The organism is Kribbella monticola, assembly GCF_003261635.1.
GTDB classification, from domain to species: Bacteria; Actinomycetota; Actinomycetes; order Propionibacteriales; family Kribbellaceae; genus Kribbella; species Kribbella monticola.
The window spans coordinates 56,102-286,787 of the sequence record NZ_QFXK01000009.1 but is presented as its reverse complement, the minus strand read 5'-3'; the positions used below and the strand labels follow the sequence as shown (position 1 = coordinate 286,787).

Here is a 230,686-nt window from a genome sequence, read left to right as displayed (position 1 = left end):
TGTCCCCAACGCACCTGCGCTGATCATCAACCACCGGCTGGACGTGCTCGCAGGAAACCGGCTGGCCCGACTCCTCTACGGCCGGGCGCTCCCGGGCTTGAACACGGCCCGGCACATCTTCCTCGAGGAGACCGAGCGAGGTCTGTACGCCGACTGGGAAGCCTGCACTCTCGATGTCGTCGGACACCTGCGGCTGGCGGCCGGCAAATACCCCGACGACCCCCGGCTGGCCTCCCTCATCGGCGAGCTGGCGATGGGCAGCACCCGCTTCCGTAAACTCTGGGCCCGCGCGGACGTCAGCGCCCGCACCCATGGCCGCAAGGCCTACCGGCATCCGCTGGTCGGACTCCTCGAACTGCATCAGGAGAACTTCGTCCTCCCGGCCGAAGCGGGCATGGAACTCATCGTCCTGTCCGCGGCACCCGAAAGCCCGGCCGAGGACGGCCTCCGCCTGCTCAACACGCTCAGTGAACCTGCCGAGGTCCGGCTCAGCGACGACGGCCAGCCCGCCGTCGACGGGGCGCCGCTCAGACATTGATCGGCGCTTCGACGCGGTGGATGTGGTCGGCAGTCGCAACGTAGAAGGCAAGGAGCCGGACGCCGGCTTCGTTGCAAATGGCGGCCACCAGCTCGGCCCACTGGTTGTCTATAGCCGGCCATAACTCAGGGCCGGGTCGGCCGAGAGCCAGCAGGAGGCCGATGTCGGGATGGTCGCTCAGGGCCGCCACGACGGGCTCGATGACCGTGCGGCAGTCGGTCAGGTGGAGCTGGCCGTGCCGGTCGCGGAGCGAGATGTCGACACCGCCGCGGAAGCGATCCTCTTCGTCGCAGAAGATCACTTTGAACAGGCCGAGGCGGCGGTCGCCTGCGCTCACGCAGAGATCGACCACGTCACGGGCGAGGGTGGGGTCCGACAGCGGGCTCTCGGACCAGTCCGGGGGGAGATTCAGGAAGCTCATACCTACAAGGTGCCGCGATTCGCGGCCCGTTCCGCGGTTGTCCACAGGGCAATCCGGCGGCATCGAAGCCCAGAATAATTGGCCCACCAAGCTCCACCGGAAGTGGATCTGATGTCTGGGCCGCTGTGCTCCTAGGCTCAGAGCATCAAGCGCGAGCAAGGAGACCGAAGATGACCAGCACCGCCACCGATCGCACCGAAACCTCCACCGGAGGCCGGTTGACCAGGCTCCTCCCGCCCGCCGGCGCAGCCCGCAACCTCGCCATGGCCCAGCTGGCCAACTCCGTCGGCGACGGCGCATTCATCGTCACCTCGGCGCTGTTCTTCATCCGAGTGGTCGGCCTCTCCACCGCCCAGGTGGGCCTCGGACTCACGATCGCCTGGCTGATCGGCTTCCTCACCGGCGTCCCGCTCGGCAACCTGGCCGACCGCAAGGGCCCGCGCGGCGTCGCGATCCTGCTGGCGTTGTCCACCGCGCTCTCGGTCGGATCGTTCCTGTTCGTCCGAAGCTTCCCGCTGTTCCTGATCGCAGCGATCGCCTACGCCAGCAGCCAAACCGGCCTCACTGCCGCACGGCAAGCTCTACTGGCCGGGTTGGTCGCCCCTGCCGAACGCACTCGCATCCGGGCGTTCCTGCAATCCACGGTGAACGCAGGCCTGGCCGTAGGCGCTGCACTCGGTGGCGTAGCGCTGCGGTCCGACACGGCACCGGCGTACCTGACTGTGTTTGCTGTCGACGCCGCCAGCTTCCTCATCGCCGCCGCTCTGATCCACCGGGTCCCGACAGTCACCGCGGTACTCAAGGTCGCCGGCGAACCTCGCCTGGCCGTCCTGCACGACCGCCCGTACGCCGTACTCGCGCTGCTCAACGCCGTGATGCTCATGTTCATGCCGCTGCTCAGCCTCATCGCACCGCTGTGGATCGTGGAGCGCACGAGTGCTCCCAGCTGGATGGTCGCCTCGCTGCTGATCGTCAACACTATCGGCGTCACGCTGTTCCAGGTACGCGTCGCCCGCGGCGTGAAGGACCTCCGTACTGCGACCCGCTCGATCCGCTTCGCCGGACTCGCCTTCTTGGCCGCGTGCGGGGTCTTCGCGGTCACCGCATTCGGAATGGCTCCAGCCGGCGCCGCCGCAGTACTGGCTGTCGCTGCAGTTCTCCTGACGCTCGGCGAGATGAAGCTGGCCTCTGGCGCTTGGGAAATCAGCTTCGGCCTCGCCCCCGCCGACAAGCAGGGCCAGTACCAGGGCTTCTTCGGCACTGGACCCGCGATCGCCCGCATGCTCGGCCCGGCGCTGCTGACGACACTGGTCCTCGGCTGGGGTCCGATCGGCTGGGTAGTGCTCGGTGCAGTGTTCCTGGGGACCAGTATGGCGATTGGTCCCACCGTACGATGGGCGGCACGGACCCGGCCCGCCAGCCAGGTGGTCGAGCCGTCGCTCAATGGGGAGTGCGCAGCCTGATGAACCACCTTCTGGACCTGACAGAACTGGCCGAGATCACCTCGTACGAAGAGCTGCGCGAGGTGGTCCCGGCACCGTTGCAGCACGCAACGGACAAGACCCGCAAGGAACTGCACGAGCTGGACCGGCAGTGGCTGGCCGAGTCACCGTTCTGCCTGATCGCGACCTCCGCGGCGGACGGCAGTTGCGACGTCTCCCCCAAGGGCGACCCGACCGGGTTCACCAAGGTGCTCGACGACACCACCATCGTGATTCCGGAGCGGGCGGGCAACCGCCGCATCGACGGCTTCACCAACATCCTCAGCAATCCGCACGTCGGCCTGATCTACCTGCTGCCGGGTCGCGGCGAGACGCTGCGCATCAACGGCCGGGCCCGGATCATCCGCGAGGCGCCGTTCTTTGACGACATGATCGTCAAGGGCAACCGGCCGCAACTGGCACTGCTGGTCGAGATCGAGGAGATCTTCCACCACTGCTCCAAGGCGTTCCTGCGCTCGCAGATCTGGAAGCCCGAGACGTGGAACCCGGACGCGATGCCGAGCCGCGCGAAGATCGCGAAGGCCCTGGACCGCAAGGACGCGGATCTGGCCGAGCTGGAGGAGTACTACGGTCCGCAGTACGAGGCCGGCATCTACAAGACGAAGTACTGACCCAAGGCGTACCGCAGGTGTAGCAGTACGAAGTACCACGTGGCGGCGATGACAGTGGGACGTGCAGCCGTCTACGGTTCGAGGGTGGCCAGTACCGAGCTCTCACACGACGACCGCGTCCGGCGGGTGATGCTGCCGGTCGTGGTCTCGGTGGTCGCGGTGGTGGGATCGTTCGGGGCCTCGCGTGGCGAAACCGATCGCCGGGCAGCCGACTGGTTCATGGTCGTGCTACTCCTGATCGGCTCGGTATCGCTCTACTGGCTTCGCAGCCGGCCGATCCCGGTGCTGTGGGCAACAGTCGTCTCCACTCTCGTCTACATGCTGATGCAGTACGCGTACGGCCCGGTCATCTTCAGTTTCATCATCGCCGTCTTCACAGCAATCCGCCGGGGCTATCGAGTGTCGGGCTGGTCGGCACTCGTAGCCCTGTACGCCGGGCACGTGCTGGGACGCGTAGTACTCGGGATCAACGGGCAGAGCATCTACCAGGTCCTCCTAGTGGGCACCTGCTTCGTCGTACTCGGCTTCCTGGCCGAACTCTTCCGCGGTCATCGCGAACGTGTGCTGGCAGCAGACAGGACCCGGCGTGAGGAGGAGCTTCGGAAGGCGGGCGAGGAGCGTTTGCGGATCGCACAGGAGCTGCACGACGTCGTGGCGCATCACATCTCACTGATCAACGTGCAGGCGTCCACCGCGCTGCACCTAGCTGATCGTCAACCAGAGCAGGCCGCACCGGCTCTTGCCGCGATCAAGGAAGCCAGTAAGGAAGCACTGGTCGAGCTGCGGTCGATCGTCGGCATCCTGCGCCAGTCGGACGAAGCAGCACCACGCCAACCCGTGGCCGGCCTCGACCACCTCGACAGCCTGATCAGCCGTACGTCGATGGCCGGCCTCGAGGTGCACAGCATGATCCACGGAGTACCACGACCACTGCCGACCGGCCTGGATCGCGCGGCGTTCCGGATCATCCAGGAGTCGCTGACCAACGTCGTACGGCATGCCAAGGCGACGTCGGCGACAGTGCGCATCCAGTACGGCGACAGCGCGCTCGTACTCCAGGTGGACGACGACGGGCACTCGTTGACCGGGCCGCCCAAGGAGGGCAACGGGATCATCGGCATGCGCGAGCGAGCCACCGCACTCGGTGGCACGCTCACAGCAACTCGTACTCCGGCCGGTGGGCTGAGGATCGTTGCCCAGTTGCCGTTGGAACCCGCAGGACTCTAGGGCAGGCGGACGTGGGACGGGTTGAGGTCGGCAACGCTGGGGACGCCTAGCAGAGCCATCGTCCTGCGCACCTCGGTCGTGAGGATCTCGGCGGCCCGTGCGACGCCGCGCTCTCCCCCGGCCATCAGGCCGTACAGGTACGCCCGGCCGACGAGGCAGGCGTCCGCACCCAGGGCGATAGCCGCGACGATGTCGGCACCACTCAGGATGCCCGTGTCGAGGTAGATCTCGGCGTCGCCGCCGACGGCCTTCCGGACCTCCGGGAGAATTCGCAGCGGTGTGGGAGCGCGATCCAGTTGCCGCCCGCCGTGGTTAGACAGCACGATCGCGTCCGCGCCGGCGTCGACAACTCGCTTGGCGTCCTCGACCGTCTGGATGCCCTTCACGATCAGCGGGCCATCCCAGATCGAGCGGAGCCAGTTCAGGTCGTCGATGGTCATCGTCGGGTCGAACAACTGGTTCAGCAGGTCCGCGACAGTGCCGTCCCAGCTCGACAGCGATGCGAACGTCAGTGGTCGGGTGGTGAGCAGGTTCGCCCACCAGGCCGGGTGCATGGAGGCGTCCAGGACCGTCTTGACGGTGAGCGACGGCGGGATCGTGAATCCGTTGCGTACGTCGCGCAGTCGCGCGCCGGCGACCGGAACGTCGACGGTCAGCATCAGCGCTTCGTACCCGGCGGCGGCCGAGCGCTTGACTAGGTCCTCCCCCGCGTCGCGGTCCTTCCAGACGTAGAGCTGGAACCACTTGCGCGCGTCCGGGCCGGCTGCGGCGACGTCCTCGATCGAGGTCGTTCCCATCGTGGAGAGCGCGTACGGGATGCCGATCCGCTCGGCGACCCGGACCACCGCGCTCTCGCCCTCGTGGTTCATCATCCGGGTGAACCCGGTCGGCGCGAACGCGAACGGGAGCTCCGAGCGCTTGCCGAGAATCGTCGTACCGAGGTCGATGTCGGCGACGTTGCGCAGGATCGACGGCTGCAACTCCAGCTCGGCGAAGAGCCGGCGGGCGCGGCGCAGGCTGATCTCCGCCTCCGCGGCACCGTCGGTGTAGTCGAACACCGAGCGCGGCGTACGGCGCTTCGCGATCGCGCGCAGGTCCGCGATGGTGAGCGCTTTCGCGAGTCTCCGCTCGGTCGGGTTGACGGTGACCGGCTTGGCCCGCAGCAGCGGCTTGAGCTCGGACCAGCGCGGCAGCTGTCGATCAGTCATCGGGGAGCGCTCTCTCAGCCGGGAACGGTGTGGTCGGACCACAGCATAACCTGTGGTCCGACCACACAGCTACACTCACCGGCATGAGGTCCAGCAGCAGGAACGGCGCGTACTACGAACACTTGCCGACCGGCACTGTCGAGCGGGTGCAGCTGTGAAGAAGTTGCCGACCGGCGCTGTCGGGCGGGTGCAGCTGTGAAGAACTACGAGTTGGTGTTGAGCCGGGTCGAGGCTGATCTCGCCGCTGGGCGGTTGCGGATCGGCGAGCGGCTGCCGGGAGAGCGGTCTCTGGCGGAGCAACTTGGGATCAGCCGACCGTCGGTGCGGGAAGCTGTGCGGGTGCTCGAGGCGATGGGGGTGGTGCGGACCGCCACCGGGTCGGGGCCGGAAGCCGGCGCCGTGATCGTCGCCGAGCCGGCCTCGCCGTTGACCGCGCTCCTACGGTTGCACCTGGCAACCAATCATCTGCCGATGGGCGACATCGTCCAGACCCGCGTCCTCCTCGAATCCTGGGCCGCCCGCCAGGCCGCCGAACGCCAAGCCGCCAGAAACCAAGACACCGCTAGGGCTGACGGTGGAGGCGAAGGCGGCGGGGTTGCTGGTGGTGGCGATGGCGGGATGAAGGTTGGCCGCCGCGAAAGCCGCGGGTCGGCGGGCGGCGAGCCCGGCGGCGGGCGCGAAAGCCGGGGTCTGGGCGTCGACGGGCGTGACAGCGGCGGGCGCGAAAGCCGGGGTCTGGGCGTCGGCGGGCGTGACGGCGGCGGGCGCGAAAGCCGGGGGCTGGGAGTCGGCGGGCGCGACGGCGGCGGGCGCGAAAGCCGGGGGCTGGGAGTCGGCGGGCGCGACGGCGGCGGGCGCGAAAGCCGGGGGCTGGCGGTCGGCGGGCGTGACGGCGGCGGGCGCGAAAGCGGCGGTGCGACGGCCGCTGTTGTTGGGGGTGGGGTGGTTGTGGTGGGCAACGATGGGGATGTGGCGGGGTTGGGGGTGGCTGAGGGGTTGTTGGATCGGATGGACGTGGCGGGGTTGTCGCCGGAGGAGTTTCATCTGCTGGATGCGGAATTTCATGTGGCGATGGCCGCATTGGCCGGGAACGTGTTGATCGCGGCGGTGATGTCGTCCTTGCGGACGGCCATCCACGGGTACGTGCTGGCGGCTGTGCCCAATCTGCCGGACTGGGATGCGACCGCAGTTGGACTCCGGGCCGAGCATCGCGCGATCATCGCGGCGATTCGAGCCGGCCGGCCCGACGAGGCCTCGAAACTTGTCGTCGACCATATCGAAGGGTTCTACCGCGCCGCCCGCCTCTGATCAGCAGCGTTGTGGGCGACGCCCGCGATGAAAGGCACCTGCAGAGGACCCGGACGGATGTAGCGGTCAAGGTCGACCGTGGCGAAGCCGGCGGAGCGGATCGCAGTACCGATGTCTCGGGTCGGGTCGCAGCCCTTGTCGAAGGTGCGACTGAAAGGTGCCGCCAAGCGTTGCAGGCGATACGTCCAGGTGCCTGGCGGCGCCGCGACATGCTCGAAGAAGACGAACCGGCCGCCCGGCCGGAGTACTCGCCGCACTTCGGCCAGGGCAGCACCGAGGTCGGACACCGAGCACAGCACCACTGTCGAGAGCACACCGTCAACGCTTGCCTCGGGCAACGGAATCCGCTCGGCGGGCGCGGCCAGGACCTGCCGTCTCCGGAGGTCATGAGCGGTTCGAAGCAGAGCGGCCCGGGTCCGGTCGTGCGGCTCCAGGCCGATCCACGAAACATTCGGTGACAGGTGGGCGAAGTTGGCACCGCGTCCGGCGCCGAGTTCGAGGACGGTCCCGCGCAAGCCGCCGATGAGTCGCGACTTCGCGGCGGCGTACTCGCTCCAGGCTGTCATCTCCATCCGACGTACTCCTCAGGCGCAGAGTTCCCGGGCGGTGAGGGCAGTCCGGCGAAGGCCGAGGATCACGATGGTGCCCACCACCAGGTGCAGGGAGGCGAGGGCGAGCTTCGCATCCACCCCGATGCCGTTGAGAAGCGGACTTCCCAGCGAGGTGATGCAGAAGATCGTCGCCACCAGGGTCCAGACGTTGCGGGCGTTCGGCGTACGGCGCTCGAGCACGGCCAGCAATCCCCAGCCGGCCAGGCTCGTCGCGAGCGTTGCGACAAAGACCGACACACCGTTGATGTGCATGACGGATCCTTGCCTGGCCTGCAGATCGATCCCGGCGGCCTGAGACAGAATGGCCCACCAGATCAGGGCGACGCCGACCGCGACGCCGACCACCGCAACCCTCCGACGGCCCTGCGCCCGGCGGGGTAGGCGGGTCTGGACAGCTGGCGCGGTTCGGCTGCTCTCGTTGATGCTCATCTCTGTGCCTTTCGCGACGATTAGGTTGCTGACTTCACCAACGATCAGGGAGAGCGCGAAACCTGGGCATCGGCCGTGTGGCTGGAGGCACATCCCCGAAGGTCGTAATGCCATCGACTTTGGTCGGTGGCGACGCTTGCCGATCGCCGCCTACTGTCGGCGGCATGGAGGACAGCTACGAGCCGACGCCGCCGAGGCCCAGCACCGGCAAAGCGGCGGACCAGTGCGAGGACCGGAGCTTCTGGAAGGGCGACCTTCTCTCCGTAAGTGCGATCGCTGTCCTGACAGGGACGACGATCCTCGGCCGGCACCAGGCGGGTTTCCGGACGCCGGGCTGGTTGAGCTTCGACATCGCCGTCGGCGTTGTTTCGTGTGGTCTGATCCTGTTGCTGCGCCGCCGCCCGATCCAAGCGGCTCTCGCCCTGGCCGCACTGGCCGCGCTCTCTCCCGCCGCCACCCCGCCCTCGACCGTCGGCACCTTGACGGTTGCCCAACGGCGCCCGCTTCGAGTGGCGGCCCTGGTGGCACTCGCGGGAACACTCGGTCACCTGGTCCAAGGCCTCTGGCGACCGATCCACGGGTTGAACCTGGCCTGGTACGTCGTCCTCGACGTGGCCGTCCACGCCGCTCTGCTCGGTTGGGGGCAGTGGACGCAGGCACGACGGGCGTTGCTGCATTCGCTGCGAGAACGCGCTCTCCGAGCCGAGAACGAACAGGGCCGCCGGGTGGCCGAGGCGCGGACTCTCGAGCGCACGAGGATGGCTCGGGAGATGCACGACGTACTGGCGCATCGGTTGTCGTTGCTCGCGACGTACGCCGGTGCGTTGGAGTACCGGCCGGACTCGTCGCCGGAGAAGCTGGCTCAGGCGGCCGGGGTGATCCGTTCTGGGGTCCATCAGGCACTGGACGAACTGCGCGAGGTGATCAGCGTCTTGCGTGACAGCGAGATCGAGGAGTTGCCGGGTGGGCGGCCGCAACCGACCTTCGGTGACCTGGCGGCGCTGGTGGACGAGTCGCGCGACGCGGGCACCGAGATCCGGTACGACGAGGCCGTCACCGCGCCAGAATCGTTGCCACCGGCAACCGGGCGTACGGCGTACCGGGTCGTGCAGGAAGGGCTCACGAATGCGCGGAAGCATGCGGCGGGGCGGCCGGTGACGGTGGTGGTGAAGGGTCGGCCGGGTGGGACGCTGCAGATCGAGTTGACCAACCCTCGCGGGAACGGCGTACCGCTGACGCCCGGCAGCGGTACGGGCCTGGTCGGGCTGACCGAGCGGGTGCAGTTGGCCGGCGGCACGCTGGATCACGGCGAGACCGGTGGCGGGTTCCGGCTGCACGCCTCGCTACCGTGGCCCGCATGAACGAGCTGATCAGGGTGCTGGTCGTGGACGACGACGCGTTGGTGCGGGCGAGTCTGGAGATGATGCTCGACGGCGCGAACGGGATCTCCGTGGTCGGTCAGGCGGCCGACGGCGACGAGGTACCGGCCGCGATCGACAAGCACTTTCCCGATCTGGTGCTGATGGATCTGCGGATGCCGCGGGTGGACGGGATCGTGGCGACGCGGCGGCTGCGGGCGCGGAAGAACCCGCCCGAGGTGGTCGTGCTGACGACCTTCGACACCGATGAGAACGTGCTGCACGCGTTGCGGGCCGGTGCCAGCGGGTTCTTGCTGAAGGACACTCCCCCGGCGCAGATCGTGGAGGCCGTACGCCGGGTTGCCGCGGGCGACCCGATTCTCTCGCCGGCGATCACCCGACGGCTGATGGACCGGGCCGCGACGGAAGCCGATGCGCACACGCGGGCGAGGGTGGCGCTGGAGAGGCTCAGTCCGCGCGAGTACGACGTGATGCTGGCTGTTGCCCAGGGCAAGGCGAATGCGGAGATCGCGACGGAGTTGTTCATGAGTGTGGCGACGGTGAAGGCGCACATCTCCCACATCCTCACGAAATTGGACCTGGGAAACCGCACTCAGGTAGCGCTGCTGGCGCATGACGCCGGTCTGGCCTGACCGGGGGATGGCTTAGCGTGGGCGCATGATTCGGGTGTTGCTGGCGGATGATCAGGCGTTGGTGCGGGCGGGGTTCCGGTCATTGCTGAATGCCGAGGACGACATCACGGTGATCGGCGAGGTCGCCGACGGTGCGGCGGCGGTGGAACTGGCACGTGCCGAGAAGCCCGACGTGGTGTTGATGGACATCCGGATGCCCGGCATGGACGGGCTGGAGGCGACGCGCGAGATCGGAGCGGATGGAGCGCTCTCTGACGTTCACGTGGTGATCCTGACGACGTTCGATCTGGACGAGTACGTGTTCGAGGCGTTGCGGGTCGGCGCGAGCGGGTTCCTGGTCAAGGACACCGAGCCGGTCGAGCTTCTGCAGGCCGTCCGGGTGGTTGCCCGCGGGGATGCGTTGCTCTCTCCTGGCGTGACCAAGCGACTGGTCGCCGAGTTCGCGACGCGGAGCCGTCAGCCGCACGCGAGCAAGGAACTCGACGTGCTGACCGAACGCGAGCGCGAGATCGTCGCGCTGGTCGGCGAAGGCTTGTCGAACGACGAGATCGCCGCTCGGCTGGTGCTGAGTCCGGCAACGGCCAAGACCCACGTCAGCCGCGCGATGGTGAAGCTCGGCGTACGCGATCGCGCCCAACTCGTCGTACTCGCCTATCAAACCGGCCTCGTCCGCCCCGGCTGGCTCGGCTGAGCTACTCGGCGAGCGTCGGGGAAGCGTGGCACCACTGACGCTTCTCGATCTCCTGGACGATGAATCGGGCGACGTCCGTCCGGGTCACCTGCCAGCCACCCATGGGAGTCTCGTTGTCCTGGACCCGGTACGTCCCGGTGGCCGGCCCGTCCTCCAGGCGGGTGGGCCGGACGAAGGACCAATCGACAGAACTCGATCGCACGATCGACTCCATCAACCGCATGTCGTCGTACGCCTCCTTCATCACGGTCCGGGCGAGCACGCGGTAGACGGGCTTGAAGTTCGGGTCGTCGTGCCGGACGCCGGCCGAGGTGATCGCGATCAACCGCGCGCCACCGGTCGCCTCGAGCGCCGGAACGAGTGCCCGCGCGGCGGCGGAGTACAGGCCCATGGCCTTGCGGCCGGACGGTCCGATCGCCGAGATCACGACGTCTTGCCCTTTCACCGCGGCTTCGACGGAGGCTGGATCCCGTAGGTCGGCGACGATCGACTCGACTCCTGGCAGCGGCACCGAGATCCGCATCGCCGCGCTCACCTGATGGCCGGCCGCCAGCGCCTCGTCGACCAGGCACCGCCCGGTCCGGCCGCCGGCCCCGAAAATGACCACTCTGCTCATGGTCCGCCTCCTGAAAACTCGAACACCGTTCGTCGGACGAACACTGTACGTCATCGCACTGGCGGCGGCATCGGACGGGAGGGCGGCTACTCCCCTGGCGGTATCCGCGGTGACTTCGCCGAGCCGACGCGGGAGCAGAGCTTCGGGCGGCAAGGTCGGGGTATGAGTGAAACTGACCCGGCGGTCGAGATCGCCGGCCTGACCAAACGCTCCGGCGACACCCTCACGGTCGACGGTGTCGATCTGCTCGCCCGGATCGGCTCGATGATCGAGTCGCCGGCGTTCTACCCGTACCTGTCCGGCTTCGACAACCTGCGCCTGCTGGCCGAGTACGCCGAAGTGCCGCGGACCCGGATCGACCAGGTGCTCGAGCTGGTCGACCTCACCGACGGCGCCCGCGACCGCTTCTCGACGTACTCGCCCGGGATGAAGCAGCGGCTCGGGGTGGCGGCCGCATTGCTCAAGGATCCCGAACTGGTGATCCTCGGGGCGCTCAAGACGATACTGACCCAGCATCCCGGCGGCGGCTCGCTGGGGGCCGGCCAGTCACCGGGATGGCCTCGGCCGACGAGACGTCACCTAGTCGGGTAGCCCGCGGCCGGCGTGGGCGAGGGCCAGTTCGCAGAACATGGCGTTCGCCCACGAGAACCATTCCCGCGTGTACTTCGACGGATCGTCGGTGTGGAACCCCTCGTGCATCTGGCCCGTGCCACCGGTGGTGTCGCGTAGGACCTCCAGCAGGTGCTGCCGCTCGTCGGCCGACGTACTGGTCAGACCCTGGACGGCGAGCGCGATCGGCCAGACGTAGTCCGGCGGGGTGTGCGGGCTTCCGATCCCGGCCGCGGCGGAACCCTTGTAGTAGTAGGGATTCTCGGGACTCAGCAACAGCTTCCGCGTCGCCAGGTACGCCGGGTCGTCGGCCGCCACGAAGCCGGACAACGGCGCGGACAGCAGGCTCGGCATGTTCGCGTCGTCCATCAGCAAGTGCGCACCGGCGCCGTCGACCTCGTACGCATAGACCCGGCCGAAAGTCGGGTGATCGACCATGCCGTGGCGTGCGATCCCGTCGTCGATAGCGGCCTTCAGCTCCGCTGCCTGGCCCGCCAGCGAATCGTCGTCCAGCACCTCGCGGGCGATCACCTGCAGATAGCCGAGCACGGCCGAGGCGAACATGTTCCCCGGCACGTTGAAGCCAAGCTCGGTAGCGTCGTCGCTGGGCCGGAAAGCGCTCCACGACATTCCCGTCGGCTGCGTCAAACGGCCGCGCCCGTCCCGGACCAACGTGTCCGAGGGCCGGTCGTCGTGGCGCTGGAACCGGTACTTCGAGTTCTGCTCGTGATCCTGCTCGACCCGCCACAACTCGAGCACCGCGGTCGCCGCCGCCGTGAACCGATGGTCGATGACCTCCTTGCGACCGGTGATCCGCCACAACCGGTAGGCCAGCTCGATCGGATAGCAGAGCGAGTCGATCTCGTACTTGCGTTCCCACACCCAAGGCGACATCTCGGTCTCGTCGGTGGTGTGCCCCGACCCGTCGGCGGCCCGGTTGAACGCGTTCGCGTACGGGTCGATGGCGATGTACTCCAGTTGCCGGTGCAGTACGCCGATCAGGACGTCCTGCAGATCCGGATCGTCGCCGCACAGCACCAGGTACGGGCGGAGCTGGGCCGCCGAGTCGCGCAACCACATCGCCGGGATGTCGCCGGTCAGCACGAAGGTGGTCCCGTCCGGCAGCCGCTCCGCGACGGCCGGCAGGTTCTGGGCCATCGAGCGCTCGAACATCTCCGCGATCACCGGGTCGCCGGTCGCCCGGCGGACCTCCTCGACGGCGCGGGCCAGAACGTCGCGATCGATACCGGTCATCAACACATCACCTTTCAGCAGATCCGAGCTCGACCGCCGGCGGATTCTCCGCCGGAGCCGGTCCGAGCAGCAACACCGAGGGGTTCGGCGAGAACGTGTGGTCGAGCACCAGGCTGGCCGCGCCGACGGCACCGACATCGGCGCCGAGCGCGGTGCCGGCGACGACGAACGGATGCACGGAGCGCACGAGAAAGCGCTCCACCAGCGCCGCCCGGACGAACTCGTCGAAGAACGGCGCGAGCTGGTCCCAGTGCGGGCCGCCGAAGACGACGCGCTCCAGGTCGAGCAGGTTCGCGATGTCCTCGACCACCTTGGCGATCCGGCCGGCCAGCGCCGTGACGATGTCACGCGCCGACCCGAACCCGGCGGCCGCCTGCGAGCACAGCTCGGCGAAGGCGGCGTCGACGGCGTGCCGATCGTCCAGATCGATGCCTTGGGCAAGTACTCCGGCCTGCATCGCCTGCTGGACCAGGTACCGGGGCTGGCTGGTCTCGCCGACGCACCCGCGGCGGCCGCAGTAGCAGAGCGGGCCGTCCGGGTCGACGATGACATGGCCGATCTCGCCGACGTTGCTGGACGAGCCACGGACCACCTCGTCCCCGATCACCAGGCCGGCGCCGACGCCGGTGCCGAGATAGAAGAACACGAAGCTGCCGCGGCCGTTCGGCCCACCGGCCCACTTCTCGGCGGATGCGGCGGCCGTGACGTCCTTGTCCAGCAGGACCGGCAGCCCGGTCTGCTCGCGCAGGGCGTCGCGGAGCGGAACCAGGTGCCAGGCGGACAGGTTCGGCGGATCGACCACCACGCCCCGATCGACGTCGATCGGACCGGGCGCTGCGATCCCGACCCCGACGACGCGGTCCCGCGGTGCGCCGGCGGCCGTGATGACCTCTTCGACACTGGCGGCGATACCGGCGATGAGGACGTCCGGGTCGTCGGTGGTCGCCGGTGTCTCGGACCGGCGGCGTGCGACCACCTGGCCGGTCAGGTCGAGCACGACCACGGTGACGACGGCCGGATCCAGGTGCACGCCGACGGCGTACTGGCCGGTGGGTTCGAGTTCGAGCAGGGTGCGCGGCTTGCCGAGGCCGGCGCTTTTCTGCCGGCCGGCTTCGCGGACCAGGCCGGCGTCCAGCAGCCGGCGGGTGATGTTGGAGATGGCTTGACCGGACAGACCGGTGGCCGCGGCGATCTCGACCCGGCTGAGGCGTTGGTCGGCGCGGCGGATCGCGTCGAGCACCACGGTGTCGTTGAAGCCGCCGACCCGATCCAGGTTCGTACCCCGGCGAACTACGGCCGGAGGCTGTTCGGCGTTCACCACTCCCCCTGTCTCTTCCATCGGGTCGAGCCTCGCACTACGGCACCTCAGCCCGAGGTCGGGTCCGCGCCCCACGGCTGGGACCAGTCGTAGCGGACCTCGTCACCGCCGGCGCGCCAGAGGTTCGGCGTCGTGTTGACCAGCCAGTCCAGCGGCTCGATCCCGCCCCGCGCCGCGTCTCCACCGCTGAGCGCCAACCGTATACCGTCGCTCAGCTCGCGATCCGTCCGCTCCGTCCTCGCGGCCGGGTCGACGGAAACGAAGAGAGCGCTTCCTGAGCGCGCTATCAGATCCAGGAACTGGCGGTTCTGTTCCCAAGGCGTCTGCGGCGTACAGGGCACGCAGTCGGCGTCGAGGGTGAAGAACCGGTTGTGCTGCGGCAGCCGGAAAGCGAGTGAGTTGACCCCCATCTTGCGGGTCCGCTCCCAGTCGCGCCCGGACGTGTCGTCCCCAGTTCGCTGGATGTCGACGAGGCCCGCCGCCAGGTGACCGACGGTGTTGCAGCCGATCAGTACTACGTCTCCCGCAGCCGCGCGGAGCTCGCGATAGAACGCGAGCACGATCTCGGCCGTAGTACGGGTGGTGTCGTGCAGTTGCCAGCCGTCGTCGGTCAGGCGCGCGCCCATCGCCGGTCCGAACCGGCCGAAGACGTCGTACGTGCTGAAGTCGTGTTTGACCAGTTCGTAGCCCCAGTCCCGAAAGCGCTGCAGGTCCGCGCGCACGAGGTCGAGGACTTCCGGGTACGACGGGTCGAGCGCGCGCCCGAAGCCGTCGTTCTGGCCCTGGCGACCCCACAGACCGCTCTCACGGGACAGCAACGGGCGGAACCAGAGCCCCGGCCGGGCGCCGAGTTGTTTGATCGCGGCGGCAGTGCCGGCCATGTCGTCGAAGATCCCCGCGATACCGCTCTCCCACGGTCCGCCCGAACCGTTGCCGCCCGGGTTCCAGCCGTCGTCGACCACGGAGAACGGCTTGACCGGATGCCCGTCGGCCAGTTCGACAACGGTCGCCGCGTCCTGCAGCACAGCCTCCTCGTCGAAACCCTCGCCGTAGGCGTAGTACCAGTTGTTCGCCCCGACTACCGGCACGGGCTCAGGTCGCGCCGGTAGCCGGGAACTCATGGTCTCCACCGCGGCCTGCAACGTCAGCCACGGCGTACCGGCGTCCTCGAATGACCGGACTTCGGCGGCAACGAGGGAACGGCCGCCGAGCCGGGTCGGCCCGCCGCCATTGCGAAGGTCGAGCCAGAGCGTGATGCCGGCGGGGTCCGCGGTCCACGAGCAGAAGGCGCCGGGATGGACGTCGACGCCCATGCCGGTGGTGGCGCCGGTACGACGGTCGTGAGCCAGCCAGTACCACGGGAGCAGGCGCTCGGGCTGGAGGTGGCGCCACTGGAGATCGCCGTACGAGCGCTCCCAGGCGTCTCCGAGTACGAGCACGTCAGGCGAGAGCCGCTGCTCCCAGCGCAGCGCGACCCGCGAGATCTCGCGGATCGCGCTCACAACGATCTCCGGGGCGTTCCAGTTGACCTCGATACCGGCCGCGGTCCAGGTCTGGTCGGTACTGCGGGAAGCCTCCGCGAGGGAGTCGCCGGGCGTTGCCTGGACGAACACCTTGGCCGGTTCGTTCACTCCGCGGGCTCCTCCAGATCGGGTTCCGGAAGCCAGCCGAGCAGCGCGGACCGACTTACCCCATTGACTTTAGTTATTAACTTCCGAGGCAGTCAAGAGACCAGCCGGGTGACGCCTTCGACCAACCGGTCGAGGTCGGATTCGTTCGTGTAAGGAGCGAGACCGGCCCGTACTGCGCCGGTGTCGCCGAGACCTAGGTGCCGGGACGCCTCCACCGCGTAGAAGGATCCGGCCGGCGCGTTGACGCCCTCTTCGGCGAGCCGGGCGGCGACCGATCGTGAGTCATGGCCGGCGACGGAGAAGAGCAACGTCGGCGTACGGCGTTGCGCGTGGCCGTAGAGAGTGACGCCTTCGATCGCCGCCAGCCGGGATTCGAGGTCGTCGCGCAGCTTGTCCTCGTACAGTTCGAGCAACGCCAGAGAACTCAGCAAACGCTCTCTGCGGTTCTCCCCCGTTCCGCCGAGACCGGCCAGGAAGTCAACGGCCGCAGTGGTTCCGGCGAGCAGCTCGTAGGGCAAGGTGCCGAACTCGAACCGCTCCGGTACCACATCCGTTGCCGGAAGCAACTTGTCCGGCCGGAGCCCGTCGAGCAGCGCCGGTGCGGCCGAGAGCACCCCGCAGTGCGGCCCGAAGAACTTGTACGGCGAGCACGCGTAGAAGTCGGCGAAGGATGCGTCCACCGGGGCGTGCGGCGTCAGGTGGACGCCGTCGACGTACACGAGCGCGCCGGACGCGTGCACAAGGTCAGCGATGGCGGGGAGATCCGGGCGGGTGCCGATCAGGTTGGAGGCACCGGTGACGGCGACAAGCCGGGTGCCGTCCGAAAGCAGCGGTTCGAGGTCATCGAGTTCCGAGGTCGCCGGGTCGAAGGCCAGCCAGCGAGCGGTCGCGCCGACAGCCTCCGCTGCCTGCACCCAGGGCCGGATGTTCGCATCGTGGTCCAGCCGGGTCACGACGACCTCGTCCCCCGGTCCCCAGTTCTTGGCCAGGGTGCGGGCGAAGTCGTAGGTCAACTGCGTCATGCTCCGGCCGAAGACGATGCCTCCGGGGTCGGTACCGAGGAGGTCCGCCATCGCCTGGCGGGCGCCGAGAACGATGCCGTCGGCACGCCGCTCGGCCGCCGTCAATTGGCCCCGGTTGGCGAGCGCGGACACCATCGTCGTCGCCACCGCATCCGCGACCACCTGCGGTGTCTGCGACCCACCCGGCCCGTCGAAATGAGCCGCCCCTTCACTCAGCGCAGGAAACTGCTTACGTACCGACTCCACCTCGAAGACACCCATACCGCCCATCCTCACCACCCAACCCAAACCCCCGCCACCCCACCCGCGCGCGCCTCCCCTCGATGGGCTCCACTCCTTCTCGTGGGGTTACCCCATCGCTATAGCAGTGGGGCAACCCCACAACGAGGAGTGAACCCCACGAACAAGCGCCGGGTAGGGCGGGGGGCGGAGGTTGGGTCGGCGGTGGGGTGTTGCCCGATTGTGGGCAGGATGGGGAAATTGTCGGCGGGATGCTGCAGGATGTCAGGAGTGAGCACTGAGACGACTCCTGACATGCCGCCGCTTCGTTCCTGGCTTCCGACCATGCTCTTGCTGGCCGCGATCTGGGGCTGCAGCTTCCTGTTCATCTCCGTCGGAGTCCGCGAACTCCATCCGCTGTATCTCGCGCTCGGCCGGGTGCTGGCCGGCGCTGCGGTCCTGCTCGTCATCCTGGCGATCAAGCGCGAGTCGTTGCCGCGCGAACCGAAGATCTGGGCGCACACCTTCGTGATGGGCGCGATCGGCTCCGCACTGCCCTGGACCCTGTTCGGGTACGGCGAGCAGCGGGTCCCGTCGCTCCTGGCCGGCATCTGGAACGGCATCACCCCGCTGGTGGTGCTGCCCGTCGCGGTCCTGGTCTTCCGGACCGAGAAGTTCAACGCCCAGCGAGCGATCGGCCTGGTGCTCGGATTCATCGGCATGCTGGTCGTGCTCGGCGCCTGGCAGCTGCACGGCGGCGCCGATCTCACCGGCCAGCTCCTGTGCATGGCCGCCGCCTGCTCGTACGGCGTGGCCATTCCGTACCAGAAGCGGTTCATTGCCGGCAGCAAGTTGTCCGGTACCGCGTTGTCGGCGAGCTTGTTGCTCTGCGCAACTGTCCAGCTCGCGATCGTGGCGCCGATCGTGACCGGGCACGCCCCGCCGATGCCCTGGACGCTCTCACTCAAGACCGTCGCCAGCGTGATCGCCCTGGGCGCTCTCGGAAGCGGGATCGCCTTCGTGCTGAACCTGCGGGTGATCCGGCTGGTCGGCGCGAGCGTGACCTCGATGGTCACCTACGTGATGCCGATCTTCGCCATCATCGTCGGCGTCCTGGTGCTGGACGAACACCTCACCTGGTACCAGCCGGTCGGTGCCCTGGTCGTTCTGTTCGGCGTCGCGGTCTCCCAAGGCGTCCTGAGCCCGGGCCGCTGGGCCCGCAAGCCGAAGGTCCCGGCCGAGTCGACGGCCGCTCCGGTGCCGTGAGGCTCAGTTCTTCCTGAGGTTGGGAATCGCGGCGACGACCACGGCGACGAGAGCCAGCAGCGTTCCGGCGACGACCGGGAAGGTGACGGCCTGGTCCGACGCCGGTACGAAGAGGTCGATCAGCAGGCTGGCGATCAGCTGGCCTGCGATCGTGCCGAGACCGAGCACGAAGACGCCGACCACCCGGACGACGGCGGCCGCGGAGCTGATGAAGATCACGCCGCACGCGCCACCGAAGTACAGCCAAGGCTCGGTGGGCAGGCTGCGGGGTGCGCCGCGGAAGACCAGGTCGATCAGCAGGACGATCACCAGCGCTGCAGTGCCGGCCAAGAAGTTGATGAAGCCGGCAGCGAGCGCGCCGTACGCGTCCTTTGATGCAGTGCGCGCCACCCGGCCGTTGATCGCTTGCTGTACTGCAGTGCCGATACCGCCGAGTGCAGGCAGTACTGCGATCAGTAGGCCGGACGGGTGGTTCAACCGGTCCGAGACGGCGAGCACCACTGCGACTAGTGCAAGCACAGCGCCCACTACTCGCAGCGTCGTGTACGGCTGAGGTCCTGCCGGCCCGAAGCCGAGTCGGTCGACCACCAAGCTACTGACGGCTTGTCCGGCGACTACGGCCACAGTGAACACCGCTACGCCGATCACCGACACAGTGATGGACTGGGTGGCCACCAGGAACGCGCCCGCCACTCCCCCGATGCACTGCCACCAGCGGAGCTGGCCCTGCTCACCGGAGCTCGTCCTGATGGTCCGCCAGACGTTGCCGAGAGACGTACGGATCCGCCGGATCAGCAGGCAGGCGACCAACAGGATCAGCAGGCCGGAGACGAACGAGATGAGTGCAGCCGGTATGCCGTCGCCGAGCCTGCTGCCGAGCTCACCGTTGATGCGCGACTGCACTGCGACGAGCATGCCGATCCCGAAGGCCGCCGCGAGCCCGACGACCTGACTCTGTCGAGTGCTGAGGGCAGGGCGGGATTCGGTGATCGTCACGACACCATCATGACCGTTACTGCCCACGCACCTGACAGGTGGTCCGCAGACTGATCCTCACGTACGGCGGATCAGCGCGAGGTACATCGCGTCGGTGCCGTGCAGATGCGGCCACAGCTGCACATCCGGCCCACCGCCGAGCGACGGCACACCCGGGAACAGCTCCCGCGCATCCTCGACGACCGCGTCACTCCGGCTGTCCAGTACGGCGTCCACGACTGCCCGGGTCTCGGCGTGGTGCGGCGAGCACGTCACGTACGCCACCAGACCGCCCGGTCGCACCGAGGTGATCGCTGACGACAGCAGAGCCTCCTGCAGCGGCTGCAGCTCGGCGATGTCGTCCGGCGTACGGCGCCAGCGCGCTTCCGGGCGGCGGCGCAGTGCCCCAAGCCCACTGCACGGTACGTCGGCCAGCACCCGGTCGTACCACCCAGCAGGCCACGTCGGCTTCGTCCCGTCTCCCACCAGCACCTGGTGATCGCCGGGGATCGCGCGAAGGTTGGATCGCACCAGCTCGGCACGGTGCTTCTGCGGCTCGACAGCAGTGAGCAGTGCGTCCTTCTGGTTGGCGAGCGCGGCCAGTAGCGCCGACTTGCCTCCAGGACCGGCACAGAGGTCGAGCCAGCGAGCATCGTCGCCCTCCAGTGGCGCAGTGGCCAGCGCAGTAGCGACCAGCTGCGACCCCTCGTCCTGCACACCCGCACGACCGGTCGCCACGGCGCCGATCCGTCCTGGATCACCACCACCTTGCAGCACAGCGCCGTACTGCGACCAGCGGGTGCGGGTCGCGCCAGCCTCGATCAGCTCGTCCAGCTCCGCCAGGCCGGGACGAGCGACCAGTGTGACGCGCGGCGGGTCGTTGTCGGCGTCGAGGAGGTCAACCAGGTCACGCTCGAGGCCTCGCACCCCCAGCGCGTCATCGAAGGCCTCGATCACCCAGCGCGGGTGCGCCTTGGCGATCGCGAGATAGCCGTACTCGTCGGCCTCGGGCGCGGGCGCGATCGTGGTGATCCACTGGTCGAGCGTGCGCTGGCTGACCTTCCGCAGTACGGCGTTGACGAGGCCGCTGCGGCTCTGACCGGCTTCGGCGCGGGTGAGCGTGACCATCTCGTTGACGGCCGCGTACGAGTCGACGCGCATCCGGAGCAACTGGTGAGTGCCGAGGCGGAGGAGGTCGAGCAGGTTCGCGTCCAGTTCGGGGAGCGGGCGCGACACGCAGCGCGCGAGCACCGCGTCGTACGTGCCCTGCCAGCGCAGCGTGCCGTGCACGAGCTCGGTGCAGAACGCGGCGTCGCGGCCGCTCATCCGCTGGTCGCGCAGCGCCTTGTTGAGGACGAGGTTGGCGTACCCGTCCTCGGCTGTGACCTGGCGGATCACCCGGTAGGCGAGCTGGCGGACCTGGTCCGGACGGCGTTGCGGGGCGCGGTTGCGGGGACTGCGGTCGCTCACTCGGAGCCCAGACGGTCTTCGTCGACGATCCGTACGCCGCGGGCCCAATCGGCCGCGGCCATCGGTTTCTTGCCCTGCGGCTGGACCGTGACGAGTTCGAGCGCCTTACTGCCGGTGCCGACCAGCACCGAGGACTTGGTGGCGCGGATCTCGCCGGGCTTCAGTTCCTCGTCGGTGGCGTTGACCTCGAGCACCTTGAGACGCTCGCCGCGGAAGGTGGTCCACGCTCCAGGCGACGGGTTGCAGCCGCGCACGAGGCGGTCCACTCGCTGCGCGGGCGCGGCCAGGTCCAGCTCGGCGTCCTCGACGGTGATCTTCGGCGCGAGGGTGATCCCGTCGGTCGGCTGCTCGCGCGCTTCGAGGATGCCGGCCTCGATTCCGTCGAGGGTGTCGACGAGCAACTTGGCGCCGGAAACGGACAGCCTGGTGAGCAGATCGCCGGCGGTGTCCTTCGGGCCGATGCGTTCGGTCAGTACGCCGTACACGGGTCCGGCGTCGAGCGCCTTCACGATCCGGAAGGTACTCGCCCCGGTCACATCGTCGCCGGAGATGATCGACTGCTGGACCGGTGCGGCACCACGCCAGGCGGGCAGCACGGAGAAGTGGAGGTTGATCCAGCCGTGCGGCGGGATGTCGAGCGCGGCCTGCGGAAGCAAACCGCCGTACGCGACGACCGGGCAGCAGTCTGGAGCGATCTCGGTGAGCCGGGCGAGGAACTCGGGGTCGCTTGGCTTGACCGGCTTGAGGATCTCGATGCCGCCGAGCTCCTCGGCGTACTGCGCGACCGGGGACGCGACCAGCTTGCGGCCGCGACCCGCCGGCGCGTCGGGACGGGTCACGACGGCGACCAGTTCGTGGCTGCTGGCAACAATGGCCTTCAGCGCGGTGACCGACACCTCGGGGGTGCCGGCGAAGACGACTCTCACAGACCGAATCCGTTCGTCGGGTGCGGCGAGACCTTGAGCGGCGGCGGAGCACCGAACCACTCGGCCTCGCGGATCGCCCGCATCGCGGCCTTGCGGGTCTCGGTGTCCAGCCGGTCGACGAACAGTACGCCGTCGAGGTGGTCGGTCTCGTGCTGGATACAACGGGCGAGCAGGTCGGAGCCTTCGATCACCACCGGTTCGCCGTACATGTTGAAGCCCTTGGCGATCACGTTCAGCGCACGACGGCAGTCGAACGTGAGGCCGGGGATCGACAGGCAGCCCTCCGGACCGAACTGGTCCTCGGTCGACAGGCTCAGCTCGGGGTTGACCAGGTGGCCGAGCTCACCCTCGACGAAGTACGTGAACACGCGCAGGCCGACACCGATCTGCGGGGCAGCGAGGCCGGAGCCGGGCGCGGCCTGCATGGTGTCGGTGAGGTCGGCGACCAGCCGGCGCAACTCGGCGTCGAAGTCGACGACAGGGTCGGCCTTGGTGATCAGCACGGGATCGCCGAACAAACGGATGGGTTGGACCGACACACAAACTCCACAACAGTCACAGAAAGGTGGGACCGAAACAGTCTAGTGCGGTGATGAGGGGCTGACGGCAGCTGGATGCGGTGGTTCGGAGTGGCTGGTGCTCCTGTGTTCGCTGGGTTGGGTGAGGCTGGTGGGGGTGTTGATTGTTGCTGTGAGCACGTACTGTGGTCTCAGGCGTACCTACAGTCACTACAGTCACACACGCCCAACGGGAGACCACCATGCCCACAGCGACACGGGGGGCAGCAGCACTGATCCTCCTCGGCGCCCTGCTCGCGCAGGCGCCGCTGGCCGGAACCGCCGCCGCATATCAACCGCGCGATCCTGCCTACCGCTCCGCCGACACACCGTCCGTGCAGCCGTCGCTGGCTCCGGCCAGTGCACCCACCAGTACGCCGAGCGCCGTAGCGACAGACACGCCGACGATGCCGCCGGGACCGGACCCGACCGCCGTCGACGACCAGCCCGTGGTCGCGCACTCTTGGAGCGAACTGGCGCAGGAGGTGCAGCAGACCTCGCCCAACGACCAGATGCTCCGAGTCAGCACCACCGAGCAGGCCGCTCAGGTGATGCGCTGCTTCAAGCTGGACGAGGAGAACTACTGCCTCGGGCTCGGGTTCGTCGACAAGGTGCCGAGCGGCGCGCAGCTCAGCGCGGCCGTGGCGGAGTCGGCGGCTGATGACGCACTGAGCAGCAGGACGAGCAACTCGGCCGCCGGCGAGGGCGAGGTGGCAGGCGTGGGCGGCGTGCAGCAGGACATCGCGACGGGTGATCAGTCGCCTGCGGGGTTCGTCACCGAGCGGGCCGCGATGCCGAAGGCTCTCCGGATCGCCGCCGAACTCGAGGAGATGCAGACCGCCTGGGAAGGCCGCGACAAGGCCCGCTCCCTGCGCCTGATGAACACCTCCTCGACCGCGAACGGGACACCTGGAACGACGTCGACTCCACCCAGCGTGCCCAGCACACCTGGTACGCCTGGCACGCCTGGCACACCTGGTACGCCGGGTGCACCCGGGGCGACGCCGAGCACGCCTGAGCCGACGCGGTCGACGCCTTCGGCACCGAGTACGCCGGTCGTGAGCAAGCCGCTGCCGAGTTCGGCGTACATCATGAAGGGCTTCGAGGTCTCGCAGGAGAAGGGTTACTGGTGCGGGCCGGCGACGTTCCAGTCGATCGACTGGGCGGACGACAAGCAGAAGGACACCCAGGCGTCGTGGGCGAAGGATCTCGGCTCGACCAGCTCGGGCACCGGGATCTCGTCGATGGTCCAGCAGACCAACCTGAAGACGAAGTGGGACATTGCCGCAGGCACCTACATCGTGCAGAACGTCAGTGGCTGGAACTCGCAGAAGTTCCTCGCCGTCCACCAGAAGCACCTGGGCGACGCCGCGCCCGCGCCGGTGATCGAGCACGTGCAACTGCTCAAGCGGTACTTCCCGTATCTCGCTTTCAACCACAGCGGCCACTACCAGGTCGGCCGCGGCTACGACATGAAGAACGGCACCATCGGCATCTTCGAGGTCTTCAACGAACGTCGCTTCAACAGCCGCGGCAACACCACCAACGGACCGAAGAACATCCCCGCCTCCGCGATGTTCAACGCCACCCTCGCCAACTCCTTCAAGAACATCGGTCTCTGATCCAGTGCACCTGAACACACCCCGCCAAGACCCGTTCACCACAAACCCCTTGGACAGCACGCCACTTGCCAGGAATCGGTTGGTGTCGTCCGCGGCAGTCGGCGTGGTCGCGCTCGCGTTGGCACTCAGCGCATGCTCGTCCTCACCGGAGAGCGCTCCCTCGCAAAGCCCGACCGGTACTACGACCAGCACGCCGGGCGCCACTCAATCGCCGACTGAGCCTCCGACGCCCGGCTCCACCCCAAGCACGCCCGGCAGCTCGGGCAAACCTGGTGGGCCGCCGACCTGGACCAAGCTGCTCAAGCAACCGGTGGACGGGCAGCATGTGGTGACCGCGCTCCCGAAGTACCTCGTCACGCGTGGCAGCGACGAAGCCGGAACCACGACCATCACCGATCGCGCGAACCGGCGGGTCGTCGTCCGCCACGTACCGCCGGCCGGATTCGTCGCCCAGTCACCGGTGGTGATCGATGAACGGTGGGCACTGATCGAAGAGATCCGCTCGGACGGCCCTTCCCCGGAGATTCGCGCTTACCGCTACGACCTCACCTCCGGCGCGAGAACGGATCTGGCCAAGCAGAGAGCGCTCCCCCGGATCTCCGAACCAGAGATCGGCGCGTACGACGGTGTATTCGCCTACAGCTCGACCGACAGCAGCAACCGCTCGTGCCTGATCGTCGCCGAACTGGCGTCACTGAAATCCCGATCCGTGACGTGCGTTGCCGACCCGGGTTATGTGGCGGATCCCGTCGTGTCGGCCGACTCCGTCACGTTCAGCCAGATCACCGCGCCGTCGACTCCGCAACGCTGCAAGCGGCTCTTCACCGCCGCGCTCTCAGGCGGCCCTGCCCGGCCGATCGCGGCAGCCAAGAACTGCATCCAGTGGAGCGGGGCCTCGTTGCGTGGAGCAACCATCTGGTCGGAGGTGGGCGCCGCAGACCCGGACCAGTACCAGAGCAAGGCTTATCTCCGCACCGGCGCGGACAGTCCGACCCAGTCGCTCGGCCAGATCGTCACCGGCACGATTGTTGCTTGCGGCAACTGGATCCACTGGGAAGTCCGGACCGTCACGAACGGCGCCGAGTCCTTCCAACTCCAGCGCTGGCAGCCTGGCATCATCCGTCCGCAACGGATCTACGCCACCCCACCCGACACGGCCCTGACCGCACCCACTTGCCAGCACAACACCCTCATCCTCGAAGCCGCCCACCTGGGGGCCGGCGCGAAGTACACAGAAGCACTCCAGGTGACCACCGCCTGACCTAGCCAACCAGCCGGAGATCGCGCTCTCTGGAGTATCTGCGCAGATCAGCCGCGCCGGCACGAAGTACAGGCGAATGGCCGGTGGGTCAGGGCTTGAGCGGGAGGCCGCGGTTTCTGAGGTGCTGGCGGAGGGTGGCAGCGTCGGTGAAGAGTTCGGCATCGATTCCTACCGCGCGGGCGCCGTCGACGTTGGTCTGGACGTCGTCGGTGTAGAACGTACGCGCCGGATCGAGGTCGAACCGGTCCAGCAGGATCCGGTAGATCTTCTCCTCCGGCTTCGTCGTCAGCTCCACACCCGACACGACCTCGCCGTCGAACCCCGCAAGAATCGGGAACGCCTCCTTCGCGATCTCCCACTTCTCGTCGGAGAAGTTCGTCAGCGCGTAGTTCGGAATCCCCAGCCCGCGGATCTCGGTGACCAACTCGGCGGTATCCTCGAAAACACCGTTGACCATCTTCAGCCAGCCCTTGTCGTACGCCTCGATCCACTCGGCGTGCTCCGGGTGCAGCGACGAGAGCTCGGCAACTGCCTCGGACCAACTGCGTCCGGCATCCTGCTGCCTGTTCCACTCGCTGGTGGCGACGTTGGCCAGGAAGTGTTGCCGCTGGGCGGCATCGGGGATCAGTTCGCCGTACAGGTAGTCCGGACTCCAGTCCAGCAACACCCCACCGATGTCGAACACGACAACGTCCACCCTCTGCTCGCTCATGCCGCAACCCTACGAAACCGTTGTCCGCTCCCGCACAGACCGGGTCACGAACGGAGCAGCAGACTTCACCGTGCGCAGGATCGGAGCGGTCTCCAGCGCACGGATCGACTCGTACGCCGGTAGCCGGCGAACCAGATACTCATGGAGCGCGGCCGGGTCCGGGACCAGCGCGAGCCCCACCAAGTTGGTCTGTCCGGTCGTCGCGGCGACGAAGGCGAGTTCGTCGTGCTGGGCGAGCGCTGTCGCGACAGCGTCCAGGTGAGCGGGTGCGACGGACATCCAGAGCATCGCGCTGGTGGTGGCGCCGAGGACGGCCGGGTTCACATCGACGTCGAAGAAGATCGCACCGCTGGCCTGCAGTTCTGCGAGCCGCCGCCCGACCGTCACCGCGGACCAGCCCGTCGCCTCCGCAAGCTCCGCCAGACTCATCCGGCCGTCACGACCCAGCGCCGCCAAGAGAGCGCTGTCTGAGTCCAGAACGGCGGCACCCTCTCGGCTGCTGACGACCGGCCCTCGTATCTCGGACCGGGTCGGGGTGAGGGCTTCTTGCTGGGTTGGGGTCAGGGTGCTGGACTGGGCGCGCCAGGAGGTCGGGCCACCGAGGTACGTGTGCAGCAGATAATGAGCCGAGAGTGCCGTGATTCCCGACGTGCGCGGGATGTCGTGCAGCAGAAGCGAGTTGGCATCGCCCGGCGCCGGGTGGATGACCGCGACGATCTCCGTACCTCCGGACGCCAGCTTCACCCAGGACGTGTCAGACCGCCGAGCCAACGCCTGCGCCAGATCCTGAGCCGCCCGCGGAGCCGCCGTCAATCGCGCTAACCACTGGGATTGACCGGAGTGTCGCGGATCGGCCAATCCTGCGACCCGGAGTCCGGCCGCTGCCATCAGCCGTCGGTATCTGCGTGCGACGGTCTGCGTCGAGACCCCCAGCACGGCTCCGATCCGACTGAAGGGAGCGCGCCCGTCGATGCGCAGCGCGTGAACCAGGCCACGATCGATCTCATCCAGCATGTGAACATCCTCGCTCAGATGGCTCGCCTGTGGAACATATCTGCAGATCAGCTACAACTAATGGAACCTCTGAATAGGTCTCCTGCAAGCTCCTGCTCAAGCCGCATCCGGCGGCCTTCGGGAGGACTGATGACACAGGTGCAGGCAGGCGAGCAGCCGACAGTGGCGGGCGCCGGGGACGCGTACAAGTGGCGGTGGTTGGTGTTGGGGGTGTTGCTCGTTGCCGAGGCGATGAATCTGCTGGACGCGACGATCGTGCAAGTCGCGGCGCCTGTCATCCACGCGGAGCTGGGTGGGCGGGCTTCGGACATCCAGTGGTTCAGTGCGGCGTACACCTTGCCGTTCGCGGCGTTGCTGATCACCGGCGGACGGCTGGGCGACATCGCCGGGCGCAAGCGAGTCTTCCGGATCGGAGTTGCCGGCTTCCTGGTGACATCGGTCTGTTGCGCGTTGGCGCCGGACCCCGGCGTGCTGATCGCCGCGAGAGCGCTCCAGGGTGCGGCTGCCGCGTTGGTCATTCCGCAGACGATCGGACTGATCCGCGCGATGTTCGACGCGGACGAACTGCCCAAGGCCCTCGGCAGCATCGGCCCCGTGATGGGTCTGGCCGGCATCTGCGGACCGCTGCTCGGCGGCCTACTGACTCACGCGGACCTGTTCGGCAGTTCTTGGCGTCCGGTGTTCGCGGTGAACCTTCCACTCGGCCTGGTGGTCCTGCTGGCCACTCCCCTGATGCGCGAGGACCGGTCGGCCCGTCGACCGCAGCTGGATCTGACAGGGAGCGCTCTCCTGGTTGCTGGTTCTGCTCTCGCCATCGATCCGCTGATCCAGGGTGAGAACTGGATCTGTCTCCCCATCGGCTTGGTCGTCCTCGCAGTCTGCTTCCTGCAGCAGCGGAGTCGTCGGCATGGGCGCGCGATCCTGGTCGAGACCAGTCTGTTCGAGAATCGCGGGTTCGCGCCCGCACTACTGACGTCGACGCTGTTCTTCGCGATGACGACCGGGGTGACGCTGGTCGTCGTACTCCAGCTGCAACTCGGTCTTCACTTCGACGTACTGCGGACCAGCCTCACCTTGTTGCCCTGGTCGGCGGCGAGTGGCGTCGCGTCCTGGTTCGCCGGGGCCGTACTCGTTCCGCGGTACGGGTCGAAGACCATGTTCGCCGGGATCGTGGCGATTCTCGCCGGACTCCTGGGAACTGTTGCTGCGTACAACAACTCGCGAACCGATTGGCCGCTATACGTCCCCCTCGGCGTTTGCGGGCTCGGAGTCGGGTTGTTCGCCACCCCGTTCTTCACCACCGCCCTGCATCGGGTTCGACCACACGAAACCGGGTCGGCCGCCGGGCTGCTGAACGCCGTACAGCAGTTCGGAGGAACGGTAGGGATCGCTCTCCTCGGCACGATCTTCCTCCATACGCTTCGCAGCCGAACCCCGGCAAGCGCGGCAGAGATCGCTCTCGCGGTCGCAATCGCCCTCACGCTCGCAACCGCGGCGTCGGCGGCGTTCATGAACCCACGCACGCCCAACTCTTCATCGACCCCGCCGGCCGTCGATCAAACCCGCCCGGCGAAAGGGTTCGTCAGGCTGCTTCGGCGAGGGCGTTGAGTTCGGCTCGGTGGTGGAGGGCGGGGGCCAGGGCTAGTTGGCCGATGTAGAGGATGACGCCCAGGACCGCGCAGGCCAGCCAGGTGGCGGTGGGGCCGGCGTGTTCGAGGGCGTTGGTGCCGAGGAGGGGGCCGATGACGCTGCCGAGGCCGAAGGACATGCTGCCGGCCAGACCCATGTAGCCGCCGCGCAGGTCCACCGGGGCGAGGTCGGCGAAGACCGCGCCGATCACCGCGGCGAAGCCGATCTCGCCGATCGTCCAGACCACCACCGACAGCCCGTACCCCCACCAGCTGTGCACGATCGCGCCCAGCCCGAAGCCAAGTCCGACGATCAACATCGAGCTGGCGAGCAGCTTCGGCCGGTCGAAGGTGGCCAGCCGCCGGTTCACGAAGGGCTGGACGACGACGATCACCACGCCGTTCAACGCAATCACCAGCCCGTACGTCGAACTGCTGAGGTGGTCCCCCGCCATCGCCAGCGGAAGCGTCGAGTACCCCTGGAAGTAGATGGTCGCGTACCCGATCTGGAGCAGGATCATCAGCAAGAACGTCGTGTCACGCAATGCCACCGGCAGCAACGGCCGTCGCGAGTCGCCGGAGCTCACCGGCCTGGTCTCCGGCACCATCCGCCAGATCACGAGTGCCGCGACGACCGAAGTACCGGCGTTGATCCAGAACAGCAGGCTGTAGCCGACGCTCGCCAGGACACCGGCGCTGACCGTCGAGACCGAGAAGCCGAGATTGATCGCCCAGAACAGCAGCCCGTACGCACGGACGCGCTCCTTGGGCTGCAGCAGGTCGGCGACTGTCGCGGAGACGGCGGGACGGAACATGTCTCCCAGCAGGCCGACCACGAACGCAGCCGCCCAGATCGTTCCCATCGACCGGGCCGAACCGAGCAGGATCAGCGCTGCCGCCGTACCGAGGAAGCCGATCAGCATCGTGCGGCGCCGTCCGAAGCGGTCGGAAACCCAGCCGCCGACGAGTTGGGAGATCACCGAGCCGCCGCCGACCGCCGCGGCTACGGCACCCGCCGTACCGGCGGAGAGGTGGCGGTCCTGGGTCAGGTAGAGCACGAGGAACGGCTGGACGAAGCTGCCGAGGCGGTTGACCAACTGGCAGACCCAGAGCGCCCAGAACGCCCGGGGAAGGCGGGGAGCGTTCTCTGGCACGGCGACGGTCTCACTCATGGGACCACTCTCGGTTGCTTCGGCGGTGCTGTCGAACATTAGGCAGAGGACTAATCGACGAGATCGGCGTTAGAGTGCGGGAGTGATCACCATCAGGCTCAGTACGGACGACGTGAGCCGGATCAGGTTCGCGTTCTCGCCGGTCTGGGAGGCGGTGACCAGCGTCCGGGCACTCAGCAACAATTCGGCTCGCAGCGTGCACGGGCCGTGGTTACGCAAGATCGGTCCGATCGCGGCGGGCGATGACCTGATGTTGCTCAGGGCACTCATTCCGCCGGTCAGCTACATCCCGGACTTTCTGACGCCCGCACCGCCGCGACGGTCGACAAGCTTCGAGTCCGGCCTGGCAGCGATCTCCGCGACGCCGTACGAGTTGGTGGTGCAGGAGCTCGGCAAGCTGCATCATGAGCATCCGCATCCTGTGCTGCCGGAACTGATGGCAGATCCGGAGAGAGCGCTCGACCGGATCACCGGCGCGCTCGACAGTTACTGGCGGCGGACGATCGAACCGGACTGGCGCCGGATGCGGTCGCTGCTGCAGGACGACCTGGCGTTCCGGCTGGACGAACTCGCCGCCGGTGGCGTGGAGCGGCTGTTCCGCAATCTGCATCCGTCGATCAGGTTCAGCGGCGGCCGGGTCGAGATCGACCGGCCTTACTCGTGTGACGGCGTTCCGCAGCCAGGGCAGGGGTTGCTGCTCGTGCCGTGCGTATTCACCTGGCCCGCTGGCCTTTCGGTGATGGCGGCGCCGTACGTGCCGACGATCACCTATCCGCCGCGCGGTCTCGGTCGGCTGTGGGAGAGCCAGCAGGACGCGAGTGAATCCCCGCTCGCCGATCTGGTCGGCCGGACCCGCGCGGCGATCATGAGCCACCTCGACCTGCCGATGTCGACCACGCACCTGTCCCACCAACTCGGCATCTCCGCGCCGACCCTGAGCGTCCACCTCGGCATCCTCCGTGCAGCCGGCGTCGTCGACTCCCGCCGCGACGGCCGCGCAGTCCTCTACTACCGAACGCCGATCGGCACCCAGCTCCTCACCCTCTCCGCCCCCACCCCACTGGCCGACACCGCCTGACCCAGGCAGTTGTTGCAGGTCGGGCCGGCCGGCTGACCATCGGTCGGTCGGCGAACATAGAACGTCGCCGGGGCGGCTTTGAGGGTCAGCCGAAGTGGACGGGATCTACTTGGATGCGCACCGAGCCGGGGAGTTTCTTGGTGGTCCGGGCGGCTTGGGCCTCTTTGAGGGTGCGGGCCAAGGCCGAGCCGGAGGCGCGCGGCGTACGGACCACTGCGCGGCTGGTTTCGTCGTCCAGGGCTACAGGACCGAGAATCTCCAAGCCTGCTTGGGGATCGACGAGTTGGCGCAGTCTTGCGAGCAGGTCGGCGACCGCTTCGGTCGGGCCGGTCAGCTCGGCGAGTTTGGCGGCCGGCGCGAGGCGCGCAGTACGGCGTTCGCCCAGCTCACGTGTCGCGAATCCCTCGGGGCTCCATCGCACGATCGCCTGCAACGGAGTGGCCGACGGCTCCCCCACCATGATCACCGTCCCACCCTGGCGAGCAGGACGGACCAACGCGGCCGCGTTGAACCATCGGCGTACGGCTTCCTCCGGCGCTCGCAGATCCGGCCGCGCGAGCAACAACCAGGTGTCCAGCAGCAGAGCCGCGGTGTAACCACCGGAAGCAACCGGTTCCGCGCCCGGCGTGGTGACGATCAACGCCGGCTCGTCGGACACGGTGTCCAGGACGTTGTCACCGCCCGACGTACGGACGAGAACGCCAGGAAACGCTCTGCCCAGTTCTTCGGCCGTTCTCCGCGCACCGACGACGGCGGCACGCATCCGGGTGTCACCGCACTCGGGACAGCGGTGGTCGGCCGCGGGTCGCCCACATACGGTGCAGCTCGCGGGCCCTGATCCATCAGTACGCCGCAACGTGCCGCCGCAGGTCGAGCATCTCGATGGAGCTCGGCACGTCTGGCACACCAGGCTCGGCAAGTACCCCGCGCGCGGAACCTGAACGAGCACAGGACCCGACCGGAGCCCTGCCCGCGCGATCTCGAAAGCCCGATGCGGCAACCGCGCGGCACGAGCCCCCGGATCGCGAGCCAGTTCCGTGTCCGACTCCCCCGCGATGTGAACCGACGGCGCGGCCGCCCGGATCACCGGCCGATCCGCGATCAGCTCACCGGCCCACCCCGATTCCAGCAAGGCCGCGGCCTCCGCCGACCGCGCGAACCCACCCAGCAAGAAGGCGCACTTCTGCTGATAGGCGCGCAGCAGCAGCACCTCGCGCGCATGGGGATAGGGCGCGCGTGGTTCGGCGTACGAGTCGTCGCCGTCGTCCCACAACGCGACCAGGCCGAGGTCGGTGACGGGCGCGAAAGCGGCGGCCCTGGTGCCGATCACGACTCGGGTGCAGCCGCGCAGAGCGGCGAGGAAAGCGCGATACCTGGCAGTCGGGCCGAGGTCGGCGGAGAGCGTCACGAACCCCTCCGGGCCCAGTACTTCGGAGCAGGCGGCGGCGAGGCGCTCCAGATCACGGGCGTCCGGGGCGAGCAGGAGCGCCCCGCGGCCGGCCGATGCGCAGACGGCGGCGGCCTGCGCGAAGGCCGTCGCCCAGTCGGCACCTGCCACTGCGGTCCAGATGGCGCGCGGCGCCTCGGAACGGCGGAGCGCGTCGAGGAAACCGGGGGCGTTCGGGTACGGCGACCATTCGGACAGCGATGTGGAGAGCACGGGCTGGACAGGCTGCGTGCATTTCAGCGGCTCGGCTTCGATCTTCGCGTGCCGGGGTGGGACGGCGAGGCGGGTCACGTCGGCGAGGACTCCGGCGTACCGGTCGGCGACGGCTCGGCAGAGGTCGGCGACTTCGGGGGTCAGCACCTGCTCGGGTGAGACGACCTTGCGGATCCGGGCCAGCTTGCCGTCGTGATCGGACGACTCCAGGCGTTCGAGGACGAAGCCGTCGAGGTCCTTGCCCGCGAACCGCACTTTGACCCGCGCTCCGGGTTGGGCGGCGTCGGCGACATCGTCGGGCACCAGGTAGTCGAACGGGCGGTCGAGGTGTGGCAGCGAGACGTCGACCGCGATGCGCGCGACGGGCAGCGCGGAGGTGATCCCGGCCGGCACCTTCGTGCGGGAACGGCGAACGGTCTCGCGGAGCAGCGTCAACTGCTCAGGTGAGTCCCCGTTCTGTGCCACCGGTGAACTCTAGTCGCCCCACCCGACAGATACCGGGAGCCCTGTGGACAAGCCCCGAAGACGAGAGAAGCACGCCCGCGCGGGAGCGCGGAGAGCGCGGAGAGCGCGGAGAGCGCAGGAGCGCAGGAGCGCAGGAGCGCAGGAGCGCAGGAGCGCAGGAGCGCGGGAGCGCGGGAGCGCGGGAGCGCGGGAGCGCGGGTGGGGGACGTGCAACTGCCCGCCGGCCCTCGGGGGTCGGCGGGCAGTTTTGTGTGGGACTACTTGGCGACGGCGGCCTTGAGGGCGTCGACGCGGTCGGTGCGCTCCCAGGTGAAGTCGGCGCCGGTGCGGCCGAAGTGGCCGTTGGCGGCGGTCTGGGCGTAGATCGGCCGGAGCAGTTCGAGGTCGCGGATGATCGCGGCCGGGCGGAGGTCGAAGACCTCGAGCACCGCGTCGCTGATCTTGTCGACCGGAACGGTCTCGGTGCCGAAGGTGTCGACGTAGACGCCGACCGGGCTGGCCTTGCCGATCGCGTAGGCGACCTGGACCTCGGCCCGCGCGGCGAGCCCCGCGGCGACGATGTTCTTGGCCACCCAGCGCATCGCGTACGCCGCCGAGCGGTCGACCTTCGACGGGTCCTTGCCGGAGAACGCGCCACCACCGTGGCGGGCCATGCCGCCGTAGGTGTCGACGATGATCTTGCGGCCGGTCAGACCCGCGTCGCCCATCGGGCCGCCGATCTCGAACCGGCCGGTCGGGTTCACCAGCAGCTTGTAGTCGGTCGAGTCGATGTCGAACTGCTCGAGGATCGGGTCGACGACGTGCTTCTTCACATCCGGCGTCAGCATCGAGTCGAGGCTGATGTCGGCGGCGTGCTGGCTGGAGACGACGACCGTGTCGATCCGGACCGCCTTGTCACCGTCGTACTCGACCGTGACCTGGGTCTTGCCGTCGGGACGCAGGTACGCCATCGTGCCGTCCTTGCGAACCTCCGACAGCCGCTCGGACAGCCGGTGCGCGATGGTGATCGGCAGCGGCATCAGCTCGGGCGTCTCGTTGGTGGCGTAGCCGAACATCAGGCCCTGGTCGCCGGCGCCCTGCAGGTCGAGCTCGTCGACGGAGGCGTCCGTGCGCGTCTCGTACGCCGTGTTGACGCCCTGGGCGATGTCCGGCGACTGGCTGCCGATGGCGACCGAGACGCCACAGGACGAGCCGTCGAAGCCCTTCAGGGACGAGTCGTAGCCGATGTCCAGGATCCGCTTGCGCACGATCCCGGGGATGTCCACGTACGCCGACGTGGTGACCTCGCCGGCCACGACCACCAGGCCGGTCGTGACGAGGGTCTCCACCGCGACGCGGCTCTTCGGATCCTCGGCCAGCAGGGCATCGAGGATGGAGTCGCTGATCTGGTCAGCGATCTTGTCCGGATGACCTTCCGTCACCGACTCGGACGTGAAAAGGCGCCTCGCCACGGTTCTCCCTCGGGTTTTCTTTGTCTGTCGTACGGCGGGTAGCCGTACCCCACCTCGCATCGGCTCGAGCGATGCTCCTGGGCAGTATGCCAGCACTTCGGGCGACGGTCAGGTCGGCCCCACCGATCCGTCCGTATGGCGGAATCAGCGACCGAATGCTGGTCAGGCATGCGGTCCGACGGTGACCTTGCCGATGGTCAGTTCCGGGGTGGCGCCGACGATTTCACCCAAGCGCTCGACTTGTTCGTCCAGCGATCGCAGCTGGGCAGGCTTCAACGGGCGAAGGGGTTCGACCGTCACCTGCAGGCGGCGGCCTGAGCGCTTCTGGTGCCAGACGCCGGCGACGATGCCGTCGACGAGAAGCACGGGATAGTTGCCGGCTTGTCCGCCCGCCAAGGCGCGGGTGTAGGCGTCGCCGGGAAAGACGAGTTCCCGCGGATGGCTGCCCACGCCGTACGCGTCGAAGTACGGCAGCAGGCGTACGCCGCGGACCCGCTCGGCCGGCAACTCTGTGTCGCCCGCGTTCAGCCATGCCGTGCTGCCGTTCACCTCGACCTCCTCGAGGTTGGGGCTGGTCGCGAACACCTTTGCCACAAAGCCCGGCGGCGCACTCAGCCATTTCGCGAACTGTTGCGGAGTGGCCGGGCCGTACGTGTGCAGAAACCGTCGGAGAATCTCAGAGAGCGCTTCCTCGCCGTTCCCGGTTGTGAACGGCGCGAACCGCTGCGGGTTGGAGTAGGTGGTCTTGCGGCCGCGGTTCGGGCCGTAGCAGAGAACGCCCGCCTTGCCGGCGGCTGGGATCGCCTGGCGCCAGCGCGGCCAGAACTCCTGGAACGCCGGCATCACCAGATCGCCCGCCCAGGAACCGGTCCGGGCGACCACCTGTTCGCTGAGTTCGTCCATCGTCAGATCGTCGGCAGAGAGCGCGTTCCCGATTGCTTCGATCACCTCGGCGAGTTGGTCGGCGGTCATGCGCGTACCCGGTGCCGCTTGGCCACCAGAGCGGGGCAACGCCGACAATGCCCGCATCCACAGCGACAGCTCGTCGGCGGGCAATAGGTGAATGGTCCCCCGCGGCCCGAAGGTCTTCACCAGCGTGCGGTCCTCCCACAGCGCTCGCTGAATGTCGGCCCGCGTCGCCTTCTCCATCCGCAACGCAACGGAGATCTCCGCCGCCGACAGCACCTGCGCATGCGCCCCACACATAGCCCGTACGACGTCCGCCGGGCTTCCGTTCGCTGGTACGTCCAGGTAATGCCGCCGCACTCGCCGCGCCACGATCGCTTCCCACGCCAAGCCGCTCATACGAAGAACGCTAGAACCAGAAGCGGCCAGCTTCCGTCCTCAATCCAGGCCCGTCCGAACCGAAGCCCGCGCGACCCGCAGCTGTCAGCGCCAGTCGTCGACCGGGAAGCACTCAGTGCCAGTGGGTGGCGACCAAGTTCCAGATGACGCCGGCGAGAGCGTCCTTGCTGCCCGAGGGGAAGGGCAGGGCGCCGCCGTCGCGGTCCAGGATGACCGCTTCGTTGGTGTCGCTGCCGAAGACCTTGCCGCCGGACACGTCGTTCACCACCAGCAGGTCGCAGCCCTTGCGTTCGAGCTTGGCGCGAGCCAACTCGATCACGGTGTGCTGCTCATCACCGGTCTCGGCCGCGAACCCGACGATCACCTGGTCCGTCCGCCGCCGGTCGTGCGAGATGGTCGCCAGGATGTCCGGGTTCTGCACGAGGCTGACCGCGGGCACTGAGCCGTCGGCGGTCTTCTTGATCTTGTGCCCGGCCACATCGGCCGGCCGGAAGTCTGCCGGAGCCGCGGCCATCACGATCGCGTCGGCATCGACGGCGCGCCCGGTGATCTCGTCGTACAGCTCGCGGGTGCTCGTCACGGGGACGACCTGGACGCCGGCCGGATCGGCGAGCTCCGAGTTGGCCGCGACCAGCGTGACCTTCGCGCCGCGGGCGGCGGCGATCCGGGCGAGGGCGTAGCCCTGCTTCCCGGAGGAGGAGTTGCCCAGGTAACGCACCGGGTCGAGGTGTTCGCGCGTCCCACCGGCGCTGACCAGGACGTGTTTGCCGGTCAAGTCGGCGACCGATTGGCCCGCAGCGCGCGCGGTCTCGTCGGCGAGCATCAGCTGGCTGATCGCGAAGATCTCGGCCGGCTCGGGCAACCGGCCACGACCGGTGTCGCTGCCGGTCAGCCGCCCGACCGCGGGGTCGAGCACGGTGATGCCGCGCGATCGCAGCGTCGCCACATTCGCTTGCGTGGCGGGGTGTTCCCACATCTCGGTGTGCATCGCCGCCGCGAAGAGGATCGGGCAGCGCGCGGTCAGCAGCGTGTTGGTGAGCAGGTCGTCGGCCAGGCCGTGCGCGGCCTTGGCGATCAGGTTCGCCGTGGCTGGTGCGACGACGACCAGCTCGGCGGCCTTCCCGATCCGGACGTGCGGCACTTCGTGCACGTCGTCGAACGGATCGGCGGTCACCGGCTGACCCGACAGCGCCGCCCAGGTCGCCGCGCCGACGAACTCCAGCGCGGCCGCGGTCGGCACCACCCGGACCCGATGCCCCGACTCGGTCAACCGCCGGAGCAGGTCACAGACCTTGTACGCCGCGATGCCACCGCCGACGCCGAGCACCACGTTCGGCTTGGCGGTGGAGACGACCGAATCCCCCGGGGCCGAAGCTGCGCCGGGGGTCGGGGGTGGCTGCGTCATCGAGCCTGGCCCTCGGACGAAACTACTCGGACTTCTCCGCGGCTGCGGCGGCTTCCGCCTCGGCCTCGGGGTCGATGTCCGTGCAGGTCAGCACGCCCTCGTTGATCTCGCGCATGGCGATCGAGAGCGGCTTCTCCTGGACGTGGGTCTCGACCAGCGGTCCGACGTACTCCAGCAGGCCTTCGCCGAGCTGGGAGTAGTAGGCGTTGATCTGCCGGGCCCGCTTGGCCGAGTACAGGACCAGCTTGTACTTCGAGTCGGTACGGGTGAGCAGGTCGTCGATCGGCGGGGAGGTGATGCCGATGGCGACGGGCTGGTTGCCAGACAAGGTCAGCTCTTTCCAGAGATGGAGGGTGATCGAATCAACTTTACCAACTGATCGGCCGCCTCCCGAACCGAGGCGTTCACGATCGTGACGTCGAACTCCTTCTCGGCCGCCAGCTCCAGGGTAGCCGTCTCCAGCCGGCGCTCCCGCTCCTCGGCCGTTTCGGTCCCCCGGCCGACCAGCCGGCGGACCAGTTCGTCCCAGCTCGGCGGGGCGAGGAAGACGAAATGGGCGTCCGGCATCGTCTCGCGGACCTGGCGGGCGCCCTGCAGGTCGATCTCCAGCAACGCGGGCCGGCCCTCGGCCAGCTTGTCGAGCACCGGCTGCCGGGGCGTCCCGTACCGGGCGGCCTTGTGGACGACGGCCCACTCGAGCAGCTCGTCGTCGGCGATCATCCGGTCGAACTCGTCGTCGGTCACGAACAGGTAGTGCACGCCGTGCTCTTCGCCCGGCCGCGCCTTGCGGGTGGTCGCCGAGACCGAGATCCAGATCTCGGGGAAGCGCTCCCGGATGTCCGCGGCGACCGTGCCCTTGCCGACGGCGGTCGGGCCGGCCAGCACGGTCAGCCGCGCGCCGCCGACGCCGCGGCCGGTCCGGCCGGACGGGTTGCCGCGCGAGATCGCCGTACCGCTGTCCGGTTCTGTTGCATTCCCCGTGTGCGAATCCATCTCCCGGCCCGTCTCCGCCCGACTCGTGCTCGGTTCAGTCCTGGTGACCGACATCAGCTTCACTCGGCGAATTCGCGCTCGAGCGCGGCGATCTGGTTCGTCCCCAGACCGCGGACCCGCCGCGTCTCGGAGATGCCGGCGCGCTCCATGATCTGCTGGGCGCGCACCTTGCCGACGCCGGGGATGCACTGCAGCAGCGCGCTGACCCGCATCTTGCCGATCACGTCGTTGACCTGCCCCTCGTGCAGAACCTGCGTCGGGGACGCTCCGGAGTGCCGGATCCGGTTCTTGATCTCCGCACGCTCGCGCCGCGCCGCCGCGGCCTTGTCCAGAGCCGCCGCTCGCTGCTCCGGGGTCAAAGAAGGAAGTGGCACCGTTTCACCTGTCCCGTTTTGTGGCTTCGAACGTGAACCTAACACGGCTTCGGACGCCTCCGGGACAGGCTCAGGAGGGCCGCTCCGAACTCCGTGGTGATAAGGCGGCCTGCGCCCCGCGATGTGATGACGCGGACACGATCAGTTGAGCGCCGGGACGTCCACCTTGCAGGAATCCTTGGCATGCGTGGCGATCTGCCGGTACGCCGTGGTGACCGCGCCCGTTTCCTTGCTCAGCCGCGCCAGCTGAACGCGATCGCTCCCGGCCTTCTGCGCCTTCTCCGCGAACGCCACGATCACGGCCCAGTCGTCCTTCACCTCTTTCGGCGCGGAGCCCTGCAGTTTCTTGGCGTCGTCGAGGATCTTCACGTAGTCGGCCGGCTTCTGCGGGTCCACGTTCACCGCGGACGCGGCGTACCCGGCGAGATCGACGCAGTACGCCTGCTCCTCGGTGCACGCGGTCAGGCCGGCGGCCGTCGCGATCATCGCCGCGGTCATCACTAGGGTGCGCATCTGGTTCTCGTCCTCGCTGTCGGTCGTCGGGATGAACCCCCGACGCTACCGGTGAACACAAACCGCGGACCGGCCGTCACAGACCGGTCCGCGGTTTGTGTTCACCGCAGATCGCGGTACGGCGACCCGCAGTACCGGCATCGCGGTACTGCGCGGTCGCGGGACCGATGATCAGCCTTCGATGTTGACCTTGCAGGTGTCCTTCGCCTGCTTCGCGATCGCCTGCGAGGCGGCCGCGATCTTCTCGCCGTCCTTCTTGGCCAGGTCGGTGAGCTTGGCGGTGTCGCCGTTGGCGTCCTTCGCCTTGTCGGCGTAGTCCAGCACCGTCTTCCAGTCGTCCTTCAGGTCGTCCGGCGCCGACTTGGACAGCTTCTTCGCCTCACCACGCATCTTGTCGACCGCGGCCTTGTCCTTGATGTCGAGGCCCTTGACCGCCTCGGCATAGTTCTGCAGCTCACTGCAGTAGTCGCCGCCCGAGCACGCCGTCAACGTGCCGACGCTCAATGTCACTACCGCCACGAGGGCCGCAACCTTACGCATTCCGTTCCTAACTGCCTGCGGGAAGACCGTCTCTCCCCGTCGACGCAACCTTTCCGAATCCCAGGGTCAACCACCCACACCCCACGCCGTGAACAACATCGCATCCCCACACTGGAACCACCCCGTAACCTCCGCCGTCGCTACGCGGTCTCCACTCCCCGCGGCAGGGTTACCCCACTGTTCGGACAGTGGGGTAACCCCATCAGGGAGAGTGAACCCACCCGAACCGTGAGGGGACGCCGGGGGGCAGCTGACGGGTGCGGGGTGCTGGGGGTGTGGTGGTTGTCCACAGATGGTCGGGGACGCGGTGGGGTGGGGGCGGATCGCGGCAGGTTTCAAGGTATGAACATCAAGCTTCGTCGTCGTGCATCGGAGCACGGCGGCACTTTTACGCGTCAGGATGCGCTCGAGTCCGGCTACACAGTGAGTCAGATCCGCGAGCGGCTTCGCAGTGGGCAATGGGTCTCGCTCAGAAGAGGCCTGTACTGCGAACGGATGGTGGACCCGGCTGATGCTCTCCCGTGGGAGCGGGCTGCGGCAGAGCATCGACTCGCGGTCCACGCTGCGGCGCGGGCACTCGCCGGGAGCCGTGGTGATCAGTCATCAGTCCGCTGTTGTTCTGCATGGTCTGCCGACGTGGGGAATGGATCTTCGTCGCGTGCATGTCACCCGTACGGACCGCGCGAAGGGGCGAATCGTCGCGGGTACGTGCCATCACGTCGGCGCGTTGCCGAGCGCTGCCGTCACCACGACCGAAGGTCTGACCTCAACCACAGTTGCCAGAGCGGTGATCGAGGCGGCCTGCGCCACGCAGTTCGAGGCGGCCGTCGTGCTGTGCGACTCTGCGTTGCAGCAGGAGCGTGTGACGAAGGCCGAGCTGGACGATGTGCTCAGTTTCATGTCCGGCTGGCCAGGAACCGGTACTGCGCGAGCCGCTGTGCAATTTGCCGATCAGCGGTCGGAGTCAGTCGGGGAGTCGCGTCTTCGTGTGCTGATGGACACCTACGGGCTGCCGGAGCCCGAGTTGCAGACCCGATTCAGCATCGATTCAGGGAATGTCGTGGCGCGGGTGGACTTCTTCTTCCGGCAGCACCGGGTGATCGTCGAGTTCGACGGACTCATCAAGTACCGCGATCAGGCGGTCGACGTCGTACTGCGTGAGAAGCGCCGAGAGGACCAACTACGGTCGGCCGGCTACCTGGTCGTCCGGGTCGACTGGAAAGACCTGGACCACCCCGAGCGCCTGATTCACCGCATCCGCCGAGCGTTCGCCATGGCCGCCGACGCGTCGACGAGGCGGGTCCACTCCTGATCGAGGGGTTACCCCATTCTTCTAGCAGTGGGGTAACCCCTCGAAGAGAGGTGAACCCCACTGCGAGAGGGGTCAGTAGCCGAGGGCGGCTCGGAAGGTGTCGTTGGAGCGGGCGGCTGCATCCTGGAGGGCGGCGGGGGTGGGGCCGGCGGCGAGGATTTCTCGGGAGCTGGAGGGGACTACGTTGTGGACGGCGGTGCCGAAGACCTTGGTGAGGCCGGCGGCGGTGCCGCCCTGGGCGCCGAGGCCGGGGGCGAGGAGGGGGCCGCGGATGTCCAGGTTCTCCCCTGTGGACTTGATGGTCGCGCCGACGACGGCGCCGAAGGAGCCGAGGTCCTCGGCGTCGGCGTTGAGGTCGCGGAGGCCGTCGAGTACGGCGCCTGCCACGGTCGGGCCGGCCGTCGTACGGGCGGACTGGAACTGGGGGCCCTCGGGGTTGGACGTGAGCGCGAGAACGAAGAGGCCGGCGCCGGCAGCGCGGGCCTCGTCGATCGCCGGCTGCAGCGAGCCGAAGCCGAGGTACGGGCTGACCGTGAGCGCGTCGCAGGCCAGCGGGCCCTTCTCGGCGAGGTACGCGGCGGCATAGCCGGCCATCGTCGAGCCGATGTCGCCGCGCTTGGCGTCGATGATCACCAGGGCGCCGGCGTCACGGAGGCGGATCGTGGCCTCTTCCAGTACTGCGATGCCGGCCGAGCCGAAGCGCTCGAAGAAGGCGGACTGGGGCTTGAACACAGCGACGTGCTCGGCCAGCGCGTCGACCACGCCGTACGTGAAGGACGCCAGGCTCTCAGCGGTGTCGGGCAGGCCCCACTGGTCGAGGAGATGCTGGTGCGGGTCGATTCCGACGCAGAGCGGGCCGCGCTGGTTCATGGCGGCGCGCAGACGGGTGCCGAAGGGCTGGCTGCTCATGGGGCGTTCTCGCTCTCTCATCGATGCTCCAGAAGGCGGTTCGTCCGGCGTACCAGGCCGGGACCGCGGTAGATCAAGCCGGTGTACAGCTGGACGAGGCTCGCGCCCGCGTCCAGCAGGCGGGCGGCGTCGGACGGATCGAGGATCCCACCGACGCCGATGATGGGGAGCGCTCCCTGCGTTTCCGCGTGGATGTGCGCGACCACCTTGGCCGAGGTCTCGGTCAGCGGCCTGCCGGACAGACCGCCGGCTTCGCCCGCCAGCCGTTCATCGGCAGCAGCGAGACCCGAGCGGCCGATCGTCGTGTTGGTCGCGATGATCCCGGCGACACCGACGTCGGTGCAGACGCCGAGCAGTTCGTCGATCGCCGGCTCGGTCAGATCCGGTGCGATCTTGACCAGGATCGGCTTCGGGCCACGACCGCCGGTTGCCAGGGATGCGGCCTCGGCGTGCAGTGCGCTGAGCAGTTCGCGGAGGTGTCCGGAGTCCTGCAGAGAGCGCAATCCCGGGGTATTGGGCGAACTCACGTTGACCGCGAAGTAGTCGCCGTACCGGTAGAGCCGTCGCAGCGAGGTGACGTAGTCCTCGACCGCATCCTCCAGCGGCGTCACCTTCGACTTGCCGATCGAGATGCCGAGTGGGTAACCGAGATCGCCGTACGCCGCGAGCCGGTCCGCCAGCGCCGCCGAGCCGAGGTTGTTGAACCCCATCCGGTTGATCACGGCCTCGCTCTCGACCAACCGGAACAAGCGCGGCTTCGGGTTCCCTGGCTGGGGTTGCGCCGTGACCGTGCCGACCTCGACGAAGCCGAAGCCGAGCACGCGCCAGGCCGGTAGGGCGATGCCGTTCTTGTCCATCCCTGCGGCCAGCCCGACCGGACCCGGGAAACGCACCCCGAAGACGGTGCGCGCCAGGCCGGCCGGGAGAGAACCGTAGCTGCGCGAGAGAGCGCTCACCGCGCCGGGAACGCGACTCAGCCGCTGCAGTCCGTGGAGCGTCTGCTCATGCGCGACCTCCGCGTCCCCCTGGCCCAGCCGGTAGAGCACCGGCCGGACCACCTTGCGGTAAAGGGGAAACGCGGTCACGCCACTCAGCTTTCCACCGAGGCATCAGCCACGGCATCGCCGGCTGCTGAGCTGTCGGCTGTCGTGTCGGCGATGCCGCGGATTCGGGAGGCCCAGTCCTGGAGAGAGCGCACTCCGATGTCGCCGGCCTGTTGTGCCTCGATGCCCTGGACCGCAGCCGCGAGCCCTTGCACCGTGGTGATGCACGGGATGTTCCGTGCCACCGCCGCGCTGCGGATCTCATACCCGTCGATGCGCGGCGAACCGCCCTGGGTGATCCCGATCGGGGTGTTGACGATCAGGTTCAGCTCGCCGTCCTGGACCATCTGCACGATCGTCGGCTCACCGTTCGGCCCCGGACCCTGACTGCTCTTGCGAACCGTGACCGACTCGACCCCGTTGCGCCGCAGTACGTCGGCAGTGCCTTCGGTCGCGTAGATCTCGAAGCCGAGATCCGCCAGCCGCTTGACCGGGAAGATCATGTGCCGCTTGTCCCGGTTGGCGACCGACACGAACACCTTGCCCGACCCGGGCAACGGCTGCGACGCGCCGGCCTGCGACTTGGCGAACGCCGTACCGAACGTCTCGTCGATGCCCATCACCTCACCGGTGGAGCGCATCTCCGGCCCGAGCACGGTGTCGACCGACGAGCCGTCGATGGTCCGGAACCGGTTGAACGGCATCACGGCTTCCTTCACCGCGATCGGCGTCGAGGCCGGCAGCGTCCCACCGTCGCCGACGGCGGGCAGCATGCCTTCCTCACGCAGTACGGCGATTGTTGCCCCGAGCATCACTCGCGCGGCAGCCTTCGCCAGCGGTGTCGCGGTCGCCTTGGACACGAACGGCACGGTCCGCGAAGCGCGCGGGTTCGCCTCCAGCACGTAGAGCACGTCACCAGCCAGGGCGTACTGGACGTTCAGCAGCCCCCGTACGCCGACGCCGCGGGCGATCGCCTCCGTCGAGACCCGAATCTTCTCGATGTCCGCGTTGCCCAAGGTGATCGGCGGCAGCGCGCAGGACGAGTCGCCCGAGTGCACACCTGCTTCCTCGATGTGCTCCATCACGCCGCCGAGGAACAACTCGGTCCCGTCGAAGAGCCCGTCGACGTCGATCTCCACCGCGTCGTCGAGGAACCGGTCGATGAGCACCGGGTGCTCCCAGTTCGCCGCGAGCGCGTCGCCGCTGAGCCGCCGCAGAGCAGCGGTCAGCTCGCCTTCGGAGTACACGATCTCCATGCCACGCCCACCGAGCACGTACGACGGCCTGACGAGAACGGGGAAACCGATCTCTGCCGCGATCGCCTGCGCTTCGTCGAACGACATCGCCGTACCGTGCTTGGGCGCCGGCAGCGAAGCGTCGGCGAGCACCTTGCCGAAGGCGCCCCGCTCCTCGGCCAGGTGAATGGCTTCCGGCGATGTCCCGACGATCGGCACACCCGCGTCCGCCAGACGCTGCGCCAGCCCGAGCGGGGTCTGGCCGCCCAGCTGCACGATGACTCCGGCGACCGGACCCGCCTGCATCTCGGCGTGCACGATCTCGAGCACGTCCTCGCAGGTGAGCGGCTCGAAGTACAGCCGGTCGGAGGTGTCGTAGTCGGTCGAGACCGTCTCCGGGTTGCAGTTCACCATCACGGTGCAGTAGCCGGCTTCGCGCAGTGCCATCGACGCGTGCACACAGGAGTAGTCGAACTCGATCCCCTGCCCGATCCGGTTCGGACCGGAACCGAGGATCAGCACGGCGGGCTTCTCCCGCGGCGCCACCTCGGACTCCTCGTCGTACGACGAGTAGTGGTACGGCGTGGCCGCCGCGAACTCGGCCGCGCAGGTGTCCACGGTCTTGTAGACCGGCCGGATCCCGAGCGCCTGCCGGACACCCCGTACGACGTCCTCGGCCAGGCCGCGGATCTCGGCCAGCTGGAGATCGGAGAACCCGTGCCGCTTGGCGAGCTTCAGGATCTCCGGGGTCAGCCTCGGTGCGGCCGCGACGGCTCCGGCGGTCTCGTGGATCAGGTACAGCTGGTCGATGAACCAGGGGTCGATCCTGGTGGCGTCGTTGATCTGCTCCGGCGTCGCCCCGGCCCGGATCGCGTCCATCACCGTGCGCAGCCGGCCGTCGTGCGGCGTCTTGATTGCCTCCAGCAACGGTTCGAGCTCGGAGGCCGGCGGCTCGGCCCAGGAGAACCGGGCCTCGGGCTTCTCCAGCGACCGCAGGGCCTTCTGCAGCGCCTCGGTGTAGTTGCGGCCGATCGCCATCGCCTCGCCGACGCTCTTCATGTGCGTGGTCAGCGTCGCGTCGGCGGCCGGGAACTTCTCGAACGCGAACCGCGGCACCTTCACCACCACGTAGTCCAGCGTCGGCTCGAAGCTCGCCGGGGTCTGCTGGGTGATGTCGTTCGGGATCTCGTCCAGGGTGTAGCCGATGGCAACCTTCGCCGCGATCTTCGCGATCGGGAAGCCGGTCGCCTTCGACGCCAGCGCCGACGACCGGGACACCCGCGGGTTCATCTCGATCACGATCAGCCGGCCGTCGGACGGGTCGACCGCGAACTGGATGTTGCAGCCGCCGGTGTCGACGCCGACCTCGCGAATGATGCCGATGGCAAGGTCCCGCATGGTCTGGTACTCGCGGTCGGTCAGCGTCATCGCCGGCGCGACCGTGACCGAGTCGCCGGTGTGCACGCCCATCGGGTCGACGTTCTCGATCGAGCAGATGATCACGACGTTGTCCGCCTTGTCGCGCATCACCTCCAGCTCGTACTCCTTCCAGCCGACGATCGACTCCTCGATCAGCACCTCGGTGGTCGGGCTGGCGGTCAGGCCGGCCCCGGCGATCCGGCGCAGATCCGCCTCGTCGTACGCCATCCCCGAGCCGACGCCGCCCATCGTGAACGACGGCCGGATGACCAGCGGGTAGCCCATCGCGTCGGCCGCGCCGAGTACGTCGTCCATCGTGTGGCAGACGTGGGAACGCGCGGTCTCGGCGCCCAGCTTCTCCACGATCGCCTTGAACGACTCGCGGTTCTCGCCACGCTGGATCGCGTCGACGGAGGCGCCGATCAGCTCGACGCCGTATTTCTCCAGCACGCCGTTCTCGTGGAGAGCGATTGCTGCGTTCAGAGCGGTCTGGCCGCCCAGGGTGGCGAGCAGGACGTCCGGGCGCTCCTTCTCGATCACCTTCTCGACGAACTGCGGGGTGATCGGCTCGACGTACGTCGCGTCGGCGAACTCCGGGTCCGTCATGATCGTGGCCGGGTTGGAGTTCACCAGAATGACCCGGAAGCCCTCCTCCTTCAGCACCCGGCAGGCCTGGGTGCCGGAGTAGTCGAACTCGCAGGCCTGGCCGATCACGATCGGGCCGGAGCCGATCACCAGCACCGATTGGATGTCTGTACGGCGTGGCATCAGCTACGTCCTTCCATCAGCTCAACGAAACGGTCGAAGAGGTAGGCGGAGTCGTGCGGACCCGCCGCGGCCTCGGGGTGGTACTGGACCGAGAACGCGAGCGGTTTCCCGTCCCGACCGGTCAGCTTCAGCCCTTCGACGACGTTGTCGTTGAGCGACACGTGGCTCACCTCGGCCACGCCGTACGGCGTCTCCACGCCTTCGTCCAGCGGCGCGTCGACCGCGAAGCCGTGGTTCTGCGCGGTGATCTCGACCTTCCCGGTGGCCCGGTCGAGCACCGGCTGGTTGATCCCGCGGTGGCCGTACTTGAGCTTGAAGGTGCCCAGTCCGAGCGCGCGCCCGAAGACCTGGTTGCCGAAGCAGATCCCGAAGTACGGAATCCCCTGCTCCAGCAGGGCTTTCAGCAGCGTCGTCGGGTGCTCGGTGGTCTCCGGGTCGCCGGGGCCGTTGCTCATGAAGATGCCGTCGGGCTTCACCGCGAGCACCTCCTCCAGCGAGGCCGTGGCCGGGAGGACGTGTACCTCGATGCCGCGCTCGGCCATCCGCTTCGGCGTCATCGTCTTGATGCCGAGGTCGAGCGCCACGACGGTGAACTTCTTCGAGCCTTCAGCCGGTACGACGTACGCCTCGGCCGCGGTCACCTCGGCGGCGAGATCCGCGCCGGCCATCTGCGGCTGCTCGAGCACCTTCGCCAGCAACGCCGCCGGATCGAGGATCTCGGTCGAGATCCCGGCCCGCATCGCGCCGCGTTCGCGCAGGTGCCGGGTGAGCGCGCGGGTGTCGATCCCGGAGATCCCGACGATGCCCTGGGCCTTGAGCTGCTCGTCGAGAGAGCGCTTCGCGCGCCAGTTGGACGAGACCCGGGCCGGGTCGCGGACGACGTACCCGGCGACCCAGATCTTGGTCGACTCGTCGTCCTCGTCGTTCACCCCGGTGTTGCCGATGTGCGGCGCGGTCTGGGTGACGATCTGGCGGTGGTACGACGGGTCGGTCAGCGTCTCCTGGTAGCCGGTCATCCCGGTGGTGAACACCGCCTCGCCGAAGGTCTCGCCGGTCGCACCGTACGACGTACCCGCGAACGCGCGGCCGTCCTCGAGGACCAGCAGGGCCGGCTTCTGGGCCGGTTTCAGGGCAGCCTGGCTCATTGCTCGGCTCCGATCAGGGTCGAGATGGAATCGGTCAGGGAAGCGGTGTCGGCCTTGCGGCGCGGCCGGAAACCGGTGTCGAGCTGATGCCCGTCGTGGTTCCAGGTGACGACCACCAGCCCGGACGCCTCGGCGGTCACCTTGCCCGCGATACCGCGGTCGGTCCGTACGCCGGTCAGCCGGTCGGCCGGGATGAACACGTCCGCGGCGCCTTGGCGGTGGAAGATCAGGCCGGCCGGGTTGACGTCCAGGTCGGCGTTGCTGCGGACACCGAGTTCGTGCACGGCGATCCGGTCCATCCAGTCGCCGGCGGTCGTCGTCGCGACGTACACGCCTTCGACACCGGTGATCTTGTCGGTCGGCGGCACGGGTGGCAGCGGGGCGAGATCGGCCTGCCGCGCCTGGCGATTGCGCCAGCCGCGGTACATGCCGTACCAGCCACCCCCGATCACCGCGAGCGTGCCGAGTATTGCCAGGACCGTCTTCACCGGGTCAGCTTCCCGTCCAGAACGGTCGGCGTACCCCGCAGGAAGGTGGCAACCACCTGACCAGGCAACTTCATGCCGTCGAACGGAGTGTTCCGCGACAGCGAAGCCGACTCCCCCGGTACGACGGTGCGCTCGACACCCGGGTCGACCAGGGTCACGTTCGCGGGCGCACCGACCTCGAGCGGCCGGCCGTGTTCGCCGATCTGGCCGATCGCGGCCGGCCGGTAGCTCATCCGGTCGGCGAGGTCGGCCCACGTCATCAGCTTGGTGTCGATCATCGCGTGCTGGACCACCGAGAGAGCGGTCTCCAGCCCGGTCATCCCGAACGCCGCGGCGCTCCACTCGCAGTCCTTGTCCTCTACCGGGTGCGGCGCGTGGTCGGTGGCGACGATGTCGATCGTGCCGTCGGCGAGGCCCTCGCGGACCGCCTCGACGTCGGCCTTCGTCCGCAGCGGCGGGTTCACCTTGAAGACCGGGTTGTACGAGGTCAGCAGGTCTTCGGTGAGCAGCAGGTGGTGCGGCGTCACCTCCGCGGTGACCTCGAGGCCGCGCTTCTTGGCGGCCCGGACGATCTCGACCGAGCCCTTGGTGGACAGGTGGCAGATGTGCAGCTTGGAGCCGACGTGGGCGTTCAGCAGGATGTCGCGGGCGATGATCGATTCCTCGGCGACACTCGGCCAGCCGGTCAGGCCGAGAACGCCGGAGAGCGCTCCCTCGTTCATCTGCGCGCCCTGGGTCAGCCGCGGCTCCTGCGCGTGCTGCGCGATCACGCCGCCGAAGGCCTTCACGTACTCGAGCGCGCGCCGCATCAGTGCCGCGTCCCAGACACAGTCGCCGTCGTCGGAGAACACGCGGACGCGCGCGGCCGAGTCGGCCATAGCGCCCAGCTCGGCGAGTTGGGTCCCCTGCCGGCCGACCGTGACAGCCCCGATCGGGTAGACATCGGCGTACCCAGCCTCGCGGCCGAGCCGCCAGACCTGCTCGACCACGCCGGCGGTGTCCGCGACCGGGTCGGTGTTGGCCATCGCGAAGACCGCGGTGAACCCGCCCATCGCTGCGGCCCTGGTCCCGGTGAGAACGGTCTCCGCGTCCTCGCGGCCCGGCTCGCGCAGGTGAGTGTGCAGGTCGACCAGGCCAGGAAGCGCGATCTTGCCGTTCCCGTCGACGATCTCGACGTCTTCGGGCCGGTCCAGATCGTTGCCGATGGCCACGATCTCGCCGTTGTCGATCAGCAGGTCCGCGACACCTTCCCCGACGATCGACGCTCCGGTGATCAGGTACGCGGTCATGCTTGCGACTCCTCGCTGGTTTCGTTACTTCCTGACAACAGCAGATAAAGGACCGCCATCCGGATGGCCACGCCGTTCGTGACCTGCTCGACGATCACCGAGCGGGTGGAGTCGGCCACTTCGGCACTGATCTCCATTCCCCGGTTCATCGGGCCGGGGTGCAGCACGATCGCCTCGTCGGGCAACTGCGCCATCCGGTGCACGTCGAGTCCGTACCGGCGGGTGTACTCGCGGGCGCTCGGGAAGAACGCCTCGCCCATCCGCTCGCGCTGCACTCGCAGCATCATCACCGCGTCACTCTTCGGCAGAGTCGCGTCCAGGTCGTACGACGTGGCGCAGGGCCAGCCGGACATGTCGACCGGCAGCAGCGTCGGCGGCGCGACCACGGTGACTTCGGCGCCGAGTGTTGCCAAGAGCAACACGTTGGACCGCGCTACCCGGCTGTGCAGAACGTCGCCGACGATGGTGATCCGGCGGCCGTCCAGCGAGCCGAGGTGCCGGCGCATCGTGAACGCGTCGAGCAGCGCCTGAGTCGGGTGCTCGTGGGTTCCGTCGCCGGCGTTCACCACCGAGCCGGTCATCCAGCCCGAGGTGGCGAGCAGATGCGGGGCGCCCGAGGAACCGTGCCGACAGACCACGCCGTCGGCACCCATCGCCTGCAGCGTGAGCGCGGTGTCCTTGAGGCTCTCGCCCTTGCTCACGCTGGAGCCCTTGGCGGAGAAGTTGATCACATCGGCCGACAGCCGCTTCGCCGCCGCCTCGAACGAGATCCGGGTCCGGGTGGAGTCCTCGAAGAACAGGTTCACCACGGTCCGGCCGCGCAGGGCGGGCAGCTTCTTGATCGGCCGGTCCGCCAGCGAGCGCATCTCCTCGGCGGTGTCCAGGATCAGGTTGGCCTCGTCGCGACTCAGGTCGCCCGCACTCAGCAGATGGCGCATCAGAACCTCACCCCGTCCCTTGCGTCCGAAGAATCGTTGGTCCTGACCCTCGGTTGTTCGGACGCAAGCGGCGTCTTGTCGGCGATCAGCACCGCGTCGGCGCCGTCGTACTCGGTCAGGTGCACGGTGACCCGCTCGACCAGTGAGGTCGGCAGGTTCTTGCCGACGTAGTCGGCGCGGATCGGCAGTTCGCGGTGGCCGCGGTCGACCAGGACGGCCAGCTGGACCGCCTTGGGCCGGCCGATGTCGCCGATCGCGTCCAGCGCGGCCCGGATCGTCCGGCCGGAGAACAGCACGTCGTCGACCAGGACCACGACCTTGCCGTCGATACCACCGGGCGGGATGTCGGTGTGCTCGAGCGCGCGGGCCGGTTTCAGGCCGATGTCGTCGCGGTACATCGTCACATCGAGTGACCCCGTGGGCACACTCTGCCCTTCGACGGCCGCGATCCGCTCGGAGATGCGGGTCGCCAGTCCCACCCCGCGGGTGGGGATGCCGAGCAGGACGACGGGGTCGGCACCCCGGTTGCGCTCGAGGATCTCGTGCGCGATCCGGGTCAGTGCCCGGGAAATGTCGGAAGCATCCAGCACTGTGCGCGGTACAGGTACCGAGGCAGGGCTCATCGCTACCGTTCCTCCTTTCCCGCCTCTCTGGACGGGTCTTTAAAGGACGTTCGGACCGCTTGACATCGTATCGGATGTGACACGCCGTCTTGACGCTGGCCTCGCGACCAGAATATTGTTACTCTGTGTAACCATGGGGGGTTTCGCCAACCCGGCCGTTCCATTACGAGCCGGACAAGACAAAGTTGGAGGGAAGATCCAGCGTGCCTAGCGAATACGCGAAGTCACTCGGCGCCAAACTACGCGCCATCCGTCAGCAGCAAGGTTTGTCCTTGCACGGGGTCGAGGAAAAGTCCAAGGGTCGCTGGAAGGCGGTCGTCGTCGGCTCGTACGAGCGTGGCGACCGGGCCGTCACCGTTCAGAAGCTCGCCGAGCTCGCCGATTTCTTCGGTGTGCCGATGCGTGAGCTGCTGCCCGGCTCGGCCAGCGCGGCCGCGGCCGCTGCGGCACCGCCCAGGTTGATTCTCGACCTGGAGGCGCTTCAGCACCTCGACACCAGCGAGGCAGGTCCACTGATGCGCTACACGGCCACGATTCAGGCCCAGCGCGGCGACTACAACGGCAAGGTGCTGTCGATTCGGCAGGACGACCTCCGCACGCTGGCGGTCATCTACGACGAGTCGCCGACCACCTTGACCGAGCGCTTCATCTCCTGGGGAGTTCTGAACCCGGAGGCCCGCGGAGAGGTCGAGGACGCCGAAGCAGCCGGCGCCTGAGTCTCCACCGGGAATGAGAGACGGCCGGGGCTCGTAGCAGCTTGCCCGCGGCCGCCTGCCCGCCCCTCTTCACAGGGACGGGCCGCTGAGAACGGCAACACCGAACCACCGCAGTACCGGCAACACCGCACCATCAGCAACACCGCACCATCAGCAACACCGCTGCACCGCATCACCTGCAGGACGTGGCGCCGCACCACCTGTGAGGCGCAAGACCTGCAGCAGGCAACACCGCAGTACCAGGCCGGGGCCGTTCCCCCCGCGCCGACGAACGGGGACGCATGAACGGCCCGGCGCCGCACCGTGGCGGTACCGGGCCTCACGAGCTTCTCGGGCTCAGACCCCGAGGGTCGGCTTGAGTTGCAGCAGCCGGGCCAGCAGGCCGTTGACGAACGCCGGCGACTCGTCGGTGGACAGATCCCGCGCCAGCGAGACCGCTTCGCTCACCGCGACGACGTCCGGCACCTGCTCGTCGAACAACAGCTCGTACGCCCCGATCCGCAGGATGTTGCGGTCCACCGCGGGCATCCGGTCCAGCGTCCAGCCGACCGAGTGCGCGCTGAGCAGGTCGTCGATCTGGTCAATGTGCTCCGAGACACCCTCGACCAGCGCCACGGTGAACTCGTTCACCGGCGGATCGTTGTCGGCCACCCGATCGGCCAGGGTGCCACCGACGGGCAGCCCCCGCACCTCCGACTCGTACAAGACGTCGAGGGCGCGCTTACGGGCCTTGCTCCGGGCAGACATGTTCTGTTGTCAGCTCCTGTATCGGCGTGGAGGGCTCAGGACGTGACGCGGCCGAGGTAGTCCCCGGTGCGGGTGTCCACCTTGACCTTCTCGCCGGTGGTCAGGAACAGCGGAACCTGGATCGTGTAGCCCGTCTCCAGCTTGGCCGGCTTGGTGCCGCCGGTGGAGCGGTCGCCCTGCAGACCGGGCTCGGTGTACTCCACCAGGAGCTCGACCGAGGCCGGGAGCTCGACGTACAGCGGGAGGTCCTCGTGCACGGCGACGATCGCGTCCTGGTTCTCCAGCAGGAAGTGCGACGCCTCGCCCACGACCTCGGGGCTGATGTGCACCTGCTCGTAGGTCGAGCTGTCCATGAAGACGTAGGAGCCGCCGTCGTTGTACAGGTACGTCATGTCGCGCTTGTCGACGTTGGCCACCTCGACCTTGACGTCGGCGTTGAAGGTCTTGTCGACGACCTTCCCGGACAGCACGTTCTTCAGCTTGGTGCGCATCACGGCGCCGCCCTTACCGGGCTTGTGGTGCTGGAACCAGACGACGGACCACAGCTGCCCATCCAGGTTGAGCACCATGCCGTTCTTCAGGTCGTTCGTCGATGCCACGCGGGGATTCCCCTTCGAAAGTGATCAGCGGTACGCCGAATTGTAGCGGTCGGCGCAGGTATGAGGTGACTCGCTCGCCCTCGGGGCCTCTACGCTGAGCAGCAGGGACGCAGGATCTGCCGTCAGCGGGTCCGCGGTCGTGGATCGGGAGGCCTGCGATGGAGCAGTTCGTCGTCTTCGTGGTGGTCATCGTCGTGGGCCTCATCGTCAAGGCGGTGAACAAGAAGACCACCGGCACGGGCGGACGCAACCCCGGTACGCCGAATCCGCGGGTCCAGAAGCTGATCGAGCGGATCCAGGCCCAGCAGGGCGGCAACGTGCCGATCCAGTTCCAGGGCCAGTTCACCCAGCCGACGTCCGGTCCGCCGGCGCCCGGCCAGGTGGTCAACTCGGCCGGCCAGGTGGTGCGACCGGCCGGACCGGTGCAGGATCCCGGCCGCGCGCAAGCCTCGGCCCAGTTGTCGGGCATGCTCCAGCAACTGATGCAGGCCGGCCAGACGGCGGGCCGCTTCGGCCAGCAGATCACTGGGCCGGGCCAGTATGCCCAGCAGTCGGGACCGGGGCAGCAAGGTCAGCCGGGCCAGCAGTATGCAGGGCCGCAGACCGGATACGCACCGCCCGGCCAGTTCCAGCCGCCGCAATTCCAGCCGCCTCAGTTCCAGCCACCTCAGTTCCAGGCGGCGTCGTTCCAGGCCGCTCCGCCGCCGTGGGTCCCGGCGTACCAGCCGCCGCAGGCCAAACGGCCGCCGCAGAACAAGGGCGAGCTCGACGCCCGGATCCGCGAACTGATGACGACCGGCAACGAGGTCGCCGCGGTCCGGCTGATCTGCGACGAGAAGGACCTGGGCATCATCGACGCCCAGAAGTACGCCCGCTCGGTCGTCGACGGCTCCTCCAAAGCACGGAGTACGGCGGCTCCCGCACCTGCCGCACCTGGCCCCGTGGCCGACAAGACCGAGGAGGACACCCGGTACGTCGGGTCTGCCGCCTTCGCCGAGTCTGTCTTCGACACCCGCGAGGACGACAACGTCTGGGCCAGTGGCTGGGTCGACAAGCCCGAACTCGAAGACCGCACCGACATCGACGAACTCTGGCAAACCGTCCAGAACACCGGCCGCCCCAAACCCCCCACCAGCTGAACCCACGCCGGCTGTTGACCAACCGCTCAGAGCGCGCTTGATCAACCGCGTCACACCGGCGATCCGCGCCTACCCGGTCGTCGGCCAGCTGACGACCATCCGGGAATGCGGCCGCTCGATCCACAACCGAACCGAACTACCCGGCAGCTCGGCATCCACCTCGCTCGCTCGAGCTGCTTCGGCAGAGCCGATCTTCGCTTCTTCTGCCTCCTCGGGTGCGGGCGCCGGGTAGATGGTCAGCATCGGGCCGGGACCGTGGCGGTGGTGGGTGTCGAAGGTCTGGATCTGGCGGACGAGCTGTTCTGCGCGCTCCTCGGCGGCCGGGCCGTGAGCGACGGCGCCGAGTTCCACCGTGTTCCTGTCCTTGCCCGGGCGCGAAGTCAGGTACGCGAGGGTGCCGTCGGCGACCGTTGCCGAGGTGCCCCAGCGCGGGGTCGGCGAGACCCGGCGCTTCTTCACCGCCGAGCGGTCGGCTGCGAGTACGCAGTACTGATCGAGGGCGGCGGCGAGCCACAGGTTCAGGTCGGAGAGCGGTTCCTCGCGATCTGCGCCGACGCCCGACCAGACCTGACTGGACGGCTGCCGCAGGATGTCGGCAGGCAGTTCGACGATCTCCTGGTCGCTGTCGAAGCCGAGCCGGACGGTGTCCTTCTCGAGCTCGATCACGCGTTCATAGCTCGCCCCGGCTCCCTGCATGCAAACGAATCCGCAGAGCCGCATTGACCGGCTCTCCAACCGCCCGTCCACCAGATCCAGCGCGATCGACCGGGTCTGGCCGCGGAACCTCAGCGGTACGACGACCCGCCCGCCCGTGGCCAACTGCGCGACCCAGGCCGGCGGAATGTCCCAGGCCGTCACCGTGACCACGATCCGGTCATAGGGAGCGCTCTCCGGCGATCCGAACTCTCCGTCGGCAACCATCACGCGCACCTGCTCGTACCCCGCCGCGGCCAGTCCGCGCCGAGCCCGCTCGACCACCTCAGGATCGATGTCGATCGAGGTGACCGTTCCCCCGGGCCTGACCAGTTCGCTGAGCAAAGCGGCGTTGTACCCGCCCGAGCCGATCTCGAGCACCCGGTGTCCGGGCTGAATCGCGGCCTGTTCGAGCATCAGCGCGACCACCGACGGCTGCGACACCGACGAGATCGCCACCCCTGACTCGTCGCGTTTCATCAGCACGACGTCGTCGGCGTACGCGACCGCCAGCGGGACCATCGGCACGAACGCATGCCGCGGCACGGTCAGGAACGCGGCGGCTACCCGGTTGTCATGGAGGGTGCCCTCGGCAACCATTTGGCTGACGAGTGCGGCACGCAGCGACTCCGCCTGTTGGTTGCCGCCGGCATCCATGAGGTCAGTCCGTCTTGTCGCCAAGTGATTCGAGCAGGGTCCGGAGACTGTCGGCCAGCTGGGTCCGCTCCTCGGTCGACAGGCCGGCGAGCAACCGGTCCTCGGTAGCGACATGGGCTGGCAGTACGGCGTCGATCAGGTCCAGCCCGGCTTTCGTCAGCGTCACCTGGACACCCCGGCCGTCGGTCTCACTCGGCTTCCTGGTCACCAGCCCGCGCGCCTCCAGCCGGTCCAGCCGCTGGGTGATCGCACCGGAGGTCACCATCGACGACCGCATCAGGCCGGCCGGGGTCAGGCTGTGTTCCGCATTGCTGCGGCGGAGCGTGGCCAGTACGTCGAACGACGCCGAGTCGAGGTCGTGGGCGGCGAAGTTCCGCCGGAGCTCGCCGTCGACGAGCGTGGCGAGCCGCTTGAGCCGGCCCATCACCGCCATCGGCGACGCGTCCAGGTCAGGCCGCCGCTCGCTCCACTGGGCGAGCACCAGGTCGACGTGGTCTGCCATGGCCCCAGCGTAGTGGATCTCTTAGCGGTGAGGTAGATCACTTAGCGATGAGAGATCTAGTAAATTGCTTAGCACTGAGATACTTTGTCTTAGTGCTAAGCAATCGAGTCACCCTCATCCTGACCACCGCCATCGCTCCCGCGCTGTGGGGCAGCACCTATCTCGTCACCACGGAACTGCTGCCGCCCGGCCGGCCGCTCCTCGCCGGTGTGATCCGGGCGCTGCCCGCCGGACTGTTGCTGGTCGCGCTCACTCGTCAACTCCCGCGCGGGATCTGGTGGCTGCGCGCGTTTCTCCTGGGCGCCCTCAACATCGGAGCATTCTTCGCGCTGCTGTTCGTCGCGGCGTACCGTCTGCCCGGCGGCGTCGCCGCGACGGTCGGCGCTCTACAACCATTGCTGGTGGCCGTTCTCTCGGCCGCTCTGCTCTCGGAGCGCCTGACTCTTCGCACGACTCTCGCCGCGATCGCGGGCGTAGCCGGAGTCAGTCTCCTCGTACTGCGTGCCGGTGCGCGACTGGATGGCTGGGGCGTCCTGGCGGCGCTGGGCGGCGCTGTGGTCATGGCTACCGGTGTCGTTCTGAGCAAGCGATGGAAGTCGCCCGCGCCGCTGCTCGCGACGACAGGTTGGCAGTTGGTGGCCGGCGGACTCCTGCTGCTCCCGGTCGCGCTAATCGTCGAGGGAGCGCTTCCCGCATCTCTCACCACGGCCAACCTCGCCGGGTACGCGTACCTGACGATCATCGGGTCCGCGGTCGCCTACGCTCTCTGGTTCCGCGGCCTCCGGGCCCTCTCCCCCACCGACGTCACGTTCCTCGGCCTGCTCAGCCCGGTCGTCGCCACCCTCCTCGGCTGGCTCGCCCTGGACCAGCGACTCACCGGCGCACAGTTGGCCGGCGCTCTGATCGTCCTCGTTGCCCTGGTAACCGCCCAACTGAAGCGACCAACCCCGCACGCTGCCGCAACCGAGCCCCTGGCGCCCGGCGAATCCAGCGATGGTCAGGTTGCCGTCGCCCACGTGCCGGCCGGAAGGAACTGATGATGCGCATCACCGTCTTCGGAGCATCCGGCGCGGTTGGCAGCCGGGTAACGCAGGAAGCGCTCTCTCGCGGTCACGAGGTGACCGCTGTCGGACGCAACCTCGACCGGCTCGGCGCCCTCCCCCGTGCAGCCCGACTCCGCCGCGGCGACGCCGCCGATCCACAATCCGTCGCCGAACTCAGCACTGATCAGGACGTAGTCATCAGCGCCACCCGACCTCTTCCCGGCCACGAACACGAACTCGCGATCGCCACCAAAGGCCTCCTCACCGGACTCGCCCAGAGTGGGACCCGCCTCATCGTCGTCGGCGGCGCCGCGAGCCTCCTGCTCCCCACCGGTACGACGGTCCTCGAAGGACCGGACTTCCCGGCCGACTGGCGCCCGATCGCCGAAGCCTGCAACGAGCAACTCGCCGTACTGCGGGCCGAAGCTCAGGTCGACTGGGTGTACGTCAGCCCGCCGGCTGTCCTCGAACCAGGGACCCGAACAGGCCGCTACCGTCTCGGCAAGGACCACCTCCTGATCGATGCCGAAGGCAACTCCACGATCTCGATGGAAGACTTCGCCGTCGCCCTCCTCGACGAAGCCGAACACCCCCACCACCACCAAACCCGCTTCACCGTCGCCCAGCACGCAACCGCCAACTGACGCGCGCCCTCGCCCAGCGACCGAACGCGACCCGGAACCCCCAGAGCGCCCCACCCGCTTCACCGTCGCTCACCACACAACCGTCAACTAACGCGCGCCCTCGCCCAGCGACCGAACACAACGCGGAACGCCCGGAGCGCCCCACCCCGTTCACCACCGAGAGCGCCCACGCCGTTCAGCAGGCCGTGTGGGCTGCGTTCGTCGACCACCAATTCGACGTACCGACCATCATCAAGCCCTCAGCTCAGCGGGAGGTTCTAGCTAGTCGGTGAGGGTGGTCAGGGCGCGGAGGGCCAGGCGGTAGGAGTCGGCGCCGAAGCCGGCGATGGTGCCGGTGGCGACGGCGGCGACGACGCTGGTGTGGCGGAACTCCTCGCGCGCGGCGGGGTTGCTGATGTGGATCTCGATCAGCGGCGCGGTGCGCTGGGCGCAGGCGTCGCGGAGGGCGTACGAGTAGTGGGTGAAGGCGGCGGGATTGAGTACGACGGGCGTCTTCGAGTCGGCGGCTTCATGCAACCAGCCGACCAGCTCGGCCTCGTCGTCGGTCTGTCGCACCTCGACGGCGAGCCCGAGCTCGGCGCCGGTCTTTTCGCAGTCGGCGACGAGATCCGCGAACGTCATCGCGCCGTACACATCCGGCTCCCGCGACCCGAGCCGACCCAGATTGGGTCCGTTCAATACGAGCACGCGCCGCCCACCAGCCAGATCAGTCACGCCCCTACCCTAGTGCCCCACCCTCCCTCCCGCCCTGTCATACAACCGTTGGGTTCGAAGGTCTGAGGGCGACCCCCTACCTGCCGGACGGGAAGGTGGCGTAGGCAGTTAGGGCCTCGGCTCGCGCGGTGGGGTACTGCTTGTCGGCGGTGATGCCGCCCGCCATGGCCAGGTAGTTGCGCCGGGCCAGTACCTGTTGGGTGGCGATGAGTTGGGCGGCGGCGACCGCCGCGGTCAGGTCGTTGCCTAGAGCATCGGCCAGGGCGGCCTGGTCGTCGGCGATGAACTGCTGCACGCGGATCGCCAGCGCGGGCGTCTCGAACACCAGCCGGTAGTACGCCAGCACGTCCGGGTGATCGTTCAATCCAGTCACCGGATCCCGCTGGTCGAGCCCGGCAAGAAACGCGTCCCGCAGAACTCCCGCAGCCCACGCCAACCGCCCACCGCCATCACCGGGCAGTACGCCGACGGCGGAGACGGATGCGGGAACGGAGCCGGAGGCGGATGCGGGTACGGAGGCGGATGCGGGTACGGAGCCGGAGGCGGATGCGGGTACGGAGCCGGATGCGGGTACGGAGCCGGAGGCGGATGCGGTCGAGGACGCGGAGGCGGATGCGGATGCGGTTGAGGACGCGGTCGAAAGATCCGCTGCGTCGGCTCGGGTCGCTTTGGGCCGGGCCGTCGCGTCGGCGTTCGGCGAGGCGGCAGTGGAGGCGGCGGCTTGGTGGAGGAGGCGGGCTGACTGGTGGGCGTGGTCGGCGATGCGGTGGAGGACCAGGTCCTGCTTGGTGGCGAAGTACTTGAACAAGGTTGGTTTGGAGACGTGGGCCGCGGCGGCGATGTCGTTGACCGAGACCTGGTCGAAGCCGCGCTCGAGGAACAGGGCTATCGCTGCCGCCGACAGAGCGTCGTGCGTCTGCTGCTTCTTGCGGTTCCGGAGTTCGGCCATGCGCTGAGGGTAGCAAAATGTTAACCTGGGCAAAGATTTAACCGAGTTAACTTTTTGGCGAGAGGCCGGGTGCATGCGGGGGCTGGAGGAAGAGCGGGCGTATGCGGAGCGGTGTCGCGAGGCGCTGCGGGCGATGGTGGCGGGGGCGCGGGAGAACGTGGTCGTCGGTGAGCTGACGTGGGGAGATCGGTATACGGCTGAGCGGCTCGGCTACTACCTGAAGAGTCTTGCGCGGGAGCTCGGGGACGAGGGTGACAGTCCGCCGTTCTTCGGACGGATCGAGTACGGCGTCGGTGGGTCGGCCGGCGAGCACAGCGGGCAGGCGTACTACCTGGGGCGGCGGCACATCTCGGATGCGATCGGGCGACCGCCGTTGGTGATCGACTGGCGCGCGCCGGTGTCGACGGCGTTCTACCGAGCCGGCGTCCGCGATCCGCAGGGCGTCGCCGTACGCCGACGCTACGGATGGTCGAACTCAACCCTGACCGGCTTCGAGGACGAACAACTTTCCCCACCTTCTTCCGAGGGTCCGAATGTGAAGCCTGGAGCGGGCGAGGGTGGAGGGGTTGTTGGGGGGATTCTTCGGGCGGAGATTGAGCGGCCTCGGGTGGGGCCGATGCGGGACATTGTGGCGACCATTCAGCCGGAGCAGGACGAGTTGGTTCGGGCTGAGTTGGAGGCGTCGATTTGTGTGCAGGGGGCGCCGGGTACGGGGAAGACGGCTGTGGGGCTGCACCGAGCGGCGTACCTGTTGTATGCGCATCGGGCGAGGTTGCAGCGCAATGGGGTGCTGGTGCTTGGGCCCAACCGGGCGTTCCTGCATTACATCTCGGCTGTGTTGCCGACACTGGGTGAGGTGGATGTCGAGCAGACGACGGTCGACGATCTGCTGATCGGCGGGAAACTCAGCGTTCGAGCGACCGACGAGACGGCGGCCGCCTTGGTGAAACACGATGGGCGGATGGCCGAGATCCTTCGGAGAGCGCTCTACGCGCGCCTCCGGCCACCGCGCGAGGCCGTCGTCGTACCGGACAGTTCGTATCGGTGGCGGGTCAACCAGTACGAGTTCGCGCGGATGGTCGAGGACGCCAGGGAGGAGGCGACGGCGTACGGGCTCGGGCGGGAGCGGGTGATCTCGCGGTTGGTGGCGGCGCTGCAGCGGCAGGCCGAAGCGCGAGGTCAGAACTGCAATGGTGTTTGGCTTCGACGGATGGCGCGGGTGGTGACGCCTGCAGTCGACGCTGTCTGGCCAGCCGTGAAACCAGCTGAGGTGCTGGCGGAGTTCCTCAGTGATCCCGCTCCGGCGAGCGATGGGGTTCTCAGCCAGGAAGAGCAACAGGCCATCGCCTGGAAACGGCCGAGAAAGGCAGGGAGCGCTCTCTGGACGGCTGCGGATCTGGTGCTGCTGGACGAGGTCAGCGCGCTGGTGGGTCGCGGCGAGAGCTACGGTCACGTGATCATCGACGAGGCGCAAGACCTCTCCCCCATGCAGTGCCGAGCCATCGCGCGACGTAGCGAGCACGGCTCGATCACCGTGCTTGGCGATCTCGCGCAGGGTACGACGCCGTGGGCAGCGCGGGATTGGGTTGAGCAGCTCGGCTATCTCGGCAAGCCTGCGGCGGAAGTGATCGCGTTGACCACCGGGTATCGGGTCCCTGCTGCTGTGGTCGCCATCGCCAATCGGCTCCTCGGAGGTCTGCAGGCGAAGGTTCCGGCGACACGTTCGTTTCGGAGCGATGGGCAGCTCGCGATCAAGCAGACCGACGATCTGGCGGGCGGGTGCGTCGACGCAGTACGAGGCGCTCTCAAAGACGAAGGGTCGATCGGTGTGATCGCTGCCGATGAGGCCATCGCTGAGCTCGCTGCGGCACTTCATGCGGGCGGTATCGAGACCGTCGCGCCGGATGGGGATGGCCGGGTGGCGGTGGTGCCGGCGAGTCTGGCGAAGGGGCTCGAGTACGACCACGTGATCGCTGTCGAGCCGGCGGCGATCGCCGAGGCCGAAAGCCGCGGGCTGAACCGGCTTTATGTTGTGCTGACCAGAGCGGTCTCCCGCCTCGACATCCTCCACCACCGTCCGCTGCCGCCCGAACTGAGCTGAGACCGAGTCGAGCGCCTAGTTGAGCTGGGCAGAGTAGGCGGGCTGGGCGGAGGAGGTGGACTGGGCGGCGGGGTTGGCTGGGCAGAGGAGGTGGCTGGGCAGAGGAGGTGGCTGGGCAGAGGAGGTGGCTGGGCAGAGGAGGTGGACTGGGCGGCGGGGTTGGCTGGGCAGAGGAGGTGGCTGGGCAGAGGAGGTGGCTGGGCAGAGGAGGTGGACTGGGCAGAGGAGGTGGGCTGGGCGGCGGGGTTGGCTGGGCAGAGGAGGCGGCTGGGCAGAGGAGGCGGCTGGGCAGAGGAGGTGGCTGGGCAGAGGAGGTGGACTGGGCAGAGGAGGTGGGCTGGGCGGCGGGGTTGGCTGGGCAGAGCAGGCGGGCTGGGCGGAGGGTTTGCTGGGCGGAGGGGTTGGCTGGGCGGAGACTGCACGGTTGATCGGGCGGGGAGGGAACCTGGGGGTGGGTGCCGGACTCTTCCTGGTGTGAGCACACATATAGCGATGGGGGTGCGGCGGGTGGAAGCCAGGCCCAGGTACGCGGTCAGCGACGACCGAGATCTCTGGGAGCGGCTTCGGGTCGCCGACGAGGACGCGCTGGCCGATCTTTTCCATCGCCACAGCGACGCGGTCTACAACTTCGCGTTCCGGCGTACGTCGTCCTGGGCGAGTGCGGAGGACGTGGTGCAGGCCACCTTCGTCGCGCTCTGGCGCCGGGCTCGGGCCGGGAAGGTCGACCGGCTGACACTGGACACCGCGCGGCCGCTGCTGTTGGTGATGGCCGGCTACGAAGCAGGCAACGTACTGCGCGCCTCGCGGCGGCAGGCAGCCCTGACCGACCGGATCGAGCTGATCGACCACACCGGCACCGTCCCCGACCATTCCGCGGATGCAGCCGCCCGGGTCGACGACGAACGCTCGATGAGTCAGACCCGGCGCTTGCTCGACCGGATCCCGGCCAAGCAGCGCGAGGTCGTCGAACTCGTCGTCTGGTCGGAGTGCTCGATCGCCGAGGCGGCCAGAGCCCTCGGCGTACCGGAAGGCACCGTCAAATCCCGGCTGGCCAGGGCACGCACGCGTCTGGCCGGCCTTCTCGACCTCGGCACCACGGAGGGCCTCGAATGACCAGGCAGATCCCCGCGGAGCGACCGCTCCCGCACAAGACCGTCATCCTCGATCGCGTCCTGGCCGACACCGACGAGAAACGCGGCCGCAAGACCTGGCTGCTGCCGGTCGTGGCCGCCGCCTCGATCGCCGTCGTCGCCACCGGCGCACTCACCGTGCCGTCGATGCTGAAGTCCGATCCAGGCCCGGCCGGAAAGGGCGGGAGTTCGGCGACGACGACAACGCCGAAGCCCGCCGACAACACCGTTTCGGTCGATCGAGGCAGCTTGACCGAGGCCCAGGCGAAGGCGTTCGCGACCGAGTGCATCAAATGGGTCGGGTCCCATGACATCCCTGGACAGACCTTTGAGACCGCACCGCTGGATTGGCCCGGCATGGGCGCCAAGATCGGCAAGATCCGGCACGCCACCAAGGTCACCGATTCCGATCGCAGCACGGACTGGACAGTCGCGGTGGACTCCGGCGGCCGTACCTATGCCTGCGACGGCACGATCACCACGAAGGACCCCGACGGACGCGTCCGGCGCAACTACACCTTCACCACGTTCAGCCGGAAGTATCCCGACGGCCTCGGGGGGTCAGGCGACACCGCCGGAAGCATCGGCAAACCGGACGGCACCCTGACCGGTTTCTCGTCCAGCCGGTGGGTGACGGCCGGGCCTGGTGTCACCACCGTGCAGCGCCGGATGGTGATGAAGGGCAAGCCAGGTCCGTGGTTCACCACCGACGTGGTCGATGGTCTCGCCTACATCCGCTCCTGGAGTTCCGTCACGCTCAGGCTGGGCGACAAGGCGCGGGTCGAGACCCGGCGGCTCGACAAGGACGGCAACGTGGTCGGCCCCGTGGTGACCGACCGCCGGATCGTCGTGAAGGGCCGCTCCGGCGACGGCTACACCGCGTTGGACTTCGACAAATGACCGTCAGCTGATCTCGGCGTAGGCGGCGATGAGGAGGCTCGGGTCGGGGGCTTCGAGGATGGTTGGCTTCGCCAAGCCGTCCAGTACGACGAAGCGCAGCCGGTCGGCCCGGGTCTTCTTGTCCAGTTTCATCGCGTCCTGCAGATGCGGCCAGGCGTCGGCCCGGTAGGACGTCGGCAGGCCAAGGGACTCCAGTACTGCGCGGTGCCGGTCGGCCGTGGCGTCGTCGAGCTTGCCCGCGGCCCGGGCAAGCTCGGCGACGAACACCATCCCGATGCTGATCGCGGCTCCGTGCCGCCATTTGTACCGCTCGAGCCGCTCGATCGCATGGCCGAGCGTGTGCCCGTAGTTCAGCGCCTCCCGGCCGATCGCTCCGCCGAGCGCGGTGGTCCGCTCGCGCAGATCACCGCCGACCGTGTCCGCCTTCACCTGGATGGCGCGGGCGATCAGTTCCTCGGTGTGCTCGTACGCCGGAGTCGAAGCGCCGGCCGGGTCCTTCTCGACCAGGTCGAGGATCGCCGGATCGGCGATGAACCCGCATTTCACCACCTCGGCCAGGCCGCTCACGTAATCGTTGCGGGGCAGGGTTTCCAGCGCGGCCAGATCGCACAGCACCCCGGCCGGCTCCCAGATCGCGCCGACCAGGTTCTTCCCCTCGGCCGTGTTGATCCCGGTCTTCCCGCCGACCGCCGCGTCGACCATGCCGAGCAACGTGGTCGGGATGTGCACGACTCGTACGCCGCGCAGCCAGGTCGCGGCGACGAAGCCGGCCAGGTCGGTCGTCGTACCGCCGCCGATCGAGACGATCGCGTCCGAGCGGGTGAACCCGGCCTGACCGAGCACCGACCAGCAGTACGCGAGCACCTCCGCGGACTTGGCCTCTTCGGCGTCCGGGATCTCGATCGCGTGCGCGGTGAACCCGGCCGACGTCAGGTCGTCGCGGATCGCGTCGCCACTGGTCCGCAGCGCGCGCGGGTGGATCACGGCGACGCGGCGTACGTCGGCGCCCAGCAGCCCTGGCAGTTCGCCGAGCAGATTGTTGCCGATGACAACGTCGTACGGCGCGGCGGCGGCAACTCGGATGCGGCGCGGGTCCGCCGCCCCGGGGGCAGCAGCGTCGGCTCCGCCCGCCGGAACGTTCTGCTCGGTCATCCCAGCTGCTCCAGGATTTCGTCGGCGATCTCGGTGGGAGTGCGGTTGTCCGTGTCCACCGTGAGCTTGGCGACCTCTTCGTAGTACGGGCGGCGGGCTTCGAGGAGGTTGCGGAGCTGGGTGCGGACGTTGCCGAGCAGGAGTGGGCGGGCGACACCGAGGCCGACGCGCTTGGCGGCTTCGCCGACGGTGACGTTGAGGAAGACGACGTTGTGTCCGGCGAGATCCGCGCGGGTGTCGGCATCGAGGACGGCACCGCCGCCGAGCGACAGTACGGCGTCGTCGTCGGTCAGCGCGGCGACGATCGCGGCCCGCTCGAGCTCCCGGAACGCAGCCTCGCCCGAGTCGACGAAGATGTCCGAGATCGGCTTACCGGCTTCGGTCTCGACGTCGGTGTCGGTGTCGCGATGCGTCTTGCCGAGCTTCGCCGCGAGCAGTTTCGCGATCGTCGACTTGCCTGACCCGGGCGGCCCGACCAGGACGACGACCGGACCGGACCCGGTCGATGCGCTCACTCCCCGCTCCACTCGCGCGGGGTGATGGTGCTCGGCAGGCTCGCAAGGTACGCCTTGTGGTTGCGCGCGGACTCCGCGACCGAATCGCCACCGAACTTCTCGATCGAGACATCCGCAAGCACCAGCGCGACCATCGCCTCGGCGACGATGCCGGCAGCCGGTACGGCGCAGACGTCTGAGCGCTGGTGATGGGCCGAGGCGGCTTCGCCGGTGACCGTGTCGATCGTGCGCAAGGCGCGGGGCACCGTCGCGATCGGCTTCATCGCGGCGCGGACGCGCAGGGTCTCCCCCGTGCTCATCCCGCCCTCGGTGCCGCCCGAGCGACCGCTGGTACGGCGTACCTCACCGTCTTCGGCGACGATCTCGTCGTGCGCGCGCGAACCCGGAGTACGGGCGAGTTCGAAGCCGTCGCCGAGCTCGACGCCCTTGATCGCCTGGATGCCCATCAGGGCGCCGGCCAGCTTGGAGTCGAGGCGGCGGTCCCAGTGCACGTAGCTGCCGAGGCCGGGCGGGAGACCGTCGACGATCACCTCGACGACACCGCCGAGGGTGTCACCGGCCTTCTGCGCGGCGTCGATCTCGGCGACCATCGCCTTGCTCGCATCCGCGTCGAGGCAGCGCACCGGGTCGGCGTCGAGCCGGGCGACGTCGGCCGCCGACGGGATCACGCCGTACGGCGCCTTGACCGTGCCCAGTTCGACGACGTGGCTCACGATCGTCACGCCGTACGCCTGCTGCAGGAAGCGCGCCGCCACCTCGCCGAGTGCGACGCGGGCCGCGGTCTCCCGGGCGCTGGCGCGTTCGAGCACCGGCCGGGCCTCGTCGAAGCCGTACTTCTGCATACCGGCGAGGTCGGCGTGACCGGGGCGCGGCCGGGTCAGCGGGGCGTTGCGGGCGAGGTCGGCCAGCACCTGCGGATCGACGGGATCGGCGGACATCACCTGCTCCCACTTCGGCCATTCGGTGTTGCCGACCTGGATGGCGACCGGCGAACCGAGCGACAGCCCGTGCCGGAATCCGCCGAGAAACGTCACCTCGTCCCGCTCGAACTTCATCCGGGCACCCCGGCCGTAGCCGAGACGACGACGGGCCAGGGCATCGGCCACGTCATCAGTGGTGACCTGGACCCCAGCGGGAAGACCTTCGAGTACGGCGACGAGCGCTTGTCCGTGCGACTCGCCGGCGGTGAGCCAGCGCAGCATGCCGCGATTCTTTCACGCGCACCCCGACGCCCCGCGCCCAGTCTCAGTTCCGCGTACGCCGGGCACCTCGCCGACGACCCGGCTGGGGCGATCCGGCAACGACTTGGGGGTCCGGTGGAGCGGCCGGCGCTGTCAGTGGGACGGGCAGGTGGTGGTGTCGTTGTCCATGGAGCGGACGGTGAGGAGGACGTCGAGGGTCTTGCTGACCGGGTTGGCGCTGCAGGGGGTGCTGGAAGGCAGGGCGGCCTGGGCACCGACCACCGCGGCGCCGCCGAGCGCGATCGTGGCCAGGCCCGCGGCCGCCAGTCGCGTGGCGGTGCGGCGGAGAGAGATGCTCATCAGGTGCTCCTTGCGGTCCGGTTGTTCTGTACTACGAACTTAGAAGCCGGCGGCGTCGGAAGAACTGGCCTTGGGACCCGTCTTGGAGGTAGCGCTAGCACTACCCCCGGATACCCTCGTGCGACTGCTCAACGACTGGGAGGCGTCGATGGCACAGCGCACGGAGGACTCGATGACGCGATCACGTGACGAGGCGTATCGCTCTCGTGTCCGCGGGTGCTTGCTCGGCGGTGCGATCGGGGACGCGCTCGGCGGCCCGATCGAGTTCGACGACGGTCAGAAGATCGTTGCCGCTCATCCAGGTGGTCTGCGTGAGTTCGTTGCCGGGGGCGCCGATTGGCCGCCGGGGACGATCACGGACGACACCCAGATGACGTTGTTCACCGTCGAAGGGCTGATCCGCGCCGGCGTACGGACCGATCGCGGGATCGGGTTCACGGTCGCGGTGGTGCAGCACGCGTACGACCGCTGGCTCGACACTCAGTTGCTGCCGGCACCTAGCGGCCGGCGGGACGGGTGGTTGCAGGCCGAGCAATGGTTGTACGCACGGCGCGCGCCGGGCAACACCTGTCTGTCGGCGCTCGGCAAGGCCCGCAAGGGGATGGACCGCATTCCACAGTTCGGGGCGCAGGCGGTGAACAACTCGAAGGGCTGCGGCGGCGTGATGCGCGCGGCGCCGTTCGGATTGTTGCCTGCAGCAAAGGGTTTCACCCTGGAGTGGGCCTTCGACGCGGCCGCTGAGGCTGCCGGCTACACCCACGGCCATCCCACCGGCCAGCTCGCCTCGGGTGCGCTCGCCGCGATCGTGCACCTGCTCTGCCAAGGCGCTGACCTGGACGCAGCCCTCGACGAAACGCAGAGACTGCTGGCCACCCAGCAAGACCACGAAGAAACCAGTACTGCGCTGGTCGCCGCGCGCGAGTTGGCCGCAAGCGAGGTAAGGCCTGGTCCGGTCACCGTCGAGCGGCTCGGTGGCGGCTGGATCGCCGAGGAAGCGCTCGCGATCGGGGTGTACGCGGCGCTGGTCTTTCGCGAGCCCGAGCAGTTCCTCGACGCCCTCGCGCTCGCTGTCACGCATTCGGGCGACAGCGACTCGACCGGCGCGATCTGCGGCAACGTCCTCGGCGCGCTGCACGGCGAGACCGCTCTCCCGGCTGAGCTCGTGTACGCCGTCGAGGGGCGCGGCACCATCCTTCAACTGGCCGACGACCTGGCCTTGGAGTTCACCCAGACAGACAAGCTGCACAGCGAGTACGGCCCACAGACCGCCTGGCACCTCCGCTATCCCGGCTGGTGACAGTCAGGTATCAGCCCAGATAGAGGTGTTCCAGCGGGCCGCCCATCAACACCCCGACCAGGGCACCGACGAGCATGAACGGGCCGAACGGGAACATCTGCCGGCGCCGGAAGACCTTGGCCAGTGTGAGCACGATGCCGATCACGGCGCCGAGGAAGAACCCGCCGTACAGGCCGGTGACGAGTTGCCCCCAGCCGAGCCAGCCGAGCGTCATGCTGAGTAACCCGGACAGCCGGACGTCGCCGAAGCCGACACCGCGCGGGAACACGAACCACAGCAGGTAGAACACCCCGAACCCGACCACCCCGGCGATCGCGGCCCGGCGTAGCGAGCCCCACTCCCCCGATACGGCTGCCCCGACGATCAGGGCCGCGCCGACCACGAAGTACGTCGGCCAGATGATCGCCGACGGCAGAAATCTCGTCCGGGTGTCGATGTACCCGAGCACTGCCCCCGCAACGGCCAGCAGCAGCCATGCCGCCAGGGCAGGCGATGTCCCGAGACTCCACCCGAGCAGTCCACCGGCGACGGCGGCTGCTCCACCACACCAGTACGCCGCGCTGCTCGCCAAGCCGCGGCCGGCCAGTTCGGCGTACGGCGTCTTGGTCTCGCCCTCGTCCAGCACCGGCTCGGGGATCCGCCGCATCAGCCAGGGGCCGAGCAGGAACGCCGCAGGTCCGCAGAGCACCACGCCTGCACCCGCGGCGAGCAACGCGTTCTCTGCCGACACGATGCAGGAGCCTAGACGATCAGAGCCCCGTCCCGCTCCCCCGAGTGTGAAGCCTGTGGACAACCTTCAGGCGCGGGACTTGCGGACGGAGCGGCGGGCGAGGAGGGCTGCGCCGACGCCGATCAGCAGCGGGCCGAGTAGGACGATTGCGAGGGTGCTCGGCCAGCCGTCGTTCTTGGTGATGTAGGTGATCCGCTGGAACTCGTCGTCGTTGGCTGCCGGGGTGAAGGTGAAGTCGTCGGTGATGCGCGACGGTTCGGCGTACGAGACGGTGTAGGCGGTCAGGTAGTTCTGCGATCCGGTCAGCTCGGGACGATCGGTCACCCGGCCGGCGTACAGGAGCTTCGGCTGCACGGACGGATCGGGCAGTTGGGAGGCGTCCACGCGATGGTCGGAGGCGACGTAGACGGTGACCGTTTGCTGCGTGGTGGCGCCCTTGCTGAGGCGCATCGGGTAGACGATCCGCGACGACGCGAAGCTCAACTGCAACGGCGGAGTCGCGCCGGACAGACTCCCGCTCGTCTCCTTCGGCGCGAGCTTGACCGCGACGATCTCCCACTTCTCGGTGATGTACGGCGTGAGGTTGGTGGCCAGCGTCGCCGGTACGACGTAACCGTTGAGCCGCAGCCAGTTCGTCACCGCGCTCGCGCTGCTCCCACCGAGCCGGGCGACCTGGAACGGGCCCAGCGTCATCTGCTGCCGTACGTCGACCGCGGCGGCGCCGCGGGGCGCGCCACCGACCGAGCCGTCCCGGCCGGTGATGTCGAGATCCCGGAAGGGCCAGTACGTCGTACGGGTCACCACCTTCGGCGCGGTGATCGCTTCCAGCCCGTAGAAGGTGTTCTTGTCGCCGAGGCTCACCTCGGCCGCGGCCGGCACGGGCATGATCCAGGCCGCCTTCTTCGACACACCGTGGACGGCCATCGACAACACGATCTCCTCGCGTCGGCCGTCGTACCGGACCAGCGCGTTCTCCCCGTACGCCCGGGCGCGCGACTCGGCGTCCGGCAGATACCCGCCGCAGGCACAGGCCCAAGCAGGGGTGATCCCTGTCGCCACAGCGGCAAATCCGAGCACTCCCGCAACCATCCGCCACAGCTTCATGGCGGAACAGTAGCTAGGTAAGGGTGTACGGCGTGCGGAAGAAGTTGGCCGGGTCGTATTTCTTCTTCGCGGCCCGCAGCCGGCCGAGCTTGGCGCCGTAGTAGGAATTGACCGAGCGGCCGGCCTCGACATAGTTCACGTAGCCGCCGGCCGAGGCCTTCGCGACCGCGTGATGCCCGGACGTGATGAACTTCTGCGCTGCCCCGAGCTGGGCCGAGGTGGGATGCGCCGCGGTACCGCAGTACCACTGGATCACGCCGAGCGCGGACCGCCACGGCCACGCCGTACCGGGTCCGGGCTCCTTCGCCGCTTGTCCCCCGAGCGGATCGAGGATCGCGGCGGCCGGCACCTTCGCCCGGGCAGCGGCCTTCACCGCGCCGAGCAGCCCGTTGATGGTGCCGGCGTCCATCGGACCACGCAGTACGTCGGATCCGGCCAGGAAGCCGGTCCGTGGGCTCGTCGTGCCGCCGCCGAGATAGCGAACGGCCTCCATGTGCGTCTTCACCGTGATCGACCGGGTGCTGGCCTTCGAGCCGACGAACGACTCCACCTGAGCCGCGGCCGCCGCGGCCGAACCGGTCGTGGACACGCCGAGGATGTGGACCGACAAGGTTCCGTTGCTCTGGGCATCGATATGCAGGTTGCCCCAGGCCGTGGCCGGCGCTTCGTGCGCGAACCGCTGCCAGCCCCGTACGACGGCAGCCGCCTTCGCCTCCGGCCAAGTGAGCCGGAAGAACCCGAGCTTGCCTGCGCCGATCGTGGCCAGCCGGAACGACGTCACGATCCCGAGATTGCCGCCACCACCGCCGCGCAGCGCCCAGAACAACTCGGGCTCCTGCGTCGGGCTGACCGTCCGGAAGACGCCGTCCGCGGTCACCACCTGCATCGACATCACGCGGTCGAGGGTCAGCCCGTACGTCCGGGTGTGGATCCCCATCCCGCCACCCAGCGTGAGCCCGGCGATCCCGACGGTCGGGCAGGTCCCGGTCGGGATCGAGCGGCCGAACTTGTCGAGGTACGCGTGTACGTCGTACAGCTTCGCGCCGGCGCCGATCGTCACCACGTTGTTCGCGTAGCTGATCCCGCGCGCGGAGCCGACGTCCACCACCAGGCCGTTGGCGGCCGTGGAGCCGCCCACGTACGAATGGCCGCCGCCCTTCGGGACGCAGACCAGCTTGTTCTTCCGGGCGAACAGGATCGACTCGCGCACATCGTCCACCGTCGAGATCCGGACCACGCCGGCCGGCTGGATCGAGTCGAACCTGGGATTGAAGGTCTGGTGCGCGCCGGCGTAGCCGGCGTCACCCGGGCGATAGAGCTTGCCGGTCAGGCCTTTGCGGAAGCCGTTCCAGTCCGGTCCGGCGGTGGCGGTCAGGCTGTCCGGCCCGGCATTGGCCGGTTTGTTTCCAGAACAGCTGGTCAGGGCGACGGCAGCCAGTGCACCGCCGGTCCTCAGAAGTGTGCGGCGGTCAACTTGGCTCACGATCGTCGAGCTCCTCACGCGCGGCGGCCCTCATGGCCGCCAGAGGCGCGGGCGACCTACCTGTCATCATCTCCACCTGCAGGGTCGCCTGATGCACAAGCAGATCAAGGCCGTTCAACAGCTCTGTACCGATCCGGTGCGCCGCGATCGCGAGTTGCGTCGGCCACGGGTGGTAGGCGACGTCGAAGACCACCGGCGCGACGGCCGCGAAATGGTCCGCCCACGGATCGACCACGCCACCGGGCAAGGTGGACACACACAGGTCGAAGCCGCCGATCTGCTCGACCTGGCCGAAGTCCGCGACCGACGTCTTGAGGCCGAGTTCGGCCGCGAGATCCAGCAGCCGGGCGGCTTTCGACGGATCCCGGACGACGAGCGTCACCTCCGACACCTTGAGCCCCCGCAATGCGGCCAGCGTGGATGCCGCGGTCGCCCCACCACCCAGTACTACGGCCGTGTCGGCGCCCGTGATCCCTCGCTCGGCGAACGCGGCGACGAGCCCCGGTACGTCGGTGTTGTGGGCCGACCGGGAGCCGTCGGGTTCGAACAACATCGTGTTCGCCGCACCGATCAGCTCAGCCACCGGGTCGACGGTGTCCACCAACTCCAGCGCGACCCGCTTCAGCGGCATCGTGAGCGACAGCCCGCGCACGTCGTCGCCGAGCGTGCTCAGGAAGCCCGGGAGCTCCTGCTCACCGACCTCGTAGGCCTCGTACCGCCAGTCGCGCAGCCCTAGTTCGGCGTACGCGGCGCGGTGCATCGCCGGCGACAGTGAGTGCGCGATCGGCGAGCCGAGAACGGCACAGCGGGTCATCAGCACCGACCGGCGTGAGCCGAGCACCAGGCCTGCAGCTTCTGCACGTTCCGCTGGTGCTCCGCGAGGGTGGACGCGAACGCGGTCTCGCCGGTGTCCAGGTTGACCAGCGTGAAGTACTTCCAGCCACCCGGCGTCGGATTCAGCGCGGCCAGCAGGGTGTCCCGGCCGGGCGAGTTGATCGGCGTCGGCGGCAGCCCGCTGCGGTTGTAGGTGTTGTACGGCGAATCGATCTGCCGGTCGGCGTCGGAGGTGAAGACCTTGCCGTTGCGCCCGATGACGTAGTGGATCGTAGAGTCCATCTGCAGGCGCTGATTGCCCGCCAGCCGGTTGTAGATGACCCGGGCGACCTTGCCGTAGTCCTCCTTGCGGTTGGTCTCCGCCGCGATGATGCTGGCGATGATCACCACCTGGTACGGGTCGACCTTCTTGCGCTGGGCGGTCTGCGGCAGCTTGATCTCCGCCGAGGTCCGGGCGAACTGCGACGTCATCAACTTCAGGATCGTGTACGCCGTGGCGCCCTTCGGCACGTCGTACGTGCCCGGGTAGAGGAAACCCTCGGGGTTGTTGTTCGCATACGAGGGCAGGCCGAGGGCCCACGGCTTGGCCATGGCGGCCGCGGCCGCACCCGGTGGGAGTTTGGCGGCCTTCGCCTTCTGCAGGATGTCGGTGATCTCGGCCTTGGTCCGCCCGCTCGGGAAGCCGATCCGGGTCACCAGCACCGACTTGGCCGGGTCCAGCAGCAGGTCGAGCGCCGCCTTCGCCGACATCTCCTTCTTCAGCGTGTACGTCGCGGCCTGGATCGAGCGGGACTTCGGGTTGTCGCGAGCCGCCCGCTCGAAGGCCCGGGCGCTCTTCACCACGCCCTTCTTCTCCAGGGTGTCCGCGATCGACTGCGAGCTCTGCCCCTGGGTGATCTCGACCGTCACCGCGGTCGTCCCGGTGCCGGAGTAGTCCGGCGCCGAGAACATCTTCTCCAGCGCGTCGCGGCCCTTACCGAAGCCGAACGCCAGCCCGGCCAGCAGCCCGCCGACCACCAGCAGCGAGACCAGCCCCGCGAAGCAGCCGAAGCCGCGCCGGGTCCGGGCCTTGCGCCGGTTCGCCCGCCGCTCGACCCTGCTCTCCGGGCGCAGACCGAGGCTGTCCGGCAGGTTGTCGCCCTCGTTGAGGTCTTCGTCCACCGATGGTCCGTTCACAGGGGCCTCCCAGGCGGGTTCCCGGTCTCCCGCTCGAAGTCGAGCGCGTGCTGCAGAATCACGACCGCCGCGGCCTGGTCGACCACGGCCCGCCGCTTGGAGCCCTTCTTGCCACGTTCCCGCAACTGCTGCTCGGCGGTGACCGTACTGAACCGCTCGTCGACAAGGCGCACGTCGGGAGCATCCCCCACGGCGTGGGTCAGCACAAACTGCCGGACCTGTTCGGCGGTCTCGCGGATCTTCACCGCGGCCCGGCCCTCACCGCCCGACAACGACCGCGGCAGGCCGATCACGATCTCGAACGCCTCGAGCTCGGTGACCAGGGCCGCGATCCGGGCCAGGTCGCCCGGGCCACGCCGTACGGTCTCCACCGGTGTCGCGAGGATCCCGTGCGGATCGGAACTCGCCACCCCGATGCGTGCATCACCGATATCCAGTGCCACCCGTACCCCCCGGCGCATCAGTGTTCCCTACGCCGGGGGCAGGGTGGCAACGCTGATGACGCAGCGCTGCCCCACGGGCGTCTGTTCGTGCTCGCCCGGGGGCAGTCGAAGCGCGTCATGGTGTCAGCCGGTGACGAGCTGACCGATGGAGTGTTCGACCGCGGCCAGTGCCTTGTCGACACCGCTCGCGTCCGTGCCACCGCCCTGCGCGACGTCGTCCTTGCCGCCACCCCGACCGCCGAGCTGCTCGGCCGCGACCCGGACCAGGTCGCCGGCCTTGAGCCGCCACTCACGAGCGGTGTCGTTCAGTGCGACCACGACGGCCGGTTTGCCGTCGTTCACGCTCAGCAGCGCGACCACGGCCGGCTTGTCGGCCGGCATCCGGCCGCGAACGTCCAGGGCCAGCTTGCGCAGATCCCCGCCGTTCACGCCGTCGGGCGCGCGGTGGCCGACGTACGCGACCCCGAAGACGTCCTTCGGCTTCGAGGCCAGCTCGGCCCCGGCAGCCAGCACCTGACCGGCCCGGACCTTCTCCAGCTCCTTCTCCGCGATCCGCAGCCGCTCTGCCAGGTCAGCCACCTTGGCGGGCAGCTCCTCCGGCCGGGTCTTGAGATTCTCGGAGAGCAGCCGGACCAGCGCGCGCTCCTTACCCAGGTAGTGCAGCGCCTCCATGCCCACGAAGGCCTCGAGCCGACGGACACCCGCACCGACCGACGACTCGCTCGTGACGGTCAGCGCGCCGACCTGCGAGGAGTGCTTCACGTGCGTGCCACCGCAGAGCTCACGCGACCAGGGGCCGCCGATCTCGACCACGCGGACCTGCTCGTCGTACGTCTCGCCGAACAGCGCCAGCGCACCCCACTCGCGAGCCTCCGGCAACGTCATGTACTGCGCGGAGACCGGAAGGTCCTGCCGTACGGCGAGGTTCGCGACCTCCTCGATCTCGCTGCGCGTCGCCTGGTCGAGTGCCGACGACCAGGCGAAGTCGAGCCGCAGGTAGCCGGGCTTGTTGTACGAACCGCTCTGCAGTGCGTTCGGGCCGAGCACCTGACGCAGGGCGGCGTGGATGACGTGGGTGCCGGAGTGCGCCTGGCAGGCCGAGACCCGCCACTCGTGGTCGACCTGCGCGTGCACGTCGAGCCCGGGCCGCAGGACGCCCTCGACGACCTCGACCTTGTGCACGATCAGGCCCTTGACCGGGCGCTGGACGTCGAGCACCTTCAGCTTCACGCCGTCGGCCACGATCAGACCCTCGTCGGCGATCTGACCACCGGACTCCGCGTAGAACGGGGTCTTCTCCAGCACGACCTCGACGGTCTCGCCCGGCTCGGCCGCGGTCGAGACCACGCCGTCCTTGAGCAGCCCGCGGACCTGTGAGTCGGTGGCGAGCTCCTGGTACCCGGTGAACTCGGTGACGCCCTTCTCCCGCAGCTCGCGGTAGCCGGAAGTGTCCGCGTGGCCGGCCTTCTTGGCCCGCGCGTCGGCCTTGGCCCGGTCGCGCTGTTCCTTCATCAGCGACCGGAAGCCCTCGGTGTCCACCTGCAGGCCCTGCTCGGCGGCCATCTCGATGGTCAGGTCGATCGGGAACCCGTAGGTGTCGTGCAGCTGGAACGCCTGGTCGCCGGCCAACTGGGCGCTCCCGGCGGACTTCAGGTTCTGCACATGCAGGTCGAAGATGCTCGTGCCCGCGGTGAGCGTCCGCCGGAAGGCATCCTCCTCGCCGTACGCGACCTGGCTGATCCGGCCGAAGTCGGCCACCAGTTCGGGGTACGACTTCTTCATCTGCTCCAGGCTGACCGGGAGCAGCTCGACCAGGCTCGGGTCCTCGTAACCGAGCAGCCGGACCGAGCGGATCGCGCGGCGCAGCAGGCGCCGCAGTACGTAACCGCCCTGCTCGTTGCCCGGGTTCACGCCGTCGCCGATCAGCATCAGTGCGCTGCGGACGTGGTCGGCGATGACGCGGAAGCGCACGTCGTCGACCTGGTCCACGCCGTACTTGCGGCCGGTCAGCTCCGACGCCCGCTCGATCACCGGGTAGATCTCGTCGATCTCGTACATGTTGTCGACGCCCTGCAGCAGGTACGCGACCCGCTCCAGGCCGAGGCCGGTGTCGATGTTCTTCTTCGGCAGCTCACCGAGGATCGGGTAGCCCTCCTTGCCGCCGCCCTCACCGCGGATGTTCTGCATGAACACGAGGTTCCAGAACTCCAGGTAGCGGTCGCCCGCCTCCCAGTCGCGGTCGGCGCCGAACTCCGGGCCCCGGTCGATCAGGATCTCCGAGCACGGGCCGCACGGGCCGGGGATGCCCATCGACCAGAAGTTGTCCTTCATCCCGAGCCGGACGATCCGGTCGTCGGGCAGCCCGGCGACCCGCTTCCAGATGTCGATCGCCTCGTCGTCCTCGTAATACACCGAGGCGTAGAGGACCGACTCGTCGAACCCGTAGCCGCCTTCGCTCTGCGGCTTGGTGACCAGCTCCCAGGCGTACTGGACGGCCTGTTCCTTGAAGTAGTCGCCGAAGGAGAAGTTGCCGTTCATCTGGAAGAACGTGCCGTGCCGGGTGGTCTTGCCGACCTCCTCGATGTCGAGGGTCCGGACACACTTCTGCACGCTGGTGGCCCGCGGGTACGGCGGGGTCTGCTGGCCGACGAAGTACGGCACGAACTGCGCCATCCCGGCGACGTTGAACAGCAGGTTCGGGTCCGGCGACGGCAGCGGTGCGCTCGGCACGACCGTGTGGCCGCGCTCTTCGAAGAAGTTCAGGAACCGCCGGCGAATCTCACTTGTTTCCATGGGTGTTACCGGTAGTCCTCACGCTGAGTTTCGTTGTTTTCGATCCCGAGCGCATCCCGCAACTCGGTCTCCCGCTCGGCCATCCCGACCCGCACCTCGTCGCCGAAGTGCCGGATCGCGGCCGCAACCTTCTCCGCCGACTGCTGCAGACTCTCCGGCGCGAGCACCTGGACCCGCTTCTTCAGCCGGGTCACCACATAGACGCCGACGAAGGTGCCGATCACGAACCACAGGATCCGCTTCACCGCGCGTCACCGCGCTTCTTCGCCTTGCGCTCGGCCTTCATCTCGTCCTTCACCCGGCGGGAGACATCGCGACGCTGGCTGTCACCGAGCGCACGCCGTACGCCGTAGGTGAAAGCGGCCGCCTTGACCAGCGGACCGCCGGCCGTCGCTGCAAACAAAGACGTGAGCGCGGCCGCATTGGTTGTCACGGTGCTCGCGTTGTCGGTGATCACGTCCACCTTCGCCAGCTGGGCGTTGGTGGTCGCCACGGTGTTCGTCACCTCACCGAGCAGCGGCACGCTGGAGTCCGAGACGCCCTTGACCATGATCCGGGTCTCGTCCAGCACCTTGCCGAGCTTCAGGATCGGGTAGGCCAGCAGCCCCACCAGGATGAGCAGCGCGCAGGCAGCTATCAGCCCCGCGACTTCACCGACGCTCATGGGAAACGATCCACCTTCCGTAGACACCTCGTGGACCGCCCGACTTTATCGCGGGTCCGCGCTCACTCCCCCACTGGACACCTTCCCCCAGATCACAGTCACTCACCAACTCGGTCCAGGCCCTTGCGCAAAGGGCCGGACTAGTCGAAGCGGATCACCAGTTCGCGCACGAGCCCGTCGGCGGTCCAGGTGAACCGCATCGTGCCGGTAGCGCCCGAGGACCAGCGGAAGCGGATCGCGTCGTCCTTGGCGCCGACGAGCGTCATCGTCTCGGTGGGCGGGTTGTCGCGGTAGGCCTGGACGATCGCGGCGCGGCCGGCGTACGGGCCGATCGGGAGGCCAGGGAAGGACATCACGGCGTCGTGGGCGAAGCGGGTCGCGAAGGTGGTCCAGTCGCCGGTGGTGGCGGCCTGGTTGAAGGCCTCGACGTGCGCTGCAGCCCGGTCCATCAGCGGTCTTTGAGGATCTTGCGGATGCCGGCCAGGCGGTCGGCGTACGTCGCCTCGCCGCCGCGGCGGGTGGGCTTGTAGTACTCGGCGTCGTCGACGACGTCCGGCGCGTACTGCTGGGGGACCACGCCGCGCGGGTCGTTATGGGAGTACTGGTACGTCGAGCCGTGGCCGATCTTCTTCGCGCCGGCGTAGTGGGCGTCGCGCAGATGCGCCGGGACCGGACCGACCTTGCCGGCCTTCACGTCCGCGATGGCGGCGTCGATCGCCATGATCACCGCGTTCGACTTCGGTGCCAGGGCGAGGGCGATGACGGCCTGGGCGAGGTTGATCCGGGCCTCCGGCATACCGATCAGCTGGACCGCGTCGGCGGCGGCGACCGCGACTCCGAGCGCGGTCGGGTCGCCCATGCCGATGTCCTCACTGGCCGAGATCACCAGCCGCCGGGCGATGAACCGCGGGTCCTCACCGGCCTCGATCATCCGGGCCAGGTAATGCATCGCGGCATCGACGTCCGAGCCGCGGATCGACTTGATCAACGCCGACGCCACGTCGTAGTGCTGGTCACCGGCCCGGTCGTACCGCACCGCGGCCCGGTCGACCGCGGTCTCCAGCGTCTTCAGATCGATCAAAGCCCGCCGTACGCCGCTGTCGTCGGCGCTCGACTTGGCGCCGTCTTCGTCGTGCTCGTCGTTCGCCGTGGATTTCGCCTGGTCGCGATCTGTGGACGACCGGGCCTTCGCGGCTTCCGCGTTCGCTTTCGCCTTGGCGCCACCGGCGGCTGCTTCCAGGTAGGTGAGCGCTCGTCTCGCGTCTCCCCCGGCCATCCGCAGCAGGTGATCGCGGGCGTCGTCGGCCAGTTCGTACTCGTTGTCGAGCCCGCGCTCGTCGGTGAGCGCCCGATCGAGCAGTACTGCGATGTCGTCGTCGGTGAGCGACTCCAGCGTCAGCAGCAGCGACCGCGACAACAGCGGCGAGATGACGGAGAAGAACGGGTTCTCCGTGGTCGCTGCGACGAGGGTGACCCAGCGGTTCTCCACTCCGGGCAGCAGCGCGTCCTGCTGGGCTTTGGTGAAGCGGTGCACCTCGTCGATGAACAGCACGGTCTCGACGGTGTTGCCCGGGCGGGACAGATCCCGGCGCGCGCCGTCGATCACCTGCCGGACTTCCTTCACTCCGGCGGTGACCGCGGACAACTCGACGAACTTCCGGTTGGTCGCATGCGACACGACAGCCGCGATCGTGGTCTTGCCCGTGCCGGGCGGACCCCACAGCAGCAACGACATCGGCTGGTCGCCTTCGACCAGGCGTCGCAACGGCGATCCTGGCGCCAGCAGGTGCTGCTGCCCGACCAACTCGTCCAGACTCCGCGGCCGCATCCGGACCGCCAGCGGGGCCGAGGTGTGGTCGGCATCCGCCAGACTCCCACCACCTCTGGCAGGCGCCGGGCTCCCAGGCAACTCGAACAGACCGTCACTCACCCGACGAGCCTACAGACGCCCACCGACAACCCCGCTCCCCGAGCCCACACTGCCTCCCGGCGCCGCGCGGACGTCGTACCGACGGACAGGACGTGTGCTCCCGGTGCCCCATCGGCAAGGGTGCGAGGAGGCGTGGCAACCCGCCGTACGGACGACACCTCCTCTCCGTCGGTACAGGTGCCGGGGCGCTCTCTTACTTCGTACGGCGTCGAAGCGGTAACGGCTCACCGGCGCGGAAAGCGACGGGGGCTGGGCGCTGGGTACTTTGATCGACATGGTCCGCCCCCGTGACCCCGCCACGACCGACCCCGCCGACCGACCGGCCACCTACCGCGAAGTGTTCGCCGTGGCCGAGTTCCGCTGGTTGTGGGCGGCGTTACTGGGGTCGGTGATCGGTGATCAGCTGGCGCGCGTCGCGCTCGCCATCCTGGTGTTCGATCGGACCGGTTCGGCCGGGTTGTCGGCGCTCACCTACGCCCTCACGTTCCTGCCCGACATTGCCGGCGGCCCGCTGCTGTCCGGCCTGGCCGACCGCTACCCGCGCCGCCGGGTCATGGTCAGCTGCGACGCCGCCCGCGCAGTACTGGTCGCACTGATGGCGATCCCCGGCGCACCACTGTGGATCCTGTGCGTACTGCTGGTCGTAGTACAGCTGCTCGCGGCGCCCTTCCAGTCAGCGCGCGCGGCGATGCTGGCGTCGATCATGACCGGCGACAAGTTCAAAGCAGCAACAGGACTCTCTGCTGTCACGAGTCAGACTGCGCAGCTCATCGGGTTCGTCAGCGGTGGCAGCTTGGTTGCGGTACTCGGTACGAGTCAGGCGCTTGCACTCAACGCCGCTTCCTTTGCGCTGTCGGCGGTGCTGCTGCAACTCGGCATACGGCAACGGCCTGTGCCCGTTGGGGCTGACCCTGCAGTCAAACCGAGCTGGTGGGGCTCACTGTCAGCAGGTGCGCGGCTGGTCTGGGGCGACCGCAAACTGCGCTACCTGACCGCACTGATCTGCGTGCCTGGCTTCTACATCACTGTGGAAGGCCTGGCCGCGCCGTACGCCGCATCCGTCGGTGGCGGGCCACTCGCGGTCGGCGTGCTCTTCGCGGCGAACCCTGCCGGGCAGGTGGTCGGCATCCTGCTGTTCTCCCGCCTGCCCCCGTCACGCCGGCTCGCCTGGATGGGACGCCTCGCGATCGGAACGTGCATCCCGTTGGCCTTCTGCGTCTTCGAGCCCGGTCTGTCGCCGACGGTTGCGCTCTGGGCGTTGTCAGGGCTGTCCGCGGCCTACCTGGTGACCGCGCAGGCAACCTTCGTCCAAGACATCCCTGACGCGCAGCGCGGTCAGGCGATCGGCCTGGCCCGCACTGCGCTGATCGTTTCTCAGGGGATAGGGGTCCTGGTCGCCGGGGCGGCGGCGGACCACTGGCAACCACCTCTGGTGGTCGCGGCTGCCGGTATCTGTGGCGTCGCCTTCGCATCCGCTGCCGCGCGCGGCTACCAGCGTGCAGAACACGCCGGCTGACCGGACGGACCGGATGAGGGTGGGCAACGCGTAGGGTGCGGGATCAGCCCCAGTCGTTGTTGTTTCGCATCGCGGCGCACCTCCTCCCGGTATCCTGAACGTCCGCCAGTTTCGGAGCACGCAGTGACATTGCGTGATGCCGCGTTTACTCTGGTCGTGAGGACGAATGTGGGGTTGGGGGAAACGTCTCATGTTGAGTATCCGGCACTGGGACTTCCGGCGCAGAAATCGGCGCCAGAATGACACCCGGCGCGTCTGGACACCGACCCGCTGGGCGCTGTGGTCCACTCCCCCGATCGTGCTGGGCTACGTGCTGGCCGTCGATCTGCTCGCCCTCCTCCTCATCGGCGCCACCGCACGGTTCGTCGACATCGACTCTGCTGACTGGATCCGGCTGGCCGCGCTCGCGCTAGGGTCCGCCTTGCACGTCGAAGCCAGCCGCGGCATCGAGCGGCTGCGCTGGAGCGCCTCCGAGGGCGTCCCGTACGCCAACCTCAAGGGGATGTGGACCTTCGCGGCGGTCCTGTGCCTCCCACCACCCCTGGCGGTCGTGCTGATCCTGTCGGTCTACCTGCACTCGTGGCTGCGACTGCGCAGGGTGCCGCCTTACCGATGGGTCTTCTCGACCGCGACCGTGCTGCTCGGTGCGGCGGCGGCTGCCGTCTGTATGAACGGGATCAGCCCGACCACGTATCCCGACCTGCCGGGCGGCCCGCTGGGACTCGTCACGGTTGCCGCCGCGGCAACGGCGTACTGGTTCGTCAACTACGCGTTGGTCGTCGGCGCTGTGCTGTTGTCCAACCCCGAGGCCAACGGACGCAAGGCGCTCGGACCGCTGTCGGACCAGCTCCTCGTGTTCGGTGCGCTCGGGCTCGGCGTCGCGACCTCTTCGCTGCTGACCTACCAGCCCTGGCTGACCGTCGCACTGCTCGTGACCGTCCTCGGCATGCACCGTGCGCTACTCGTCGGGCAGTTTCAGTTCGCCGCTCGGACCGATCCGCACACCGGGCTCGCCAACACCGTCTTCTGGCACGAGATCGCGACCAAGGAACTCGAGCGGGCCCAGCACGACCACACCTCGCTCGGCGTGCTCTACCTGGATCTCGACCACTTCAAGACGGTCAACGACACCTATGGTCACCCGGCCGGGGATCAAGTCCTGAAAGCGATCGCTGTCGAGCTGAAACACGAAATCCGTACCGACGACCTGATCGGGCGACTGGGCGGTGAAGAGTTCGCGGTGCTGTTACCGAAGACCAGCGATGCGGAGATCGCGCAGGCGGCTGAGCGGATTCGGCGCCGGATTGCGGGGCTTTCGATCAGCGTCACGACCCAGGCGGGACCGGCCACCGTCGAAGGGCTGACGTGTTCCATCGGGGCGGCGACGTATCCGAGCGCCGGCTGCAGCCTCGACGCGTTGCTGCTGGCCGCGGATACGGCGACGTACGCCGCGAAGAACGCCGGCCGCAACCGCGTCGTCACAGCCCCCGCCAACGGCGACCTCTGAGCCTGACAGAGGTTCGACCTCACCGGATCCGCGAGGCGGCCGATCGGCTGGTGAGACTGCTGAGACTGCTGGCGCACCGACTCCAGCAGTCTGCAGCTGTCAGTCCTTCTCGTCGGCCTTCTTGGCTTCCGACGTGTCCTCGTCCAAGTCCGCCTCGCGGAGTTCCTCCGGGAGCTCGTCGGAGAGTTCGTCGTCCTCCAGGTCGCGGAGCTCCTCGGGGAGCTCGTCGAACTCCTCCGGCAGGATCTCCTCCGACTCGGCCGCGGCGGACGGCTTGATGGCGTTGCGGAGCCGGCCGAGGATACGGTCCGCCTCGGTGCCGAACGGGTTGTCGTTGACCAGGTAGGTCCAGGTCGCCGTCGGACGCGGTACGCCGGAGGCCTCCTCGTCGAAGCCGTCCGCGGTGATCTCGGCTTCCTTGAACGTCTCCGCGGCGTCGTTCCACGCGTCCGCGATCAGCGGGTCGAACGACGCGATCGCCGACTTGTTGAACTCGTCGATCGGCTTCATGTGCACGATGCCGCCGGCCAGCGACCGCAGGTGGATGCCTTCGCGCAGGTCCGCGAGGTAGGCGAGGTGGTCGGTCCACTTCCGGTCGAGGTGGTGCAGCGCGATCCTGCGCGCCGCGTCCTTCACCTTGTCCTCGCCGATCTCCTCGACCAACTCGTCGTACCGCTCCTTGGCCCGCTCGGCGAGTTCCTCGGCGGCGAGATCTTCGGTGAGCACCTTCTCGCGGGTGTCGAGCAGGATCGCCCGCTGCTGCCCGGTCAGCCGGTGGTACGACCACGTCGTCCGGTGCAGCTCGGCGTTCGCGCCGTCGGCGACCCGCTGGGAGTGCTCGAGCATCGCGATCGCCTTGCGGTCGGTCAGCCGGCCGGTCTCGTCGGGCGACGGGCGCAGGCCCGACGTCACGGAGTACCGGGTGACGAGTTCGTCGCCGAGGCTGGCGAAGAACAGCGATCCACCCGGGTCGCCCTGCCGCCCGGCGCGACCGCGGAGCTGGTCGTCGAGCCGCTGCGATGCGTGCAGGCCGGTACCGATCACGTACAGCCCGCCGAGGTCGGCGGCGCGCTCCCGATCGTGCGAACCGTCGCGCCCGCCCAACCGGATGTCCGTACCGCGGCCGGCCATCTGGGTCGACACCGTCACGGTCTCCGGTACGCCGGCCTCGGCCACGATCGCGGCCTCTTCGGCGTCGTTCTTCGCGTTCAGTACGACATGCGGCACCTCGGCGGCCTCGAGCCGCTCACTGAGTTGCTCGGACTCCTCGACGCTGTGCGTCCCGATCAGGATCGGCCGCCCGGTCTCGTGGATCTCCTTGATGTGCTCGACCAGCGCGACGTTCTTCTGCTCGACGGTCAGGTAGAGCCGGTCCGCCTCGTCGATCCGGATGTTCGGCTTGTTCGGCGGGACCACCGCCACCTCGACGTTGTAGAACTCCTGCAACTGCTCGCCGACGACAACCGCCGTACCGGTCATGCCGCACAGGGTCGGGTAGCTGCTGACCAGTGCCTGCACGGTGATGCTGTCCAGCACCTCACCGGAGTCGCTGATCGGCACAGCCTCCTTGGCCTCCACGGCCGCCTGCAAGCCGTCCGGCCAGCGCTGCAGCTTGGCGATCCGGCCGCGGCTGTTGTTGATCAGGCTGACCTTGCCGTCCCGGACCAGGTAGTCGACGTCCTTGCGCAGCAGTACTTCGGCGTGCAGGGCAACGTTGATCTGGGTCAGTCGGTCGAGGTTCTCGTCCTCGTACAGGTTGATGTCACCGAGATGCTTCTCGACCGTGTCGGTGCCCTTGTCCGTCAGGGCCACGGTCCGGCCGTCACCGTCGATCTCGTAGTCGACCCCGGCCCGCAGCGTGCGGACGAGCGCCACCACGTCGTCGTCGAGCTCCTCGGTCCGGGTCGCGCCGGCCAGCACCAGCGGTACGCGAGCCTCGTCGATCAGCACCGAGTCCGCCTCGTCGACGAGCGCGACGTCGGGCTTCACGGTGACCCGCTCGGCGACGTCGGTGACGAGCCGATCCCGCAGTACGTCGAAGCCCAGCTCGGTGACCGGGGCGTAGCAGACCTCCGCCTGGTACGCCGCGCGGCGCTCCTCCGGCGTCGAGGCCTGGCCGATGTGGCTGACGGTGACGCCTAGCAGGGCGTAGATCGGGCCCATCCACTCGGCGTCGCGCTGGGCCAGGTAGTCGTTCACTGCCATCACCTGGACACGCCGGCCGCCGATCGCATATCCGGCGGCGGCGAAGGCACCTGCGAGCGTCTTGCCCTCACCGGTGGCCATCTCGACGATCCGGCCGCGCAGCAGCGCCAGCGCGCCGACGATCTGGCCGTCGAACGCGCGCTCGCCGATCGCGCGCTTGCCGGCCTCGCGGGCCAGCGCGAGGAACTCGATCAGGTTGTCCTCGTCCAGCCCGCCGGTCGTCCGCATCTCGGTGACGACCTCGGTGAGCTCGTCGTCGGACAGGCCCTGGACCGACTCCTCCGCCTCGGCGACCAACTGGGTCAGCCGCTCGTACGGGCCGAGGTCGATCGAGCCGGGGCGCTGCAGGAGCCGGCGGAAGCGCGAGGTGATTTTCGTCAGTGCCATGGTCTCCGCAACGTACAACCTCACCCGGTCGTTCCGTGCACCAACCCCGCGTGTTCAGTTCGTGAAGGTGTACGGCGTGGTGGTGGTGACCGCGTGCAGGCCGAGCTTCTGCAGGATCGGCCGGGAGTCCTCGGAGGCGTCGACCCGGAGGAACGAGTAGCCACGCGCCTGAGCGATCCGGGCCCGGTGGACCAGGATCGCGGAGTACAGGCCTTGTCTGCGCCACTCCGGCAACGTGCCGCCTCCCCACAGCGAGGCGAAGCCGGTGCCGGGATGGAAGCGGATCCAGGCGGCGGTGAGGGCCGGACCGTCGGGTCCTCTCAGAGCCTCCTCGATCAGGCTGACCACCAACCGGTCCGGGAACATCCGCGCCTCGGCCGAGAGGCGCTCCTCGATCCGTTCGAGCCCGTTGTGCCACAGGGTGTCCATCAGTACGGCGATCCGGTGGAAGTCCTGCTGCTCCTCGACGTCGCGCAACACCACCTTCGACGGCAGCGCGGACGGACGGGCGACGATCCGGTCGACTTCGCCGAGGATCAGCGTCTCGGGATCCTCCGGCACGAACCCGGCCGCGACCAGGCGCGCGCCGAGATCGGCCGGTTCGTCGTACGCGTAGGTCTTCCACTCGAACGACAACCCGCGCTCGCGGAAGAACGCGACCTCGCCGGCAATCACCGCGTCCGGATCGTCGCCGAGGCCGCGAGGCGCTTCGACGAATCCGCCGCCGCCCGGCCCTTCGAGGTACGAGCGGTGGACCGGGCCGACGTGCTCGACCTTCCAGCCCGGGATGGTGTCGGCGTCCGGCAGGCGGATCCGGCGGTGGAACACGTCGAGAAGCTCATCAGGTGTCATCAGACGCCATCTTGCTCTTTCTCGCGCCCCACCGCCGTTCCTTTTACAGCGTGCGGTCCAGCAGATCGAAGAAGGTGTTGGCCAGAACCAGCTCGTACGGATCGCCGAGCAGCGGCGCCAGGGTCGCCATGTCCGACGGCGTCCACGACCACGCGTTGATCAGCCCCGCGATGAAGAGCGGGTGGGAGCCGTCCCAGCTCGCGATCCGCGCGTCCAGAGCAGCCTTGTACTCCGCGCCCTTGCCCGGCGCGTTCCAGATCCCGACGATCGGCAGACCACCTCGCCGCGTGATCAACGTGTCGCCGTCCCAGGTCTGCATGATCCCCTTCAACGGCGTGTACTTCGCGTAGCCGCTGGCGATCTCCTCCGACAACAGGACCCACTGGTCATCGGCCCTGCTGCTGTACGAATACACCTGATCCATCCCCGTACGCCGCAGCGTCGACCCGGTCAGCTTCAGGTACTGCGTCAGCTGATCGGGCTTCCACGAGCCCGGGTAGGTGTAGCCCGCACCAGAAGGCCCACAGACCAGCAGGTCGTTGGCCGTCGCCGTCCGCTGGTAGTGACTGAACAGGCCAGGCCCGGTCTCCAGCAGCAAGGGACTGATCGTCCAGTTCGTCGGCACTTCGCCGCGCTTCGGGTCGTCCCACAGATCGCGCAGGTGCCGCTGGCAGTACTGGATGTTGTCGCCCTCGCCGAACGTCAGCGTCAGGTACACCTTGTTCTTCGGCTTGCTGATCCGCCGTACCGGCCGGACCTTGGCCGAGATCGGTGCGGTGAACCCGGCGTGCACGGTTCCGTTCATATAGAAGTCGGCGGCGATCACCGGCGAACCGCCTTGCGAGGCGAGGTCGACGCCGTCCCACTCACCGGAGACGTCGTTGGCGAACCAGCCCATGTACGGCGCGAGCGTCGGGTACTTGGCGAAGTGCTCGATCAGCAGCTCGCCGGTCGCGCCGGCCGGTGGTAGCCAGCTCACCAGGGCCTTGGTGGCCACCACGTAGTCCCGGAAGTACGCGAACGGCTCGATCCGGGTCGGCGAGGTGTCGGTCGCCGCGACGACATACTGGTTCCACATCGTCACGGTGACCACCAACGACGTCGTACCGGCCGGCGGTTCGAAGCGGTAGATGAAGTAGCCGCCGCCGTCGCTGAAGCGATTGCCCTCGCCGCCGATCGACGAGTTGACGCCGTCGAAGAGGTACGGCGCCTCCTCCGGCGTACCGGGCAGGAAGTGGGCGATCTGCGTCCCGTTCGCCTTCACGGTGACCTCGGAGATCGAGGCGCCCCAGCCGTCGTCGGTGAACGAGTCGGCGAAGCGGACGAAGACGGCGTCCTTGCCCAGTGCCGACGACACGTCGAGGTCGAAGCTGCCGCGGTTCGAGGAGTCGCGGATCTGGCGGGTCTCGCGGGCGATCTCCTTCCATTGCACGTTCTCGACAGCGACCACGCGGGTCGGTGGCAGGCCGGCCAGCAGCTTGTGGGTGACCCGGGGGAACAGGTGATCGAGCTGCCACCGGTAGGTCTTCACCCGGTCGTCGTCGAACATCCCGCGCAGGTCCTTCACGATCCGCAGGCCGTGCGCCTTGGCCTGCTCGGCGTCGGCGACGACCGCGTCCTCCAGACCGGCCAGGGTGGTCGCGACGTTCAGCGAGTCCGGTACGGCGGGGTCGTGCACGATCGCGCCGCGCACGCGATGGCGGTACTTGGCGACCAGGTCCAGCGGGTTCTGGTACGTCGTGGTGGGCAGGTGCATGTCGGCGAGCCACTTGGCGTCCGGCGTACTCATGGTGCCGGTATCGAAGCTGAAGTAGAGCTCGGGCCGGGTTCGGTTGACGACGCCTTGCAATGTGGTCAGCAGCGTCTGGTCGCCGCCGCTGAGTTTGCTGACATCGCCGTAGTGCAGGTGCTTGGGGCGCTCGAAGGCCGGCAGCAGCCGGGCGGGACTGCCGGACGTCGAAGAGGTGGCGGCCTGCGCGGCCGGAGCGACGGCCGGGAGCAACCCGAACCCACCCGCCGTCACCGCGCCGCTGCCCGCCAGGAACGTTCGTCTCGAGACCATCGTGACCACTCCCCTGTCGTTGACATCGCTGTCAAATGACGGCGAGGTTAACAACGGTGACGGCACGTGTCGATAGCTCGACAACGTTGTCGGGGAAGAAATTTGGAATCGTTTCCGCGTCAACCGCGAGGTGGCCGGCTGCCACGCCTGCTGGAGGTTCCAGGTAGAGCTACTACCAAGCCTGCTGGAGGATCCGGGTGGCTTCGGCGACGCTAAGGCCGGCGCGCCGGGCAGCCCGGGCGAAGGCGGTGGCAGCGGCCAGCGTCTCCTCGTCGTCGACCTGACTGCGGGACGCGAGCACGAACGTGCCGTTGCGGCCACGGGTCTCGATCAGGCGATCGGCTTCCAGTTCCTTGTACGCCCGCGCGACCGTGTTGACCGCCAGCCCGAGCTCGCCGGCCAACTGCCTGACGGTCGGCAACCGCGTCCCCTGCGCCAGCTTCCCGCGCCGGATCATCCCGTCGATCTGATCCTTCACTTGCTCGTACGGCGGTTTCGCGGCAGCCGGATCCACCGAAAGCTTCACAACCAGGTCCCCTCGCGTCGTTTGTGCCAATTGAATTGCGACAAACAACCCGAGGTCAAGCCGGCAACCTGGTGGGGGCCTGCGGACCCTGTTAGGTATGACCATGACCTCGAGCAGGCCCGACAAGCCTCCTCCTGCGGTTGCACCAGAGCCCACCGACCACGACCTGTGGAACGCTCTGCGCCGCTGCGAACCAGAGGCTCTCGGCGACCTGTTCACCCGGTACGCCGGTGTCGTGCACGCCTACGCGGTTCGTCATACCGGCTCGTACTCGGTCGCCGACGATGCGGTGCAGGCGACCTTCATGACCGCGTGGCGGCAGTTCACCAAGGCCGACCCCGGACCGCTGACACAGGACACGGCGCGGGCCTGGCTGCTGACGATCGTCCGCAACGAGCTGCGGAACACCACCCGGGCCCGTCGGCGCCTCGCGCAGTTCGTCAGCCGCCAGCCCGCTCCCCTGCACGCGCCGGACCACGCGGAGGGCGTCGCCGCCCGAGTGGACTCGGAGCAGCAGATCCACGCCGTACGGGCCGCGCTCGGCCGGCTTCCTGCCCACGAACGGGAAACGATCGAACTCGTCTACTGGGCCGAGCTCCCGCTCGCCGAAGCCGCCGCAGTACTGGGCGTCGCCGAAGGCACCGTCAAAGCACGGCTCTCGCGCGCCCGACGCCGCCTCCCCGCCCTGCTCGACCACGCCGGACCGGAGGACCCCAGATGAACCTCACCACTCCACCACCGGTCGAAGACCTCGACCCGCAGTACGCCGACGAACTCCGCTCGGCCCTGGTCGACCACGCCCGCAGGTCCCGCCGCCAGCGGCCGGTCTGGGTCCCAGCCCTCGCGGCCGCCTGCGGCATCGCCGTCATCACGACGGCAGTCGTCGTGATGACCCGACCGCAGGACGACGACCGCGGGCCGGCATCGACTTCGCAGTCCGTGCCGCCACCTCCTTCTGTCCAACAGGTTCCGGCCGCGGAATCCAAGCAGTTGTCACTGGATCTGGAGCCCGCGACAAGGGCCGACGCCCTTCCAATCGCCCGGCAATGCCTGGCAGCGGCAGACAACAACGACCCCCAGGCTCCGAAGCCCGCCGAGGCCGACACCGCCGTGGTTCACTCGGCGAGGTGGGTCCACAAGCTCTCCAGACCGGGACGCCCGACCACCACGGTCGACGGCGCTGTCGTGGTCCAGTCCTTCACCACCGCAAAGGGGATCTGGGTCTCCTGCGTCGGCGCCGCACCCAACGTGTACTACGCCCACCGCGACCCGGGTCATGACGTCGCAGTTCCCGTGAAAGGACAGTGGACCTTCACCGATCTGCCGGACGGCAACACCACTCATCTGTACACCGGCTTCACCTTTCTGACGATCCCAGCGATCACCCGGCTGGAGATCCGGATCCGCTGGAGCGGCGGCGCGTCCGACTGGTACGGCGTACAGGTGGTCGACGGCTTCGGCTATGTCGAGGCTTCGCAGCTCCACGCAGTCCATCAGCGCGACGCGATGGAGATCGACGTCCGTGCCTTCGACCGGCACGGCAAGCAGCTGTACTCCGGGATCGAGTACGGCTAGGCGGCAGGAGACCGGCCGGACCCACGGGGGCGTCCGGCCGGTCTCCTGCCGAGCTTTTGCGCTCTGGCCGGCCTCGGTTGCGGAGGGATCAGCCGAGGCCGGCGCCTACCTTGCCGAGGGCATCGAACTGGGCGCGGCTCAGCTTGCTGGTGTCGCCGGCGAGCGCTTTCGAGCGAGTGCAGATCACACCGGCCGGGACCGAGCCGGTGAGGTAGCGCAGGGCGTTCTTGAAGGAGTCGCAGCGACGCTGGTCCTCCGTACCCGCCGGGAAGCCGATCGCCGCGTCCACCTTGCCCATGTTGAGCGCGTCGGCGTACGGATTGATGTTGCGGGCAACGGTCCAGTACCAGCGAGCGATCGGAGCGCTCCACTGCAGCGAACGGGCCAGCTCGGGGTTGCCGAGCAGGTCGATCCCGAAGTACCGGCCGGCCGGGCCGTAGTTGAAGTCGCCGGTCAACTGGATGTAGCCGCGACCGCCGTACAGCCGGGTGTCGCCGATCTCGCGGATGTTGTACTCGAGCCGCGACTCGTGCACCAGCGTGGCAAGGAAGGCGGCCTTGCGGTACGGCGTGGTGATGTTCGCGTCTCGCATCGCCTGGTTCAGCGACGGCAACCCGGTCTCCACGATCGACGGGTTCGCGATCCGGCTGCCGAACATGGCCTGTACGTCGGCCAGCGTCACGTCACCACTCGGCGGGTTCGGGTCACCGCCGTCACACTCCGGTACGCCGGGGAGCTTGTCCTCGGGGATCGCCACATAGGCGACCGTGACGTAGCCGCCGAAGGCGGGGATGTGCGCCCACCACTTGCTGGAGCCACCGGAGACGGTGACCAGGTCGCCTTCCTTCTGGCAGTCCACGTCGATGGAGGTCGGACCGGACAGCGTGCGGACCACCGCCGACGAGAGGTAGGCGTCGGCGCGGACGTTGACCCCGCTCCCATAGGTCTGGAAGACGGCGGCGTGGGCAGGGGTGGCGGCGACGAGGCCGGCGGCGGTGATCCCGGCCAGTGCCAGGACTGAGCTGAGCAGGCGGCGGATGCGAGGCTTCGGCATGACTTCTCCCGGGCGGGGCGGAGGGCTCTGGAAACGCTTGGTGAAAAATTGCCTACCATGAGTGGCAATGCAGTTACTTTCCACCGGCTCCGCGAGAAGCTCAACCCTTTCCATCCAAATGCAGAGTGCCGTGGCAGGTAACTGCCACGGCACTCTGCGTGATCTTCGGATCAGGAACGGAAGCTACTGCTTGGCTTCGGCCTTCTCCTCGCCCTTCGGCTCGGGCTTGGCGTCGACGCCGGCCTCCTTGCGTTGCTCCGGCGTGATCGGCGCCGGGGCCGAGGTCAGCGGGTCGAAGCCGCCGCCCGACTTCGGGAAGGCGATCACGTCGCGGATCGAGTCGGCGCCGGCCAGCAGCGCGGTGATCCGGTCCCAGCCGAACGCGATCCCGCCGTGCGGCGGCGCGCCGAACTTGAACGCGTCGAGCAGGAAGCCGAACTTCTCGGTCGCCTCCTCGTCGGTCAGCCCCATCACCTTGAACACGCGCTTCTGCACATCCTCGCGGTGGATACGGATCGACCCACCACCGATCTCGTTGCCGTTGCAGACGATGTCGTACGCGTAAGCGAGCGCGCTGCCCGGATCGGTGTCGAACGTGTCCAGCGAGTCCGGCTTCGGCGACGTGAACGCGTGGTGCACCGCGGTCCACGCACCCGAACCGACAGCGACGTCACCAGCAGCCGTCGCGTCGTCCGCCGGCTCGAACAGCGGCGCGTCGACGACCCAGACGAACGACCACGCCGACTCGTCGATCAGCCCACCGCGCCGGCCGATCTCCAGCCGGGCCGCACCGAGCAGCGCCCGCGACGCCTTGACCGCGCCCGCGGCGAAGAAGATGCAGTCGCCCGGCTTCGCGCCGACGTGGTCGGCCAGCCCGGCGCGCTCCTCCTCGGACAGGTTCTTGGCGACCGGACCGCCCAGCTCGCCGTCCTGGCCGACCAGCACGTACGCGAGACCGCGCGCACCACGCTGCTTGGCCCAGTCCTGCCACGCGTCCAGCTGCTTGCGCGGCTGGTCGGCGCCACCCGGCATCACGACAGCACCGACGTACTGCGCCTGGAACACCCGGAACGGCGTGTTCTTGAAGTAGTCCGTGCACTCGACCAGTTCCAGGCCCATCCGCAGATCGGGCTTGTCGCTGCCGAAGCGGGCCATCGCCTCGGCGTACGTCATCCGCTGGATCGGGGTCTGGATCTCGTGCCCCGCGAGCTTCCACAGCTCGGTCAGGATCTCCTCCGACAGCGCGATGATGTCGTCCTGGTCGACGAAGCTCATCTCGATGTCGAGCTGGGTGAACTCCGGCTGCCGGTCGGCGCGGAAGTCCTCGTCGCGGTAGCAGCGGGCGATCTGGTAGTACCGCTCCATCCCGGCCACCATCAGCAACTGCTTGAACAGCTGCGGCGACTGCGGCAACGCGTACCAGGACCCGGGGTTGAGGCGGGCCGGGACGAGGAAGTCCCGGGCGCCTTCCGGCGTCGACTTGGTCAGCGTCGGCGTCTCGATCTCGACGAAGTCGTGCTTGGCGAGCACGTCGCGGGCGGCCTTGTTCACCTTGCTCCGCAGCCGCAGCGCGGCACCGGGACCCTGGCGACGCAGGTCGAGGTACCGGTACTTCAGCCGGACCTCCTCGTTCACCGGCGTCGCGTGGTGCTCCTCGACCGGGAACGGCAACGGGGCCGCCTCGTTCAGGACCTCGATCTCCTCGGTGATGATCTCGATCTCACCGGTCGGCAGGTCGGGGTTCGCGTTGCCCTCGGGGCGAGCCGCGACGGTGCCGACGATCTTGAGGCAGTACTCCGAACGCAGGCCGCTGGCAGCCGCCTCGTCGCGGATGACGACCTGGACCGTGCCGCTGGAGTCGCGCAGGTCGATGAACGCCACGCCACCGTGGTCACGCCGCCGCGCCACCCAGCCCGCCAGCGTGACGGTCTGCCCGGTGTGCTCGGCCCTGAGCGAGCCGGCGGAATGGGTACGGATCACGAGTTCTCCTGAGGGGTTTCGATACTGGGTCGTACGTCGTGTGCGGGCGGGCTCCAGGTCGCCGGATCCGCCGGCACCTGCTCACCGCTGCGAATGTCCTTCACTTCCGGTCCGTTCTCGGTGGTGAACCAGACGAACGGGATTCCGCGCCGATCGGCGAACTTGATCTGCTTGCCGAACTTCGCCGCCGCCGGCGCCACCTCGACCGGGATCCCCCGGGCGCGCAGCGCAGCCGCAGTACGGAGTGCGTCACTTCGCTCTGCTTCGTTGTTGAGGGCAACTAGTACGGCGGTCGGCGTACTGCGGGTGCTCTTCAGCAGGCCCTGGCTGACCAGGCGGTGCACGAGCCGCGAGATACCGATGGAGATCCCCACACCGGGGTACGTCGTCTTGCCGTCGCTTGCAAGGGCGTCGTACCGGCCACCGCCGCCGACGGAGCCGAAGGACTCCTGGCCGACCAGGTAGATCTCGTAGACCGCGCCGGTGTAGTAGTCCAGTCCGCGAGCGATCCGCAGGTCGGCCATCAACAAGCCGGGCGCGTGCTCCTCGGCGGCAGCCATCACCTCGCTGAGCTGCTCGAGCCCTTCGTCGAGGGTCTCGTGTTCGACCCCGAGCGCCCGGACCTTCTCGACGAAAGAGGTGTCGGTGCTGGAGATGTCGGCCAGCTGGACAGCCAGCTTCGCCTGCTTGTCGGTCGCGCCCGACTCGATCAGCCGCTCGACCACCTTCTCCGGGCCGATCTTGTCGATCTTGTCCACGATCCGCAGCACGGTGGCCACGTCGTCCAGGCCGAGACCGCGGTAGAACCCCTCGGGGATCTTGCGGTTGTTCACCTTGATGACGAACTCCGGCACCGGCAGCTTGCGCAGCGCGTCGGCGATCACCAGCGGCAGCTCGACCTCGTAGTGGTTGGGCAGCGTGCCGCTGTCGACGACGTCGATGTCGGCCTGGGTGAACTCGCGGTACCGGCCCTCCTGCGGGCGCTCACCCCGCCACACCTTCTGGATCTGGTAGCGCCGGAAGGGGAACGACAGCTTGCCGGCGTGCTCCAGCACGTACCGCGCGAACGGCACCGTCAGGTCGAAGTGCAGCCCGATGCCCGGACCCTCGTCGTCGGCGCCGGCCGCGAGCCGCCGTACGCCGTAGATCTCCTTGTCGGCGTCCTCACCCTGGTTGGACAGCCGCTCCACCGGCTCCACCGCGCGCGTCTCGATCGACGCGAAACCGTGCAGCTCGAAGGTCTCGCGGATCACGTCGAGGAAGTGCTGCTCGACGATCCGATCCGCGGGAAGGAATTCGGGGAACCCGCTCATGGGGCCGATCTTGCTCATGCCGCCTTGCTCATTTCGATATCTCCAGGTCCTGCAGGTAAGGGTTGGTCGCCTTTTCCCGGCCGATCGTGGTCTGGCCGCCATGACCCGGCAGCACGACGATCTCGTCGCGCATCGGCAGGATCTTGGTGGCCAACGTATGCAGCATCGCCGGATGGTCGCCGCCTGGCAGATCCGTCCGGCCGATCGACCCGGCGAACAACACGTCACCGGAGAAAAGAACCGCTGGTACGTCCTCGGGCCCGTCGTACGGCGTGGTGAAGGTGACCGAGCCTCTCGTGTGGCCCGGGGTGTGGTCGACCGCGAACTGCAGCCCGGCCAGCTCGACGGTCAGCCCGTCCTTGAGCTCGGCCACGTCGTCCGGCTCGGCGAACGTGTGGTTGCCGCCCAGCAGCATCCGGGCACTCTCCGGGCTGATCCCGGCCATCGGGTCGCTGAGCAGATGCCGGTCGTCGGGGTGGATCCAGGCGGTGGCGTCGTAGCTGCCGCAGACAGGCAGGACGGAGAACATGTGGTCGATGTGGCCGTGCGTGAGCAGAACGGCGACCGGCTTCAGCTTGTTCTCCCGAACCACCTGGTCGACGCCTGCGGCCGCGTCCTGGCCCGGGTCGATGACGATGCACTCCGCGCCCTGGCCGGTGGCGACGACGTAGCAGTTCGTACCCCACGAACCCGCGGGGAACCCGGCGATGAGCACGACTGACCTTCCTGGAACAGATGGGGACCAGCCAAGGTTACCGGTCCCTCGATACCGGCTCCGCACCGGATTGGACCGCGATCTGGCTCACTTGCGCGGCGGGATTGTCCCCGATTGTGACGGCAACCCCGTTGCGTAGCGGCGGCGAGTTTGTGATTGTTCAGGGATAAGCGTCGGGACAGGTCCCGACGCGCCCGGCTGGACCCTGTTGACCCGGTTGAACCGGCGATTGACCAGAATGGGCACGAGCGCAGTACATACCGCCGGAAGGGGCGAGTTGTGGCCGAGGAAAGCTGGGGCCGGGTAGCAGACGACGGAACGGTCTTCGTACGGACCAAGGACGGCGAACGAGCGGTCGGCCAGTGGCCGGACGCCAACCCCGACGAGGCGCTCGCCTTCTACACCCGGCGGTACGACGCCCTCGCCTTCGAGGTCGACCTGCTGGAGAAGCGGGTCCAGGCCGGCACCGTCTCCCCCGACGACGCCCGCGCGGCCGTGAAGAAGGTGACCGCCGCCATCGACGAGGCCCAGGCCGTCGGTGACCTGGACGGCCTGCGGGCCCGGCTCGACGCGCTCACCCCACTGGTCGCCCAGCAGCGGGAGAAGAAGAAGGCCGAGCGCGCGGCGAAGGTGGAGGAGGCCCGCGAGGCCAAGACCAAGATCGCCGTCGAGGCCGAGACGATCGCCGCCGGTACCGACTGGCGGCACGGCGTCACCCGGCTGCGCGAGCTGCTCGACGAATGGAAGGCACTCCCCCGGCTCGACAAGTCCAGCGACGACGAGCTGTGGCACCGGTTCTCGTCCGCCCGTACGACGTACACCCGGCACCGCAAGCAGCACTTCGCCGAGCTGTCCTCCAAGCGCGACGAGGCCGCCGTGGTCAAGGAGCGCCTCGCGGCCGAGGCCGAAGCGCTCTCCTCGTCGACCGACTGGGGACCGACGTCGGGCCGCTTCCGCGACCTGATGCGGCAGTGGAAGGCCGCCGGACCCGCGCCGCGCGAGGTCGACGACAAGCTCTGGGCCCGCTTCCGCAGTGCCCAGGACGCGTTCTTCGGCGCGCGTGACGCCGTACAGGCCGAGGAGAACCAGGAGCAGGTCGCCAACCTGGCGGCCAAGGAAGCTTTGCTGGTCGAGATCGAGGCGATCCTGCCCGTCACCGACGCCAAGGCGGCTCGCGAGCAACTCCGCGACCTGCTCGACCGCTGGGACGCCATCGGCAAGATCCCGCGCGACTCGATGCGCACCATCGACGGCCGCCTGCGCGCCGTCGAACAAGCCGTCAAGTCCGCCGAGGACGAGGTCTGGAACCGCAGCAACCCCGAGGCCCGCGCCCGCGCCGAGGCCACCGTCAAGCAACTCCAGTCCCTGATCGCCGACCTCGAAAAACAAGCCGCCAAACACGAGGCCCAGGGCAACACCAAGAAAGCCACCGAAGCCCGCGAATCCATCGCAGCCCGCCGAGAATGGCTAACCCAAGCCCAAAACGCCTTGGCCGAATTCAGCTGAGCCTCGGGCGAGCGGGCCGGGTAGTCCGGTCCGCTCGCGTCCTCCTCCGGGAATAGCCTCGCGTGAGCAGTTCAGCGCCTCAGCTAGAAGCCTCGAGCGATCGCAGTACCAGCATCAACGCGTGGTTGCCGCCGGTGGGATGGACGTAGGCGGCGTGGGCGGCGGCGACGATCGCGGCCAGGTCGCGGTCTTGGACGTCAGGACGGACCGCCCCCGCGTCGCGGGCGCGGGACAGGAGCCGACTCATCGCGCGGTTGAGCTCGGCGACCGGGCCAGACACCGCGGCGTCGACGTCGCCTGCACCAACCTGCAGTCGCGCGGCGAGTTCGTGGGCAGCTGCTCCCTCGGTGACCAGACGCACCAGGAAATCCCGCAGCGCTCCGCCGGCGTCGTCCGACGCGGCATAGGTGTTCGCCGCGGTCACCAGGTCCTCAACGGCGGCGGCGAGGACCGTGTCGACCAGCTCCGCCTTGGTCCTGAAGTGTCGGTGAACCGTGCCCGCACCCACGCCGGCCCGCCGGGCGATCTCGTCGAGGGACACGCTGAGTCCCTCGGTCTCGAACGCCTGACGGGCCGCCGCCACGACCTTGGCGCGATTGGCGACGGCATCAGCCCGACGAGGCCCGGTTGAAGCGGGGCGCGCGCCCCGTTTAGGATCAGTCATCGCCACCATCCTCCCCCACGATCACCCAGGAGCGCCGATGCCACTGACCACCGAAGACCGGCTGGCCATTCACGAACTGGTGTCGCTGCACGGGCACCTCGCCGACGACCGCCGTTCCGACGACCTCGACCTACTGCTGACCGCCGACGCGTCGTACGACGTATCTGCCTACGGACTGGGCATCGTCCGCGGACTGCCCGCGCTGATCGACCTCTTCAAGTCCGCCCCCGGCGACCAGCCCATCGGACACCACGTCACCAACGTGATAGTCACAGCCGACCCCGACCTCGACGACCGCGCCACAGTGCGTTCAAAAGGCTTCTCGGTAATGGCGAACGGCCACGCGGGCACCGTCGTCTACGAGGACGAGGTGGTGCGGACGCCCAACGGCTGGCGAATCAACGCTCGCGTTATCGTGCCATCGCGGCGCGCCTGACGCGTCAGCCCGCGGCGATCCTGCGACAGGGTGGTACTCGCACCCCGACAAGGAAAGGGCCTGTGGACAACGCAAAGCATGGGATGCGCTGATTCAGCCATCCTTCTCGGATGCTGCCTGCCGAGTTCCCGCTGTACTTCTGTGGCCTCCCCTTCACCGCACGCCAAGTGGGGAAGAAACTCCGCTGGCTCCTGGCCGGCCAGGAGATCCGCGAAGTCATCAGAGGCGTCTACGTCGACATCCGTGTGCCCGACTCGTTGGAGTTGCGCGCGAAGGCCGTGGCGCTGTTGGTTCCGGCGGATGGGGTTGCCTGCGGGCGGACCGCGGCCTGGGTCCACGGCATCGCAACCACCGCCCTCGGAACCGAACAGCGGATGGACGTCCGCTGGACCCGCAACCCGACGGATGTGATCGAACTGTTCGGCCTGCGGCTGAGCAGCCCTACCGCCACCACCGTTGAACTCGCGATGGAACTCCCCCGCCCGTTCGCCCTCTCCGCGGTCGACTCGATGCTGCGGTCAGGCATCGACAAAGCAGCGGTGCGCACCGCGTCCGAGGCCTACGCAAGAAGACCGGGCTTCTACCAAGCGCGGCAAATCCTCTCGTACGCCGACCGCCGCGCCGCCTCGCCCGGCGAATCCTGGTTGCGCCTCCGCCTGATCGACGCGGGCTTCGGCCAGCCCGACCTTCAAGTGCGGGTGCAAGGAAAGAGGCGTGACTACGTGCTCGACCTCGGTTACCCCGAACCGCTCGACGACGGTCGGCGGCTCGGTCTTGAGTATGACTCCGACCGGTGGCACTCCGGTTCTCGCCAAGAGGCGCGCGACGAGCAACGCCGTACGGAGTTGGCCGAGCTGGGGTGGCACATCATTTCGGTGCGCCGGCCGGATCTGTGGGGGGCCTATCCGGCGCTCGAGCTCGCCGTAGGTGGGTATCTGTGCCGGCAGCCGCGCCTGCCGCGGCGTTGGTGAGGGTTCTTGTTAAACGGACCGTGGTCCTTTAAGTTAATAGGACTGTAGTCCGATTAGGAGGGTTCGTATGCGGCGGGTCGGGGTGGTGTTCGGGAGTTTGACGCCGGCTGAGGAGTTGGCGGCGGGGGCGCGGGCTGCCGAGGCGGCGGGGTTCAGCGAGCAATGGTTCTCGGAGGACTGCTTTTTCAGTGGTGGGTTGTCGGGGGTGACGCAACTGCTGGCCTCGACGAAGGGCGCGCGGGCCGGGCTGGGGCTGGTGAGTGTGGTGGCTCGGCATCCGGCGGTGCTGGCGATGGAGGTGGCCGGGATCGCGCGGATGCATCCGGGGCGGTTGCGGGTGGCCGTCGGGCTGGGCAGTGAATCGTGGGTGCGGCAGATGGGGTTGATGCCGGATCGCCCGTTGACAGCGGTGCGCGAGACCATCGCCGTACTGCGGGATCTCCTCGCCGGCTCGACTGTCGATCGGAGCACGACCACCCATGAGTTCCATGGGATCAGGCTTGATCTGCCGCCCGCCCAAGTACCGGAGATCTGGCTCGGGGCGGTCAACGAACGGGCGTTGAAGGCCGGCGGTGAGATCGCTGACGGCGTCCTGTTGTCGGTGCTGGCCGGGCCGAGCTACCTCGGCTGGGCCACCGGGCTGACAGGTGGGGTGCCCGTCACGGCGTACGTCCTCGCGGCGGTTGACGACGATCCGGCTGCCGCACGGGACGCAGTTCGAGGCGCTGTCGGCTTCTTCCTGCAGGCCGAGTCGCGATCGTCGCTGGTGACCCGCTCCCGGTACGCCGATGAGGTGCTGGCCGCTGTGGCGGAATTGGCGCCGGGCGAGTCGTTGACCGCGCCGGATCACTGGATCGACGAGTTCGCCGCAGCGGGGACGCCGGATCAGGTGGCCGAACGGCTGCGCGCGTTGCTCGACGCGGGCGCGGATTCCCTTGGTTTGTGGCTGTTTCCGCCCGACCGGCTGACCCAGCAGATCCAGCGCATCGCCTCGGAGGTGCTCCCCAAGCTGGAGCAGTCGTAGTACTAGCTGCGGTAGCCGGCGTGGACGTGGTCGTGGTGGGTGTTGTCGGAGAAGTATGTCAGGCCCGCGAGTTGGTAAGGGCCGCCCACGTTGTAGGAGCCGGTGGAGGCGGCGGCGTGCATGTAGGAGGTGATGAGGGTGCGTGGGGTGGCCGGGTCGACCACCGCGCGGCCGTTGATTTGCCAGGTGTCGAAGGCTCGGCCTCGGGGGTGGTCGCTGGGGCGGGTGGTGCCGAAGACGTCCAGGGGGTGGCCGGAGCGGATGACCGAGATGCCGATTCGGTAGGTCTTGGCCAGTTGGAGCATCGCGATGAGGACGGTGTCGTGGATCGTGCCGGAGCGGATGTCGGCTGCCGAAGCCGGCGGAAGCGAGATGCGATCGTTCGCGAGGACTTGGCGGGCGGCGGCAGTCAGCCTCTTCGCGGGCGCGCCGGGCCGAGCTGGGTGCATCGCTGTCACACGCCAACTCCGACCAGAACGCGTGAGCCGTACGTCGACCGTCGTGCCGCCGGTGATCAAGTTGCCGTTGGCAAGCATGTACTGGCGGCAGACCACGAGCACACTGGCTGAGTCCGCGAGGATCCCGCCGTACTGCGCGTCGATGACCTCGACCTCGGACGGCATGCCCGGTTGGATGAGCAAGCCCTGCACCGCGCGTACGGCGGCAGCCTTCACCTCGGGCTTGATCTCTCCCGGGCCGGGCGTCCACTCCTTGACGGACGGCAGAGTCACCGGCGGCGTCGGAAGCACAGTCGAGGAAGCGGAAGGCGCCGGCGTCAGCTGACCCGAAGTCGTCGGCGTCGCCGGGCCCGCTGGTGTCGGTGTCAGCGGACCTGACGGCGTCGGACCCGCGAAGGATGCCGACGGCTTCGAGCCGCCGCCATCACCACCCGAGCCACCCGAGCCGTCGCTGCAGCCGGACAGCAAACCGGCGCCGAGGAGCAGCAGGCCGCGCCTGGTCAGCTGCGGCCGGCTGATCGACCCGCCCACAGCAGGCCGCCGGCTGGGCAGCCTGCTGTGGGAACCGCTGCTACTGGGTGACCCGGTAGACGTCGAAAACGCCTTCCACCGATCGGACGGCCTTGAGGACGTGGCCGAGGTGGGTCGGATCGCCCATTTCGAAGGTGAAGCGGGACTTGGCGATCCGGTCGCGGGTGGTCGTCAGTGCCGCCGAGAGGATGTTCACGTGGTAGTCGGACAGCACCCGGGTGATATCCGACAACAGCCGCGCCCGGTCCAGCGCCTCGACCTGGATCGCGACCAGGAAGACCGATTGCGCGGTCGGGGCCCACTCGACCTCGACGATGCGCTCGGGCTGGGTCTGTAGGTTCTCCACGTTGGCGCAGTCGGCCCGGTGCACGGAGACGCCGGCGCCGCGGGTGACCCAGCCAATGATCTCGTCGCCCGGCACCGGCGTACAGCAGCGGGCGAGCTTGGACAGTACGTCGGTCGCGCCCTTGACGATGACACCGGCGTCGCCACGAGCAGTGCGCTTGCGGCGCTCCCGGGTCTGCGGCAACCGCAGCCCCTCGGCCAGATCCTCGGCCGCGCCTTCCTCACCGCCGTACGTCTCGATCAGACGCCGTACGACGGCTTGCGCGCTCACGTGGCTCTCGCCGACCGCGGCGTACAGACCGGTCACATCCGGGTAGCGCAGCGAGTTCGCGACCGCGGTCAAGGTCTCGTGCGACAGCAGGCGCTGGAGTGGCAGGCCCTCCTTGCGGAGTTGCTTCGCGATCGCGTCCTTACCGTGCTCGATCGCCTCGTCGCGACGTTCCTTCGAGAACCAGTGCTTGATCTTGTTGCGGGCTCGCGGACTCTTGACGAAGGTCAACCAGTCCCGCGACGGTCCGGCGCCCTGGGCCTTCGAGGTGAAGACCTCGACCACGTCGCCGTTCTCGAGCGTGCTCTCCAGCGGCACCAATCGCCCGTTGACCCGGGCGCCGATACAGCGGTGGCCGACCTCGGTGTGCACGGCGTACGCGAAGTCGACCGGCGACGAGCCCGTCGGCAGCGACATCACGTCGCCGCGCGGGGTGAAGACGTAGACCTCGGAGTTGTTGATCTCGAACCGCAACGAGTCGAGGAATTCCGACGGGTCGGAGGTCTCCCGCTGCCAGTCCACCAACTGCCGCACCCAGGGCATCTCGTTCGGGGTGCTGACGTCGGTGGTCGGCGGGGCGCCTGCCTCGGGGGCCGGCGAGTTCGGGTCTTCCTTGTACTTCCAGTGCGCCGCGATGCCGTACTCCGCGCGGCGGTGCATCGAGAACGACCGGATCTGCAGCTCCACCGGCTTGCCCGAAGGGCCGATCACCGTGGTGTGCAGCGACTGGTATATGTTGAACTTCGGCATCGCGATGTAGTCCTTGAACCGGCCGGGCACCGGGTTCCACCGCGCGTGCAGCACACCGAGCGCGGCGTAACAGTCCCGGACCGACTCGACCAGCACGCGGATGCCGACCAGGTCGTAGATGTCGCCGAACTCGCGGCCGCGGACGATCATCTTCTGGTAGATCGAGTAGTAGTGCTTCGGCCGGCCGGTGACGGTCGCCTTCACCTTGGCCGCGCGGAGGTCCTCGTGCACCTGGTCGATCACGGACGCCAGGTACTCGTCGCGGGACGGGGCGCGCTCGGCGACCAGCCGGACGATCTCGTCGTACACCTTCGGGTGCAGGGTCGAGAAGGACAGGTCCTCGAGCTCCCACTTGATCGTGTTCATACCCAGCCGGTGCGCCAGCGGGGCGTAGATCTCGAGCGTCTCGCGCGCGATCCGCTCCTGCTTCTCCTGCCGCAGGAAGCCGAGCGTGCGCATGTTGTGCAACCGGTCGGCCAGCTTGATCACCAGCACCCGGATGTCCTTGGCCATCGCGACGACCATCTTGCGGATCGTCTCGGCCTGCGCGGACTCGCCGTACTTGACCTTGTCCAGCTTGGTGACGCCGTCGACCAGCATCGCGATCTCTTCACTGAAGTCCTTCTTCAGCTCATCGATCGTGTAGTCGGTGTCCTCGACCGTGTCGTGCAGCAGCGCCGCGCACAGGGTCGGGGCCGTCATACCCAGCTCGGCCAGGATGGTGGCCACCGCGAGCGGGTGGGTGATGTAGGCGTCACCGCTCTTGCGGAGCTGCCCGGTGTGGTGCTTCTCGGCCGTCCGGTAGGCGCGCTCGATGATCGCGAGGTCGGCCTTGGGGTGGGTGGCGCGAACCACCCGGAACAGCGGCTCGAGCATCGGTGCCCGGTTCGGATGCCGGGTGCCGCCGAGCCGGGCCAGCCGGGCTCGCACCCGGGCCGGGGCGATCCGCGGCGGCTGCGCACTGGGCGGAGCGGCAGCGGGCGGCGATGGATTGGCCACCGGGCGCACGGCGGCAGGCGCGCGCGGAGGCTCGTGCGGGACCACATCCGGTACCGCAGAAGTCATCGCCGGGTCTTCGCCCACTTCGTATCCCTCCGCCGACAGACCACCAGTCTAGGGGGAAGGCGTCAACGAGTCAGACACGGGCTGTGGACAACACGCCGACCCGGCCCCGCCGGTACGACGACGAGGCGGGCCGGCGGCTGACTTCAGACAGTGACGAGAGCGCTGACCTGCTCCCCGTCGAGCCGCTTGCGGCCCGGCAGGAAGGAGAGTTCCATCAACACCGTCGTACCGACGACTTCGGCGCCGCAGCGCCGGATCAGGCGCAGGCAGGCCTCGACCGTACCGCCGGTGGCGAGCACGTCGTCGATCACCAGCACCCGGTCGCCCGGCTCGAAGGCGTCCTGGTGCACCTCGATGGTCGCCTCGCCGTACTCCAGCGCATACGACTCCTCGTACGTCGCCGACGGCAGCTTGCCCTTCTTGCGGACCGGGACGAACCCGGCTCCGAGGGCGAGCGCGACCGGGGCGGCCAGGATGAAGCCACGGGCCTCGATCCCGACCACCTTGTCGACCACGACCTTCCCGTCGGCGTCCCGGCCGGCGGTGGCCAGCGCCTGGACCACCAGGCTGAACCCCTCGTGGTCGGCCAGCAGCGGGGTGATGTCCTTGAACACCACCCCCGCCTGCGGGTAGTCCGGGATGTCGCGGATGCCGTCGGTGAGGACCTTCTCCAGCGACCGCATCACTTACCGCGCTTGGACCGCGGCTTGCGCGTCGGCTGCGGGCGACCCGCACCGGTCGACGACTTGACCGGCCGGCTCGACGTCACCGGCGTACCGGCCTTCGGGCGGTCCTGTTTGCGGGCGGCCGCTTCGCTCGTCGCGACCGTTGCCGTGGCGGTGGCAGCGGCCGGAACCGGCTTGCCCGCCGGCGCGGCGACGGCTCCGCCACGCTTGGCCTCCACCCGGCGGCGCAGCGCCTGCATGCCCGGCTCACGCTCCTTGAAGGTGGCCAGCAGAGCCGGAGCGATGAAGATCGACGAGTACGCACCGACGGCGATACCGACGAACAGCGCCAGCGAAAGGTCCTTCAGCGGCCCGGTACCGAGCACCACGGTGCCGACCACGAGGATCGACCCGACCGGCAGCAGCGCGATCAAGGTGGTGTTGATCGACCGCACGATGGTCTGGTTCACGGCCAGGTTGGTCGCGTCGCTGTAGGTGAAGCGGTTGTTGCCGGTGATGGCCCGGGTGTTCTCGCGGACCTTGTCGAAGACCACGACGGTGTCGTACAGCGAGTAACCGAGGATGGTCAGAACACCGATCACGGTCGCCGGGGTGACGTCGAACCCGATCAGCGCGTAGACGCCGACCGTGATGGTGACGTCGTGGACCAGCGCGATGATCGCGGCCATCGACGCCTTCGGCTCCCGGAAGTAGGCCCAGATCACCCCGAACACGAGGATCAGGAACACCACCAGGGCCAGGATCGCCTTGTTGGCGATCTGGTCACCCCAGGAGGCGCCGATCTGCGAACGGCTCACGTTCGAGGCCGGTACGCCGGCCTGCTTGGCGATCGCCGCCTGGACCTTGACCACGTCGTCCTGGCTCAGCGGCCGGGTCTGCACCCGGACCTTGTCGGAGCCGACCGTGGTGACGACCGGGTCGCCCAGGTCATGCGCGTTCGTGGACTTCACCGCGGCGGTGAAGTCGTCGATGGTGCTGCTGGTGACCTTCACGGAGGTCTGGTACTCGACGCCGCCCTTGAACTCGATCCCGAGCGCCAGGCCCCGGGCGAACAGGCCGCCGAGGGAGATGACCACCAGCGCGATCGAGAGGGTGAACCACAGCTTGCGGTGGCCGATGAAGTCGTAGGAGACCTCGCCACGGTGCAACTTGGCACCGATGCTTCCGAGCTTCGACATCAGACCTCGCCTCCCACGGGCTTGCGCGTCGACGGCTTGGCCGGACGGGCTGTCGGTTTCATCTGGCCGGGCAACCGTTCGACGCCGAGATGCTCGGGGTCGAGGCCGGACAGCTTGTGACCGTGGCCGAAGAAGTCGGTCCGGGCCAGCAGCGTGACCAGCGGCTTGGTGAAGATGAAGACGATCAGCAGGTCGATCAGGGTGGTCAGGCCGAGCGTGAACGCGAAGCCCTTTACGCCGCCGACCGCCAGGATGTACAGCACCGCGGCGGCGAGCAGCGAGATCGAGTCGGCCGCGATGATGGTGTGCTTGGCCCGGGCCCAGCCGGTCTCCACCGAGGAGCGCAGGCTGCGGCCTTCCCGGACCTCGTCACGCAGCCGTTCGAAGTAGATGACGAACGAGTCCGCGGTGATACCGATGGCCACGATCAGACCGGCGATACCGGCCAGCGTCAGCGTGAAGCCGATCGCCTTGCCGAGCAACACCACCGAGGCGTAAGTGAGCGCCGCGGAGATGGCCAGCGACAGCACCACCACCAGACCGAGGCCGCGGTAGTACAGGAACGAGAAGATCAGCACCAGGATCAGGCCGATGATGCCGGCCGTGATGCCGGCCGACAGCTGGTCGCCGCCGAGTTGCGGGGAGATCGTCTCGACCGACGACCGTTCGAAGGTGAGCGGCAGCGCGCCGTACTTCAAGACGTTCGCCAGGTCGCGCGCCTCGGACTCGCTGAACGAGCCGGTGATCTGCGCCTGGCCACCCGGAATCGGTCCGGACACGCTCGGGGTCGAGATCGAGACGCCGTCCAGCACGATCGCGAACAGGTTCTGGCCCTGGCCGCGCTGGGAGATGTTGGTGGTCGCGTTGAGGAACTTCTTGCCGCCCTCACCGGTGAACTTCAGGTTGACCTGCCAGGCGAAACCACCCTGCGGGATACCCGCCGAGGCGTCCGACAGGTCGGTGCCCTTGAGGATCGCCGGGCCGAGCAGGTACTTCGACGTACCGGCCTGGTCGCACGAGATCAGCGGCTTGTCCGGCAGGTCACGGTTCGGGTCGTCCTTGTTCAGCGTCGAGCACTGCGCCGCCGCGAAGGCCGCCTGGGTGGCAGCGTCCGGCGTCCACTTCAGCGGGTCGCCGGTCACCTTCGGCAGGTCCGCGGCGGGTGTGACGGGCGTACTGGGCTTCGGCGTGGCCGTCGGCGTCGTGCTGGGCTGCGGGGTCGGGGTCGGGGTCGGGGTGGCTTTGGACAGCGCGCTGCTCCAGGCCCGGCCCTTCGGTGATGTCGCGGGACTTGACGGTGCCTTGATCGTCGGGCTCGACTTCGGCGTGGCGCTGGTCGACGGCTTCCCGGTCGGGGTGCCGGTCGGCGTGGCCGTCGGCGTCGGCACCGGGCCGCCCGCCTGCGCGTCGTACACGATCCGGAAGTACAGCAGCGCGGTCTGGCCGACCTGCTTGATCAGGCTCTCCTGGTTCGAGCCCGGCACCGCCACGTTGATCAGGTTGCGACCCGACGTGGTGATCTCGGATTCACCGACACCCGCACCGTTCACCCGCTGCGCGATGATGTTCTTCGCCTCGGAGAGCTGGTCGGCCGTCACCGCGCCGCCACCGGCCGATGACTTGGCGGTCAGCGTGATGGTGGTGCCACCGCGCAGGTCCAGGCCGAGCTTGGGCTTCCAGGACTTGGTCAGCCCCATGATCCCGAACAGCAGGACCAGGATGACCGCCAGGACGATCAGGAGCCGTCCCGGGCGGGATGTCGTCGTCGTTGCCACGTCAGATTCAACCTTTGCGTTACTGGGCGCGCCGCAGGGTCACCAGGACGCTTGCGCGCCGCACGCCGATAGGACGGAAAATCAGTTCTCGGTGTGCGTCGGCGGCAGCTGGGCCTTGTCCTGCACCTTGCCACCGGTCTCCGGTACGTCGACCGTGTCCCGCGGCGCCTCCTCGGCGACCGCCTCGTCGGCGTCGGCGGCCTCGTCCGCCGATGCCTCGGCCTCGTCCGGGATGACCCGGCCGACCGCGGCCTTGACGAGCTGGATCAGGACGCCCTCGGAGATCTCCAGCGTCACGTACTCGTCGTCGACCTCCTCGACGATGCCGACCATCCCGCTGGTGGTGATCACCTTGGTGCCGGGCGTCAGCATGGCGACCGTGTCGGCCTGCTTCTGGCGCTGCTTCTTCTGGGTCCGGCTCATGAACCAGATCATCCCGACGATCAGGACGAGCGGGAGCAGGAGCGTGATGCCCCCACCGCCGGAGGAGGCCATCGGTACGGCGATCAGTTGCATCGGGACTCAGAATCCTTCGTCGAGAGTACGGGTGTCCTGCGCGCTCTGCTCAGGCGCGCAGGATACGGCGGGATGGCCGAGGTCAGGCCACCGGGGAGTCTAACCCTGAGCGGCGATAAGTACCTCATGACAGGGGGTCACGTTTGCGTTACTCGTCACCCCTTCCAACGACCCCGGCGGCCGGATCGTGCCCACCATCCGACCTGCGCCCGGGACCGCTGTCAAAAGCTGCAAGCTGCGTCGAAATGACCGCGGCGACGCCGAATTACTCGTCCTCGGTGTCGAAGAGCGTGTCGGCGAACGTGGCACCCTTCGGTACGGCGAGGCCGAGGTGCCGCCAGGCCGCCGGGGTGGCGACCCGGCCACGCGGCGTACGCGCCAGGTAACCGGAGCGGACCAGGAAGGGCTCGGCGACCTCTTCGACCGTCTCGCGTTCCTCGCCGACGGCGACCGCAAGCGTCGACAGGCCGACCGGTCCGCCGCCGAAGCGACGGCACAGCGCCTCCAGCACCGACCGGTCCAGCCGGTCGAGGCCCATCTTGTCCACCTCGTACAGCTCGAGCGCCGACCTCGACAAGGCGATCGTGACGATGCCGTCCGCCCGTACTTCGGCGAAGTCGCGGACCCGGCGGAGTAGCCGGTTCGCGATCCGGGGTGTACCCCGGGAGCGGGACGCGATCTCGGCGGCGGCCTCGTTGGTGATGTCGACCTCGAGCAGCGCGGCCGAGCGCTTGATGATCTTCTCCAGCTCGCCGGCCTCGTAGAACTCCAGGTGGCCGGTGAATCCGAACCTGTCCCGCAGCGGCCCCGGCAGCAGGCCGGCCCGGGTGGTCGCCCCGACCAGCGTGAACGGCGGGATCTCCAGCGGGATCGCGGTCGCGCCCGGCCCCTTGCCGACGATCACGTCGACCCGGAAGTCCTCCATCGCCATGTAGAGCAGTTCCTCGGCGGGACGCGACATCCGGTGGATCTCGTCCAGGAACAGCACTTCGCCCTCGTTCAGCCCGGACAGGATCGCGGCCAGGTCGCCCGCGTGCTGGATCGCCGGCCCGCTCGTCACCCGCAACGGCGCCGACAGTTCGCTGGCGATGATCATCGCCAGCGTGGTCTTGCCGAGCCCGGGCGGACCCGACAGCAACACGTGATCGGGCGCCCGGTTGCGACCGCGGGCCGCGTGCAGGACCAGCTCCAACTGCTCGCTGACCCTGCGCTGACCGCCGAACTCCGCCAGTGTGCGCGGCCGCAGCGCGGACTCGATCTTGCGTTCCTCGAGATCCGCCAGGTCTGCCGACACCAGCGGCCGGACGTTGTCTTCCATCTCTTATGCCTTCGACAGGGCGCGCAGGGCCGCCCGGAGCAGATCCGGCACCGACGGCTCGGCACTGTCCGCGGCCAGCGGCGACACCGCGACGACCGCGTCGTCCGCATCGCGCGCCGACCAGCCGAGGCCGACCAGACCGGCATGAACCTGCTCGCGCCACGCCTCGCCCGACTGCAACGGCCGCCCGGACACCATCCGCGACGGCGCGCCGATCTTGTCCTTCAACTCCAGCACGAGCCTCTGCGCCACCTTCTTACCGACGCCCGGGATCTTCACCAGCATCGCGAGGTCCTCGTGCGCGACAGCCTGCCGCAACTGATCCGGGCTCAGTACTGCGAGCGCCGCCTGGGCCAGCTTCGGACCGACACCCGACGCGGTCTGCAGCAGCTCGAACAGCTCCTTCTCGTCGGCGTCCGCGAACCCGTACAGCGTCAGCGAGTCCTCCCGCACCACCATCGAGGTGGCCAGCTTGAACTCCTGCCCCGGCCGCAGCGTCGCCAGCGTTCCCGGGTGGCAGTAGAGCTGCAGCCCCACTCCCCCGACCTCGATCACGCAACTGTCCAGCCCGATCGCGGCCACCGGGCCACGCACGAACGCGATCATCGCCAACCTCCCCGTACTGCGAGCCAAGCGCCCGCCTGCGTCCTACCAGCAGCCGCGCCGCCGTCCCGTACTGCGAACGGGCGCGCCGCCGTCGTCATCGTTGCCCACTCTGCGCCGCGACCGCGGCCCGCAGCCTCGCCACCTGCAGCCGGGACTGCGCCTGGGCCTTGGCCTCCAGCTCGGCCCGGCTTCCCGCGGCCTCCTGCAGCCTGCTGGTCACGCCGCCGCGCCAGACATGGCAGATCGCCAGGGCCAGCGCGTCGGCGGCATCGGCCGGCGTCGGCCGCTCGTCGAGCTTCAGGATCCGGGTGACCATCGTCGTCACCTGCTCCTTGCCGGCGCGACCCGAGCCGGTCACGGCAGCCTTCACCTCACTCGGGGTGTGCAGCGCCACCGGCAATCCACGCCGGGCGGCGACCACCATCGCGACCCCGGAGGCCTGGGCCGTCCCCATCACCGTCCGCACGTTGTGCTGCGCGAACACGCGCTCGACCGCGACCGCGTCCGGCTGGTGCTCCGTGATCCACTCGTCGATCCCGGCCTCGATCCGGACCAGCCGTTTGGCCACGTCCAGGTCGGCGGGCGTCTTGATCAGCCCGACGGCGATCAGCCTCGGCGGCCGTCCGGGGGTCCCCTCGACGACGCCGAGGCCGCACCTGGTCAGGCCAGGGTCGACACCGAGTACGCGCATGGACTACCTCCGAACGTGTGTTCGACAACCCTAGTAGCCCACTCGCCCACCAAGAAATCGACGCGCCGACCGCTCAGCGGTGCTGTGCTTGCCCGCCGACCTGATCGCCCCAGGCAGCCCGTGCTCCTGACTCGCCGACCCGGTAGACCTGTACGCCTGCGGCAACTGCTGCGAGCACTGCGACCACAGAGATCACGGTCCCCGCCAGCGGGCGCCGTGCGATCCGGTCGGTGATCCCCCGGTCGACCAGCACCAGAGCGACGGCCGTGATCAGCAACGGCACAGCGAACCAGATCAGCTGGTCACCCAGCTCGGCGTGTTCCCCCGGATCCCCGACGTGCTTCTCCAGCGACTCGCCGCTGGAGGTGGCTACCGGGATGAGCAGGGTGACGACCAGAGCACAGGCGGCAACCAGCACGCCGTACCGAGGTCGCCAAGCCGGGCGGATCACCAGGGCGAGTACGCCCAGGATCGTGACGGGCAGCAGGACCACGACGGCGTGGACCACGAGGGGATGGATCGGCAGACCGTTGATCGTGTCGAACATGGGGCGGTGCCCTCCTGTAGAAGTTGAGGAGCGCACAGAGTAGGGACGCGATTCTTAGCCGCTGCTTAGAAGTAGTCGAGCATGTACGACGCGCTGGTGAAGGCGGTGTCCAGAGCCGGATCGGTTGCCGGTGAGCCGCCGAGGGCGAGGCCGGCGCGGCGGAGGGTGGCGAGCGGCGTACCGGCGTACAGGGCGGCGAGGCCGCGGGCGTTGAGGCGGAGGGCCTCGCCGCTTGCGGTGGAGGGTGTGAGCGCGCCGGAGCCGTCAGAGACCGACAGGTGCCAGCGGCCGTTGTTGCTGGGCAGTTCGGCGTCGTCGAGTTCGAGCTCGACTTCCAGCGACGCTCCGAGCGCGAAGCCCCGGGCGGCGATCGCTGCGGGTGCGTCGAGAAGGCGCAGCATCCACCGCTGGAGCTGCGCTTGCTTGTCGGCCTCCTGCTCGATCAGGAGATGGATCGGGTCGCTGGGCGGCACGTACGCATTCACAGTGCGAGCAATGGACGAGCCGGAGCCGACAGTGGCCCACAGAGCGCGTGCGGTCGCTTCGGAGCCGGCGATGATCTCGTCGACCCGCAAATCGCCGCCGTCCCAGTTGTAGACGACGAAGCCGTCGTCGGCGAGATAGCCGAAGTTGTCGTCGTCCGCGAGCCAGTCGGCGACCTTGGACTCGGCCCAGACGAGCGGACCACTCGTGCGACCCGCGGTGTGCGCCTGGGCGACCAACTCGAGGATCCGCGCGGCGTCGTCGGCACCGGCACGGCGTACGGCGACTTCCTTGCCACCAAGGGCTCGCAGGCCTGCCGCGGGGAAGCTGAACCGATAGCGCCCGCCACCGAACTCGTACCCGAGGTGGCGATAGATCACCGTGGTCGCCGGATACAGCGCGGTCAGCGGATAGCCCTTCTCCACCGCACGCTGCAGGACGCCGCGCATCATCAGACTGCCGACGCCACGACCTCTGTACTCCGGTGAGACCACGACCCCGGCGACTCCGGCCATCGGCACCTGCCGGCCGCCCCACCACTGCTGGAAGTCCCAGAACCGCGCGCCCGCGACGACCTCGTCACCGTCCAGCACCCCGAGGAAGCGGCCGTCGTCGACGAACTCCTTGGCGTCCTTGATCCAGTTCTCCCGGTTGGCCGCATCCAGCGGGCCGAACGATCTGGACCGGACCCGGACCACGTCGTCGAGGTGTTCGGCGGCGATGTCGACGAGTCGCAAAGCATCAGTCACGGCACGACCCTACGACGCCCCGGTTCGGGCAGGCGAGGGCATTACTTCTTCCGGTCGGTGACCCACAGGTTGATCGTGCCCTCGACCACCACGGTGCCGTCCGTGCGGACCGCCTTCACCCGCACCGGTACGTCGGGACCGGCGCTCCAGGCGGCCGGGTCGGTCTCGGCCGAGCAGGTGAGATCCGAGGTCGACTTGGCGAGGTAGGCGACCTCCATCCCCTTGGGCAGCCAGCGCTTCCCGGGCGGAACGGTCGCCTCCGCGAGCGCCCCCATGGCCGCCTCCAGACCGTTGCACACGGCAATGGCATGCACGGTGCCGATGTGGTTCTGCACCGCCCGGCGCTTCGGGAGCACGAGCGCGGCGTAGTTCGGGCTGACCTGCACGAACCGCGGCCGGACCGACCGGAAGTACGGCGCCTTGCGGGTGAACGCGACCGAGAACAGCCTGGTCCCTCCGGGCAGCCCGCGCAGCCTCTCCCACATTCCGAGCACCTGAGTCGCCATGCCGAGGAGGTTACCCGCCAGTCACTTAGCTGTCGAGCGGCCGGTTGAACCGCTGATTTAGACGATTCAATCCAGCGCCGATAAGCTGATCGTCCCAGTCGGCAGCGGTGACATGAGGGGCGATGGCAACTCCCAGCATCAAGGAGGTCGCGCAGCACGCCGGGGTCTCGGTCGGGACGGTCAGCAACGTCCTGAACCGCCCGTCGATCGTGGCACCCGCGACCCGGCAACGGGTGCTGGACACGATCCGGGAGCTCGGTTTCGTCCGCAACGAGGCGGCCCGGCATCTGCGCCTCGGCCGCGGCCGGACCGTCGGCCTGGTGGTGTTCGACGTGGCCAACCCGTTCTTCACCGACCTCGCCGAAGGCGCCGACGAGGTCGCCTACGAGCACGACATCGTGGTGATGCTCTGCAACAGCAAGACCGACCCGGTCCGCGAGGGCCACCACCTCGGCCAGCTCGAACAGCAACGGGTGTTCGGCATCCTCATCACGCCGTACGACAGCGCCGATCCTGGGCTGCACGCGCTGGTCGCCCGCGGTACGCCGGTGGTGCTCGTCGATCGCACCGCCGACGGGGGCGGCCTGTGCTCGGTCTCGGTGGACGACCAGGTCGGCGGACGACTGGCCGGCAAGCACCTGATCGAGTCGGGTCACCGGCGGATCGCCTTCATCGGCGGACCGCTCGGCATGCAACAGGTCGCCGATCGACTGGCCGGGATCACCAGCACCGTCGAGAAGGCCGGTGACGTCGAGCTGCAGACCTTCGAGGTCGCCGTCATGGGCGTCGCGCACGGTCGGGAGGCGGGCGAGAAGATCGCCGCGCTCCCCCGGCGCTCCCGTCCGACCGCGGCCTTCTGCGGCAACGATCTCCTCGCGCTCGGCTTCCTGCAGGCGATGGCCGCGGCCGGGCTGCAGGTGCCGGAGGACATGGCGATCGTCGGGTACGACGACATCGGGTTCGCCGCGGCCGCCGCCGTACCGCTGTCGTCGGTCCGGCAGCCCGCCGGTCAGCTCGGCCGCACCGCGATGCAACTGCTGCAGGAGGAAGTCGAGGACGCCGAGCGGCATCGGCACCGCCAGGTGATCTTCCAGCCTGACCTTGTCGTCCGGCAGTCCAGCGACTACACCCGCAGCTCTCGATGAGCTACCAGAACGCCCTGGCCTCTCCAGCCGACCTGGACGGCTGGAGACTGGAAGGCGACGGCGCCATCTCCTTCCCGCTCGGCCGGCTCCGGCTGGAGAGCAAGCGGCCGGCCGAGGACGGCCAGGATGCCAATGTCGTGCTCTGGTGCCCGGAGGAGTTCGGGCCGGATCTGACGGTGGAGTGGGACTTCTGGCCGATCCGCGAGCCCGGCCTCTGCATTCTGTTCTTCCACGCCAAGGGTCGCAACGGCGAGGACCTCTTCGACCTCGCCCCGAGGACCGGGCCGTACGAGCAGTACCACCACGGCGATCTGAACGCCTACCACGTCTCGTACTTCCGCCGCCGCTGGCCGGCCGAGCGCGCTCTGCACACGTGCAACCTGCGCAAGAGCTACGGCTTCCACCTCGTCGCCCAGGGACCTGATCCACTCCCCTCGGTGCTGGACGCGACCGGCCCTTACCAACTGAGGCTGTCGATCCAGGACGGCCTGATCACCTTCGCGATCAACGGCCTGGTGTCGTTCAGCTGGCGCGACGAAGAGCCGCTCAGCGGCGGCAAGATCGGCTTCCGGCAGATGGCGCCGATGATCGGCGAATACGCGAACCTGCGGATTTCGCGGCCCTGAGAACGGCTTCGGGCAACCGCTTGCCCGAAGCCTGACAAACGCTTTCCGAAGCGTTGACATTGAGACGATTCAACTATACGGTCACAACACTTTTCACCCGTAACAGCCTCGTCTCAAGGCAGGTAGGTCCGTGAAACAAACCCCGATCAGGACGTGGCTGCTGCCTCGCTCCGGCCGCAGATGAGTACGCAGGGTTGGTCGATCCGTCTGTACGACGCGGCGGACGAACTCGTCTGGGCGATCAAGCTCAACTTCCTGCTGCTAGCGTTCACGCTGCTGGACGGTGTCGCGCTGGGTATCGGCCCGGCCACGCTCACAGCATATTCACTGGCCAGACGCAGGTCATCCGGTGAATCGTTTCACGCCTGGCCTGCTTTCCGGGCCGGATTCCGCCGCGAGTTCGCCCGGGGCACCGTCGTGGTGCTGCCGCTGCTGACCGTGGCGGTCGTCCTCACCGGCAACTACCTGTACTTCGCGTCCCTCGGCGCCCGGGCGTCGATCCCGCGGCTTGCCTGCTTCGCCGCACTCGGCGTGCTCACGGTGATCGCGGCCTACCTGCTGCCGATGGCCGTGCACTACGACCTGCGGCCCCGCGACCTGCTGCCCAAGGCCTCGCTGATGGCGATCTCGCACCCGGCGTCGTCCGTCGTCCTGCTCTTCGTCTTCGTCACCATCGCCTACCTGTCCAGCACCTTGCCGGTGATCGGACTGGTCCTGGCGGCCGGCGGCTGGATCCAGCTGAACACCTGGCTCTGCCTGCGCTTCTTCGCCGAGAACGAGGCGCGCCTGCATCTGAAAGGGAACTCATGACCATCCTGTCCCGTCGGCGCCTCGCCGTCGCCGTCGTCTCCGCGACGGCCCTGCTCGCCACCGCTTGTTCCGGTGGCGGCGACAAGGAACAAGCCTCGAGCAACGAACTGACGGTGATGGCGCCGCTGTTCGGCACCGCCCCCGATCCGGGCGGCGAACTGCAGCAGGCCGTGGAGAAACTGGTCGGCAAGAAGCTCAAGATCACCTGGGTGCCGAACGCGGAGTACGGCGACAAGACCAACGTCACGCTGGCGTCGGACAGCATCCCCGACCTGATGGTGGTGAACGAGAAGGGCCCGTCGTTCGTCAAGGCGGCCGAGGCCGGCGCGTTCTGGGACCTGACCGGCAAGCTCGACAAGTACCCGAACCTCAAGCCCGCCGACGAGCAGACCGCCAAGAACACCACGGTCAACGGCAAGACGTACGGCATCTACCGGGTCCGGCCGCTGCTGCGCTCCGGCATCGTGATCCGCAAGGACTGGCTGGCCAAGCTCGGCCTGCAGGAGCCGAAGACCGTCGACGACCTCTACGCCGTCGCCAAGGCGTTCACCGAGCGCGACCCGGACGGCAACGGCAAGAAGGACACCTACGGCCTGATCATCCCGAAGTGGCCCGGCGGCTACGCCAGCGCCAGCCCGTACGACGTGATCGAGACCTGGTTCGGTGCGCCGAACGGCTGGGGCGAGCGCGACGGGAAGCTCGTCCCGGGCTTCGACACCCCCGAGTTCCTCACCGCCGACCGCTGGTTGCGCAAGTGGGTGTCGGAGGGCCTGGTCAATCCCGACTTCGCCACCTTGGACAGCGCGAACTGGAACGACCCGTTCGTGCAGGGCAAGGGCGGCATGATCATCGACGTCAACGTCCGGGCCACCCAGCTGCTCGACCTGTTCAAGGAGAAGAACCCCAAGGACTTCGACAAGGTCACCCTGGTCGGCAACCTCGCCCAGGCGAACGGCAAGAAGTACTCCTACCCGTTCACCGGCTACAACATGGTGATCGCGGTCTCCAAGCAGCACATCCGGACCGAGGAGCAGCTCGACCAGGTGCTGCAGGCGCTGGACAAGCTGGAGTCCAAGGAGGGCTCGATCCTGCTCACCAACGGGATCGAGGGCCGCAACTTCAAGGCCGACGGCAAGTACGCCGTACCGATCAATTCCGACGACCCGAAGGTGAAGGCGATCCAGAACGACGTCGACAAGGCCTTCATCCAGCTGGGCACGCGGGCCAGCGTCGGGATGGGCGCCTACCAGCTGAAGCCGAACGACGCGGCCAGCCGGGCGATGCGGGAGAAGTTCGACGTACTGATGAACGAGGACCTGAAGACCGCGGTGTTCAACCCGGTGCTCGGGGTGATCGCGCCGACCTCGATCTCGAAGGGCCAGTCGCTGCAGAACATCATCCCGGACGCGCGGATCAAGTACCTGTCCGGCGCGATCACCGAGGACCAGCTGAAGGCCGAGATCAAGCGCTGGTACGACAGCGGCGGCACGCAGATCGTCAAGGAGACCAACGACCTGGCCGCCAAGGTCGGCGGCTGACCCACTGCTGCGGGGCCCGGCGGAATCCCGGGCCCCCACGATCCGAAGGGAGGGCGCCATGGCCACCGATCTGGCGCCGAACCAGGTGGTGCCCCCCGCCGCTGAGGTGAAGCAGGCTCCGCCGCGCAAGCCGCGACGGCCGCTGGGCCGCGAGCTGCTGCGCTACCGCTGGCTGTACGTGATGCTGCTGCCCGGCCTGGCCTACTTCGCGCTCTTCAAGTACCTGCCGATGTACGGCCTGACGATCGCCTTCAAGGACTATGTGCCCTTCCTGGGGTACTCCGGCAGCCAGTGGGTTGGCCTCGAGCACTTCCGCGAACTCTTCACCGGGCCGGACTTCGGCCGGTTGATGTTCAACACGCTGCTGCTGGCGCTGCTGACGATCGTGTTCGTCTTCCCGGCGCCGATCGTGGTCGCGCTGATGCTGAACGAACTGCGGATGAAGGTCTTGAAGCGGTCCGTACAGTCGCTGATCTACATCCCGCACTTCCTGTCCTGGACCATCGTCGCGTCGCTGACGTACCTGCTGTTCTCGGTGGACTTCGGCGTGATCGCCGGCTGGGTGCACAGCCTGGCCGGCGGGCCGAAGGTGGACTACGTCGCGCAGGCCGGCTGGTTCCGGCCGCTGATCGTGCTGCAACTGCTCTGGAAGCAGACCGGCTGGGGCACGATCATCTATCTGGCAGCGCTGGCCGGTGTCGATTCGCAGCTGTACGAAGCGGCCCGGGTTGACGGCGCCGGCCGCTGGCGGCAGTTCTGGCACATCACGCTGCCGGCGATCCAGCCGACCATCGTGGTGATGGCGATCCTCACCTCGGGCCATCTGATGGATTCGGGTTTCGAGCAGATCTGGCTGATGACGACCTCGCTCAACCGCGACGTGGCCGACGTGTTCGACACCTTCGTGTACTACGTCGGCATCACCCAGGGTTCGTTCAGCTACGCGACCGCCGTCGGCCTGTTCAAGGGCGTCATCGGCGTCGTACTGATCTTCGGCTCCAACCGGCTGGCCAAGCGTCTCGGCCAGCGGGGCCTGTTCTGAAAGGGAGCTGTGATCATGGCGAGAAAACAATCCGTCCGGTACTACGACTCCCCCGGCAGCCGCGCGTTCGACATCGCCAACGTGCTGCTGCTGACGGGGCTGGCCATCGTCACGGTGCTGCCGCTGCTCTACGTGCTCGCGGGCTCGTTCGCCTCCGAGTCCGAGATCAGCTCCCGGCCGTTCTTCCTGTGGCCGCAGAAGTTCGTCACCAGCACCTATCAGTACATCTTCTCCACCGACACCTTCGTGCGGGCGCTGCTGACGACGATCTGCGTGACGGCTGTCGGCACGGTCGTGCAACTCCTGCTCACGCTGACGATGGCCTACCCGCTGGCCAAGCGGTACCTGCCGGGCCGTGCCCTGGTACTCAACCTGGTCATCTTCACCCTCGTCTTCAGCGGCGGGATGATCCCGACCTACCTGGTGGTGCGCGATCTCGGTCTGCTGGACAACTACCTGGCGCTCATCTTGCCGTTGGCAATCAACCCGTTCTACCTGATCGTCGTGAAGAGCTTCTTCCAGGAACTTCCCGAGGCGCTGGAGGAGGCCGCTCGAATCGACGGCTGCAACGAGCTGAAGGTGTTCTGGTGGATCGTGCTGCCGTTGTCGAAACCGATCATCGCGACGTTCTCGTTGTTCTACGCGGTGGCGATCTGGAACGACTACATGTCACCGCTGCTCTACATCGACGACAGCAAGAAGTGGACGTTGCAGATCATCGTCCGCCAGCTCACCGCGGCGAACGCGGACTCGGCCAACGTGCTGCAGCAGTTGGAGACCGTGTCGTTCCCTGAGCAGGGTCTGAAGTTCGCGGTGGTCGTCGTGGCCACGCTGCCGATCCTGCTGTTCTACCCGTTCCTGCAGAAGCACTTCGCGAAGGGCGTGCTGATCGGATCGGTGAAGGAATGACGACCCTGCACTGGCTCGAAACCCCTTGCAGACAAGGCGTTACGTGCGGCGTCCCCTGGCCTCGTGGCACAATCGTTGCCGACAGCACCTTCGCGATCGCCGACGGCACCCCGGTGCAGAGCTGGATCACCGCGACCTGGCCCGACGGCTCGGTCAAATGGTCGGCTCACGCGATCGGCCCTGCTGCACACCCGGCGGGTTCCTACGATCTGGTGCCGAACCAGACACCATCAAGTCCCGACGAGCCGGTGGGAGTGATCGCCACCGCTGACGACATCCAGGTCAGCACGGGCCAGGTGACCTGGGTATTGCGGAAGCCGCAGCTGATCGCGTCCATCCGGTACGGCGACCGCGAAGTCTCGCGGAACATCCGGTTGGTGAGCCTCCGCCAGGACGCCCCTGACGAGGACGGCGACCGCACCCGACACGAGACGACCGCGACCACCGAGCGGATCGTCGTCGAGCAGAACGGCCCGGTGCGCGCGGTGATCAGGTTGGAGGGTCGGCACGGCGACTGGTTGCCGTACACGGTCCGCCTCTACTTCTACGCCGGCGCGACCGACGTACGGATCGTGCACAGTTTTGTCTGGGACGGTGATCCGGACCGGGATTTCCTGGCCGGGTTGGGGCTCAGCGCCGACGTACCGATGTCCGACGAGCCGCACGACCGGCACGTCCGGTTGGCTGGGCCGGCCGGGTTTCTCACCGAGGCTGTACGTGGGCTGACCGGGTTGCGCCGCGACCCGGGCGAGTCCGTACGCCGGGCGCAGGTGGCCGGGCGTCCGGTCGGCGAGATCGGCAATCGGGAGGTGTCCGAGCGGCTGCACCTGATCCCGCGGTGGAACGACTACATGCTGGACCAGAGCAGCGCCGATGGGTTCACCCTCCGCAAGCGGACCGGTGCAGGCCAGGCCTGGGTGACGATCCCGGCCGGGACGAGGTCGCCCGGTTACGGGTACGTCGGTGGTGTCAGCGGCGGTCTCGGGTTCGGCCTGCGGGACTTCTGGAAGCTGCACCCGACCCGCCTCGACATCCGGGGCGCCGCAACCGACGTGGCTACCGCAACCGTCTGGATGTGGTCGCCGGGCGCACCGGCGATGGACCTGCGCTACTGGCACGACGGGATGGACCAGGACAGCTTCGCCGAGCAACTCGAAGGCCTGGAGATCACCTACGAGGACTACGAGCCGGGCTTCGGCAACGCGCACGGTATCGCCCGCACCCACGAACTCACCCTGCGCGCCCACGACACCACGCCCACGGTGGCCGACCTTGCCGAGCACGCCGAACTCCTCAACTCCCCCGGTCTCCTGACCGCCTCACCTTCCCGCCTGCTCGAGGCCGGTGTCTTCGGCAGCTGGGACCTCCCCGATTCCGACCACCAGGACATCGAGGCCCGGCTGAACTTCCTTTTCCAGTACTACGTGAGTCAGCGCGAGCAGCGTCGCTGGTACGGGTTCTGGGACTACGGCGACGTGATGCACACCTACGACGCCGATCGGCACACCTGGCGGTACGACGTGGGCGGGTACGCCTGGGACAACTCGGAGCTCTCGCCGGATCTGTGGCTCTGGTACCAATACCTGCGCACCGGCCGGGCCGACGTCTTCCGCTTCGCAGAGGCGATGACGCGGCACACCGGCGAGGTCGACGTACACCATCTGGGCCGCTGGAAAGGGCTCGGCTCTCGCCACAACGTGCAGCACTGGGGTTGCAGCTGCAAGCAGCTCCGGATCTCCAGCGCGATCTACCGGCGCTTCTACTACTACCTGACCGCCGATGAGCGCACCGGCGACCTGCTCGACGAGCTCGCCAACGCCGAGAACACCTTCCTGGCCGTCGATCCGCTGCGCAAGGTGCGTACTGATGTCTACTCCCCCGACCCGCAGGCTTTGTCAGTCGGGCTTGGTGTGGACTGGGGAGCGCTGGCCGCGGCATGGCTGACTCGTTGGGAGCGGTACGGCGACGAGCGGGCGCGGGCCCGGCTGGTGGGGACCATGGCCGACCTCGCCGCATTGCCGTACGGATTCCTTACAGGACAAGCGTTGCTGGACCTGTCGACCGGACGGTTCGGTACCCGCCGCAAGGCGGTCTCGGTGTCGCACCTGTCTGCCGTGTTCGGCTTACCTGAGATCTGTTCCGAGCTGATCGACCTCGCGCTCGACGTACCGGGGTTCGAGAAGGCGTGGCTCGACTACTGCCGGCTGTACCTCGCTCCCGCCGAACAGCAGGTCGCCGAGCTGGGCCACGCGTTGACGGGGATCTCGCTGGTCCAGGCGCACAGCCGGCTCGCTGCGTACGCCGCCGCGCGCACCGGCGACGTCGGGCTCGCGGAGCTGGCCTGGCGCAAGTTCTTCCTCGACGAAGGCGACCAGCTGAACCGCAACGCCCTGCAGCGCGAACCGGCCTGGCGAACGACCGCGGTCGACGGCGCTTTGATGCCCGTCGACGAAGCGCCTTTCGTGAGCACCAACGACGCGGCCCAGTACGCCCTGGCCGCCATCCAGAACCTTGCCCTCATTCGAGAACACCGCCCCGACCATCGACCTGACAGAGGTGCCACAGCATGGAGATCACCCGTCGACAAATCCTAGTCACCTTGGCTGCCGCCCCGGTGGCCTCACTGATCGACCTGCCGACCGCCGCCGCCCGGCCGGCCGCAGTACCGGCTGTGAACCTGACGTGGCTGGAAGGCCGGCCGGCGAGTGCGGCCGTGACGACGTGGGGAACGCCTTGGCCGAAAGGAGCGGTGCGTCCGGACCAGACGTTCTCGCTCACCGCAGCGGACGGCAGCGCAGTACCGGTGCAGAGCTGGCCGACGGCGTACTGGCCGGACGGCACGCTGAAGTGGAGCGCACACGCCATTGCAGCGTCGAACCCCGCTCACTCCTACACACTCGCGCCCGGTACTGCGGCCGTACCCGCCACGGCCGTGACGGTGAAGGACGAGAAGAACTACCTCGACGTCGACACGGGGGTGATCAAGGCTCGCATCCGCAAGAGCGGCTCGGAGCTGATCAGCCAGCTCTGGCGGGACGGGGTCGAGATCGCGCGCAAGGGCACCCTGGTCAACCTCAAGCAGGACAAGATCGTCGAGGACGAGCAGGGCAGCGTCACCCGCGAGCGGTTCGAGAGCTCGGTCGAGAGTGTGGCCGTCGAGCAGTCGGGTCCGGTGCGCGCCGTCGTACGGATCACCGGCAGGCACACCACCACCAACACCAAGGGCAAGGCGTGGTTGCCGTTCACGGTCCGGCTCTACTTCTACGCGGGTGCCGAGAACGTCCGGATGATGCACACCTTCGTGTACGACCGCGATGGTCAGCACGACTACATCGCCGGGCTGGGTGTGCGCTTCCGGGTGCCCATGCGCGACGCGTCGTACGACCGGCACATCCGCTTCGCTGGTGAGTCCGGTGGCGCGCTGAGCGAAGCAGTGAAGGGCATCACGGGGCTGCGCCGCGATCCAGGGGCTGCTGTCCGCGCTGCGCAGATCGCCGGGACCAAGCTGCCCGATCCGGCCACGTGGGACCAGCGGGTGACCACGCGGCTGCAGTACATCCCCGAGTGGGGCGACTACACGCTGAGCCAGCTGTCGGCCGACGGCTTCACGGTGAAGAAGCGGACGAAGAAGGGGTACGGCTGGATCGCGGTAGACCAGGGCAAGCGCGCCCCCGGTCTCGGGTACGTGGGCGGCGTCAGCGGTGGCCTGGCCTTCGGGCTGCGCGACTTCTGGCAGCGGCACCCGACGCAGCTCGACATCCGCGACGCCCACACCGCCGAGGCCGAGGTGACGGTGTGGCTCTGGTCGCCCGATGCCGGGGCGATGGACACGCGGTTCTACCACGACGACATGGGCCAGGACACCTACCCGGAGCAGCTCGAGGGCCTCAACATCACCTACGAGGACTACGAGCCGGGCTTCGGTACGCCGTACGGGATCGCCAGGACGAGCGAGTTGACGTTCTGGGCGCTGGCCGCGACGCCGACGCCCGAGCGGCTCAGCTCGATGGCCGACCAGGTGCGGACTCCCCCGCAGTTGGTGAACCCGGTGGACCAGCTGGTGTCGACCAAGGTGTTCGGTGGCCTCGTCACGCCGGTCGACCGCTCCCACCCGGCGAAGAAGGCGATCGAGGACCACCTGGACTTCCTGTTCGACTACTACCGCGGTCAGGTGGAGCAGCGGCACTGGTACGGGTTCTGGGACTACGGCGACATCATGCACACGTTCGACGAGGACCGGCTGGTCTGGCGGTACGACGTGGGCGGCTACGCGTGGGACAACTCGGAGCTGTCACCGGACCTGTGGCTCTGGTACTCGTTCCTGCGGTCCGGCCGGGCCGACATCTTCCGGTTCGCCGAGGCGATGACGCGACACACTGGTGAGGTCGACGTCTACCACCTCGGCCAGTGGGCCGGCCTCGGTACGCGGCACGGCGTACAGCACTGGGCGGACAGCGCGAAGCAACAGCGCATCAGTACGGCGATCTACCGGCGGTTCTACTACTACCTCACGGCCGACGAACGCACCGGGGATCTACTGTCCGAGCTGGTCGACTCCGACCGGACCTTCCTGGTACTGGACCCGCTCCGCAAGATCCGCACCGAGCCGTACACACCGGACCCACATGCGTTGGCGATAGGCCTCGGCACCGACTGGAGTGGGCTGGCCGCCGCCTGGCTGACCGAGTGGGAGCGGCACGGCCCCAAGGCCGAGCAGGCGAAGACCAAGCTGCTGGCGACGATGGAGACCATCGGTGCGATGCCGAACGGGTTCGTCACCGGCGGTGGCTTCTACGACCTGGACACCGGGCGGTTCGCGCCGGTGACCGAGAAGACCGTCAACGTGTCGCACCTGAGCGCGATGTTCGGCCAGGTGGAGATCTGCGCCGAACTGCTCGACCTGGTGGACCTGCCTGCGTTCGAGAAGGCCTGGCTGCAGTACTGCCGGCTCTACAACGCCACGCGCGAGGAGCAGACGGCCGAGTGCGGCGCATACTTCCCCAACCTCATCCTGCGGCAGGGCCACGCCCGACTCACTGCATACGCGGCAGCACGGCTCAACCGGGACGACCTGGCCGCCCGCGCCTGGAAGGAGTTCTACACCGGCGACGGCTACGCACCCACGCTGCCGTGGAGCGCGCAACCCGTCACCAAGACCCTCAACCCGACACAGGCGGCCACGTGGGTCTCCACCAACACCACAGCCCTCTACGGCCTCGCAGCGATCCAGACCCTGGCCCTGGTCGGCGACCAGATTGTGAACCCATGACGCCGCGCATCGTCGCCGGTGCACTTGCCCTCTGCGCCGGCCTGACTTTCACTCAACCGGCGGCCGCCGGCGGACTCGGCCCGGCGCCGCGCCCAGATCCTGCGCTGCTGTCGCACTGCACCGGCTCGCAGCCGATCACGTGCACCTTCGACGTACCGCCTGGGCACTACGACGTAACGGTGATGCTGGGCGACCGGCACGAGGCAGCCAGCACAGAGGTGTACGCCGAGGCGCGCCGGCTGATGGTCGACTCCACCGAGACCGGGCCGGGCGAGCTGGTACGGCGTACGTTCACCGTGAACGTCCGGTCACCTGAAGGACAGCAGAACGGCTTCGGCGGCCCCGGTACGCCGGGACTCACGCTGACCTTCTCCGGGTCGGCGCCGAAGGTCAGCGGGATCGGTCTGGCGTCGGCTGCTTCGGCGACTCCGCGGCTGTTCGTGGCCGGCGACTCGACCGTGACCGACCAGGAGACACCGCCGTACACCGGATGGGGTCAGCGCCTTCCGAAGTGGTTCCGGCACGGAGTGTCGGTCGTCAATCACTCCGGCTCGGGTGAGAGCTCGGTGTCGTTCCTAGCTGAGCCGGCGATGTGGGCCACGCTGCAGCCTCAGCTGCGGCCGGGCGACGTCGTACTGGTCCAGTTCGGCCACAACGACAAGCAGACGACCGCTGAACAGTTCCGGGCCAATCTGACCGAGATCGTGCAGGGCGTGCGGGCCAGTGGGGCGTCGCCGGTGCTGGTGACACCGATCGTCCGGCGCTGGTTCACCGGGAGCACGCTGAACTCGACCGGGCTGATCGTCAACGGGCTGGGCGTCGACCTGCCCGCGGAGATGCGGTCGGTCGCGGTGACGGAGGCGGTGCCGTTGATCGACCTGACGGCTCGGAGCCGAGACGTCGTCGAGGGGCTCGGCCCGGAGCAGGCCAAGGCGCTCTACCTCACCCGAGAGAAACGCGACGACACGCACACCTCGGAGTACGGCGCGACGGTCTACGCCGGCCTGGTCGCCGCCGGTCTCCGCGACCTCGGGCTGGTCGGCGATCGCTACTGGACCGACTGAGAGCAGTCATCTGAAGCGCAGCAGGGCTTGTCTGGGAGTGACCGGCGGCGTAAAGGACAGCAGGGCGTGCCTGGGTTCCAGACACGCCCTGCTGTTCGAGTGGGGTCGGGTCAGCTGACCTGTTCCATGACCTCGTCGGAGACGTCGAAGTTGGCGTAGACGTTCTGCACGTCGTCGCTGTCCTCGAGTGCGTCGATCAGGCGGAAGATCTTGCCGGCGCCCTCGGCGTCCAGCTCGACCGTCATCGACGGCACGAACGACGCGTCGGCCGACTCGTAGTCGATCCCGGCGTCCTGCAGCGCGGTCCGGACCTTGACCAGGTCGCTGGACTCGCTGATCACCTCGAAGGACTCGCCGAGGTCGTTCACCTCGTCGGCGCCGGCCTCGAGGACGGCCTCCATCACGTCGTCCTCGGAGTAGGTCTTACCGGCCTGCTCCTTGTTGACGACGATCACGCCCTTGCGGTTGAACAGGTACGCGACGCTGCCCGGGTCGGCCAGCGAGCCGCCGTTGCGGGTCATCGCGGTCCGGACGTCGGCCGCCGCCCGGTTCCGGTTGTCGGTCAGGCACTCGATCAGCATCGCGACGCCGTTCGGCCCGTAGCCCTCGTACGTGATCGACTGCCAGTCCGCGCCACCGGCCTCGGCACCGGAGCCGCGCTTGACCGCGCGGTCGATGTTGTCGTTCGGGACCGACGACTTCTTCGCCTTCTGGACCGCGTCGTACAGGGTCGGGTTGCCCGCGAGGTCACCGCCGCCGGTCCGGGCGGCCACCTCGATGTTCTTGATCAGCTTCGCGAAGAGCTTGGCGCGCCTCGAGTCGATGACCGCTTTCTTGTGCTTGGTGGTGGCCCATTTGGAGTGGCCTGACATCGCGAACCCAACCCTTCTACCGCCTGCTGCTGACTTAGAGGTCGCGCACCAGATCGGCGAAGTATCCGTGCAGCCGGGCGTCACCCGTCATCTCGGGGTGGAACGACGTGGCCAGCAGCCGATCGTGGCGAACCGCGACGATCCTACTGCGTTCTGCCTCCGGCCCCACCCTGTCCCACCCTGCGTCCGGTCCAGAGCTCACTGTCGAGAGTACTTCGACGTCCCGGCCGACCCGTTCCACCCACGGTGCCCGGATGAACACCGCGTGGTACGGCGAGTCGAAAGCCGCGAAGGTCAGGTCCGCCTCGAACGAATCCACCTGCCGCCCGAAGGCGTTCCGCCGTACCGTCACGTCGAGTCCGCCGAGCGTCTCCTGGCCCTCGATCCCACCGGTGATCTCGTTCGCCAGCATGATCATCCCGGCGCAGGTCCCGAACGTCGGCATCCCGTCCGCGATCCGCTTCTGCAGCGGCTCGAACAGCTCGAACGAGCGGGCCAGCTTGTCCATCGTGGTCGACTCGCCGCCGGGCAGGACGAGCCCGTCGACCTCGGCGAGCTCCGACGGACGGCGCACCGGGCGGGCCTCGACGCCGACCTGGGCCAGCATCGCGAGATGCTCGCGGACATTGCCCTGCAGGGCGAACACGCCGATCACGGTCACAGCCGTACCCTCCGATGCCAGTCCAGGGAAACCTCGATACGGCCCTCGTCGAAGACCGCGGGAAGGTCACGTTCATGAAGCAGAGCCAGTACGTCGTCCAGCAGCGGCTCGCCGGGTGCGACGTTGGCCGTGTCCGGGTGCCAGACCTTCAGCTCGAGCATCCCGAAGTCGACCGCGTGCCAGACGTCGGTGTCGGTGAAGAACACCAGCCCCTTCGGATCCGCCGCCGCCTCCAGCGCCTCCCGCGCCTCGTGGTGGTCGGTGCAATAACGCACCACCACGAGGCCGAGCGCTTCCAACTCAGCCAGTACTGCGTCCAGCCGGTCGACGTCGGTCTCGCCCGGCCAGCTCTTCGCGTCCTCGCGGACCGCCTGGAGAGCCTCGTCGATCAACTGCGGAACCAGCGCGGCCGGCTCGACCGAGGGCGCATCCTCGCTGACCGCCTCGGTGAGCGCGACGGTGACGGCAGCGCGGTCGGCGAAGCCGGACCGGACGAGGACCCGGGCGAGCCCACGCAGCTCCCGCCCGGTCCGCTCGTCCAACGCGCCCGCCACGCCGTCCGTCACCGAGTCACCCCACCGACGCCGGCGGGGACCGCCCCGGTCCGGATCACCAGCCGCGCTCGGCCAGCCGGTGCGGCTGGGGGATCTCGTCGACGTTGATGCCGACCATGGCCTCGCCCAGGCCGCGGGAGACCTTGGCGAGCACGTCCGGGTCGTCGTAGAAGGTCGTCGCCTTGACGATCGCCTCGGCGCGCTGGGCCGGGTTGCCGGACTTGAAGATGCCGGAGCCGACGAACACGCCCTCGGCGCCGAGCTGCATCATCATCGCGGCGTCGGCCGGGGTCGCGATCCCGCCGGCGGTGAACAGCACGACCGGGAGCTTGCCAGCCTGGGCGACCTCCTTGACCAGCTCGTACGGCGCCTGGAGCTCCTTGGCGGCGACGTACAGCTCGTCCTCCGGCAGGTTCTGCAGCATGCGGAGCTCCTGGCGGATCTGGCGCATGTGGGTGGTCGCGTTGGAGACGTCACCGGTGCCGGCCTCGCCCTTGGAGCGGATCATCGCCGCGCCCTCGGTGATCCGGCGCAGCGCTTCGCCCAGGTTGGTCGCGCCACAGACGAACGGAACGGTGAAGTTCCACTTGTCGATGTGGTTGGCGTAGTCGGCCGGGGTGAGCACCTCGGACTCGTCGATGTAGTCGACGCCGAGGCTCTGCAGCACCTGCGCCTCGACGAAGTGACCGATCCGGGCCTTGGCCATCACCGGGATCGAGACCGCGCTGATGATCGAGTCGATCATGTCCGGGTCGCTCATCCGGGAGACGCCGCCCTGGGCGCGGATGTCGGCCGGGACCCGCTCGAGCGCCATCACCGCGACGGCACCGGCGTCCTCGGCGATCTTCGCCTGCTCGGCGGTGACCACGTCCATGATCACGCCGCCCTTGAGCATCTCCGCCATCCCGCGCTTGACCTTCGCGGTACCGGTCTGCGGGCTGTTCTGGGTCTCGGTCACTACATCCTCCTGGTCGCTGGACACCTCTCCAGCGTAGGACGAGTGACCCGGCGATCTTCAGTCCACCTCAGATCAACTGGACTGACTCTCCTTCAGCGAGCCTGGTCCAGCGCGGCACCGAGGCGGGTCACCACGAGACGCAGTGTGGCCGGTGGAGCGGTGAACGGAATCCGGATGTGCCGCCGGTCGGTGCCGTCCGGTGTGAACAGGTCTCCGGCACCCAGTAGCAGCCCCTGCTCGCGCGCCGCGTCCAGCACCCGCCGCGCTCGTACGTCGGTGAGTTCCAGCCAGAGCGTCATCCCTCCGGTCGGCGTCGCCCACGTCACTCCGTCGAGCGTCTTCAGCCCGGCCTCCAGCGCTTGCAGGTTGGCTCGTAGCCGCGTCTTGCGCCGGGAGATCACCCGGTCGAGCCTGCCGAGGATGGCCTGAGCCAGTAGGTCGTCCAGTGCGCTGGGCGACACAACGCTGAGGTGGGCCGAGGTGTTGATGCGTCTGCGGAGCTGCCGACCGGTCCGCACCCACCCGACCCGCAGTCCGCCCCAGACGGTCTTGCTGAGCGAGCCGACGCTCACTGTGCGCGGGTAGCGGCTCAATGGCTCGGGCTGGTCGCCACTGGCCAGCCAGAGGGGTCGCATGGTCTCGTCGCTGATCAGAGCAGCGTCGTACCGTCTGGCGATCTCGACGACCGCAGTACGGCGATCGGCCGGCAGGCTGAGTCCGGTCGGGTTGTGGTTGTCCGCCTGGAGGTAGATCACTTTTGGCTTGTGCCGCCTGCACAGGTGTGCGAGCTGGTCCGTGTCCCACACACCGGCCGGCCAGCCCACTACGTCCAGCCGGTGCTTGCGGAGAAGGTCGAAGGCGGCCGGGTAGGTGGGCGACTCGGTGATGGCCACTCCGGGTCCCAGGTCCAGCCCTGCCAGCGCAGCGTTGAGTCCGGCAGCCGCGCCCACAGTGAGAGTCAGCTGGCCCGGCTCTGTCAGCACACCCTCCTTGGTGAGGCGCTCGGCCAACGCAGTACGAAGCTCCAGTGAGCCACCGGGCGGCGGGCCGTCTCCGCCCATCGCCTGCGGCAATCCCTCGGCCACGATCTGCGCAGCGACCTCGGCAACGTCATGTGGAGCAGCTGTGGTGGCGAACCGCAGATCCAGCATCGGCTGATCCCCGGCCGTGACAGTCGACGCCGGCGCGATCGGGTCGAGCAACCGGTCCAGCGGACGCACATGCGTGCCGGAGCCGCGCTTGGTCTCCAGTACGCCGTCGGCCCGCAACTGATCCAGAGCCCGTACGACGGTGACGCGACTGAGCCCGAGTCGCTCCGACAACACCCGCTCGGACGGCAACCGAGACCCGATCGACAGCTCCCCGCGCTCGATCCGCCGCAACACCAACGCTTCGACCTGTTCGGTCTTCGTTCCGTCCGCCGGATCCAGATCACTCCCCCGCCACATAAGTCCAGTCTCCCACCACTGGACTGCCACCGGACGCCTCGGGCAGCCGCACCGGCCTCGAGCACGGAAATGTCGGTAGAAGGTGTGAGGATCGGGGGGTGGACGAGCGGTGGGCGATTGCGCCGGAGGAGGGTGGCGGGGCGGTTCTCGTCGCGTTGCATCCGGACGGGCAGCCGGCCGGGGAGGTGATGCACGAGCGCGACCTCGCTGCGGCTGTGGGATCGCGTCCGCAGGTGAGTCGCTGGGTATGGCGGTCCACTGCTGAGATCTACCCACGGTTGCTGACGTCCGGCGTACGGGTCGAGCGGTGCTACGACGTGGAGAACAGTGAAACCCTTCTGCTCGGACACGAAGGGCGCCTGGGCGAGCCGCATTCGGCCGCAGCCGCGTGGGCACGGATGACCGGTGCACCGGTGCCGCCCGACCCGCCGCTGCGCGGAGTCGATCCCGGCGAGCAGTCGTCGTTGTTCGAGATCCAGACCGAGCCGCTGTCGTTCGAAGCGCTGCTGCGGGTGTACGCCGAGCAACTGCGCCGCCACCAGCAAGCGGAGTACCCGGACCGCATGCGGCTGCTCACCGCGTCGGAGTCGTCCGGCTGGCTGGTCGCGGCCGAGATGGACCGGGCCGGGCTGCCGTGGAGCGCGGAGGCCCATCGCGCCTTGCTCAGCGAGCTCCTCGGCGAGCGGTTCGCGGGCGGTGGCGAGCCGCGCCGATTGACCGAGCTCGCCGACCAGGTGTCGACCGCCTTCGGGCGGCGGGTGCGCCCCGATCTGCCGGCCGACGTACTGAAGGCGTTCAAACAGGCCGGGCACCAGCTGAAGACGACGCGTCGATGGGAGTTGCAGACCATCGACCATCCGGCGGTCGAGCCCCTGATCGAGTACAAGAAGCTCTACCGGATCTACACCGCCAACGGCTGGAGCTGGCTGAACGACTGGGTTCACGACGGCCGTTTCCGGCCCGGTTTCGTTCCCGGCGGCACGGTGTCCGGCCGCTGGATCACGAACGGCGGCGGCGGGTTGCAGATCCCCAAGGTGATTCGCCGGGCCGTGATCGCGGATCCCGGCTGGCGGCTGGTCGTCGCCGACGCCGCCCAGATGGAGCCGCGGGTGCTGGCCGCGATCTCCCGCGATCCGGGGCTGATGGAGGTCGCCGGAAGCGCCGGCGATCTTTACAAGGCCGTCTCGGACACGGCGTTCTCCGGCGATCGCGCGAAGGCCAAGATCGCCGTACTGGGTGCCATCTACGGGCAGACGTCGGGCGACGGGCTGAAGAATCTCGCCGACCTGCGGAAGCGGTTCCCGAAGGCCGTCGCGTACGTCGACGACGCGGCGCGGGCGGGCGAGGAGGGCAAGCTGGTGCGGACCTGGCTCGGGCGCACCTGCCCGCCCGACGGTGCGCCGATCGACGCCGCGATGCTGGAAGGTCCGCCCGCCGACGAGCCGCAGAAGGACAGCCGTCGCGCCCGCGCCCGGGGACGCTTCACCAGGAACTTCGTGGTCCAAGGCAGCGCCGCCGACTGGGCGCTCCTGATGATGGCTGCCCTCCGCCAGTCGATCGCGACCCTCAAGGCCGAGCTCGTCTTCTTCCAGCACGACGAGGTGATCGTCCATTGCCCCGCCGACGAAGCCGATCAGGTAGCCGCCGCGATCCAGGCCGCCAGCGACCTGGCCGGCCGCATCACCTTCGGCGACACCCCCACGCGCTTTCCCTTCGACACCGCCGTCGTCGAGTGCTACGCCGACGCCAAGTAGTCCGGCTCAGTCGACGACTACGTCGGGGACGTTCAGGTAGCTGAAGTCCGTCAGCTCGAAGGCGGTCATTTCGGCGATCAGGCCGTCCTCGATGCGGAAGACGTCTACGCCGAAGGGGCGGTAGAGGGTGTCGTCGGGCGTGCGGAGGTAAGCGGCCAGCGCAGGTTGGCGGTTGATGCCTACCGGGACGAACTGCCAGTGGCCGCGGTTGCTGTTGCCGTCCGGTGCGAGGTTCGCCGCGATGACCCGGTGTGCGTCGGCGCGGCCGGAGAACCAGAACGGGTACGGCGGCATGGTGAGCCGCACGTCCTCGTGCATCAGCGCGGCGATCGCTGCCGGGTCGGCCCGTTCCCATGCGTTCATGTACTTCGACAACAGCGCCTTCTCCGCGGCCGAAGGGTCCCCAGTAGGCGCCCAGTCCGTACGCCGAGCGGGCAGGTGCTCCCGTAGTACAGGCCTGGCTCGTTGCAGGGCGCTGTTGACCGCCGGCACGCTCAGGTCGGTTGCCTCAGCTGTCTCTTTGGCCGACCAGCCGAGCACGTCCCTGAAGATCAGTACTGCGCGCTGCCGCGCCGGGAGGTGCTGGATGGCTACCAAGAACGCCAGCTCGATCGTCTCCCGCCGTACGGCTACTGCGTCGGGCTCCTCAGCTCGATCAAGCAGTACGTCGGGGAACGGCTGCAGCCAGGGCAGGTCGTCGCGCGGAGGCAGCGGCGCAGCTGGGAATGACGCCGGCTCCAACTGGTACGGCAGGACTCGCTGCGGTCGGCGGCCCTCGTCGATGCAGGCGTTGGTCGCGATCCGGTACAGCCAGGCACGGAAGCTGGACCGGCCCTCGAAGTCCGCGCGCCGCCGCCACGCCCGCAGGAAGGTCTCCTGCACCAGATCCTCGGCGTCGTCGAACGAGCCGAGCATCCGGTAGCAGTGCACCCGCAGCTCGTGCCGGTGCCGCTCCACCTGTTCGGCGAACGCCTCCTCGGTCATCAGCTGCCGTCCTCCAGTTCGATCGTGCACGGCAACGGCGCATGGCCGGCCAGCCGGAACCAGCTGACCAGCCGACGGGTCCTCAGGTGCCGCGTCGACACCACGATGTCGTTGTGGAACCGCCGTGCCATCTGCACGCGCCGCATGGCGACCCCCAGCTCCACAGCCCACGGCTCGACGTCCGTACCTGTCGCTGCGATCGCCCTGCTCAACGCCGACTCGCACTGCTCGCGATCCTCAGGACCGGCCGTCCGAGCTCGATGGGCCGCGTCCAGCAGGAGCAGCGACGAGGCGGGGTCCAGTACGCCGCTACTGGCCAGCTCAGCGACCAGTGCGGACCTCCGCGCCAGCTCCGTCTCCAGCGACGCGCGCGCGGTCGCGACGCGGTGATGCAGCCGATCCAGTCGCCCGGCCGTCCAGCTCATGTAGGCGCCGAGCAGCAACAGCAAGCCACCGATCACCGCCAATACCCACGACGCCTGCACACCCCCATTCCACACCACCGCCCCTAGCCGCCGCCCCGTGCCGACGCCCCGTGCCGACGGACAGGAGGTACGGCCCGTACTGCGGTTCGCCGGCGCCGGGCTGAGCCTGGATCCGGCGGCTCGGCGCACGCACCTCCTGTCCGTCGGTACGCGATTACGGAGTGCTGACGGTCGGCGCGAATCGGGTAATCGGGGCGACTGCGGCTCTTAGGGTCGACGGTATGGCGGCAATCGGTGTGATCGGTGGATCCGGCTTCTACTCGTTCCTGTCCGGCGCGCGGCCGGTCGAGCTCGACACCCCGTTCGGGCGGCCGAGCGAACCACCCGTGGTCGGCGAGGTGAACGGCCGCGAAGTCGCGTTCATCCCCCGCCACGGCGCAGATCACCGCCTCCCTCCGCATCAGGTGAACTACCGCGCCAACCTCTGGGCCCTGCGCGAACTCGGCGTACGCCAGATCCTGGCCCCCTGCGCGGTCGGCTCGCTCGAACCAGAACTCACCCCGGGCACGTTCGTCGTCCCCGACCAGTACGTCGACCGCACCTGGGGCCGCGAACACACCGTGTACGCCGACGGTCGCCCGGTCGTCCACGTCTCCCCCGCCGACCCGTACTGCCCCACCGGCCGCGCCGTTGTGCTTGCCACTGGCAACCAACACGGGTCCGGCGAAGGTGCTGTCGTGGATGGCGGGACGATGGTGGTGATCAACGGACCGCGGTTCTCCACCCGCGCCGAGTCCCGGTGGCACGCGGCGCAGGGCTGGTCCGTCGTGGGCATGACCGGCGCGCCGGAAGCATCGATCGCCCGGGAGCTGGCGCTCTGCTACACCTCCATCGCGGTGGTGACCGATCACGACGCCGGCATCGCCACCGGCGACGGCGTGACGGAGGCCGAGGTCTACGCGGTCTTCGGTAGCAGCATCGAGCGGCTGAAAGGACTCCTGGCCGAAGCGATCGGCAAACTGCCCAAGCCGGACGAGGACTGCCAGTGCAGGCACTCACTGGACGGCACTGCCGCGGTGGAGCTCTGGTGAGGGTCCTGCTGACCGGCGGCGCCGGTTTCATCGGCCGTCACGTCCACCACCAACTAGTTGCTGACGGCTACGACATTGCCGTACTCGACTCATTGCGCGCGGATGTTCATCAGCATCGGCCGCAGCTGGACGGGTTGATCGTCGGAGACATCCGCGACCCCGAAGCCGTCGACCATGCGCTCAGCGGCGTCGACGCGGTGATCCACCTTGCGGCGAAGGTCGGCCTTGGCGTGGATCTCGACGACATGGACGACTACGTCAGCAGCAACAGTCTCGGCACCGCGGTACTGCTCCGCGCGATGGGCCGGCACAAGATCCACAAGCTCGTCTACGCAAGCTCGATGGTCGTGTACGGCGAAGGCCGCTACGAGTGCGATCGGCATGGAGTCGTGGCACCCGGTCCGCGCCGGATCGAGGACCTCGACCGCGGCCTCTTCGAGCCACCCTGCCCGATCTGCGACAACCCGCTGAGCCCAGGACTGGTCGACGAGTCCGCTCCGACAGATCCCCGCAACACCTACGCCGCCACCAAACTCAACGGCGAGCACCTGGCCGCGGCCTGGGCTCGCGAGACAGGCGGCCGGGTTGCGGCCATGCGGTTCCACAACGTGTATGGACCGGGGATGCCGCGCAACACGCCGTACGCCGGGGTCGCTGCGCTCTTCCGCTCCGCATTGGAGCGCGGTGAGGCACCGCGGGTCTTCGAGGACGGTCGGCAGCGCCGCGACTTCGTCCACGTCCGCGACATCGCCAGTGCCGTCGGTGCAGCCACCCAAGCACTCGACCAGAGCCCAGAGTTCGCCGCGTACAACGTGGGCAGCGGGACCGTGCGCACGATCGGCGACCTCGCAGCGGAACTCGCACGCGCGTACGGCGGCCCGTCGCCCGTCGTCACCGGTGACTACCGGCTCGGCGACGTCCGGCACATCACGGCATCCTCAGCTCGGCTCCGTGAAGCCTTCAACTGGAAACCCGACTACGACCTGGCCACCGGAATCGCGGACCTGCTACGGGGTGGCGTGGACCGGCGGTAGGTCGATCTGGAAGGCGCAGCCGCCCGCGACGTTCGTGACGCCGATGGTGCCCTCGTGGGACTCGACGACGCCGCGCGCGATCGCCAGACCCAGACCGCCGCCACTGCTGCTTGCACTACCGGCCGTGCTGCTGTTCGCCGGCGTACGCTGCTCGTCACCCCGCCAGCCGATGTCGAAGACGCGCTCGAGGTCGTCGTCGGGGATACCGCCGCAGCCGTCGGTCACGGCCAGCCGGACCCGGCCGTCGGACTCGCGACCGACCGACAACCGCACGGTCCCGCCACGTTCGGTGTGCCGGATCGCGTTGCCGACCAGGTTCGTCACCGCGCGGGTCAGCTCGTCCGCGTCCCCGTGCACAGCGAGTCGGTCGTCGCCGTCCGGCGCGTCCACGGTCAGCAGGACGCCCTCCGACCGAGCGTGCTCACACGTCTCCCCCGCCACGTCCTCGGCCAACTCCCGCAGGCTCACCGCGGATCTGCGGCGCGGCGGCGGCGCGGCCGACAATCGGGACAGCTCGAACAGGTCGTCCACCAGCCCGGTCATCCGGTCGACCGTGCTCCGCATCTGCCGGAGCGCTCCGGGCACGTCCTCGATCACGCCGTCCTCCAGCCCTTCGGAGACGGCCCGCAGCCCGGCGAGCGGCGTACGGAGGTCGTGGGACATGAAGGCGACCAACTCTCGGCGGCTGGTCTCCAGCGCGCGCTCCCGCTCGGAGGACGCCGCCAACCGCTTCCTGGTCATCTCCAGCTCATCGGTCAGTGCAGCAAGCTCCGCAGGCACGCTGCCCCTACTACCGACGACAGCAGGCTCGTAAGACGTACCGAGGTGCCGCAGGCGAAGGCCGACGTCGCGTGAGCCCGTCGTGATCCAGTGCCCCAGCAGCACCGACATTGCCAGCCCCAGCAGGGCCGAGAACGCCAGTGTCCACAGCACCACCAGGGAGTCGTGCTGCGAGATGAACATCGCCCGAACGCTCTGCAGTACTGCGGCCAGCGCGGCCGCCATCGGGGCGAGCGCGGCGACGATCATCGTGATCCGCAGTGAGCGACGCCGGAACTGCCACAGGATCGCGCCACCGAGCGCAGCGACCACCAGAGTCCACAGCGTGGTCAACGCCAGGATCGTCATCGTGTCGCGGTTCATTCGGCCACCCCTGCGAACCGGTAGCCCGTGCGCGGGACAGTGAGCACCAACTGCGGGTCGGAGGGATCGACTTCGATCTTCTCCCGCAACCGGCGGACATGCACGGTCACTGTCGAGGAGTCACCGAAGTCCCAGCCCCAGACCCGCCGGAGCAACTCCGCCTTCGTATAGGCCTTGCCCGGGTGTGCGACGAGGAAGGCCAGCAAGTCGAACTCGCGGTGCGTCAGGGACAGCTCAGCACCCGACAGGAATGCACTGCGGGCAGCCGTGTCGACAGTGATCGGTCCGGCGGTCAGCTTGGTCGGCGTGAGGTCCACGCCACCCAGGCGCTCCTCGCGGCGCAACATCGCCTGCACTCGCAGCGTCAGCTCGCGCGGACTGAACGGCTTCACGACGTAGTCGTCGGCGCCGACCTCCAGCCCCACCAGCCGGTCCTCTTCCTCACCGCGCGCGGACAGCATGATCACGGCCGCGCCGTCGTCCGCAGCACGCATCCGCCGGAGCACATCGAGCCCTGACAGTCCGGGCAGCATCACGTCCAGTACTACGACCGACGGCTTCCACTGCTGCCAGACCTCGAGTGCCAGTACGCCGTCGGCGACGACCCGGGCGTCGTACCCGGCCTTCGTCAGGTACGCCGAGACCACGTTGGACACCGTCGGGTCGTCGTCCACCACAAGTACGCGAGTAGCCACGGCACGAGAGTAGATCTTCGAACTCCTGCCGAGTGCCACGCAGGAGCGGTCGATGACCTGCCGTAAGCGATCCGTAGCCGCGATCCGGCCCGCCGGCAGCGCGATCTTCCCTACGGTCGAAGGGTGCCAGCAGCAGAGGTCGATCTCATCCTCCCGTGCCTGAACGAAGCCGCTGCCCTGCCATGGGTGCTCGGCAGGCTTCCGGCCGGCGTACGGGCCGTTGTCGTCGACAACGGTTCCACCGACGGCTCGCCGGACCTCGCGGCCATGCTGGGCGCCACGGTGGTCGACTGCGACGTCCGTGGATACGGCGCTGCCTGCCATGCGGGTCTGGAGGCTGCGACGGCGCCAGTGGTCGCCTTTCTCGACGCGGACGCGTCGCTGGATCCACAGCAGCTAGTGCGCGTCACAGCACCGGTACTGGCCAAGCGGATCGACCTGATGCTCGGTCGCCGCCGACCCGTCTCCCGCGACGTCTGGCCGTGGCACCTGCGTCTCGCCAACGCGGAGTTGTCCCGCCGGATCAGGCGGCGTACCGGCGTACGGCTGCATGATCTCGGGCCGATGCGGGCCGCCAGGCGCGAGGCACTGCTCGGTCTGGCGCTGGTGGACCGCCGATCGGGCTACCCGCTGGAGACAGTCGTCCGCGCAGCCGACGCAGGCTGGCGCATAGCCGAGGTGGACGTCGACTACCTGCCCCGCTCAGGCCGCTCCAAGGTGACCGGTACGCCGCTGGGTGCCGCCCGCGCTGTCCTGGACATGACGAAGGTGCTCGGTCGATGACGGCCGGGACATTGATCGTCATAGCGAAGGAACCGGTGCCTGGGCGGGTCAAGACGCGCCTGCAGACCGAGTTCACCCCCGCAGAGGCGGCCGCGCTCGCCAGGGCCTCCCTTGCCGACACGCTGGCCGCAGTACGCGCCACCGGCGTACGCCGGAAGGTACTCGCGCTCGACGGGGACTCCACGTCGACGCCGCCTGGGTTCACCGTAGTACCGCAGCGCGGCGGCGGCCTCGACGAACGACTCGCTGCCGCCTTCGAGGACGCGTACGCCGGTACGCCGATGCTCCTGGTCGGCATGGACACCCCGCAGGTGACACCGGCGTTGCTACGAGCCGACTGGACGGAGTACGACGCTGTGCTCGGCTTGACCGAAGACGGCGGCTACTGGTGCATCGGGCTTCACCGGCCCGACGCCCGTGCGCTGCTCGGCGTACCGATGTCGACCGACCACACCGGCGCGGATCAGCTGGCCCGGCTGCAGTCACTGGGCTACAGCGTCCTGCTGCTGTCGAGACTGCGGGATATGGATACGCCTGCTGACGCGGCCGCGCTGGCGATGACGTACCCCGAGCTGCGGACCTCCCGCTTGCACCGGCGACTGCAGCACACGGCGCACCCCTCGTTGCTTTTCGACAAGGCACTGGAGGGCGCACCGGTCGTTGCCACCGGCAGCGATGGGCGCACAGTCGCATCATTGTCAGCGGTGGACCGCTGGCAGGCCCCCGCCGATGCGGTGGACCGCTTGGCCTTGAGCCGCTGCGAGGGACCGGTCCTGGACATCGGCTGCGGGCCCGGCCGGATCGTCACCGCCCTGGCCGAGCGGGGTATCCCGGCACTCGGCGTCGACATCTCCGCTCAGGCGGTCATGCTGACGAACGAACGAGGCGCACCTGCCCTGCGGCGACCGGTGCAGGAACCGCTGCCTGGTGAAGGCCGCTGGGGCAGTGTGCTGCTGATGGACGGCAACATCGGCATCGGCGGCGCACCGGAAGCGCTGCTACGGCGCTGCGCGGAGCTGGTTCGCCCGGACGGACTAGTCCTCGTCGAGGTCGATCCCGACGACGACCTGGACGACACCGCGCCGATCGTGCTGCGCAGCGCGAGCCGCCATTCGCATCCGTTGCCCTGGGCAAGGGTAGGCAGCCGCGCCGTACTGCGGTACGCGCTGGCCGCGGATCTCCTCGCCACCGAGGACTGGCGCGCTGACGGCCGCGCGTTCCTCACCTTCCGTCGCTGCAGCACCGCAGTCGCCTCGACTCCGCTGAGAGCCGCCCGCCGATGAGGCTCAAACTCGTGACAGCCGGTCTGCTCACAGCAGGCACCAGTGCCGGGGTGATCGCCGCAGAGTCCGCCAGCTGGTGGCCCAACCTTGTGCTCTGCACAGCCTTCGCAATAGTCGCAGGAATCGTCTGGCTGATCACCAGACATCCCGCAGGCGACCACGCGATCCTGTACGTCGTTGCGGTCGCAGCGCTCTGTCAGGTGCCTGGCCTGACCACCGCGCCCATCACCAGCACCGACGCCTACCGCTACGCCTGGGACGGCCGCGTCCAGCTCTCCGGGAGCTCGCCGTACTCACACGTCCCCCTGGACGACGCACTCGCTCGCCTACGCGATCCAGTGCTTTTCCCCGGCCTCTCCCCCACCGACAAGTCAGGCGTAGTCGGTCCACCGCGCGTCCCCCCCGACCCCGCTGCTGTCACTGCACTCTCCACCGACGATCCACGCACGAGGATCAACCGTCCGCGTGTGCCGACCATCTACCCGCCTGTCGCCCAGGCCTTCTTCACTGCAGTCGCACTGGTCACTCCTTGGTCTGCGGGCACCCTGGGACTCCAGTTGGCCGCAGCGCTGCTCGCCGTAGTACTCACAGCGCTACTCGCCGCGGAACTACGCCGTCGTGGACGTGATCCACGCTGGGCGGCCATGTGGGGTTGGTCACCGATCGTCGCCTTGGAGGCCGGAAGCGCTGCCCACGTGGACGTCCTGGCCGCCCTGCTCATCGTGGCGGCCGTCATCGCAGCAGCCAGGCGTAGACCGGTCCTTGCCGGAGTACTCCTCGGCGCCGCTGCCTCCGTCAAGCTCCTGCCACTCCTGCTGCTCCCTGCCTTCACCTCTCGCCGGTTGCGCACGCCATTGGTTGCCCTCGGCACCTTCGTCGCGTCGTACCTCCCTCACCTGCTGGCCGCAGGCACTCTGGTGGTCGGCTTCCTGCCCGGCTACCTGACTCAGGAAGGGTTCTCCGACGGCAGCTCGAGATCAGCGATTCTCGCGCTGGTACTGCCTCCTGAGGCCCGCCAGCTCGCCGCCGCTCTCCTAGCCGTCAGCCTCGCCGTGCTCGCGATCTACCGGCACGGCCGCGAGCCGATCGCGGTCACCTGCTGCTGGCTGTACGGCGGCGCGCTGCTGATCACGACGCCCACCTACCCGTGGTACGGGCTGCCCTTGATCGCGCTCGCTGTGCTCGCCGGGCGACTCGAATGGCTGGTCGTTCCTGTGGCCGCCTACCTGGCCTACGCAAGCTTCGGGCACGACCTGCGGCAAGGGCTGATCCACCTCGCCGCAGCGACGGTCGTCGTCGCCACGGTCGCACTGCGTCACCGTCCGAACGCCGGAAGAGAGTTTGACGTCCCGGTCGAAGCGCTCCGACACTGATCCGCGTGACTAAACGCATTGCTCTGGCCACCTCCGCCGACCACGCGGACCTGCACGCGCACGACCTGCCGCTGGTGGCAGCGCTGCAGACCGCAGGCCTCGACCCGGTCGTTCAGGTGTGGACCGACCCGTCGGTGGACTGGTCGGCGTACGACGGTGTGCTGCTCCGGTCGGTCTGGGACTACCAGACCCGCTATCTCGAGTTCACCGAATGGCTGGGCCAGCTCGACAAGGCCGGCGTACCGGTGCTCAACGACAGCGACCTGGTCCGCTGGAACGGCGACAAGCGGTACCTGCTGGAGCTCCGCGAGCGCGGCGTCGCGATCGTGCCGTCGCAGGTGGCGGCCGGTGCGTGCCTGCGCGAGGTGGTCGCCGGGCTCAGCGGCCAGGAGATCGTGATCAAGCCGACGGTGAGCGCCAGCGCGCGCAACACCGTGCGCGGTCTGGCCGGCTCCAGCGAACTGGACGCCGCGATCGACGAGTTGCCGGCGGACGTCTATCTGGTGCAGCCGTTCCTGCCGGAGATCCAGTCCGAGGGCGAGTGGTCGCTGATCTACCTCGACGGCGAGTTCAGCCACGCGGTCCTCAAGCGGCCCGCCGACGGTGACTACCGGGTGCAGGATGACTTCGGCGGCACTGCCGAGTCGGCCGACCCGACGCCCGCAGTACGGGCTGCTGCCGACGCCGTCCTGGCTGCGGTCGACACCCGTACCCCGCCGGTCTACGCCCGCGTCGACGGCGTGGTCGCGGCCGGCCGCTTCCTCCTGATGGAACTCGAACTCATCGAGCCCTACCTCTTCTTCCCCCAGCACCCACCTGCCGCCACCCAGCTGGCCACCGCCGTCGCCGGCCGACTGAGCTGACCAACGGGCAGCCGATGAGTCGGGCCGACTAGGGTCGGGGTATGCCGACCCTAGAGGACATCCGCCGAGCAACCGCCGGACTCCAGGGGCGGATTCACCGTACGCCGATGGTCGAGTCGTCCGCGCTGGACGAGTTGTTCGGCGCCCGGCTGACGTTGAAGGCCGAGTTGTTCCAGAAGACCGGTAGCTTCAAGGTGCGTGGGCTGCTCCACAAGACCCTTCAGCTGACGCCCGGCGAACGCGAGCGCGGCGTGATCACCGTGTCCGCCGGGAATGCGGCCGGCGCGCTCGCCTGGGCTGCCCGCGACGCCGGCGTACCGGCGACCGTGGTGATGGCGAAGACCGCCGTAGCGGCCAAGATCGACGCGGCCCGGGCGTACGGCGCGCGGGTGGAACTCGTCGAGGGCGATCTGATCGCGGCGTACGAGTCGATCCGGGACGAGCGCGGGCTGACCGGGGTTCATCCGTTCGACGATCTCGACGTGATCACCGGGCATGCCAGCCTCGCGCTCGAACTGCTCGCCGACGCCCCCGACCTCGAGACCGTGCTCGTGCCGGTCGGCGGTGGCGGTCTGATCTCCGGCGTCGCGCTGGGCATCAAGTTGCTCCGGCCCGCGGTCCGCGTGATCGGGATCGAGCCGGAGACCGCCGATGTGGTCAGCCGCAGCCTCGAGGCAGGTGCGCCGCAGAAGCTCGCCACCGCGAAGTCCGTCGCGGACGGCCTCGCCGCGCCGGTCTGCGGCACGCACAACTTCCCGATCATCCGCCAGTACGTCGATCAAATGGTCCGCGTCGGCGAGGCCGCCCTGATCGAGGCGACCCGGCTGGTGATGTCACGCACCAAACTCGCCCTCGAACCAGCAGCGGCCGCTTCCTTCGCCGCCCTACTCGAAGGCAAGGTCGAACTGACCGGCCTGACCGCCGCGGTGATCAGCGGCGGCAACCTCGACGTCTCCAAACTCAACCTGTAACGAGCGCGCCTGGTCAGGCGTGCGCCGGATCCAGTTGCCGCCCTTTCCTGCGCCTTCCTTTCTTCTGTCCTTTGTTTCTTGCTTTCAGGCGTGCGCCGGATCCAGTTGCCGCGGCGGCAGGTCGGAGACCACGCCGTCGCTGGGGTCGTCGACCAGGTCGCCCTGGCGGACCGGGTCCTTCTCGGGCAGCAGGATGTCGCGGCTGACGACCAGCATCAACCACAGCGTCCCTGCCATCCGGAGGATCACCGCGAACCAGTAGATCTTGTCCGGCGCCTCCGGCTGCCCGGGCGCCAGGAACTGGGCCAGATGCAGCCAGACCATCATCCAGTAGAACGACTCGCAGGCCTGCCAGATCAGCCAGTCGCGCAACCTCGGCCGGGCGAGCGCGACCAGCGGCAACAGCCACAGCACGTACTGCGGTGAGTAGACCTTGTTGACCAGCAGGAACGCGGCGACCACCAAGAACGCCAGTTGCGCGAACCGTGGCGGTCTCGGCGCCATCATCCCCAGGATCGCGATCGACAGGCACAGCCCGGCGAAGATGACGATGTTGAGCTGATTGACGTCGGCGACCTCGTGTTTGGCCAGCTTCAGCACGTACCAGATCGAGCCGTAATCGCTCTCGCGTTCGTCGTTGAAGACCCAGAACGACATCCACTCGTTCTTGGCCAGCAGGTAGATCGGCGCGTTCACCACACCCCACGCGAAGATCGCGGCCACCGTCGCCTGGAACCACGGCCACAGCTTCCGGCCCCGGATGCAGACGATCAGCAGCGGGCCGAGCAGCAGGAACGGGTAGAACTTGGCCGCGGTCCCGAGCCCGAGCAGGATGCCGAACCAGATCGGCTTGCCCCGCGACCACGCATACATCGCGCCGGCCGTGAGAACGACGGCGAACAGGTCCCAGTTGATCGTCGAGGTGAAGGCCAGCACCGGGGCGGCCGCGACGTACAGGGCGTCGAGTGGCTGGCCCCGCGCCGCGCCGGGGCGGGAGGCGACGCCCCGCGCGGTCCCGACCGTGAGGCCGACCAGCAGCAGGGTGCAGAGGAACAGCATCACGACGTTGACGACGAAGAAGACGCCGGCCGTGTCGCGCTTCTGCTCGGGGGTGAGGTCCTTCTTCGGATCACCGGTGATCTGCCAGGTGATCTTCGCGGCGACCTCCATGAACCCACCGGTCAGCACCGGGTACTCCAGGACCGGATAGTTGCCGGTGTCCAGGAACGGCCGGTTGCCCTCGGCGAAGCCGCGCTCCTGATAGAGGTAGCCGATGTCGGAGTAGCACAGCGCCTTGAACGGCCGCCAGTCCTGCCGGTCCCAGCCGTTCGCCATACAGGGCGCCTTCTGCAGTACGCCGAGCGCGAAGGTGATCGTGCAGACCGCGAGCGCGATCCGCAGCGGGGTCCACCACGAGCCACCGAGCCGGGCGAACCGGCCGGCCACACCACCCAGGCCGACACTCAGGCTCGCGACGGCCGGATCGACCTCTGTCGGCGCCGACCGCGGCTGAGAGTCCTGGGTACGTCGTGAGGTCACGGTGGACATCGTCTCCTATCCGGTCGGCCACCTGGCAAGCGGCGCCCGCCAGGGTACCCACGAACCCCGGCCATCGGTGTGACCCACCCTGCGACCCTGATCGAATTCATTGTGACTGCACCGGTCCCGTGCCAGGCTGCGACAAATTCACCTCACCTCTGGGGGCCGGCGTGCCGCTCAATCACCTTCGCCGAACGGCGACCGCCGCCTCCACCCTGCTACTGCTCCTCACAGCGTTGCCGCTGCCCTCCGAAGCGGCCCAGCCCACGGCCCCGGCTCTCGTCACCGCCACCACTTGGCCGGCCACTCCCCCGGCCCAGATCTGCGGCAACTCAGGCCTGCTCGACGGGCCGGCCACTCCCCCGGCAGGAGCGGTCACGGTTCCGGCCGGAGACAACTCCGCCTTCGACTTCAACCGTCCGGGTGCGACGCTGTGGTTCGCGCCGGGAACCCACACCCTCGGCGACGACATCTACGGTCAGATCATCGCCCGCGCCGGTACGACGTACGTCGGCGCGCCCGGCGCTGTGCTCGACGGGCAGCACAAGAACCTCTACGCGTTCACCGGTGAGGTCGCCGGGGTGACGGTGAAGTATCTGACGATCAAGAACTTCGGCCGCGGCCTGGACAACTTCAACGCCGGTGTCGTCAACCACGACTCCGGGCCCGAATGGACGATCCGGTTCAACACCGTCGCCGGCAACGACGGCGCCGGCGTCTTCCTCGGCTCCGGCAACCTGCTCGCCGACAACTGCCTGAGGGACAACGGCCAGTACGGCTTCAGCATGTTCCGGCCGCCGATCGAGGGCGATTCGGCGATCAAGGAGATCACCCTCGACCACAACGAGATCACCGGCAACAACACCGACGACTGGGAGAGCCGGGTCGAGTACTGCGGCTGTACCGGCGGCGGGAAGTTCTGGGACGTGCTCGGGGCGCGGGTGACGGCCAACTGGGTGCACGACAACCGTGGTACCGGGTTGTGGGCCGATACCAACAACATCGACTTCCTCTTCGACGGCAACACGATCGAGGCCAACGACGGGGAGGGGATCTGGTACGAGATCAGCTACAACGCGACCATCCGGAACAACCGGATCGCCCGCAACGCCTGGGTCAGCGGCCGCAAGAACCTCGGCTCCCCCGGCCCGGCGATCTACCTGTCCGAATCCGGCGGCGACGCGAGACTCCGCAGTACGACCAGCGGCGCGGCGAAGATCCGGATCTACGCGAACAGCTTCGAGGACAACTTCTCCGGGGTCTCGATCTTCGAGAACGCCAACCGGTTCTGCAACTCCAACGGCAACACCAGTACGGGGTACTGCACTCCCTTCGTGCACCCGACCCTGATCCCCGCCGAGCCACGCAACCCCGACTATCCCGATCCGGTCAGCTGGAACCACCTCTGCTACACGGCGATCGCGACCGCGCCGTACACGAACGACTGCCGCTGGCGGTCGAAGAACATCGAGATCAGCGACAACGACTTCGCCTTCGACCCGGCCGTCGTCCCGTGCGCCGGCACCTTCTGCGGGGTCCAGGCGCTCTTCGCCACCGGCGCCGACAACATCCCCTGGTCGCCGTACACCGTCGCGGGCATCCAGAACGACGTGATGTTCCACAACGGCAACTCGTTCCACGACAACCGGTACTCCGGCGGCTGGCGGTTCGCGAAGGGCTACGGCGAGACGATCGACTACGCGACCTGGCGAGCCGCGCCGTACAACCAGGACGGCGGCAGTACGGGCGGCAGCACGAACAGGAACGACCTGGACGCCGACACGGCCGGCCTCGAAGGATCGATCGGCCAATGGACCAGCTGGTTCGGCGCGGGCATCAGCCGGGACCAGACGGTAGCGCACACGGGATCGGCCAGTCTGCGGATCGCGGTCACCGATCCGTGGGGCTGGGGCGTCCAGTTGGGCAACTGGCCGGGCTTCAGCACCTCGCCGGGGGTCAAGATCCTCTCCTTGTGGGGAAAACTCGGTTCGGGCAGCGGCCTTCGTCCGAGGCTCCAGGTGAAGTGGCTCGATGCCAACGGCAACCTTCTCCAGGCCGACGAGGTGGCGTTGCCCGACCTGACCTCAAGCTGGCAACAGGCGACCGCTCACGTCACCGCGCCGGCCGGCAGTGCCACGGTCACCGCCTATCTGGTGGGTTCCGGCAGCTCGGGCGACTCGCTCTACCTCGACGACATCACGATCGGCCACTAGCCGGCGCGGCCTGCGATCCGCGCTGGGCGGCACGCTGAGGTCGTGCCCGGCTGGTTTTGCGTGGCTACCATCGGTGGATGGAGTGGCTGGTGTTCCTGCTGGGGGGCGGCGGCGTCGCTTTGGCGGGACGTTATCTGTGGGACCGGCGAGCGGCTCGCCGGTCGGACGCGGCTGAACTGGCGGAGATCCGTAAGGTCGCCGACGAGGACGTCACCGAGTTCGGTGAGGAACTCGGCCGTCTCGATCTCGTCGTCGCCGGCCGCGAACTCGATGTGGACACCAGGCACGACTACCAGCGCGCGCTCGACTCCTACGAGTCCGCCGGCCGCCGGGTCGCGCACCTGCAGACCCCCGACGCGATCAGTGCGGTCGTCGACGCGCTGGCGGAAGGCCGGTACGCGCTCTCCTGCGTCCGCGCCCGTGTCGCGGGACAACCGGTACCGGAGCGCCGATCGCCTTGTTTCTTCAATCCGCAACACGGCCCGTCGGTCGTCGACATCCAATGGACGCCGTCGAGCGGTGGAACGCGCCGGGTGCCGTCCTGCACCCAGTGCGCCGCCCGGGTGAAGGCCGGTGACGAGCCCGCGGTCCGTTACGTCAAGTACGGCGCCCAGCGCGTTCCGTATTGGGAAGCGGGCGCGCTCATCGAGCCGTACAGCCTCGGCTACTTCGGCATCAGCAGCATCGCGCGGGCGACGGTGATGGCGTTGTCGATGGAGATGCGCGGCGAGGGCGGCGGCCGCTGGGGCAACGAACCCGAGAAGGACAACTCGAAGAGCCCCGGCTGACCGAGTACCAGCCGCAGTACGAGCCGCGGTACGAGCCGCGGTACGGGCTGCTAGGAGCGCGGGAGCTTGCGGGTGTCGACGAGTTGCTGGGCTACCTCGCGGAGCTTGATGTTGCCGTGCTGGGAGTAGCGCCGGAGCACCTCGAACGCCCGGTCGGCGTCCAGGTCGAAGCGCTCCATCAAGATGCCCATCGCCTGCCCGATCAGCTTGCGCGCGTCGACCGCCTGCGCCAGGTTCGCCTCTTCGCGGGCCGAGGCCACCGCCACCGCCGCGTGCCGGGCCAGGATGTGCGCGACCGCCTCGTCGTCGGTGCTGAACGCGTCCGGCATCGTGTTGTACACACTGAGGACGCCACCGGTCCGGTCGGAGACCACCAGCGGAAGATGCAGCACGGAGTGGATGCCCAGGTCGCCGAGCAGTTCGGACCAGCGCGGCCAGCGCGGATCGACCTTGGCATCCGGGATGTGCACGACCACTCCGTTGCTGAGGGCATCGATCATCGGGCCCTCGCCGGCCTCGATCTGGAACTCGTAGACCGTTTCGATCACCGGATCGCTGACCGCCGCGACCTGTGGCCGGCCATCCCGGACCGCGAACATCACACCGGCGTGACTGCAGTTCAGCGCCCGCAGGGCGAACTCCACGACCGCGTCCACAGTCTCGGTGACCCCGTCGGAGTCGTGCAGTTCCGTCGCCAGCCGCGCGAAGACGTCGGCAGTCGGAAACTCTGCGGGGTTGAACATGTCGGACTCCAGGCATGCCTCGATACCAAGGGCGCCCGCGTCGCTGGAGCGATCCACGGTCATATGATGCATCCTCGACGCCGGTCCCGCAGCACCCGATGCATAACTTCGGTATTACTGTTCGGCGGCAGCCGGGTCAGGGGATTTCCGGCTGGATCCCGGGCGCGCGGCGGCCGAACCAGGCGTCCAGCAACGCATCGTCGGTGACCACGTCCGCGTGGTCACCAGCCGTCCGCTCCACGATCCGGAGCAGCGCGATCAGCCGTCGTGCAACGTCAGTCCCCAGCACTGTCAGAGCTCCTCTCCCCACCCTGTCTATCGCCGGGGAGCCCGCAAGTGTTTCACCACCTCAGCAAAACCTTCGTGAATGCGTAGTGGCGAAGTAACTGAGCGTCGCTCACCCCTGCCGCCCGCCACCCGCCACCCGCCACCCGCCACCCGCCAACGGTGATAGTGAGGCACAGGATGCGGTGGATCGCGCAGGGGTGAGGTGGCTGGACGTGCACGTACCGCCGGCCGTGGCCGGCGGTACGGCGTACTGGGGGTGGCGGTTACCTGCCGACCGCCTTGGCCAGTTCGGCCTTGTTCATCGTCGAGCGGCCCTTGATGTTCTTCTGCTTGGCCTCGTTGTAGAGCTGCGCCTTGGTCCGGCCCTTCGAGCCGCTGTGCGACCGCAACCCGCCGCGGCGGCTGGAGGAGATGTCGTGGGTCGAGCTACGGCTCGACTCCTTCGCTTCACCTGCACGGGCGCGTTCCTTGTTGACGGTGCGGGCGGCGATCTCCTCGGCCAGGTCCTCGCTCCGGCCGCGCTTCTTCAGTCCGGCCTTGATGTGCTCGTACTGCCGTTCGCGCTTCTTGTTCGAACCAGCAGGCATGTCCTTTCTCCTTTCCACCTGCCGCCCAGGTACCCCGTCGCCGCAGCCGCAATCAGCTCAGAGCGCGAGCCGCTCGTACGCCTGGATCGGGTCGTCGCCCGCGGCGGCCGCCTTGAACTCGGTCAGGCAACGATCGACGGTCAGAACGTTGCTGTAGACAAGCCCACGGCACAGCGCTTCGGGCAGTTCGACCCCGTCGGAGAGGAAGACCATCGTCCGGAAGACGAGCTCGCCGCTGTCGAGGTCGAGCTGGAACGCGCCGGTGAGCAGGCGCCAGTTCGCCCGGACGACGAGTTGGGTGACGGCGTCGAGGTGCTCAGGGCCCACGGTCAGCGGCAGGACCGACTCGAACGCGAGCTGCCCGAACGGGTCGTACGGGCGCGCCCGGCAGTCCCAGGCGTCGTCGGTGCCGGCGAACCGGGTCCGGATACACGGAACGCCGTCGAAAGTATCCGGCGCGACCGGCCAGCCGTCGGCCGCCAGAAACCCGAGCACCTCGCGAAACATCAGAACGCCCCGGCGAGTTCTTCGGCGAGCATGGCCCGCAACGAGCGCGCCTCCGAGAACCCGGGCTCGAGCTGTAGCGCTCGCTCCACCGACTCCCGGGCCGCCCGCAGGTCCCGCATCCCACGCCGCGCCACGGCCATCGCGAACGCCGCCGGCGCACTCGCCGGATGTTCCTTGACCGAGAGTTCGAGGAACTCGATCGCCTCGGGAAAGCGCTGGATCGCCGACAGCAGCAACCCCAGGCACAACGCCACGTCGATCGGTTCGCCAATCGGGAAGTAGTTGTCCCAGACCTGGCCGAGGATCCGCTGCATCTCCAGCTTGGTCACCTCGGGCGCACCCGGAAGCACGTCCAGCAACGCCGGCAGGAACTCGATCAGCAAGGTGGGATCGCAGCGCGACAACCGCAGGCTCGCCAGCATCGCCTCGAGCGACAGCGCAGCCGCCGTACCGAGGAGTGGGCGCAGGCTGAACGTGTTGTCCGGACCGGTATCGACCAGTTGGTCCTGAACCCAGGTAGTGAATCGCTCCGGTTCGGCCACCGGTCCTTGGACGAAGGCGCCGACCACCAGGCTGTTCGCGGGTTCGGCGGGCAGGATGCCGACGCCGCCGCGTCGTCGGACCCAGCGGGCCAGGAGGTCGAAGTTGACCATCAGCGAGAACGCGCTGCCGTGGAACACCACCGCGGGAGTCTCATAGGAGCACAGCTCTGCTCGGGTGCGATGACCCTTGTCGGCGACCATCGCGAGGCTCGGGCCGGCGGTCAGCCCGGCCAGGAACTCCAGGCAGCGCATCCCGCCGACCGGGGCGAGCACAGCGGTGTCGTCGAGCCATTCCCGGTAATGGTCGAGGACAGCGGCGAGATCCGCGTCGATCGGCTCACACGCCCCGGTTTCCCAGTCGATCGACTCTTCCCCCGCGGCCACCTTGAGCTCCAGCAGGTCGCCGCCTCGGAGCGCGAAGCAGTCGTGCCGCAGGGTGTCGAACACGTAGTTGGCGATCCCGATCACCGGTGCGCGCAGCGACCCTGCGCCGATGGTCCGGCCGGAGACGAGCAGTTCCAGTGGGCCGGGCCGATCGGCGTCGAGGACGGCGAAGTCGATCAGTCCTTCCTCGATGAGAGGCCCGTACGACGGGTGGGCTGCCCACGCGCTCACTCGCTCGGCCGCGAAGTCGGTCACCACGTAGGTGAACCGCAGACCGGGAGCGAGCGCTCGCAACTGCCGCACGAACAGATAGGCGAACCGCCCCGTCCCACCGCCGAACTCGACAAGGTGTGGCACCTCCTCGGCACCCTGCGAAACCGCGGTGGATCGCAGGAACTCCAACGCGATCCGGGCATAGGTGTTCGCGATCCGTGGATTGCCGGTGATGCCGTGCGGTACGTCGCCTCCGCCCCAGATCTCCGGCGCACCCCGGTCGTAGAACGTCCGCTGCCGATCCCACAACGGCGATTCGGACAGGCGCACCGCAGTACCCGTCGGTTCTTGTACTGCGGCCAGCACCGACTCGATCGACTTGCCCCCACCGGTCATTCGCTCCCCCAACTGAACTCGGTCTTCCGCAGCACACCGTCGCCGATCGAGTCGACCCGCAGTGGACCGACCGTGACACTCGAGAACCCGCCTTTAGGTGCCTTGGGCAACGACAGCTGATCGACGAGGCCGAGTTCCCAGCCGGCAGACACAGCACCGTCCAGCTCGGGAGGTTCGACGGTCTGAAGCTCGCGGTCGACGATCAGGTAGTCCTTGTCGTAGCTGAGCGCCTCGATCCGAAGCTCGCCCGCAGTGCGGACGTCGATCGGCTCGCTGCCGACGTGCCGGAGCGCGACGCGGACCGGCGTACCGGTGACGGTCAGTTCGATCGCTGCCGACGGGAAATCGGCGAGGTCCTCGCGGAAGCCACGCAGTACGCGAACCAGCTCCTCGTACCCCGGGGGCGGGCTCGCGTTCGACGCGAAGGTGGCGTCCGGCAGGTCGTCCGCGACCAACTGCTCGATCGACCCGCTGGGCGCCCGCACCACCGGCTCAGCCCCCGCAGCCGAGTCCGTCGCGGCTCGCGCGGTGGCTCGGGCCGAGTCCAGGGCGTGGGCGAGGGCGGTGCGTTCCTTCGTCGTCAGGTCTCGGGCGAAGCGCCCGACTCGCCAGCCCTCGGTCTGCCAGCCGGTGACGTGACCGTCGTCGTCGACAACGAGCCCGAGCTCCAATGTCGACGAGCCGTAGTTGCTGAGGGTCAGTCGCACGGTCATCGGCGTTCCGGCTTCCAGACATCGGCAGCACCGGTCTGCAGGGTCCATTCCCGCGCCAGCAGGTTCACGTACGGCTGCACGTGCCGCGGTTCGATCGGGTGCTCGTGATCGGCGGCCTTCAGACCGCCGCCGCCCTTGGCCGGTGTGGTTTCCATGGTCCCCATCAGGCTCCTGTTGGAATAGAGGAACGGCGTGACCGCGAGCCGGAAGTTCTCCTGGAACCCGGTGACGGCCTTGGCGTTGAACGCCGCCTGGATGTCGTTGTAGACCGAGGCCCCTGCGTTCGCCTTCGCGTACTGCTGCGCCACGAACCGGGAGAATCCACCCTGCTTCTCCCCCAGCGCGCCGTTCACCACCGCGGCCAGTTTGGCGCCCCAGCGCTTGTCGTCGCTGGCGGCGATCGGGGCCGCCAGTACGTCGGTCAGCGGCAGGTTGGCCTTGATGTTCGTGGCGAGCTTGGTGCCGTCCGCAGCCACGCCGGCCGGGTCGGCGACGTCGGGCTCCTCACCGGTGGTCGCCACGTAGTGGTCCTCGGTCCGGTTGTACTCGTCGGCCAGCCCGATCAGGTGGCCGAACTCGTGCGGCGCCATCGAGCGCCGAGGATCGATCGTGTACCAGGTGCCCGAGTTCGACCGGCTGTCTCCGCGCTGCTTCTTCGGCAGCGCTGGGTCGAACCGGAACACGTCGACCGCATGATCCCCGCCACCGCGAACGGCCTTGAAGTCGAGGTTCATGCTCTTCTTCTTCGGGTCGCTGTGGTTGACGGCCTTGAAGGTGCTCCAGATCTCCTTGATGTCGCTCAGCCACTGGCTGATCTTCGCGTCGACCCCGGCCTGTTTTTTGGTAAAGGTGATGCCGACGCTGATCGACAGCGCGGTCTTGGAGAGCTTCCAGTCGTACGCCGCGCGGAGCCCCACGTTCTTCACGCCCTCCACCTCCTCGCGCCAGTCGAACTCGACGTGCCCCTGGCTCGCGGCACCCGCCGTCTCCAGCTTCGCCCAGGTCCCCGGGTCCGCGACGCCGTTCGCGGCCACCTTGACGCTGGTCTGGAACTCCTTCAGCGCCGCGTCGGTCTTGGTCCCGAAGATGCCGTCGATGACCAGCTTCTTGCCGGTGGTGGCGCCACTGTGGTTGAGCCGGTCCTGCAGTTCCTTCACGGCCACGCCCTTCGCACCGGCCTGCAGTTGCTTGTGCGTTCCGAGTGCAGGATTGAGCGGAACCTGGGTGTTGCCCGGCCCGACGACGACAGTGTCGGTCCCACTGATCGCGACCGACGGCGCCCGGGTCTTCAGCTGGGCATGAGTGACCCCGTCGACGATGCCGTCCTCGACGACACCGGCCACCTTCTCGGCGATCAGCTTGCGCTGGAACGCTTTCGCGGCCGCGGTTGTCTCCGGATCGAAGCGGCCGGTGATCGCTAGCCGGGCCACGCCACTGACAAGGTTCAGCTGCTGCTGGATCACGCCGACGTCGTGCGAGGGTCCGTCCCCCTCCTTGAGCCGCTGCACGGCCAGCGAGGTGACGAAGTCGGCCACCACCCGGTTGCCGACCTGCCGCTGGAGTCTGGCCAGCTCGTGTTCCGGCGGTGCGGGCGCAGGCTGGTGCCGCCCGGCCACCGGCTTGGTCGCACGGGCGTCCTGGACACGGCGCGGCCGGTCAGCCATACCTCGAACGGTAGCCGCGCCGCCCCCACCAGGTCTTGCCCGAACGGGCAACGAACGCTGCCCGCCCCCAGCCGGCCCACCGGCGTACCGGCGTACCGCTCATCTGCGCACGGCGTACCGGCGTACCGGTCAGGGGACTCGGGTGAGCCAGGCCTCTGTGCCGAACTTCGACTCGACACGGCGCTGCGCTTCCGCGACCGTCTCGTCGTCGATGGTGGCGTCGTCGAGGCCGTAGCGGTTGGCGAACGTACCGACCAGGCGCTTGATCACCTCGGCGCGTTCGAGGCCGGTCTGGCTGCGCAGCGGGTCGACCCGCTTGTTGGCGCTCTTGGTGCCCTTGTCCGACATCTTCTCGCGGCCGATCCGCAGCACCTCGAGCATCTTGGTGGCGTCCATGTCGTACGCCATCGTCACGTGATGCAGTACGGCGCCGCCCGCGAACCGCTTCTGCGCGGCACCCGCGATCTTGCCCGCCGGCGAGGTGATGTCGTTGATCGGCTGGTACGTCGCGGCGATCCCCAGTTCGTTCAGCGCGCCGACGACCCAGTCGTCCAGGAACGCGTACGAGTCGACGAAGGACAGCCCGGAGACCAGCGACTCGGGAACGTAGAGCGAATAGGTGATCGTGTTACCGGGTTCGACGAACATCGCCCCGCCGCCGCTGATCCGGCGTACCACCGTCACGTCGTGCTTGGCGGCGCCGGCCAGGTCGACCTCGTTGGCCAGCGACTGGAAGCTGCCGATGATGACCGCGTTCGACGCCCACTCCCAGATCCGTAACGTCGGCGCCCGCTCCCCCGACCCGACCTGCTCGGCCAGCACTTCGTCCAGCGCCATCTGCAGCGCCGGCTCCCGCGGTACGTCGTGGACGAACTCCCACGCGTGATCGGTCCACGCCGTGGCCCCGGTCAACGCACGCCGTACGGCGATCGCCACCGCCTCGGGCGAGAACCCGACCATCTCGACCCCGTCCCCCAGCACCCCGCGCACCCGGGCAGCGATCTGCGCCACCGGAGCCCCCACCGCTACGCCGGCCAGCGCCCCGTCGATCCGCTCCAGCGCATCATCCGGCTCGAGAAAGAAGTCCCCACTGATCCGCCCCCGCCGCACCACCTCCCCGACGACCTCGAGATCAGCAACAACCAACTTCCCACCGGGCACCTTGTATTCACCATGCACACCAGTAGCCAACCACCACCCCGGACCAGATGTTCCGGGGCGGTGGGGTCAGCGACTACTGGACCTGGAGGGTGGGGCTGGTCAGCTTCTCGCCGGCGCTGTCGCTGGCGTAGAAGACTGTTCCGACAGAGGCGTAAGCGCCTGGCGACCGGGCGACGAAGCAGGCCGTCCAGGGTGTCGACCTGGTCGTCCCCTTGGCGACCTTGAAGTCGGCCTGAGCTCCGTTGCCACACGAATGGAAGACCGTGGACTTGTAGTAGTCCTCCTGGACCAGCTTCGGAGTCCAGTCGTACGGGCTGGTGTTGGAGAAGTTGACCGTGAACCACACGTCGTCGGCATCGGCCCACGCACAGGTCTGCCACTTCCTGGTGTGTGTCGAGTCAGCGTACTTGTACCCACTGCAGGCGCTGCCCTTTCCGCCGGGTGGAACCACCGTCGTTGCCGAGGCTGATCCCGTCGACACGACCAGACCCGCGACCGCCAGCGGCATGATCGCGAGCACCGACGTCGCCCTGCTGAACTTCTTCATTCCATCTCCCTCGAGCTAGACAGTTGACAGCCCGAAGCTACGAACGGAAGGCCGGCAGCGGTACCCCTTCTGCATTGCACGTTGCTGCAAACCCCCTCGTTTTGCAGGTTGTTGCAATCGCCAGCGATTACTTGCCGATGGCATCTAGTTCGGCGACGACATCCCCGGGGCGCGCCACCAGCTCAAAACCAAGCGCGCTGATCCTGTCCGGGGCGATACTCAGTCCATGCGCAACCGCCTGATCTCGCTCCCGACCTGGGCCTTGTTCCTTGTCACCGCGGTTCTGTGGACAGCCGTGCTGTTCGCGGTGGGCCTGATCGAGGGCGGCCATTGGCAGGATGCACTCCTCCCAGCAGCGCCGGTCGGTGTGGTCGTGGGCCTCGGCACCGCGTTGGCCCTGAAACACAGGTGGCGGATGGAGCACCAGGCGCTCGGGCCGATCGCCGCGACGGATCGGCGGACAGCGATGCGGGCCGCCCAGAAGGGACCGGCTCCAGCGGATCCCGAAGTACGGGCCGCGGCGCTCCGGTTGGCGCAGCGGCAGCTCCAAGAGGTACGGCGCCGGTACCCCCTGCTGGCGATCGCCGGCGCCGTCTACACAACAGCCGACCTCGTTGGCGCCTTCGTCTTTTCGAACTGGTTTTTGCTCGTCCCCGCCGTCCTGGTGGTGCCGATGGCCATCTCGCTGGCCCGCCACCCCAAGCGGCTGCGCGCCCGTATCGCGCTGCTGTCCGAGCCGCAGGAGCCTGTCGTTCGCGCTAAGTAGTCGCGTGGCTTAGGTCACAGTGTGGTTACCGCGTCTTGACGTTCTGACTACGTAGACACATTCTGACTGCGTAGTCAGAAGGCAGTTCCCGCTTAAGGTGAGGTCTCATGGAGCAGACGCGGTCGGCGGGTGAGGGTAGGCCGGCGCGTCGTCCTGGGAGTACGGATGTCGCCCGGCTGGCGGGGGTTTCGCAGAAGACCGTGTCCCGGGTGCTCAACGACGAGCCGTACGTCAAGGAAGAGGTCCGGCTCCGGGTCCAGGCCGCGATGCGCGAGCTCGGCTACCGCCGCAACGACGCCGCCCGCGCGCTCAACTCCGGCCGGACCCGGCGGATCGGCGTGGTCTGTCTCGGTACGGCGTTGTTCGGGCCGTCGACCCAGCTCGTGGCGGTCGAGCGCGCGCTGCGCAGTACCGGCTATTCGCTCAGCATGGTCAACACCTTCGAGGGCGATGCCGGCGGCGTGTCCGGCGCCGTGGACGTCCTGCTCGAGCAGGGCGTGGACGGCATCATCTTGTCCGAGCCGATCGACGAGGGCGACGGCCGGCCGATCGAGCTGGACATCCCGGTGCTCAGCTTCGGCCACTTCCCCGGTCTCAGCGCCCGCCCGATGATCGTCACCGGCGGCGACGGGGTCGGCGCCGGGCGGGCCGCGACCGAGCATCTGCTCGGCCTCGGCCACCGGACCGTCTGGCATGTCGCCGGCCCACAGCGCTGGTGGGCCGCCCGGGACCGACTCCTCGGCTGGCGGCAGGCGCTCGCCGATGCGAGTGCCCCCGAACCGCCTGTCCTGCAAGGCGATTGGCTGCCCGCCTCCGGTTATGCGGCCGGTCAGGAGCTGGCAGCCAACGACGAGGTCACCGCCGTCTTCGTCGCCAACGACGACATGGCCATCGGCGTACTGCGGGCGCTCACCGAGGCCGGCCGCACGGTCCCCGGTGACGTCAGCATCGTCGGCTTCGACGACATCCCGAGTGCGGCGTTCCTGACGCCGCCGCTCACCACGATCCCGCAGGACTTCGACGTGCACGTCGAACGCGGCATTCAGAACCTCATCACGGAGATCGAGTCGCCTACCGGTGACCGCTCTTCCGCCTTGGAGCCATCATCGCTCCAGCTGGTCGTCCGTCAGTCCACCGGCACCGCTCGTACGGCGTCCTGACCACTTCGCTCTGACCCGCAGTCCATCCCAGCAGTGAGCCGTCCAGGCACTGGGCCGATGCCCCTTGCCCAGGCACCGCCTTGCCATCTTCCGAGGAGTTGTTCGCAGTGATCGGTCTTCCCAGAACCCGGCGACGCGCCGGTATCGCAGTCACCCTCGCCGCCGTACTCGCCCTCAGCGCCTGTGGGGGCGGCAGCAAGCCGGCCGGCAGTTCGAGTCAGGCGCAGGCGGTCAGCCAGGCCGATATCGACAAGGCGATGACCACCCCGACCCAACTCACCTTCTGGACGTGGGTTCCGGACATCAAGAAGGAGGTGGCGTTGTTCGAGCAGAAGTACCCCGCGATCAAGGTCACCGTGGTCAACGCGGGCCAGGGCGAACCGCAGTACACCAAGCTCCGGACTGCCTTGAAGGCAGGCACCGGCGCACCCGACGCGGCCCAGATCGAGTTCCAGTACGTGCCGACCTTCTCGATCACGAAGAGCCTGGTGGATCTTCGTCCGTACGGCGCGGAAGCGCTCAAGCCGCAGTTCGTCGACTGGACCTGGAACCAGGTGACCGGCTCCGGCGGCCAGGTCTGGGCGATCCCGCAGGACACCGGGCCGATGGGGATGCTGTACCGCAAGGACATCTTCGACAAGTACGGCATCGCCGTACCGAAGACCTGGGACGAGTTCGCCACCGCGGCCCGCAAGTTGCACGCCGCCGATCCCAAGGTCAGCATGACGAACCTGGCCGCGAACCAGAACGGTGTCTGGATGGGGCTGCTCTGGCAGGCCGGCATCAAGCCGTTCGAGGTCACCGGCGCCGACTCGGTGAAGGTCGACCTGAACAACGACCGGTCCAAGAAGCTCGGCGCCTACTGGGACGGTCTGATCAAGGACGGCTCGGTGTCGACCGATCCCGACTTCACCGACCAGTGGTACCAGGCCTTGAACCGCGGTCAGTACGCCAGCTGGCTCACCGCCGCCTGGGGACCGGTCTTCCTGTCCGGCTCGGCCAAGTCGACCAGCGGCAAGTGGCGGGCCGCCCCGCTGCCGCAGTGGGACGCGAGCAAGCCGACCTCCGGCAACTGGGGTGGTTCGACGACCGCGGTGGTCGCCGGTACGAAGAACCCGATCGCGGCCGCCAAGCTGGCCGAGTTCCTCAACACCGATCCGGCGTCGACCAAGATGTTCGCCAGTCAGCAGTTCCTGTTCCCCGCCACCAAGGCGGTGCTGACGGATCCCGCATTCGTGCAGGAGAAGCCGGCCTTCTACGGCGGTCAGCAGGTCAACCAGGTGTTCTCCGACATCAGTGCCACCGTCGATGCGAAGTTCCAGTGGCCGCCGTTCCTGGACCAGACCGTCAACGACTGGGACGAAACGGTCGGTAAGTCCTTCGCCAACAAGTCAGACACCGGCGCCGCGCTCGACCAGTGGCAGTCGCGGACCACGACGTACGCGAAGAACCAGGGCTTCAAGGTCAACCCATGAGCCGGCTCGCATCGAGTCGTCCGCGGCGGGGCGTCGACCCCGCCGCGAGCGGCTACCTGTTCGTTGCCCCGTTCATGCTCGTGTTCGCCGCGATGCTGGTGCTCCCGCTGGCCTACGCGGCGTACCTGAGCCTGTTCCAGGACCGGCTGATCGGCGGGACCGTCTTCGCGGGACTGGACAACTACGTGACCGCGCTGCACGACGATCGCTTGCTGCAAGGCGTCCTCAGGGTGGCGAAGTTCTTCGCCTTCCAGGTACCGATCATGCTGGCCATCTCCTTGCTCGCGGCACTGGCCATCGACAGCGGCCTGCTCCGGTTCGCGAAGGCGTTCCGGCTCGGCATCTTCCTGCCGTACGCCGTACCGAGTGTCGTCGCCACGTTGATGTGGGGCTACCTCTACGGACCCGACTTCGGCCCGGTCGCGCAACTCGCGGACAAGCTCGGTCTGGCCGCACCGAAGTTCCTCAGCGGCGGCTGGATGCTCGGGTCGATGGCGAACATCGTCACCTGGGAGTTCACCGGCTACAACATGATCATCCTGTACGCCGCCCTGCGCGCCGTACCGCATGAGCTCTACGAGGCGGCGGCCGTCGACGGCGCGAGTGCCTGGCGGACCGCGTGGAGCATCAAGATCCCGGCGATCCGGCCGGCCATCCTGCTCTGCGTGATCTTCTCCGTCATCGGCAGCTTCCAGCTCTTCGCAGAGCCGAACCTGCTGCAGCGGCTGGCCCCCAGCGTGATCGACAGCGGCTACACGCCCAACCTGTACGCGTACACGCTTGCCTTCACCGGTCAGCAGGTGAACTACGCCGCGGCGGTCTCGTTCCTGCTCGGCGCAGTCATCGTGGTCGCCTCGTACACGGTGCTGTTCGTGACCAGCCGAAGGAGCAACCGATGACCGAGCGTCGCAGCAGGCTGCTGATGATCGGCATGATCGCGCTGTTCGTGTACTTCCTGTTGCCGTTGTTCTGGCTGTTCGTGGCGTCGACGAAGACCACGGGCGACCTGTTCTCCAGCTTCGGGCTGTGGTTCAGCAAGGACTTCTCGCTGCTGTCCAACATCCGCCAGACCGTCACGTACGACGGTGGCGTCTACGCCCGGTGGATGCTCAACACCGTCTTCTACTCGGTGGTGAGTGCCGGCGGCGCGGCGTTCCTCTGCGCACTCGGCGGGTACGGCTTCGCGAAGTACCGGTTCCGTGGCAACGGTGCGATGTTCGCGCTCGTGCTCGGGTCGATCATGGTGCCGACGACGGCCCTGGCGATCCCGACGTACCTGCTGTTCAGCAAGGTCGGCCTGGTGAACAGCCCGTGGGCGATCATCCTGCCGTCGCTGGTCAGCCCGTTCGGCCTGTACCTGATGCGGATCTACGCCCAGGACGCGATCCCGGACGGCATCATCGAGGCGGCCCGGATCGACGGGGCGAGCGAGTTCCGGATCTTCTTCCAGGTCGCGCTCCGGATGCTCTCCCCCGGCCTGGTCACCGTCTTGCTGTTCACGCTGGTGGCCACCTGGAACAACTACTTCCTGCCGCTGATCATGCTCAACAACCCCAAGCTCTACCCGGTGACAGTCGGACTCGCCGCCTGGTCGTCGCAGTCCGTCGGCGGCGGCGGCTCGACCGGCGCGCTGTTGTCCTCGGTCGTCACCGGGTCGCTGTTGTCGGTCATCCCGCTGATCGCCGCGTTCCTGCTGCTGCAGCGTTACTGGCAGTCCGGACTGTCGGCCGGCGGGGTCAAGGGCTGAATCGCCTTCTACCATTGGAGAAACGCTGTGCAAGATCGTGTACTCTTCGGCGCTGCGTACTACCACGAGTACCAGCCGTACGAGCGGCTCGAGCAGGATCTCGACCTGATGGTCGAGGCTCACTTCTCGGTGATCCGGGTCGGTGAGTCGGTCTGGTCGACCTGGGAACCGGAGAACGGCCGGTTCGACCTGGACTGGCTGCAACCCGTTCTCGACGGCGCACACGCCCGAGGTATCGCTGTACTGCTCGGCACCCCGACGTACGCCGTACCGCCGTGGCTGGCCAGGCTCTACCCGGAACTCGCGGGCGAGCGGAAGACCGGGCAGCGGATCGGCTGGGGAGCCCGTCAGGAGGTGGACTTCACCCACCCGGGGTTCCTCTTCCACGCCGAGCGGGTGATCCGCAAGATCGTCGCCCGCTATGCCGATCACCCGGCGGTGATCGGCTACCAGGTCGACAACGAGCCGGGCAACGAGGTTCTCCACAACCACGGGGTGTTCCAGCGGTTCGTGGACAGCCTGCGGCACAAGTACGGCGATGTGCAGACGCTCAACGACGAGTGGGGACTCGTCTACTGGTCCCATCGTCTGTCGGACTGGGCCGACCTGTGGACGCCTGACGGCAACGTGCAACCGCAGTACGACGTTGCCTGGCGGCAGTTCCAGGCCGACCTGACCACGGACTTCATCGGCTGGCAGGCCGACATCGTCCGCGAGTACGCGCGGCCCGACCAGTTCGTCACCACCTGTATCTCGTACGAGCGCCCGGGAATCGCCGACGACGAATTGGTCCGCCGGCTCGACGTGGCGGCCGGCAATCCGTACTACGCGATGCAGGACGGGCTCCAGCAGCCACCGGCAGCTGACCTCCCCCAGAACTGGACCACCACGGGCACCTGGGCGCTCTACCTCAGCGCCGACCGGATGTACTCGTCACAGCAGCGCCCGTTCCTGGTCACCGAGACGAACGCCCAGTCCATCGGCTTCCCGTGGGACAACCGGCCGGCGTACGACGGCCAATGGCGGCAGGCGGCCTGGGCCCTCATCTCGCGCGGAGCGAAGATGATCGAGTACTGGCACTGGCACACCTTGCATTTCGGTACGGAGACTTACTGGGGTGGCGTGCTCCCCCACAGCGGCCTTCCCGGCCGTACGTACAAAGAGATCGCGCGCCTGGGCGCGGAGTTGGAGGCAGCCGGATCGCTGATGGTCGATCTGACACCCGACAGCGACGTGACCATGCTGTATTCGGTGCCGAGCAAGTGGCTGATGCAGAAGTACCCGGCGCTCTCCCGTCAGGACGGCAGCGCAGACGAACGCTCGTACCACGGTCTCTTCGATCCCTTCTACCGTGGGGCGTTCGAGGCAGGCCTGCAGGTGCGCGTCCTGCACGCCAGTCAGTTCACCGGCCCAGAACTGGTCGCAGAGCACCCCGTCCTCGTCGTACCCGGGCTGTATCTGGCCGACAACAGCCTGCTGGACCAACTCGTCGCGTACGCCGAAGCCGGCGGTCACCTCGTCGTCGGACCACGCACCGGCTACGCCGATCAAGAAGCACGAGCTCGTACCGACGCTCAACCTGGTCGACTCGCAGCGGCAGCGGGGGTGACGTACGACGAGTTCAGCAATCTCAGCCACGAGGTTCGGGTCCACGGAGCTGCCCTGCAACTCGGTGGCGACGCCGCTGCCACCCGGTGGGCCGATGGCCTCCAGGTCGAGGGCGCTGAGGTGCTGGCGAGCTACGATCATCCGCACTTCGGGCGATGGCCTGCGATCACCACCCGCGCTCACGGTCAAGGCCGGATCACCTACGTGGGCACGGTTCCCAACGGACCACTCGCGGTCGCGTTGTTCCGCTGGATCGCGCCGGGGCCGGAGACCGAACTGCCGGCCAGCGTCAGCATCACGTCAGCGACCGCGGCCGACGGGCGGCGGCTCAAGTTCGTGCACAACTGGTCCTGGGACACGGTCGGCGTCGACCTCGAGGAGCCGCTGCACGACGTACTGGCGGACACCCCGGTCGAAGGCAAACTCACGCTCGGACCGTGGGACGTGCGGGTCCTGGCCACCCAAGCATGATTGCCGAGGGCCCCGAAATTGTCGGGGCCCTCAGCAACCGATCGACGATCAGCGGACGGCTGGGCAGACCGCGGCCGGCGCGTTGTGGGCGGCTCGCAGTGTGGCTTGGGCGCGATGGCGGCCGAGGTTCCACTCCAGCCAGTCGTCGTCGCTGACTTTGTAGCCCTGGAGAGCACAGCCGGCAACGTCCGGCGGCAGGGTCGCCAGGACCGGCACTGCGTCGTCCGAAAGCTCCTGCAGGAAAGGCCAATCCACCTTGCCGGTCTGGGCGTACCGGTCCACGTTGTGCTGCGCGATCCAGGCATCCGGGTTGATGGCGGCCAGCAGAAGGAGAAGCCCGGCACCACTCAGCAACGCCGCGCGGGGAAGCCAGTTCGCCTTCAGCGTCAGACCCGCAGCCAGCACGCCGACCACCAGCAGTCCCAGCCAGCCTTCGAAGACGTCGACCAGCAGGCGGAGCTGCGTGAAGCCGTAGGCTTCCTGGTAGACGTGCATCCGATAGAGCGCCGAGGCAACGACTACCAGGGTCAGGACGCACAGCAGGCCGAGTGACCCGCGCAGCCAGGCCACGTCGGCGGCCGTAGTACGAGGTGCCTTCCGGGCAGCGGCCCACACCACCAGGAGCGTGAGCGCAGTGGCGACCGTGAGCTGGCCGAAGCCCTGATGGACGTACTCCGCGTAGGTCAGCCCGGTGATCCGCTCGAGGTAGGCATGCCCACCGAAGCTCGCAGTTGCCTGGGCAGCCAGGAAAACAAGGAAGACGGCGTCGACCAGCAGGACGGGCGCCAGCCATTCGTACCGGCGGGCGACCGGCCGTGCGCTCCCCCCGCCCGGCTCGACGTTCGGCGGGTTCAGAGCCAAGTAGGTTGCCGCCAGCACCACTCCCCCGACCGCAACGGTGATGAACGCACGCAGTACGAACGAATCGAACCTCAGGTCCGGGACGAGCGCGCCCGCCCACTTGGCGAAGATCGCATCCGCGGACGCGAACAGCAGCCCGAAGACGAGGACCCCGAGCACTGACCACACGACGGTCCGCAAGGCGGCTGCACTCGCCTTCAGCCCGGTGACCGTCTGCAGGGAGCGGCCCAGCCACGGAAGTCCACGGAGACCCGCAAGCGGCCAGGCGATACCTGCCAAGACGAAGGCGGGCAGGGTGCGGCCGTTCACCAGTGCAGCCACGCAGACGGCACCACCGGCGAAGAAGCACAGGATCACGATCCAGCCGGCGTCCCGGAAGACAGCGGTCGACGCCAGCAGGAAACAGAGGGCGGCACAGGCCTGAGTGAACCGCGACCGGCGATTGACGCTGAAGCGAAGGATCACGACGCCGGCCGCCGCCAGGACGACGAAGGTGCCGAGGCCGAGGTCGCGGAACGGCAGGATGATGCCGGCCAGCAGACCGGCCACGAGGCTGTAGAGCACCGCGCGCAGCTTGCCCGGCACGCGCGCGTCCGGCCAGAAGCTGCCGAACAACAGGTCCATTCCCGACTCCGGCGCCCGGGTCACCGGGGCTGGAGTGCTGGGTGCGCTGGCCGCCTTGGGGACGGGACTGTCGACCGGCTTGGTCATGAATTGCTCCTCGGCTTTCTGGTGGACGGGTTGGTTCGGCAGGTCGACGCGCACCCGCGCTCCGGTACTGCGCGGCTCGGGCTCGACGAAGTGGATGGTGCCGCCGTGCAGGTCGGTCACCCAGCGGGCGATCGCGAGACCGAGCCCGGTACCGCCACCACCCTCGGTCTCGCCGAGCGTCCCGAACCGCTCGAAGACCCGGTCCCGGTCGGCGACCGGAATCCCCGGTCCCTCGTCGGCGACCTCGAGCCGCCAGCCGGTCGCCGTCTTCGCGGCGGTGATCCGGACGGTCTCACCGGCCGGGCTGTGCCGGGACGCGTTGTCGAGCAGGTTGGCGACCAGTTGGTGGAGCCGCGCCGGGTCGGCCTGTGCGGTGAGATCCGGTGGCGTGACGCGTACGTCGTACCGGACTTCGCGGCCGATCACCTCGGCCTCGGCGACGGCGCGCTCCAGCAGTTCGGCGACGGGCACCTGCTGGGCAGACAGTTCCGCCTTGCCGGCATCGACTCTGGCCAGGTCGAGCAGGTCGGAGGCGAGGGCAGCGAGTCGCTCGGCCTGGTCGAGCGCGGTCCGCAGGGTGGCTGGATCCGGTTCGGCAACTCCGTCGACGAGATTCTCGAGGACCGCACAGAGGGCGGCCAGCGGAGTCCGCAGTTCGTGGCTCACATTCGCCACGAGTTCGCGGCGCTGCCGGTCGACGGCGGCCAGATCCTCGGCCATCCGGTTGAAGGCGCGGGCCAGTTCGCCCACCTCGTCGCTCGACGTGGCGGTGACCCGGCCGGAATAGTTGCCTCGGGCCATTACTCGCGCGGCGGCGGTCATCTCCCGCAAGGGTGAAGTCATACCTGCGGCCAGCAGTTGCGTCACGCCGAGGGCCAGCGCCACGGTGACCGGGACGCTCAGCCAGACCGGCACGCTGCCGACGGCACCGACTGCAGCACCGACCGAGGCGAGCGTGACGCTGACCGCGACCAGGAGGCCCAGCTTCACCTTGATCGAGCGGACCAGGTCTAGCGGCTTACTCACCGGGCGCCACCGTCTCGAGCGCGTACCCGACGCCGTGGACCGTGCGTACGCGGTCCGCGCCGATCTTGGCTCGCAGCGCCTTCACGTGGCTGTCGACCGTCCGTGTCCCGGAGGCACCCGGCCAGCCCCAGACCTCGGCGTACAGGTTCTCCCTCGTGAGCACGACGCCAGGGCTCGCCGCGAGGCAGAGCAGGAGGTCGAACTCGGTCGGGGTCAGGTGCACCTCGGCGCCGGTCACCCACACTCGGCGGGCGGCCGCATCGATCCGCAGGTCACCCAGGTCACTGCTCGACTGGGTCGCCAGCTCCATGGCACGGTCGACCCGTCGCAACAGCGCACCGACCCGCGCGACCAGTTCCCGCATCCGGAACGGCTTGGTCAGGTAGTCGTCGGCCCCGATGCCCAGCCCGATCAGGATGTCCGCCTCGTCGTCGCGCGCCGTCAGCATCAGCACCGGGACCGGCCGCCGGGCCTGGATCCGCCGGCACACCTCGTGCCCGTCGAACCCGGGAAGCATCACGTCCAGCAGCACCAGATCGGGCGCGGTGTCGGCGAACACACTGACCGCGCCGGGACCGTCCCAGGCCTGCACCACGTCGTACCCGGAGCCGCGCAGGCGGTCCGTGACGGCCTGGTTGATGACCGGTTCGTCCTCGACGACGAGAATCCGCCGACCCGCTTCGCTTCCCATGCTCCGACCCTAGAAGCCCGTTTGCCCAGGAACCGGGCACAACTCGTGAAGGTTCTGTGCAGATCAGCTCTCCGCGGGCTGGGCGGCGAAGGCCTGGCGTTGACGCAGATGAGCATCGAGACACCGGGCAGGGTGGACAGTAGACACGCGAGCACCGCGGAGATCAGGAAGGCGGCGGGCATCAGTACGGCGTACTTCGGGAGGACGCCCGCGTCCCAGCGGACGACGTAGTACGCGAGCAGCAGGATCACGGCTGATGGATGAGGAAGGACGGCACGGCCACGAGTAGCCGGGGTCCTTCCATCACCTGTCGAGAAAGTCGATGATCTCGGTGGCCACCCCGACGGTGAAAGCTCCGAACCCAACACCAATCCGGTACGGCGTTCCGTCGTACGGCGTCAACGAGTCGTGGGAGCGGGCCTTGGGGTGTCCTCGATGGAGTGTTGCGGCAGCGACGTACACGACCACCAGCGGCACGAGCATCCTCAGCAATCGCTCTCTCAGAAAGCTCGCCCCGTCCGCCGCCGCCGGGCCATGCCCCAGTCCCCGGACATCAGGAAGAAGAACGCCAGCCCCCACTAGCCAGGAACGCGATCCTTCGCTGGTCTGCGTCTTCCTCACATGCCAGTCCCGTCGTCGAACGGCTGTAAGGCAGGAAAGACGAACATCCTACCGACCGCCAGCACCCGCAAGCAGCCCAGAAACCGACCCCTTCAGCAGCCATCTGGCAAGGATCAGCCCCGTTGGCCCTTTTGTGCCATTCGGATCAACCAGCGAGCTCTGTCAAGTCAACAGCCGCGATCACCGCAGCTAGATCCGGTTCGCCGGCCAAGTCGATGGCGCTGAACTCTTTGTTGGGCCCAGACAACCGGGCGATTCGATCGGTACTGACGTCGTTGACGATCACCGCGGCGTCAACGGTCGCCCATTGCACGCCGAAGAGGGCATCACGGGAGAACCTGGCAGCTAGGAGTGCTTCGATACGGGCCTTGCCGTAGGCGTCGGTCTCCGCCCTGCGCAGGGCGACCACTCGCACATGGGTCAGGCCCGGCGCAACGGCGAACGCCTCCTTTACGGTCGCAAGAACATACCCGCACACGAGAAGCTTGTAGATGTCAGCGTGTTGGCGTTTCGTCATCTTCTTCAAGGACAGATTGCCGGCCGCGGTCGTAGCCGGCAGACGCTCTGGCACGGCTGAGGTTGGCGGAACCACGACGACCACAGAGGCCTCGGAGCCGACGACGCCGATAGGAGCGGCCGCGGCTTCGTTGTCCTCAAACGCTTCGGCGAGAGTGCCCAAGACAACGTCCGGATCGTTGTCTACGAGTCGTCCCCAGAGGCGATCTAGCTCCTCCTGGTAGGCACCGTGCTTGGCACGGTCAGCGGCGGCGACAGCGGCGGCCTCGGCACCGGCCGCGTGATCAGCTGCAGCCTTCGCCGCGCTTCTGGCGGATCGATTGAAGATTCCGATGCCGGCGAGGGCAGCCTTGTGGTGCTTGGCGGTGATGCCCGCTATGTCGACCGGCGGCGGAGGAGGAGCAATGGGCCGTTGCGCCGGTGGAAACTCGGACCGATGTAGGTCGAAGATGGCGCTGAGTGCGTTCGCGAGCTCAGAGGCCTGTTCCGCCTTGGCAGCGTTGGCCAGGGTTCGCGCCGACGTCCCGGTCGACGGTCGGGAGCCACCACCTCCGCGTGACCGGCCGGCGCCAGTGCTGGTATAGAAGCCGACCGGGCCTACCCCGCTGGAGAATCCGGTCCGGCCACCGCCGATATGAACGCGTGCTGCCCGCGGTCCAACGCTGGTCCGCAGTCCCCGACTGGACGCACGGACCCGAACACCGGGTGCGAGTTTGATGGAGAAGCCCATGTGAGGAGGGTATGACGCGTCGAACCCGATATTCGACTGTCGGTGAAGCAGAATTCGACATCGTCACGCACCGCACAGCACCGCAGAGGTCTCGGCCGGCTGTTAACTCACGTCACCATGGATCTGACCGCGCACCTAGCCAGCCTGAAAAACACTGCCACCCCACCAGCTGACGATCGCAGACCCGGACCGCCTCTTGACGGGTTCTGGTCGGTGGCCTAGCTTTTGTCGAAGCGTTTCGACGAAGCGTTTCGACAGGAGGTGGGCCGGTGGCGACGATGACCGATGTCGCCCGGCGTGCCGGGGTTTCGGTGAGCACGGTGTCGTACGTGCTGACCGGGACCAGGCCCATCTCCGAGGCGACCCGCGAGCGGGTGCTGGCGGCGATGGCCGAGCTCGACTACCAGCCCAATGCGATGGCCCGCGGGCTGGCCAGCCGGCGGAGCAACATCGTCGGACTGCTGCTGCCGTTGACCGGCCGTGGCCTCGGCGCGACCGAGACCGCCTTCGTCACCGGCGCGACCGAGGCGGCCCGGCAGGCCGGCTATCACCTGATGCTGTGCTCGGTCGGCACGGACGACTCCGACGAGTTGCAGACCCTGGCGACCCAGCGGCTGCTCGACGGCTTCCTGGTGATGGAGGTGCAGCTGACCGACCGCCGGGTCGACCTGCTCCGCAAACTCCAGGTGCCGTTCGTGCTGATCGGCCGGACCGAGGACGCGGACGGGCTGGCCTGTGTGGACATCGATTTCGAGCAGACGGTCGACGACGCGGTCGCGCACCTGGTCGGGCTCGGCCACCGGACGCTTGCCTACGTCAACCATTCGGAAGCCAGCCTGGCCAGCGGATACGGCCCGGCAAGACGCACAGCGGCGGCGTTCGAGGCGGCCGTGCGCAGGCACGGCGTCGAAGGGTTGATGGTGCCGAGCGACGACACCGCGACCAGCGGTCGGCAGGCGATCCGGAGGGCGCGCGAACAGTCCCCCGAGCTGACCGGCGTACTGGTGATGAACGAGAACGCGGCACTCGGCATCCTGACCGAACTGCGCGAGACCGGACTCGACGTACCGGGCGACGTCTCGGTGGTGTCGATGGTGACCTCCGAGGTGGTCGCTGATCTGGCCAGCCCGGCGCTCACCGCGATGACCTCGCCGGGCGCGGCGCTGGGGGCGGCGGCGACGCGGGCGCTGTTGAAGAGAGTGGGCGAGCACGACACATCGACGTACCAGGAGCTGTTGCCCTGCGTCCTGGAGATCCGCGGTACCAGCGCCGAGGCGCGCAAGCACTGACAAGGGTCCGCCGCCGCGCTGCAACGCGACGACGGACCGAGGAAAGCACCGGACACACACCCGTTCAAAGGAGTACACCCATGCGGTTTCCCCGCACCATGATCTCAGCAGGAGCGGCGATCGTCTCGCTCGCTCTCGTGCTGGCCGGCTGCGGTAGCAGCGGTGACGACAACGACAGCGGCAGCGACACCGGGACCGGGACGCTGAAGTTGTGGCACTACGAAAGCGCGAACGGCGCGATGGGCAAGGCCTGGGACAAGGCGATCGAGGTGTTCAAGACCGAGCACCCGGGCGTCACGGTCCAGTTCGAGCGCAAGGCGTTCGAGCAGATCCAGCAGAACGCGTCGATGATCCTCGCCTCCGACCAGGCGCCGGACCTGATGGAGTACAACAAGGGCAACGCCACCGCCGGCCTGCTCAGCTCCAAGGGCCTGCTCACGGACCTGAGCGACGAGGTCGCCAAGCGCGGCTGGGACAAGGTGCTCAGCCCGAGCCTGCAGACCACCGCCCGGTACGACGACAAGGGCGTGATGGGCTCCGGCAACTGGTTCGGCGTCCCGAACTACGGCGAGTACGTGATGGTCTACTACAACAAGGCCCTCTTCAAGCAGTACGGCGTCGCCGTACCGAAGACGCTCGACGAGATGACCGCCGCGATGGACACCTTCGTCGCGAAGAAGGTCACCCCGCTCGGGATGGCCGGCGCGGAGTACCCGGCCGGTCAGCTGTACTACGAACTCGCGCTGTCCAAGGCCGATCGCTCCTTCGTCGACAACTACCAGCTCTACAAGGGCAGCGTCGACTTCAAGGCCGACCCGCTCAAGTACGGCGCCGACACCTTCCGCGACTGGGTCCAGAAGGGCTACATCTCCAAGCAGTCGGCCAGCCTGAAGGCCGAGGACATGGGCACCGCCTTCATCGCCGGCAAGACGCCGATGATCGTCAGTGGCTCGTGGTGGTACGGCCGGTTCGCGACCGAGATCAAGAAGTTCGACTGGGGCACGTTCCTGTTCCCCGGCAACAAGCTGAACGCGGGTTCCTCCGGCAACCTGTGGGTCGTCCCCGAGCAGTCGAAGAACAAGAAGCTGGCCTACGACTTCATCGACATCACGATGCGGCCCGAGATCCAGACCATCATGGCCAACAACGGCGGCGTACCGGTCAAGGCGGACCTCGCCAAGGTGACCGACCCCAAGAACAAGGAACTGATCGCCAACTTCGACGCGATCACCAAGGCCGACGGCCTCGCGTTCTACCCCGACTGGCCGGTGCCCGGGTACTACGACGTGCTGGTGGCCGGCGGTCAGTCGCTGATCAACGGCTCCAAGAATCCTGACCAGGTACTCGCCGAGCTCGGCAAGGCCTACGACCAGGGCGTCCAAGAAATCAAGAACGGATGACCCGGGGCAAGGCAGGCTACTGGTGGTACCTGCTGCCCGGGGCTGTCGCCTTCACCGCTGTCGTCGCCGTCCCCTTCGGCGCCAATCTCTACCTGTCCCTGACCAAGTGGTCCGGGATCGGCCACCCGCGCTGGATCGGGTTCGACAACTACACCCGGCTGCTGCACGACGACGTGTTCTGGACGTCGTTCCGCAACACCGCGGCGATGGTGGTCGCCATGGTGGTGGTGCCGACGCTGATCGGGTTGGTGCTGTCGGCCACCTTGTTCGACGTGATCGGACGGCGGTTCGGGCCGAAGACGGCCTCCTTCCTGCGGGCCACCTTCTACCTCCCACAGGTACTGCCGGTCGTCGTGGCCGGCATCCTGTGGGGCTGGCTGTTGCGTCCCGACGGTGCGGTGAACGCCGTCGGGAAGGCGATCGGGCTCGGCCAGCACGACTGGCTGGGTGATCCCAAGACGGCGTTGCCGATGGTGATGCTGGTGATGATCTGGGTCCAGATCGGCTACCCGGTGGTGATCTTCATGGCCGCCCTGCAACGCGTCGACCCGGATCTGTACGAGGCGGCGGAGATCGACGGGGCGGGCTGGTTCCGGCGGTTCCAGGCGATCACGCTGCCGCAGATCAGGCCGGAGACGTTCGTGATCACGCTGACCTGCACGATCGCGGCGCTGAAGGTGTTCGGCCCGATCTGGGCACTCACCCGCGGCGGCCCGAACCACGCGACCACCGTGCCGTCGTACTTCGCCTACAACGCCTTCTTCAACAAGCTCCAGGTCGGGTACGGCGCTGCCGTCGCGACCGCGCTCACCCTGGTGATCGTTGCCGTCAGCATCGGTTTCCTGAAGCTCCAAGGCAGGACCGAATCATGACCACACTGACCCTGACCCGTAGCCGGGTGGCCCGCAAGGACCCCGATCGCTACAAACAAGGTACGGCCCGCTGGGTCGTCCTGGCCCTCGTCGTCCTCACCGCGCTGCTGGTCCTGGTGCCGTTCGCGGTGATGCTGATGAACGCCTTCAAGTCGCCGGCCGACTACTCCGGCAACGGGCCGCTGGCGTGGCCGAAGTCGTTCCAGCTGGACGGGTTGAAGACGTACTGGCAGCAGGTCCACTTCGGCGGCAAGCTGGTCAACTCGATCGTCATCTCCGGCTCGGTCGCGGTGCTCGGCGTCGTACTGTCCCTGCTGAACGCCTACGCGCTCGGCGTCGGCCGGGTCCGCGGCCGGATGTGGATCGTCGCCCTCTTCCTGATGGCGAACATGATCCCGCAGGAGGCGCTGGTCTACCCGCTGTACTCGATGGCGAAGTCGCTCGGCCTCTACAACAGCCGGCTCAGCGTGATCATCATCTTCACCGTCATCCAGAGCGCCTTCGGTACCTACCTGCTCGCGTCGGTACTCGGCACCTTCCCGAAGGCGTTGCTGGAGGCCGCGGCGCTGGACGGCGCCGGCCGGTGGACCACGTTGTGGCGCGTCGTCGTACCGACGGTCCGGCCGACGCTGTCGGTGCTGCTGATCTTCTTCTTCATCTGGACCTGGAACGAGTTCTTCATTCCGCTGGTGATGCTGATCGACAACAGCACCCAGACCGTGCCGCTCGCTCTTGCTTCCCTGCAAGGCGATCGGCTGATGGACGCCACCACCACGAACGCCGGGGCACTGATCAGCCTGCTCCCGACCGTCGTGTTCTTCCTGATCTTCCAGCGCACACTGACCCGCGGCGTCACCGTCGGCGCGGTCAAGTAGAAAGGCAGTCGATGAAGTTCACAGACGGCTACTGGCAGCTGCGGCCGGGGCTGACCCGGTTGCGCCCGGCCGCGGTCGAGAGTGTCGAAGCCGCCGAACGCTCGCTGATCGTCTACGCGCCGGCCAAGCAGATCATCGGCCGCGGCGACACGCTCAACCAGCCACTGTTCACCGTCACCCTCAGCTCGCCCTCGGCCGGCATCATCGGCGTCCGGATCGAGCACCACAGCGGCGGACTGCCGCCGCGGCCGGCCTTCGAGCTGGCAGGCGACGACGACCATCCGGTCAAGGTCGAGGTCGACGAGGACACCGCCCGGCTGACCAGCGGCGAGCTGACCGCCGTGGTCCAGCTCGACGGGCCGTGGGATCTGCGGTTCGAGCGGGACGGCCGCGTGCTGACCGGCTCGTCGGCCCGCAGCATCGGCCTGATCACTGACCAGGAAGGCCGCCAGTACCTGCACGAACAGCTCGCGCTCGGCGTCGGCGAGACCATTTACGGGCTCGGCGAACGGTTCGGCCCACTGGTGAAGAACGGCCAGGTCGTCGACATCTGGAACGCCGACGGCGGCACCTCCAGCGAGCAGGCGTACAAGAACGTCCCCTTCTACCTGAGCAGTTCGGGGTACGGCGTACTGGTCGACACTCCCGCCAAGGTCTCCTTCGAGGTGGGCTCGGAGGTGGTCTCCCGCAACCAGTTCAGCGTCGAGGGACAGGCACTCTCGTACTACGTGATCGCGGGCCCCACGCCGAAGGACGTGCTGCGCCGCTACACCGGTCTCACCGGTCGGCCGGCCCGCGTCCCCGCCTGGTCGATGGGCCTGTGGCTGTCCACGTCGTTCACCACGGACTACAACGAGCCGACGGTGACCAGCTTCGTCGACGGGATGGCCAGCCGGGATCTGCCGCTGAGCGTCTTCCACTTCGACTGCTTCTGGATGCGGCAGTTCCACTGGTGCGACTTCCTCTGGGACCCGGTGGCGTTCCCGGATCCCGCCGGGATGCTGCAGCGGCTGAAGGAGCGCGGCCTGCGGATCAGCCTCTGGATCAACCCGTACATCGCGCAGCGCTCGGTGCTGTTCGAGGAGGGCCGCAAGCTCGGCTACCTGCTGAAGCGGACCGACGGCTCGGTCTGGCAGTGGGATCTGTGGCAGGCCGGGATGGCGATCGTCGACTTCACCAACCCGGACGCGACCGCCTGGTTCCGGTCCAAGTTGCAGGCACTGATCGATCTCGGAGTGGACTGTTTCAAGACGGACTTCGGCGAGCGCATCCCGGCCGACGACGTCGTCTGGCACGACGGCTCGGACCCGCAGCGTATGCACAACTACTACCCGCACCTCTACAACAAGGCCGTCTTCGACCTGCTGAAGGAGAACCGCGGCGAGGGCGACGCAGTACTGTTCGCGCGCTCGGCGACGGTCGGTGGCCAGCAGTTCCCGGTGCACTGGGGTGGCGACTGCGAGTCCACCTTCGAGGCGATGGCCGAGTCGCTGCGCGGCGGGCTGTCGCTCGCCTCGTCCGGCTTCGGGTACTGGAGTCACGACATCGGCGGCTTCGAGGGCACGCCGGACGCGGCCGTCTTCAAGCGCTGGGTGCCGTTCGGCCTGCTCTCGTCGCACTCGCGGCTACACGGGTCCGGGTCGTACCGGGTGCCGTGGGCCTTCGATGAGGAGGCCGTTCAGGTACTGCGTCGCTTCACCAAGCTGAAGATGTCGCTGATGCCCTACCTGGCCGTCGTCGCCGAAGACGCCCACACCGACGGTACGCCGATGATGCGGCCGATGGTGCTGGAGTTCCCCACCGATCCGGGCGTCGCGTACCTCGATCGCCAGTACATGCTCGGCCCCGACGTACTGGTCGCACCCGTGATGAGCAAGGAGGGCGAGGTCCGCTTCTACCTTCCCGAAGGAACGTGGACCCACCTGCTCACCGGCGAACAGTTCGACGGCAGCCGCTGGGTCACCCGCACTTACGGGTTCGACGAACTGCCCTTGCTGGCCAGGCAGGGCGCGGTGATCCCCTTCGGCGCAGTGGACGACCGTCCGGAGTACGACTGGACCGATGGTGTCGAGCTGCGCTGGTACGCACCCGCTGAGGGTGCGGTGACACGCGTCCGTCTCCCCGGGCCGAACGGGGAGACCGGCGCGGTCATCGAGCTGACCTTGACTGGCGGCCAGGTGGAATCCCGGGTGCTTGAAGGCAGCTGTGGTCAGTTCACCGTCACGGTGGTCGTCGATGCCTGAGCTCTACTACGGTGGCGACTACAACCCCGAGCAGTGGTCGCCCGAGATCTGGGCCGAGGACATGGAGCTGATGCGCCGTGCTGGGGTGAACCTCGCGACGGTCGGCGTCTTCTCCTGGTCGAGTCTCGAGCCGGAGCCCGGGCGCTACGAGTTCGGCTGGCTCGACCAGGTGCTCGATCTGCTGCACGGCAACGGCATCAAGGTGAATCTGGCGACACCGACCGCTTCACCGCCTCCGTGGTTCAGCCTTGCTCATCCCGACGCGCTGCCGGTCACGGCCGACGGCGTACGGCTGCTGCACGGCAGTAGGGACACCTACTGCGTCTGCGCGCCGGCGTACCGGGAGGCGGCCGTCGGCATCGCTCGGGTGCTGGGTGAGCGGTACCGCGATCATCCTGCGCTCGCGATGTGGCACGTGCACAACGAGTACGGCTCCACCTGCCACTGCGATCACGTCGCCGCATCCTTCCGGACCTGGCTGCAGGGCCGGTACGGCGACCTGGCTGCGCTCAACGCCGCCTGGACGACGGCCTTCTGGAGTCAGGGCTACTCGGTCTGGGAGCAGGTGTTCCCGCCGCGACGGACGCAGTACCTGCCGAATCCCGCGCAAATGCTGGACTTCCGGCGCTTCCTCTCCGACGAGTTGCTGACCGCCTTCCAGGAACAGAAGTCGGTACTCCGTGCGCTCACCCCGGACATCCCGATCACGACCAACTTCGTCTTCGGCGGCTGGGTTCCCGTCGACCACTGGCGCTGGGCCCGCGAGGTGGACCTGGTGGCGATCGACCACTACCCCGACGGTTCCGGCATCGAGGCGGAGCAGCAGACCGCATTCGGTGCGGACCTGGCCCGCTCGTGGGGCGGTGGCCGCTGGCTGTTGATGGAGCAGGCGGCCGGCTCGTTCAACGACCGCGGCCGGATGCACGCCAAGGAGCCCGGGCGGATGGCGCGCAACAGCATCTCGCACATCGCTCGCGGTTCGAGCGGCGCGCTGTTCTTCCAGTGGCGGGCGTCCCGTGGCGGCGCGGAACGGTTCCACAGCGGGATGGTCCCGCACGCCGGCGCCGACAGCCGGGCCTTCCGCGAGATCACCGAACTGGGTGAACTGCTGCCGCGGCTCGCCGAGGCCGACACCGCCGAGGTCGAGGCGGAAGTCGCGATCCTGTGGGATGCCGAATCCTGGTGGGCGACCGACGGTCCGGCACTGCCGTCGCCCGAGATCGACTACCTGGCAGCGGTTCGCGCCGCCCATCGGCAACTGTGGCAGCTCGGCATCGGGACCGACTTCGCGCATCCCACCGCCGACCTCACGGCGTACCGAGTGGTCGTTGTCCCGTCGCTGTATCTGGCCAGTGACGAGGTGATTGCCTCGATCAACCAGTACGCCGACAGCGGCGGCCAGCTGCTGATCACCTCGCTGAGCGGGATCGCCGACGAGACCACGCAGATCCGGCTGGGCGGCTACCCCGGCGCGTTCCGGGAACTGCTCGGTGTCCGCGTCGAGGAGTTCCTGCCGGTGGACGGCACGATCCACCTCGACACCGGTGAGCTGGCCGAAGGCTGGAGCGAACGGGTCCGGCTCGAGGGCGCCGAGGCGATCGCTCACTACCAGGGCGGCGCCCTCGACGGCCTGCCGGCGATCACCCGCCGCGACAACGTCTGGTACACCTCCACCTGGCTCACCGACCCGGCGTACCGGTCGTTGATGACGCAAGTCGTCGGTGCTGCCGGGATCACGCCGGTCGACCTGCCCGACGGCGTCGAGGTGATCACGCGGCGCTCGGCGGACGCGCGGTACCGGTTCGTTCTGAACCACACGGCCGAAGATGTCCGGCTGCCGTCCGACGGGATCGAGCTGGTCAGCGGCGAACAGGTCGACGGTGAAGTGACCGTCGCCGCCGGCGGCTGGACGGCACTGCGCACGAAGCTCGAGGGGTAGCCGCCGGCGAATCTGTTGCCAAACGCAATCAGGGCATTACCGGCTGTTGACTCCCGATTAACACGGCTGCAATAGTTCTCCTATTCCGCCAGCTCACCTGGTTGACCTCGTCCGTCGATTCGAATCGAATTCGACAGACCAAGGATCACGGAGAACCCAATGCCCGCACCGCATTCCGGTTTCGAGCTTCGAGAACTTTTCGAAGCGCTTCGACAGGGTCGCGCGCCACCGCCCGGCGCGCGACCCGACCCGTTCCCCTGCTGACGGCGGGCAGTTGCCCGTCGTGCCCTGTGGTTCCGCCCCCGAAGAGGGAGATCAGCATGTCGAGATCCTGGAAATTGGCAACAGCCCTGGTCGCGGCGCTCGCCGCGTCCGTCACCGCCGTACTACCCGCCAGTGCCGCCACCTGGTCGTCGTCGGACAAGTTCGCGTCCTGGTCCAACGGCGGCTACACGGTCCGCAACGACGTCTGGGGCGGCGGCGCCGGCCCACAGACGATCTGGGCCAACTCCTACAGCAATTTCGGTGTCTGGGCCAACCATCCCAACACCGGTGGGGTGAAGGCCTACCCGCACTCGGCCAGGAACATCGGGCGGAGCATCGACTCCCTCGGCACCCTGCGCAGCAGCTTCAACGTCAGCCCGCCCAGTGGCGGCGCCTACACCAGCGCCTACGACATCTGGGCCGGTGGCAACGCCTACGAGATCATGCTCTGGATGAACAAGCAGGGCGCGGTCGGGCCGATCGGTTCTTTCCAGACCTCGGCGTCGGTCGGCGGCCACAGCTGGAATGTCTACAAGGGCAGCAACGGGTCCAACGCGGTCTACTCGTTCGTGCGGACCTCGAACACCAATTCCGGCACCGTCGACATCAAAGCGGTGATGAACTGGATCAAGTCCCGCGGCTGGATCGGCAACGCCACGATGAATGAAGTGCAATTCGGATTCGAGATCACCTCGTCCAGTGGCGGCATGAATTTCACCACCAACAGTTACTCCGTCACCTCCTCCTGATCTGCCCGGGTGCGGCTGTGAGCTCTGGCGACCTCACAGCCGCACTTGACAGTGAGCGGCCCGCACTCGACGCTGTTCCCTGACCGAACAGATTTCGAAGCGCTTCGAATTCTGATGAAGAGGAGACGCCGATGGTGACCATCGCCGATGTCGCCCGCCATGCGGGGGTCGCGGCCAGCACAGTGTCGTACGTCCTCAGCGGTAAGCGCTCGATCTCCTCCGACACCCGCGACCGCGTACAGGAAGCCGTGCGGGTGCTCGGCTACCGCCCCAATGCCAGCGCCCGGGCCCTGGCCAGCCAGCGCTCGAACGTGCTGGCCCTGGTGATCCCGCTGCGGACCGGGATGCACGTCCCGGTGATGATGCAGTTCGCGACCGCGGTCGTCACGACCGCCCGCCGGTTCGACCACGACGTTCTGCTGCTGACGGCCGACGAAGGGCGCGAAGGACTCGAACGGGTCGCGCAGAGTTCGCTGGTCGACGCCCTGGTGGTGATGGACGTCGAGCTGCACGACGAACGCGTCCCCGTCCTGCGCGAGCTGTCCATGCCGTCGGTCCTGATCGGCTTCCCTGCCGATACCGACGGACTGACCTGTATCGACCTGGACTTCGTCGCCGCCGGTGAGCACTGCGTCGATCACCTGGCCGACCTCGGCCACCGCTCGATCGCCTTGCTCGGTACGCCGTCCGCCGTCTACGAACGCCAGACCGGCTTCGCCCAGCGAACCCTGGCCGGCTTCACCGCGGCCGCCGACCGGCGCGGAGTGCTCGGCGTCGAGACGCCCTGCGAGCACACCTTCGACGCCGTCCTCGGCACGGTCGAGCAACTGCTGCGCGACCACCCCGACATCACCGGCCTGGTCGTGCAGAACGAGCCGATCATCGGCCCGCTGCTCGACGTCCTGCGCCGGCTCGGCCGCCGGGTGCCCGAGGACATGTCGCTGATGGCGATCTGCGCCGACGACGTCGCCGAACGGCAGGTGCCACAACTGTCCTCGGTCGCCATCCCGGCCGACGAGATCGGCCTGCAGGCGGTGGAATCGCTGATCACCAAGCTCGAGGGTGGACAGGTGGCCGCGATGACCCTGCTGCGACCGCAGCTGACTCCGCGCGCGAGCACCTGCCCGGCTCCCGCCAAGCGCTGAAGCGCTCAGACCGGTTCCCCGTAAGGGATTCCCAGGCCGTTGGTGGACAGATACACCCGGCCGTAGACCCGCGGGTCACCGGCGATCGCGTCGCCGGTGGACGCGAACTGGTGCTTGTCGTCGTTGATCCGCAGCCAGCTCCGGCCGCTGTCGTCGGAGCGGAAGATCCCGCGCTGACCGGCCACCTTGCCTGAGCTGTAGACCGCCATCTCCGTCCGTCCGCGCGCTGCCTTACCGAACCCGACGGTGTACGCCTCTTCGATCGACGCCACCGGCTGGTACGTCGCGCCGCGGTCGACCGATCGGAACAGTCCGCCCGCGCCGGCCGCGAGCCAGCAGTGACCCACCCGGTTCAGCACTGTTTCGAGCTTGCCGTTCCCAGTAGGCAGACCCGTTGCCGAGGGCAAGAAAGTCGCACCACCGTTGGTACTGCGGTACGCCGTACCAGTGGACGGATCGAACGCGTAGAACAAGCTCGCGTCGACCCTGTCGCCGACGACCACAGCCTGCGCGGGCAGGCCGGTCACCGCGGTCCAGGTGGCACCACGGTCGCGGGAGTAGTGCGGCACGACGTCACCCGGCACCCACACGATCGTCCGGGCGTCGGTGCTGAGAACGATCTTCCCTGGCTGTGATGAACCGGCCGGCTCACCGGCGAACGGTTGCCAACTCACCCCGGCGTCGGTCGAGTAAGCACCGCGCTGCAAAGAGTTGCCATAGGCAACGCGCACGACGAACCCGGGAGCGGTAGCTGCGTAGTCCAGGCTGGGCGAGCTCCCCGAGACCGGATTGGACGCCTGCCCATCGGGCGGGACCACGTTCAGCCGGTCGTGTCGGTAGACGCCGATGTCGCCGAGTGCGCTGATCAACGGAGGTCCCCACGGCGGGCTGATCAGATCCAATACGGCCGTCTCCTCGAGACCCTGCGCCCGAACGGACCAGTGCGTACTCCGGCCCGCCTCGGCGCCGGTGACGTCGTCCGTGCCGAAGATGGTCGCGCCCGTGACGTACATGACCTTGTCGGAGTCGAACGGATCGATAGAGATGTCACCGATCATCCAGCCCAGCTTGGCGGACGGACCGTGGAAGGTCAGGTACGGCGCACCGGACGTGTCGAGCACGATCCGCTCGCCGATCGAATGCCAGGTCGCGCCGCCGTCGACGGACCGGAACACGTCGTCGACCGGACCCCACCGGCTCATCGTGGAGACCATCACCGTGCCCGGCTGGCGCGGATCGGTGGACAGGCCGGCGTACCCGAATCCTGCTTCGCCGCCGGTGTTCGGCCGCAGTGGGGTGATGTCGGTCCACTCGTCCGTTGCCGTGTCGACCTTGTGCACCGCGCCGTCGTACATCTCGTAAGGCCCGGGGCGATCGCCGTAGGTCAGGTAGATGAAGCCGTCCGCACCGAGCTCACCGTGGTGCGGCAACAACCCGGTCGGCTGGTTCGGCACCAAGGCCCAGGTGCGGCCGGCATCCGTACTGCGGTACAGCGAGCCGGCCGGATCGGTGACGCCCGCGTAGATGACCGGAGTCGGGCGGCCCCGGCGGGCACCTCGCGGATCCATGAAGACGAAGCCGATCCCGATACCGGGCGTGCCGACGACGGGGAAGCTGTCGACGCGGGCCCACGTCACGCCACGGTCGGTACTGCGCCACAGGCCCTGGTTCCGGGTGCCGAAATAGAGCACCCGGCCGTCCAGCGGATCCACCACGAGCCGCTCCCCCATCGAACGGCCCGGCTCGTTGCCACCGAGCTTGAAGGGCAGGTCGGTGCGCTGGAACGTGCGGCCCTGGTCGGTCGAGCGCAGGATCGCGCCGTTGATCGGCGACCACTCGTTGGTATAGGTGCCGGCGGCAAGATAGAGCCGGGACGGATCGCACGGATCGAGGGCCAGGCTCTCGACGCCGGTCAGGCTCCAGTCGTCCCAGCCGACCCATTCGAGCAACTGGACCCAGCGCTCGGTGCGGACGTCCAGCCGGGCCGCGCCGCCGATGTCCGTCCGGACGTAGACCAGGCCGCGCTGCTTGGGGTGATGGATGATGCCGGTGACGAAGCCGCCGCCGACGATCTCGACGTTGCGCCAGCGGTAGTGCCCGCCGGCACCGCCGCCGGTCTGGCCGGCAGTGGCGGCGGCCGGTCCTGCGACGGTAGTGGCCAGGGCCGCTCCCGTACCCAGCGCCAGAAAGTGTCTGCGCGGAAGGGACATGTCTCTCCTCAGTTCGGGACCGGTCAGCCTTTGACCGCGCCGATGATGACGCCCTTGGTGAAGTGCCGCTGGATGAACGGATAGATCACCAGCACCGGAACGACCGCGATCACCACGATCGCCATCTTGATCGCCAGGCTCGGCGCGGGGGCCAGACCCATCCCGGAACCGCTCGTCACCCCGCCGGCGCCGGTCGGCAGTACCTGGGCCTGCACGATGTAGGTCCGCAGCACCATCTGCAGCGGCCACTTGTTGTTGTCGTTGATGTAGAGCATCGCGTTGAAGAAGGCGTTCCAGTAACCGACCGCGTAGAACAGGCCGACGACCGCGACCACTGCCTTCGACAGCGGCAGGACGATCCGGCTCAGCACCGCGAACTCGCCCGCGCCGTCGATCCGGGCACTGTCGATCAGCTCGCCGGGGATGCCCATGAAGAACGACCGCATCACGATCAGGTTGAACGCCGAGATCGCGGTCGGCAGGATCAGCGAGCCGTAGCTGTCGATCAGGCCGAGTGCGTTGACCACGAGGTAGCTCGGAATGATGCCCGGGCCGAACAGGAACGTCAGCAGCACGACGAACAACAGCGGCCGATGCAGCAACGAGCCGGGCCGGGACAGTCCGTACGCCGCGAGCACGGTCAGCCCGAGACTGAAAGCCGTGCCGATGAGCGTGATCCCGGTACTGATCAGGAGCGCCCGGGTGACCACACCACCCGACAGCAGTTGCACATAGGCGGCGATGGTCAGCTCGCGCGGTACGACGACCAGCCCGCCCGCCCGGGTAACGGCTTCCGTCGTCGACAGGCTGGTCACCACGACGACGTACAGGGGGAACGTCACCAGCAGCGCGACCAGCGCCAGCACGACCGGCTTGCTGAGCCGGCCGAACCAGGACGGTTGTTCCTCCCAGACGGGACGGCCCGCCTCGGTCTGGGCCCGTTGCCGCGCGAGGCGGCGCGGCGTACTCAAGGTCTGTGTGGTCATGATCGCGAATACACCCCTTGCTCTCCGATCAGGTGAGCGAACTTGTTGGCCACCAGCACCAGGACGAGCCCGACCAGCCCCTTGAACAGGCCCGCGGCCGCGCCGTAGCCGAAGTCACCGGCCAGCAGCCCCTGGTAGTACACGTAGGTGTCGAGCACCTCGGCCGCACCACCGCCGACCGCGCTGCGCTGCAGGATGAACTGCTCGAAGCCGACCGTCAGCGCGTCGCCGAGCCGCAGGATCAGGAGCAGCACGATCACCGGACGCAGACCGGGCAGGGTGATGTGCCACAGCCGCCGCCAGCGGTTGGCGCCGTCGGCCGCGGCCGCTTCGTACAGGGCGGGGTTGATCGTGCTCAGGGCAGCGAGAAACACGATCATCCCCCACCCTGCGTCTTTCCAGACCGCCTGCGCCGTGACCAGCACGATGAAGGTGTCCGGTTTCGTCATCAGGTCGACCGCGCTGTGGCCGTGTTCGCGCAGGGTCTGCGCCAGCAGGCCGGCGCCGCCGATCATCTGCTGGAACAGCGACACCACCAGCACCCAGGAGAAGAAGTGCGGCAGATAGACGACGCCCTGAATGAAGGTACGCAGCCGGGTGGACAGCACGCTGTTCAGCAGCAGCGCCAGACCGATCGGGATCGGGAAGAAGAAGACCAGCTGGAAGGCGGTGATGGACAGTGTGTTGGCCAGCGCCTTCCAGAACGCCACCTCCGAGAACAGCCGGCTGAAGTTGGCGAACCCGACGAAGTCGCTGCCACGGATGCCGACGTACGGCGAATAGTCCTGGAAGGCGATCACGTTGCCGAGCGTCGGGAAGTAGTGGAAGACGCCGAGCAGCACGATCACCGGCGCGACCATCACCAGCAGCGGCCAGTCCCGCCGCAGCCGGTGCCGCCAGCCCGCTCCGCCGGACCGGCCCCGACCGCTCCGTCTACCGCTAGCGACCGTTGTCACTGAGAACCTTGGCGTAGAAGTCGCGGCCTTCGTCGCCGCCGTTCTTGCGCCACTCCTGGATGGCCACCTTGAGATCGCTCACCGGCCGCCGACCCCGGTAGATGTCCTGCAGCTTGTCGTCGAACGGCTGGGCCAGCGCGGCCATCTTGGCCGGCTGCTCGACCCGGATGCCCTCGAACAGGTTCTTCTCCCGGACCTTGACGGCTTCGTTCTGCCACTTGCTCATCGCCTGGACGTAGCCCGGGTACTCGCTCTGGGTGATGGCCAGCGGCCGCCCGCCGAGGAAGATGTAGGTGCTCGCGACCTCCTTCTGTCCCAGCGCCGTCAGCTTCGGCGCGCCGGAAGGCTGCCGGATGTAGTGCTTGCCCTCGACCCCGTAGTTGTAGAGCTGGTTCTCCTCGGTACCGAACGGCGCGGCCGTGTAGTTGAGCACGCCCAGCAGTTCCGCGATCCGGTCCTTGCCGAGACCCTTCTTCACGAACGTGAAGATGCCGGCCGGGTCACCGCTCCACACGATCGGTGTGCCGCCGTCGTGGGCGAACGGCGAGACGATCTGCATGTCGAACTTGGGGTTGATCGCCATCTGGCGCTGCAGCGACTCGGTCCACGCGCCGAGGCCGTCCTGGCGGACGACGATCTGGCCGCCCTCGAACAACGGCTTCTGGTCGACGGCGTTGTTACCGACCACGGTCGGGTGTACGTAGCCGGACTGGAAGACCCGGCGGACGAAGGCCGTCGCCTCCTCGAACTCGGGCGTCTCGATCTTGTTCACCAGCTTGCCGTCGGCGTCCTTGCGCCAGCCCGACGGTACGCCGAAGGCACGCTGCACCTCGTCGGAGATGCCGCCGAAGGCCCACCGGTTGCGCTTGGCATCGGTCAGCTGCTTGCCCAGTGCGAACAGCTCGTCGGCGGTCTTGGGCGGCGCGGCGCCGACCTGGTCGAAGATGTCCTTGCGGTAGAACAGCGCCCAGGGGAAGCCGTCGGAGGGGAACGGCACCGCCTTGAGCTGGGAGTTCCACACGCCGTACGCCCAGGCCCGGGTCGGCAGGTTCGCCAGCATCGGGTACGCCGAGGCCTTGTCACCGGCCAGGTAAGGGGTCAGGTCCTCGAACAGCTTGTCGACCGCCTGGCCGAACCGGGTCAGCCCGGAGATGTTCCAGCCCGGCACGCAGAGCAGTTCCGGAACGTTGCCCGAGGCAAGCAGCGGGCCGAGCTTGTCGCCGTAGTCGTTGCCGCTCAGGATGTTGAACCGGACCGGCGCACCGATCCGCTCGTTGTTCGCGTCGAAGTAGGAGTTGTTGCCGAGGCCGGGCGGCAGCGGGGCCCACAGCGGGGTCATCGCCGAGACCTCCTTACCGCTCTTCACCGCCTTGTCCGGCACCCCGCGCTTCAGCTCCGACGGGTACTTCGTGAAGCCCGGCGAGGCGCCGTTCTCGCCCGGCAGGTCCGGCTTGACCGATTCATAGGCGATGTACTTCGGGAGCAGGCCGGTCAGTTTGTCCTCGGTCTCGGCGTGCCCACCGGTGGAGGACTTCTTGCCGTCTCCGGAGCACCCGGCCAGCGTCGTGCCGCCGGCGGCCACGGCCGCGCCGGCGCCGAGCAAAGAGATGAAGGTGCGGCGGCTGGTGGAGCCGCCTGGTGATCCGGTCACGATGAATTCCCTTTCGCACTGTGAACGAGAGCCCGGCCCGCGTAGAATTAGTTGGGCTAGTAGCCAAACAAATTAGCTCACGCCTGGTGGCTCCACAAGGTGTAGAACTGAACCAGCCAGCAGGCGGCCGGCGAACGAGTCGACAGGACGGACCTTGACCACACAGACCGCGGACCACACCGACGTGCGTGCCACCAACCTGGCCGCGGTGCTCGCCTACCTCCGCCGCGAGGCGCCCTGTTCCCGGGCCGCGATCGCGACCGGGACAGGGCTGAACAAGGCGACCGTGACCAGCATCGTCGGCGACCTGATCGACCGGCGGCTGGTTCGCGAGACCCAGCAGACGCAGAACCACGTCGGCCGCCCGGCGACCTTGCTGGTGCTCGACGGATCGGCGTACGCCGCGATCGGGCTGGAGGTGAGCGCCCGGGGCCTGAGCGCGTCCGCCTACGACATCGCCGGCAACCAGTTGCTGCGCTGGCACCGCGCCGGGCCCGGGGTGGATGCCGGCCCGGCGAAGACCACGGCCGCCCTGGTCACACTGGCCCGGCGGGCGATCGCGACCGTGCAGTCGTCCGGTCGCCAGGTGCTCGGCCTGACCGTCGGCGTGCCCGGTCTGGTGAATCGGGACGGTTCGGTCGTCCTCGCCGCCGGCCTGGGCTGGCGCGACGTCCGGCTCCGCGCCGACCTGACCCAGGCGCTCGGCCGGCCGGACATTCCGGTCATCGTCGACAACGACGCCAACCTGGGGGCGCTGGCCGAGCTTCGCTACGGTCCGCAGGCCGGTGCCGAGAATCTGATCCTGCTCACCGGTGACACCGGGATGGGCGCGGGCGTGATCTGCGACGGGCGACCGCTGCGCGGCACCTTGGGCTACGTCGGCGAGATCGGCCATCTGGAGATCGAGCCCGGCGGCCCGCTCTGCGGCTGCGGTCGGCGCGGCTGCCTCGAAGCCATGGCCGGCATCCCAGCGATCCTCGCCCGGCTCGCACCGGACAGCGCCGTCGACCCCGATCCCCAGGTTCAGCTGGAGCAGGTGGTGCGCCGGGCCGAGGCGGGCGACGCCGAGGTGATCGGCATCCTGACCGAGGTCGGTGGCCGCATCGGCCAGGGCATCTCGGTGCTGGTGAACGTGCTGAATCCAGGCACGGTCGTGCTGGGCGGCTCGTACGCACTGCTAGCGCAATGGCTGATTCCGTCCGCCGAGAAGGAACTCCGGGACCGGGCGCTGGCTCCCGACGCCGGCGGCTGCGAGGTGATCGCCTCCACCTTCGGCCACGACGGAACGTCGATCGGAGCGGTCGCCCGTTCGCTCGACCGGCTCGACTCCGGCCGGCTGCCGACGGCCCGCTCGTAGAGCCGACTGCCGGCTGCCGGCAGCCCGCTTGTAGTAGCGCTCAGGTCTTGACCGGTTGCTCAGAGGATGCGAACCTCTGAGTCACTCCGTCGTAACACGGCCGTCATGAGCCGCGGCGGATTTTTTGGCCCCTGTCGTCGAAGCGCTTCGATCACGATCGATCCGCCCCTTCGATTTCTGATCGAAGCGCTTCGAATCGTTCCCCCGTCGAGCCCATCGGAGTCCGATTCGATGAACACCACCGCCCCTGTTCCGTACCGCGATCCGGCGCGCCTGCTCGACGAACGGATCACCGACCTGCTCGGCCGGCTCACCCTGGCCGAGAAGCTCGGTCTGCTCCACCAGCACCAGATGCCCGTACCGCGGCTGGGCGTGGCCTCGTTCCGGACCGGCACCGAAGCGCTGCACGGGGTGGCCTGGCTCGGCCCGGCGACCGTCTTCCCGCAGGCGATCGGTCTGGCCGCGACCTGGAACCCCGAGCTGGTCCGCACGGTCGGCAACGCGATCGGCAACGAGGTCCGGGTGTTCCATCAGAAGGATCCGGGTGACGTCGGGCTCAACGTCTGGGCGCCGGTGGTGAACCCGCTCCGCGACCCGCGCTGGGGACGCAACGAGGAAGGGTTCTCCGAGGATCCCTGGCTGACCGGCAAGATGGCGACCGCCTACGGCCGCGGCCTGACCGGCGACCGGCCGGACTACCTCAAGACCGCACCCACCCTGAAACACTTCCTTGCCTACAACAACGAGACGGATCGCTGCGAGACCTCCAGCAACCTGCCGCCCCGGGTCCTGCACGACTACGAGTTGCCCGCGTTCCGTGCCCCGATCGAGGCCGGCGCCGCCGTCGCGATGATGCCGTCGTACAACCTGGTCAACGGCCGGCCGGCGCACCTGAGCCCGCTGATCAACCAGGTGGTGCGGGAATGGACGGCCGACGACCTGCTGGTCGTCAGCGACGCCGGCGCCCCGGCGAACCTGATCGAGCCCCAGCACTACTACCCGGACGGACCATCGGCGTACGCCGGTGCGCTGCTGGCCGGAGTCGACAGCTTCACCCAGGACGGCGCCGACGCCGGCCCGTCGATCCGGCATCTGGAGCAGGCCATCGAGCGCGGCCTGCTCGAGGAGTCCGACATCGATACCGCCGCCCGGCACGCGCTGGCGATCCGGTTCCGGCTGGGCGAGTTCGATCCACCCGAGCTCGATCCCTACCGCAGCCTCGATCCAGATCTGGTGAACTGCCCCGAACACCGCCAGCTCGCGCTGGATGCGGCGCGGCAGTCCGTAGTACTGCTCAAGAACGAGTGCCACGTGCTCCCGCTGGACAGCGCGTCCACCGGCCTGGTCGCCGTCATCGGGCCACTGGGCGACAAGCTCTACGAGGACTGGTACGCCGGAACGCTGCCGTACCAGATCACCGCGCTCGACGGGCTGGTCGAGCGCCTGGGCTCCGACCGCGTCGAGTTCTGTGAGGGCGTGGACCGGATCGCCCTGCGGGTGGCCGAAACCGACCTGCGACTGGCCGTCGGCGCCGAGGACGAGCTGGCCGTTTCCGCAGGCGACGCTGACGAGAGCGCACTGTTCGATCTCTTCGACTGGGGCGGTGAGGCTTGGGCGCTCCGCTCGGTCCGCACCGGCCGGCATCTGACCGTCACCGACGACGACAGGCTGGTCGCGGATCAGCCCGGCCCGAACGGCTGGGAGGTGAAGCAGACCTTCCGGTTGATCCAGACCAGCGAATCGACCACCCTGGTCCAGCACCTGAACAGCGGCCGCTTCCTCCGGGCCGGTGAGACCGTCACGTTGACCGATCGGGCCGAGGCGACGGCCTTCCTCGTCGAGGTCGTCGTCGACGGCACGGCCCGGAGTACGGAGCTCGCCGCTCGGGCGGACGTCGCGGTGGTTGTCGTGGGCAACCATCCGCTCGTCAACGGGCGGGAGACCGAGGACCGCGCCGAGCTCGACCTGCCCGCAGCGCAGGAGCGGTTGGCCAAGGCGGTCCACGCAGCCAATTCGCGGACGGTCCTCGTGATGAGCAGCAGTTATCCGTTCTCGACCTGCTGGGCGCAGCAGAACCTTCCGGCCGTGCTCTGGTCGGCACACGGGGGCCAGGAGTACGGCCGGGCGCTCGCGGACGTCCTGTTCGGGGACTGCGATCCCAGTGGCCGGCTGCCGCAGACGTGGTACCGGTCGGCCGCGGACCTGCCCGACCTTCTCGACTACGACATCGTCGCCACCGACGCGACCTATCTCTACTACCGCGGCACTCCCCTCTATCCGTTCGGCCACGGACTCAGCTACACCACCTATGCCTATTCCGATCTCGAGATCAGCGCCGCGTCGATGCCGGCCGACGGCGAACTCCGGATCAGCTGCACGGTCACCAACACAGGCACCAGGGCCGGACGCGAGGTCGTCCAGCTCTACACGCATCAGCAGCGCTCACGCGTCAAGCAACCCCTGCGGCAGCTGCGTGACTTCCGGCGGGTAGCCCTCTCCCCCGGCGAGAGCGAGCGGGTCGAGCTCACACTGTCGGCCGCCGAGTTGGCGTTCTGGGACGTCACCCGGGATCGGCCGTGCGTCGAAACCGCGCGGCACAGCATCCTGATCGGCCGGTCCTGCACCGACACCCGGCTGACCGCGACCGTCGACGTCCTGGGCGAACGCATCCCGGCCCGGAAGCTCACCTCCCGTCCGCTGGCGTCGATCACCTTCGACCAGTACTGCGCGATGACGCTGATCTCCGTCGCGCCGGACCGGGGCGAGGCGACCCAGTCGCTGGATGCCGGCGCCTGGCTCGCGTTCGACGACATCGAGCTGCCGATCGGCCGATTCACCTGTACCGCAAGGGTTTCCAACGAGAGCGCTGCATCCGGCCGGCTCGAACTCCGCGCCGACGATCCCCTGCACGGCGAACTGCTCGGCCAGTGCGACATCGCGCCGACCGGCCCGCGACACAGCTGGACCGAGGCCGATTTCGAACTCACCACCAGCCAGCCGCCCAGCACCCTGTACGTCGTCTTCGCCGCGCGCGGCCTCGGCCTGGAAACCCTCACCTTCACTCCGATCGAGCCGGTCTGACAGCGGTGCTCCTAGCAGGCAGGAGACTCAACCAGAGCGCGGCAGCGCCGTGGTACCGCCTGGCTGGTAGGCGGCCGGGACGAGTTGGGGCGGGAGTGGGTCGGCGCCTTCGAGTTGGCGGATCAGGGCTTCGGTGCCGAGCTGGCCGAGCTCGGGACCGGGGGTCCGCATGATCGTGAGTTCCGGGTCGGCCAGCCGCGCGGTCTCCGACGACATCAGCAGAGCCAGCACCGAGATCTCCCGCGGCACGTCGTGGCCCAGCTTCTTGAGGCCGGACACGACACCGAGGGCGGCGTACTCGTTCACCACCAGGACCGCCGTCGTGTTGGGATGCTCGGCCATCACCCGGGCCGCGACCTCCTGACCCGACCGGGTGGTGTCCGAGCTCTCGATGATGACGGTCTGCACGCCGTACTCCGCCGCGACCCGGCGATAGGCCGCCTCGCTGCGGACGTACGGGCCGTAGTTGCGGAAGCTCGGATGGCTCAGGTCGCCCGCGACCAGCACGATCTGCCGGTGACCCAGGCCGTACAACTCCCCTACCGCGTTCTCGACCGTGGTCTCGAAGTCGATGTCGACGTGCGGAAGGCCGTCCGGGGTGGTGGTCCGGCCGATCAGGGCGAACGGCGTACCGATCGACTGCAGGATGCCGACCCGGGCATCGTCGAGCTGGACCTCCATCAGGACGACGCCGTCGACCAGGCTCTGCCCGACCAGCTCGGTCAGCTCGGCGCCGTCGTTGCCGACCGGCCACAACACCAGGTGGTAGTCCTGCTTGCGGGCCGCGTCGGCCGCGCTGGTGAAGAACTCCGCGGCCGAGAACCCGAACCGGTGGTCCAGTGCCGGGTACGCCATAGCGATGATCCGGGTACGCCGGCTGGCCAGCGCCCGGGCCACCATGTTGCGCCGGAACCCGAGCTCGGTCATCGCCCGCTCGATCTTCGCGCGGGTCGCCGGCGTCACCGGCTTGGTGTCGTTGAGGACGAAGGACACGGTCGCGATCGAGACCCCGGCCCGCTGCGCGACGTCTCGCATGGTCACCATCGGAATCGGCCCTCCCTGAACTCTTGACAGCAGTGTGACGCAAGGAACATAGTCCTGTGACACCTCAGTTAAGCGGTTTACCGACCCATCCACAAGGTAGCCACCCTTCTCCGCCGGCCAGCGGTTAAGCGCTTAGATCGCGCCTTCCGCGGCCGCCGTCACCATTCATCCGAAGGAGAGCAATGTCATGATCGGCAACCGGATCGCCGCGGCGCTGGCGGGTGTGACAGCACTGTCGCTCGCGCTGGCCGGCTGTGGCGACAGCGGCAACAAATCGTCGTCGTCGGGCCAGAGCGTCACCAGCCTCTCGATCCTGGACTACTACAACAACGACCCGGACAAGGCGCTGGTCCAGAAGGGCCTCGACTCCTGCGCGAGCAAGCTGGGCATCACCATCAAGCGCGAGACGGTGCCTGGTGACACCTTGATCGCCAAGGTGCTGCAGCAGGCGTCCTCGAAGACGTTGCCCGACGTGCTGATGCTCGACAACCCCGACGTCCAGCAGATCGCGGCCACCGGCGCGCTGGCGCCGCTGAACGACCTGGGGCTGAACGCCGACGGAGTTATCCAGGGCATGGTCGACGCGACGTCGTACCAGGGCAAGCTGTACGGACTGGCGCCGGTGACGAACACGATCGCGCTGTTCTACAACAAGACGATGCTGGCCGACGCCGGTGTCCAGCCGCCGAAGACCTGGGACGAGCTGAAGGCCGCGGCCAAGAAGCTCACCAAGCCCGGCCGGTACGGGATGGCCTTCAACGCGAACGCCACCTACGAAGGCTCCTGGCAGTTCCTGCCGGCGATGTGGACCAACGGCGGCGACGAGACCGACCTGAAGAGCCCGCAGGTGGCCGAGGCGCTGCAACTGTGGGTCGACCTGGTCAAGTCGGGGTCGGCGTCGAAGAGCGTCATCAACTGGACCCAGGGCGACGTGAAGGACCAGTTCGTCGCCGGCAAGGCCGCGATGATGGTGAACGGCCCGTGGCAGATCCCGGCCCTGGCGAAGGCGCCGAACGTGAAGTGGGACGTGGTCACGTTCCCGCTGAACAAGCCGGACCAGACCCCGGTCGCGCCGCTCGGCGGTGAGGCCTGGACGGTCCCGCTGAACAAGGACCAGGCCAAGCAGCAGAAGGCCGCCGATTTCGTGAAGTGCCTGAACTCGGACGAGAACGAACTGGCCTGGGCGAAGGCCCGGTTCACCCTGCCGACCAAGACCGCGCTGCTCGACCAGTACGCCCAGGAGGTGCCGTCGATGAAGGCGTTCGCCGAACAGGTCAAGACCGCCCGCGCCCGGACCGGCAAACTCGGCGACAAGTGGCCGGACGCCGCGAAGGTGATCTACCAGGCGATCCAGCTCGCGCTGACCGGTAAGGCCTCGGCCCAGGACGCCTTCAAGCAGGCCTCCGGCTGAGCCGGGCGACAGGGAGAAGAACCATGGTGCACGCACCGACGCTCACTCCCAGCACCGAGGAATCCGGCCCGCAGCCGGTGCGCAAGGCCCGGCTGCGGCGTCGTCGGGGTGAGGAGCTGACCAAGGTCCTGTTCGTCGCCCCCGCGGCGCTGGCGATGCTCGCGCTGTTCGGCTATCCGGTGGTGAAGAACCTGCTGATGAGCGTGCAGGACTACACCCTGCGGACCTTCTTCACCGGGCAGGCGCCCTGGGTCGGGCTGCGGAACTACACGACCGTCGTGAAGGACCACCTGTTCTCGCAGGCGATGGTGAACACCGCGCTGTTCACCATCGGGTCCATCGCCTTCCAGTTCGGCATCGGGCTGGCGCTGGCGCTGTTCTTCCGGCGGCGGTTCCCACTCGGCGGCGTACTGCGGTCACTGCTCCTGCTGCCATGGCTGCTGCCGCTGATCGTGTCCAGTGCGACCTGGCGGTCGATCCTCGAACAGGACAGCGGCATCCTGAACCGCACGCTGATGGGGCTCGGCATCGTCAACGATCCGGTGCCGTGGCTCAACTCGCCGTCGGTCGCGCTGATCGCGGTGATCGGCGTGAACATCTGGATCGGCATCCCGTTCAACGTCACCCTGCTGTACTCCGGCCTGGCCGAGATCCCGGTGGAGTTGTACGAGGCCGGGCAGCTGGACGGGGCCACCGGCTGGCGCGGGTTCCGCTACATCACCTGGCCGAACCTGCGCGCGGTGGCGAGTGTGCTGCTCGTGCTCGGGGTGGTCTACACGATCAAGGTGCTGGACATCATCCTCGGCCTGACCGGTGGTGGACCGGCCAATGCCACCCAGACGCTGGCGACGCAGTCCTACCAACGGTCGTTCGTCGACTTCAAGTTCGGCCAGGGCGCGGCGCTGAGCAACATCCTGATCGCGGTCTCGCTGGTGTTCGCGATCCTCTACCTGCGCACGACCCGGCGCGCGGTGGACGAATGACCGCCGGGAGGAGTACGCCGATGTCCGATTCCGTTGCCCGTCGTGCCGTCTACACGGCGATCGGCGTGCTGATCCTGGCCATGATGCTGTTCCCGGTCTACTGGATGGTGAACGCCTCGCTGCAGCCGTCCGGGAACACCCTCACCGCGGGCTTCCTGCCGCTCGACCCGACGTTCGCCGGCTATCGGCGGGCGCTCAGCGAGCAAGGGCACAACCTGGTCACCAGCGTGATCATCGCGACCGGCACGGTCGTGCTGTGCCTGCTGATCTCCGCGCCGTGCGCGTATGCGCTGTCGCAGTTCCGGTCCCGCTGGGTGAGCATCGGGCTGCTGGCGATCCTGGTCTCGCAGATGATCCCGGGCATCGTGATCGCCAACGCGCTCTACACGGCGTACGAGAAAATCGGGTTGCTGAACTCGATTCCCGGGCTGATCCTGGCCAACTGCAGCAGCGGCATCCCGTTCGCGATCCTGATCCTGCGCTCGTTCATGCTGTCGCTGCCGGCCTCGCTGGTGGAGGCCGCGCGGGTGGACGGCGCCGGACTGGTCCGGGCGTTCGTCGCGATCGTGCTGCCGATCAGCAAGAACTCGCTCATCACCGCGGGACTGTTCACGTTCCTGTTCTCCTGGAGTGACTTCCTCTTCGCCCTCACGCTGACCACCAAGGGAGGCGTGCGGCCCGTCACGCTGGGGATCTACCAGTACCTCGGCACCCAGGTCCAGAACTGGAACGCGGTGATGGCGACCGCTGTGCTGTCGGCGATCCCGGCCATCGTGCTGCTGATCGCCGCCCAGAAGTACATCGCCGCCGGCGCCCTCGGTGGCGCCGTCAAATGACCCTCGACAACCAAGGACGAACACTGATGACGATTCGGGTACTCGTATGGGGCGAGAACCGGCACGAGCAGATCGAGCCGCACGTCGCCGAGATCTACCCCGACGGTATGCACGCGACGATCGCCGCCGGGATCAGCGACAACCTCGGCGCCGACGCCTCGGTCAGTACGACGACGCTCGACGAACCCGAGCACGGCCTGACCGAGGAGGTGCTGGCCAGGACCGACGTCCTGGTCTGGTGGGGCCACGCCGCGCACGGCGAGGTGGACGACGCCGTCGTCGACCGGGTCTACCAGCACGTGCTGTCCGGGATGGGCCTGGTCGTGCTGCACTCCGGCCACTGGTCGAAGATCTTCGGCAAGCTGATGGGCACCAGTTGCACGCTGCGCTGGCGCAGCGAGCAGGACCGCGAGCTGGTCTGGACGGTCGATCCCACCCACCCGATCGCGCAGGGTGTGCCGCACCCGATCGTGATCGAGCAGCAGGAGATGTACGGCGAGTTCTTCGACATCCCGGTGCCGGACGAACTCGTCTTCGTCTCCTCGTTCAGCGGCGGCGAGGTGTTCCGCTCCGGCTGCACCTTCCGGCGCGGCCACGGCCGGATCTTCTACTTCTCCCCCGGCGACCAGGACTATCCCGTCTACCACCACAAGGACATTCGCAAGGTGATCGCCAACGGGGTCGCTTGGGCCAACAGCGATCGGCCGGAGCGGGCACTGCCGACCCTGCTGCGGTACGAGACCGGCGACTTCTTCAACGGCCACGGCTACAGCGGCCCGATCGAGGAGCCTGCCGATGCCTGAACCGTTGCGCCTTCTCCAGGTCGGTGCCGGCGGCATGGGCCGGGCCTGGCTGGGCGCGATCGCGGCGAATCCGGACGTCGTCCTGGCAGGCTTGATCGACCTCGACGTACCGCTGGCGCGGGCGGCCGCCGACGAGCACGGGTACGGCGACGTACCGGTCGCCGCGTCGGTGGAGGAGTTGGCGGTGCGGACGGGCGCCGAGGCGGTCATCGACGTGACCGTGCCGGGTGCGCATGCCACCGTCAGTGTGGATGCGTTGCTGCGCGGGTTGCCGGTGCTGTGCGAGAAGCCGTTGGCCGAAACGGTGCGCGAGGGACTGGCGATGGTGGCGGCGTCGGAGGTCAGCGGGAAACTGCTGATGGTGTCGCAGTCGCGTCGCTACTTCCGGGCCGGTTCCGCGTTCGGCCGGCAGCTCGCCGGGCTCGGCCGGATCGGGTCACTGTTCTGCGAGTTCTTCAAGGCACCGCATTTCGGCGGCTTCCGGGAGCAGATGCCCGAGCCGCTGCTGGTCGACATGGCGATCCACCAGTTCGACTTGGCCCGCAAGCTGATCGGCTCCGAGCCAGTCTCGGTGTACTGCGAGTCGTACAACCCGGACTGGAGCTGGTTCGACGGCAACGCGGCGGCGTCGGCGATCTTCCGGTTCGCCGACGGCACCCGCTTCTCGTACACGGGAAGCTGGTGCGCGCCCGGCCTGGAGACCTCGTGGAACGGCCGCTGGCGGGCGAGCGCGTCCGGCGGTACGGCGGCCTGGGACGGCGACGGCGCACCGGAAGCGGAGCTCGCATCAGGAGAAGCACTGACCGCTGAGGTCGGCGACGAACCCGAGGAGATCAACGGGTCGCTGGTCGAGTTCGTGGCGGCGGTCCGGGAGTCGACGATCCCCCAGACCGAGGCGCACTCCAACGTCATCAGCATCGCCATGGTGGAGGCGGCCGTCCGGTCCGCAACCCTCGGTACGCCGGTGGCCATCGCCGACGTCATCTCCGACGCCCACGCCGAGGCAGTGGCCGCCGTCCAGGACCCCACCCTGAACGCGGCCCTGCAGGCCTGGCCCGATGTGCTGAAGGTGGTCGGCCTGACCAGCTGATGCCTAGGGCAACTAACGGATCACGGCGGTAGGAGCCGAGAGAGCAGTCGCGGGCGCGGCACCCCGGCGTACCGCGGTCACCTGTACTGCGAGCCGGTGACCGACGTCTGCCTGGCTGAGCTGGTACTGCTTGGTGGTTGCCCCCGGCACCCACTTGCCGTCCCGGATCCACTGGTACTCGAAGGAGAGACCGGTCTGGTTCCACGCGCCGGGTGTGCCCGTGAGGGCATACCCGGCGACCGTTTTGCCTTGTACGGCGGGCGCCTTCACCACCTTCGGCGCCGGCGTCAGCGGGACCACGGGCTGCACACTGGTGAGCGTCGGCACCACCTTCGCGATCGTCCCGTCGGCGGCGAAGTACAGCCGGTCGATCGTGGTCTCGCGATGCTGACCGTCGCCGCCCGGCATCCCGAACCGGTGATAGGCGATGTACCAGTCGTCCGTGCCCGGGACCTGGATGATCGAGTGGTGCCCGGTCGCGAGGATGCCCTGCGCGGGGTCCTTCTCCAGGATGACGCCGCGGTAGGTCCACGGTCCGTCGATGCTCTTGGCCGTCGCGTAGCCGACTCGGTAGTTCGGCGAACCGGTGTCGTCGATCGAGTACGTCAGGTGGTACGTCCCGTTGCGGTAGTTGACGAAGGAGCCCTCGCGGAACCCGGTCAGGCCGCTGATCGGCTTCAGGGTCTCCGGCTTGATCGCCAGCATGTCGTCGGTCAGCTCGGCGTACACCGGTGAACCGTTGCCCCAGAAGAGGTAGTACCGCCCGGTGACCGGATCCTGGAACGTGGCCGGATCGATCGCCTGACCTGACGTGACGGCCTCGTTGTTGAGGATCATCGCCGTCGGCTGCGCGGTGAACGGGCCCTCGGGACTGTCGGCCACCGCGACGCCGATCGTCTTGCGGTTGTACGCCGGGTTGTGCCCGGAGAAGTAGAAGTAGTACTTGCCACCGCGCTCGATGATCGTCGGCGCCCACGCGTTGCCGCTCGCCCACGGCACGTTCCCGTTCGCGCCGTCGAGGGTCAGGATCGGTTTCGCCGACCGCTGCCAGTCCACCAGGTTCTTCGAGTTCCAGACGTAGAAGTCCTTGCCGCCCCAGCCGGCGTACCCGTCGGTCGTCACGTAGAGGTAGTAGGTGTCGCCGAAGCGGGCGATGTTCGGATCCGCGTTGTAGCCGGGCAGTACGGGAGAGCGCATCACGACCGCCTTCACCGTCCAGGTCCGCTTGGTGCCGTCCTGCGCGGTGACCGTGAAGGTCTTCGGCGTCGACAGGTCCACCGGCCCGGTCGGCGAGATCGTCGAGGTGGACACCACCTTGAGCACCGGCGCGAGTTTGGTGAGATCGGTGCCGGGGGCAACAGGGAGCGTGACGGTCGACGAGGCGTCGTCGATGATCGCCGGAACCTTGAGGCTGGCCAGGTCGACGCCGATCACCGCGTGGGGGTCCGCGTCCTGGTCGCTGACCTCTGCGGCCGACAGGGCACGGTTGTAAAGCCGGAAGTCGCGCATCTTGCCCTTCAGGTACTTGTCCGAGGTATACACCGAACGCCCCAGGTAGTTCGCTGTCGTCCGCCCACCGCCGATGTCGCCGGGAGCGATGGAGACACCGGTCTTCTGCCCGACCTGGACACCGTCGAGATAGATCGTGGCGACGCCGTCAGGGGTGAGCGTGTAGGTGAGCGCCTTCCAGACACCACGCGGTACGGCGTTGGCCGCCGACGCGGTCTGCTCGGTCGTCCAGTTGCCGGTGGCAATCGACGTACGGTAGCCGTCACCCGTGGTGAAGAGATAGCCGTTGCCGGCATCGCTGGCGGTGTTGCCCAGTCCCCAGATGAAGTACGGCGTCTGCTGGCCGGAGTCGATCCAGACCTTGGTCGAGACAGTGATCGCGTCGAGTCCGGCCATCAGGTTGTCGGGCAGCTTCACGTGACCGTTGGTGCCGCCGAGAGTGAGAGCGCCGTCGGTCCAGGTCGTGTCGCCCGAGACCACACCGTCGTACCCGTGCCCGGTCACGTCGGTCGCCGTGGCGCCGCTGGTCTGATTCAACGGGTAGTGCGCGACCAGACCGTTCGCGTCGGCCTTCACCGGATCGGGGAGCACCAGGCCGTCGCGCAGCCGGTCGAGTTCGGCCTGCGTCACGGGGAGGACCGTGCCGTGGCGTGGACTGGCCGGCAGGGAGTACGTTGTCGGCACCTTCCAGTTCGGCGCCTCCAGGTCGTCGGTGCCGAGAGGGATGTACCCGCGGCCGCCGTACTCGTCGACGAACAGGTAGTACTTGGAGCCGGAGGTGTCGCCCGGGTTGGCCTTGAAGACGGTCGGGCCTTCGACCGCCGACGTCCCCGCGTCCCGGCCGATGCACGAGTCCTGCATCACCCACGACGGGTTGCCGGGCAGGTCCACCGCCGTCAGCGACGACGACTTCTCCTGGATGATGTCCGAGCATCCGGTGCCGCCACCACCCTCGTCCTTGGTGAACCGGTAGTACGCGCCGTTCTCCCTGATCACCGTCGAGTCGATCCGGGACTCGCCCCGGTCCTGCCAGATCTTCGGTGCGCTGAAGGTCCGGAAGTCCCGGGTCGTTGCGTAGAGCATCCGGTTGTACGTCGAACCCGTGTGTCCCGGATCGTCCGCGGCGTACAGCTTCGATGCCCAGAAGACGACGTACGACTGGAGTTCCTGATCCCAGTAGGCCTCCGGGGCCCAGGTGTTGCCTGCGGTCTCGGGTGAGACGAGGACGTGCCGTTGCTCGGACCAGGTGATGAGGTCGGTCGACTCCCAGACCTCCAGATAGCGGCTGCCCTGGCGCTGTGCGGCATCCCAGTCGCCGTTGCGGCCGATGGACAGATCGGTCGCGATCAGGAAGAACCGGTCACCCTCGGGCGAGCGGATCAGGAAGGGATCGCGCAGACCGAGAGTGCCTTTGGTGGACTCGAGCACGGGCCGGCCGTTGTTCAGCTCGTCCCACTTGAGTGCGGTGTTGCCGCGGCTGGCGGCGAAGTAGATCTTCTCGCCCGCGATGGAGTTGCCGGTGAAGTAGCTGAACGCGTACCCGGTGTACGGCGCGGCCGCTTTCAGCTCGCGAACCGTGAGGACGATCTGCCGCGTGGCGGTGGCCGTTCCGACTGTGGTTGTCGCGGTCAGCGTGACCTGCGTGTCACCGGCTCCGTTCGGCGGCCGATGGACGACACCGTCGCTTCCGACCACGGTGGGAGCCGACGAGGCCCAGGTGACCGAGGCGCCGTACTCGCCGGTGGGCGGCAGCGTCAGATTGCCGCGGACGTCGTCGGCGTGGACGACGGACAGCGCGGCGGCAGCTCCGTCCGCTTTCGACTGGTCGGTGAGTGCGATCATCGCGACCTCGTCGGCGCCGAGCGCGCGGTTGTAGACACGGAAGTTGCGGACCTTGCCCTTCAGGGTGTGATCGGTGGCGTAGTTCGACTTGCCCAGCAGGTTGTTCGTGGTCGCGCCGCCGCCGATCTGGCTCGGCAGCACGCTGACCGCGGTGTTCTGGCCGACCTGGACGCCGTCCTCGTACAGAGTGCCGGTGGTGCCGGTCTGGGTGTAGGTGACGGTCTTCCAGACACCGCGCGCGAGGTCGGCGGAGGGAGTCTTGGCGGTGACCTTCTCCCCCGACCAGTTGGTCGTGGTGACACCGGCCCGGAAATTGTTGCCGCTGGCAAAGAGATAGCCGGTGCCGGAGCTCGAGGACGCGGTGTTGCCGAGCCCCCAGAGGAAGAACGGCGTGGCCTGGTCCGGCGCGACGAACACATCCGAGGACACGGTGATCGAGTCCAGGCCGGTCATCAGGTTGTCGGGCAGTTTCACGTAGTCGTCGGCGCCGTCGAGGGAGAGGTCCGAGCCACTCCAGGTGCCGCCACCGACGAGGCTTCCGTCGCGACCGTTGCCGGAGTTGTCGGTCACGGTCATCCCGGCGGTCTGGGTGAGGTCGTAGCGCAGTACGAGGCCGGCGGTCACGTCCTCAGTGCTGGCGCCGAGGGCCGGAGCGGGCGGGAGGAGTTGCCCGCCGAGCAGGGCGAAGGCCGCCGTGACAACCCAGAGAGACGAGCGCGTACGCAGCTGCATGAAGGCCTCACCCTTGTGTTAACGCTAACAGTGCGCCGTACTTTGGCCGAGCGCGCACTGGCATGTCAAGACCTGAGGTAGGCGGTGTGTGTCTCACCAGGTCACTCCACCGCCTACCTGAGCCTCGAAGGGGTCAGCCGATCGAGCAGGACTGCGCGTTGACCGTGAAAGCCGTCGGAGCGTTGTTGGTGCCGGTGTGCGCGGCGTTGAAGCCGATCTCGACCGTGGCTCCCGGGGCGATCGTCGCGTTCCACGACCCGGGGACGGCAGCCGCGGTGACCGTCGTACCGGACTGGGTCCAGGTGGCGTTCCAGCCCTGCTGCAAGGTCTGGCCGTTGGCGAAGTCGAAGACCAGCCGCCAGTTGGCCAGCGGTGCCGTCGCGGTGTTGGTGACCTTGACCGTCCCGGTGAAGCCGGTGTTCCAGCTGTTCGCCGAGTAGTTCACCCGGCAGGCGCCCGGCGGGTTGGTCGATCCCGTCGTCGTGGTGACGGCCAGTGCGGCCGACGCGGCGGAAACGTTGCCTGCGGCATCTTTGGCCCGGACGGTGAACGAGTACGCCGTACTCGCGGTGAGCCCGGTCGCGGTGAAGCTCGTCGTGGCCGAACTGCCCGCCAGAGTCGTGCCGCGATAGATGTCGTATCCCGCCACGCCCACGTTGTCGGTCGAGGCGGTCCAGGCCAACGCGACCGAGGTGTCCCCGATCGTCGTGGTGTGCAGACCGGTCGGAACCGACGGTGCGGTCTGGTCCGGCGTGGTGCTGCCGCCGATCGCCGGGTAGGCGTTGCGGACCAGTTCGTTGAACTGCGACTCGAACCAGCGGCCGGCCAGCGGAGCACCCGGCGAGGCACCGGTCAGCTGGTTACCGAGTTTGGGCGAGACGAAGGTAGGGTCGCACATCCGGTCGAACCGCTTGCCCTCGTCGTTCGGAATGTCGGTCGACGCGCCGTCGGACTCACCCGGCGGCTTGATCCAGACGAAGGCGTCCAGGTGCGAGCCGGGATAGCCGGACGGCGTGGACCGCGGGCGTTCGCCGATCCCGGCACCGAGCGGGTTGCACCAGGCGCCCCGGTGGTTGCGACGATCCACTCGTGACTGGTTGATGTAGGTCTCGAGGTCGGTGCTGGTCGACGTGGCGGTCGGCCGCGCGGTACCACCCCAGCCGTTGCGCGAGGTGTCGATCAGCATGCCGGTACTGGCCGGGAAGCCTTCGGCGATCAACAGGTTGTACAGATGCGCGGTCCAGTCGATCTCGTCGAAGTCGAAGTTCCACTCGTAGAACTTGGCCGACCGGATCGGCGTACCGTTCAAGGTCAGCGAGGAGTTGGGCAGGTACGGCTCCTCCAGCGGCGTGGTGTTCGCCGTGTTCGTGACGAAGCCGTCGATCGAGGCGAAGCCGGCCTGGGTCGACCGGGCGACCTCGGCGAAGAGCTTGGCCGCGGGACCGGCGTTGTTGTCCCAGCCGAGCCAGCCCGAGTGGGCCGCGTCGATGTAGTTGTAGACGTTCGGGATGGCGTGCAGCTTGTCGAGCGCGTACTTCACGCCGTCGCGGTAGAACGGCGCGGCCGTCTGGCATTCGGGCTGCGAGCTGTTCGTGACCAGGTTCGGCAGCGAGTCGGGCTCGATCGTCGCCGCGATCCGCAGACCGGCGTACTTCGAATCCGCCAGGATGCTCGCGATCGCGTCGATGTACTCGGCCTTGTAGCGGGCCAGGCCCGCGGCGGTCGCGGGGAGTTCGCCGTTCGAGGCGAGCGCGTAGCAGTCGCGGCCTGGGAGGTCGTAGATGACGAGGTTGACGACGATCGGCGTACCGGACTGCTTCTGCAACAGCGCGCGGTCCAGGTGGAAGCGCAGTCCGTTGCCGTCGGCGTTGCCGGTGATGGCGCTGATCCGGTCCATCCACACCGCGGTCGGCTGGGTCTCGACCTGGCGCATCTTGGCGGCGAGCGCCGGGTCGGTGGCCCGGGTGGCGGCGCCTTCGACGGCTGCGGCCCAGGTCGGATTCACGTACTGCGTGGCGCCGGCGTACGGGTTGTCGACGTGCGACTCGGCGACGGCGTTCGTGGCGATCAGCGGTACCGCGACGAGGGCGGTCGCCACGGCCGTGCCTGCGGCGAGTAGCCGCTTGGGGATCTTGGACACGCGGTCCTCCAGGGATCAGTCCGGCGTACCGGTCCGGGCGTGAAGCGGTACGAGCCGCTGCGGACACCGGCGGCTGAGCCGAACCTCACATGCACCGCTGCACCGCCGGGATGGGGCGAAACGTTTAAGCCGGTGGCGCGTTACGCCATCGTGACCGGCTGCTCCGGCCGCTTCGGCTGGTTCGGCTGCCTTCGGCTGCTCGGCTGCTCCGCTGCTTCGGGTGTTCAGGCTGTTTCGGCTCAGCGGGCGCGGGGGCCGGTGCTGCCGCGGACGGCGATGCCGCCCAGGGGGACGACACGATCGGCTGCCACTCCCCCGGCGAGCAACGCCAGCACGGTTTCACCGACCGCGGTGCCCACGGCCGTGAGCGGAACCGGAAGCGCGGTGATCGACGGGGTGGCGAGCCGGCAGAGCGCGGAGTCGGCGGCGGCCAGGATCGACACGTCCCAGGGGACTTCGAGACCGAGCCGCCGGGCCACGTCGAGCGCGGCAGTCGCCATCTGGTCCGAGTCGTACACGATGAAAGACGGCGGCCGCGGACCGGTGAGCAGTCGTCGGGTCGTCGCTGCCGCCTCCTCGGCGCCGGCGTTCGTCTCGACGTGCGTCACCGTTCCGCGGGCGCCCTCCAGAGCTCGCGTCAACACGTCCATCCGCAGCTTGGTGCGATGCAGGGTCGCCGAGGCGGTCACGGCGGCGATGTCGCGATGTCCCAACCCCACAAGGTAATTCGCGACCCGGGCGAACGCTTCCGTCTCGTCGAGCGCCACCGAAGTCAATCCGCGCGCCACCTCGGGCGGCCCGAGTACGACGGCCGGGACGCGCAACTGCCGCAGCGCCTCGACCCGCGGATCCGACGTCAGGACATCGGGCACGATCATCACGTCGGCCCTGCGTTCGGCCCACCACTTCTGGTACGTCGCGACGGCTGCGTCGGTGGAGTCCACAACCTGCAACAGCAGTGCATAGTCGTGCTCAGCAAGGACGTTCTGGGTGGCCGTGACGAAGTCGAAGAAGGAGGTGGCATGCGTGCCACCGCCGTCGCTGCTGACGACCAGGCCGACCGCACGCGGCCCGATGTGCATCGAACGCGCGGCCGCACTCGGGCGCCAGCGGTACTCCGCGGCGATGCGCAGCACCCGTTCGCGGGTGGCCGCCGAAACGCCCGGCCGTCCGTTGAACGCGTACGACACAACGGCGATCGACACACCCGCCGCCCGCGCGACATCGGTGATCGTGACACGGCGCGCGGGCGACCCGGGACTGTCAGCGGACGGTGTGCGCACAATGACCTAGTGTGTCGCCCGCTGCCCGAATGCGCATCGGCTCGGCACCGATGACGTGGTGAGGAGGCGCATGCGGCAGCGATCGGCCGGTCCGGGTGGACGCCACACGATCGGCATCCTCTCGCCGGTCGTGGGCGGCTTCTACTTCGGTGCCCTGATCGCCGGCGCCTCGAGGGCCGCGCGCGACGCCGGTCACCGCGTCGTCGCAGTACAGACCTATCCGTCAGGTCTCGATCGGGAACGCTATCCCGACGAGCCGTTGCTCGAGGTTCCGGTCGCTCTCGACGCGGTGGACGGCATCATCGTGGTGGTGAAAGCCGTCCGGCACGACCGGCTGGCGGCCGCGCAGGAATGGGGCCGGCCGGTTGTCCTGATCAGCGAGGAGCAGACCGGCCTGCAGGCACCCGTCGTCGTACCGGACAACGCAGGCGGCGTACGGGCGGCTGTCCGGCACCTGATCGATCACGGTCACACGCGGATCGGCTTCACCGGTAGTCCTTCGCAGCGTGACATCCGCGAACGCTACGAGGCCTACCGCTCAACGCTTGCCGAGCAAGGAATCGAGGCGCGGCCCGAGTGGTTCCACGAGACGGCCGACAATCACGAACAGGCAGGCGAGGACGCCGCCGTACGGTTTCTCGCGGCCGGCGCTCCGACGACCGCGACGATCGCCGCCACGGATCGCAATGCCATCGGATTTCTGCGGGCGTTGCGATCCAGCGGCCTGGTGCTGCCGCGGGATCACGCCGTGATCGGGTTCGACCACATCGAGAGCGGAGCCCGGTTGATGCCGCGGTTGTCGACCGTCGACCCGCATTACGACCGGGTGGGCAGCCTTGCGGTGGAGCTCCTGCTCGCCCGGCTAGGAGGCACGCCGGTGGCCGACGGCGTACATCGTTCGGCCGCCACGCTCGTACTACGTGAGTCCTGCGGCTGCCCCGGATCGACCGCCACCGTTGGCGATTCTCCGGTTGCCGCCGGACGGCCTGCCGCTGTGGCTGTGCTGGAGCGGCTCGCCGATACCGGATTCGGCGCGCCTTCGGTCGGGACAGTGCATCGGACCGGCGATGACGAGGACCGGGCCAACTGGCTGCGCGCGATCGTCGACCCGATGACCGCCGCTGCCGAACGTGGAACAGCGCCGACCACGAGATCGCTCGGCCTGCTTGCCGATCTCACCGCGGCTCGGCGGCCACACCCCGAAACGCTGGAGCAGCTCATCGCGGCCGTTCGCGACTTCGAACGTGAACTGGCCGGCAGCCACCCGGCCGCGGTGTCGCAGGCGGGGACCGAGATCCTGCTGGCGTTGACGAAAGGCTGCACCCGGCCGATGCTCGCGCGCAGCGGCTACCTGGAACGGACGATCGCCGATCAGTACGAGCTCGACATGGACCTGCTGCGTGGCAACGGCCCGAGCCCGCGCACCCTGACCTGGTTACCGAGGAACGGACGTGGCGCCGCCTGCCTCGGGCTGTGGGTCGGCCACTCACCGGGCGACCGCGAGATCGAGATCGTCGGCGTCGACGACAACTCGGGTGCGCTGTCGCGGCTGATCGGCCTGCGCTCACCGGCGAGCCAGTTCCCGCCGGCAGCGCTGACCCGCGGCGCGACACCCGGTAGCAGCCGGCTCACGCTCGTGCTGCCGGTCACGTTCGGCGGCAGCGACTGGGGGCTGCTCGCCATCGACGGCAACGTCGACACCCGCGCGACCAGCGGCCGGGACAAGTACAACCACTGGGCCGCGCTGCTGGCCGTCGCACTGGATCACGAGCGCCTGCTGGCTTCCCTGCGCGATCAACGCCAGGCCTTGGAGGAGGCCGCCGAACGCGAGCGAGCGCTCGCGGGCACCATCCGCGCGAGCGAGGAACGCTATGCCCTGGCCTCGCTCGCGGCCCAGGACGGCACCTGGGATTGGGACGTCTCGGCCGGCACCGTGTACTACTCGCCTCGCTGGAAGCAGATCCTCGGGTACGCCGACCAGGAGATCGGCACCTCGCCGTCGGAATGGCTCGACCGCGTCCATCCCGACGACCACCAGGATCTGTCAGCCTCCATCGCGGCCCAGCTCGGCGGAGCCCGCACCCCACTGGAGATCGAGCACCGGGTGCGAACGGCTTCTGGCGACTACCGGTGGATGCTGTGCCGCGCAGTGACGATCCTGGACGACGCCGGCTGCCCGGCCCGCTTGGTCGGCGCTCTCTTCGACATGACCGAACGCAAGGAGCAGGAACTCTCCCTGCGCGAGAACGTCCTGCGCGATCCCGAGACCGGACTGGTCAACCGACCGCTCTTCCTCGACCGGCTCGGCGCCGCCATCAAACGCACCCGCCGCCGCGCCCGCGACTACGACTGCGCGCTCGTCCTGCTGCGAGTCGTCGACCGCTCCGGCGACGACGCCGACGTACGCCGTGAGGTGGCCCGCCGCCTGCGCCTCGCCCTCCGCGACGGCGACTCGGCCGCCCGTCTCCGGCAGGACGAGTTCGCCGTCCTGCTCGACGACATCGGCGCGACCGGCGACCCGGTCCGCGAACTGCTCGCCACGATCCTGTCCGATCCGGAAGCCGACCTCGCCGTCGGCGTACTCCCCACCATCCAGCGCTACAAGGACGCCGACGACGCCCTCCGTGCAGCCGACATCGCCCTCCTCCGCTCCCAGACCCGGACCCGATAGCCCTCGGTCCGGTTCCGACTTCGCGATCGGGTGCATCCGTTCTGGGGGTTCGGGCGGAAGTAGAGGCAAGTGACCATCTCTGGGAGGGTTTCATGTCTTTTCGCCGAATCACCGCACTGACTGCTGCCGGGCTGCTGCTCGCCGGGCTGCCGGTAGGCGTGGCCGCGACCGCGCAGGCCGCGCCGACGGCCGATGCCACCGTCTCCGTCCTGCACGCGGTTCCCGGTGCCACCGTGGACGTGTACGCCAACGGCAAGGCGCTGCTGACCAACTTCAAACCTGGCACGCTGACCGACCCGCTCAAGCTTCCCGCCGGCAGCTATGACCTGAAGGTCACCGCCGCAGGGGCCGGCGCGAAAGGAAAGGCCGTCATCCAGGCCGATGACGTCACGGTCCCGGGCGGCGCCAACGTGACCGTCGTCGCGCACCTCGACGCGGCCGGCAAGCCGGTGCTGACTCCCTACGTGAACGACGTTTCGAAGCTTGCCGCCGGCAAGGCCCGGCTGACGGTCCGCCACGACGCGGCCGCTCCCGCGGTCGACGTCCGCGCGGGTGGGAAGCCCGCCTTCAAGAGCCTGACCAACCCCAAGGAGGCCAAGGCCGACCTTCCCGCCGGCACGATCAGCGCCGATGTCGTCTTGGCCGGCACGTCGACGGTCGCGATCGGCCCCGCCGACGTGAATCTCAAGGAAGGCACCAACACGATCGTCTACGCCTGGGGCAGCGCGGCGGGCAAGAATCTGAAACTCGCCGTCCAGACCATCTCCGGTCTCCACCACAACCCCAGTGGTATCCCCGGTGGTACGGGTGGCCAAGCGGCGCAGCTCGACAACGGCTCGCCGGCCTTGGGCCTGTTCGCCCTGCTGGCCGTGTTCGGCTTGGCGGTCGTCGGGACGACGGTTGTCCGGGCACGCGTCCGGTCGTGACGGTTCCTCGTCGCGGTGCGGCCACCCTCGTGGTGGCCGCACTCACCTGTACTGCGTTGGCAGGCCTCACCGCCTGTGGCGACCCGGAAGTCACCGGCGACCGGCCGTCCGCGTCTGCCAGCCGACCGATCAGTCCGCCATCCGTAACACCACCACCGAGTTCGGTGCGCACCCATGCCGCGGACCTGCCGACAGTCGCGGCTCGGTCGCCAGTCCCGATCCGGCTGGTGGTGGCCACGGCGGCACTGAACATGGCGGTGAAATCGGTCGGTGTCGGCGCCGACGGCCAGATGGCGCTGCCTGCCGACCCCACCGACATCGGCTGGTACCGGTTCGGCCCCGGCCCGGCCGATCGGGCCGGCTCCGTCGTCCTGGGCGGTCACCTGGACAGCCGCGAGTTCGGTGTCGGTCCGCTGTCCAGGCTGCGCAAGGTCCGCCCCGGCGACCTGATCGAGATCACGATGACCGACCGGAGCGTCGCCGGCTATCGGGTGACCACGGTCAAGAACATCCCCAAACAGAAGCTGGCCGTCGACGACCTGTTCGACCGCGAGGGATCACGCCGCCTGCGGATCGTGACGTGCGGAGGACCGTATGACGCCGACGCCGGCGGATACCGAGACAACCTGGTGGTTACCGCTGTTGCGTCCTCTTGATCTACCCACGCGGGGCCCGGCTACAGTGCGCCCTGTGAGCACCACCGACGCGGGTGACCCCTCGGCGGCCGACATCGCGAAGGGTTTCGCGGACGGCCGGGAGGAGAGCCTCGCGGAGGCCTATCGCCGCTGGTCGGGTCTGGTGTACACCCTCGCGCTGCGGTCGGTGAACGATCGCGGTGACGCCGAGGAGATCACCCAGCAGGTGTTCGTCTCGGCCTGGCGCGGCCGGACCGGCTTCGACCCGGAGACCGGGACGCTCGGCTCCTGGCTGGTCGGCGTGGCCCGGCACCGGATCGCCGACCATCACGCTGCCCGGACCCGGCATCGACGCAACGTCGAGGCGGTCACCCCGGCGCCGGCGGTCTCCAGTGGCGACGAGGACCGGCTGGTGGACCGCGTGGTCCTCGCGGACGAACTGAACCGGCTGGACGACCCGCGCAGGACGATCCTCAAGCTCGCCTTCTACGAGGACCGGACTTACTCGCAGATCGCGGAGCAGCTCGATCTACCGTTGGGAACGGTGAAGAGCCACGTACGGCGAGGGCTGCTGTACCTGCGAGCCCGACTGAAGGAGGTGACCGGTGACGCATCTTGACGACGAGACGCTGGCGCAATGGGCGCTGGACGACCACGAACCGAGCCCGGAAGCGACCGGCCACCTGACCACGTGCGCGGACTGCCAGGGCAGGTTGGACGAACTCCGCCACCTCGCCGACCTCAGCCACGACCTTCCGCACCTCGAAGTGCCGCCGCCCGAGGTGTGGGAACGCATCGCCGCGGAGCTCGACCACGAAGACGGCGCCACGCGTACTACGGAACCTCTTGCTCAGCAGCCGAGCGCAGTCGTAGTACGGACCAGCCGGCGCGCCCTGGTGCTCGCGGCGAGCATCGCGGCGATCCTCGGCCTCGGGGCCGGCGTACTGGGCACCCGGCTGATCGACAAGCCGACGGACACCACGACGCAGGCTGCGATCAAGCTCGAGCCACTCGAAGGCAAGTCGGGCGACGGCACCGCGGACCTGGTCCGGGTCGGAACCGGCGCCGAGCTCCGCGTCACCGCCTCGGGCCTGCCGGCCCCCCGCGGGTTCTACGAGGTGTGGCTGATCAACCAGGACGGCAAGAGGATGGTCTCGCTGGGCGTCCTGTCCCCCGGCACCGTCGGCACCTACCAGATCCCGCCGGACGCCACCGGGCAGGGTTACCGGATCGTCGACATCTCGCTGGAGCCCGACGACGGCAATCCCGAACACTCCCACGACAGCATCATCCGCGGCACTCTGCCGACCTGAATCACGTGCTGGACAAGGCGAAGGCGGCCCGCCGGAGCGGAGCCGCCTTCTGGTCCGACCGGTGCGGCCGGCCCAGCGCTCAGCCGTCGTTGCGAATCCCGAGGGCTGCGACTGCCTGGGGGCGGAAGCCCTTGAAGGTCATCCAGAGGCCGATGGTGAATTCCCAGGCGGCGATGGGCAGGGTCAGGAAGAAGGAGGAGGCCGAGACCTGGTCGGTGGCGCCGAAGAGGGCGGCGATGAAGGCGGCGAACAGCAGGGGTGCGCCGATCAGGCCGACGGCCGGGATGATGCGCGGAACCAGCCGGGACTTGTAGAGCAGGGTGCCGAACAGCAGCGCGTTGAAGACGGGCATCAGGCCGGGGCCGAACAGGAAGGTCCAGTTCCGTACGTCGACGAGTGCGTTGGCCGTCACCGTCAGGGTCGCCGGATCGGCACCGACGTGGTGCTGGCGCAGGGTGACCACTGCGAGCAGGTTGACCACGCCGATCATGACCACGGCCGCCTCGACGAGGCGGGACGTCACGAAGCCGAGGGCCATCGATCCGTTCTGCCGCTTCACCACCGAGTACGCCGCGACTGCGGAACCGACCGCGGTCAGGCCGTTCACGCAGTCGAGCAGGCAGCCCCACAGGATGCGGGTGTCATGGCCCGCGCCGGTGACGTAGGCGGCGTCGTTCAGCACCGGTCCGAGCAGGATGAGTGCCGGGATCGACGAGGCGAAGGTGAGCAGGTAGAAGATGCCCGCGGCACGGGCGTTGTTGCGGGTGGGATCACGCCGTACGGCGGTGGTAGTGGTGGCGGCGGGTGCGGTGATGGTCATGTCAGGCTCCTGTGGTGTCGCGATGATGGGGTGCGTGCGGGGCGTCGTCGGTGTGGACCTGGCGGACGGAGACCAGGGGCAGACCGATGTCGCGGAGTTGATGCAGCAGTCCGTGCAGGGCTGCCTGGTCGACGACGGGACCGGTGAGCAGGGTCTGGCCGTCGCCGGTGGTCAGGGTCATGCCCGCGAAGCGGGCGGACCAGCGGGAGTCGAGGCGACCCTGGATGCGGATCTCGTACCAGCCGGATCCCTCCGGCGTGCTGGCTGCGGTGTCCATGTCCGCACGCTAGGAGCCGAGGTGGTGAGCGCGGATCACATCATCTGGTGAGCTGGGTGGTGATCGTGCTGTCAGAGCAGCCCGAGCTCGGTGGCCCGGGTGACCGCCGTACGCCGGGTGTTGACGCCGAGCTTGGCGTAGATGTTCTTCGTGTGCGTCCGGAAGGTGTTGAGCGAGATGTAGAGCCGGCGCGAGATCTCGGGCCCGTCGAGGTCGGTGGCGAGCAGGCGCAGTACGTCGTACTCGCGTTCGCTCAACTGGCCGGGGAGGCCCTGGTCGACAGGTCGATGCCCAGGGTCGAGCGCTGCTCGCAGGCGCTGCGGGTAGGTCCACGACGGGTGTTGCCGGATCAGCACTTCGAGTAGCGGTGCGATCGGTCGTCCCTCGCCGATGAAGATCCGGACGTAGTCTTCCGGCTCGGCCAATCGCAGTGCCTGCTCCAGTGGCGCCGGCGCCTCGTGCGCGAGCGCTTGCAGGGTGAGGATCTCGATCAAGCTGCCGAATCGTCCGCCCTGCTCGGCGGCGATCCGGAGACGTTCGAGCAGGCTGTACGCAGTACGGGCGGTCGACTGCTGGTGCAGCAGGATCCGGGCGAGGGTGATGTGCTCGTACTCGCGGACGTAGGCCAGTTCGTCGTGCGGATCGAGATGCTGGGCCCAGTGGAGAGCCTCGTCGATGTGGCCTTGCGCGAGAAGAACTCGCGCACGCTGGGCCGGGATGGGTTGCACGTTCGGCGAGTAGTCACCGACGTACACGCGCTCGGCCTCGTCGAGCAGCGCCACGGCCCCGGACAGGTCTCCCTCGGCCAGTCGTAGCCGAGCGCGCGCGACCCGCCATCGGTAGGGGAACTGGGGCAGACCGAGGCGCTCCCCCAACGCGTCGACGCGCTCCAGGTACGCCGCCGACGCCGCGAGATCGTTGCGCTCGAAGGCGAGTTGGCTCAAGCCGACGAGCATGTCGGCCGTTCCGCGCAGCGGCCCGTCGACCTCGTGAGCGGCGGCTAGGCGGAGTGCGTCCTCATAGGTGCGCGCGGCATCATCGAGCCGGCCTTGGGTGATCCGGAGGTCTCCCAAGGTGATCGAGCAGCCGAGGACGTCGGAGATGTTGCCGGCGCGTTCCAGGCCTTTCACGGCGATCGAGTAGCCGTGGTGAGCCGCTTCCAGGTCGCCGCTTCCCCACGAGGCAAGGCCGGCGAGCGCCGATGCGGCCGCGACGGTGAGATCGTCTCCGGGCGCGGCTTTGGCGATCGCCAGGTCGGCGTGGGCGACGGTGCCGGCCGGGTCGTTCGCGACGAGGGCGAGGGCTGCCCGGTAGGTCTCGATCGCCCCTGGCAGCCGCGCCAACTCGGCCTGGTCGAGCACCACCACATTCGCCGGCGGAGCGGCCAGTAGTCGTTCGAGATCTTCCAGGCGGTCCTCGACGGTCTCGAAGTCGCCTCGCGACATCAGCGCGCCGATGAAACCCAGCGCGAGGACGGGGCGGCGGAGCACCACGTCGTACGGAATGTCGTCCAGCCAGCTTCGCACCGTCGCCTCTTGACGCTGCCGCAGCAGCTCGATGGCCGAGCGCTCCACGAGGTCCGCTGCCTGCTCGATGTCTCCGGCTGCCAGTGCGTGCCGGACAGCGGGCACTGGTTCGCCGGTTGAGCCGTACCACTCGGCGGCGCTCTTGTGGAGATGGGCGATCTCGTCTGGCCGCTCTTCGGCGAGGTGCGCTCGGAGGACCTCGGCGAAAAGGTGGTGGTAGCGATACCAGCGGCGGCTGTCGTCGAGGCGGATGACGAACAGGTTCGACCGCTCCAAGGATTCGAGCACGGCCTTGCCGTCGGTGCCCCCGGTGACGGCGTCGCAGAGGGACCCGGTGAGCCGGTCGAGGATCGAGGTCTTCAGCAGGAAGGTCCGGACAGCCTCGGGCTGGCGGCTCAGGACCTCCTCGACGAGGTAGTCGACGACATACCGGTCATCCCCCGCGAAGCCCGCGATGAACCCGGCTGCGTCCGCGCGTCCCTGCAGTGACAGCGCAGCCAATTGCAAAGCCGCGATCCAGCCCTCGGTCCGGCCTTCCAGCGTGGCGATCTCGGCGGGGTCGAGGTCGAGGTCGAAAACACCGTTCAGGTACGCCGTGATTTCGTCCACCGTGAACCGCAGGTCGGCCGCGCGGATCTCCACCAACTCCCCTCGCGCTCGCAGCCGGGCGAGCGGAAGCGCAGGGTCGGCGCGGGTGCTGATCACCAGATGCACCTGAGGCGGAAGGTGCTCGAGCAGGAACGCGACGTCGGTCGCGATCTGTGGATTGTCGGCGAGGTGATAGTCGTCCAGGACCAGGTCGACGCCGTCCGCCACGGCTGCAAGCTCGTTGAGCAACGTGGCGAGGATCGACTTCAGCTGTGGCTGCGGAGCTCGCAGGAGAGGCAGTACGCCGAGGCCAACGCCCGGCGCCGCCGCGTCGAGCGCAGTGACGACATAGGTCCAGAAGGACGCGGGCTCCTGCTCGCTCTCCTCCAGCGACACCCACGCGATCCGTCGGCCCGCTGCTGCCGCGCCGCGCGCCCATGCCGCCAGGAGAGTCGTCTTGCCGAATCCGGCCGGCCCAGAGATCAGCGTCAGCCGCGGGTTCTCGCTCAACCGCTCGTCCAACCGCGGCCGCGGCACCACGACGTGCCGCGCCTGAGGCACGTACAACTTGGTCCCGACCAGCGGACTCGCCATGCCCGCTCCCCCCAACTGCCTTCACATCAGACAGTCCCGACCCTAGAGCACGAGCCACCGGCGTCGTGAGGAAGCTGCGCTGGTGGGTGACCCAGGTTGTCGCATGAGGGAGTGCTGCGCGGGTACCCGTACGCCCCCTCAGCAGCGAGGGGTGTTGACGGTTCGGATCGAATGATGCGGGAGTACGCCGAGACGCGCGGCTGCCGACGCCAGTTCCTGCTCTCCTACTTCGGAGACGAACTCGCCGAACCCTGTGGCAATTGCGACACCTGCGAGACCGGCACGGCCCAGGCGCCGGCGAGCGACAGTTCGCCGTACCGGGTGAACGACCGGGTGCGGCATCAGGAGTTCGGCGAGGGCGCCGGCGAATCGCTAATACGGGAGAGCGACGTAGTCGACGTTGCGACCGACGTTCGGGTCGTTCTCGATCTCGGCCGGGACATTGCGCACGATGAGGCCGGCCTGTTCGGCAGCGGACAGTGCGGATTCGTCGTAATGGCTGCGACGCCAGATGTCGCACATGTATTTGCGCGTCTTCAGGTAATCGACATACCGGCTCATGTGGGCGTCGTCGAGACCGAGTGCCGCGAACAACGCGATCCTGTCGCCGTCGCGGGGCGCGACCAGCCAGCTGGGGAACTTGTCGTGCTGATGCGGCAAAGCCGCGTAGGACTTGGGGAATCTGAGCAACGTGGCGTTGCCGCTGTGAGTCGTCCGCAGACTCCAGACCGCGACGTCGCCGGGCCGGGTCCGCACGTAGACGTTCTTGCCCACGATGAGGTCCGGGGTGTTGTGCGACCGGTGCCGCAGATTCAGACCGCCGGTATGACGGTAGTGATCCTGCAGGTAGACGCCGAATCGCAAAATCGTGTAGCGCCCGTTCCAGTCCGGCGCTTTCGGATCGACCCGGTCCGCATTGTCCTTGTGGAATCCACGCTGCACACCGTTCACCGTGAAAGCGCTGTCGCCGCAGTACACGATCTTGTCGTCGCCGAGAATGCGACGCGCGATCTCGACGAAATTCCCGTCCGTCAGCACCTCGCGCAACCGCGGATTGGCCAGCAGGTCACCGCCGAAATGCTTCCGCGACCAGTACGCCGCGTCGCGCAACCTCTGCACGTCGTCCGCGGTGTAGACCCCGCGAACGATCGTCCAGCCGTTCTCCCAGAAACCAGCCGCATCCACCTTCCGCACACCGGACATGCCAGCCTCCTCACCGGTTCGGCCCGCCCACAAAGGCCGGGGCACGGCGTCGGTTCCCCCGGCATGGGCCACGAAACGCCAATGGGTCCAGAAACGCGGCGGGTGTCGCCGTTTCGCCGGGCCGACGCTGGGCACCTAGGCCTTTTCGCGAAGGGAGCAGCCGATGCGCGCGATGGTCTATCGAGGGCCTTACCGGATCCGGGTCGAGGACAAGCGGCGGCCGGTGATCGAGCATCCGAACGACGCGATCGTCAAGGTCACCAGGGCCGCCATCTGCGGCTCGGACCTGCATCTGTACCACGGCATGATGCCCGACACCCGGGTCGGGATGACGTTCGGGCACGAGTTCATCGGGGTGGTGGACGAGGTCGGGCCGTCGGTGCGCACCCTGCAGCCCGGCGACCGGGTGATGGTGCCGTTCAACATCTTCTGCGGCACCTGCTACTTCTGTGCCCGCGGCCTGTACGCGAACTGCCACAACGTCAATCCGAACGCGACCGCGGTCGGCGGCATCTACGGCTACTCCCATACCTGCGGCGGCTACGACGGCGGGCAGGCGGAGTACGTCCGAGTGCCGTTCGCCGACGTCGGGCCTGAGCTGATCCCCGACTGGATGGACGACGAGGACGCGGTACTGCTCACCGACGCCGTGGCCACCGGCTACTTCGGCGCCCAGCTGGGCGACATCGTCGAGGGCGACGTCGTGGTCGTCTTCGGCGCGGGACCGGTCGGACTGTCGGCCGCGGCGTCGGCCTGGCTGATGGGCGCCGGCCGCGTCATCGTCATCGACCACCTGGACTACCGGCTGGCCAAGGCGCGCTCGTTCGCCCATGCGGAGACCTACAACTTCACCGAGCACGCGGACATCGTCGTACTGATGAAGAAGCTCACCGACCACCTCGGCGCCGACGTCGCCATCGACGCGGTCGGCGCCGAGGCCGACGGCAATCTGCTGCAGCACATCACCTCCGCGAAGCTGAAACTGCAGGGCGGCTCCCCCATCGCGCTGAACTGGGCGATCGACTCGGTCCGCAAGGGCGGCACGGTGTCCGTGATGGGCGCCTATGGGCCGATGTTCAGTGCGGTCAAGTTCGGCGACGCGATGAACAAGGGCCTCACGCTGCGGATGAACCAGTGCCCGGTGAAGCGACAGTGGCCGCGGTTGTTCGAGCACGTCCGCAACGGCTACCTCAAGCCTCGCGAACTGGTCACCCACCGCATCCCGCTCGAACACATCGCCGAGGGGTACCACCTGTTCTCCGCCAAGCTCGACGGCTGCATCAAGCCACTCATCGTCCCGTCCGCCGCCTGATCCGATCGGAGCCCCGCGCATGACCTACACCCAGCAACGGCCACCGATGGCCGAGAGCAGCGACGAACTGCGCGCCCGCATCCCCGGCTGGGGAGCGGACCTGAACCCGCGCCACCGCCCCGCAGTACCGATGGAGCGGCTGGATCCACACCCGTACGGCGCGGTGTGGGACTTCCCCGAGCGCCAACCGGAGAAGTGGCCACGGGAGCGGTCGAACGAGCACGCCTTTCTCACTCCGGTGTTCGGCACGTCCTGCCCACCGCATGGAGCCGCCGGCGCGATCCGCAAACTCGCCTATCGCCGCTACAGCGAAGGCCGTGCGGCCCACTGGCTGCTCCTGATGGCGGCCGATCGGATCGACGCGAAAGCCAGCACGCTCCGCACCTTCGCCTCCCGCCGCCCGGCCAACCCGATCACCGAGACCGGAATCATCGCGGAGCTCAAGTACCACGGCCTACGCTCCCGCCGCGGTCAGCAACGCGCGGACCTCGTGCACCAGCCCCTCGACCTCCTCATCGTCGGCGGTCCGTGGATAGCCGCGGCCTTCGGCGCCTACCGCCTCGTCCGCCGCATACGCCCCGCTCGCGCCCGCCGCTGAAGGACAGCTGAGCCGGCCAGCTGCCGAAGCGGTTCCCGCGCACGTCCGTATAGGTCAGCTACTGATCAGCGCAGGAGAACGGACGGCTCTGCGGCGTCTTCGGCTGGTACCCGCCGGCCAGCGCCACGAACTTGCGGTCGTAGACCTTCCGCCACGCCGCGTCGCGGTACCCAGATCGCCTCGGCCTACACGTGGTCGCCAGACGTGCGCGAGCGATCGACGATCAACCCGGCCCGCGCACCTGCCGCCCGACCTGCAACGCCGCGGTGATCAAGCGGCCGGCCCGGGGACCCTGGGTCGCGGTGATGTTGGCGAGGTACGTCGCACCGCCTACCGGGACCGGCTCGGACACCACCCGGAACGTCTGGTCACCGACCGCGAACAGCGCACCGGCAGCGATCGCCTCGGCCGCGAGCAGGAACCGCCCTGCTCCGACCTGCACCGCCTCGATCGGCACCGCCGCATCGTTGCTCACTCACCCCAAGTACCCACAAACATCCACGCCCACCGCGCAGTCTTCGTTGCTCGGCGCCCCTGTTCGGCGTCACGAAAGAATGCCTCTCAGCGCTGGAAGGCTCCGGCGGACTGCCAGGTTTCCAGCAGGGTGAGGCGGTGTTCGAGGTCGGGCGGGATCGGGCGGCGTGCGGCCAATGCGGCCGGGAGTCGTGGTACGGCGGTCAGGACGGCGCGCAGGCCGGCGGTGCCGGAGCGTGAGGCACGTAGCGCCTGACGCAGGACGACCGACAAGGGTCGGCGCATCGTTGCTGTCAGCAACCGATTGCGCAGGATCAGCACGTCGCGATCGCGGGCTTTGCCGCGCGACAATGACGGATGATGGTGGACGACGAGGTCCGGCTCGTAGCAGAGCTCCCACCCGCCGGCCGCCAGGTCGAGTGCAAGCCGCTCCTCCTCCCCGCCGAAGAAAACGACCGGATCGTAGCCCTGCGAGATAAGGAAGGCGTCCCGCCGGACCACCGCGGCACACGCGACGAAGCCCAAGATCGGTTTAGCGTACCCGCCCGGCTCGGGGCGCAAGGGCGAGTTCGCCATCAGGTCGCAGACCGGATCTGGTCTGTTCTCCGGACCGAGCAGGATCCGCGCCGCGAGCAGACCGATTTCCGGTTGCTTGTCGAGGATGCGGGCGGCCGTGTCGAGGGCGCCCGGTTCCCACCAGGAGTCGTCATCGGCGAACGCGACGTACGGCGTGGTGGCCAGCGCGACCCCCAGGTTTCGCGCCGTCGCGCCGTGGTTGCTGCCGAGCCGGACCACCCGGACGGCCGGATGGACGTGCTCGACCGCATCGGCCGTCCCGTCGGTCGATCCGTTGTCGATCAGGATGACCGGCGACGGATGGTGACCGAGCGTCTGCAACAGCTCGGACTTCCGGTTGCGGCTCACCACCACGACAGTGACGAGGCCCTCGCCGTCGCCCATCGGCACTCCTTTCACGGTCGTATCGTCACGAGACGTACCTGCGCGCCTTGCTGGTGAGTTGCATGTGATCGAGCAACCGGTAGCCCCGCTCGACCTCGGCGGGCACGACGTTGCGCTCGCGGAGAACCCACGGCAGACCTCGAAGCGCCTCGGCAACGGCGTACAGGCTGATCCGGTCGCGCGGTACGCGAGCCAGATGCCGGGCGGTTCGGACGAGCGCACTGCGCAGGGGCCTGCGGAGCCAGGTGAACCACAAGGTGTTGCGAATGCCGTGCCGTCGGCGCAGGTGGGGATCGCGAAGCTTCGACGCCTGGTGGTGGGCGACCACCTCCGACACGTAGGACATGGCCCAGCCTGCGCGAGCCAGGTCGGAGGCGAGAAGTTCTTCTTCTCCGCCGAGCCAGAGGCGAGCCGAGAAACCACCCGCCGCCACGAACGCCTCCCGCCGTACGACGGATACCCCCGCGAGGAAGCTCAGCAACGGATGGCCAGGGATGCCGGCAGGTCGCCTCAGCGGGCTCTGCGCCATCTCGCTGCAGATCGCATCGAGAGTGCCGCCGGGCTCGACCAGGATCGACGCGGTGACCACTGCGAGCGTCGGGTGCTCGTCCAGCAGGTCCGCCGCCAACGAGAGCGCGCCCGGTTCGTAGTACGTATCGTCGTCACAGAACGCGACATAAGGCGTATCCACCGTCGCGACACCGATGTTGCGGCCGACGGCTCCGAGGTTGCGTTCCAGGCTGATCAGCCTGATTCGCGGGTGCCGGCTGAGGACCATGTCGGCCGTGCCGTCCGCGGATCCGTTGTCGACCACGACGACACAGGGCTGTTCCGGCAGCCGTTCCAGCCGGTGAAGGGCCGCGTCGAGCTCATCGCGTCTGTTGTAGGTGATCACCACCACCGAGACGCGCCGATCCGGTCCCACCGTGCCCCTCCCTTCGCCCCAACTTGCCGGCGTCGAGCGTCCGCCGGGTACCCAGCGGGACTCGCCGGAAACCGGTTGAGACCGGTCTCTGCGGGGAACTGGCGCCAGATGGGGATGCGAGTTGTTGTCACCGGTGCCAGCGGCAACGTCGGCAGTGCCTTGATCCGTCGGCTGCGCGCGGACGGCGAGCACGACGTCGTCGGGTTGGCTCGGCGGATCCCTGACTACGCGTCGATCGACGGACCCCGGTGGATCTCGGTCGACCTGACCGACCCGGACGGCGGATCGGCCCTTCGGCAGGCGTTCCGCGGCGCGGACGCGGTGGTGCATCTGGCGTGGGCGTTCCAGCCGTCCCACCAGGTCGACTATTTGGAGGCTGTGGGTGTCGGCGGGACCCAGCGGGTCCTCGACGCTTGTACGGCGGCCGCGGTCGGCCACGTCGTACACATGTCTTCCGTGGGCGCCTACTCACCCAAACGGGACACTGCTCCGGTCACGGAGGACTGGCCGGTCGACGGCGTACCGACGTCGTCGTACAGCCGTCACAAGGCAGCAGCCGAGAAGCTCCTCGACGCGTTCGAGCGATCGGCGGATGTGCCCGTGCTGACGCGGTTGCGCCCCGGCATCATCGGCCAGCGCGCGGCTGGTAGCGCGCTACTCCGGTACGGCGTTCCCGTTCTGGTGCCGGCGAAGACTCTCGGCGCGGTCCCGGTGCTGCCGTTCCCCGACGGGATGACGATCGCGATGGTGCACGCCGACGATGTCGCCGACGCGATCGTCCGCGTCCTGGACCGGCGAGCAGCCGGAGCGTTCAACCTGGCCGCGGCGGAGCCGGCCTCGGCAGCGACCATCGCAGAGGCACTCGGCGCGCGCTGGATCCCAACGCCTGCCCGCGTACTACGTGCAGCAATGGCGGCCGCCTGGCACCTGCGTCTGCAGGCCGTGTCCCCGGGCTGGCTCGACCTGGGTTGCGCCGCGCCGGCCCTGGACAGCTCCCGGGCAGCGCGCGAGCTCGGTTGGTCACCGACTTTCGACGCACTCGACGTACTGCGCGAGACCGTCGACGGGATGAGCCACGCAGCCGCCGGCGCCACGCCCGTACTGCGACGCCGCACCGTCCTCGCCGAACTGTCCGCCTTGACCACCAAAGGCCCGATCAGCCACCGCCACCAACCCTGAGCTCAGTCTGCGAGCACCTGCAGCGGCGGCATGTCCCAGCCGCGGGCCAGTGACGACGGGTACGCCGGCCGACCCCCGCCGAAGTACTCCGTGAACTTCATGATCAGCGGGTCCCAGCGCAGCGGGTCAATGTGGTTCTGATGCTGCTCCAGCAGCAGGTCCTCCCGGACGTTGACCCGCTCGACCGCCATCTCCAACGCCCGCAGATTCGAGTCGCTGCCGCCTATGCCGTGGATCGCCACGATCCGGCCCTCGAGCGTGATCGGACTCTCCGCCACCGCGTCGAGCTCGACAGCACCACCGGGCTCTCTGGTCAGTCCCCCGGCGGCGAACTTGTCGGGTTCGTACCGGTAGCCGCGGCTTCGCTTGGCCGCCGACATCGTCTCCGATCCGGTCAGCAACGCGATCCGGTCGAGCGCCGCGACCATCGCGGGCTCGACCAGGTTGAGGATGCACTCGGGTCGCTCGACCAGGTTCTTGACCGTCTGCGAGCTACTGCTCATCCCGAGCATCGCGCTGCGATCCAGCCACCAGGCCGACGACATCGGCCCGAGATTCGTGCTGCCGTCGGGATTGCGAGAACTGACCAGCACCACCGGCGTACCGAAGTACAGAACTTTGAGATCCACGACTCGCTTCATACGGCTACAACGGCCCAGCGGCCGGTCATGTGAGGCCGACTGGCTGACAGCCCACCCCTCGGGTCAGTGGGCAACAAAAAAGCAAGGAGAGGAGTCTCCTTGCATTTACAGGTTATAGCGTACTGGTGGGCTTGCGGCAAGGGCGGGGTGATGCTTCATGATGGCCGACCGAACACCTGTTGGCCGTGCAAAAGATGGGGAGTTGGATGCGAGTGAATCCGCAGTACGTGCTGGAACTTCAGGCGCTCGACGCGACGCAGGTGATGGTTGCCGGCGGCAAAGGTGCGCAGCTCGGCGAGCTGTCGCGCATCGAGGGCGTCCGGGTGCCGGCCGGGTTCTGCGTGACGACGGACGCCTTCGAACGGTTCCTGGCGCAGGCTCCGTCGATCGACGACCGGCTCGCCGAGCTGGCGTTGGTTGCCGTGGACAACTTCGAGGCGATTCGCGCGCTGAGTGCGGAGATCCGGCAGACGATCGAAGAGTTCGCCGTGCCCGACGAGGTGGCGGCGGAGGTGACCCGCGCGCTCACCCGGGCCGGTGAGCATTCGCCGTACGCCGTCCGGTCCAGCGCGACCGCGGAAGACCTGCCGACCGCGTCCTTCGCAGGACAGCAGGACACGTACCTGAACGTCGTCGGCGCGGAGGCGATCCTGCAACATGTACGGCGGTGCTGGGCGTCGCTGTTCACCGAGCGCGCCGTGACGTACCGGCTCCGCAACGGCTTCGACCACCACAAGGTCCACATGGCCGTGGTCGTCCAGCAGATGGTCTTCCCGCAGGCGTCGGGCATCCTCTTCACGGCGGATCCCGTCACCGGTAACCGGAAGATCGCCGCGGTGGACGCCGGCTTCGGCCTCGGCGAGGCGCTGGTTTCCGGCCTGGTGAACCCCGACGTGTACAAGGTGCGCGAGGGTGAGGTCGTCGAGAAGACGATCGCCGCCAAGCACCTGGCCGTGCAGCCCGCGGCGGACGGCGGGACGCAGGTCCAGGCGATCGACCCCGACCGGCAGGAGCAGCCGGCGTTGACGGACGAGCAGGTGCTGCGCCTGGTGGAGCTCGGACGGCGGATCGAAGCGCACTTCGGCCGTCCGCAGGACATCGAGTGGTGCCTGGTCGACGACGGTTTCCAGATCGTCCAGAGCCGGCCGATCACCACCTTGTTCCCGATCCCGGAGACGGGTGACCAGAGCAACCACGTGTTCCTCTCCGTCGGTCACCAGCAGATGATGACCGACGCGATGAGGCCGCTCGGTCTATCGGTGTGGAACCTGACGTCCATGGCCCGGATGCTCGAGGCGGGCGGCAGGCTGTTCGTCGACGCCACCCCACGACTGACCTCGCCGGCCGCCCGCACCGCCTTCCTGGATCTCGTCGGCAGAGGCGATCCGCTGATCCGGGATGCGCTGGAAACAGTGCTCGACCGCGGCGATTTCATCCCGACCGTGCCCGACGTTGCTCCCGGCGGCCCGGCGGGCGGCGGAATCGCGATGCCCCGTGGCGCGGCCCCGGCCCCGATCGAAAACGATCCCGCGATCGTCACCGAGCTGATCGAGCGCAGCGAGTCCTCCATCGCGGCCCTGCGCCGCGACATCGCGACGGTGACCGGGCCGGCGGTCTTCGACTTCCTCCTCGAGGCCTTCGAGGAGCACAAGCGGGTGCTCACCGATCCGCTGAGCATGCAGGCGATCATGGCCGGTATGGAGGCCACCTGGTGGCTCAACGACAAACTGCAGGAGTGGCTGGGCGAGAAGAACGCGGCCGACACCCTCACCCTGTCCGCCCCGAACAACATCACCTCGGAGATGGGTCTGGCACTGCTCGACGTCGCCGACGTGATCCGCCCGTACCCGGAGGTGGTGGCGTTCCTCCAGCGCGTCGAGAGCGACGACTTCCTGGCGGAGTTGCCGAAGTACGACGGCGGGACCGCGGCGCGCGATGCGATCGAGGCGTACCTCGACCGGTACGGCATGCGCTGCGCGGGAGAGATCGACATCACCAGGCCACGGTGGAGCGAGCGCCCGACCACGCTCGTGCCGCTGATCCTCGACAACGTGAAGCTCTTCGAGCCGGGTGCCGCCGCGCGCCGGTTCGAGCAGGGGCGGCAGCAGGCCGAGGACAAGCAGCGTGACGTGCTGGAACGCCTGCGGGCGCTGCCCGACGGGGAGCAGAAGGCCGAGGAGACCCAGCGGATGATCGACCGGGTCCGCACCTTCATCGGGTACCGCGAGTACCCGAAGTACAACATCATCAGCCGGTACTACGTGTACAAGCTGGCCTTGTTGCAAGAGGCCGAGCGCCTCGTGCGGGCCGGGGTGCTCCCGGAGAAGGAGGACGTCTTCTACCTCACCTTCCAGGAGTTCCACGACCTCGCTCGCACCGAGCACCTCGACACTCAACTCGTCCAGGAACGCAAGGACGCTTTCGAGATCTACCAGACGCTCACGCCACCCCGAGTCCTCACCTCTGACGGCGAGGCCATCTCGGGCGCGTACCGGCGCGACGACGTACCGGAGGGTGCGCTGGTCGGTCTGCCGGTGTCCGCCGGAACCATCGAAGGCCGGGCCCGCGTCATCCTCGACATGGCGAAGGCCGAACTCGACGAGGGCGACATCCTGGTCACGGCGTTCACGGATCCGAGCTGGTCGCCGCTGTTCGTCGGAATCACGGGCCTGGTGACCGAAGTGGGCGGCACGATGACGCACGGCGCGGTGATCGCCCGCGAGTACGGCCTGCCCGCTGTCGTGGGTGTGGACCAAGCGACCCGGCTGATCCGCGACGGCCAGCGAATCCGCGTCCACGGCACCGACGGCTACGTCGAACTCCTCTGACCGCCAACAGATCGAGGCCTTCCCGGCATTCCCGGGAAGGCCTCGATCGTTCGCTTGCCGGTTGGCACGCGATCTTCTGACGCGCAGGGCTGAAGCGCGGTCTGTTAGGCGCTGGGGCGGATGTTCTGGTTGAGGTGGAAGACGTTGGCCGGGTCGTAGGTGTTCTTGAGTTCGGTGAGCCGCGCGAGTTTGGCCGGCGGGAAGGCGCGGTTGATGCTTTCGCCGTTGAGGGTGTTCAGGTAGGCGCCGCCCGCGTAGGCCTCGAGGGTGGCGGCGTACGCGCGCACGGTGGCGATCTGGTCGCTGTCGTCGGCGGGGTCCTGCCAGCGGGTGGCGGTGACGAACTCGAACTGCGTATCGCGGTGGCTGAAGGCGGCCTCTTCGTCGGCGATGTCGGCGATGGCACCGCCGTAGGCTTGCAGGCTGGCGCCGATGCCTGGGTTGCGCAGCAGTGCGTGGATGGCCTCGTCGGGCAGGGACTTGAAGTAGTGGCCTTTCCAGTACCGGCGGAACCGGTGGCCCTGGACGCTGTCGTCCCGGCTCTGCAGGGTCAGGTACGGCATCTCTTCGATGCTTTCGGCAACGACCGTGCCGAGGGAGCGGAAGGCCTCGATCAAGTCGGAGCAGTCGGCGGGGTCGCCGACCCACACGAACCCTGCGGTGACTTCGGTACCGCGGATGCCGGCGGTGAAGGTGGCCTGGCGGGGTGCAGTGGCATTCAGGTCGCGCCACGCACGCAGTACGGCGAAAGCCTGGTCGGTGCGGTAGGTGAAGTCGGCGACCAGCGTGCGGGTGCCGATGTGGTGCAGGCGGAACTCGAACGAGGTGACGATGCCGAAGTTGCCGCCGCCACCGCGCAGACCCCAGAACAGGTCGGCGTTGTGGGTGGCGGTCGCGGTGACGACGTCGCCGGTCGCGGTGACCAGCTCGTAGGAGACGACGTTGTCGCAGGCCAGGCCGTACTGGCGGGCCAGCCAGCCCATCCCGCCGCCCAGGGTGAGACCGCCGACGCCGGTGTGGGAGACGTTCCCGGCGGTGGTGGCGAGGCCGTGTTGCTGGGCAGCGCGGTCGAGTTCGCCGAGAAGTGCGCCGCCCTGGACATGGGCGAGTCGCTGGTCGGGGTCGATGCGGACCTGGTTCATCGGGGTCAGGTCGATCATCAGACCGGCGTCGGGGACGGCGAGTCCGGCGATGTTGTGGCCACCGCAGCGCACCCCGACCTCCAGATCGCGGGCCGCGGCGAACCGGACGGCCGCGGCGACGTCGGTGGTGCTGTGACAGCGGGCGATCACGGCCGGGCGCCGGTCGATCATCGCGTTCCAGACCGTCCGCGCCTCGTCGTAGCCAGGCTCGCCCGGGTGCAGTAGTTCCAAGGTGAGAGTCGTGGTGGTCATCGGGGTGCTCCTTGCCGGAAGTGGTGGTATCCACCACCCTGGCAGCGAAGCGGTCCTCGGATAAGGTCCAGTTCCCGGACCCGATCCAGGACCAATTCCGGCTCTCTGATCAGAGGCGCTCGGCGGTGAACGACACCATGAAGCCGATGGTCGCGATCAGGCCGGTGTACAGGTGCGTGCGCTCGAACGCCTCGGGGATCATCGTGTCGGCCACCATCGCCAGGATGGCGCCGGCCGCGACCGCGGTGATGACGGCAACCGTCGCCGGCTGAGCCCCTTCCAGGAAGACGACGCCGAGGAGGCCGGCAATGCCGCTGATCACGGCGATGCCTACCCAGACACCGAAGACGTACCGCGCACTGCGTCCGCTGTGCTTCATGCCGGCAGCACTGGACAAGCCTTCGGGAAGGTTCGAGATGAAGATGGCGACCAGGACCGCGACGCCGACACCGTGACCGCCGAGCAAGGACAGCCCCAGCACCACCGACTCCGGGATGCCGTCGAGCAGGGCGCCGATCGCGATCGCCGTACCGCTCCCCTGCTGCTCGGACTCGGACGGCTGCTGGTCCTCCGACCGCTTGCGGTGGCGCGCGCCACGACGGGCGAGTACGACGTTGGCCGCGACGTACACGGCCGCGCCGCCGAGGAACCCGATGACGGTCGGACGAAGGCCGCCGGTCGATTCGGCCTCGTCGACCAGGTCGAAGGCCAGGGCCGAGATGAGCACCCCGGCACCGAACGCCATGATGCTGGCCACGACCTGCCGTGGCACCCGCGCGAACCAGGCGATCGCCGCACCGACAACCAGCGCACCTCCCGCCAGCAGCCCCCACAACCCCGCCTGCAACCAAACCGCCATCAGTCCACCTTTCCCTGGCTCGCCCCAAAGCCTCGCAGAACCCACCACGCAGGCTACGCACCAGCGCGCCCCACGTTCCTTCTCGTTCCGATGTGAGGGCGAGTACGGAATGCTTGCTGATGTCAATAAGCGGGGTGGTATGTGCACTAGCGAGCACATACCACTAGGGCATAGCCTGGTCGCTATGGAGTTGGAACTGCGCCATCTGCGGGTGCTCTGCCGGGTGTCGGACACCGGCAGCGTGTCCAGGGCGGCCGCTGCGCTCGGCGTTTCGCAACCTTCGCTGACCGCTCAGTTACACCGCATCGAGCAGACAATCGGCGGCCCACTCTTCGAACGTGGCCCGTACGGCGTACTCCCGACTCCACTCGGCCGGCATGTCCTGGGTCGCGCGCGGGCCATGCTCGCGGACATGGACGATCTGCTCGGCAGCAGCCGGCGTTATACCGACGCGCCGAGGACCTTGCGGCTCGGGTCGCTGCGAACCGTGATGTTCGGAGCCTGGCTCGCACGACTCGAAGACTTGCTTCCGGAGCGGGAGTTCAGCACCCAGGTCGATGTCTCCTGCGCAACTCTCACCGATCTCCTCGCGGCCGACATCTTGGACGTGGCGATGATCGGGCGTTGTGACGACGACCACGCACCGCCGTGTCCGCCCGGTGTTCGGGAGCAGACGATGGTCCATCCCGAACCCGTCGCGCTGGCGCTACCGCTCAACCATCCCCTGGCCGACCGCACCGACATCACCTTGACGGACCTCGCCGACGATGTCTGGATCTGCCCGCCGGCCGGCAAGGAGGACGGTGACCTCGCCTCACTGCGCGATGCCTGCGAGCGGCTCGGGTTCACTCCGCAGTTCCGCTACTACAACCTCGACGGCACGGAAATCGAGCAGTTGATCGCCGCGGGCCGCGGCATCAGTCTGTGCGCTCCTACGGTCCGCGACATCCCAGGGTCGGTCATCCGCCCGCTCGTCGGCCAACCAATCTCCTGGCGCCGCGTCCTGCGCTACCGGCCCGAGAACATCAACCAGGCCGAGCTCGACCTGATCCACCGCGCCTTCATCGACACCTACCGCACCACCATCGCCGAGAACGCCGAACTCCGCCCCTGGTGGCCGGAACATCCCGACTCCCACCCGACCGTCATCGAACCCTGACCAAATCTGGAATTCCTCGGCGCGGGTTGTCGGATTCCAGGCAGCGGGTTCGTGGAGTGGGCAAAGGAACCAGAGTCGAGGGAGAACCACGATGAGCGACCAGACCGGCCGAGTTACCAGACCTTTCCGCTTCGGTGTCGTCGCGCCGGTCGATTCAGACCTGCCGACCTGGCGAGACCGCGTGCGCCGGATCGCCGACAGCGGCTACTCGACCTTGCTGATGCCCGACGTTCCGACCTGGCAGCCGACGCTTGCTCCCACCTTGGCCACCGCGGCCGCGCTCACCGACCTGCGGATCGGCTCGTGGGTCTACGCCTCCGCGCTGCGCCAGCCGTGGAGCACAGCATGGGAGGCTCACTCGCTGTCGGTACTCACCGAAGGCCGCTTCGAAATGGGCATCGGCGCCGGCCGGCCAGGCATCGAGGTCGAACTGGGGCTGCCAGCCGTCTCCCACGCTGACCGTCGTGCCAGGATGCGCGAGACCGTGACCGCCCTGCGGGAGTTCGACGGCCCCGAGCTGCACACACCGGTCGTCATGGCGGTGAGCGGACCGAAGTCGCAGGCGCTGGCGCTCGAAGTCGCCGACGCGGTCACCTTCGTCCTCCCGGCGGACGACGACCGGGCCGAAACCACGAGCCGGGTCCGCGACTTCGCGGGCGGCCGGGACATCGAACTCGCCCTGCACGTCGCCGCCGTCGGTGACGGTGTGGCTCCGTTCATGGCGGCACCCAACCTCGACACCGCGGCCCTTCGTGCAGCCGATTCCCTTCTCATCCTGCCGAGCGACCCCGCAGCAGCCACCGAAGAAATCCAGCGCCGCCGCGAGGAAATCGGCTTCTCCTACTTCGTCATCGGCGCCGACTTCGCCGAAACCCTCGCCCCCGTCGTAGCCGACCTGGCCGGCCACTAGCCGCCGCTCCCACCGCCGCAGTACGACGTGCTCCGAAGCGGGGCGAGGTCGTCGGGTGTGGCGGGTTGATGGGCGAGGTCACAGCTGTAGCGACTGGGTACCCAGGACGACGGCGAGGTCGAGACGGTCGGCGTCTTCGGTACCGGGCTCGGCGGTGTAAACGGTGATGCGTAAGTCGTCCATGGTGACGAGCAGGGTGTCGCAGTCGAGGGTGATCGGGCCGACCGCCGGGTGGTCGATGGTCTTGCGCCGGGACGGTTCGGCCGGAGGCGGCGGCGCCTCGGCATCCCACAGCTCGGCGAACCGTGGACTGCCGGCGATCAGGTCGGCGATCAAGCGCCGCAGCGCCCGGTCGGCCGGGTAGCGCGAAGCGGTCAGGCGCAGGTCGGCCACGAGCCGGGCCTCGTGCTCAGCTTGCTCCTCTGGGGTGTGCACGACCCTTGAGGGCAGACGGGTGACGTTGCGCCAGACGGCGTTGCGTTCCAGGCCGTGCCAGGTGGTCGTGTCGCCCATGAGCGCGTCGTACGGCGCGTTGGCCAGCACGAGGGTCCAGCTGGCGTCGTAGACGACCACCGGGGTGTGCGAGAGCCGGTCGAGCAGCCGTTGCACGCTTCGAGTGAGCCGGGACGGCACGATGTCCGGGCCGGGTGCGGCGTGTCCGGCGAGCCGGTAGAGCAGGTCGCGTTCAGCGTCGGTCAGGCGCAGCGCCCGGGCCAGTGACTCCACGACCTGCACCGATGGTGCCGTTGCGCGTCCCTGCTCGAGACGGGTCAGGTAGTCGGCCGAGATGCCGGCGAGGGCAGCCAGCTCCTCTCGGCGCAGCCCGGTGGCCCGGCGTCGGCGGCCCACCGGTACGCCGACGGACTCGGGCGCCACCCGGTCGCGCCATCGGCGTACCGTCCGGCCGAACTCCCACGTCTGCACAGGCTCCAGTGTGCGCGAGCCCGCACGGGTTGTCCTGGCCCTGCCAGTCCTACGAAAACCGGACGACTGGTTGCCGCCCGGCAGTTCTCGCAGGCTGCGGGTATGACCGAACCCGGAACTGTTCTGATCACCGGCCCGACCCGCAACCTGGGCCGCCACGCCGCGCTGTCCATGGCGGGCCGCCCGGACGGGCACCGACCTGACCTGCTCCTGGTCGGCCGCGCCGGGCGCGACCTGACGGCGGTCGCCGAAGAGACGCGTGCCCTGGGAGCACGCGTGCACGAGATCGGCTGCGACCTCGCCAGCCTGGCCGACGTCCGTGCCGCTGCTGCCACCGCGCGCGATGCTCTTGCCGCGGGTGCCGTACGACCGCTGCGTGCTCTGGTCGCCAACGCCGGCACCATGTCCCCCGACACCCGGCGCGCCTCAGCTGACGGCTACGAGATGACCTTTGCCGTCAACTACCTCGCTCACGCCCAGCTCATCGGCGACCTGCTCGGCTCGTTCACCGCCCCGGCGCGCGTCGTGCTGCTCGGCTCGAACACCTATCACGCCAACTTCTGGCGCAAGCTCTTGCACGTGCCCGAGGCTGACTGGGCCGACCCTTTCGAGCTAGCCCGCCCGGCCACCGGCGAGCAGGCTCCAGGCATGGCCGCCTCCGGCATCGCGTACTCCAACGCCAAGCTGGCAATCCTGTACTACGCCCACGAACTGCAGCGCCGCGTCGGCGCGGGCATCAACGTGTCGGTGTTCGAACCGGGCTGGATGCCTGGCACCGCACTCGGTCGCGGCGCCCCGAAGGCGCTGCAGGCGATCAGCCGCGCCCTGGGCCGGATTCCGGGCGCCTCGACACCATTGCGCTCAGGCCCCTTGTTGGCCGCAATGGCCCTCGACGACACCTGGGCAGAGCTGCGGGACGGCGCCTTCGTCCTGAAGACCAAGCTGACCGAAGTACAGCCGATCGCTCACAACCCCAGCCGCGAGCACCACCTCTGGGAAGCAACCGCCAACCTGCTGAAACACGCCGGGGAGCACAACCTCAGCTGATCGGCTGGACGCGGTTCAGGACAGCAGGACGTCGGTGATCGGGCGGCGCGGGGTGGCCGGTACGGCGGGGCCGTAGCCGAACCGGATCACGGCCTGGGGGCGGGTCCAGACGCCGAGTGGCTCGTGCAGCAGCCAGCGCAGGTTGTCGTGTTCGATCGCCTGGTTGAGCAACGAGGTGGCGAGCCCGGCAGCCGTTGCCTCCAGCAACAGTCGTTCCATCGCCTGGCCGGCCCGCAGCCATTCCGCCGGGCCGTCGCGCCTGGTGGCCAGAATGGCAAGCTGCGGGGAGCGCTCGAAGGCCGCCGACCGTCTACCGGTATCCGCCGGGGTGGCCGCCAGGTCCCGCACCGGTGCCGCCGGGCGATCGGGGCGGGGACCCAGCGCACTGGACGGCACACCGTCGGCCGACCGCGCACCTCCGACCCAGAGTCGCCGCTCCTGCGAGCGCGCCAAGCTGTAGTCATCCGTCTGGCCGGCGTCAGCTGTTGCCAGATGCAACCAGTTGAGCCGGGCTGCCTGGTCCAGCCATTGCAGCTCGGCGCCTTCCAGGCCCGCGGTCAGGTTGAGCAGCCGGCGCAACTCGGCCGGTACCGGTTGATCGGTGTACGGGAAGCGGTTGGTACGCCGGAGCCAGATCGCCGGCGCCAGCCGATGGAGTTCTTCGGCTTCCGCTCCACCCCTGGACAGCTCGATCTCGGCCACCAGGTCCGGCCGGGCGCGGTCGAGCACCGTCCGCACGATCGTGCCGTACGCCAGGCGGGCCGCCTCCACCCGAAGGTTGAAGACGGCCGCGCCCAGCGAGAGATGGAGCATCCGGCGGTCCGGGTCCTCAGCCGGCAACTCCCGGTCCCGGTCACGATGCACCTCGATCACGCTGCCGGCGAAGCGGAACTTCCACGGCTGGGTGTTGTGCATCGAGGGCGCCGCGACGGCTGCCCGGAGCAGCGCGTCGCGGTCGTGACCGGTGGGTTCGAGCATCGGCTCAGCCCTTGAGATCCTTGGACTCGTCGCTGAACAGCGCCACCTTCAGCGCGCCGGTCTCGCCGGCCCGCGAGAACACGTCGTACGCGTCCTGCATCTCGTCCAGGCCGAACCGGTGCGTGATCAGACCCGGCATCGACAACCGGCCCGCGGCCAGCATCGACAACAACCGCGGCGTGGTCCAGGTGTCGACCAGACCCGTGGTGATCGTCACGTCCTTGATCCACAGGTCTTCCAGATGCAGCGTCGCCGGAGCACCGTGAACACCGACGTTCGCGACCCGGCCACCCGGCCGGATCACCTGCGTGCACAACTCGAAGGTGGCCGGTACGCCGACCGCCTCGATCGCGACCTCGGCGCCCAGACCACCGGTCAGCTCCCTGATCGTCTCGACCACGTCGTCCTCCGGGCCGAATGCCAGGTCGGCGCCGTGGTCCAGCGCGGCCTTCTGCCGGGCCGGGGCGGAATCGATCACGATCACGCTCGACGGGCTGTACAGCTTGCTGGTGGTCACGGCCGCCAGTCCGATCGGCCCGGCCCCGACGATGACGACGGTGTCACCAGGAGTGACCTGCCCGGCCAACGTGCCGACCTCGTACGACGTGGGCAGGATGTCGGCCAGCAACAGGGCCGACTCGTTGCTGACGTTGTCGGGCAGCTTGTAGACCGAGCGGTCCGCGAACGGGACCCGGACCTTCTCGGCCTGCGTGCCGTCGATCAGATGGCCCAGGATCCAGCCGCCACCACCCAGACACTGCCCGTACCGGCCCTTGCGGCAGTACTCACAACGCCCGCAAGAGCTGATGCACGAGATCAGCACCCGGTCCCCCACCACGACGCCCCGGACACCGTCGCCGACAGACAGGATCGTCCCGACCGCCTCGTGCCCCAGGATCCGGCCACGCTCGACGGTCGGAACGTCACCCTTCAAGATGTGCAGATCAGTGCCACAAATCGTGACGGCATCCACCCGCACGATCGCATCCTCAGGGTCCTGGATCACCGGATCCGGCACCTCGTGCCAACTCCGCTGCCCAGGCCCGTTGTAAACAAGCGCCTTCATGGTCGGTCGACCTCCAAGGGTCTGAGGATTTGTCTGTCACTCCGAATCTCCTCGCCCCACCCCCGTCCGGGCAGGGCCCAAACACACCACTCGCGCAGGACCTTCGTCGCCTCCGGCCAGGCCGTTGCTCCCTGGACGCGGAGCGGCCGTAGTGGGTTCAGCGGAGGTGGCGGGCGTTCCAGTCCGGTTCGGGGTCGGCCGGAGCCAAGCGGAGCTTCACGTCGACGGCGACGGCTCCGATCGGGGCGGCAGTCAGCGGGTTGATGTCCAGCTCGGCGAGTTCGGGGACCGCTTCGGCGAGCCAGGCGATCCGGTGCAGGACATCCAGTACTGCGGCTTCGTCGGCGCCTGCGCTTCCGCGATAGCCGGCCAGCAAGGGCGCACACCGCAACGACCGGAGCATTTCCGCAGCGTCAAGGTCGGTCAGCGGCAGTCCTCGCCACCGCCGGTCCGCCATCAGATCGGTGAGTACTCCACCGCTGCCGACCATCAGCACCGGACCGAACAACGGGTCCCGGACCAGACCGGCCACGAGTTCCACTCCGGGCGAGGCCATCGCCTGGACCACCACGTGCGGATCGCCGACCGCGGCCGTCAACTCGGCATACGCGTGATCGAGTTCGGCGGGTGTCTGCAGCCCCAGTCGGACTCCGCCGACATCGGTCTTGTGCACGATGCCGGCCGCCGCGGTCTTCAGGACGAGGGGATAGCCGACCCGCTGCCCCGCTTCCAGCGCCGCGTCCCTCGTCGCGGCTGCCAGCGCGGCCACCACCGGGATCCCAGCGCACAACATCAACTGCTCGGCACGAGCCGGGTCGAGCCAGCCACCGTCCGGATGGCTGTTCAGGAAGTGCCGGACGATCGCCCGCGCCCCGTCCCGGTCGACCCCGTCCACCGCCGGTACGACGCCCTGTGGCCGGGTCCGCCAGGCGGCGTACCGGACCGCATGTCCGAGCGCTCGGACGGCCGTCTCGGGGAACGCATAGACGGGCAGACTCGATCCGTCCGCCAGCGTGATCTGTGCCGGCGCTTCGGACGCGCCGAGGCAGTTGACGAGGATCGGAACGGTCGCGCCGGTTGCCGCACGCGCAATCGCGGCGTACGTCGCGTCGAGGTCGCCCGCCCGGGTGGCAGCGTAGGTGACCAGTACGGCGTCCACTTCGCCGCTGGCCAGGACGATCCGGATCGCGTGTTCCAGCGTCTGCGGTGTCGCCGCCGCGCCCAGGTCGACCGGGTTGCCGGCGCCGACAGCCCCGGTCACCTCGACCAGCTCGCTCATCGTGGTGGCGCTGAACTCCGGCACCTCGAGATCGATGGCGCTCGCAGCATCAGCGGCCAGTACTCCGGCACCGCCCGCATTGCCTACGATCCCCAGTCGACGGCCCGCCGGCAGCGGTCGGCCGGACAGCACACGGGCCGTGTCGACCAACTCCTCCAGCGTCTCCATCCGCAGCACACCCGACTGCTCGAACAACGCGTCCACGGCGGTGTCGGGGGTCGCCGCTGCAGCAGTGTGCGACGCTCCGGCGCGGCGGCCACCGGTCGACCGGCCACCCTTGACCACCAGCACCGGCTTGCTCCGCCCGACCAGCCGGGCGAGCCGGCCGAACTTACGCGGGTTGCCGAAAGACTCGAGGTACAAGCCGATCACGTCGGTCCGTGGGTCGTGCCACCAGTGCAGCAGCAGGTCGTTGCCGCTGACATCTACTTTGTTGCCGAGGGAGACGAACTCGGAGATACCGAGCCCGACCCTGGTGGCATGGTCGAGTACGGCGATACCTACCGCACCGGACTGCGCGGCGAGCGCCAGCGAACCGGCCGTCGGGCGGATGTTCGCGAACGTCGCGTCCAGCCGGACAGCGGGGTCGGTGTTGACGATGCCGAGACAGTTCGGGCCAATCAACCGCAGGCTGTGCCGGCGCGCGAGCTCCAGCAGCTCCTGCTGGGCCTGCCGGCCATCGGCTCCGAGCTCGGAGAAGCCGGAGGTCAGGACGACGGCTCCGCCGACGCCGTACTGCCCGCACTCCTCGACCACGCGCGCAACCTGAGCGGCGGGTACCGCGATCACCGCGAGGTCGACCGGCTCGGGGATGTCGGTGACCGTAGGAAATGCGGTGATCCCGGCGATCTGGTCCGCGTTCGGGTTGACGGCGTACAGCCGGCCGGTGAAGCCGCTGTCCGCCAGGTTCCGCAGCACCTCGTGGCCGATCCCGCCGGCGCGGCGACCGGCACCGATCACAGCGATGCTGCTGGGCGCGAGTACCGGCTTCAAGGACCGCGACTCGGCGATGCTCTCCCGCTCGGCCATCTTGTCCAGGGTGCGTACGTCGTACTCCGTGTCGAGCGTCAGCTCCACCAGGCCACTGTCCAGCTGGTGCACCTCGCGGAAACCCGAATCGAGGAAGAGCCTGAGCATCGGCGCGTTCTCGGCCAGCGTGTCCGCATGCAGCTTCCGGATCCCCCGCTCACGCGCGACGGCCGCT

The 230,686-nt window shown here is 68.3% G+C and carries 203 protein-coding genes and 2 pseudogenes (2 of these 205 cut by a window edge); 85 read left to right on the top strand and 120 right to left on the bottom strand.

Going from position 1 to position 230,686, the window contains the following annotated elements:
* Positions 1–538, top strand: partial view of a helix-turn-helix transcriptional regulator gene (locus tag DIZ26_RS04990; protein WP_198675900.1) — the 3' portion only. The gene continues 329 nt to the left of window position 1, outside the view; the window shows 538 of its 867 coding nt (coding positions 330–867); its start codon lies beyond the left edge, outside the window; the stop codon is at positions 536–538.
* Here the strand turns inward: DIZ26_RS04990 and DIZ26_RS04985 are convergent.
* Complete coding sequence (locus DIZ26_RS04985) at positions 528–959, bottom strand: hypothetical protein (RefSeq protein ID WP_112238158.1); 432 nt, start codon at positions 957–959, stop codon at positions 528–530. The two genes, DIZ26_RS04990 and DIZ26_RS04985, sit on opposite strands and share 11 nt — an antisense overlap.
* Positions 960–1,129: 170 nt before the next feature.
* Between DIZ26_RS04985 and DIZ26_RS04980 the strand changes: the two genes are divergently transcribed.
* From DIZ26_RS04980 to DIZ26_RS04970, 3 genes are all read left to right on the top strand, one after another.
* Positions 1,130–2,422, top strand: coding sequence for an MFS transporter (locus tag DIZ26_RS04980; RefSeq protein WP_112238156.1), 1,293 nt, complete (start codon positions 1,130–1,132; stop codon positions 2,420–2,422).
* Complete coding sequence (locus DIZ26_RS04975) at positions 2,422–3,072, top strand: pyridoxamine 5'-phosphate oxidase family protein (RefSeq protein WP_112238594.1); 651 nt, start codon at positions 2,422–2,424, stop codon at positions 3,070–3,072. Before DIZ26_RS04980 ends, DIZ26_RS04975 begins: the two co-directional genes overlap by 1 nt.
* An 84-nt stretch (positions 3,073–3,156) precedes the next feature.
* Positions 3,157–4,299: a sensor histidine kinase gene (locus tag DIZ26_RS04970; protein WP_232828150.1), complete on the top strand. Its 1,143-nt coding sequence runs from the start codon at positions 3,157–3,159 to the stop codon at positions 4,297–4,299.
* Here the strand turns inward: DIZ26_RS04970 and DIZ26_RS04965 are convergent.
* Positions 4,296–5,507, bottom strand: coding sequence for an alpha-hydroxy acid oxidase (locus DIZ26_RS04965; RefSeq protein WP_112238154.1), 1,212 nt, complete (start codon positions 5,505–5,507; stop codon positions 4,296–4,298). The genes DIZ26_RS04970 and DIZ26_RS04965 overlap by 4 nt on opposite strands.
* 195 nt (positions 5,508–5,702) lie before the next feature.
* Between DIZ26_RS04965 and DIZ26_RS38545 the strand changes: the two genes are divergently transcribed.
* Positions 5,703–6,815 (top strand): FadR/GntR family transcriptional regulator, encoded by a 1,113-nt coding sequence (locus tag DIZ26_RS38545; RefSeq protein WP_269815373.1) that lies wholly within the window; start codon positions 5,703–5,705, stop codon positions 6,813–6,815.
* Here DIZ26_RS38545 and DIZ26_RS04950 read toward each other — a convergent pair.
* Together DIZ26_RS04950 and DIZ26_RS04945 are read right to left on the bottom strand one after the other, a co-directional pair.
* On the bottom strand, positions 6,794–7,387 hold the full coding sequence (locus DIZ26_RS04950) for a class I SAM-dependent methyltransferase (protein WP_112238151.1): 594 nt from the start codon (positions 7,385–7,387) through the stop codon (positions 6,794–6,796). The genes DIZ26_RS38545 and DIZ26_RS04950 overlap by 22 nt on opposite strands.
* A gap of 12 nt (positions 7,388–7,399) precedes the next feature.
* A complete protein-coding gene (locus tag DIZ26_RS04945) occupies positions 7,400–7,855 on the bottom strand; it encodes a DUF6069 family protein (RefSeq protein WP_157979584.1) in 456 nt (151 codons plus the stop codon).
* A gap of 164 nt (positions 7,856–8,019) precedes the next feature.
* Here DIZ26_RS04945 and DIZ26_RS04940 point away from each other — a divergent pair, with 164 nt between their 5' ends.
* The 3 genes from DIZ26_RS04940 to DIZ26_RS04930 are packed head-to-tail and all read left to right on the top strand — an operon-like array spanning position 8,020 to position 10,557.
* A complete protein-coding gene (locus tag DIZ26_RS04940) occupies positions 8,020–9,216 on the top strand; it encodes a sensor histidine kinase (protein ID WP_112238147.1) in 1,197 nt (398 codons plus the stop codon).
* Positions 9,213–9,866, top strand: coding sequence for a response regulator (locus tag DIZ26_RS04935; protein WP_198675899.1), 654 nt, complete (start codon positions 9,213–9,215; stop codon positions 9,864–9,866). The genes DIZ26_RS04940 and DIZ26_RS04935 overlap by 4 nt, the downstream gene beginning before the upstream one ends.
* 25 nt (positions 9,867–9,891) lie before the next feature.
* Positions 9,892–10,557 (top strand): response regulator, encoded by a 666-nt coding sequence (locus DIZ26_RS04930; protein WP_112238143.1) that lies wholly within the window; start codon positions 9,892–9,894, stop codon positions 10,555–10,557.
* 1 nt (position 10,558) lies between these two features.
* On the opposite strand, the gene DIZ26_RS04925 is transcribed toward DIZ26_RS04930, so the two are convergent.
* Entirely contained in the window at positions 10,559–11,173 is a 615-nt protein-coding gene (locus DIZ26_RS04925) for an NAD(P)-dependent oxidoreductase (RefSeq protein WP_112238142.1), read from the bottom strand.
* Between the two features lie 162 nt (positions 11,174–11,335).
* Here DIZ26_RS04925 and DIZ26_RS04920 point away from each other — a divergent pair, with 162 nt between their 5' ends.
* Positions 11,336–11,764 carry an ATP-binding cassette domain-containing protein gene (locus tag DIZ26_RS04920; protein ID WP_232828149.1) on the top strand — a complete coding sequence of 143 codons (429 nt, stop codon included), beginning with the start codon at positions 11,336–11,338 and terminating at the stop codon, positions 11,762–11,764.
* On the opposite strand, the gene DIZ26_RS04915 is transcribed toward DIZ26_RS04920, so the two are convergent.
* From DIZ26_RS04915 to DIZ26_RS04900, 4 genes are all read right to left on the bottom strand, one after another.
* On the bottom strand, positions 11,753–13,036 hold the full coding sequence (locus DIZ26_RS04915) for a glycoside hydrolase family 125 protein (protein ID WP_112238591.1): 1,284 nt from the start codon (positions 13,034–13,036) through the stop codon (positions 11,753–11,755). The two genes, DIZ26_RS04920 and DIZ26_RS04915, sit on opposite strands and share 12 nt — an antisense overlap.
* Positions 13,037–13,043: 7 nt before the next feature.
* Positions 13,044–14,375, bottom strand: coding sequence for an ROK family transcriptional regulator (locus tag DIZ26_RS04910; RefSeq protein WP_232828148.1), 1,332 nt, complete (start codon positions 14,373–14,375; stop codon positions 13,044–13,046).
* A gap of 26 nt (positions 14,376–14,401) precedes the next feature.
* Positions 14,402–15,985: an alpha-amylase family protein gene (locus DIZ26_RS04905; RefSeq protein ID WP_112238140.1), complete on the bottom strand. Its 1,584-nt coding sequence runs from the start codon at positions 15,983–15,985 to the stop codon at positions 14,402–14,404.
* A gap of 92 nt (positions 15,986–16,077) precedes the next feature.
* Positions 16,078–17,268 carry a cysteine desulfurase-like protein gene (locus DIZ26_RS04900; RefSeq protein WP_112238138.1) on the bottom strand — a complete coding sequence of 397 codons (1,191 nt, stop codon included), beginning with the start codon at positions 17,266–17,268 and terminating at the stop codon, positions 16,078–16,080.
* A gap of 249 nt (positions 17,269–17,517) precedes the next feature.
* Here DIZ26_RS04900 and DIZ26_RS04895 point away from each other — a divergent pair, with 249 nt between their 5' ends.
* Positions 17,518–18,492: a DMT family transporter gene (locus DIZ26_RS04895; RefSeq protein ID WP_198675898.1), complete on the top strand. Its 975-nt coding sequence runs from the start codon at positions 17,518–17,520 to the stop codon at positions 18,490–18,492.
* A 3-nt stretch (positions 18,493–18,495) separates the two neighbouring features.
* Here the strand turns inward: DIZ26_RS04895 and DIZ26_RS04890 are convergent, their stop codons facing one another.
* From DIZ26_RS04890 to def, 4 genes are read right to left on the bottom strand one after another with little or no spacing between them, the layout of a single operon-like run.
* The gene (locus tag DIZ26_RS04890; protein ID WP_112238134.1) at positions 18,496–19,488 is read right to left on the bottom strand and encodes a DMT family transporter; all 993 of its coding nucleotides are present in this window, start codon (positions 19,486–19,488) and stop codon (positions 18,496–18,498) included.
* A gap of 57 nt (positions 19,489–19,545) precedes the next feature.
* On the bottom strand, positions 19,546–20,937 hold the full coding sequence (locus DIZ26_RS04885; protein ID WP_112238133.1) for an RsmB/NOP family class I SAM-dependent RNA methyltransferase: 1,392 nt from the start codon (positions 20,935–20,937) through the stop codon (positions 19,546–19,548).
* Positions 20,934–21,863 carry a methionyl-tRNA formyltransferase gene (gene fmt / locus DIZ26_RS04880; protein WP_112238131.1) on the bottom strand — a complete coding sequence of 310 codons (930 nt, stop codon included), beginning with the start codon at positions 21,861–21,863 and terminating at the stop codon, positions 20,934–20,936. The genes DIZ26_RS04885 and fmt overlap by 4 nt, the downstream gene beginning before the upstream one ends.
* Positions 21,860–22,402: a peptide deformylase gene (def, locus tag DIZ26_RS04875; protein WP_112238129.1), complete on the bottom strand. Its 543-nt coding sequence runs from the start codon at positions 22,400–22,402 to the stop codon at positions 21,860–21,862. The genes fmt and def overlap by 4 nt, the downstream gene beginning before the upstream one ends.
* Positions 22,403–22,623: 221 nt before the next feature.
* Here def and DIZ26_RS37355 point away from each other — a divergent pair, with 221 nt between their 5' ends.
* Entirely contained in the window at positions 22,624–24,042 is a 1,419-nt protein-coding gene (locus DIZ26_RS37355) for a hypothetical protein (RefSeq protein ID WP_157979583.1), read from the top strand.
* A gap of 82 nt (positions 24,043–24,124) precedes the next feature.
* The gene (locus tag DIZ26_RS04855) at positions 24,125–25,303 is read left to right on the top strand and encodes a hypothetical protein (RefSeq protein ID WP_232828147.1); all 1,179 of its coding nucleotides are present in this window, start codon (positions 24,125–24,127) and stop codon (positions 25,301–25,303) included.
* 88 nt (positions 25,304–25,391) lie between these two features.
* On the opposite strand, the gene DIZ26_RS04850 is transcribed toward DIZ26_RS04855, so the two are convergent.
* Both DIZ26_RS04850 and DIZ26_RS04845 read right to left on the bottom strand, forming a co-directional pair.
* On the bottom strand, positions 25,392–26,015 hold the full coding sequence (locus tag DIZ26_RS04850; protein ID WP_112238121.1) for an HAD family hydrolase: 624 nt from the start codon (positions 26,013–26,015) through the stop codon (positions 25,392–25,394).
* 9 nt (positions 26,016–26,024) lie between these two features.
* Entirely contained in the window at positions 26,025–27,029 is a 1,005-nt protein-coding gene (locus DIZ26_RS04845; protein ID WP_112238119.1) for an Lrp/AsnC family transcriptional regulator, read from the bottom strand.
* 129 nt (positions 27,030–27,158) lie between these two features.
* Between DIZ26_RS04845 and DIZ26_RS04840 the strand changes: the two genes are divergently transcribed.
* A complete protein-coding gene (locus DIZ26_RS04840; protein WP_112238117.1) occupies positions 27,159–28,637 on the top strand; it encodes an MFS transporter in 1,479 nt (492 codons plus the stop codon).
* Here the strand turns inward: DIZ26_RS04840 and DIZ26_RS04835 are convergent.
* Positions 28,612–29,829: an MDR family MFS transporter gene (locus tag DIZ26_RS04835; protein ID WP_112238585.1), complete on the bottom strand. Its 1,218-nt coding sequence runs from the start codon at positions 29,827–29,829 to the stop codon at positions 28,612–28,614. The genes DIZ26_RS04840 and DIZ26_RS04835 overlap by 26 nt on opposite strands.
* Positions 29,830–29,911: 82 nt before the next feature.
* On the opposite strand from DIZ26_RS04835, the gene DIZ26_RS04830 reads away from it, so the two are divergent.
* Positions 29,912–30,907: an ArsR/SmtB family transcription factor gene (locus tag DIZ26_RS04830; RefSeq protein WP_112238115.1), complete on the top strand. Its 996-nt coding sequence runs from the start codon at positions 29,912–29,914 to the stop codon at positions 30,905–30,907.
* An 85-nt stretch (positions 30,908–30,992) separates the two neighbouring features.
* Here the strand turns inward: DIZ26_RS04830 and DIZ26_RS04825 are convergent, their stop codons facing one another.
* The 9 genes from DIZ26_RS04825 to DIZ26_RS04785 all read right to left on the bottom strand — a co-directional run bounded on the left by DIZ26_RS04825 (position 30,993) and on the right by DIZ26_RS04785 (position 39,592).
* Complete coding sequence (locus DIZ26_RS04825) at positions 30,993–33,032, bottom strand: primosomal protein N' (RefSeq protein WP_112238113.1); 2,040 nt, start codon at positions 33,030–33,032, stop codon at positions 30,993–30,995.
* A 257-nt stretch (positions 33,033–33,289) separates the two neighbouring features.
* Positions 33,290–34,483 (bottom strand): methionine adenosyltransferase, encoded by a 1,194-nt coding sequence (metK, locus tag DIZ26_RS04820; protein WP_112238111.1) that lies wholly within the window; start codon positions 34,481–34,483, stop codon positions 33,290–33,292.
* A 162-nt stretch (positions 34,484–34,645) separates the two neighbouring features.
* Complete coding sequence (locus DIZ26_RS04815; protein WP_112238109.1) at positions 34,646–35,788, bottom strand: winged helix DNA-binding domain-containing protein; 1,143 nt, start codon at positions 35,786–35,788, stop codon at positions 34,646–34,648.
* Positions 35,789–35,900: 112 nt separating this feature from the next.
* A complete protein-coding gene (gene coaBC / locus DIZ26_RS04810; protein WP_332872715.1) occupies positions 35,901–37,193 on the bottom strand; it encodes a bifunctional phosphopantothenoylcysteine decarboxylase/phosphopantothenate--cysteine ligase CoaBC in 1,293 nt (430 codons plus the stop codon).
* Between the two features lie 22 nt (positions 37,194–37,215).
* Positions 37,216–37,521, bottom strand: a complete 306-nt coding sequence (gene rpoZ / locus DIZ26_RS04805) for a DNA-directed RNA polymerase subunit omega (RefSeq protein WP_112238107.1) — start codon at positions 37,519–37,521, stop codon at positions 37,216–37,218.
* 2 nt (positions 37,522–37,523) lie between these two features.
* Positions 37,524–38,186 carry a guanylate kinase gene (gmk, locus tag DIZ26_RS04800; protein WP_232828146.1) on the bottom strand — a complete coding sequence of 221 codons (663 nt, stop codon included), beginning with the start codon at positions 38,184–38,186 and terminating at the stop codon, positions 37,524–37,526.
* A 59-nt stretch (positions 38,187–38,245) separates the two neighbouring features.
* Positions 38,246–38,560 (bottom strand): integration host factor, actinobacterial type, encoded by a 315-nt coding sequence (gene mihF, locus DIZ26_RS04795; RefSeq protein WP_112238105.1) that lies wholly within the window; start codon positions 38,558–38,560, stop codon positions 38,246–38,248.
* A 141-nt stretch (positions 38,561–38,701) separates the two neighbouring features.
* Positions 38,702–39,073 (bottom strand): hypothetical protein, encoded by a 372-nt coding sequence (locus DIZ26_RS04790; RefSeq protein WP_112238103.1) that lies wholly within the window; start codon positions 39,071–39,073, stop codon positions 38,702–38,704.
* A 171-nt stretch (positions 39,074–39,244) separates the two neighbouring features.
* Positions 39,245–39,592: a hypothetical protein gene (locus tag DIZ26_RS04785; protein WP_232828145.1), complete on the bottom strand. Its 348-nt coding sequence runs from the start codon at positions 39,590–39,592 to the stop codon at positions 39,245–39,247.
* A gap of 363 nt (positions 39,593–39,955) precedes the next feature.
* Between DIZ26_RS04785 and DIZ26_RS38765 the strand changes: the two are divergent.
* Positions 39,956–40,090, top strand: a pseudogene (locus tag DIZ26_RS38765) (type IV toxin-antitoxin system AbiEi family antitoxin domain-containing protein); the annotation flags it as partial.
* A gap of 34 nt (positions 40,091–40,124) precedes the next feature.
* Complete coding sequence (locus DIZ26_RS04780; RefSeq protein ID WP_232828144.1) at positions 40,125–40,925, top strand: DUF559 domain-containing protein; 801 nt, start codon at positions 40,125–40,127, stop codon at positions 40,923–40,925.
* 72 nt (positions 40,926–40,997) lie between these two features.
* On the opposite strand, the gene pyrF is transcribed toward DIZ26_RS04780, so the two are convergent.
* From pyrF to pyrR, 8 genes are read right to left on the bottom strand one after another with little or no spacing between them, the layout of a single operon-like run.
* Positions 40,998–41,834: an orotidine-5'-phosphate decarboxylase gene (gene pyrF / locus DIZ26_RS04775; protein WP_112238099.1), complete on the bottom strand. Its 837-nt coding sequence runs from the start codon at positions 41,832–41,834 to the stop codon at positions 40,998–41,000.
* A 17-nt stretch (positions 41,835–41,851) separates the two neighbouring features.
* Positions 41,852–42,919: a quinone-dependent dihydroorotate dehydrogenase gene (locus tag DIZ26_RS04770; protein WP_112238097.1), complete on the bottom strand. Its 1,068-nt coding sequence runs from the start codon at positions 42,917–42,919 to the stop codon at positions 41,852–41,854.
* 5 nt (positions 42,920–42,924) lie between these two features.
* Entirely contained in the window at positions 42,925–46,299 is a 3,375-nt protein-coding gene (carB, locus tag DIZ26_RS04765) for a carbamoyl-phosphate synthase large subunit (protein WP_112238095.1), read from the bottom strand.
* Positions 46,299–47,444 (bottom strand): glutamine-hydrolyzing carbamoyl-phosphate synthase small subunit, encoded by a 1,146-nt coding sequence (gene carA, locus DIZ26_RS04760; protein ID WP_112238093.1) that lies wholly within the window; start codon positions 47,442–47,444, stop codon positions 46,299–46,301. The genes carB and carA overlap by 1 nt, the downstream gene beginning before the upstream one ends.
* Entirely contained in the window at positions 47,441–47,932 is a 492-nt protein-coding gene (locus DIZ26_RS04755; RefSeq protein WP_112238091.1) for a PH-like domain-containing protein, read from the bottom strand. Before DIZ26_RS04755 ends, carA begins: the two co-directional genes overlap by 4 nt.
* On the bottom strand, positions 47,929–49,221 hold the full coding sequence (locus DIZ26_RS04750) for a dihydroorotase (protein WP_112238089.1): 1,293 nt from the start codon (positions 49,219–49,221) through the stop codon (positions 47,929–47,931). The genes DIZ26_RS04755 and DIZ26_RS04750 overlap by 4 nt, the downstream gene beginning before the upstream one ends.
* Positions 49,218–50,159, bottom strand: coding sequence for an aspartate carbamoyltransferase catalytic subunit (locus tag DIZ26_RS04745; protein ID WP_198675896.1), 942 nt, complete (start codon positions 50,157–50,159; stop codon positions 49,218–49,220). The genes DIZ26_RS04750 and DIZ26_RS04745 overlap by 4 nt, the downstream gene beginning before the upstream one ends.
* Positions 50,159–50,782, bottom strand: a complete 624-nt coding sequence (gene pyrR / locus DIZ26_RS04740; protein WP_112238085.1) for a bifunctional pyr operon transcriptional regulator/uracil phosphoribosyltransferase PyrR — start codon at positions 50,780–50,782, stop codon at positions 50,159–50,161. Before pyrR ends, DIZ26_RS04745 begins: the two co-directional genes overlap by 1 nt.
* 203 nt (positions 50,783–50,985) lie before the next feature.
* Here pyrR and bldD point away from each other — a divergent pair, with 203 nt between their 5' ends.
* On the top strand, positions 50,986–51,498 hold the full coding sequence (gene bldD / locus DIZ26_RS04735) for a transcriptional regulator BldD (protein ID WP_112238083.1): 513 nt from the start codon (positions 50,986–50,988) through the stop codon (positions 51,496–51,498).
* Positions 51,499–51,834: 336 nt separating this feature from the next.
* Here the strand turns inward: bldD and nusB are convergent, their stop codons facing one another.
* Both nusB and efp read right to left on the bottom strand, forming a co-directional pair.
* Entirely contained in the window at positions 51,835–52,245 is a 411-nt protein-coding gene (gene nusB, locus DIZ26_RS04730; RefSeq protein ID WP_112238081.1) for a transcription antitermination factor NusB, read from the bottom strand.
* Positions 52,246–52,280: 35 nt separating this feature from the next.
* Entirely contained in the window at positions 52,281–52,844 is a 564-nt protein-coding gene (gene efp, locus DIZ26_RS04725) for an elongation factor P (protein WP_112238079.1), read from the bottom strand.
* 158 nt (positions 52,845–53,002) lie between these two features.
* Here efp and DIZ26_RS04720 point away from each other — a divergent pair, with 158 nt between their 5' ends.
* The gene (locus DIZ26_RS04720; protein WP_112238077.1) at positions 53,003–53,983 is read left to right on the top strand and encodes a hypothetical protein; all 981 of its coding nucleotides are present in this window, start codon (positions 53,003–53,005) and stop codon (positions 53,981–53,983) included.
* Between the two features lie 69 nt (positions 53,984–54,052).
* Here the strand turns inward: DIZ26_RS04720 and fxlM are convergent, their stop codons facing one another.
* Complete coding sequence (fxlM, locus tag DIZ26_RS04715; RefSeq protein ID WP_112238075.1) at positions 54,053–55,333, bottom strand: methyltransferase, FxLD system; 1,281 nt, start codon at positions 55,331–55,333, stop codon at positions 54,053–54,055.
* A 4-nt stretch (positions 55,334–55,337) separates the two neighbouring features.
* Positions 55,338–55,835 carry a MarR family winged helix-turn-helix transcriptional regulator gene (locus tag DIZ26_RS04710; RefSeq protein ID WP_112238073.1) on the bottom strand — a complete coding sequence of 166 codons (498 nt, stop codon included), beginning with the start codon at positions 55,833–55,835 and terminating at the stop codon, positions 55,338–55,340.
* Between the two features lie 92 nt (positions 55,836–55,927).
* On the opposite strand from DIZ26_RS04710, the gene DIZ26_RS04705 reads away from it, so the two are divergent.
* Positions 55,928–56,872: an EamA family transporter gene (locus DIZ26_RS04705; RefSeq protein WP_198675895.1), complete on the top strand. Its 945-nt coding sequence runs from the start codon at positions 55,928–55,930 to the stop codon at positions 56,870–56,872.
* A gap of 2 nt (positions 56,873–56,874) precedes the next feature.
* Positions 56,875–57,522 carry an NAD(P)-dependent oxidoreductase gene (locus tag DIZ26_RS04700; RefSeq protein WP_112238069.1) on the top strand — a complete coding sequence of 216 codons (648 nt, stop codon included), beginning with the start codon at positions 56,875–56,877 and terminating at the stop codon, positions 57,520–57,522.
* Positions 57,523–57,783: 261 nt separating this feature from the next.
* On the opposite strand, the gene aroQ is transcribed toward DIZ26_RS04700, so the two are convergent.
* A complete protein-coding gene (aroQ, locus tag DIZ26_RS04695; protein ID WP_408610207.1) occupies positions 57,784–58,227 on the bottom strand; it encodes a type II 3-dehydroquinate dehydratase in 444 nt (147 codons plus the stop codon).
* Positions 58,228–58,312: 85 nt separating this feature from the next.
* Positions 58,313–59,185 carry a TetR/AcrR family transcriptional regulator gene (locus DIZ26_RS38155; RefSeq protein ID WP_112238065.1) on the bottom strand — a complete coding sequence of 291 codons (873 nt, stop codon included), beginning with the start codon at positions 59,183–59,185 and terminating at the stop codon, positions 58,313–58,315.
* A gap of 73 nt (positions 59,186–59,258) precedes the next feature.
* Between DIZ26_RS38155 and DIZ26_RS04685 the strand changes: the two genes are divergently transcribed.
* The 3 genes from DIZ26_RS04685 to DIZ26_RS04675 all read left to right on the top strand — a co-directional run bounded on the left by DIZ26_RS04685 (position 59,259) and on the right by DIZ26_RS04675 (position 63,316).
* Complete coding sequence (locus DIZ26_RS04685) at positions 59,259–61,286, top strand: HelD family protein (RefSeq protein WP_112238063.1); 2,028 nt, start codon at positions 59,259–59,261, stop codon at positions 61,284–61,286.
* A gap of 507 nt (positions 61,287–61,793) precedes the next feature.
* The gene (locus DIZ26_RS04680) at positions 61,794–62,399 is read left to right on the top strand and encodes an RNA polymerase sigma factor (protein ID WP_232828143.1); all 606 of its coding nucleotides are present in this window, start codon (positions 61,794–61,796) and stop codon (positions 62,397–62,399) included.
* Positions 62,396–63,316, top strand: coding sequence for a hypothetical protein (locus DIZ26_RS04675; protein ID WP_112238059.1), 921 nt, complete (start codon positions 62,396–62,398; stop codon positions 63,314–63,316). The genes DIZ26_RS04680 and DIZ26_RS04675 overlap by 4 nt, the downstream gene beginning before the upstream one ends.
* Positions 63,317–63,319: 3 nt before the next feature.
* Here the strand turns inward: DIZ26_RS04675 and aroB are convergent, their stop codons facing one another.
* The 4 genes from aroB to DIZ26_RS04655 all read right to left on the bottom strand — a co-directional run bounded on the left by aroB (position 63,320) and on the right by DIZ26_RS04655 (position 66,524).
* Entirely contained in the window at positions 63,320–64,468 is a 1,149-nt protein-coding gene (gene aroB, locus DIZ26_RS04670) for a 3-dehydroquinate synthase (RefSeq protein ID WP_112238057.1), read from the bottom strand.
* On the bottom strand, positions 64,465–64,983 hold the full coding sequence (locus tag DIZ26_RS04665) for a shikimate kinase (RefSeq protein WP_112238055.1): 519 nt from the start codon (positions 64,981–64,983) through the stop codon (positions 64,465–64,467). The genes aroB and DIZ26_RS04665 overlap by 4 nt, the downstream gene beginning before the upstream one ends.
* On the bottom strand, positions 64,980–66,185 hold the full coding sequence (aroC, locus tag DIZ26_RS04660; protein ID WP_112238053.1) for a chorismate synthase: 1,206 nt from the start codon (positions 66,183–66,185) through the stop codon (positions 64,980–64,982). Before aroC ends, DIZ26_RS04665 begins: the two co-directional genes overlap by 4 nt.
* Positions 66,186–66,317: 132 nt before the next feature.
* Positions 66,318–66,524 (bottom strand): hypothetical protein, encoded by a 207-nt coding sequence (locus DIZ26_RS04655; RefSeq protein WP_112238051.1) that lies wholly within the window; start codon positions 66,522–66,524, stop codon positions 66,318–66,320.
* Between the two features lie 172 nt (positions 66,525–66,696).
* Between DIZ26_RS04655 and DIZ26_RS04650 the strand changes: the two genes are divergently transcribed.
* A complete protein-coding gene (locus tag DIZ26_RS04650; RefSeq protein WP_112238577.1) occupies positions 66,697–67,821 on the top strand; it encodes an ADP-ribosylglycohydrolase family protein in 1,125 nt (374 codons plus the stop codon).
* A 10-nt stretch (positions 67,822–67,831) separates the two neighbouring features.
* Here DIZ26_RS04650 and DIZ26_RS04645 read toward each other — a convergent pair whose 3' ends face one another.
* The 11 genes from DIZ26_RS04645 to DIZ26_RS04595 form a co-directional block, all read right to left on the bottom strand.
* A complete protein-coding gene (locus DIZ26_RS04645; RefSeq protein ID WP_232828142.1) occupies positions 67,832–68,551 on the bottom strand; it encodes a prepilin peptidase in 720 nt (239 codons plus the stop codon).
* Between the two features lie 66 nt (positions 68,552–68,617).
* Positions 68,618–69,655, bottom strand: coding sequence for a DUF2330 domain-containing protein (locus tag DIZ26_RS04640; protein WP_157979581.1), 1,038 nt, complete (start codon positions 69,653–69,655; stop codon positions 68,618–68,620).
* Between the two features lie 13 nt (positions 69,656–69,668).
* Positions 69,669–71,138 carry an FAD-dependent oxidoreductase gene (locus tag DIZ26_RS04635; RefSeq protein ID WP_112238045.1) on the bottom strand — a complete coding sequence of 490 codons (1,470 nt, stop codon included), beginning with the start codon at positions 71,136–71,138 and terminating at the stop codon, positions 69,669–69,671.
* Positions 71,125–71,979 (bottom strand): shikimate dehydrogenase, encoded by an 855-nt coding sequence (locus DIZ26_RS04630; RefSeq protein WP_232828141.1) that lies wholly within the window; start codon positions 71,977–71,979, stop codon positions 71,125–71,127. Before DIZ26_RS04630 ends, DIZ26_RS04635 begins: the two co-directional genes overlap by 14 nt.
* Positions 71,952–73,148: an endolytic transglycosylase MltG gene (gene mltG / locus DIZ26_RS04625; protein ID WP_112238043.1), complete on the bottom strand. Its 1,197-nt coding sequence runs from the start codon at positions 73,146–73,148 to the stop codon at positions 71,952–71,954. Before mltG ends, DIZ26_RS04630 begins: the two co-directional genes overlap by 28 nt.
* Positions 73,145–73,609: a Holliday junction resolvase RuvX gene (gene ruvX, locus DIZ26_RS04620; RefSeq protein WP_112238042.1), complete on the bottom strand. Its 465-nt coding sequence runs from the start codon at positions 73,607–73,609 to the stop codon at positions 73,145–73,147. Before ruvX ends, mltG begins: the two co-directional genes overlap by 4 nt.
* 105 nt (positions 73,610–73,714) lie before the next feature.
* Positions 73,715–76,384, bottom strand: coding sequence for an alanine--tRNA ligase (gene alaS / locus DIZ26_RS04615; RefSeq protein WP_112238040.1), 2,670 nt, complete (start codon positions 76,382–76,384; stop codon positions 73,715–73,717).
* Positions 76,385–76,389: 5 nt separating this feature from the next.
* Positions 76,390–76,629: a DUF6167 family protein gene (locus tag DIZ26_RS04610; RefSeq protein ID WP_112238038.1), complete on the bottom strand. Its 240-nt coding sequence runs from the start codon at positions 76,627–76,629 to the stop codon at positions 76,390–76,392.
* The gene (locus DIZ26_RS04605; RefSeq protein WP_112238037.1) at positions 76,626–77,048 is read right to left on the bottom strand and encodes a DUF948 domain-containing protein; all 423 of its coding nucleotides are present in this window, start codon (positions 77,046–77,048) and stop codon (positions 76,626–76,628) included. The genes DIZ26_RS04610 and DIZ26_RS04605 overlap by 4 nt, the downstream gene beginning before the upstream one ends.
* Before the next feature lie 140 nt (positions 77,049–77,188).
* The gene (locus tag DIZ26_RS04600) at positions 77,189–77,497 is read right to left on the bottom strand and encodes a DUF4440 domain-containing protein (RefSeq protein WP_112238035.1); all 309 of its coding nucleotides are present in this window, start codon (positions 77,495–77,497) and stop codon (positions 77,189–77,191) included.
* Entirely contained in the window at positions 77,497–78,978 is a 1,482-nt protein-coding gene (locus DIZ26_RS04595) for a replication-associated recombination protein A (protein ID WP_198675894.1), read from the bottom strand. The genes DIZ26_RS04600 and DIZ26_RS04595 overlap by 1 nt, the downstream gene beginning before the upstream one ends.
* A gap of 274 nt (positions 78,979–79,252) precedes the next feature.
* Between DIZ26_RS04595 and DIZ26_RS04590 the strand changes: the two genes are divergently transcribed.
* The gene (locus tag DIZ26_RS04590) at positions 79,253–80,494 is read left to right on the top strand and encodes an MFS transporter (protein WP_232828140.1); all 1,242 of its coding nucleotides are present in this window, start codon (positions 79,253–79,255) and stop codon (positions 80,492–80,494) included.
* A 190-nt stretch (positions 80,495–80,684) separates the two neighbouring features.
* Complete coding sequence (locus DIZ26_RS04585; RefSeq protein ID WP_157979580.1) at positions 80,685–82,001, top strand: GGDEF domain-containing protein; 1,317 nt, start codon at positions 80,685–80,687, stop codon at positions 81,999–82,001.
* 99 nt (positions 82,002–82,100) lie between these two features.
* Here DIZ26_RS04585 and secA2 read toward each other — a convergent pair whose 3' ends face one another.
* From secA2 to DIZ26_RS04565, 4 genes are all read right to left on the bottom strand, one after another.
* Positions 82,101–84,593, bottom strand: coding sequence for an accessory Sec system translocase SecA2 (gene secA2, locus DIZ26_RS04580; RefSeq protein WP_112238029.1), 2,493 nt, complete (start codon positions 84,591–84,593; stop codon positions 82,101–82,103).
* 54 nt (positions 84,594–84,647) lie between these two features.
* Positions 84,648–85,445: a GNAT family N-acetyltransferase gene (locus DIZ26_RS04575; protein WP_112238027.1), complete on the bottom strand. Its 798-nt coding sequence runs from the start codon at positions 85,443–85,445 to the stop codon at positions 84,648–84,650.
* Between the two features lie 43 nt (positions 85,446–85,488).
* Complete coding sequence (locus DIZ26_RS04570) at positions 85,489–87,507, bottom strand: GxGYxYP domain-containing protein (RefSeq protein ID WP_112238571.1); 2,019 nt, start codon at positions 87,505–87,507, stop codon at positions 85,489–85,491.
* A 172-nt stretch (positions 87,508–87,679) separates the two neighbouring features.
* The gene (locus tag DIZ26_RS04565; protein ID WP_232828139.1) at positions 87,680–88,033 is read right to left on the bottom strand and encodes a GntR family transcriptional regulator; all 354 of its coding nucleotides are present in this window, start codon (positions 88,031–88,033) and stop codon (positions 87,680–87,682) included.
* 97 nt (positions 88,034–88,130) lie between these two features.
* Here DIZ26_RS04565 and DIZ26_RS04560 point away from each other — a divergent pair, with 97 nt between their 5' ends.
* The gene (locus tag DIZ26_RS04560) at positions 88,131–88,754 is read left to right on the top strand and encodes an RNA polymerase sigma factor (RefSeq protein WP_232828138.1); all 624 of its coding nucleotides are present in this window, start codon (positions 88,131–88,133) and stop codon (positions 88,752–88,754) included.
* A complete protein-coding gene (locus DIZ26_RS04555) occupies positions 88,751–89,608 on the top strand; it encodes a hypothetical protein (RefSeq protein WP_112238021.1) in 858 nt (285 codons plus the stop codon). Before DIZ26_RS04560 ends, DIZ26_RS04555 begins: the two co-directional genes overlap by 4 nt.
* A gap of 88 nt (positions 89,609–89,696) precedes the next feature.
* Here the strand turns inward: DIZ26_RS04555 and DIZ26_RS04550 are convergent, their stop codons facing one another.
* The 4 genes from DIZ26_RS04550 to DIZ26_RS04535 all read right to left on the bottom strand — a co-directional run bounded on the left by DIZ26_RS04550 (position 89,697) and on the right by DIZ26_RS04535 (position 94,670).
* Positions 89,697–90,662 carry a glycoside hydrolase family 19 protein gene (locus DIZ26_RS04550; protein ID WP_112238019.1) on the bottom strand — a complete coding sequence of 322 codons (966 nt, stop codon included), beginning with the start codon at positions 90,660–90,662 and terminating at the stop codon, positions 89,697–89,699.
* 183 nt (positions 90,663–90,845) lie between these two features.
* On the bottom strand, positions 90,846–92,642 hold the full coding sequence (aspS, locus tag DIZ26_RS04545; protein ID WP_112238017.1) for an aspartate--tRNA ligase: 1,797 nt from the start codon (positions 92,640–92,642) through the stop codon (positions 90,846–90,848).
* Positions 92,639–93,973, bottom strand: a complete 1,335-nt coding sequence (gene hisS, locus DIZ26_RS04540; protein ID WP_112238015.1) for a histidine--tRNA ligase — start codon at positions 93,971–93,973, stop codon at positions 92,639–92,641. The genes aspS and hisS overlap by 4 nt, the downstream gene beginning before the upstream one ends.
* Positions 93,974–93,983: 10 nt before the next feature.
* Positions 93,984–94,670, bottom strand: coding sequence for an MBL fold metallo-hydrolase (locus DIZ26_RS04535; protein WP_112238013.1), 687 nt, complete (start codon positions 94,668–94,670; stop codon positions 93,984–93,986).
* A gap of 228 nt (positions 94,671–94,898) precedes the next feature.
* On the opposite strand from DIZ26_RS04535, the gene DIZ26_RS04530 reads away from it, so the two are divergent.
* Entirely contained in the window at positions 94,899–96,176 is a 1,278-nt protein-coding gene (locus DIZ26_RS04530; RefSeq protein ID WP_408610206.1) for a DUF349 domain-containing protein, read from the top strand.
* A gap of 79 nt (positions 96,177–96,255) precedes the next feature.
* On the opposite strand, the gene DIZ26_RS04525 is transcribed toward DIZ26_RS04530, so the two are convergent.
* Positions 96,256–96,840: a TetR/AcrR family transcriptional regulator gene (locus DIZ26_RS04525; protein WP_157979579.1), complete on the bottom strand. Its 585-nt coding sequence runs from the start codon at positions 96,838–96,840 to the stop codon at positions 96,256–96,258.
* A 37-nt stretch (positions 96,841–96,877) separates the two neighbouring features.
* On the opposite strand from DIZ26_RS04525, the gene DIZ26_RS04520 reads away from it, so the two are divergent.
* The 3 genes from DIZ26_RS04520 (at position 96,878) to DIZ26_RS04510 (ending at position 99,271) form a co-directional block, all read left to right on the top strand.
* On the top strand, positions 96,878–97,276 hold the full coding sequence (locus DIZ26_RS04520; RefSeq protein ID WP_112238008.1) for a nuclear transport factor 2 family protein: 399 nt from the start codon (positions 96,878–96,880) through the stop codon (positions 97,274–97,276).
* Positions 97,277–97,386: 110 nt separating this feature from the next.
* Positions 97,387–98,247: a hypothetical protein gene (locus DIZ26_RS04515; protein WP_112238006.1), complete on the top strand. Its 861-nt coding sequence runs from the start codon at positions 97,387–97,389 to the stop codon at positions 98,245–98,247.
* 67 nt (positions 98,248–98,314) lie between these two features.
* Positions 98,315–99,271, top strand: a complete 957-nt coding sequence (locus DIZ26_RS04510; RefSeq protein ID WP_112238004.1) for an LLM class flavin-dependent oxidoreductase — start codon at positions 98,315–98,317, stop codon at positions 99,269–99,271.
* A 2-nt stretch (positions 99,272–99,273) separates the two neighbouring features.
* On the opposite strand, the gene DIZ26_RS38145 is transcribed toward DIZ26_RS04510, so the two are convergent.
* The 12 genes from DIZ26_RS38145 to DIZ26_RS04450 form a co-directional block, all read right to left on the bottom strand.
* Complete coding sequence (locus tag DIZ26_RS38145) at positions 99,274–100,260, bottom strand: hypothetical protein (protein WP_112238002.1); 987 nt, start codon at positions 100,258–100,260, stop codon at positions 99,274–99,276.
* Between the two features lie 40 nt (positions 100,261–100,300).
* Positions 100,301–102,688 carry a RelA/SpoT family protein gene (locus DIZ26_RS04500; RefSeq protein ID WP_408610202.1) on the bottom strand — a complete coding sequence of 796 codons (2,388 nt, stop codon included), beginning with the start codon at positions 102,686–102,688 and terminating at the stop codon, positions 100,301–100,303.
* A 143-nt stretch (positions 102,689–102,831) separates the two neighbouring features.
* Entirely contained in the window at positions 102,832–103,371 is a 540-nt protein-coding gene (locus tag DIZ26_RS04495; RefSeq protein ID WP_112237998.1) for an adenine phosphoribosyltransferase, read from the bottom strand.
* The gene (gene secF, locus DIZ26_RS04490) at positions 103,371–104,552 is read right to left on the bottom strand and encodes a protein translocase subunit SecF (RefSeq protein ID WP_112237997.1); all 1,182 of its coding nucleotides are present in this window, start codon (positions 104,550–104,552) and stop codon (positions 103,371–103,373) included. Before secF ends, DIZ26_RS04495 begins: the two co-directional genes overlap by 1 nt.
* Complete coding sequence (gene secD / locus DIZ26_RS04485) at positions 104,552–106,327, bottom strand: protein translocase subunit SecD (RefSeq protein WP_112237996.1); 1,776 nt, start codon at positions 106,325–106,327, stop codon at positions 104,552–104,554. Before secD ends, secF begins: the two co-directional genes overlap by 1 nt.
* 81 nt (positions 106,328–106,408) lie before the next feature.
* Complete coding sequence (gene yajC, locus DIZ26_RS04480) at positions 106,409–106,843, bottom strand: preprotein translocase subunit YajC (protein ID WP_112237994.1); 435 nt, start codon at positions 106,841–106,843, stop codon at positions 106,409–106,411.
* A gap of 265 nt (positions 106,844–107,108) precedes the next feature.
* On the bottom strand, positions 107,109–108,161 hold the full coding sequence (gene ruvB, locus DIZ26_RS04475; RefSeq protein WP_112237992.1) for a Holliday junction branch migration DNA helicase RuvB: 1,053 nt from the start codon (positions 108,159–108,161) through the stop codon (positions 107,109–107,111).
* Positions 108,162–108,164: 3 nt separating this feature from the next.
* Complete coding sequence (gene ruvA, locus DIZ26_RS04470; protein ID WP_112237990.1) at positions 108,165–108,767, bottom strand: Holliday junction branch migration protein RuvA; 603 nt, start codon at positions 108,765–108,767, stop codon at positions 108,165–108,167.
* A 94-nt stretch (positions 108,768–108,861) separates the two neighbouring features.
* Entirely contained in the window at positions 108,862–109,458 is a 597-nt protein-coding gene (gene ruvC, locus DIZ26_RS04465; RefSeq protein ID WP_112237988.1) for a crossover junction endodeoxyribonuclease RuvC, read from the bottom strand.
* Positions 109,459–109,531: 73 nt separating this feature from the next.
* Positions 109,532–110,005: a DUF2231 domain-containing protein gene (locus tag DIZ26_RS04460; RefSeq protein ID WP_112237986.1), complete on the bottom strand. Its 474-nt coding sequence runs from the start codon at positions 110,003–110,005 to the stop codon at positions 109,532–109,534.
* A gap of 65 nt (positions 110,006–110,070) precedes the next feature.
* Positions 110,071–111,237: a GNAT family N-acetyltransferase gene (locus tag DIZ26_RS04455; protein WP_112237984.1), complete on the bottom strand. Its 1,167-nt coding sequence runs from the start codon at positions 111,235–111,237 to the stop codon at positions 110,071–110,073.
* A 41-nt stretch (positions 111,238–111,278) separates the two neighbouring features.
* Positions 111,279–111,743, bottom strand: coding sequence for a hotdog fold domain-containing protein (locus DIZ26_RS04450; RefSeq protein WP_112237983.1), 465 nt, complete (start codon positions 111,741–111,743; stop codon positions 111,279–111,281).
* 122 nt (positions 111,744–111,865) lie between these two features.
* On the opposite strand from DIZ26_RS04450, the gene DIZ26_RS04445 reads away from it, so the two are divergent.
* From DIZ26_RS04445 to DIZ26_RS04405, 9 genes are all read left to right on the top strand, one after another.
* Complete coding sequence (locus tag DIZ26_RS04445) at positions 111,866–112,888, top strand: LacI family DNA-binding transcriptional regulator (RefSeq protein ID WP_112237981.1); 1,023 nt, start codon at positions 111,866–111,868, stop codon at positions 112,886–112,888.
* Positions 112,885–113,514, top strand: coding sequence for a DUF1961 family protein (locus DIZ26_RS04440; RefSeq protein WP_112237978.1), 630 nt, complete (start codon positions 112,885–112,887; stop codon positions 113,512–113,514). Before DIZ26_RS04445 ends, DIZ26_RS04440 begins: the two co-directional genes overlap by 4 nt.
* Before the next feature lie 180 nt (positions 113,515–113,694).
* Complete coding sequence (locus DIZ26_RS04435) at positions 113,695–114,324, top strand: YesL family protein (RefSeq protein WP_112237976.1); 630 nt, start codon at positions 113,695–113,697, stop codon at positions 114,322–114,324.
* Complete coding sequence (locus DIZ26_RS04430) at positions 114,321–115,862, top strand: extracellular solute-binding protein (RefSeq protein ID WP_112237974.1); 1,542 nt, start codon at positions 114,321–114,323, stop codon at positions 115,860–115,862. Before DIZ26_RS04435 ends, DIZ26_RS04430 begins: the two co-directional genes overlap by 4 nt.
* A gap of 58 nt (positions 115,863–115,920) precedes the next feature.
* On the top strand, positions 115,921–116,904 hold the full coding sequence (locus DIZ26_RS04425) for an ABC transporter permease (protein WP_112237972.1): 984 nt from the start codon (positions 115,921–115,923) through the stop codon (positions 116,902–116,904).
* 15 nt (positions 116,905–116,919) lie between these two features.
* Positions 116,920–117,813 (top strand): carbohydrate ABC transporter permease, encoded by an 894-nt coding sequence (locus DIZ26_RS04420; protein ID WP_112237970.1) that lies wholly within the window; start codon positions 116,920–116,922, stop codon positions 117,811–117,813.
* Positions 117,810–120,407: an exo-rhamnogalacturonan lyase family protein gene (locus tag DIZ26_RS04415; protein ID WP_112237968.1), complete on the top strand. Its 2,598-nt coding sequence runs from the start codon at positions 117,810–117,812 to the stop codon at positions 120,405–120,407. Before DIZ26_RS04420 ends, DIZ26_RS04415 begins: the two co-directional genes overlap by 4 nt.
* Positions 120,380–123,082: an exo-rhamnogalacturonan lyase family protein gene (locus DIZ26_RS04410; RefSeq protein WP_112237966.1), complete on the top strand. Its 2,703-nt coding sequence runs from the start codon at positions 120,380–120,382 to the stop codon at positions 123,080–123,082. The genes DIZ26_RS04415 and DIZ26_RS04410 overlap by 28 nt, the downstream gene beginning before the upstream one ends.
* The gene (locus DIZ26_RS04405) at positions 123,079–124,146 is read left to right on the top strand and encodes a rhamnogalacturonan acetylesterase (RefSeq protein ID WP_112237964.1); all 1,068 of its coding nucleotides are present in this window, start codon (positions 123,079–123,081) and stop codon (positions 124,144–124,146) included. The genes DIZ26_RS04410 and DIZ26_RS04405 overlap by 4 nt, the downstream gene beginning before the upstream one ends.
* Before the next feature lie 110 nt (positions 124,147–124,256).
* Here DIZ26_RS04405 and DIZ26_RS04400 read toward each other — a convergent pair whose 3' ends face one another.
* The 5 genes from DIZ26_RS04400 to DIZ26_RS04380 all read right to left on the bottom strand — a co-directional run bounded on the left by DIZ26_RS04400 (position 124,257) and on the right by DIZ26_RS04380 (position 128,639).
* Positions 124,257–125,018, bottom strand: coding sequence for a YebC/PmpR family DNA-binding transcriptional regulator (locus DIZ26_RS04400; protein WP_112237962.1), 762 nt, complete (start codon positions 125,016–125,018; stop codon positions 124,257–124,259).
* 34 nt (positions 125,019–125,052) lie between these two features.
* A complete protein-coding gene (pdxT, locus tag DIZ26_RS04395; RefSeq protein WP_157979578.1) occupies positions 125,053–125,679 on the bottom strand; it encodes a pyridoxal 5'-phosphate synthase glutaminase subunit PdxT in 627 nt (208 codons plus the stop codon).
* Positions 125,676–126,245, bottom strand: coding sequence for a DUF6891 domain-containing protein (locus tag DIZ26_RS04390; protein ID WP_232828137.1), 570 nt, complete (start codon positions 126,243–126,245; stop codon positions 125,676–125,678). Before DIZ26_RS04390 ends, pdxT begins: the two co-directional genes overlap by 4 nt.
* A 43-nt stretch (positions 126,246–126,288) precedes the next feature.
* Entirely contained in the window at positions 126,289–127,215 is a 927-nt protein-coding gene (pdxS, locus tag DIZ26_RS04385) for a pyridoxal 5'-phosphate synthase lyase subunit PdxS (RefSeq protein ID WP_456298629.1), read from the bottom strand.
* 68 nt (positions 127,216–127,283) lie between these two features.
* Positions 127,284–128,639, bottom strand: coding sequence for an aminotransferase-like domain-containing protein (locus DIZ26_RS04380; RefSeq protein ID WP_112237958.1), 1,356 nt, complete (start codon positions 128,637–128,639; stop codon positions 127,284–127,286).
* A 98-nt stretch (positions 128,640–128,737) separates the two neighbouring features.
* On the opposite strand from DIZ26_RS04380, the gene DIZ26_RS04375 reads away from it, so the two are divergent.
* Positions 128,738–130,393 (top strand): bifunctional 3'-5' exonuclease/DNA polymerase, encoded by a 1,656-nt coding sequence (locus DIZ26_RS04375; protein ID WP_112237956.1) that lies wholly within the window; start codon positions 128,738–128,740, stop codon positions 130,391–130,393.
* Positions 130,394–130,399: 6 nt separating this feature from the next.
* Here DIZ26_RS04375 and DIZ26_RS04370 read toward each other — a convergent pair whose 3' ends face one another.
* Positions 130,400–131,377 carry an RNA polymerase subunit sigma-70 gene (locus DIZ26_RS04370; RefSeq protein ID WP_232828136.1) on the bottom strand — a complete coding sequence of 326 codons (978 nt, stop codon included), beginning with the start codon at positions 131,375–131,377 and terminating at the stop codon, positions 130,400–130,402.
* Complete coding sequence (locus DIZ26_RS04365) at positions 131,377–131,862, bottom strand: hypothetical protein (protein WP_198675893.1); 486 nt, start codon at positions 131,860–131,862, stop codon at positions 131,377–131,379. Before DIZ26_RS04365 ends, DIZ26_RS04370 begins: the two co-directional genes overlap by 1 nt.
* A gap of 221 nt (positions 131,863–132,083) precedes the next feature.
* On the opposite strand from DIZ26_RS04365, the gene DIZ26_RS04360 reads away from it, so the two are divergent.
* Together DIZ26_RS04360 and DIZ26_RS04355 are read left to right on the top strand one after the other, a co-directional pair.
* Positions 132,084–132,893 (top strand): S-methyl-5'-thioadenosine phosphorylase, encoded by an 810-nt coding sequence (locus DIZ26_RS04360; protein WP_112237954.1) that lies wholly within the window; start codon positions 132,084–132,086, stop codon positions 132,891–132,893.
* On the top strand, positions 132,890–133,927 hold the full coding sequence (locus DIZ26_RS04355) for an NAD-dependent epimerase/dehydratase family protein (protein WP_112237951.1): 1,038 nt from the start codon (positions 132,890–132,892) through the stop codon (positions 133,925–133,927). Before DIZ26_RS04360 ends, DIZ26_RS04355 begins: the two co-directional genes overlap by 4 nt.
* Here DIZ26_RS04355 and DIZ26_RS04350 read toward each other — a convergent pair.
* The gene (locus tag DIZ26_RS04350; protein ID WP_112237950.1) at positions 133,901–135,070 is read right to left on the bottom strand and encodes a sensor histidine kinase; all 1,170 of its coding nucleotides are present in this window, start codon (positions 135,068–135,070) and stop codon (positions 133,901–133,903) included. The genes DIZ26_RS04355 and DIZ26_RS04350 overlap by 27 nt on opposite strands.
* Positions 135,067–135,765 (bottom strand): response regulator transcription factor, encoded by a 699-nt coding sequence (locus tag DIZ26_RS04345; RefSeq protein ID WP_112237948.1) that lies wholly within the window; start codon positions 135,763–135,765, stop codon positions 135,067–135,069. The genes DIZ26_RS04350 and DIZ26_RS04345 overlap by 4 nt, the downstream gene beginning before the upstream one ends.
* A 123-nt stretch (positions 135,766–135,888) precedes the next feature.
* Between DIZ26_RS04345 and DIZ26_RS04340 the strand changes: the two genes are divergently transcribed.
* From DIZ26_RS04340 to DIZ26_RS04315, 5 genes are read left to right on the top strand one after another with little or no spacing between them, the layout of a single operon-like run.
* Positions 135,889–136,548, top strand: a complete 660-nt coding sequence (locus tag DIZ26_RS04340) for a glycosyltransferase family 2 protein (RefSeq protein ID WP_112237946.1) — start codon at positions 135,889–135,891, stop codon at positions 136,546–136,548.
* Positions 136,545–137,831, top strand: coding sequence for a DUF2064 domain-containing protein (locus DIZ26_RS37770; RefSeq protein ID WP_198675892.1), 1,287 nt, complete (start codon positions 136,545–136,547; stop codon positions 137,829–137,831). Before DIZ26_RS04340 ends, DIZ26_RS37770 begins: the two co-directional genes overlap by 4 nt.
* Positions 137,828–139,204, top strand: a complete 1,377-nt coding sequence (locus DIZ26_RS04325) for a glycosyltransferase 87 family protein (RefSeq protein ID WP_112237944.1) — start codon at positions 137,828–137,830, stop codon at positions 139,202–139,204. The genes DIZ26_RS37770 and DIZ26_RS04325 overlap by 4 nt, the downstream gene beginning before the upstream one ends.
* Positions 139,205–139,209: 5 nt before the next feature.
* A complete protein-coding gene (locus tag DIZ26_RS04320; protein WP_112237942.1) occupies positions 139,210–140,067 on the top strand; it encodes an ATP-grasp domain-containing protein in 858 nt (285 codons plus the stop codon).
* Positions 140,068–140,108: 41 nt separating this feature from the next.
* The gene (locus DIZ26_RS04315) at positions 140,109–141,038 is read left to right on the top strand and encodes a threonine ammonia-lyase (RefSeq protein WP_112237940.1); all 930 of its coding nucleotides are present in this window, start codon (positions 140,109–140,111) and stop codon (positions 141,036–141,038) included.
* 84 nt (positions 141,039–141,122) lie between these two features.
* On the opposite strand, the gene DIZ26_RS04310 is transcribed toward DIZ26_RS04315, so the two are convergent.
* Positions 141,123–142,586 (bottom strand): glycosyltransferase family 87 protein, encoded by a 1,464-nt coding sequence (locus tag DIZ26_RS04310; RefSeq protein WP_112237938.1) that lies wholly within the window; start codon positions 142,584–142,586, stop codon positions 141,123–141,125.
* A 161-nt stretch (positions 142,587–142,747) separates the two neighbouring features.
* Here DIZ26_RS04310 and DIZ26_RS04305 point away from each other — a divergent pair, with 161 nt between their 5' ends.
* Complete coding sequence (locus tag DIZ26_RS04305) at positions 142,748–144,790, top strand: right-handed parallel beta-helix repeat-containing protein (RefSeq protein WP_157979577.1); 2,043 nt, start codon at positions 142,748–142,750, stop codon at positions 144,788–144,790.
* 77 nt (positions 144,791–144,867) lie between these two features.
* Positions 144,868–145,578: a hypothetical protein gene (locus tag DIZ26_RS04300; RefSeq protein WP_112237936.1), complete on the top strand. Its 711-nt coding sequence runs from the start codon at positions 144,868–144,870 to the stop codon at positions 145,576–145,578.
* 50 nt (positions 145,579–145,628) lie between these two features.
* On the opposite strand, the gene DIZ26_RS04295 is transcribed toward DIZ26_RS04300, so the two are convergent.
* The 9 genes from DIZ26_RS04295 to DIZ26_RS04260 form a co-directional block, all read right to left on the bottom strand.
* The gene (locus tag DIZ26_RS04295) at positions 145,629–146,384 is read right to left on the bottom strand and encodes a GAF and ANTAR domain-containing protein (RefSeq protein WP_332872713.1); all 756 of its coding nucleotides are present in this window, start codon (positions 146,382–146,384) and stop codon (positions 145,629–145,631) included.
* 73 nt (positions 146,385–146,457) lie between these two features.
* The gene (locus tag DIZ26_RS37345; protein ID WP_157979576.1) at positions 146,458–146,610 is read right to left on the bottom strand and encodes a hypothetical protein; all 153 of its coding nucleotides are present in this window, start codon (positions 146,608–146,610) and stop codon (positions 146,458–146,460) included.
* Positions 146,611–146,872: 262 nt separating this feature from the next.
* Complete coding sequence (locus tag DIZ26_RS04290) at positions 146,873–147,196, bottom strand: plasmid stabilization protein (RefSeq protein WP_112237934.1); 324 nt, start codon at positions 147,194–147,196, stop codon at positions 146,873–146,875.
* A 57-nt stretch (positions 147,197–147,253) separates the two neighbouring features.
* Positions 147,254–147,703, bottom strand: coding sequence for a YbjN domain-containing protein (locus tag DIZ26_RS04285; RefSeq protein WP_112237932.1), 450 nt, complete (start codon positions 147,701–147,703; stop codon positions 147,254–147,256).
* Positions 147,703–149,238 carry a hypothetical protein gene (locus DIZ26_RS04280; protein WP_112237930.1) on the bottom strand — a complete coding sequence of 512 codons (1,536 nt, stop codon included), beginning with the start codon at positions 149,236–149,238 and terminating at the stop codon, positions 147,703–147,705. Before DIZ26_RS04280 ends, DIZ26_RS04285 begins: the two co-directional genes overlap by 1 nt.
* On the bottom strand, positions 149,235–149,951 hold the full coding sequence (locus DIZ26_RS04275; RefSeq protein ID WP_112237927.1) for a hypothetical protein: 717 nt from the start codon (positions 149,949–149,951) through the stop codon (positions 149,235–149,237). Before DIZ26_RS04275 ends, DIZ26_RS04280 begins: the two co-directional genes overlap by 4 nt.
* Positions 149,948–151,615: a peptidoglycan-binding domain-containing protein gene (locus tag DIZ26_RS04270; protein WP_112237925.1), complete on the bottom strand. Its 1,668-nt coding sequence runs from the start codon at positions 151,613–151,615 to the stop codon at positions 149,948–149,950. The genes DIZ26_RS04275 and DIZ26_RS04270 overlap by 4 nt, the downstream gene beginning before the upstream one ends.
* A gap of 129 nt (positions 151,616–151,744) precedes the next feature.
* A complete protein-coding gene (locus DIZ26_RS04265; protein WP_112237923.1) occupies positions 151,745–152,794 on the bottom strand; it encodes a lipoate--protein ligase family protein in 1,050 nt (349 codons plus the stop codon).
* Positions 152,795–152,849: 55 nt separating this feature from the next.
* A complete protein-coding gene (locus tag DIZ26_RS04260; protein WP_112237921.1) occupies positions 152,850–153,323 on the bottom strand; it encodes a hypothetical protein in 474 nt (157 codons plus the stop codon).
* A gap of 226 nt (positions 153,324–153,549) precedes the next feature.
* On the opposite strand from DIZ26_RS04260, the gene DIZ26_RS04255 reads away from it, so the two are divergent.
* From DIZ26_RS04255 to DIZ26_RS04230, 6 genes are all read left to right on the top strand, one after another.
* Positions 153,550–154,089, top strand: a complete 540-nt coding sequence (locus DIZ26_RS04255; RefSeq protein WP_112237919.1) for a hypothetical protein — start codon at positions 153,550–153,552, stop codon at positions 154,087–154,089.
* Positions 154,090–154,196: 107 nt separating this feature from the next.
* Positions 154,197–155,249: a LacI family DNA-binding transcriptional regulator gene (locus DIZ26_RS04250; RefSeq protein WP_112237917.1), complete on the top strand. Its 1,053-nt coding sequence runs from the start codon at positions 154,197–154,199 to the stop codon at positions 155,247–155,249.
* 107 nt (positions 155,250–155,356) lie between these two features.
* Positions 155,357–156,724, top strand: coding sequence for an ABC transporter substrate-binding protein (locus tag DIZ26_RS04245; RefSeq protein ID WP_198675891.1), 1,368 nt, complete (start codon positions 155,357–155,359; stop codon positions 156,722–156,724).
* Positions 156,721–157,623, top strand: coding sequence for a carbohydrate ABC transporter permease (locus DIZ26_RS04240; RefSeq protein ID WP_112237915.1), 903 nt, complete (start codon positions 156,721–156,723; stop codon positions 157,621–157,623). Before DIZ26_RS04245 ends, DIZ26_RS04240 begins: the two co-directional genes overlap by 4 nt.
* A complete protein-coding gene (locus tag DIZ26_RS04235; protein ID WP_198675890.1) occupies positions 157,620–158,471 on the top strand; it encodes a carbohydrate ABC transporter permease in 852 nt (283 codons plus the stop codon). Before DIZ26_RS04240 ends, DIZ26_RS04235 begins: the two co-directional genes overlap by 4 nt.
* 27 nt (positions 158,472–158,498) lie before the next feature.
* Entirely contained in the window at positions 158,499–160,550 is a 2,052-nt protein-coding gene (locus tag DIZ26_RS04230) for a beta-galactosidase (protein ID WP_112237913.1), read from the top strand.
* A gap of 48 nt (positions 160,551–160,598) precedes the next feature.
* Here DIZ26_RS04230 and DIZ26_RS04225 read toward each other — a convergent pair whose 3' ends face one another.
* From DIZ26_RS04225 to DIZ26_RS04205, 4 genes are all read right to left on the bottom strand, one after another.
* The gene (locus DIZ26_RS04225) at positions 160,599–163,148 is read right to left on the bottom strand and encodes a DUF4153 domain-containing protein (protein WP_112237911.1); all 2,550 of its coding nucleotides are present in this window, start codon (positions 163,146–163,148) and stop codon (positions 160,599–160,601) included.
* Positions 163,141–163,839 (bottom strand): response regulator transcription factor, encoded by a 699-nt coding sequence (locus tag DIZ26_RS04220; RefSeq protein WP_112237909.1) that lies wholly within the window; start codon positions 163,837–163,839, stop codon positions 163,141–163,143. Before DIZ26_RS04220 ends, DIZ26_RS04225 begins: the two co-directional genes overlap by 8 nt.
* A gap of 303 nt (positions 163,840–164,142) precedes the next feature.
* On the bottom strand, positions 164,143–164,316 hold the full coding sequence (locus DIZ26_RS04210) for a hypothetical protein (protein WP_198675889.1): 174 nt from the start codon (positions 164,314–164,316) through the stop codon (positions 164,143–164,145).
* 289 nt (positions 164,317–164,605) lie between these two features.
* Entirely contained in the window at positions 164,606–165,706 is a 1,101-nt protein-coding gene (locus DIZ26_RS04205) for a DUF4236 domain-containing protein (protein WP_112237903.1), read from the bottom strand.
* Between the two features lie 278 nt (positions 165,707–165,984).
* Between DIZ26_RS04205 and DIZ26_RS04200 the strand changes: the two genes are divergently transcribed.
* The 8 genes from DIZ26_RS04200 to DIZ26_RS04165 all read left to right on the top strand — a co-directional run bounded on the left by DIZ26_RS04200 (position 165,985) and on the right by DIZ26_RS04165 (position 176,482).
* Positions 165,985–166,995 carry a LacI family DNA-binding transcriptional regulator gene (locus DIZ26_RS04200; RefSeq protein WP_112238551.1) on the top strand — a complete coding sequence of 337 codons (1,011 nt, stop codon included), beginning with the start codon at positions 165,985–165,987 and terminating at the stop codon, positions 166,993–166,995.
* An 80-nt stretch (positions 166,996–167,075) separates the two neighbouring features.
* Positions 167,076–168,395, top strand: a complete 1,320-nt coding sequence (locus DIZ26_RS04195) for an ABC transporter substrate-binding protein (protein ID WP_112237901.1) — start codon at positions 167,076–167,078, stop codon at positions 168,393–168,395.
* Positions 168,392–169,267: a carbohydrate ABC transporter permease gene (locus tag DIZ26_RS04190; RefSeq protein ID WP_112237899.1), complete on the top strand. Its 876-nt coding sequence runs from the start codon at positions 168,392–168,394 to the stop codon at positions 169,265–169,267. The genes DIZ26_RS04195 and DIZ26_RS04190 overlap by 4 nt, the downstream gene beginning before the upstream one ends.
* Positions 169,264–170,142 carry a carbohydrate ABC transporter permease gene (locus tag DIZ26_RS04185; protein ID WP_112237897.1) on the top strand — a complete coding sequence of 293 codons (879 nt, stop codon included), beginning with the start codon at positions 169,264–169,266 and terminating at the stop codon, positions 170,140–170,142. Before DIZ26_RS04190 ends, DIZ26_RS04185 begins: the two co-directional genes overlap by 4 nt.
* Positions 170,143–170,153: 11 nt before the next feature.
* Entirely contained in the window at positions 170,154–172,385 is a 2,232-nt protein-coding gene (gene yicI, locus DIZ26_RS04180; RefSeq protein ID WP_112237895.1) for an alpha-xylosidase, read from the top strand.
* Positions 172,378–174,324 carry a beta-galactosidase gene (locus DIZ26_RS04175; protein ID WP_112237894.1) on the top strand — a complete coding sequence of 649 codons (1,947 nt, stop codon included), beginning with the start codon at positions 172,378–172,380 and terminating at the stop codon, positions 174,322–174,324. Before yicI ends, DIZ26_RS04175 begins: the two co-directional genes overlap by 8 nt.
* 320 nt (positions 174,325–174,644) lie before the next feature.
* Positions 174,645–175,337 carry a glycoside hydrolase family 12 protein gene (locus tag DIZ26_RS04170; protein WP_112237892.1) on the top strand — a complete coding sequence of 231 codons (693 nt, stop codon included), beginning with the start codon at positions 174,645–174,647 and terminating at the stop codon, positions 175,335–175,337.
* A gap of 131 nt (positions 175,338–175,468) precedes the next feature.
* On the top strand, positions 175,469–176,482 hold the full coding sequence (locus DIZ26_RS04165; RefSeq protein ID WP_112237890.1) for a LacI family DNA-binding transcriptional regulator: 1,014 nt from the start codon (positions 175,469–175,471) through the stop codon (positions 176,480–176,482).
* A gap of 5 nt (positions 176,483–176,487) precedes the next feature.
* Here the strand turns inward: DIZ26_RS04165 and DIZ26_RS04160 are convergent, their stop codons facing one another.
* The 4 genes from DIZ26_RS04160 to DIZ26_RS04145 are packed head-to-tail and all read right to left on the bottom strand — an operon-like array spanning position 176,488 to position 182,285.
* Positions 176,488–178,692 carry a WD40/YVTN/BNR-like repeat-containing protein gene (locus DIZ26_RS04160; RefSeq protein ID WP_112237888.1) on the bottom strand — a complete coding sequence of 735 codons (2,205 nt, stop codon included), beginning with the start codon at positions 178,690–178,692 and terminating at the stop codon, positions 176,488–176,490.
* A 23-nt stretch (positions 178,693–178,715) separates the two neighbouring features.
* Positions 178,716–179,678, bottom strand: coding sequence for a carbohydrate ABC transporter permease (locus DIZ26_RS04155; RefSeq protein WP_112237886.1), 963 nt, complete (start codon positions 179,676–179,678; stop codon positions 178,716–178,718).
* Positions 179,675–180,634 carry an ABC transporter permease gene (locus DIZ26_RS04150; protein ID WP_232828135.1) on the bottom strand — a complete coding sequence of 320 codons (960 nt, stop codon included), beginning with the start codon at positions 180,632–180,634 and terminating at the stop codon, positions 179,675–179,677. Before DIZ26_RS04150 ends, DIZ26_RS04155 begins: the two co-directional genes overlap by 4 nt.
* The gene (locus DIZ26_RS04145) at positions 180,618–182,285 is read right to left on the bottom strand and encodes an extracellular solute-binding protein (RefSeq protein WP_112237882.1); all 1,668 of its coding nucleotides are present in this window, start codon (positions 182,283–182,285) and stop codon (positions 180,618–180,620) included. The genes DIZ26_RS04150 and DIZ26_RS04145 overlap by 17 nt, the downstream gene beginning before the upstream one ends.
* A gap of 154 nt (positions 182,286–182,439) precedes the next feature.
* Between DIZ26_RS04145 and DIZ26_RS04140 the strand changes: the two genes are divergently transcribed.
* Complete coding sequence (locus DIZ26_RS04140; RefSeq protein ID WP_112237880.1) at positions 182,440–183,642, top strand: ROK family transcriptional regulator; 1,203 nt, start codon at positions 182,440–182,442, stop codon at positions 183,640–183,642.
* Positions 183,643–183,873: 231 nt separating this feature from the next.
* The gene (locus DIZ26_RS04135) at positions 183,874–186,723 is read left to right on the top strand and encodes a glycoside hydrolase family 3 protein (protein WP_112237878.1); all 2,850 of its coding nucleotides are present in this window, start codon (positions 183,874–183,876) and stop codon (positions 186,721–186,723) included.
* 27 nt (positions 186,724–186,750) lie between these two features.
* On the opposite strand, the gene DIZ26_RS04130 is transcribed toward DIZ26_RS04135, so the two are convergent.
* On the bottom strand, positions 186,751–187,767 hold the full coding sequence (locus tag DIZ26_RS04130) for a LacI family DNA-binding transcriptional regulator (RefSeq protein WP_112237876.1): 1,017 nt from the start codon (positions 187,765–187,767) through the stop codon (positions 186,751–186,753).
* A 187-nt stretch (positions 187,768–187,954) separates the two neighbouring features.
* Between DIZ26_RS04130 and DIZ26_RS04125 the strand changes: the two genes are divergently transcribed.
* The 5 genes from DIZ26_RS04125 to DIZ26_RS04105 are packed head-to-tail and all read left to right on the top strand — an operon-like array spanning position 187,955 to position 192,890.
* Positions 187,955–189,178 carry a sugar ABC transporter substrate-binding protein gene (locus DIZ26_RS04125; RefSeq protein WP_112237874.1) on the top strand — a complete coding sequence of 408 codons (1,224 nt, stop codon included), beginning with the start codon at positions 187,955–187,957 and terminating at the stop codon, positions 189,176–189,178.
* Between the two features lie 23 nt (positions 189,179–189,201).
* A complete protein-coding gene (locus DIZ26_RS04120; RefSeq protein WP_112237872.1) occupies positions 189,202–190,161 on the top strand; it encodes a carbohydrate ABC transporter permease in 960 nt (319 codons plus the stop codon).
* Between the two features lie 20 nt (positions 190,162–190,181).
* A complete protein-coding gene (locus DIZ26_RS04115; protein WP_112237870.1) occupies positions 190,182–190,997 on the top strand; it encodes a carbohydrate ABC transporter permease in 816 nt (271 codons plus the stop codon).
* Positions 190,998–191,023: 26 nt separating this feature from the next.
* A complete protein-coding gene (locus DIZ26_RS04110) occupies positions 191,024–191,800 on the top strand; it encodes a ThuA domain-containing protein (protein WP_112237868.1) in 777 nt (258 codons plus the stop codon).
* Complete coding sequence (locus tag DIZ26_RS04105; protein ID WP_112237866.1) at positions 191,793–192,890, top strand: Gfo/Idh/MocA family protein; 1,098 nt, start codon at positions 191,793–191,795, stop codon at positions 192,888–192,890. Before DIZ26_RS04110 ends, DIZ26_RS04105 begins: the two co-directional genes overlap by 8 nt.
* 12 nt (positions 192,891–192,902) lie before the next feature.
* Here DIZ26_RS04105 and DIZ26_RS04100 read toward each other — a convergent pair whose 3' ends face one another.
* From DIZ26_RS04100 to DIZ26_RS04090, 3 genes are all read right to left on the bottom strand, one after another.
* Positions 192,903–196,973, bottom strand: coding sequence for a family 43 glycosylhydrolase (locus DIZ26_RS04100; RefSeq protein ID WP_112237864.1), 4,071 nt, complete (start codon positions 196,971–196,973; stop codon positions 192,903–192,905).
* Positions 196,974–197,106: 133 nt separating this feature from the next.
* Positions 197,107–199,113 (bottom strand): glycoside hydrolase family 6 protein, encoded by a 2,007-nt coding sequence (locus DIZ26_RS04095; RefSeq protein ID WP_112237862.1) that lies wholly within the window; start codon positions 199,111–199,113, stop codon positions 197,107–197,109.
* A 239-nt stretch (positions 199,114–199,352) separates the two neighbouring features.
* Complete coding sequence (locus DIZ26_RS04090) at positions 199,353–200,396, bottom strand: LacI family DNA-binding transcriptional regulator (protein ID WP_112237860.1); 1,044 nt, start codon at positions 200,394–200,396, stop codon at positions 199,353–199,355.
* A 70-nt stretch (positions 200,397–200,466) separates the two neighbouring features.
* Between DIZ26_RS04090 and DIZ26_RS04085 the strand changes: the two genes are divergently transcribed.
* The 5 genes from DIZ26_RS04085 (at position 200,467) to DIZ26_RS04065 (ending at position 205,941) form a co-directional block, all read left to right on the top strand.
* Entirely contained in the window at positions 200,467–203,067 is a 2,601-nt protein-coding gene (locus DIZ26_RS04085; RefSeq protein ID WP_112237858.1) for a substrate-binding domain-containing protein, read from the top strand.
* A 92-nt stretch (positions 203,068–203,159) separates the two neighbouring features.
* On the top strand, positions 203,160–203,993 hold the full coding sequence (locus DIZ26_RS04080) for a DUF4397 domain-containing protein (RefSeq protein ID WP_112237856.1): 834 nt from the start codon (positions 203,160–203,162) through the stop codon (positions 203,991–203,993).
* Positions 203,990–204,649 carry a class F sortase gene (locus tag DIZ26_RS04075; protein ID WP_157979575.1) on the top strand — a complete coding sequence of 220 codons (660 nt, stop codon included), beginning with the start codon at positions 203,990–203,992 and terminating at the stop codon, positions 204,647–204,649. The genes DIZ26_RS04080 and DIZ26_RS04075 overlap by 4 nt, the downstream gene beginning before the upstream one ends.
* Positions 204,650–204,683: 34 nt before the next feature.
* Positions 204,684–205,247: an RNA polymerase sigma factor gene (locus DIZ26_RS04070; protein ID WP_232828134.1), complete on the top strand. Its 564-nt coding sequence runs from the start codon at positions 204,684–204,686 to the stop codon at positions 205,245–205,247.
* Positions 205,234–205,941, top strand: coding sequence for an anti-sigma factor (locus DIZ26_RS04065; RefSeq protein WP_112237850.1), 708 nt, complete (start codon positions 205,234–205,236; stop codon positions 205,939–205,941). Before DIZ26_RS04070 ends, DIZ26_RS04065 begins: the two co-directional genes overlap by 14 nt.
* Before the next feature lie 79 nt (positions 205,942–206,020).
* Here DIZ26_RS04065 and DIZ26_RS04060 read toward each other — a convergent pair whose 3' ends face one another.
* From DIZ26_RS04060 to DIZ26_RS04050, 3 genes are all read right to left on the bottom strand, one after another.
* On the bottom strand, positions 206,021–206,761 hold the full coding sequence (locus DIZ26_RS04060) for a DUF4386 domain-containing protein (RefSeq protein WP_112237848.1): 741 nt from the start codon (positions 206,759–206,761) through the stop codon (positions 206,021–206,023).
* A 1-nt stretch (position 206,762) separates the two neighbouring features.
* Complete coding sequence (locus DIZ26_RS04055; protein WP_112237846.1) at positions 206,763–207,038, bottom strand: hypothetical protein; 276 nt, start codon at positions 207,036–207,038, stop codon at positions 206,763–206,765.
* 71 nt (positions 207,039–207,109) lie between these two features.
* Positions 207,110–209,746, bottom strand: coding sequence for a LuxR C-terminal-related transcriptional regulator (locus tag DIZ26_RS04050; protein WP_112237844.1), 2,637 nt, complete (start codon positions 209,744–209,746; stop codon positions 207,110–207,112).
* Between the two features lie 171 nt (positions 209,747–209,917).
* On the opposite strand from DIZ26_RS04050, the pseudogene DIZ26_RS38540 reads away from it, so the two are divergent.
* A pseudogene (locus tag DIZ26_RS38540) lies at positions 209,918–210,010 on the top strand (RecQ family zinc-binding domain-containing protein); the annotation flags it as partial.
* A gap of 108 nt (positions 210,011–210,118) precedes the next feature.
* Here DIZ26_RS38540 and DIZ26_RS04040 read toward each other — a convergent pair.
* Positions 210,119–210,949, bottom strand: coding sequence for a phytanoyl-CoA dioxygenase family protein (locus DIZ26_RS04040; protein WP_112237843.1), 831 nt, complete (start codon positions 210,947–210,949; stop codon positions 210,119–210,121).
* A gap of 163 nt (positions 210,950–211,112) precedes the next feature.
* On the opposite strand from DIZ26_RS04040, the gene DIZ26_RS04035 reads away from it, so the two are divergent.
* A complete protein-coding gene (locus DIZ26_RS04035; protein WP_112237841.1) occupies positions 211,113–212,261 on the top strand; it encodes a zinc-dependent alcohol dehydrogenase in 1,149 nt (382 codons plus the stop codon).
* 19 nt (positions 212,262–212,280) lie between these two features.
* Entirely contained in the window at positions 212,281–212,859 is a 579-nt protein-coding gene (locus tag DIZ26_RS04030; protein WP_112237839.1) for a hypothetical protein, read from the top strand.
* A gap of 223 nt (positions 212,860–213,082) precedes the next feature.
* Here DIZ26_RS04030 and DIZ26_RS04025 read toward each other — a convergent pair whose 3' ends face one another.
* The 3 genes from DIZ26_RS04025 to DIZ26_RS04015 all read right to left on the bottom strand — a co-directional run bounded on the left by DIZ26_RS04025 (position 213,083) and on the right by DIZ26_RS04015 (position 215,218).
* Positions 213,083–213,334: a hypothetical protein gene (locus DIZ26_RS04025; protein WP_112237837.1), complete on the bottom strand. Its 252-nt coding sequence runs from the start codon at positions 213,332–213,334 to the stop codon at positions 213,083–213,085.
* 86 nt (positions 213,335–213,420) lie between these two features.
* A complete protein-coding gene (locus DIZ26_RS04020; RefSeq protein ID WP_112237835.1) occupies positions 213,421–214,293 on the bottom strand; it encodes a glycosyltransferase family 2 protein in 873 nt (290 codons plus the stop codon).
* Positions 214,294–214,318: 25 nt separating this feature from the next.
* Complete coding sequence (locus DIZ26_RS04015; RefSeq protein ID WP_112237833.1) at positions 214,319–215,218, bottom strand: glycosyltransferase family 2 protein; 900 nt, start codon at positions 215,216–215,218, stop codon at positions 214,319–214,321.
* Positions 215,219–215,326: 108 nt separating this feature from the next.
* On the opposite strand from DIZ26_RS04015, the gene DIZ26_RS04010 reads away from it, so the two are divergent.
* Entirely contained in the window at positions 215,327–216,397 is a 1,071-nt protein-coding gene (locus tag DIZ26_RS04010; protein WP_232828133.1) for an NAD-dependent epimerase/dehydratase family protein, read from the top strand.
* A gap of 2 nt (positions 216,398–216,399) precedes the next feature.
* Here the strand turns inward: DIZ26_RS04010 and DIZ26_RS04005 are convergent, their stop codons facing one another.
* Complete coding sequence (locus DIZ26_RS04005) at positions 216,400–217,026, bottom strand: flavin reductase family protein (RefSeq protein WP_232828132.1); 627 nt, start codon at positions 217,024–217,026, stop codon at positions 216,400–216,402.
* Between the two features lie 218 nt (positions 217,027–217,244).
* Between DIZ26_RS04005 and rph the strand changes: the two genes are divergently transcribed.
* Complete coding sequence (gene rph, locus DIZ26_RS04000) at positions 217,245–219,866, top strand: rifamycin-inactivating phosphotransferase (protein ID WP_112237829.1); 2,622 nt, start codon at positions 217,245–217,247, stop codon at positions 219,864–219,866.
* Positions 219,867–219,970: 104 nt separating this feature from the next.
* On the opposite strand, the gene DIZ26_RS03995 is transcribed toward rph, so the two are convergent.
* Positions 219,971–221,260: an FAD-binding oxidoreductase gene (locus tag DIZ26_RS03995; RefSeq protein WP_112237827.1), complete on the bottom strand. Its 1,290-nt coding sequence runs from the start codon at positions 221,258–221,260 to the stop codon at positions 219,971–219,973.
* 109 nt (positions 221,261–221,369) lie between these two features.
* Positions 221,370–222,119 (bottom strand): ZIP family metal transporter, encoded by a 750-nt coding sequence (locus tag DIZ26_RS03990; RefSeq protein ID WP_112237825.1) that lies wholly within the window; start codon positions 222,117–222,119, stop codon positions 221,370–221,372.
* Positions 222,120–222,303: 184 nt separating this feature from the next.
* Between DIZ26_RS03990 and DIZ26_RS03985 the strand changes: the two genes are divergently transcribed.
* Both DIZ26_RS03985 and DIZ26_RS03980 read left to right on the top strand, forming a co-directional pair.
* Positions 222,304–223,278 carry a LysR family transcriptional regulator gene (locus DIZ26_RS03985; protein ID WP_232828131.1) on the top strand — a complete coding sequence of 325 codons (975 nt, stop codon included), beginning with the start codon at positions 222,304–222,306 and terminating at the stop codon, positions 223,276–223,278.
* Positions 223,279–223,369: 91 nt separating this feature from the next.
* Entirely contained in the window at positions 223,370–224,188 is an 819-nt protein-coding gene (locus tag DIZ26_RS03980; protein WP_112237823.1) for an LLM class flavin-dependent oxidoreductase, read from the top strand.
* Between the two features lie 78 nt (positions 224,189–224,266).
* Here DIZ26_RS03980 and DIZ26_RS03975 read toward each other — a convergent pair whose 3' ends face one another.
* Positions 224,267–225,112, bottom strand: coding sequence for a helix-turn-helix transcriptional regulator (locus DIZ26_RS03975; RefSeq protein ID WP_112237820.1), 846 nt, complete (start codon positions 225,110–225,112; stop codon positions 224,267–224,269).
* A 102-nt stretch (positions 225,113–225,214) separates the two neighbouring features.
* On the opposite strand from DIZ26_RS03975, the gene DIZ26_RS03970 reads away from it, so the two are divergent.
* Complete coding sequence (locus DIZ26_RS03970) at positions 225,215–226,159, top strand: SDR family NAD(P)-dependent oxidoreductase (RefSeq protein ID WP_112237818.1); 945 nt, start codon at positions 225,215–225,217, stop codon at positions 226,157–226,159.
* Positions 226,160–226,174: 15 nt separating this feature from the next.
* Here the strand turns inward: DIZ26_RS03970 and DIZ26_RS03965 are convergent, their stop codons facing one another.
* The 3 genes from DIZ26_RS03965 to DIZ26_RS03955 form a co-directional block, all read right to left on the bottom strand.
* Positions 226,175–227,137: an Acg family FMN-binding oxidoreductase gene (locus DIZ26_RS03965; RefSeq protein WP_112237816.1), complete on the bottom strand. Its 963-nt coding sequence runs from the start codon at positions 227,135–227,137 to the stop codon at positions 226,175–226,177.
* Positions 227,138–227,141: 4 nt separating this feature from the next.
* On the bottom strand, positions 227,142–228,203 hold the full coding sequence (locus tag DIZ26_RS03960) for an alcohol dehydrogenase catalytic domain-containing protein (protein WP_112237814.1): 1,062 nt from the start codon (positions 228,201–228,203) through the stop codon (positions 227,142–227,144).
* Between the two features lie 157 nt (positions 228,204–228,360).
* A protein-coding gene (locus DIZ26_RS03955; protein WP_112237812.1) for a bifunctional acetate--CoA ligase family protein/GNAT family N-acetyltransferase crosses the window boundary here: on the bottom strand, positions 228,361–230,686 show its 3' portion. 383 nt of this gene lie beyond the right edge of the window; only the last 2,326 of its 2,709 coding nucleotides appear in the window; its start codon lies off the right edge, out of view; it ends in the stop codon at positions 228,361–228,363.

Coding starts and splice junctions, on each gene's coding strand:
- DIZ26_RS04745 (WP_198675896.1), bottom strand. CDS start 50,159: ATGCGCCATCTGCTGAGTGCGGGCGACCTGAGTCGCGACGAGGCCAAC.
- DIZ26_RS04290 (WP_112237934.1), bottom strand. CDS start 147,196: ATGCCTGCTGGTTCGAACAAGAAGCGCGAACGGCAGTACGAGCACATC.
- yajC (WP_112237994.1), bottom strand. CDS start 106,843: ATGCAACTGATCGCCGTACCGATGGCCTCCTCCGGCGGTGGGGGCATC.
- DIZ26_RS04675 (WP_112238059.1), top strand. CDS start 62,396: ATGACCAGGCAGATCCCCGCGGAGCGACCGCTCCCGCACAAGACCGTC.
- DIZ26_RS04310 (WP_112237938.1), bottom strand. CDS start 142,586: ATGTCCACCGTGACCTCACGACGTACCCAGGACTCTCAGCCGCGGTCG.
- DIZ26_RS04920 (WP_232828149.1), top strand. CDS start 11,336: ATGAGTGAAACTGACCCGGCGGTCGAGATCGCCGGCCTGACCAAACGC.
- DIZ26_RS04105 (WP_112237866.1), top strand. CDS start 191,793: ATGCCTGAACCGTTGCGCCTTCTCCAGGTCGGTGCCGGCGGCATGGGC.
- carB (WP_112238095.1), bottom strand. CDS start 46,299: ATGCCACGCCGTACAGACATCCAATCGGTGCTGGTGATCGGCTCCGGC.
- DIZ26_RS04035 (WP_112237841.1), top strand. CDS start 211,113: ATGCGCGCGATGGTCTATCGAGGGCCTTACCGGATCCGGGTCGAGGAC.
- DIZ26_RS04560 (WP_232828138.1), top strand. CDS start 88,131: ATGACCATGACCTCGAGCAGGCCCGACAAGCCTCCTCCTGCGGTTGCA.
- DIZ26_RS03985 (WP_232828131.1), top strand. CDS start 222,304: ATGGAGTTGGAACTGCGCCATCTGCGGGTGCTCTGCCGGGTGTCGGAC.
- aroC (WP_112238053.1), bottom strand. CDS start 66,185: ATGCTGCGCTGGCTCACCGCCGGCGAGTCGCACGGACAAGCGCTCGTC.
- DIZ26_RS04845 (WP_112238119.1), bottom strand. CDS start 27,029: ATGCTGGATGAGATCGATCGTGGCCTGGTTCACGCGCTGCGCATCGAC.
- DIZ26_RS04280 (WP_112237930.1), bottom strand. CDS start 149,238: ATGACCGGTGGGGGCAAGTCGATCGAGTCGGTGCTGGCCGCAGTACAA.
- DIZ26_RS04850 (WP_112238121.1), bottom strand. CDS start 26,015: ATGAGCGAGCAGAGGGTGGACGTTGTCGTGTTCGACATCGGTGGGGTG.
- DIZ26_RS04175 (WP_112237894.1), top strand. CDS start 172,378: ATGCCTGAGCTCTACTACGGTGGCGACTACAACCCCGAGCAGTGGTCG.
- DIZ26_RS04315 (WP_112237940.1), top strand. CDS start 140,109: ATGCCGACCCTAGAGGACATCCGCCGAGCAACCGCCGGACTCCAGGGG.
- DIZ26_RS04165 (WP_112237890.1), top strand. CDS start 175,469: ATGGTGACCATCGCCGATGTCGCCCGCCATGCGGGGGTCGCGGCCAGC.
- DIZ26_RS04270 (WP_112237925.1), bottom strand. CDS start 151,615: ATGGCTGACCGGCCGCGCCGTGTCCAGGACGCCCGTGCGACCAAGCCG.
- DIZ26_RS04840 (WP_112238117.1), top strand. CDS start 27,159: ATGACACAGGTGCAGGCAGGCGAGCAGCCGACAGTGGCGGGCGCCGGG.
- rph (WP_112237829.1), top strand. CDS start 217,245: ATGCGAGTGAATCCGCAGTACGTGCTGGAACTTCAGGCGCTCGACGCG.
- DIZ26_RS04400 (WP_112237962.1), bottom strand. CDS start 125,018: ATGTCAGGCCACTCCAAATGGGCCACCACCAAGCACAAGAAAGCGGTC.
- DIZ26_RS04205 (WP_112237903.1), bottom strand. CDS start 165,706: ATGGGCTTCTCCATCAAACTCGCACCCGGTGTTCGGGTCCGTGCGTCC.
- DIZ26_RS04985 (WP_112238158.1), bottom strand. CDS start 959: ATGAGCTTCCTGAATCTCCCCCCGGACTGGTCCGAGAGCCCGCTGTCG.
- DIZ26_RS37355 (WP_157979583.1), top strand. CDS start 22,624: ATGCCCACAGCGACACGGGGGGCAGCAGCACTGATCCTCCTCGGCGCC.
- DIZ26_RS04030 (WP_112237839.1), top strand. CDS start 212,281: ATGACCTACACCCAGCAACGGCCACCGATGGCCGAGAGCAGCGACGAA.
- DIZ26_RS03995 (WP_112237827.1), bottom strand. CDS start 221,260: ATGACCACCACGACTCTCACCTTGGAACTACTGCACCCGGGCGAGCCT.
- pyrR (WP_112238085.1), bottom strand. CDS start 50,782: ATGAGCCCTGCCTCGGTACCTGTACCGCGCACAGTGCTGGATGCTTCC.
- DIZ26_RS04590 (WP_232828140.1), top strand. CDS start 79,253: ATGGTCCGCCCCCGTGACCCCGCCACGACCGACCCCGCCGACCGACCG.
- DIZ26_RS04710 (WP_112238073.1), bottom strand. CDS start 55,835: ATGGCAGACCACGTCGACCTGGTGCTCGCCCAGTGGAGCGAGCGGCGG.
- DIZ26_RS04285 (WP_112237932.1), bottom strand. CDS start 147,703: ATGTTTCGCGAGGTGCTCGGGTTTCTGGCGGCCGACGGCTGGCCGGTC.
- DIZ26_RS04930 (WP_112238143.1), top strand. CDS start 9,892: ATGATTCGGGTGTTGCTGGCGGATGATCAGGCGTTGGTGCGGGCGGGG.
- pyrF (WP_112238099.1), bottom strand. CDS start 41,834: ATGAGCAGCCAGCCCTTCGGCACCCGTCTGCGCGCCGCCATGAACCAG.
- ruvX (WP_112238042.1), bottom strand. CDS start 73,609: ATGCGCCGGGGGGTACGGGTGGCACTGGATATCGGTGATGCACGCATC.
- aroB (WP_112238057.1), bottom strand. CDS start 64,468: ATGACCGAGCAGAACGTTCCGGCGGGCGGAGCCGACGCTGCTGCCCCC.
- DIZ26_RS04935 (WP_198675899.1), top strand. CDS start 9,213: ATGAACGAGCTGATCAGGGTGCTGGTCGTGGACGACGACGCGTTGGTG.
- DIZ26_RS04940 (WP_112238147.1), top strand. CDS start 8,020: ATGGAGGACAGCTACGAGCCGACGCCGCCGAGGCCCAGCACCGGCAAA.
- DIZ26_RS04020 (WP_112237835.1), bottom strand. CDS start 214,293: ATGGGCGACGGCGAGGGCCTCGTCACTGTCGTGGTGGTGAGCCGCAAC.
- DIZ26_RS04495 (WP_112237998.1), bottom strand. CDS start 103,371: ATGCGGTCGCTGGAGAAGGTCCTCACCGACGGCATCCGCGACATCCCG.
- DIZ26_RS04415 (WP_112237968.1), top strand. CDS start 117,810: ATGACGACCCTGCACTGGCTCGAAACCCCTTGCAGACAAGGCGTTACG.
- DIZ26_RS04750 (WP_112238089.1), bottom strand. CDS start 49,221: ATGACCGCGTACCTGATCACCGGAGCGTCGATCGTCGGGGAAGGTGTC.
- DIZ26_RS04640 (WP_157979581.1), bottom strand. CDS start 69,655: ATGAAGCTGTGGCGGATGGTTGCGGGAGTGCTCGGATTTGCCGCTGTG.
- DIZ26_RS04220 (WP_112237909.1), bottom strand. CDS start 163,839: ATGGGAAGCGAAGCGGGTCGGCGGATTCTCGTCGTCGAGGACGAACCG.
- DIZ26_RS04250 (WP_112237917.1), top strand. CDS start 154,197: ATGGAGCAGACGCGGTCGGCGGGTGAGGGTAGGCCGGCGCGTCGTCCT.
- DIZ26_RS04275 (WP_112237927.1), bottom strand. CDS start 149,951: ATGACCGTGCGACTGACCCTCAGCAACTACGGCTCGTCGACATTGGAG.
- DIZ26_RS04655 (WP_112238051.1), bottom strand. CDS start 66,524: ATGAGCATCTCTCTCCGCCGCACCGCCACGCGACTGGCGGCCGCGGGC.
- DIZ26_RS04185 (WP_112237897.1), top strand. CDS start 169,264: ATGACCACACTGACCCTGACCCGTAGCCGGGTGGCCCGCAAGGACCCC.
- DIZ26_RS04835 (WP_112238585.1), bottom strand. CDS start 29,829: ATGAGTGAGACCGTCGCCGTGCCAGAGAACGCTCCCCGCCTTCCCCGG.
- DIZ26_RS04115 (WP_112237870.1), top strand. CDS start 190,182: ATGTCCGATTCCGTTGCCCGTCGTGCCGTCTACACGGCGATCGGCGTG.
- DIZ26_RS04135 (WP_112237878.1), top strand. CDS start 183,874: ATGAACACCACCGCCCCTGTTCCGTACCGCGATCCGGCGCGCCTGCTC.
- DIZ26_RS04445 (WP_112237981.1), top strand. CDS start 111,866: ATGGCAACTCCCAGCATCAAGGAGGTCGCGCAGCACGCCGGGGTCTCG.
- DIZ26_RS04420 (WP_112237970.1), top strand. CDS start 116,920: ATGGCGAGAAAACAATCCGTCCGGTACTACGACTCCCCCGGCAGCCGC.
- DIZ26_RS04925 (WP_112238142.1), bottom strand. CDS start 11,173: ATGAGCAGAGTGGTCATTTTCGGGGCCGGCGGCCGGACCGGGCGGTGC.
- nusB (WP_112238081.1), bottom strand. CDS start 52,245: ATGTCTGCCCGGAGCAAGGCCCGTAAGCGCGCCCTCGACGTCTTGTAC.
- DIZ26_RS04160 (WP_112237888.1), bottom strand. CDS start 178,692: ATGTCCCTTCCGCGCAGACACTTTCTGGCGCTGGGTACGGGAGCGGCC.
- DIZ26_RS04240 (WP_112237915.1), top strand. CDS start 156,721: ATGAGCCGGCTCGCATCGAGTCGTCCGCGGCGGGGCGTCGACCCCGCC.
- DIZ26_RS04525 (WP_157979579.1), bottom strand. CDS start 96,840: ATGACTGATCCTAAACGGGGCGCGCGCCCCGCTTCAACCGGGCCTCGT.
- secF (WP_112237997.1), bottom strand. CDS start 104,552: ATGTCGAAGCTCGGAAGCATCGGTGCCAAGTTGCACCGTGGCGAGGTC.
- yicI (WP_112237895.1), top strand. CDS start 170,154: ATGAAGTTCACAGACGGCTACTGGCAGCTGCGGCCGGGGCTGACCCGG.
- DIZ26_RS04550 (WP_112238019.1), bottom strand. CDS start 90,662: ATGCCGAAGCCTCGCATCCGCCGCCTGCTCAGCTCAGTCCTGGCACTG.
- DIZ26_RS04120 (WP_112237872.1), top strand. CDS start 189,202: ATGGTGCACGCACCGACGCTCACTCCCAGCACCGAGGAATCCGGCCCG.
- DIZ26_RS04720 (WP_112238077.1), top strand. CDS start 53,003: ATGGAGCAGTTCGTCGTCTTCGTGGTGGTCATCGTCGTGGGCCTCATC.
- DIZ26_RS04570 (WP_112238571.1), bottom strand. CDS start 87,507: ATGGTCTCGAGACGAACGTTCCTGGCGGGCAGCGGCGCGGTGACGGCG.
- DIZ26_RS04200 (WP_112238551.1), top strand. CDS start 165,985: ATGACCGATGTCGCCCGGCGTGCCGGGGTTTCGGTGAGCACGGTGTCG.
- DIZ26_RS04080 (WP_112237856.1), top strand. CDS start 203,160: ATGTCTTTTCGCCGAATCACCGCACTGACTGCTGCCGGGCTGCTGCTC.
- DIZ26_RS04085 (WP_112237858.1), top strand. CDS start 200,467: ATGCGGCAGCGATCGGCCGGTCCGGGTGGACGCCACACGATCGGCATC.
- DIZ26_RS04260 (WP_112237921.1), bottom strand. CDS start 153,323: ATGAAGAAGTTCAGCAGGGCGACGTCGGTGCTCGCGATCATGCCGCTG.
- DIZ26_RS04110 (WP_112237868.1), top strand. CDS start 191,024: ATGACGATTCGGGTACTCGTATGGGGCGAGAACCGGCACGAGCAGATC.
- DIZ26_RS03990 (WP_112237825.1), bottom strand. CDS start 222,119: ATGGCGGTTTGGTTGCAGGCGGGGTTGTGGGGGCTGCTGGCGGGAGGT.
- coaBC (WP_332872715.1), bottom strand. CDS start 37,193: ATGACGCAGCCACCCCCGACCCCCGGCGCAGCTTCGGCCCCGGGGGAT.
- DIZ26_RS04460 (WP_112237986.1), bottom strand. CDS start 110,005: ATGTTCGACACGATCAACGGTCTGCCGATCCATCCCCTCGTGGTCCAC.
- DIZ26_RS04360 (WP_112237954.1), top strand. CDS start 132,084: ATGGCGGCAATCGGTGTGATCGGTGGATCCGGCTTCTACTCGTTCCTG.
- DIZ26_RS04915 (WP_112238591.1), bottom strand. CDS start 13,036: ATGACCGGTATCGATCGCGACGTTCTGGCCCGCGCCGTCGAGGAGGTC.
- DIZ26_RS04575 (WP_112238027.1), bottom strand. CDS start 85,445: ATGACACCTGATGAGCTTCTCGACGTGTTCCACCGCCGGATCCGCCTG.
- DIZ26_RS04170 (WP_112237892.1), top strand. CDS start 174,645: ATGTCGAGATCCTGGAAATTGGCAACAGCCCTGGTCGCGGCGCTCGCC.
- DIZ26_RS04190 (WP_112237899.1), top strand. CDS start 168,392: ATGACCCGGGGCAAGGCAGGCTACTGGTGGTACCTGCTGCCCGGGGCT.
- DIZ26_RS04235 (WP_198675890.1), top strand. CDS start 157,620: ATGACCGAGCGTCGCAGCAGGCTGCTGATGATCGGCATGATCGCGCTG.
- DIZ26_RS04450 (WP_112237983.1), bottom strand. CDS start 111,743: ATGGCGACTCAGGTGCTCGGAATGTGGGAGAGGCTGCGCGGGCTGCCC.
- DIZ26_RS03970 (WP_112237818.1), top strand. CDS start 225,215: ATGACCGAACCCGGAACTGTTCTGATCACCGGCCCGACCCGCAACCTG.
- DIZ26_RS04500 (WP_408610202.1), bottom strand. CDS start 102,688: ATGACTTCTGCGGTACCGGATGTGGTCCCGCACGAGCCTCCGCGCGCG.
- secA2 (WP_112238029.1), bottom strand. CDS start 84,593: ATGGCACTGACGAAAATCACCTCGCGCTTCCGCCGGCTCCTGCAGCGC.
- DIZ26_RS04125 (WP_112237874.1), top strand. CDS start 187,955: ATGATCGGCAACCGGATCGCCGCGGCGCTGGCGGGTGTGACAGCACTG.
- DIZ26_RS04975 (WP_112238594.1), top strand. CDS start 2,422: ATGAACCACCTTCTGGACCTGACAGAACTGGCCGAGATCACCTCGTAC.
- DIZ26_RS04600 (WP_112238035.1), bottom strand. CDS start 77,497: ATGGACCGGGCTGCAGCGCACGTCGAGGCCTTCAACCAGGCCGCCACC.
- DIZ26_RS04685 (WP_112238063.1), top strand. CDS start 59,259: ATGCGGGGGCTGGAGGAAGAGCGGGCGTATGCGGAGCGGTGTCGCGAG.
- DIZ26_RS04700 (WP_112238069.1), top strand. CDS start 56,875: ATGCGCATCACCGTCTTCGGAGCATCCGGCGCGGTTGGCAGCCGGGTA.
- DIZ26_RS04790 (WP_112238103.1), bottom strand. CDS start 39,073: ATGCGCACCCTAGTGATGACCGCGGCGATGATCGCGACGGCCGCCGGC.
- DIZ26_RS04520 (WP_112238008.1), top strand. CDS start 96,878: ATGCCACTGACCACCGAAGACCGGCTGGCCATTCACGAACTGGTGTCG.
- DIZ26_RS04510 (WP_112238004.1), top strand. CDS start 98,315: ATGCGGCGGGTCGGGGTGGTGTTCGGGAGTTTGACGCCGGCTGAGGAG.
- ruvC (WP_112237988.1), bottom strand. CDS start 109,458: ATGCGCGTACTCGGTGTCGACCCTGGCCTGACCAGGTGCGGCCTCGGC.
- DIZ26_RS03965 (WP_112237816.1), bottom strand. CDS start 227,137: ATGCTCGAACCCACCGGTCACGACCGCGACGCGCTGCTCCGGGCAGCC.
- DIZ26_RS38155 (WP_112238065.1), bottom strand. CDS start 59,185: ATGGCCGAACTCCGGAACCGCAAGAAGCAGCAGACGCACGACGCTCTG.
- DIZ26_RS04255 (WP_112237919.1), top strand. CDS start 153,550: ATGCGCAACCGCCTGATCTCGCTCCCGACCTGGGCCTTGTTCCTTGTC.
- DIZ26_RS04195 (WP_112237901.1), top strand. CDS start 167,076: ATGCGGTTTCCCCGCACCATGATCTCAGCAGGAGCGGCGATCGTCTCG.
- DIZ26_RS04155 (WP_112237886.1), bottom strand. CDS start 179,678: ATGACCACACAGACCTTGAGTACGCCGCGCCGCCTCGCGCGGCAACGG.
- DIZ26_RS04350 (WP_112237950.1), bottom strand. CDS start 135,070: ATGAACCGCGACACGATGACGATCCTGGCGTTGACCACGCTGTGGACT.
- alaS (WP_112238040.1), bottom strand. CDS start 76,384: ATGGAAACAAGTGAGATTCGCCGGCGGTTCCTGAACTTCTTCGAAGAG.
- DIZ26_RS04370 (WP_232828136.1), bottom strand. CDS start 131,377: ATGACCGAGGAGGCGTTCGCCGAACAGGTGGAGCGGCACCGGCACGAG.
- DIZ26_RS04945 (WP_157979584.1), bottom strand. CDS start 7,855: ATGAGCATCAACGAGAGCAGCCGAACCGCGCCAGCTGTCCAGACCCGC.
- DIZ26_RS04555 (WP_112238021.1), top strand. CDS start 88,751: ATGAACCTCACCACTCCACCACCGGTCGAAGACCTCGACCCGCAGTAC.
- DIZ26_RS37770 (WP_198675892.1), top strand. CDS start 136,545: ATGACGGCCGGGACATTGATCGTCATAGCGAAGGAACCGGTGCCTGGG.
- DIZ26_RS04605 (WP_112238037.1), bottom strand. CDS start 77,048: ATGAGCGTCGGTGAAGTCGCGGGGCTGATAGCTGCCTGCGCGCTGCTC.
- DIZ26_RS04130 (WP_112237876.1), bottom strand. CDS start 187,767: ATGGTGACCATGCGAGACGTCGCGCAGCGGGCCGGGGTCTCGATCGCG.
- DIZ26_RS04910 (WP_232828148.1), bottom strand. CDS start 14,375: ATGGAAGAGACAGGGGGAGTGGTGAACGCCGAACAGCCTCCGGCCGTA.
- DIZ26_RS04430 (WP_112237974.1), top strand. CDS start 114,321: ATGACCATCCTGTCCCGTCGGCGCCTCGCCGTCGCCGTCGTCTCCGCG.
- DIZ26_RS04300 (WP_112237936.1), top strand. CDS start 144,868: ATGGAGTGGCTGGTGTTCCTGCTGGGGGGCGGCGGCGTCGCTTTGGCG.
- DIZ26_RS04965 (WP_112238154.1), bottom strand. CDS start 5,507: ATGACTGATCGACAGCTGCCGCGCTGGTCCGAGCTCAAGCCGCTGCTG.
- DIZ26_RS04815 (WP_112238109.1), bottom strand. CDS start 35,788: ATGAGCGGCTTGGCGTGGGAAGCGATCGTGGCGCGGCGAGTGCGGCGG.
- DIZ26_RS04050 (WP_112237844.1), bottom strand. CDS start 209,746: ATGGCGAGTCCGCTGGTCGGGACCAAGTTGTACGTGCCTCAGGCGCGG.
- DIZ26_RS04435 (WP_112237976.1), top strand. CDS start 113,695: ATGAGTACGCAGGGTTGGTCGATCCGTCTGTACGACGCGGCGGACGAA.
- DIZ26_RS04780 (WP_232828144.1), top strand. CDS start 40,125: ATGCTCTCCCGTGGGAGCGGGCTGCGGCAGAGCATCGACTCGCGGTCC.
- DIZ26_RS04900 (WP_112238138.1), bottom strand. CDS start 17,268: ATGGGTGTCTTCGAGGTGGAGTCGGTACGTAAGCAGTTTCCTGCGCTG.
- hisS (WP_112238015.1), bottom strand. CDS start 93,973: ATGAGCAAGATCGGCCCCATGAGCGGGTTCCCCGAATTCCTTCCCGCG.
- DIZ26_RS04060 (WP_112237848.1), bottom strand. CDS start 206,761: ATGACCATCACCGCACCCGCCGCCACCACTACCACCGCCGTACGGCGT.
- DIZ26_RS04440 (WP_112237978.1), top strand. CDS start 112,885: ATGAGCTACCAGAACGCCCTGGCCTCTCCAGCCGACCTGGACGGCTGG.
- ruvA (WP_112237990.1), bottom strand. CDS start 108,767: ATGATCGCGTTCGTGCGTGGCCCGGTGGCCGCGATCGGGCTGGACAGT.
- DIZ26_RS04325 (WP_112237944.1), top strand. CDS start 137,828: ATGAGGCTCAAACTCGTGACAGCCGGTCTGCTCACAGCAGGCACCAGT.
- DIZ26_RS04980 (WP_112238156.1), top strand. CDS start 1,130: ATGACCAGCACCGCCACCGATCGCACCGAAACCTCCACCGGAGGCCGG.
- fxlM (WP_112238075.1), bottom strand. CDS start 55,333: ATGGATGCCGGCGGCAACCAACAGGCGGAGTCGCTGCGTGCCGCACTC.
- DIZ26_RS04380 (WP_112237958.1), bottom strand. CDS start 128,639: ATGTGGCGGGGGAGTGATCTGGATCCGGCGGACGGAACGAAGACCGAA.
- DIZ26_RS04040 (WP_112237843.1), bottom strand. CDS start 210,949: ATGTCCGGTGTGCGGAAGGTGGATGCGGCTGGTTTCTGGGAGAACGGC.
- DIZ26_RS04100 (WP_112237864.1), bottom strand. CDS start 196,973: ATGCAGCTGCGTACGCGCTCGTCTCTCTGGGTTGTCACGGCGGCCTTC.
- gmk (WP_232828146.1), bottom strand. CDS start 38,186: ATGGATTCGCACACGGGGAATGCAACAGAACCGGACAGCGGTACGGCG.
- DIZ26_RS04515 (WP_112238006.1), top strand. CDS start 97,387: ATGCTGCCTGCCGAGTTCCCGCTGTACTTCTGTGGCCTCCCCTTCACC.
- DIZ26_RS04010 (WP_232828133.1), top strand. CDS start 215,327: ATGGGGATGCGAGTTGTTGTCACCGGTGCCAGCGGCAACGTCGGCAGT.
- DIZ26_RS04585 (WP_157979580.1), top strand. CDS start 80,685: ATGTTGAGTATCCGGCACTGGGACTTCCGGCGCAGAAATCGGCGCCAG.
- DIZ26_RS04425 (WP_112237972.1), top strand. CDS start 115,921: ATGGCCACCGATCTGGCGCCGAACCAGGTGGTGCCCCCCGCCGCTGAG.
- ruvB (WP_112237992.1), bottom strand. CDS start 108,161: ATGGAAGACAACGTCCGGCCGCTGGTGTCGGCAGACCTGGCGGATCTC.
- DIZ26_RS03960 (WP_112237814.1), bottom strand. CDS start 228,203: ATGAAGGCGCTTGTTTACAACGGGCCTGGGCAGCGGAGTTGGCACGAG.
- DIZ26_RS04405 (WP_112237964.1), top strand. CDS start 123,079: ATGACGCCGCGCATCGTCGCCGGTGCACTTGCCCTCTGCGCCGGCCTG.
- DIZ26_RS04950 (WP_112238151.1), bottom strand. CDS start 7,387: ATGGAGATGACAGCCTGGAGCGAGTACGCCGCCGCGAAGTCGCGACTC.
- DIZ26_RS04410 (WP_112237966.1), top strand. CDS start 120,380: ATGGAGATCACCCGTCGACAAATCCTAGTCACCTTGGCTGCCGCCCCG.
- DIZ26_RS04055 (WP_112237846.1), bottom strand. CDS start 207,038: ATGGACACCGCAGCCAGCACGCCGGAGGGATCCGGCTGGTACGAGATC.
- DIZ26_RS03980 (WP_112237823.1), top strand. CDS start 223,370: ATGAGCGACCAGACCGGCCGAGTTACCAGACCTTTCCGCTTCGGTGTC.
- DIZ26_RS04650 (WP_112238577.1), top strand. CDS start 66,697: ATGACGCGATCACGTGACGAGGCGTATCGCTCTCGTGTCCGCGGGTGC.
- DIZ26_RS04295 (WP_332872713.1), bottom strand. CDS start 146,384: ATGACCGTGGATCGCTCCAGCGACGCGGGCGCCCTTGGTATCGAGGCA.
- carA (WP_112238093.1), bottom strand. CDS start 47,444: ATGAGCCAGGCTGCCCTGAAACCGGCCCAGAAGCCGGCCCTGCTGGTC.